230 protein-coding genes, 4 tRNA genes and 1 pseudogene (2 of these 235 running past the window's edge) are annotated in these 224,322 nt (G+C 66.3%); 126 read left to right on the top strand and 109 right to left on the bottom strand.

Going from position 1 to position 224,322, the window contains the following annotated elements:
- From NMQ09_RS08915 to NMQ09_RS08875, 9 genes are all read left to right on the top strand, one after another.
- A protein-coding gene (locus NMQ09_RS08915; RefSeq protein ID WP_255194237.1) for a tripartite tricarboxylate transporter permease crosses the window boundary here: on the top strand, positions 1-902 show its 3' portion. It extends 613 nt beyond the left edge of the window; only the last 902 of its 1,515 coding nucleotides appear in the window; the start codon falls outside the window, past its left edge; its stop codon occupies positions 900-902.
- A 217-nt stretch (positions 903-1,119) separates the two neighbouring features.
- A complete protein-coding gene (locus NMQ09_RS08910) occupies positions 1,120-1,917 on the top strand; it encodes a hypothetical protein (RefSeq protein WP_255194236.1) in 798 nt (265 codons plus the stop codon).
- Between the two features lie 130 nt (positions 1,918-2,047).
- A complete protein-coding gene (locus tag NMQ09_RS08905; RefSeq protein ID WP_255194235.1) occupies positions 2,048-3,046 on the top strand; it encodes a transposase in 999 nt (332 codons plus the stop codon).
- A 115-nt stretch (positions 3,047-3,161) separates the two neighbouring features.
- On the top strand, positions 3,162-4,559 hold the full coding sequence (locus NMQ09_RS08900; protein ID WP_255194234.1) for a metal ABC transporter substrate-binding protein: 1,398 nt from the start codon (positions 3,162-3,164) through the stop codon (positions 4,557-4,559).
- Positions 4,560-4,620: 61 nt separating this feature from the next.
- Entirely contained in the window at positions 4,621-5,364 is a 744-nt protein-coding gene (locus NMQ09_RS08895) for a metal ABC transporter ATP-binding protein (protein ID WP_255194233.1), read from the top strand.
- On the top strand, positions 5,361-6,473 hold the full coding sequence (locus NMQ09_RS08890; RefSeq protein WP_255194232.1) for a metal ABC transporter permease: 1,113 nt from the start codon (positions 5,361-5,363) through the stop codon (positions 6,471-6,473). The genes NMQ09_RS08895 and NMQ09_RS08890 overlap by 4 nt, the downstream gene beginning before the upstream one ends.
- Before the next feature lie 56 nt (positions 6,474-6,529).
- Positions 6,530-8,626, top strand: a complete 2,097-nt coding sequence (locus NMQ09_RS08885; RefSeq protein ID WP_255194231.1) for an acetate--CoA ligase family protein — start codon at positions 6,530-6,532, stop codon at positions 8,624-8,626.
- Complete coding sequence (locus NMQ09_RS08880) at positions 8,623-9,678, top strand: phosphotransacetylase family protein (RefSeq protein WP_255194230.1); 1,056 nt, start codon at positions 8,623-8,625, stop codon at positions 9,676-9,678. The genes NMQ09_RS08885 and NMQ09_RS08880 overlap by 4 nt, the downstream gene beginning before the upstream one ends.
- 233 nt (positions 9,679-9,911) lie before the next feature.
- Complete coding sequence (locus tag NMQ09_RS08875) at positions 9,912-10,205, top strand: PRC-barrel domain-containing protein (RefSeq protein ID WP_255194229.1); 294 nt, start codon at positions 9,912-9,914, stop codon at positions 10,203-10,205.
- A gap of 90 nt (positions 10,206-10,295) precedes the next feature.
- Here NMQ09_RS08875 and NMQ09_RS08870 read toward each other — a convergent pair whose 3' ends face one another.
- Positions 10,296-11,744, bottom strand: a complete 1,449-nt coding sequence (locus NMQ09_RS08870; protein ID WP_255194228.1) for a DHH family phosphoesterase — start codon at positions 11,742-11,744, stop codon at positions 10,296-10,298.
- Between the two features lie 165 nt (positions 11,745-11,909).
- On the opposite strand from NMQ09_RS08870, the gene NMQ09_RS08865 reads away from it, so the two are divergent.
- A tRNA-Lys gene (locus tag NMQ09_RS08865) sits at positions 11,910-11,983 on the top strand.
- 276 nt (positions 11,984-12,259) lie between these two features.
- Positions 12,260-13,513 carry an MFS transporter gene (locus tag NMQ09_RS08860; RefSeq protein WP_255194227.1) on the top strand — a complete coding sequence of 418 codons (1,254 nt, stop codon included), beginning with the start codon at positions 12,260-12,262 and terminating at the stop codon, positions 13,511-13,513.
- Positions 13,514-13,716: 203 nt separating this feature from the next.
- On the opposite strand, the gene NMQ09_RS08855 is transcribed toward NMQ09_RS08860, so the two are convergent.
- The gene (locus NMQ09_RS08855) at positions 13,717-14,712 is read right to left on the bottom strand and encodes an FKBP-type peptidyl-prolyl cis-trans isomerase (RefSeq protein WP_255194226.1); all 996 of its coding nucleotides are present in this window, start codon (positions 14,710-14,712) and stop codon (positions 13,717-13,719) included.
- 159 nt (positions 14,713-14,871) lie between these two features.
- Here NMQ09_RS08855 and cyaB point away from each other — a divergent pair, with 159 nt between their 5' ends.
- Both cyaB and NMQ09_RS08845 read left to right on the top strand, forming a co-directional pair.
- Positions 14,872-15,447 (top strand): class IV adenylate cyclase, encoded by a 576-nt coding sequence (cyaB, locus tag NMQ09_RS08850; protein ID WP_255194225.1) that lies wholly within the window; start codon positions 14,872-14,874, stop codon positions 15,445-15,447.
- 260 nt (positions 15,448-15,707) lie between these two features.
- Complete coding sequence (locus NMQ09_RS08845) at positions 15,708-16,913, top strand: methionine adenosyltransferase (protein ID WP_255194224.1); 1,206 nt, start codon at positions 15,708-15,710, stop codon at positions 16,911-16,913.
- A 39-nt stretch (positions 16,914-16,952) separates the two neighbouring features.
- On the opposite strand, the gene NMQ09_RS08840 is transcribed toward NMQ09_RS08845, so the two are convergent.
- Positions 16,953-17,372: a hypothetical protein gene (locus NMQ09_RS08840; RefSeq protein ID WP_255194223.1), complete on the bottom strand. Its 420-nt coding sequence runs from the start codon at positions 17,370-17,372 to the stop codon at positions 16,953-16,955.
- Between the two features lie 139 nt (positions 17,373-17,511).
- On the opposite strand from NMQ09_RS08840, the gene NMQ09_RS08835 reads away from it, so the two are divergent.
- A complete protein-coding gene (locus NMQ09_RS08835) occupies positions 17,512-18,774 on the top strand; it encodes an MFS transporter (RefSeq protein WP_255194222.1) in 1,263 nt (420 codons plus the stop codon).
- Positions 18,775-18,928: 154 nt separating this feature from the next.
- Complete coding sequence (locus NMQ09_RS08830; RefSeq protein WP_255194221.1) at positions 18,929-20,107, top strand: tRNA sulfurtransferase; 1,179 nt, start codon at positions 18,929-18,931, stop codon at positions 20,105-20,107.
- A gap of 98 nt (positions 20,108-20,205) precedes the next feature.
- Here NMQ09_RS08830 and NMQ09_RS08825 read toward each other — a convergent pair whose 3' ends face one another.
- Positions 20,206-20,574, bottom strand: a complete 369-nt coding sequence (locus tag NMQ09_RS08825; RefSeq protein ID WP_255194220.1) for a DUF7344 domain-containing protein — start codon at positions 20,572-20,574, stop codon at positions 20,206-20,208.
- A 778-nt stretch (positions 20,575-21,352) separates the two neighbouring features.
- Here NMQ09_RS08825 and NMQ09_RS08820 point away from each other — a divergent pair.
- Together NMQ09_RS08820 and NMQ09_RS08815 are read left to right on the top strand one after the other, a co-directional pair.
- The gene (locus NMQ09_RS08820) at positions 21,353-22,777 is read left to right on the top strand and encodes an MATE family efflux transporter (RefSeq protein WP_255194574.1); all 1,425 of its coding nucleotides are present in this window, start codon (positions 21,353-21,355) and stop codon (positions 22,775-22,777) included.
- 53 nt (positions 22,778-22,830) lie between these two features.
- The gene (locus NMQ09_RS08815; RefSeq protein WP_255194219.1) at positions 22,831-24,375 is read left to right on the top strand and encodes a stage II sporulation protein M; all 1,545 of its coding nucleotides are present in this window, start codon (positions 22,831-22,833) and stop codon (positions 24,373-24,375) included.
- Between the two features lie 110 nt (positions 24,376-24,485).
- Here the strand turns inward: NMQ09_RS08815 and NMQ09_RS08810 are convergent, their stop codons facing one another.
- Positions 24,486-25,358 carry a universal stress protein gene (locus NMQ09_RS08810; protein WP_255194218.1) on the bottom strand — a complete coding sequence of 291 codons (873 nt, stop codon included), beginning with the start codon at positions 25,356-25,358 and terminating at the stop codon, positions 24,486-24,488.
- Positions 25,359-25,489: 131 nt separating this feature from the next.
- Here NMQ09_RS08810 and NMQ09_RS08805 point away from each other — a divergent pair, with 131 nt between their 5' ends.
- Complete coding sequence (locus NMQ09_RS08805) at positions 25,490-26,554, top strand: hypothetical protein (RefSeq protein WP_255194217.1); 1,065 nt, start codon at positions 25,490-25,492, stop codon at positions 26,552-26,554.
- Positions 26,555-26,967: 413 nt separating this feature from the next.
- Positions 26,968-28,338, top strand: coding sequence for a chloride channel protein (locus NMQ09_RS08800; protein WP_255194216.1), 1,371 nt, complete (start codon positions 26,968-26,970; stop codon positions 28,336-28,338).
- On the opposite strand, the gene NMQ09_RS08795 is transcribed toward NMQ09_RS08800, so the two are convergent.
- From NMQ09_RS08795 to NMQ09_RS08775, 4 genes are all read right to left on the bottom strand, one after another.
- Positions 28,335-28,985: a cytochrome b family protein gene (locus NMQ09_RS08795; protein ID WP_255194215.1), complete on the bottom strand. Its 651-nt coding sequence runs from the start codon at positions 28,983-28,985 to the stop codon at positions 28,335-28,337. The two genes, NMQ09_RS08800 and NMQ09_RS08795, sit on opposite strands and share 4 nt — an antisense overlap.
- Positions 28,986-29,120: 135 nt before the next feature.
- Positions 29,121-30,359, bottom strand: a complete 1,239-nt coding sequence (gene fer / locus NMQ09_RS08785; RefSeq protein ID WP_303842998.1) for a ferredoxin Fer — start codon at positions 30,357-30,359, stop codon at positions 29,121-29,123.
- A gap of 302 nt (positions 30,360-30,661) precedes the next feature.
- On the bottom strand, positions 30,662-30,883 hold the full coding sequence (locus NMQ09_RS08780) for a hypothetical protein (RefSeq protein ID WP_255194214.1): 222 nt from the start codon (positions 30,881-30,883) through the stop codon (positions 30,662-30,664).
- 46 nt (positions 30,884-30,929) lie between these two features.
- On the bottom strand, positions 30,930-31,718 hold the full coding sequence (locus tag NMQ09_RS08775) for a hypothetical protein (RefSeq protein WP_255194213.1): 789 nt from the start codon (positions 31,716-31,718) through the stop codon (positions 30,930-30,932).
- 41 nt (positions 31,719-31,759) lie between these two features.
- Here NMQ09_RS08775 and NMQ09_RS08770 point away from each other — a divergent pair, with 41 nt between their 5' ends.
- Complete coding sequence (locus tag NMQ09_RS08770; RefSeq protein WP_255194212.1) at positions 31,760-32,677, top strand: universal stress protein; 918 nt, start codon at positions 31,760-31,762, stop codon at positions 32,675-32,677.
- A gap of 18 nt (positions 32,678-32,695) precedes the next feature.
- On the opposite strand, the gene NMQ09_RS08765 is transcribed toward NMQ09_RS08770, so the two are convergent.
- Complete coding sequence (locus tag NMQ09_RS08765; protein ID WP_255194211.1) at positions 32,696-32,887, bottom strand: hypothetical protein; 192 nt, start codon at positions 32,885-32,887, stop codon at positions 32,696-32,698.
- Between the two features lie 51 nt (positions 32,888-32,938).
- A complete protein-coding gene (gene dcd, locus NMQ09_RS08760; RefSeq protein WP_255194210.1) occupies positions 32,939-33,541 on the bottom strand; it encodes a dCTP deaminase in 603 nt (200 codons plus the stop codon).
- A gap of 192 nt (positions 33,542-33,733) precedes the next feature.
- Between dcd and pth2 the strand changes: the two genes are divergently transcribed.
- The 6 genes from pth2 to NMQ09_RS08730 all read left to right on the top strand — a co-directional run bounded on the left by pth2 (position 33,734) and on the right by NMQ09_RS08730 (position 37,494).
- Positions 33,734-34,072: a peptidyl-tRNA hydrolase Pth2 gene (gene pth2 / locus NMQ09_RS08755; protein ID WP_255194209.1), complete on the top strand. Its 339-nt coding sequence runs from the start codon at positions 33,734-33,736 to the stop codon at positions 34,070-34,072.
- 58 nt (positions 34,073-34,130) lie between these two features.
- Positions 34,131-34,778, top strand: coding sequence for an alpha/beta hydrolase (locus NMQ09_RS08750; RefSeq protein WP_255194208.1), 648 nt, complete (start codon positions 34,131-34,133; stop codon positions 34,776-34,778).
- Between the two features lie 67 nt (positions 34,779-34,845).
- The gene (gene truD / locus NMQ09_RS08745; RefSeq protein ID WP_255194207.1) at positions 34,846-36,180 is read left to right on the top strand and encodes a tRNA pseudouridine(13) synthase TruD; all 1,335 of its coding nucleotides are present in this window, start codon (positions 34,846-34,848) and stop codon (positions 36,178-36,180) included.
- 117 nt (positions 36,181-36,297) lie between these two features.
- A complete protein-coding gene (locus NMQ09_RS08740; protein ID WP_255194206.1) occupies positions 36,298-36,648 on the top strand; it encodes a helix-turn-helix domain-containing protein in 351 nt (116 codons plus the stop codon).
- Positions 36,645-36,995 (top strand): type II toxin-antitoxin system PemK/MazF family toxin, encoded by a 351-nt coding sequence (locus tag NMQ09_RS08735; protein ID WP_255194205.1) that lies wholly within the window; start codon positions 36,645-36,647, stop codon positions 36,993-36,995. Before NMQ09_RS08740 ends, NMQ09_RS08735 begins: the two co-directional genes overlap by 4 nt.
- A 70-nt stretch (positions 36,996-37,065) precedes the next feature.
- Positions 37,066-37,494, top strand: a complete 429-nt coding sequence (locus tag NMQ09_RS08730) for a zinc ribbon domain-containing protein (protein ID WP_255194204.1) — start codon at positions 37,066-37,068, stop codon at positions 37,492-37,494.
- A 9-nt stretch (positions 37,495-37,503) separates the two neighbouring features.
- Here NMQ09_RS08730 and NMQ09_RS08725 read toward each other — a convergent pair whose 3' ends face one another.
- The 4 genes from NMQ09_RS08725 to NMQ09_RS08710 are packed head-to-tail and all read right to left on the bottom strand — an operon-like array spanning position 37,504 to position 40,628.
- Positions 37,504-38,205, bottom strand: a complete 702-nt coding sequence (locus NMQ09_RS08725; protein ID WP_255194203.1) for a TOBE domain-containing protein — start codon at positions 38,203-38,205, stop codon at positions 37,504-37,506.
- 9 nt (positions 38,206-38,214) lie between these two features.
- Entirely contained in the window at positions 38,215-38,982 is a 768-nt protein-coding gene (locus NMQ09_RS08720) for an amino acid ABC transporter ATP-binding protein (RefSeq protein ID WP_255194202.1), read from the bottom strand.
- Complete coding sequence (locus tag NMQ09_RS08715) at positions 38,979-39,695, bottom strand: ABC transporter permease (protein WP_255194201.1); 717 nt, start codon at positions 39,693-39,695, stop codon at positions 38,979-38,981. The genes NMQ09_RS08720 and NMQ09_RS08715 overlap by 4 nt, the downstream gene beginning before the upstream one ends.
- 12 nt (positions 39,696-39,707) lie before the next feature.
- Positions 39,708-40,628, bottom strand: a complete 921-nt coding sequence (locus NMQ09_RS08710) for an ABC transporter substrate-binding protein (protein ID WP_255194200.1) — start codon at positions 40,626-40,628, stop codon at positions 39,708-39,710.
- Between the two features lie 221 nt (positions 40,629-40,849).
- On the opposite strand from NMQ09_RS08710, the gene NMQ09_RS08705 reads away from it, so the two are divergent.
- The 3 genes from NMQ09_RS08705 to NMQ09_RS08695 all read left to right on the top strand — a co-directional run bounded on the left by NMQ09_RS08705 (position 40,850) and on the right by NMQ09_RS08695 (position 43,944).
- A complete protein-coding gene (locus tag NMQ09_RS08705; protein WP_255194199.1) occupies positions 40,850-41,569 on the top strand; it encodes a DUF2103 domain-containing protein in 720 nt (239 codons plus the stop codon).
- Between the two features lie 207 nt (positions 41,570-41,776).
- The gene (locus NMQ09_RS08700; protein ID WP_255194198.1) at positions 41,777-43,381 is read left to right on the top strand and encodes an HTTM domain-containing protein; all 1,605 of its coding nucleotides are present in this window, start codon (positions 41,777-41,779) and stop codon (positions 43,379-43,381) included.
- A 104-nt stretch (positions 43,382-43,485) separates the two neighbouring features.
- On the top strand, positions 43,486-43,944 hold the full coding sequence (locus NMQ09_RS08695) for a thiol-disulfide oxidoreductase DCC family protein (protein WP_255194197.1): 459 nt from the start codon (positions 43,486-43,488) through the stop codon (positions 43,942-43,944).
- Here the strand turns inward: NMQ09_RS08695 and NMQ09_RS08690 are convergent, their stop codons facing one another.
- Entirely contained in the window at positions 43,945-45,048 is a 1,104-nt protein-coding gene (locus NMQ09_RS08690; protein WP_255194196.1) for a pyridoxal-phosphate dependent enzyme, read from the bottom strand.
- Position 45,049: 1 nt separating this feature from the next.
- A complete protein-coding gene (locus tag NMQ09_RS08685; protein WP_255194195.1) occupies positions 45,050-46,009 on the bottom strand; it encodes a succinylglutamate desuccinylase/aspartoacylase family protein in 960 nt (319 codons plus the stop codon).
- Positions 46,010-46,227: 218 nt separating this feature from the next.
- Between NMQ09_RS08685 and NMQ09_RS08680 the strand changes: the two genes are divergently transcribed.
- Both NMQ09_RS08680 and NMQ09_RS08675 read left to right on the top strand, forming a co-directional pair.
- Entirely contained in the window at positions 46,228-47,610 is a 1,383-nt protein-coding gene (locus NMQ09_RS08680; protein ID WP_255194194.1) for an MFS transporter, read from the top strand.
- Between the two features lie 94 nt (positions 47,611-47,704).
- Entirely contained in the window at positions 47,705-48,106 is a 402-nt protein-coding gene (locus NMQ09_RS08675; protein WP_255194193.1) for a VOC family protein, read from the top strand.
- Positions 48,107-48,139: 33 nt separating this feature from the next.
- Here NMQ09_RS08675 and NMQ09_RS08670 read toward each other — a convergent pair whose 3' ends face one another.
- Positions 48,140-48,814, bottom strand: coding sequence for an HD domain-containing protein (locus NMQ09_RS08670; RefSeq protein WP_255194192.1), 675 nt, complete (start codon positions 48,812-48,814; stop codon positions 48,140-48,142).
- 293 nt (positions 48,815-49,107) lie between these two features.
- Between NMQ09_RS08670 and yciH the strand changes: the two genes are divergently transcribed.
- A complete protein-coding gene (gene yciH, locus NMQ09_RS08665) occupies positions 49,108-49,404 on the top strand; it encodes a stress response translation initiation inhibitor YciH (protein WP_255194191.1) in 297 nt (98 codons plus the stop codon).
- Positions 49,382-50,620 (top strand): FAD/NAD(P)-binding protein, encoded by a 1,239-nt coding sequence (locus tag NMQ09_RS08660; protein ID WP_255194190.1) that lies wholly within the window; start codon positions 49,382-49,384, stop codon positions 50,618-50,620. The genes yciH and NMQ09_RS08660 overlap by 23 nt, the downstream gene beginning before the upstream one ends.
- A gap of 32 nt (positions 50,621-50,652) precedes the next feature.
- On the opposite strand, the gene NMQ09_RS08655 is transcribed toward NMQ09_RS08660, so the two are convergent.
- A complete protein-coding gene (locus tag NMQ09_RS08655; RefSeq protein WP_255194189.1) occupies positions 50,653-51,483 on the bottom strand; it encodes an endonuclease III domain-containing protein in 831 nt (276 codons plus the stop codon).
- Positions 51,484-51,525: 42 nt separating this feature from the next.
- The gene (locus NMQ09_RS08650; RefSeq protein WP_255194188.1) at positions 51,526-52,491 is read right to left on the bottom strand and encodes a succinylglutamate desuccinylase/aspartoacylase family protein; all 966 of its coding nucleotides are present in this window, start codon (positions 52,489-52,491) and stop codon (positions 51,526-51,528) included.
- 108 nt (positions 52,492-52,599) lie between these two features.
- Between NMQ09_RS08650 and NMQ09_RS08645 the strand changes: the two genes are divergently transcribed.
- The 6 genes from NMQ09_RS08645 to NMQ09_RS08620 all read left to right on the top strand — a co-directional run bounded on the left by NMQ09_RS08645 (position 52,600) and on the right by NMQ09_RS08620 (position 56,460).
- On the top strand, positions 52,600-53,118 hold the full coding sequence (locus NMQ09_RS08645; protein WP_255194187.1) for a peptidylprolyl isomerase: 519 nt from the start codon (positions 52,600-52,602) through the stop codon (positions 53,116-53,118).
- Between the two features lie 106 nt (positions 53,119-53,224).
- The gene (locus NMQ09_RS08640; RefSeq protein WP_255194186.1) at positions 53,225-53,725 is read left to right on the top strand and encodes a hypothetical protein; all 501 of its coding nucleotides are present in this window, start codon (positions 53,225-53,227) and stop codon (positions 53,723-53,725) included.
- Between the two features lie 263 nt (positions 53,726-53,988).
- Positions 53,989-54,534, top strand: coding sequence for a peptidylprolyl isomerase (locus tag NMQ09_RS08635; RefSeq protein WP_255194572.1), 546 nt, complete (start codon positions 53,989-53,991; stop codon positions 54,532-54,534).
- Positions 54,535-54,622: 88 nt separating this feature from the next.
- Positions 54,623-55,564, top strand: coding sequence for an oxidoreductase (locus tag NMQ09_RS08630; protein ID WP_255194185.1), 942 nt, complete (start codon positions 54,623-54,625; stop codon positions 55,562-55,564).
- A 75-nt stretch (positions 55,565-55,639) separates the two neighbouring features.
- Positions 55,640-55,723 (top strand) — tRNA-Leu (locus NMQ09_RS08625).
- Positions 55,724-56,013: 290 nt separating this feature from the next.
- Positions 56,014-56,460 carry an AAA family ATPase gene (locus tag NMQ09_RS08620; protein ID WP_255194184.1) on the top strand — a complete coding sequence of 149 codons (447 nt, stop codon included), beginning with the start codon at positions 56,014-56,016 and terminating at the stop codon, positions 56,458-56,460.
- A 43-nt stretch (positions 56,461-56,503) separates the two neighbouring features.
- Here NMQ09_RS08620 and NMQ09_RS08615 read toward each other — a convergent pair whose 3' ends face one another.
- Positions 56,504-56,695 (bottom strand): hypothetical protein, encoded by a 192-nt coding sequence (locus NMQ09_RS08615; protein ID WP_255194183.1) that lies wholly within the window; start codon positions 56,693-56,695, stop codon positions 56,504-56,506.
- A gap of 226 nt (positions 56,696-56,921) precedes the next feature.
- Here NMQ09_RS08615 and NMQ09_RS08610 point away from each other — a divergent pair, with 226 nt between their 5' ends.
- From NMQ09_RS08610 to NMQ09_RS08600, 3 genes are all read left to right on the top strand, one after another.
- Entirely contained in the window at positions 56,922-57,311 is a 390-nt protein-coding gene (locus NMQ09_RS08610) for a DUF7522 family protein (RefSeq protein ID WP_255194182.1), read from the top strand.
- Positions 57,312-57,378: 67 nt separating this feature from the next.
- The gene (locus NMQ09_RS08605) at positions 57,379-57,900 is read left to right on the top strand and encodes a DUF5813 family protein (RefSeq protein WP_255194181.1); all 522 of its coding nucleotides are present in this window, start codon (positions 57,379-57,381) and stop codon (positions 57,898-57,900) included.
- Positions 57,901-58,047: 147 nt separating this feature from the next.
- Positions 58,048-58,473 (top strand): DUF7522 family protein, encoded by a 426-nt coding sequence (locus tag NMQ09_RS08600; protein WP_255194180.1) that lies wholly within the window; start codon positions 58,048-58,050, stop codon positions 58,471-58,473.
- Between the two features lie 56 nt (positions 58,474-58,529).
- Here NMQ09_RS08600 and NMQ09_RS08595 read toward each other — a convergent pair whose 3' ends face one another.
- The gene (locus NMQ09_RS08595; protein ID WP_255194179.1) at positions 58,530-58,760 is read right to left on the bottom strand and encodes an Lrp/AsnC family transcriptional regulator; all 231 of its coding nucleotides are present in this window, start codon (positions 58,758-58,760) and stop codon (positions 58,530-58,532) included.
- Entirely contained in the window at positions 58,760-59,461 is a 702-nt protein-coding gene (locus NMQ09_RS08590) for a potassium channel family protein (RefSeq protein WP_255194178.1), read from the bottom strand. The genes NMQ09_RS08595 and NMQ09_RS08590 overlap by 1 nt, the downstream gene beginning before the upstream one ends.
- Before the next feature lie 94 nt (positions 59,462-59,555).
- On the opposite strand from NMQ09_RS08590, the gene NMQ09_RS08585 reads away from it, so the two are divergent.
- A complete protein-coding gene (locus NMQ09_RS08585; RefSeq protein ID WP_255194571.1) occupies positions 59,556-59,786 on the top strand; it encodes an Lrp/AsnC ligand binding domain-containing protein in 231 nt (76 codons plus the stop codon).
- Between the two features lie 91 nt (positions 59,787-59,877).
- Positions 59,878-60,429: a GNAT family N-acetyltransferase gene (locus tag NMQ09_RS08580; RefSeq protein WP_255194177.1), complete on the top strand. Its 552-nt coding sequence runs from the start codon at positions 59,878-59,880 to the stop codon at positions 60,427-60,429.
- Positions 60,430-60,490: 61 nt separating this feature from the next.
- Here the strand turns inward: NMQ09_RS08580 and NMQ09_RS08575 are convergent, their stop codons facing one another.
- Complete coding sequence (locus NMQ09_RS08575; protein ID WP_255194176.1) at positions 60,491-62,341, bottom strand: S9 family peptidase; 1,851 nt, start codon at positions 62,339-62,341, stop codon at positions 60,491-60,493.
- Positions 62,342-62,455: 114 nt separating this feature from the next.
- On the opposite strand from NMQ09_RS08575, the gene NMQ09_RS08570 reads away from it, so the two are divergent.
- On the top strand, positions 62,456-63,010 hold the full coding sequence (locus NMQ09_RS08570; RefSeq protein ID WP_255194175.1) for a hypothetical protein: 555 nt from the start codon (positions 62,456-62,458) through the stop codon (positions 63,008-63,010).
- 156 nt (positions 63,011-63,166) lie between these two features.
- Positions 63,167-64,228, top strand: a complete 1,062-nt coding sequence (locus NMQ09_RS08565) for a glycosyltransferase family 4 protein (RefSeq protein ID WP_255194174.1) — start codon at positions 63,167-63,169, stop codon at positions 64,226-64,228.
- Here NMQ09_RS08565 and folP read toward each other — a convergent pair.
- The 7 genes from folP to NMQ09_RS08530 form a co-directional block, all read right to left on the bottom strand.
- Positions 64,225-66,666 carry a dihydropteroate synthase gene (gene folP, locus NMQ09_RS08560; protein WP_255194173.1) on the bottom strand — a complete coding sequence of 814 codons (2,442 nt, stop codon included), beginning with the start codon at positions 66,664-66,666 and terminating at the stop codon, positions 64,225-64,227. The genes NMQ09_RS08565 and folP overlap by 4 nt on opposite strands.
- Before the next feature lie 142 nt (positions 66,667-66,808).
- The gene (locus NMQ09_RS08555) at positions 66,809-67,477 is read right to left on the bottom strand and encodes a hypothetical protein (RefSeq protein WP_255194172.1); all 669 of its coding nucleotides are present in this window, start codon (positions 67,475-67,477) and stop codon (positions 66,809-66,811) included.
- A 90-nt stretch (positions 67,478-67,567) separates the two neighbouring features.
- Entirely contained in the window at positions 67,568-67,810 is a 243-nt protein-coding gene (locus NMQ09_RS08550) for a DUF8015 family protein (RefSeq protein WP_255194171.1), read from the bottom strand.
- A gap of 110 nt (positions 67,811-67,920) precedes the next feature.
- Positions 67,921-68,745, bottom strand: coding sequence for a hypothetical protein (locus NMQ09_RS08545; protein WP_255194170.1), 825 nt, complete (start codon positions 68,743-68,745; stop codon positions 67,921-67,923).
- A gap of 52 nt (positions 68,746-68,797) precedes the next feature.
- Entirely contained in the window at positions 68,798-69,196 is a 399-nt protein-coding gene (locus NMQ09_RS08540) for a CBS domain-containing protein (protein WP_255194169.1), read from the bottom strand.
- 171 nt (positions 69,197-69,367) lie between these two features.
- The gene (locus NMQ09_RS08535; RefSeq protein ID WP_425607263.1) at positions 69,368-69,496 is read right to left on the bottom strand and encodes a DUF5816 domain-containing protein; all 129 of its coding nucleotides are present in this window, start codon (positions 69,494-69,496) and stop codon (positions 69,368-69,370) included.
- Between the two features lie 207 nt (positions 69,497-69,703).
- On the bottom strand, positions 69,704-70,330 hold the full coding sequence (locus tag NMQ09_RS08530) for a GNAT family N-acetyltransferase (protein WP_255194168.1): 627 nt from the start codon (positions 70,328-70,330) through the stop codon (positions 69,704-69,706).
- Positions 70,331-70,680: 350 nt separating this feature from the next.
- Between NMQ09_RS08530 and NMQ09_RS08525 the strand changes: the two genes are divergently transcribed.
- Positions 70,681-70,941: a hypothetical protein gene (locus NMQ09_RS08525; protein ID WP_255194167.1), complete on the top strand. Its 261-nt coding sequence runs from the start codon at positions 70,681-70,683 to the stop codon at positions 70,939-70,941.
- A gap of 257 nt (positions 70,942-71,198) precedes the next feature.
- On the opposite strand, the gene carB is transcribed toward NMQ09_RS08525, so the two are convergent.
- The 4 genes from carB to NMQ09_RS08505 form a co-directional block, all read right to left on the bottom strand.
- On the bottom strand, positions 71,199-74,432 hold the full coding sequence (gene carB / locus NMQ09_RS08520; protein WP_255194166.1) for a carbamoyl-phosphate synthase large subunit: 3,234 nt from the start codon (positions 74,430-74,432) through the stop codon (positions 71,199-71,201).
- A 169-nt stretch (positions 74,433-74,601) separates the two neighbouring features.
- Complete coding sequence (locus NMQ09_RS08515; RefSeq protein WP_255194165.1) at positions 74,602-74,895, bottom strand: DUF5779 family protein; 294 nt, start codon at positions 74,893-74,895, stop codon at positions 74,602-74,604.
- A gap of 120 nt (positions 74,896-75,015) precedes the next feature.
- Positions 75,016-75,825, bottom strand: coding sequence for an alpha/beta hydrolase (locus tag NMQ09_RS08510; protein ID WP_255194164.1), 810 nt, complete (start codon positions 75,823-75,825; stop codon positions 75,016-75,018).
- Between the two features lie 3 nt (positions 75,826-75,828).
- On the bottom strand, positions 75,829-76,467 hold the full coding sequence (locus tag NMQ09_RS08505) for an FAD-dependent oxidoreductase (protein WP_255194163.1): 639 nt from the start codon (positions 76,465-76,467) through the stop codon (positions 75,829-75,831).
- Positions 76,468-76,635: 168 nt separating this feature from the next.
- Here NMQ09_RS08505 and NMQ09_RS08500 point away from each other — a divergent pair, with 168 nt between their 5' ends.
- The 4 genes from NMQ09_RS08500 to NMQ09_RS08485 all read left to right on the top strand — a co-directional run bounded on the left by NMQ09_RS08500 (position 76,636) and on the right by NMQ09_RS08485 (position 81,004).
- Positions 76,636-78,390 (top strand): 2-oxoacid:acceptor oxidoreductase subunit alpha, encoded by a 1,755-nt coding sequence (locus NMQ09_RS08500; protein WP_255194162.1) that lies wholly within the window; start codon positions 76,636-76,638, stop codon positions 78,388-78,390.
- Positions 78,387-79,250 (top strand): 2-oxoacid:ferredoxin oxidoreductase subunit beta, encoded by an 864-nt coding sequence (locus tag NMQ09_RS08495; protein ID WP_255194161.1) that lies wholly within the window; start codon positions 78,387-78,389, stop codon positions 79,248-79,250. The genes NMQ09_RS08500 and NMQ09_RS08495 overlap by 4 nt, the downstream gene beginning before the upstream one ends.
- A gap of 179 nt (positions 79,251-79,429) precedes the next feature.
- A complete protein-coding gene (locus NMQ09_RS08490) occupies positions 79,430-79,918 on the top strand; it encodes a universal stress protein (protein ID WP_255194160.1) in 489 nt (162 codons plus the stop codon).
- A gap of 114 nt (positions 79,919-80,032) precedes the next feature.
- On the top strand, positions 80,033-81,004 hold the full coding sequence (locus NMQ09_RS08485) for a quinone oxidoreductase family protein (protein ID WP_255194159.1): 972 nt from the start codon (positions 80,033-80,035) through the stop codon (positions 81,002-81,004).
- 74 nt (positions 81,005-81,078) lie between these two features.
- Here NMQ09_RS08485 and NMQ09_RS08480 read toward each other — a convergent pair whose 3' ends face one another.
- Positions 81,079-82,452 carry a hemolysin family protein gene (locus tag NMQ09_RS08480; protein WP_255194158.1) on the bottom strand — a complete coding sequence of 458 codons (1,374 nt, stop codon included), beginning with the start codon at positions 82,450-82,452 and terminating at the stop codon, positions 81,079-81,081.
- Positions 82,453-82,585: 133 nt separating this feature from the next.
- Between NMQ09_RS08480 and NMQ09_RS08475 the strand changes: the two genes are divergently transcribed.
- Positions 82,586-82,900 (top strand): glutaredoxin family protein, encoded by a 315-nt coding sequence (locus NMQ09_RS08475; protein WP_255194157.1) that lies wholly within the window; start codon positions 82,586-82,588, stop codon positions 82,898-82,900.
- On the top strand, positions 82,900-83,397 hold the full coding sequence (locus NMQ09_RS08470; RefSeq protein ID WP_255194156.1) for a redoxin domain-containing protein: 498 nt from the start codon (positions 82,900-82,902) through the stop codon (positions 83,395-83,397). The genes NMQ09_RS08475 and NMQ09_RS08470 overlap by 1 nt, the downstream gene beginning before the upstream one ends.
- A gap of 82 nt (positions 83,398-83,479) precedes the next feature.
- Here NMQ09_RS08470 and NMQ09_RS08465 read toward each other — a convergent pair whose 3' ends face one another.
- Positions 83,480-84,082, bottom strand: coding sequence for an HdeD family acid-resistance protein (locus NMQ09_RS08465; protein WP_255194155.1), 603 nt, complete (start codon positions 84,080-84,082; stop codon positions 83,480-83,482).
- Positions 84,083-84,318: 236 nt separating this feature from the next.
- Here NMQ09_RS08465 and NMQ09_RS08460 point away from each other — a divergent pair, with 236 nt between their 5' ends.
- From NMQ09_RS08460 to mutS, 7 genes are all read left to right on the top strand, one after another.
- A complete protein-coding gene (locus NMQ09_RS08460; RefSeq protein ID WP_255194154.1) occupies positions 84,319-87,759 on the top strand; it encodes a PAS domain S-box protein in 3,441 nt (1,146 codons plus the stop codon).
- Positions 87,752-88,216, top strand: a complete 465-nt coding sequence (locus NMQ09_RS08455; RefSeq protein ID WP_255194153.1) for a response regulator — start codon at positions 87,752-87,754, stop codon at positions 88,214-88,216. Before NMQ09_RS08460 ends, NMQ09_RS08455 begins: the two co-directional genes overlap by 8 nt.
- Positions 88,213-89,907, top strand: a complete 1,695-nt coding sequence (locus tag NMQ09_RS08450) for a bacterio-opsin activator domain-containing protein (protein ID WP_255194152.1) — start codon at positions 88,213-88,215, stop codon at positions 89,905-89,907. Before NMQ09_RS08455 ends, NMQ09_RS08450 begins: the two co-directional genes overlap by 4 nt.
- A gap of 54 nt (positions 89,908-89,961) precedes the next feature.
- A complete protein-coding gene (locus NMQ09_RS08445) occupies positions 89,962-90,888 on the top strand; it encodes an Ig-like domain-containing protein (RefSeq protein WP_255194151.1) in 927 nt (308 codons plus the stop codon).
- 148 nt (positions 90,889-91,036) lie between these two features.
- Positions 91,037-91,807 (top strand): prephenate dehydrogenase/arogenate dehydrogenase family protein, encoded by a 771-nt coding sequence (locus NMQ09_RS08440; protein ID WP_255194150.1) that lies wholly within the window; start codon positions 91,037-91,039, stop codon positions 91,805-91,807.
- Complete coding sequence (locus tag NMQ09_RS08435; protein WP_255194149.1) at positions 91,804-93,285, top strand: small ribosomal subunit Rsm22 family protein; 1,482 nt, start codon at positions 91,804-91,806, stop codon at positions 93,283-93,285. The genes NMQ09_RS08440 and NMQ09_RS08435 overlap by 4 nt, the downstream gene beginning before the upstream one ends.
- Positions 93,286-93,484: 199 nt before the next feature.
- Positions 93,485-96,127, top strand: a complete 2,643-nt coding sequence (gene mutS, locus NMQ09_RS08430; protein ID WP_255194148.1) for a DNA mismatch repair protein MutS — start codon at positions 93,485-93,487, stop codon at positions 96,125-96,127.
- 31 nt (positions 96,128-96,158) lie between these two features.
- On the opposite strand, the gene NMQ09_RS08425 is transcribed toward mutS, so the two are convergent.
- Positions 96,159-98,102, bottom strand: a complete 1,944-nt coding sequence (locus NMQ09_RS08425; RefSeq protein ID WP_255194147.1) for a beta-CASP ribonuclease aCPSF1 — start codon at positions 98,100-98,102, stop codon at positions 96,159-96,161.
- A 338-nt stretch (positions 98,103-98,440) separates the two neighbouring features.
- On the opposite strand from NMQ09_RS08425, the gene NMQ09_RS08420 reads away from it, so the two are divergent.
- The gene (locus tag NMQ09_RS08420; protein ID WP_255194146.1) at positions 98,441-98,932 is read left to right on the top strand and encodes a DUF7984 family protein; all 492 of its coding nucleotides are present in this window, start codon (positions 98,441-98,443) and stop codon (positions 98,930-98,932) included.
- Between the two features lie 42 nt (positions 98,933-98,974).
- On the opposite strand, the gene NMQ09_RS08415 is transcribed toward NMQ09_RS08420, so the two are convergent.
- On the bottom strand, positions 98,975-99,532 hold the full coding sequence (locus tag NMQ09_RS08415) for a hypothetical protein (protein ID WP_255194145.1): 558 nt from the start codon (positions 99,530-99,532) through the stop codon (positions 98,975-98,977).
- Positions 99,533-99,693: 161 nt separating this feature from the next.
- On the opposite strand from NMQ09_RS08415, the gene nucS reads away from it, so the two are divergent.
- Complete coding sequence (nucS, locus tag NMQ09_RS08410) at positions 99,694-100,473, top strand: endonuclease NucS (protein ID WP_255194144.1); 780 nt, start codon at positions 99,694-99,696, stop codon at positions 100,471-100,473.
- 7 nt (positions 100,474-100,480) lie between these two features.
- Here nucS and NMQ09_RS08405 read toward each other — a convergent pair whose 3' ends face one another.
- Both NMQ09_RS08405 and NMQ09_RS08400 read right to left on the bottom strand, forming a co-directional pair.
- A complete protein-coding gene (locus NMQ09_RS08405) occupies positions 100,481-101,278 on the bottom strand; it encodes a hypothetical protein (protein WP_255194143.1) in 798 nt (265 codons plus the stop codon).
- Positions 101,275-102,477 carry a PQQ-binding-like beta-propeller repeat protein gene (locus NMQ09_RS08400; RefSeq protein ID WP_255194142.1) on the bottom strand — a complete coding sequence of 401 codons (1,203 nt, stop codon included), beginning with the start codon at positions 102,475-102,477 and terminating at the stop codon, positions 101,275-101,277. Before NMQ09_RS08400 ends, NMQ09_RS08405 begins: the two co-directional genes overlap by 4 nt.
- 204 nt (positions 102,478-102,681) lie before the next feature.
- Between NMQ09_RS08400 and NMQ09_RS08395 the strand changes: the two genes are divergently transcribed.
- The 4 genes from NMQ09_RS08395 to pcp all read left to right on the top strand — a co-directional run bounded on the left by NMQ09_RS08395 (position 102,682) and on the right by pcp (position 105,591).
- Positions 102,682-102,996, top strand: a complete 315-nt coding sequence (locus tag NMQ09_RS08395; RefSeq protein WP_255194141.1) for a 30S ribosomal protein S24e — start codon at positions 102,682-102,684, stop codon at positions 102,994-102,996.
- Positions 102,997-103,131: a 30S ribosomal protein S27ae gene (locus NMQ09_RS08390; protein WP_255194140.1), complete on the top strand. Its 135-nt coding sequence runs from the start codon at positions 102,997-102,999 to the stop codon at positions 103,129-103,131.
- A gap of 57 nt (positions 103,132-103,188) precedes the next feature.
- The gene (locus tag NMQ09_RS08385; protein WP_255194139.1) at positions 103,189-104,808 is read left to right on the top strand and encodes a bifunctional N(6)-L-threonylcarbamoyladenine synthase/serine/threonine protein kinase; all 1,620 of its coding nucleotides are present in this window, start codon (positions 103,189-103,191) and stop codon (positions 104,806-104,808) included.
- Between the two features lie 162 nt (positions 104,809-104,970).
- A complete protein-coding gene (gene pcp / locus NMQ09_RS08380; RefSeq protein WP_255194138.1) occupies positions 104,971-105,591 on the top strand; it encodes a pyroglutamyl-peptidase I in 621 nt (206 codons plus the stop codon).
- A 64-nt stretch (positions 105,592-105,655) separates the two neighbouring features.
- Here the strand turns inward: pcp and NMQ09_RS08375 are convergent, their stop codons facing one another.
- Both NMQ09_RS08375 and NMQ09_RS08370 read right to left on the bottom strand, forming a co-directional pair.
- Positions 105,656-107,278 carry a hydantoinase B/oxoprolinase family protein gene (locus NMQ09_RS08375; protein WP_255194137.1) on the bottom strand — a complete coding sequence of 541 codons (1,623 nt, stop codon included), beginning with the start codon at positions 107,276-107,278 and terminating at the stop codon, positions 105,656-105,658.
- Positions 107,275-109,290, bottom strand: a complete 2,016-nt coding sequence (locus NMQ09_RS08370) for a hydantoinase/oxoprolinase family protein (protein ID WP_255194136.1) — start codon at positions 109,288-109,290, stop codon at positions 107,275-107,277. Before NMQ09_RS08370 ends, NMQ09_RS08375 begins: the two co-directional genes overlap by 4 nt.
- Before the next feature lie 479 nt (positions 109,291-109,769).
- On the opposite strand from NMQ09_RS08370, the gene NMQ09_RS08365 reads away from it, so the two are divergent.
- The 5 genes from NMQ09_RS08365 to hisS all read left to right on the top strand — a co-directional run bounded on the left by NMQ09_RS08365 (position 109,770) and on the right by hisS (position 113,089).
- Positions 109,770-110,054 (top strand): DUF5808 domain-containing protein, encoded by a 285-nt coding sequence (locus NMQ09_RS08365; protein ID WP_255194135.1) that lies wholly within the window; start codon positions 109,770-109,772, stop codon positions 110,052-110,054.
- A 192-nt stretch (positions 110,055-110,246) separates the two neighbouring features.
- Positions 110,247-110,702 (top strand): 30S ribosomal protein S19e, encoded by a 456-nt coding sequence (locus NMQ09_RS08360; protein ID WP_255194134.1) that lies wholly within the window; start codon positions 110,247-110,249, stop codon positions 110,700-110,702.
- Between the two features lie 79 nt (positions 110,703-110,781).
- Entirely contained in the window at positions 110,782-111,132 is a 351-nt protein-coding gene (locus NMQ09_RS08355) for a DNA-binding protein (RefSeq protein WP_255194133.1), read from the top strand.
- The gene (locus NMQ09_RS08350) at positions 111,132-111,734 is read left to right on the top strand and encodes a DUF7411 family protein (protein WP_255194132.1); all 603 of its coding nucleotides are present in this window, start codon (positions 111,132-111,134) and stop codon (positions 111,732-111,734) included. The genes NMQ09_RS08355 and NMQ09_RS08350 overlap by 1 nt, the downstream gene beginning before the upstream one ends.
- Before the next feature lie 53 nt (positions 111,735-111,787).
- Positions 111,788-113,089: a histidine--tRNA ligase gene (gene hisS / locus NMQ09_RS08345; protein WP_255194131.1), complete on the top strand. Its 1,302-nt coding sequence runs from the start codon at positions 111,788-111,790 to the stop codon at positions 113,087-113,089.
- Positions 113,090-113,185: 96 nt separating this feature from the next.
- Here hisS and NMQ09_RS08340 read toward each other — a convergent pair whose 3' ends face one another.
- A complete protein-coding gene (locus tag NMQ09_RS08340) occupies positions 113,186-114,031 on the bottom strand; it encodes a hypothetical protein (RefSeq protein ID WP_255194130.1) in 846 nt (281 codons plus the stop codon).
- 140 nt (positions 114,032-114,171) lie between these two features.
- On the opposite strand from NMQ09_RS08340, the gene NMQ09_RS08335 reads away from it, so the two are divergent.
- From NMQ09_RS08335 to ddfA, 5 genes are all read left to right on the top strand, one after another.
- The gene (locus tag NMQ09_RS08335; protein WP_255194129.1) at positions 114,172-115,617 is read left to right on the top strand and encodes a sulfatase family protein; all 1,446 of its coding nucleotides are present in this window, start codon (positions 114,172-114,174) and stop codon (positions 115,615-115,617) included.
- Positions 115,618-115,697: 80 nt separating this feature from the next.
- Positions 115,698-116,912, top strand: a complete 1,215-nt coding sequence (locus tag NMQ09_RS08330) for a phosphoglycerate kinase (RefSeq protein ID WP_255194128.1) — start codon at positions 115,698-115,700, stop codon at positions 116,910-116,912.
- Positions 116,890-117,390 carry a GNAT family N-acetyltransferase gene (locus NMQ09_RS08325; RefSeq protein ID WP_255194127.1) on the top strand — a complete coding sequence of 167 codons (501 nt, stop codon included), beginning with the start codon at positions 116,890-116,892 and terminating at the stop codon, positions 117,388-117,390. The genes NMQ09_RS08330 and NMQ09_RS08325 overlap by 23 nt, the downstream gene beginning before the upstream one ends.
- Before the next feature lie 12 nt (positions 117,391-117,402).
- Positions 117,403-117,476, top strand: a tRNA-Thr gene (locus NMQ09_RS08320).
- Positions 117,477-118,215: 739 nt separating this feature from the next.
- Positions 118,216-118,485: a DdfA family disk-determining factor gene (gene ddfA, locus NMQ09_RS08315; RefSeq protein ID WP_255194126.1), complete on the top strand. Its 270-nt coding sequence runs from the start codon at positions 118,216-118,218 to the stop codon at positions 118,483-118,485.
- A 63-nt stretch (positions 118,486-118,548) separates the two neighbouring features.
- Here ddfA and NMQ09_RS08310 read toward each other — a convergent pair whose 3' ends face one another.
- The gene (locus NMQ09_RS08310; protein ID WP_255194125.1) at positions 118,549-119,304 is read right to left on the bottom strand and encodes a ribonuclease H-like domain-containing protein; all 756 of its coding nucleotides are present in this window, start codon (positions 119,302-119,304) and stop codon (positions 118,549-118,551) included.
- 49 nt (positions 119,305-119,353) lie between these two features.
- Positions 119,354-120,091 (bottom strand): DUF7504 family protein, encoded by a 738-nt coding sequence (locus tag NMQ09_RS08305; RefSeq protein ID WP_255194124.1) that lies wholly within the window; start codon positions 120,089-120,091, stop codon positions 119,354-119,356.
- A gap of 266 nt (positions 120,092-120,357) precedes the next feature.
- On the opposite strand from NMQ09_RS08305, the gene NMQ09_RS08300 reads away from it, so the two are divergent.
- Positions 120,358-121,062: a DUF7547 family protein gene (locus tag NMQ09_RS08300; protein WP_255194123.1), complete on the top strand. Its 705-nt coding sequence runs from the start codon at positions 120,358-120,360 to the stop codon at positions 121,060-121,062.
- A gap of 10 nt (positions 121,063-121,072) precedes the next feature.
- Here NMQ09_RS08300 and NMQ09_RS08295 read toward each other — a convergent pair whose 3' ends face one another.
- The 10 genes from NMQ09_RS08295 to NMQ09_RS08250 form a co-directional block, all read right to left on the bottom strand.
- A complete protein-coding gene (locus NMQ09_RS08295) occupies positions 121,073-121,432 on the bottom strand; it encodes an OB-fold domain-containing protein (RefSeq protein WP_255194122.1) in 360 nt (119 codons plus the stop codon).
- Positions 121,429-122,586: a thiolase family protein gene (locus NMQ09_RS08290; protein ID WP_255194121.1), complete on the bottom strand. Its 1,158-nt coding sequence runs from the start codon at positions 122,584-122,586 to the stop codon at positions 121,429-121,431. Before NMQ09_RS08290 ends, NMQ09_RS08295 begins: the two co-directional genes overlap by 4 nt.
- 100 nt (positions 122,587-122,686) lie before the next feature.
- Positions 122,687-123,988, bottom strand: coding sequence for a GTPase HflX (gene hflX / locus NMQ09_RS08285; protein ID WP_255194120.1), 1,302 nt, complete (start codon positions 123,986-123,988; stop codon positions 122,687-122,689).
- Between the two features lie 336 nt (positions 123,989-124,324).
- Entirely contained in the window at positions 124,325-125,050 is a 726-nt protein-coding gene (locus NMQ09_RS08280) for a ribosome assembly factor SBDS (RefSeq protein ID WP_255194119.1), read from the bottom strand.
- A gap of 49 nt (positions 125,051-125,099) precedes the next feature.
- The gene (psmA, locus tag NMQ09_RS08275) at positions 125,100-125,849 is read right to left on the bottom strand and encodes an archaeal proteasome endopeptidase complex subunit alpha (protein ID WP_255194118.1); all 750 of its coding nucleotides are present in this window, start codon (positions 125,847-125,849) and stop codon (positions 125,100-125,102) included.
- Positions 125,850-125,853: 4 nt separating this feature from the next.
- Entirely contained in the window at positions 125,854-126,339 is a 486-nt protein-coding gene (locus tag NMQ09_RS08270; protein WP_255194117.1) for an Rpp14/Pop5 family protein, read from the bottom strand.
- Positions 126,336-126,944, bottom strand: coding sequence for a class I SAM-dependent methyltransferase (locus NMQ09_RS08265; protein WP_255194116.1), 609 nt, complete (start codon positions 126,942-126,944; stop codon positions 126,336-126,338). The genes NMQ09_RS08270 and NMQ09_RS08265 overlap by 4 nt, the downstream gene beginning before the upstream one ends.
- Entirely contained in the window at positions 126,928-127,632 is a 705-nt protein-coding gene (locus NMQ09_RS08260; protein ID WP_255194115.1) for an RNase P subunit p30 family protein, read from the bottom strand. Before NMQ09_RS08260 ends, NMQ09_RS08265 begins: the two co-directional genes overlap by 17 nt.
- 79 nt (positions 127,633-127,711) lie before the next feature.
- Positions 127,712-128,530: a transcriptional regulator TbsP gene (gene tbsP, locus NMQ09_RS08255; protein WP_255194114.1), complete on the bottom strand. Its 819-nt coding sequence runs from the start codon at positions 128,528-128,530 to the stop codon at positions 127,712-127,714.
- 345 nt (positions 128,531-128,875) lie between these two features.
- On the bottom strand, positions 128,876-130,930 hold the full coding sequence (locus tag NMQ09_RS08250) for a hypothetical protein (protein ID WP_255194113.1): 2,055 nt from the start codon (positions 130,928-130,930) through the stop codon (positions 128,876-128,878).
- 106 nt (positions 130,931-131,036) lie between these two features.
- Here NMQ09_RS08250 and glyA point away from each other — a divergent pair, with 106 nt between their 5' ends.
- From glyA to folD, 3 genes are all read left to right on the top strand, one after another.
- A complete protein-coding gene (gene glyA / locus NMQ09_RS08245; protein WP_255194112.1) occupies positions 131,037-132,284 on the top strand; it encodes a serine hydroxymethyltransferase in 1,248 nt (415 codons plus the stop codon).
- A 135-nt stretch (positions 132,285-132,419) separates the two neighbouring features.
- The gene (locus NMQ09_RS08240; RefSeq protein WP_255194111.1) at positions 132,420-133,331 is read left to right on the top strand and encodes a DUF7260 family protein; all 912 of its coding nucleotides are present in this window, start codon (positions 132,420-132,422) and stop codon (positions 133,329-133,331) included.
- A 91-nt stretch (positions 133,332-133,422) separates the two neighbouring features.
- Positions 133,423-134,316: a bifunctional methylenetetrahydrofolate dehydrogenase/methenyltetrahydrofolate cyclohydrolase FolD gene (folD, locus tag NMQ09_RS08235; protein WP_255194110.1), complete on the top strand. Its 894-nt coding sequence runs from the start codon at positions 133,423-133,425 to the stop codon at positions 134,314-134,316.
- 149 nt (positions 134,317-134,465) lie between these two features.
- Here folD and NMQ09_RS08230 read toward each other — a convergent pair whose 3' ends face one another.
- From NMQ09_RS08230 to NMQ09_RS08220, 3 genes are all read right to left on the bottom strand, one after another.
- Entirely contained in the window at positions 134,466-135,179 is a 714-nt protein-coding gene (locus NMQ09_RS08230) for a DUF7117 family protein (RefSeq protein WP_255194109.1), read from the bottom strand.
- Between the two features lie 129 nt (positions 135,180-135,308).
- Positions 135,309-136,316 carry a lysylphosphatidylglycerol synthase transmembrane domain-containing protein gene (locus NMQ09_RS08225; RefSeq protein ID WP_255194108.1) on the bottom strand — a complete coding sequence of 336 codons (1,008 nt, stop codon included), beginning with the start codon at positions 136,314-136,316 and terminating at the stop codon, positions 135,309-135,311.
- A gap of 127 nt (positions 136,317-136,443) precedes the next feature.
- The gene (locus NMQ09_RS08220) at positions 136,444-136,884 is read right to left on the bottom strand and encodes a thiol-disulfide oxidoreductase DCC family protein (RefSeq protein ID WP_255194107.1); all 441 of its coding nucleotides are present in this window, start codon (positions 136,882-136,884) and stop codon (positions 136,444-136,446) included.
- A gap of 248 nt (positions 136,885-137,132) precedes the next feature.
- Between NMQ09_RS08220 and NMQ09_RS08215 the strand changes: the two genes are divergently transcribed.
- From NMQ09_RS08215 to NMQ09_RS08190, 6 genes are all read left to right on the top strand, one after another.
- Positions 137,133-137,495: a 2Fe-2S iron-sulfur cluster-binding protein gene (locus NMQ09_RS08215; protein ID WP_255194106.1), complete on the top strand. Its 363-nt coding sequence runs from the start codon at positions 137,133-137,135 to the stop codon at positions 137,493-137,495.
- Between the two features lie 159 nt (positions 137,496-137,654).
- Entirely contained in the window at positions 137,655-138,287 is a 633-nt protein-coding gene (locus NMQ09_RS08210; RefSeq protein WP_255194105.1) for a hypothetical protein, read from the top strand.
- Positions 138,288-138,531: 244 nt separating this feature from the next.
- On the top strand, positions 138,532-138,678 hold the full coding sequence (locus NMQ09_RS08205; RefSeq protein WP_255194104.1) for a hypothetical protein: 147 nt from the start codon (positions 138,532-138,534) through the stop codon (positions 138,676-138,678).
- Between the two features lie 659 nt (positions 138,679-139,337).
- Complete coding sequence (locus NMQ09_RS08200; protein ID WP_008164003.1) at positions 139,338-139,613, top strand: PadR family transcriptional regulator; 276 nt, start codon at positions 139,338-139,340, stop codon at positions 139,611-139,613.
- A 2-nt stretch (positions 139,614-139,615) separates the two neighbouring features.
- Positions 139,616-139,873 (top strand): hypothetical protein, encoded by a 258-nt coding sequence (locus tag NMQ09_RS08195; protein WP_255194103.1) that lies wholly within the window; start codon positions 139,616-139,618, stop codon positions 139,871-139,873.
- 57 nt (positions 139,874-139,930) lie between these two features.
- Complete coding sequence (locus NMQ09_RS08190; RefSeq protein ID WP_255194102.1) at positions 139,931-140,215, top strand: DNA-directed RNA polymerase subunit L; 285 nt, start codon at positions 139,931-139,933, stop codon at positions 140,213-140,215.
- A 79-nt stretch (positions 140,216-140,294) separates the two neighbouring features.
- On the opposite strand, the gene NMQ09_RS08185 is transcribed toward NMQ09_RS08190, so the two are convergent.
- Both NMQ09_RS08185 and hisF read right to left on the bottom strand, forming a co-directional pair.
- A complete protein-coding gene (locus NMQ09_RS08185) occupies positions 140,295-141,122 on the bottom strand; it encodes a zinc-ribbon domain-containing protein (protein ID WP_255194101.1) in 828 nt (275 codons plus the stop codon).
- A 110-nt stretch (positions 141,123-141,232) separates the two neighbouring features.
- Positions 141,233-142,048, bottom strand: coding sequence for an imidazole glycerol phosphate synthase subunit HisF (hisF, locus tag NMQ09_RS08180; protein ID WP_255194100.1), 816 nt, complete (start codon positions 142,046-142,048; stop codon positions 141,233-141,235).
- Between the two features lie 558 nt (positions 142,049-142,606).
- Between hisF and NMQ09_RS08175 the strand changes: the two genes are divergently transcribed.
- The 4 genes from NMQ09_RS08175 (at position 142,607) to NMQ09_RS08160 (ending at position 146,034) form a co-directional block, all read left to right on the top strand.
- Positions 142,607-143,176, top strand: a complete 570-nt coding sequence (locus NMQ09_RS08175) for a magnesium transporter (RefSeq protein WP_255194099.1) — start codon at positions 142,607-142,609, stop codon at positions 143,174-143,176.
- Complete coding sequence (locus NMQ09_RS08170) at positions 143,176-143,754, top strand: magnesium transporter (RefSeq protein WP_255194098.1); 579 nt, start codon at positions 143,176-143,178, stop codon at positions 143,752-143,754. Before NMQ09_RS08175 ends, NMQ09_RS08170 begins: the two co-directional genes overlap by 1 nt.
- 72 nt (positions 143,755-143,826) lie before the next feature.
- Positions 143,827-144,897 carry an ATP-NAD kinase family protein gene (locus NMQ09_RS08165; RefSeq protein ID WP_255194097.1) on the top strand — a complete coding sequence of 357 codons (1,071 nt, stop codon included), beginning with the start codon at positions 143,827-143,829 and terminating at the stop codon, positions 144,895-144,897.
- Positions 144,898-145,002: 105 nt separating this feature from the next.
- The gene (locus NMQ09_RS08160; protein WP_255194096.1) at positions 145,003-146,034 is read left to right on the top strand and encodes a phosphate uptake regulator PhoU; all 1,032 of its coding nucleotides are present in this window, start codon (positions 145,003-145,005) and stop codon (positions 146,032-146,034) included.
- 124 nt (positions 146,035-146,158) lie between these two features.
- On the opposite strand, the gene NMQ09_RS08155 is transcribed toward NMQ09_RS08160, so the two are convergent.
- Entirely contained in the window at positions 146,159-146,842 is a 684-nt protein-coding gene (locus tag NMQ09_RS08155) for a LysE family translocator (RefSeq protein ID WP_255194095.1), read from the bottom strand.
- 594 nt (positions 146,843-147,436) lie between these two features.
- On the opposite strand from NMQ09_RS08155, the gene NMQ09_RS08150 reads away from it, so the two are divergent.
- The 3 genes and pseudogenes from NMQ09_RS08150 to NMQ09_RS21165 all read left to right on the top strand — a co-directional run.
- Positions 147,437-147,685, top strand: a complete 249-nt coding sequence (locus NMQ09_RS08150; RefSeq protein WP_255194094.1) for a DUF433 domain-containing protein — start codon at positions 147,437-147,439, stop codon at positions 147,683-147,685.
- 22 nt (positions 147,686-147,707) lie between these two features.
- Positions 147,708-148,010 (top strand): DUF5615 family PIN-like protein, encoded by a 303-nt coding sequence (locus NMQ09_RS08145; RefSeq protein WP_255194093.1) that lies wholly within the window; start codon positions 147,708-147,710, stop codon positions 148,008-148,010.
- 45 nt (positions 148,011-148,055) lie between these two features.
- A pseudogene (locus NMQ09_RS21165) lies at positions 148,056-148,181 on the top strand (restriction endonuclease); the annotation flags it as partial.
- A 273-nt stretch (positions 148,182-148,454) separates the two neighbouring features.
- Here the strand turns inward: NMQ09_RS21165 and NMQ09_RS08140 are convergent.
- Positions 148,455-148,625, bottom strand: a complete 171-nt coding sequence (locus NMQ09_RS08140; protein WP_255194092.1) for a hypothetical protein — start codon at positions 148,623-148,625, stop codon at positions 148,455-148,457.
- A 748-nt stretch (positions 148,626-149,373) separates the two neighbouring features.
- Positions 149,374-149,793 carry a Fic family protein gene (locus tag NMQ09_RS08135; protein ID WP_255194091.1) on the bottom strand — a complete coding sequence of 140 codons (420 nt, stop codon included), beginning with the start codon at positions 149,791-149,793 and terminating at the stop codon, positions 149,374-149,376.
- Positions 149,794-150,736: 943 nt separating this feature from the next.
- Here NMQ09_RS08135 and NMQ09_RS08130 point away from each other — a divergent pair.
- Positions 150,737-150,985 (top strand): hypothetical protein, encoded by a 249-nt coding sequence (locus NMQ09_RS08130; protein WP_255194090.1) that lies wholly within the window; start codon positions 150,737-150,739, stop codon positions 150,983-150,985.
- A 130-nt stretch (positions 150,986-151,115) separates the two neighbouring features.
- Here NMQ09_RS08130 and NMQ09_RS08125 read toward each other — a convergent pair whose 3' ends face one another.
- From NMQ09_RS08125 to NMQ09_RS08080, 10 genes are all read right to left on the bottom strand, one after another.
- Entirely contained in the window at positions 151,116-151,268 is a 153-nt protein-coding gene (locus NMQ09_RS08125; protein WP_255194089.1) for a hypothetical protein, read from the bottom strand.
- 469 nt (positions 151,269-151,737) lie between these two features.
- Positions 151,738-152,436 carry a YqjF family protein gene (locus NMQ09_RS08120; RefSeq protein WP_255194088.1) on the bottom strand — a complete coding sequence of 233 codons (699 nt, stop codon included), beginning with the start codon at positions 152,434-152,436 and terminating at the stop codon, positions 151,738-151,740.
- A gap of 295 nt (positions 152,437-152,731) precedes the next feature.
- Entirely contained in the window at positions 152,732-152,971 is a 240-nt protein-coding gene (locus NMQ09_RS08115) for a YgaP family membrane protein (protein ID WP_255194087.1), read from the bottom strand.
- Positions 152,972-153,095: 124 nt separating this feature from the next.
- Positions 153,096-153,323 (bottom strand): DUF5795 family protein, encoded by a 228-nt coding sequence (locus NMQ09_RS08110; protein WP_255194086.1) that lies wholly within the window; start codon positions 153,321-153,323, stop codon positions 153,096-153,098.
- 174 nt (positions 153,324-153,497) lie between these two features.
- Positions 153,498-154,241: a helix-turn-helix domain-containing protein gene (locus NMQ09_RS08105; RefSeq protein ID WP_255194085.1), complete on the bottom strand. Its 744-nt coding sequence runs from the start codon at positions 154,239-154,241 to the stop codon at positions 153,498-153,500.
- A 33-nt stretch (positions 154,242-154,274) separates the two neighbouring features.
- Entirely contained in the window at positions 154,275-154,559 is a 285-nt protein-coding gene (locus NMQ09_RS08100) for a hypothetical protein (RefSeq protein ID WP_255194084.1), read from the bottom strand.
- Positions 154,560-154,639: 80 nt separating this feature from the next.
- A complete protein-coding gene (locus tag NMQ09_RS08095) occupies positions 154,640-155,680 on the bottom strand; it encodes a proline racemase family protein (protein WP_255194570.1) in 1,041 nt (346 codons plus the stop codon).
- Positions 155,681-155,708: 28 nt separating this feature from the next.
- Positions 155,709-156,026, bottom strand: coding sequence for a DUF8026 family protein (locus NMQ09_RS08090; RefSeq protein WP_255194083.1), 318 nt, complete (start codon positions 156,024-156,026; stop codon positions 155,709-155,711).
- Entirely contained in the window at positions 156,026-157,483 is a 1,458-nt protein-coding gene (locus NMQ09_RS08085) for a sodium-dependent transporter (protein ID WP_255194082.1), read from the bottom strand. Before NMQ09_RS08085 ends, NMQ09_RS08090 begins: the two co-directional genes overlap by 1 nt.
- 149 nt (positions 157,484-157,632) lie before the next feature.
- Positions 157,633-158,373, bottom strand: coding sequence for an SDR family NAD(P)-dependent oxidoreductase (locus tag NMQ09_RS08080; protein ID WP_255194081.1), 741 nt, complete (start codon positions 158,371-158,373; stop codon positions 157,633-157,635).
- A gap of 264 nt (positions 158,374-158,637) precedes the next feature.
- On the opposite strand from NMQ09_RS08080, the gene NMQ09_RS08075 reads away from it, so the two are divergent.
- A complete protein-coding gene (locus NMQ09_RS08075) occupies positions 158,638-159,102 on the top strand; it encodes a universal stress protein (RefSeq protein WP_255194080.1) in 465 nt (154 codons plus the stop codon).
- A gap of 88 nt (positions 159,103-159,190) precedes the next feature.
- Here the strand turns inward: NMQ09_RS08075 and NMQ09_RS08070 are convergent, their stop codons facing one another.
- Entirely contained in the window at positions 159,191-159,610 is a 420-nt protein-coding gene (locus NMQ09_RS08070; protein WP_255194079.1) for a hypothetical protein, read from the bottom strand.
- Positions 159,611-159,739: 129 nt separating this feature from the next.
- On the opposite strand from NMQ09_RS08070, the gene NMQ09_RS08065 reads away from it, so the two are divergent.
- The 13 genes from NMQ09_RS08065 (at position 159,740) to NMQ09_RS08005 (ending at position 169,659) form a co-directional block, all read left to right on the top strand.
- Positions 159,740-160,348 carry an NAD(P)/FAD-dependent oxidoreductase gene (locus NMQ09_RS08065; RefSeq protein WP_255194078.1) on the top strand — a complete coding sequence of 203 codons (609 nt, stop codon included), beginning with the start codon at positions 159,740-159,742 and terminating at the stop codon, positions 160,346-160,348.
- Entirely contained in the window at positions 160,341-160,952 is a 612-nt protein-coding gene (locus NMQ09_RS08060) for a VOC family protein (RefSeq protein ID WP_255194077.1), read from the top strand. The genes NMQ09_RS08065 and NMQ09_RS08060 overlap by 8 nt, the downstream gene beginning before the upstream one ends.
- Before the next feature lie 2 nt (positions 160,953-160,954).
- Positions 160,955-161,623, top strand: coding sequence for an alpha/beta hydrolase (locus tag NMQ09_RS08055; RefSeq protein WP_255194076.1), 669 nt, complete (start codon positions 160,955-160,957; stop codon positions 161,621-161,623).
- Between the two features lie 68 nt (positions 161,624-161,691).
- Entirely contained in the window at positions 161,692-162,099 is a 408-nt protein-coding gene (locus NMQ09_RS08050; RefSeq protein ID WP_255194569.1) for a DCC1-like thiol-disulfide oxidoreductase family protein, read from the top strand.
- A gap of 116 nt (positions 162,100-162,215) precedes the next feature.
- The gene (locus tag NMQ09_RS08045) at positions 162,216-163,193 is read left to right on the top strand and encodes an ROK family protein (RefSeq protein ID WP_255194075.1); all 978 of its coding nucleotides are present in this window, start codon (positions 162,216-162,218) and stop codon (positions 163,191-163,193) included.
- A 109-nt stretch (positions 163,194-163,302) separates the two neighbouring features.
- Positions 163,303-164,739, top strand: coding sequence for an LVIVD repeat-containing protein (locus NMQ09_RS08040; RefSeq protein WP_255194074.1), 1,437 nt, complete (start codon positions 163,303-163,305; stop codon positions 164,737-164,739).
- Positions 164,740-164,970: 231 nt separating this feature from the next.
- The gene (locus NMQ09_RS08035; protein ID WP_255194073.1) at positions 164,971-165,336 is read left to right on the top strand and encodes a NifU family protein; all 366 of its coding nucleotides are present in this window, start codon (positions 164,971-164,973) and stop codon (positions 165,334-165,336) included.
- An 89-nt stretch (positions 165,337-165,425) separates the two neighbouring features.
- Positions 165,426-165,977, top strand: coding sequence for an amino acid-binding protein (locus NMQ09_RS08030; protein WP_425607262.1), 552 nt, complete (start codon positions 165,426-165,428; stop codon positions 165,975-165,977).
- Positions 165,977-166,924, top strand: a complete 948-nt coding sequence (locus NMQ09_RS08025) for a homoserine dehydrogenase (protein WP_255194071.1) — start codon at positions 165,977-165,979, stop codon at positions 166,922-166,924. The genes NMQ09_RS08030 and NMQ09_RS08025 overlap by 1 nt, the downstream gene beginning before the upstream one ends.
- Before the next feature lie 184 nt (positions 166,925-167,108).
- Positions 167,109-168,377, top strand: a complete 1,269-nt coding sequence (tuf, locus tag NMQ09_RS08020; protein ID WP_255194070.1) for a translation elongation factor EF-1 subunit alpha — start codon at positions 167,109-167,111, stop codon at positions 168,375-168,377.
- On the top strand, positions 168,378-168,686 hold the full coding sequence (gene rpsJ, locus NMQ09_RS08015) for a 30S ribosomal protein S10 (protein WP_255194069.1): 309 nt from the start codon (positions 168,378-168,380) through the stop codon (positions 168,684-168,686).
- A gap of 171 nt (positions 168,687-168,857) precedes the next feature.
- Positions 168,858-169,466, top strand: a complete 609-nt coding sequence (locus NMQ09_RS08010; protein WP_255194068.1) for a rhomboid family intramembrane serine protease — start codon at positions 168,858-168,860, stop codon at positions 169,464-169,466.
- Between the two features lie 121 nt (positions 169,467-169,587).
- A tRNA-Ala gene (locus tag NMQ09_RS08005) sits at positions 169,588-169,659 on the top strand.
- Between the two features lie 39 nt (positions 169,660-169,698).
- On the opposite strand, the gene NMQ09_RS08000 is transcribed toward NMQ09_RS08005, so the two are convergent.
- From NMQ09_RS08000 to NMQ09_RS07970, 7 genes are all read right to left on the bottom strand, one after another.
- On the bottom strand, positions 169,699-171,099 hold the full coding sequence (locus tag NMQ09_RS08000; RefSeq protein WP_255194067.1) for an APC family permease: 1,401 nt from the start codon (positions 171,097-171,099) through the stop codon (positions 169,699-169,701).
- A gap of 74 nt (positions 171,100-171,173) precedes the next feature.
- Positions 171,174-171,626: a DUF5518 domain-containing protein gene (locus tag NMQ09_RS07995; RefSeq protein ID WP_255194066.1), complete on the bottom strand. Its 453-nt coding sequence runs from the start codon at positions 171,624-171,626 to the stop codon at positions 171,174-171,176.
- A gap of 182 nt (positions 171,627-171,808) precedes the next feature.
- A complete protein-coding gene (locus NMQ09_RS07990) occupies positions 171,809-172,207 on the bottom strand; it encodes a helix-turn-helix transcriptional regulator (protein WP_255194065.1) in 399 nt (132 codons plus the stop codon).
- A gap of 188 nt (positions 172,208-172,395) precedes the next feature.
- Complete coding sequence (locus NMQ09_RS07985) at positions 172,396-172,575, bottom strand: hypothetical protein (RefSeq protein WP_255194064.1); 180 nt, start codon at positions 172,573-172,575, stop codon at positions 172,396-172,398.
- 71 nt (positions 172,576-172,646) lie between these two features.
- Positions 172,647-173,459: a 5'/3'-nucleotidase SurE gene (surE, locus tag NMQ09_RS07980; protein ID WP_255194063.1), complete on the bottom strand. Its 813-nt coding sequence runs from the start codon at positions 173,457-173,459 to the stop codon at positions 172,647-172,649.
- A gap of 116 nt (positions 173,460-173,575) precedes the next feature.
- A complete protein-coding gene (locus NMQ09_RS07975) occupies positions 173,576-174,025 on the bottom strand; it encodes an RNA-binding protein (RefSeq protein WP_255194062.1) in 450 nt (149 codons plus the stop codon).
- A gap of 33 nt (positions 174,026-174,058) precedes the next feature.
- Positions 174,059-174,259, bottom strand: a complete 201-nt coding sequence (locus NMQ09_RS07970; RefSeq protein ID WP_255194061.1) for a DUF1918 domain-containing protein — start codon at positions 174,257-174,259, stop codon at positions 174,059-174,061.
- 431 nt (positions 174,260-174,690) lie between these two features.
- On the opposite strand from NMQ09_RS07970, the gene NMQ09_RS07965 reads away from it, so the two are divergent.
- Both NMQ09_RS07965 and fer (NMQ09_RS07960) read left to right on the top strand, forming a co-directional pair.
- Positions 174,691-175,536 carry a DUF8054 domain-containing protein gene (locus NMQ09_RS07965; protein ID WP_255194060.1) on the top strand — a complete coding sequence of 282 codons (846 nt, stop codon included), beginning with the start codon at positions 174,691-174,693 and terminating at the stop codon, positions 175,534-175,536.
- Between the two features lie 44 nt (positions 175,537-175,580).
- Positions 175,581-176,072, top strand: a complete 492-nt coding sequence (fer, locus tag NMQ09_RS07960; RefSeq protein ID WP_255194059.1) for a ferredoxin Fer — start codon at positions 175,581-175,583, stop codon at positions 176,070-176,072.
- A gap of 31 nt (positions 176,073-176,103) precedes the next feature.
- Here fer (NMQ09_RS07960) and NMQ09_RS07955 read toward each other — a convergent pair whose 3' ends face one another.
- Positions 176,104-176,601 carry a hypothetical protein gene (locus NMQ09_RS07955; RefSeq protein WP_255194058.1) on the bottom strand — a complete coding sequence of 166 codons (498 nt, stop codon included), beginning with the start codon at positions 176,599-176,601 and terminating at the stop codon, positions 176,104-176,106.
- A 235-nt stretch (positions 176,602-176,836) separates the two neighbouring features.
- Here NMQ09_RS07955 and gltB point away from each other — a divergent pair, with 235 nt between their 5' ends.
- On the top strand, positions 176,837-181,438 hold the full coding sequence (gene gltB / locus NMQ09_RS07950) for a glutamate synthase large subunit (RefSeq protein WP_255194057.1): 4,602 nt from the start codon (positions 176,837-176,839) through the stop codon (positions 181,436-181,438).
- 12 nt (positions 181,439-181,450) lie between these two features.
- Here gltB and NMQ09_RS07945 read toward each other — a convergent pair whose 3' ends face one another.
- From NMQ09_RS07945 to NMQ09_RS07935, 3 genes are all read right to left on the bottom strand, one after another.
- Complete coding sequence (locus NMQ09_RS07945; protein ID WP_255194056.1) at positions 181,451-182,164, bottom strand: cupin domain-containing protein; 714 nt, start codon at positions 182,162-182,164, stop codon at positions 181,451-181,453.
- A gap of 91 nt (positions 182,165-182,255) precedes the next feature.
- A complete protein-coding gene (locus NMQ09_RS07940; protein WP_255194055.1) occupies positions 182,256-184,139 on the bottom strand; it encodes a phosphotransferase in 1,884 nt (627 codons plus the stop codon).
- Between the two features lie 223 nt (positions 184,140-184,362).
- Positions 184,363-185,115, bottom strand: coding sequence for a DUF5781 family protein (locus tag NMQ09_RS07935; RefSeq protein ID WP_255194054.1), 753 nt, complete (start codon positions 185,113-185,115; stop codon positions 184,363-184,365).
- Between the two features lie 288 nt (positions 185,116-185,403).
- Here NMQ09_RS07935 and NMQ09_RS07930 point away from each other — a divergent pair, with 288 nt between their 5' ends.
- Positions 185,404-187,590, top strand: a complete 2,187-nt coding sequence (locus NMQ09_RS07930; RefSeq protein ID WP_255194053.1) for an elongation factor EF-2 — start codon at positions 185,404-185,406, stop codon at positions 187,588-187,590.
- Between the two features lie 56 nt (positions 187,591-187,646).
- On the opposite strand, the gene NMQ09_RS07925 is transcribed toward NMQ09_RS07930, so the two are convergent.
- The 3 genes from NMQ09_RS07925 to NMQ09_RS07915 all read right to left on the bottom strand — a co-directional run bounded on the left by NMQ09_RS07925 (position 187,647) and on the right by NMQ09_RS07915 (position 189,699).
- Positions 187,647-188,384, bottom strand: a complete 738-nt coding sequence (locus NMQ09_RS07925; protein WP_255194052.1) for a TenA family protein — start codon at positions 188,382-188,384, stop codon at positions 187,647-187,649.
- On the bottom strand, positions 188,381-189,040 hold the full coding sequence (gene tenA / locus NMQ09_RS07920; RefSeq protein WP_255194051.1) for a thiaminase II: 660 nt from the start codon (positions 189,038-189,040) through the stop codon (positions 188,381-188,383). Before tenA ends, NMQ09_RS07925 begins: the two co-directional genes overlap by 4 nt.
- A 302-nt stretch (positions 189,041-189,342) precedes the next feature.
- Positions 189,343-189,699 (bottom strand): cell division protein SepF, encoded by a 357-nt coding sequence (locus NMQ09_RS07915; protein WP_255194050.1) that lies wholly within the window; start codon positions 189,697-189,699, stop codon positions 189,343-189,345.
- Between the two features lie 194 nt (positions 189,700-189,893).
- Here NMQ09_RS07915 and NMQ09_RS07910 point away from each other — a divergent pair, with 194 nt between their 5' ends.
- The 4 genes from NMQ09_RS07910 (at position 189,894) to NMQ09_RS07895 (ending at position 195,762) form a co-directional block, all read left to right on the top strand.
- Complete coding sequence (locus NMQ09_RS07910) at positions 189,894-191,435, top strand: S8 family serine peptidase (RefSeq protein WP_255194049.1); 1,542 nt, start codon at positions 189,894-189,896, stop codon at positions 191,433-191,435.
- Positions 191,436-191,793: 358 nt separating this feature from the next.
- Positions 191,794-193,587 (top strand): S8 family serine peptidase, encoded by a 1,794-nt coding sequence (locus NMQ09_RS07905; protein ID WP_255194048.1) that lies wholly within the window; start codon positions 191,794-191,796, stop codon positions 193,585-193,587.
- Positions 193,588-193,712: 125 nt separating this feature from the next.
- Positions 193,713-194,426: a DUF1028 domain-containing protein gene (locus tag NMQ09_RS07900; RefSeq protein ID WP_255194047.1), complete on the top strand. Its 714-nt coding sequence runs from the start codon at positions 193,713-193,715 to the stop codon at positions 194,424-194,426.
- 103 nt (positions 194,427-194,529) lie between these two features.
- Complete coding sequence (locus NMQ09_RS07895; protein WP_255194046.1) at positions 194,530-195,762, top strand: MFS transporter; 1,233 nt, start codon at positions 194,530-194,532, stop codon at positions 195,760-195,762.
- Here NMQ09_RS07895 and NMQ09_RS07890 read toward each other — a convergent pair.
- Positions 195,752-196,231, bottom strand: a complete 480-nt coding sequence (locus NMQ09_RS07890; RefSeq protein WP_255194568.1) for an RNA-binding protein — start codon at positions 196,229-196,231, stop codon at positions 195,752-195,754. The genes NMQ09_RS07895 and NMQ09_RS07890 overlap by 11 nt on opposite strands.
- Positions 196,232-196,353: 122 nt before the next feature.
- Between NMQ09_RS07890 and NMQ09_RS07885 the strand changes: the two genes are divergently transcribed.
- From NMQ09_RS07885 to NMQ09_RS07875, 3 genes are all read left to right on the top strand, one after another.
- A complete protein-coding gene (locus NMQ09_RS07885; RefSeq protein ID WP_255194045.1) occupies positions 196,354-196,644 on the top strand; it encodes a DUF7562 family protein in 291 nt (96 codons plus the stop codon).
- An 84-nt stretch (positions 196,645-196,728) separates the two neighbouring features.
- Complete coding sequence (locus tag NMQ09_RS07880; RefSeq protein ID WP_255194044.1) at positions 196,729-198,015, top strand: RNB domain-containing ribonuclease; 1,287 nt, start codon at positions 196,729-196,731, stop codon at positions 198,013-198,015.
- A gap of 192 nt (positions 198,016-198,207) precedes the next feature.
- Complete coding sequence (locus NMQ09_RS07875; RefSeq protein WP_255194043.1) at positions 198,208-198,456, top strand: HalOD1 output domain-containing protein; 249 nt, start codon at positions 198,208-198,210, stop codon at positions 198,454-198,456.
- 182 nt (positions 198,457-198,638) lie between these two features.
- Here the strand turns inward: NMQ09_RS07875 and NMQ09_RS07865 are convergent, their stop codons facing one another.
- The 6 genes from NMQ09_RS07865 to mutL form a co-directional block, all read right to left on the bottom strand.
- Positions 198,639-199,199, bottom strand: a complete 561-nt coding sequence (locus NMQ09_RS07865; protein ID WP_255194042.1) for a hypothetical protein — start codon at positions 199,197-199,199, stop codon at positions 198,639-198,641.
- Between the two features lie 82 nt (positions 199,200-199,281).
- A complete protein-coding gene (locus NMQ09_RS07860) occupies positions 199,282-199,785 on the bottom strand; it encodes a GNAT family N-acetyltransferase (RefSeq protein WP_255194041.1) in 504 nt (167 codons plus the stop codon).
- A gap of 114 nt (positions 199,786-199,899) precedes the next feature.
- Positions 199,900-200,853, bottom strand: a complete 954-nt coding sequence (gene kdgK1 / locus NMQ09_RS07855) for a bifunctional 2-dehydro-3-deoxygluconokinase/2-dehydro-3-deoxygalactonokinase (RefSeq protein ID WP_255194040.1) — start codon at positions 200,851-200,853, stop codon at positions 199,900-199,902.
- A gap of 88 nt (positions 200,854-200,941) precedes the next feature.
- Positions 200,942-201,988, bottom strand: a complete 1,047-nt coding sequence (rtcA, locus tag NMQ09_RS07850) for an RNA 3'-terminal phosphate cyclase (protein WP_255194039.1) — start codon at positions 201,986-201,988, stop codon at positions 200,942-200,944.
- Between the two features lie 45 nt (positions 201,989-202,033).
- On the bottom strand, positions 202,034-203,056 hold the full coding sequence (locus tag NMQ09_RS07845) for a hypothetical protein (RefSeq protein WP_255194038.1): 1,023 nt from the start codon (positions 203,054-203,056) through the stop codon (positions 202,034-202,036).
- An 86-nt stretch (positions 203,057-203,142) separates the two neighbouring features.
- Positions 203,143-205,392, bottom strand: coding sequence for a DNA mismatch repair endonuclease MutL (gene mutL / locus NMQ09_RS07840; protein ID WP_255194037.1), 2,250 nt, complete (start codon positions 205,390-205,392; stop codon positions 203,143-203,145).
- Positions 205,393-205,537: 145 nt separating this feature from the next.
- Between mutL and thiD the strand changes: the two genes are divergently transcribed.
- On the top strand, positions 205,538-206,896 hold the full coding sequence (gene thiD, locus NMQ09_RS07835) for a bifunctional hydroxymethylpyrimidine kinase/phosphomethylpyrimidine kinase (protein WP_255194036.1): 1,359 nt from the start codon (positions 205,538-205,540) through the stop codon (positions 206,894-206,896).
- Positions 206,897-206,944: 48 nt separating this feature from the next.
- Positions 206,945-208,252 carry an acetamidase/formamidase family protein gene (locus tag NMQ09_RS07830; protein WP_255194035.1) on the top strand — a complete coding sequence of 436 codons (1,308 nt, stop codon included), beginning with the start codon at positions 206,945-206,947 and terminating at the stop codon, positions 208,250-208,252.
- Positions 208,253-208,259: 7 nt separating this feature from the next.
- On the opposite strand, the gene NMQ09_RS07825 is transcribed toward NMQ09_RS07830, so the two are convergent.
- Together NMQ09_RS07825 and NMQ09_RS07820 are read right to left on the bottom strand one after the other, a co-directional pair.
- Entirely contained in the window at positions 208,260-208,781 is a 522-nt protein-coding gene (locus tag NMQ09_RS07825; RefSeq protein ID WP_255194034.1) for a GNAT family N-acetyltransferase, read from the bottom strand.
- 63 nt (positions 208,782-208,844) lie between these two features.
- Positions 208,845-209,102, bottom strand: a complete 258-nt coding sequence (locus NMQ09_RS07820; protein ID WP_255194033.1) for a ubiquitin-like small modifier protein 1 — start codon at positions 209,100-209,102, stop codon at positions 208,845-208,847.
- 113 nt (positions 209,103-209,215) lie between these two features.
- On the opposite strand from NMQ09_RS07820, the gene NMQ09_RS07815 reads away from it, so the two are divergent.
- On the top strand, positions 209,216-209,401 hold the full coding sequence (locus NMQ09_RS07815; RefSeq protein WP_255194032.1) for a hypothetical protein: 186 nt from the start codon (positions 209,216-209,218) through the stop codon (positions 209,399-209,401).
- A gap of 43 nt (positions 209,402-209,444) precedes the next feature.
- On the opposite strand, the gene NMQ09_RS07810 is transcribed toward NMQ09_RS07815, so the two are convergent.
- On the bottom strand, positions 209,445-210,542 hold the full coding sequence (locus tag NMQ09_RS07810; protein WP_255194031.1) for an aminopeptidase: 1,098 nt from the start codon (positions 210,540-210,542) through the stop codon (positions 209,445-209,447).
- A gap of 63 nt (positions 210,543-210,605) precedes the next feature.
- Positions 210,606-211,331, bottom strand: a complete 726-nt coding sequence (locus NMQ09_RS07805) for a queuosine precursor transporter (RefSeq protein WP_255194030.1) — start codon at positions 211,329-211,331, stop codon at positions 210,606-210,608.
- Between the two features lie 350 nt (positions 211,332-211,681).
- Here NMQ09_RS07805 and NMQ09_RS07800 point away from each other — a divergent pair, with 350 nt between their 5' ends.
- Positions 211,682-211,876: a cold-shock protein gene (locus NMQ09_RS07800; protein WP_255194029.1), complete on the top strand. Its 195-nt coding sequence runs from the start codon at positions 211,682-211,684 to the stop codon at positions 211,874-211,876.
- Positions 211,877-211,969: 93 nt separating this feature from the next.
- Here the strand turns inward: NMQ09_RS07800 and NMQ09_RS07795 are convergent, their stop codons facing one another.
- The 3 genes from NMQ09_RS07795 to NMQ09_RS07785 form a co-directional block, all read right to left on the bottom strand.
- Positions 211,970-214,009 carry a primary-amine oxidase gene (locus tag NMQ09_RS07795; protein ID WP_255194028.1) on the bottom strand — a complete coding sequence of 680 codons (2,040 nt, stop codon included), beginning with the start codon at positions 214,007-214,009 and terminating at the stop codon, positions 211,970-211,972.
- 221 nt (positions 214,010-214,230) lie between these two features.
- Positions 214,231-214,419: a multidrug transporter gene (locus tag NMQ09_RS07790; RefSeq protein ID WP_255194027.1), complete on the bottom strand. Its 189-nt coding sequence runs from the start codon at positions 214,417-214,419 to the stop codon at positions 214,231-214,233.
- A gap of 232 nt (positions 214,420-214,651) precedes the next feature.
- Complete coding sequence (locus NMQ09_RS07785; protein WP_255194026.1) at positions 214,652-215,014, bottom strand: 4a-hydroxytetrahydrobiopterin dehydratase; 363 nt, start codon at positions 215,012-215,014, stop codon at positions 214,652-214,654.
- Positions 215,015-215,203: 189 nt separating this feature from the next.
- Here NMQ09_RS07785 and NMQ09_RS07780 point away from each other — a divergent pair, with 189 nt between their 5' ends.
- Positions 215,204-215,680 carry a hypothetical protein gene (locus tag NMQ09_RS07780; RefSeq protein WP_255194025.1) on the top strand — a complete coding sequence of 159 codons (477 nt, stop codon included), beginning with the start codon at positions 215,204-215,206 and terminating at the stop codon, positions 215,678-215,680.
- A gap of 63 nt (positions 215,681-215,743) precedes the next feature.
- On the opposite strand, the gene NMQ09_RS07775 is transcribed toward NMQ09_RS07780, so the two are convergent.
- From NMQ09_RS07775 to NMQ09_RS07760, 4 genes are all read right to left on the bottom strand, one after another.
- Positions 215,744-216,289, bottom strand: coding sequence for an XTP/dITP diphosphatase (locus tag NMQ09_RS07775; RefSeq protein ID WP_255194024.1), 546 nt, complete (start codon positions 216,287-216,289; stop codon positions 215,744-215,746).
- A gap of 124 nt (positions 216,290-216,413) precedes the next feature.
- Positions 216,414-219,332 carry an ATP-binding cassette domain-containing protein gene (locus NMQ09_RS07770; protein ID WP_255194023.1) on the bottom strand — a complete coding sequence of 973 codons (2,919 nt, stop codon included), beginning with the start codon at positions 219,330-219,332 and terminating at the stop codon, positions 216,414-216,416.
- A gap of 32 nt (positions 219,333-219,364) precedes the next feature.
- Entirely contained in the window at positions 219,365-220,459 is a 1,095-nt protein-coding gene (locus NMQ09_RS07765) for a substrate-binding domain-containing protein (RefSeq protein WP_255194022.1), read from the bottom strand.
- Between the two features lie 98 nt (positions 220,460-220,557).
- The gene (locus tag NMQ09_RS07760) at positions 220,558-220,836 is read right to left on the bottom strand and encodes an ArsR/SmtB family transcription factor (protein WP_255194021.1); all 279 of its coding nucleotides are present in this window, start codon (positions 220,834-220,836) and stop codon (positions 220,558-220,560) included.
- Between the two features lie 179 nt (positions 220,837-221,015).
- On the opposite strand from NMQ09_RS07760, the gene NMQ09_RS07755 reads away from it, so the two are divergent.
- Together NMQ09_RS07755 and NMQ09_RS07750 are read left to right on the top strand one after the other, a co-directional pair.
- On the top strand, positions 221,016-222,077 hold the full coding sequence (locus NMQ09_RS07755; RefSeq protein WP_345781285.1) for an ABC transporter substrate-binding protein: 1,062 nt from the start codon (positions 221,016-221,018) through the stop codon (positions 222,075-222,077).
- A gap of 15 nt (positions 222,078-222,092) precedes the next feature.
- Positions 222,093-222,836: an ABC transporter permease gene (locus NMQ09_RS07750; RefSeq protein ID WP_425607261.1), complete on the top strand. Its 744-nt coding sequence runs from the start codon at positions 222,093-222,095 to the stop codon at positions 222,834-222,836.
- 51 nt (positions 222,837-222,887) lie between these two features.
- Here NMQ09_RS07750 and NMQ09_RS07745 read toward each other — a convergent pair whose 3' ends face one another.
- Entirely contained in the window at positions 222,888-223,694 is an 807-nt protein-coding gene (locus NMQ09_RS07745; protein WP_255194019.1) for an ABC transporter permease, read from the bottom strand.
- Positions 223,691-224,322, bottom strand: partial view of an ABC transporter ATP-binding protein gene (locus NMQ09_RS07740; protein WP_255194018.1) — the 3' portion only. It continues 148 nt past the right edge of the window; 632 of the gene's 780 nt are visible here — the last part of the coding sequence; its start codon lies beyond the right edge, outside the window; the stop codon is at positions 223,691-223,693. Before NMQ09_RS07740 ends, NMQ09_RS07745 begins: the two co-directional genes overlap by 4 nt.

Below are 224,322 nucleotides of genomic sequence, written 5' to 3'. Positions count from 1 at the left end.
TCGTCGCGGTGCTCATCGGCCTGTTCGCGATCGCCGAGATGATGAAACTCGCCGGTCAGGAGGGAGGAATCGCAGAAGGCAGCGTCACGATCAACCGGGAAGGGATCACCGACGGGATCGTCTCGACGGTCACGCGGCCGGTCACGGTGATCAAGTCGGGGATGATTGGAATGATCGTCGGTGCGATCCCGGGCGCTGGCGCGACGGTCTCGAACTTCGTGGCGTACTCCGAAGCCGTTCGAGCGTCGAGCGATCCCGATTCGTTCGGGTCCGGTAACGAAGTCGGCGTCGTCGCTTCCGAGGCGTCAAACAACGGGACGGTCGCCGGATCGCTCGTGCCGGCCATCTCCTTTGGCATTCCGGGGAGTTCGTCGACTGCGGTCCTCATCGGCGGCTTCCTCATGCACGGCGTCCAGCCCGGCATCCAGATGTTCGACGCCAATCAGGAACTACAGCTGACCTACACGATGTTACTGGCACTGCTGGTCGGTAACGTGGTCATCCTCGCGTTCGGACTGCTGGCGGTCACCCGGCTGGGCTACCTCACGAAGATCGACACCGACTACATCATCCCGATGGTCGTCGTCCTCTCGTTCCTCGGGACCTACGCCTTACGGATCAACCCGATCGACATCGTGACGATCATCGTCTTCGGCGTGATCGGCTTCTACATGGTGCGGTACAACTACTCGGTGATCGCGTTCGTCCTCGGGGTGGTCCTCGGGGACATCGCCGAGGACAACCTCCGCACCGCCTTGCACCTCTCGGACGGTTCGTACATGATCTTCATCAACCCGCTCGAGTACGGTCGGTGGCTCTCGCTGGTGCTGTCGATCATGATCTTCGCGTTGCTGTTCGGACCGTTCATCAAGCGAGGTATCACGAGCCTGCGCTCGTCCTGAGATCGAATTACGCGTTTTCAGCGCGCAATTTTCAGATCACCGCCGTCCACCGGGCATATCGATCAGTGTGTCGGTGACCAGCAAGGAAATCGACCCCTGGCCGAGCGTTCGCAGTCTACGACTGTGCGTTCCGTGTCGATGGGGGCTTCGAAGCGCAGTTATTAAAATCGCCAACTTGATTACCAAGCATGTTACACCGTACGTATAGAGGGTAACAATGACTGCCGATCCACGTTTCACGACGCGACGGAAGGTACTCGCAACGTCCGGTTCGCTCGCTGCGCTCGGAATGGCTGGCTGTCTCGGTGACGACGACGAGAACGGCGACGAGAACGGCGACGAGAACGGCGACGGGAACGGTGACGAAGCCGAGGAATCGGTCGTGACAATTCTCGCGGAGGGTGCTGGCGGGCACGACCACCATCACGACGACGATCACGACGACCACCATCACGACGACGATCACGACGACCACCACCACGACGACCACGCGCTGAGCGACCACGACATCGACCACGCCTGCGGGCACATGGAGTTCGACGACCGCGAACCGCTCACGGCCGGTGGCTCCGAAGACGATGCACCGACGTTCTCGGACACCCACCAGCCCTTCGAGGTCACGATCGAAGGCGAAAACGGCTACGTCGTGTTCGAGGCCAACGGTCACGACGACCACGACCACGGTCACGACGATCACCACGACGACCACGACCACGGTCACGACGATCACCACGACGACCACGACCACGACGACCACCACGACGATCACGACCACCACGACGACCACCACGACGATCACGACCACCACGACGATCACGGCCACGACGACCACGATCACGACCACGACGGCGACAAGATCGCGTTCTTCTCCGACGTCGCCGGTGCGATCGAAGTCGTCGAGGGCCACGTCGAGTACGAGACGGACGAGGTCGAGCAGTGTGGCTACATCGAGGAGTACTACGTCGTCGAGCTCCACGACGGCCGAGCAGTGCTCAGGCTCACCGGCGACAACTGACCACCGTCGTTCCCCGACGGCACCCGTCACCCGACAGTCGTTTCGACTGGCCGTCTCGGGATACCACAGCTAACGGAGGTTGAGGGTGTCATAGAATACGTCGCACACGAAAGGGCAGGGTTGAGAAGCCGTGTCCAGCAGCACTCAAACCCTGCAAGATGAGCCTTGGATAGACGAGTTCTTTAATCTCGTGGCTGTCGAGACACTTCCGCTCTTTGAGTACCTCGACTTTGACTTTCTCAGCGAGTATGACGTGTTCGCCCCCGCTCGTCGGGGGCGAACACGAGATCATCACCCGCCAGAACTGTTCAAAGGCTTTCTTCACTGCTACTACAAGGGAATCTACGGGCCTCGTCCTGTCACCCGAGAACTCCAAAACACGGCCGTCTGGCTCAGCTGTGGGTTCGATCGACCGCCGCCGAGAGACGCGGTCGATCGCTTCCTCACTGACCTCGGACTGGTCGTTGACGACGTGTTCAGTCGCCTCGTCGAGCAGGCCGCTACCTGCGGCCTGCTCGACTCTACCTTCCGGATCGATTCAACCGATCTCGAAGCCCTTGCGTGGAACGATGACGCGTCGTGGAACTACGATCCAACGGCCGAAGCCTACTACTACGGGTTCGGTCTCACGATTGTTTCGGCAGGGCCAAAGATTCCGATTGCAGCGGAGTTTACGCAGGCGAAACAGGCCTCGAAGGAGACGGCGATGCGCGTCACACGTGACGCGCTCGCCGTCAAACAGCCGATCTGGATGCTTGGAGACAGTGGCTACGACATCCTCGATTGGCACGACTTCCTGCTGGAAGCAGGAGTCGTGCCGATCGCCCCGTACAACCCACGAAACACCAGCGAACCGCTCGATATCGAATACCGCGTCGAAAACCGAATCAGCGAATTCACCGAGGATGTGACGCTCAAGCGTTCGATCCTCGCTGAGACATACAAGCGACGAACGCAAGTTGAGCGAACGTTTGGAGCGTGTTCAGACTGCGGCCTCGGGACGCTGCGCGCCCGAGGCCGCGTCCATGCGCGAGTACAAGCGTTCCTTGGATTGTGTCTCCGAGTGATCGTCGCAATCACGAACTACGAACAGGGCGAAAATCCGGGCCGAACCAAGCTCGTGGTATGAGATGAATTGTATGACACCCTCGAGGTTAGTAACCGATCCTTCGCTATCTGGCCGCTTTATTAAATAAACCTGGGGAGATAACAACCCTTTTAACCTCGAGTCCGTATCTACTGATATGGATTTCACACGGCGATCAGTCCTCAAGAGCGGTGTGGGTGCCGCGGGGATTGGGGCCTTCGCCGGCTGTCTGAGCGATCCCTTCGAGGGCGCCAGCGGCGAGGGTGGATACGCCGCCTTTTTCGCGCTCTGGGACTGGGCGAACCAGATCGCTGGCGACGAGATCGACTTCGAAAATCCCGTCGAAACGGGAGAGATGGGGCACGGCTGGGAGCCAGATGGTAATCTCGCGCCGGAGATTGCCTCGAGTAAGGTGTTCATCTATTTCGACACGCCCGAGTTCTCCTGGGCCCAGGACGTGGTCTCGGACTTAGAGCGTGACTACGAAGGCGAGGTCGAGATCATCGACGGTCTCGAGGGGATGGGGCCGCACCTGATCCCGTTCGACGGTGGAGACGGCGATTCGCTGCCCGAACCCGACCACGACCACGAGTTCGATCCCGACGACGTCTCTCGAGATCGTTTTGACTTCTACGACCTCCGATCGAACGACCAGCTGGGCTACTGGCACATCGATCACTGGCACGGCGGCGTGCCCGACGTTCCCGTCGACGACAGCGTCCCGATCGGGGCCGTCTTCAGGGACAACCGGGAGCGTGTGGTTCCGCTCGGACCGAACGAGCCCTTCCAGTTCGACGCGCGGCTGGCCGAGGGCGCGCCGGAGGACGTCCTCGAGGTCGAGTCCCACGGCGACTCCGTCGCGTTGATCGGCTACGAGACGGGGGAGACGGAGATCGTCTTCCAGCTTCGACACGACGGCGAAATCGTCTACGAGACCGACGAGGCACCGATGAGCGTCGAGGTGGTCGACGAGATCGACGACGACGGCGCGAGTGAGTTCCACGACCCACACGTCTGGGCCGACCCCGTCCTCGCACAACGGGTCGTCGACACCATCGCGGACGGCCTCGCGGAGGTCGATCCCGACAACGCCGACCTGTTCGCCGAAAACGCCGACGAGTACAAAGAACGGCTCGCCGACGTCGACCGACAGTTCGAGGAACTCACAGAGAACGCAGCGCGTGAGGTCGCGGTCTTCGTCGCTCACGATTCGTTCCAGTACGTCGAACGGCGGTACGACTTCGAGTTACACACTCCCGTGGGTGTCACACCCGACGCCGCCGAATCTCTCGACGACGTCGCCGACATGATCGACGTCGTCGAGGAACACGGCATCGACACGATCCTCTACGATCCATTCGAGACCCCAGACGACGAGGAACTGCCCAGCGCGGCCCGGATGCTGCTTGAGAACAGTTCTGCGACCGACGCCGAACCGCTCAGTCCCGCCGAGGGAACGACCCACGCCTGGGCCGAGCAGGACTGGGGGTGGGTCGAACAGATGGAGGAAGTGAACATCCCCTCACTCGAGAAAGCACTGGGTGTCGAGGAGTGACGATGGACGGAGAGATAGAAGGACTAAACCGCACGACACTCGAGACTCAAGTACGATCACCGTGAATCCGGCCGTCACCGTCGAGGACGTTACGTTCGCCTACGGCGAGAAACTCGCCGTCGAAGACATCTCGCTGTCCGTCGAGCAGGGCGATTTCCTCGGGTTGATCGGCCCGAACGGCTCGGGCAAGACGACGCTATTACACCTCATGCTCGGTCTCCAACAGCCCGACAGCGGCACCGTCGAACTGTTCGGCCAGCCGGCCCAGGCGTTCGAGGACGGCGAGCGCATCGGCTACGTCGCTCAGCGGTCGACCGACAGGGGCGGGACGATGCCGATCACCGTCCGCGAGGCGGTGACGATGGGGCGGTTCGCCCACGTCGGTCACTCCCGGCTGCGGGAGTCCGATTACGAGATCGTCGACGATGCCCTTCGGACGGTCGAGGTCTCCGACCTGGCTGATCGGCGGATCAACCAGCTCTCGGGTGGGCAGCGCCAGCGTGCCTTTATCGCCCGGGCGCTGGCCTCCGAAGCCGACCTGCTTGCGCTGGACGAGCCAACCGTCGGCGTCGACGCCGAGTCCCGCGATCGGTTCTACGGCTTGCTCGACGACCTCAATCGGGAAGGAATCACGATCATCCTCATCGAACACGACATCGACGTCCTCACCAAGCACGTGAGCAAGATCGCCTGTATCAACAAGGAACTGTACCACCACGGAGACACCGTCTCGTTCCTCGAGAGCGATGCCTTAGCGGAGGCCTACGGCGCGGCCCACGGCGTCGTCGAACACGATCACCCATGAGCCTGGACACACGATCCGACGAAAACACTGCATCCGGCGACCGCGTCGTCGGCCGCCTCGAGTGGTTCCTCGGGAACTCGGGACGGGAACGCCTCGAGTTCGCCGGGATCGTCGCGACGGGGGTACTCGCCGCCGCGATGATCGGCTTTATCGTCCTCGACTGGCTGCGTTTTGCCCCTGACTGGGCTATCGTCGGCCCCTATGCGGAGTGGGTGTTCAACCAGTTTCTGATCGCCGGAGCGTGGATGGACGTCTATCTCGGCACGAACGTCTTTCGCCACCCGATCACGTGGCGGGCGATCGCGACCGGTGTATTGATCGGGATCGTCGCCCCGCTGGTCGGGACCTATCTGGTTCACCGACAGATGGCGCTGATTGGCGAAACGCTTGCACACACGGCGTTTGCGGGCGTCGCGGTCGGTCTGTTGTTCGTCGCGGTGACGGGCTGGAGCGGCTCGTTGCTGTTCGTCGCGCTCGTGGTGAGTGCACTCGGGGCACTCGGACTCCAATGGTTGACCGAACGGACGAACACCTACGGCGACGTCCCGATCGCGATCGTCCTGAGCGGGAGTTTCGCGGTCGGTACGTTGCTCATTAGCTGGGGACGGGACTTCGCCGCGATGGCGATCAACATCGAGCACTTTCTGTTCGGGAGCCTGGCGATCGTCACCGTCGAGGGCGCACGGATGGTGGCCGTCCTCAGCGTCGCCGTCGTCGCCGTCGTCGCCGTGACCTACAAGCAACTGCTCTTTATCACGTTCGACGAGCAGGCCGCTCGCGTCGCACGGCTCAACGTCGACCGGTACAACACCTTGCTCATCGTCATGACTGCGGTCGTGGTCGTCGGCGCGATGCAGATCCTGGGGGTGATCCTCGTCGCGGCGATGCTCGTCATCCCGGTCGCGGCCGCCTCCCAAGTCGCACACAGCTTCCGGGAGACACTGTTCCTCTCGATCCTGATCGGCCAGCTATCGATCCACGGCGGGCTCGCGTTCTCGATCAGCCAGAGCCTCCCGCCGGGCGGGTCGATCGTCGTCGTCGCCATCGTGATCTACCTGTTCTCGATCCTCCTCTCGGATCGCTCCGGGACCTCGATCTCGATTCACTGAGTGTCAGTGTCACCGAGGGGGCAGGTTTAACTCGTCGCCGAGAGAGAGTATCGACGATGGGAAGGCTATCGGAGCTGTTCACAGCCGAGACCGTCGCCGTGGTCGGCGCGACCGACCGCGAAGGATCCGTCGGCCGAGCGATCCTCGAGAACCTCCAGACGGAGTTCTCGGGAACGGTCGTCCCCGTCAATCCCGATCGCGACGAACTCCTCGGACTGCCGTGTTACCCCGACGTCACCAGTGCGCCGTCGGTCGACCTCGCGGTCGTCGTCGTCCCGCCCCCGGTGGTAAACGGCGTGCTCCGCGAAATCGGCGAGGAAGGCATCGAACACGTCGTCGTCATCACGGCCGGATTTAGCGAAACCGGCGGCGAGGGCGCGACGCGAGAGCGCGAACTCCGCGAGGTCGCCGCCGAGTACGACCTGAACGTCGTCGGGCCGAACTGCCTCGGGATCATGAGCACCCCCGTCCAGATGAACGCCTCCTTCGGCCCGGAGACGCCACTCGAGGGCTCGATCTCCTTTATGAGCCAGTCGGGCGCGTTCGTCACGGCCGTCCTCGACTGGGCGGTCGAACAGGAACTCGGCTTTCGCCACGTCGTCTCCCTCGGCAACAAGGCCGTCCTCGACGAGACCGACTTCGTCCGCGAGTGGGGTGACGATCCGGACGTCGACGTCGTCATCGGCTACCTCGAGGGGATCGACGACGGCCGGACGTTCGTCGACGTCACCCGCGAGGTGACCGAGGAGACGCCGGTCATCCTCGTCAAGTCCGGCCGCACCAGCGCCGGCGCGCAGGCCGCCTCCTCGCACACGGGGGCCATCGCCGGTAGCGAGCAGGCTTACGAGGCGGGCCTCGAGCAGGCCGGCGTCCTGCGTGCACACTCCGTCCAGGAACTGTTCGACTGGGCGCGGGCGTTGTCGGGACTCCCAGAACCCGAAACCGATGGCGTCGCCGTCGTCACGAACGCCGGCGGCCCCGGCGTGCTGACCACCGACGCCGTCGGCGACTCGGCCCTCGAGATGGCGTCGTTCGCCGACCGGACGATCGACGCGCTCAGGGACGCACTCCCCGAGGAGGCGAACGTCTACAACCCGATCGACGTCATCGGCGACGCGGACGTGTCACGGTTCGACGACGCACTCGACGTCGCACTCGCAGACCCCAACGTGGGCAGTGCGGTCGTCGTCACCGCGCCGACGGCGGTGCTCGAGTACGACCGGCTCGCCGAGGCCGTGATCGAACGCCAGACCGAGCACGGAAAACCGGTCGTCACCTCCTTCATGGGGGGCGACCGGTCACGCGCCGCCGAAACTGTCCTCCGGGAGTTCGCCATCCCGAACTACTTCGACCCCGCGCGGGCCGTCTCTGGACTCGACGCCCTCGCCCGGTACCGTGACGTCCGCCGACGCGAGGTCGAGGAGCCGACGACGTTCGACGTCGACCGCGAGCGCGCCCGCGAGATCCTCGAGTGGGTCACAGAGCGCGAGGGCAACCAGCTGGGCATCGAGGCGATGGAGCTGCTCGAGTGCTACGGGATTTCGATCCCGGAGAGCGAGGTGGTCGACGACCCCGACGACGCCGTGGCCGTCGCCGAGTCGATCGAGGGCGACGTCGTCATGAAGATCGTCAGCCCGGACATCGCCCACAAGGTGGACATCGGCGGCGTCAAGATCGGCGTCCCCGACGAGGAGGTGGCAGACGCCTACGAGGACCTGGTCTCGCGGGCACGCAACTACCAGCCCGACGCCCAGCTGCTCGGCGTCCAGGTCCAGGAGAAAGTCGACCTCGAGGGTGCGACCGAGACGATCGTCGGGATGAACCGCGACCCGCAGTTCGGGCCGCTCTTGCTCTTTGGCCTCGGCGGCATCTTCGTCGAGATACTCGAGGACACGTCGGTTCGCGTGGCCCCGATCGGCGAGGGGGAGGCCCGGGAGATGGTCGACGAGATCCGGGCCGCCCCGCTGTTGGGCGGCGCGCGCGGGCGAGAACCCGCCGACGTCGACGCGGTCGTCGAGACCATCCAGCGGCTCTCCCAGCTCGTGACCGACTTCCCGGCGATCGTCGAACTCGACGTGAACCCGCTGGCGGCGACCGGAGACGGCGTACAGGCACTCGACCTCGTCATCACACTCGACACGGAGAAGCTATGAATACACTCGTCACCTCACTGCAAGAAAGTACCGGCAAGACGGCGGTGGCGCTCGCCCTCGCGCGACTGGCCCGCGAGGACGGCGACAGCGTCGGCTACATGAAACCCAAAGGGACCAGACTCGAGAGCAGCGTCGGCAAGACCTTAGACGAGGACCCGCTGCTCGCGAGCGACGTCCTCGGGCTCGACGCCGAAATCGCCGATCTGGAACCGGTGGTCTACTCACCGACGTTCATCCAGCAGGCGATCCGCGGCCGCGAGGAACCCGACGCGATCCGCGAGCGCGTCCGCGAGGCGTTCGAGACGCTCGCCGACGGTCGCGACCGGATGCTGATCGAGGGTGGCGGCCGATTCGAGCTCGGCGGCATCGTCGACCTCACCGACCCGGACGTCGCCGAGCTGCTCGACGCGCGCGTCCTGCTGATCGCCCCCTACGGGACGCCCGGCGACGTCGACGACGTCCTCGCCGCGACCCGGCGATTCGGCGATCGCTTAGACGGCGTCCTGTTCAACAACGTCGCCGACGCCGCCTTCGACGAACTCGAGACCGACGTCGTCCCCTTCCTCGAAGGACGGGAGATCGCGGTTCACGGCGTGTTACCCCGGGAACGAACGCTCGCGGGCGTCACCGTCGGCGACCTCGCGGACGAACTCGGCGCGGCGACCCTCGTCGAGGAGGGGCTCGACGACTATGTCGAGCGGTTCACCGTCGGCGCGATGGGTGCCGACAGCGCCCTCCGCCACTTCCGTCGGACGAAGAACGCGGCGGTGATCACCGGCGGCGATCGCGCCGAGATCCACCGGGCGGCGCTCGAGGCGCCTGGCATCAAGTGTCTCATCCTCACTGGCGGCCACCGTCCCTCGGGAGCGATCGTCGGCCAGGCCGCAGAGAAAGGCGTGCCAATCCTGCTGGTCCAGACGGAGACGCTGACGACCGTCGAACGCGCAGAGGACGTCGTCCGCAGCGGACGGACGCGGGACGAACGAACCGTCGCGGAGATGGAGTCGTTGCTCGTCGACCACGCGAACGTCGACGCCATCCTCCACGACTGATACGGGCCGCTGTACGCTGTACGTCAGTTCCGGCGCAACCGCAGTGGGGCCGCGGTTGCGCCAGTAAACCGGTCCGGTAATCCGTCTGAACTGGAGCCGACGGCGTTCCCGGTTACGGAACTCGAGGACGGACCGTCCGGGTGAACCGGCGGCCGACTCTACGGGTCGACGTCCTCGAGCGCACGACCGTCGTCTGACCAAGAATTATTACGCTACCCCGCATGACTCTGGATATGGACGATACACCGCAGGAGATAACGAGTCTCGTCGGCCGGGAAGTCTACTCGAACGGCGGCGTCTACGTCGGCGAGGTCGAGGACTTGCGACTGAATCTCGACGGCCAGGCAGTCACCGGACTTGCGCTGGGGAACGTAAACCGCGAACTCTTCGGCGACGTGACGGGCCGCGGCCAGGGCGTCATCGTCCCCTACCGGTGGGTTCGAGCCGTCGGCGACGTCATCATCGTCAACGAGGTCGTCGAGCGCGTCCGTGAACCCGACGAGGAAGAAGAGGAGATCATCGCCTGAGCGACAGGGTCCGAACCACTCCAGCGCCTCCACTCGAGCGATTACGACGATAACGGAGCTTTTCTGTCTCCCGTGGTCGACGAATCGCCCCTAGGAGCCGTTCGATCCCTCGCTCCCGTCGACGCCCATCGCGTCGAACAGCGTCCGTTTGACCGCCTCCTCAGTGAGATTCAACAGGGTTTCCCGCGTGTCGTCAGAGATCTCGATGCCGGTGAAGATCCCGAGCGGAATCTCCGCGCTCCCCTGTTGTGAGTGGCCAGCTGCCTCCCCGATCTCGCCGTAGGCGTCCTCCAGCACGTTGCCGATGTTCATGCGGATGTCCTTCGACCGAGCCGCGAGGAAAATCGTCTCCTCGGCGATGCCGAACACCGCGGTCGTCGTCACCCCCTCGAGATTGAGCAGGTGATTCGCCGCCTGGGTGAGCGCCTCCCGGTCGCGAACGAAGCCGGCGTTGCTGACGAGGTGGCTGCCCTGGACGTCCCGATTGGCGATCGCCTCCGCGAGGACGTCGAGGGTCTCGGGCGACATCGACGGCGACTCCACCTGCTCTAGGGTGTCGTGGTTCGCGAACGGGTAGAGGTAGGCCGCCGCGGTGAGGTCCGCGGGCGTCGTATCGCGTTTGAAATCCAGGGTTTCGGCGCGGATGCCGTACAGAAGCGCCGTCGCCACCTCCTCTGAGACGTTGACGTCGAACTCCTGGATGTACTTCGTCATGATCGTCGACGTCGAGGACATGTTCGGCCGAACGTCGACGAACGCCGGCTCGAGTTCGTCGGCCGGCTCGTTGTGATCGATCACGATGTCGACCTCGAGGTCCATCTCGCCGGAGACGGCGTGATCGACCAGCGCGACCGTGTCGTACACCGACCGATCCTCGAGGTCGTCCCACCGGAGCAGGTCGATGCCCAGGAGGTTGACGAACGCCCGGTTCTCCTGGTGGCCGACATCGCCGAGGTAGATGATGTCGGCCTCGACGCCGAGGTGATCGGCGATCGCCTGGATGGCCGCCGCACTGGCGATCGAGTCCGGGTCGGGGCTGTCCTGGGTGACGATTGCCAGCCGACCCGACGTCTCCTCGAGGAGTTCGGCGAGCTGGGCGGCGTTGTACTCGAGTTCGCCCGACTCGAGCGCTCGCAGGGCGGAGTCGGCGATCACCGCCGACGGGTTGATGACGACGTCGGCGCCGAGGTCGGACAGTTCGTCCCCGGAGACGGGATCGCTCGCGCGCGCGACGACGAACTGGTCGCCGTCTAGCTCGAGGATGTTCTCGACAGCCCGTTTGTTGGCCTCGACGTCAGAGGCGAGGATGAGGACGACGCTCCGGTCGACGACCAGCTCGGCGGCCTCCCGTTCCTGGATGTCGGCAGCCCGGGCGTCGAGGTCCTGATCCCGAAGCGATTCGACGCGGCCCTCATCGCGGTCGACGATGAGCACGTCTTTCCCTTGCTCGACGAGCTCCTCCGCGACGGCGTAGCCGACGCTCCCGCACCCCAGGATAGCGTAGTCGGACGTCGACGAGATGGTAACCCCCGTGTTCATGTTGCCGAAGGGTCGAACCCGGTGTACTTAACGCTCCCGAAGACTGTTACGTTTTGGTGCGCCGAGGGTGAAGACCACGTGACGTGATCGGTTTGCAGTGGCATCGCAATGCAAACCGCCACCTAAGGGAAACCTATATCAACGGCGGGCCGGAATTCCGATACAGGGCCGGTAGCTCAGTTAGGCAGAGCGTCTGACTCTTAATCAGACGGTCGCGTGTTCAAATCGCGCCCGGCCCGTGCAACGAACCGATGAGCGCAGCGAATCGGTGAGTGAACCGGCAGGCACGATTTGAACGCAGGGAGGAGCTTTGCTCCGACCGTGTGTTCAAATCGCGCCCGGCCCGCTTTTGCTCCGAGCAATGCGAGGCGCGACCAGCGAGAGCGCCTCGAAATGGCGAACGGTGAACGGAGTGATCCGTGAGCAACTCCGCGAGCGGTGAGTCTCGGAAACCGGAAAAGCAGTTCACCGATCGACTCCCTTATTTGTCCGCTGGAGAAACCGCGGTCATCGGTATGCTCGACCCCTTCCGACGGATGATGGCGGTCGCCCGGCCACGGGTGACCGGACCGGTGACGGTCGGCCACGGCGTAAACGAGTTTCTGGCGATCGTCATCCCGCCGGTGATCCCGCTTTTGGTCTCCGACCTCGGGATCACCTACGGCCAGGCGGGCTTCCTGCTCACCGTCTTTTTCGCCATGTACGTACTCTTCCAGCTTCCGGCGGGGATCCTCGCCGACTGGCTCGGAAAAGAACGGGTGATGATCGTCGGACTCGCAGGGATGTCCGTCGGGATCTTGCTCGCGAGTATGGCCAGCAGCTACGGCCTGTTGCTGGCAGCGCAGGCCGTCGCCGGCATCAGCGGCAGCACGTTCCATCCGACGGGGATGTCGATCATCAGTGACGTCGAGAACCGGGAAACAGAAGGGAAGGCGATGGGCGTGTTCGGCTTCGGCGGGGCACTCGGAACGATGTCCTCGCCGCTCATCGTCGGCGGGCTGGCGGTGCTCGTGGGCTGGCGGGCAGCGCTCGCCGCCGCGGCGCTGATCGGAATCGTCGTGACGCTGGCGAGCGTTCCGTTCCTGCTCGCGTCGGCCGGGTCGACGAACGGTTCGGCCCGGACGGACGGGGGGCGGGGGCTCTCGATCCGGAACGGACTCCGATCGGCGAGGCGCTCGATCGCCGTCCCGATCACTCGCGACGTCGTGTTGCTCTTTCTGGTCACGATGATCCTGTCGCTCCAGCATCGCGCGATCCAGACGTACACCACCGCCTACATCACTGCGGAAACCGGCGCCTCGGTGTCGGTCGGAAACGTGACGTTCTTCACGCTGTTGCTCGGGGGGAGCCTGGCCTCACTGTGGGCGGGCGATCTCGCCGACAGGTTCAATCGGGAACTCCTCGGCGCTGGCGCGGCCGTCGCCACCGCGGTACTCGTCGGGGGAACGCTGCTCGTCGCTCGAGTGCTCGGCGGGTTGCCCTTCGAGCTGGTGGTGGTCGTCCTGGCCCTCTGGTTCGCCGCCATCGGGGTGATGATGTACGCGAGCTATCCGGTCAAGAACGCGCTGGTCTCGGAGCGAGCCGACGAAGAGTACAGCGGTAGCCTGTTTGGCGTCATCCAGACGGCGTCGGCCATCGGGAGTGCGAGTGGGCCAGCGTTGTTCGGCGTGCTCGCGACGCAGTGGGGCGTGGTCGCCGCGTTCCCGGCGATCGCCGGCGTGAGCGTCGTGCTGGCGTTACTGTTCGTGGCGCTGCTGGCACTCGAGTAGCGTCCGTGCCGGCGACAGGTCGGTATATAGTAACAACTGAAACGGTTTACACACTGCTCGTAGTGGAGCGGCCAGAACTGGCAGAATAAGCCAGTTCTGGCCGCTTGATCCCGAGCAGGTGTGCAACGACTTTCAGTGGCTACTATAGCGACGCAGCCGAGCGGCTCGTCGTCGGTTCGAACGCGGAAAATGAACGCGGCCGATTACTCCTCGTCGTCGGCGCCCTCGAGTTCCTCGACGATCTCGTCGGCGTCGACGTCGGCGTCCTCGAGTGCGTCCTCTAAGTCGGCACCACCCATGCCGCCCATCATGTCCATCATGCCGCCCATACCGCCCATGCCCTCGATGACCTCCTGGACGATGACGCGGTCGACGCCGACCTTGTCGATGACGTCCTGGGCGATCTGCTGTTTCGAGAACATCCACTGCTGGTTCATCGTCAGCTGGGGCGTGGACTCGACGTAGAGCGTCTCCTTCTCGACCGTCTGGGTCTCGAACTCGGGTTCGGCGTCCTCGTCCTCGTCGTCCTCGTCTGGTTCGACCATGACCTCCTCTTCGACCTCATCGGTCTCGATGTGGAGTTCGGGCTCGACGTCGAGGTACATCTCGAACAGGCCGGCGGCGCGCTGTTCGCGGTCGTCGACGGCGTCGAGGACCTCGTACTCGTACTCGACGTCCTCGCCGGCGAGGGGGTGGTTGAAGTCGACGCGGGCGCGGCCGCCGATGACCGTCTGGATGTAGCCGTGGCGACCGTCGACGTGGACGTGGGCGCCGGGGTAGCGGTCGTCTTCGTCGATCTTCTCGATGCTGACCGTCTCGACGGCGTCCGGGTCGTACTCGCCGAAGGCCTCTTCGGCGGGGATCGTCACGGTACCGTCGTCACCGGGTTCGCTGCCGACGATCTCGTCCTCGACGGCACCGAAGATGTGCCCCTCTCCGAGGACGATGGTGCGGGGCTTGAACTCCCGGTCCTGCTGTTCGACGCCTTCCTCCTCGGCGACGTCAGCGTCGGTCGTGTCGACCAGCGTCCCCTCCTCGACGGTTCGGGCGGTGTAGGCGATCTCGACGAAGTCGCCCGACTGGAGTCCCGATGCCTCCTCTTCGGCGATCTCTTCTTCACTCTCGTCCTGTACTTCCTCGGCGTCTTCAACTTCCTCGTCGACGTCATCGGCCTGTTCGGCCTCCTGTTCCTCAGTCATACATGGTACGTCCCGCCGTCAACATTTAAGAGCCGCGTTTTCCACTTGGTCGGTCCGACCTGCCGTACCGGGGCGCCGACGCGTCGTGGCTGCGCCGGGAACTGCCACAGCAGCCGTCGGAACGACCGATACTTACGCCAGCCGTCCGTTCGAGCAGGTATGTACGAGGTCGAAGTCAAAGTCCCCGCCGATCTCGACGACGTCCGCGAGCGACTGTCCGAACTCGAGGCCGACGACCTGGGCGCAGTCGTTCAGGAGGACACCTACTACGACGCCCCCCACCGGTCGTTTCCGGAGACGGACGAGGCGTTACGGATTCGAAAGGAGACGACCGAAGACGGGCAGGACACAGTGAAGAGCAACGGTACAGCCAACGGCGCAGCCGGGATTCGGTTGACGTACAAGGGGCCGTTGGTCGACGACGAATCGAAGACGCGCGAGGAGGTCGAAACCGGCGTCGCGGACGACGAACGGATGGGCACCATACTCACGAACCTCGGCTTCGAGCCCGCGGCCACGGTTCGAAAGGGGCGAGAACGCTTCGCGCTCGAGGACTACGTTGTCACGCTCGATTCGGTCGACGGCGTCGGCGAGTTCGTCGAGGTCGAAACCGAAACCGACGAGGACGGAATCGAGTCCGCGCGTGACGGTGCACTGGCGATCCTCGAGCGGCTCGGCCTCGATCCCGACGACCAGCTCAGAACCTCGTACCTCGAGCTCGCACTCGAGGAGTGAGACGGAGTGTGGTGACGAGGTACCGGCACAACCGCCCCACGGTGGCGATTCCACCGGGACTGACGGACAGTGGGCTGGACGAGCAGGGGGCGGATCCAGCGAGCAGTACGACTGTCAGCACCAGCCACTGTGAGCGTCGTTCGGTCGCGCTCCCTCGAGATAACTGTCGTGCATCACCCGCGACGCCGGCCGCTCACGAGATACCCTCAGGGCTTGGCCCTTTCGCAAGGTATAGAACGGCACCCCTTGAACGTGGGACAATGACCGAGCGGAATATTCGGGTCGAACCGATCGACCGACGGGCGGTAGCCGATCAGGAGGTAGAGATCGTCGAGCGAAAGGGGATCGGCCACCCCGACTCGATCTGTGATGGAATCGCCGAGAGCGTCGCGGGAGCGCTCGCCCGGGCGTACATCGACCGATTCGGGAAGGTGCTTCACTTCAACACCGACGAGACGCAGCTGGTCGCTGGCTCTGCGGCGCCAGCGTTCGGCGGCGGCGAGGTCGTCGATCCGATCTACATCCTGATCGTCGGCCGCGCGACGAAACAGTACGAGGGTGAGGCGTTCCCCGCCGAGACGATCGCCCTTCGGGCTGCCCGTGAGTACCTCGACGAGACGATCCCGGAACTCGAGTTCGGAACGGACGTCGTCGTCGACGTGAAACTCGGCGAGGGAAGTGGCGACCTCCAGGAGGTGTTCGGCGAGGACGGCGCGACGGTGCCGATGGCTAACGACACGAGTTTCGGCGTCGGCCACGCGCCGCTTTCTGAGACCGAACAGATCGTCCGCAACGCCGAGCGGCGGCTCAACGGCGAGTACGCCGATCGCCATCCCGAGCTCGGCCCCGACGTGAAGATCATGGGTAAGCGTGAGGGCGATCAGATCGATGTCACCGTCGCCGCCGCGATGGTCGACGAACACATCGCGGACATGGACGACTACGCCGATGCCGTCAACTCCGTTCGCGAGTACGTGCTGTCGGTCGCTGAAGAGTACACCGACAGCGAGCTCGAGGTCCACGTCAACACGGCCGACGACTACGAGGAGGGGTCGATCTATCTCACCGTCACCGGCACCTCCGCGGAGAACGGCGACGACGGCTCCGTGGGCCGGGGCAACCGCGCGAACGGGCTCATCACGCCCAACCGCTCGATGTCGATGGAGGCGACGAGCGGGAAGAACCCGGTCAACCACATCGGCAAGATCTACAACCTGCTCTCGACGGACATCGCCGAGGAGGTCGTCGCCGAGGTCGACGGCATCCGCGACCTCCGCGTGCGCCTGCTCAGCCAGATCGGCCGCCCGATCGACCAGCCCCACGTCGCCGACGTCCACGTCGTCACTGAAGCGGGACTCTCGGTCGCCGACGTCGAGGACGACGTCCGGGCGATCGTCGACGACCGGCTGGCGAACGTGACCGACATCACCCGACGGGTCATCGACGGCGAGCTGACGACGTTCTGACCGGCGCTCGTTCTCGGCGCGGTCGACCCGCTTCGCCGGTTACCGGCCGAAGAGGGCAGTCGCTACGAGCGGGACGGCGACCGCGACCGCGATGGCGACGCCGATTCCGGCGAGGTAATCGGGCTCCTCGAGGGCGAACCCAACGGCGAGCATGGCGATGGCGCCGAGCTCGAGTCCGAGTCCGAATACGCTCATCTTCGCGTTCCCGCCGGCACGACGGACGGCCTCAGAGAAGGGAGTGTCGTCGCTAGCCTCGTCCTGGATGGACGAGAGTCGGAGGAACCAGGGAAGAAACAGCAAGGTGCCGACGCCCGCAAACACGCCGACGATGGCACCGTAGGCGAGATCCTCGAGCGCGAGTGCACCGACTGCGGTGAAGACGACGGCGTACATCAGTGCCGATCCGCTGCCGATCAGTTGATGGTTGCGACTATCACGTTCGACTTCATCTCCTACCATACGTCATGGCAACCAACCCACACAAATATATCCACTGATCCGATGTCCCGAGCCGCCGTCCCCGAACGATCCCGAAACCGACTCCGGAAGAACCAAGGCTCAGATCGAAGTAGTTACGAATCGAAATATCGGTGAGACAGTGACGGACTCGAAGCCGAGCGGCCGGAGCGTCGTCCTCGCCGTCGTCGCGAGTACGTTCTTCGTCGGCTTTGGTGGCGGCGTCATCTTTCCGATCCTGCCGAACCTGGGCGAGGTGCTCGGCATCTCTGCGTTCATGGTTGGCCTTATTCTGGCGGCCAACCGCTGGACGCGGCTCGTGGCGAACGCGCCCGCAGGAATCCTCGTCGACCGAATCGGCACCCGGACGCCGTTCGTCGTCGGGCTGGCGATCGAGGGCGTCGCGACGTTCGGGTACGTCGTCGCGATGGTCTCTGACGCGCCTGAGCTCTGGTTCCTCCTCGCGCGCATCCTGTGGGGGCTCGGCAGCGCCCTCGTCTTCGCGACGGCGTACACGATCACCGCCGACGTCAGCGAGGCCGACTCGAGGGGAACGAGCATGGGGATCGTTCGCGCGGGCATCACGTTCGGGTTCCCCGCGGGGCTCGTCCTCGGCGGCGTCACGAGCGAGATCTACGGAAACGCCGCCGCGTTCGTTCTGGCCGCCGCGTTCGCCGGCCTCGCGTCCGTCATCGCCTACTTCGTCGTCCCGGAGACGCACGTCGAGGGCCACGACGCCTCGGTGAGCCCGTGGGACCTCGAGTTGACGATTCCCGCGATCACCGTCGGGCTGGTCAACTTCGGGCTCTACTTCGCCTACGTTGGCGTGCTGTTCTCGACGCTCGTGCTCTACCTCGAGGTCGAGGGGCTGACGATCTCGACGGAGCTGCTGGGGTACGCCGTCGAGTTCGGCGAGCAGGGGACGTCGGGGATGTTGATGGCCGTCACCGTCCTCGCGGGGGCGGTATTTACGATCTCCGGCGGAGTTCTGAGTGACTCCGTCGGGGCACGCGTTCCGGTGCTCGTCGCCTTTCTCGTCACCAACTGCGTCGGCTTCGTGGTGCTCGCGCTCGCCCCGTCGTTCGCGATGGTGGTGGCCGGCTGCGTCCTGATCGGGGCCGGACAGGGCGGCGTCGGTGGCCCGCTCACCGCCTTGCTCGCCGATCTCACGCCCGAAGAACGGATGGGGCGGGCGATGGGGACGAACAACGTCCTCGGCGACGTCGGCGGTGGACTCGGACCGATGATCTCACTCCCGCTCGTCTACACGATCGGCTTCGAGATCATGTATGCCGTCAGCGCCATCATCGCCTTACTCGCAGGGGCGATCCTCGTGGTGGGCGTCTACACGCACACCGGACAGGTGAGCCCGACCATCGGAGATTCGATCCAGCGTGCCGATTGAGACGGATTGCTGTGACGAGTGACCGGCGCAACCGCGACCGTGGGGCAGGTGCGCTGGAATTGACTGCCAGCAGTCTGTGAGGTCACATCCCACCACGTTGTCTCTCGACGGCCACCTCGTAATTCCCTTATAGCCACGACCGTCTAGCCCAGCTATGCATCCGCCGGGAGCCGACGTCGTCCTCGTCCGCCACGGGGACGTGAGTACCAAAAGTCCGACCGTCAAGCGGTACATGGAGGGGACCCTCGTCGAGAACCTCGAGGCCCTCCTCGCCGACCGCTCGGTCCCCGGCGAGGTCGAACGGCAATGGAACCGGCCGTTGATCCACACGACCGAAGCGGCCGTCGCGGACGCGGCAGAGACCGCAGCCGACGCGTTCGGCGTCGTCTCCGCGAGCGCGGCGCTCGCCGTCACGCCCGAGAAGGCGGCGATCTGCGAGGCGCTCGCGGAAACCGCCCGGGCGCGGTACGACGGCGGGAGCTTCGCGATCGACGCCCACCGAGCCGAAAAGGACCACCCCTTCACCAGCCGAGACCTCGCTATCGAGGGCGGCGACGTCATCCGATCGGCGGTCGCCGAGGAGTTCGAGCCCGAAGTCGACCTCGACGATCCCGACCTCACATTCGGCGTCGAAGTCCGCGAGACGGCCGCCTACATCTACCTCGAGAAGGTTCCCGGACCGGGCGGGCTGCCGCTCGGGACGCAGGCGCCGATGGTCGCGCTGATCAGCGGCGGGATCGACTCGCCCGTGGCCGCCTACGAGATCATGAAACGTGGCAGCCCCGTGGTTCCCGTCTACGTCGACCTCGGCGACTACGGCGGCCCGGACCACGAAGCGCGTGCGATGGAGACCGTCCGGACGCTCTCCCGGTACGCGCCGAACGTCGACATGCGGGCCTATCGAGTACCGGGCGGCGACACCGTTGCCCTGCTCGCCGAGACGATAGAGCAGGGGCGAATGCTCTCGCTCCGACGCTTTTTCTTCCAGGTTGCCGAACACGTCGCCGCTGACGTCGGCGCGGCCGGCCTCGTCACCGGTGAAGCGCTCGGCCAGAAGTCGAGCCAGACGGCGCAGAACTTCGCCGTCACGAGCCGTGCGACGACGCTCCCGATCCACCGGCCGCTGCTCACGTGGGACAAACAGGAGATCGTCGCCCGGGCGCGCGAGATCGGAACCTACTCCGACTCGACGATTCCCGCGGGCTGCAACCGGGTCGCCCCCGATCGCGCGGAGACGAACGGTCGCCTCGAGCCCCTCCTCGAGGTCGAACCCGACGAGCTAGCGGCGCGTGCCGAGGAGGCAGCGGCGAACGCGACGCTCGTCGAGCCCTGAACGAGTCGCGCACTTAGTACTCCGCCAAGCGTCGACTGCAGGGTCGAATCGGCCTTCGGCGACGGATTCGACTCAGCAGAGCAGGCTCGGTAAAACACTCAGGCGACGGGGCGGTACTTCTCCGGCGTCGGCTCGGTTTGCCTGAACTGTTCGAGCACGGGCTCTAAGTCGGCAAAGCCCGCTCGTTTGACGACGTCGCCACTCCGGAGATCGTAGTCGACGACGTCGTGATCTGCCAGCCGCGGCAGGTGATTGTGAACCAGCGAGACGTACACTCGTTGTCGACGCTCCTCGTCGACGGCATCCATCGACGTCTCGGCCTCCCAGGCGGCGATCTGCAACGAGAGTTCTTCGACGTTTCCGTACTCGCGTTCCAGCAGTTGATACAGCAGGTATCGCCGTCTCGACGTACCGAGCAGGGTGTAGATGGCGTCGATGTCGGTCCCAGCGCCGTTCGGCCCGTGCATACTGGACGAACGTCCCGCAGGCTATTACAGGGTGATGCCAACACACATAGGTCTCGACGATTGATACTATCTTCTGAACGTCATTACTGACGAACTGCGAACCGTCCTGTGGCCGCGCCGGCACGCGGTTGTAGCGGTAGCGGGGCGAAAGCCCACCCGATCACAACCGGCAATCCGAGCGGACGATTCGAAAGCCGGCTCGAGCCGACCCGGGCCGGTGAGACCCGTTCCCGGGCGTCGTCACTCGAGGGTTCCGAGGACCGCGGTGACCACCTCGAAGTAGAGGACGAGGGCGACGGCCACGATCGCGACGGCGGCGACGAGCGAGAGGACCGGGAGGAGGACCGTTCTGGGGGACATTGGTATTCAGCACTAGAGTCACGGGCTCGAGAGTCATGAGCTTGGTGGTGATTCTCGACGGCTGTTATACGAGCGTTGAACGTCGTTGCCCAGCCGTTTCGACGGCCGCTGTCGCTGGAACGACGACCTCGTCGGTCGACTGCCAACTATTTCGAAGCGAAACCCTTTTTCAGGTCTCAGACTGACTATCCAGTCAGCACCTCGTGGGCTCCTCGACGGGATGGTCGCCTCTCGTCTCGGACGAGCAGCCAGGAGTAAGACGATGGGAGACGAGAACAACCCGGAGCGCCGATCGCAGCCCGACGAGAGCGATCCAGAGCGTCGACAACATCCCGACGAGAGTGACGGCGGTGCGCCGGCGGGTCCATCCGGTGACCGTTCGGTGAACGTCACCGACGGGAAGCTGTTCAAGCCGTTGATGGCGCTCTCGGCGCCCATCGTCGCCTCGCAGGTCCTCAACGTGGGGTACAACCTCGCGGACACCTACTGGGTGGGTCGGCTGGGAGCCGACCCCGTCGCCGCGCTGTCGTACTCGTGGGCGATCGTCTTTCTCGTCGTCAGCGTCGGTGGCGGGCTGACCGTCGCAGGGACGGTGCTCGTCTCCCAGCACAAGGGGGCCGGAAACCTGACCCAGTCGTACCACCTGGCCGGACAGACGCTCTCGTTCGTCACGGTTGTGGCGCTCGTCTTCGCACTCGTCGGCTACGTGTTCTCGCCGTGGCTCATCTCGATGGTCGGCGCGACGCCGGGAACCGACCCCCACACCATGGCGGTGTCGTACACCCGGATTATTTTCGCTGGCGTCGCCTTCATGTTCTGGTTTTTCATCTTCGATGCCCTCTCGCGCGGCTGGGGCGACACACGGACCCCGCTGTACCTGATGATCGTGAGCGTCACGATCAACGTCGTCATCGACCCCTTTTTCATCCTTGGCTTCCAGAACAACCCCGTCTTCGCGTGGGTCGGCGCCGAGGGACTCGAGGCCACGCTCTACGCCGCGACCGGCTTCGAGGGCTACGGCGTCGCCGGGGCCGCCGTCGCCACCCTCATCTCCCGCGGCATCGCCGCCGTTGCCGGGCTGTACCTGCTGTTTTCGGGTCGCGTCGGCCTCCAGCCGGAACTCGGCGACCTTCGATTGCGCGTCGAAACCGTCCGTGAGATCGTCGAGGTCGGCGTCCCGATCGGGGCCGAACAGGGACTGCGTGCGCTCGGCATCGCGGCCCTGACGGCGATCATCGCCATCGCGGGCGACGACGCCGTGGCCGCCTACGGTATCGTCAACCGCCTCTCCTCGCTGCTGTTTCTCCCCGCCCTGGGGCTCGCCCGCGGCACCGAGACGGTCGTCGGGCAGAACCTCGGCGCGGGGCAGGTCAAACGGGCGAAACACGCCGTCTACATGAGTTCGGTCGTCGTCGTCGCCGTCTTCGCGGTCGTGATCGCCGTCGCCTATCCGCTGGCCGAGCCGATCGTCGGCTTCTTCCTCGAGGCCGAGGCGAACGACGGCGACGTCGAGGAAGTCGTCCGGATCGGCGCGGCGTACATCACGATCGCCGGCCCCTCCTACCTCTTTCTGGGCGTCTTCCAGATGATGCTCGGCGGTATCAGAGGCAGCGGCAGCACGCGCGCCGCGATGCTGTTGTCGATCCAGGAACTGTGGATCTTCCGCATCCCTATCGCGTACGTGTTGCTCGTCCCCGTCGGAATGAGCGTGATCGGCGTCTGGTACGCGGTCGCGATCTCCTACGTCGCCTCGGCGATCATCACCGCCGCGTGGTTCCTCCGGGGCACCTGGACCGACAGCGTGATCGACGACCCCTCTCCACACCCACAGACCGACGACTGATCGTCGCTGAAACCGCCCGAGTGAGTTAACTGATTCCCAACCAATCACCCACTATGCGTCTCTCAACGGCCGTCCGCGTCGTCGTTGCCACGCTCCGCAAACGGCCATCCGATCTGCTCCCGTTCTACGTCCTCGGCGCTGCCGTGCCGGCGATCACCCGGGTCGTCCCGTTTCTGGCGTTCGTCGTCGCCTACCTCGCCCTCGAGACGACCGGCCGACTCGAGGTGATCTGGACGGAGCTGGCGACGCTCGAGGAGCCCCCGGCCGACCCCGAAGCGGATCCGGAGGCGTTCGAGCAGTGGTCAGAAGCGTTCGCCACGGCCATCGAACCGGCGTTCTCGCCGGCTGAGTTCGGGCTCTTCCTGGTCGGGCTCGTCGTGTTGACGCTCGTCGTTACGATCCTCCTCAGCGTCCTCCTGTACGCCCTCGTCAGCGCCGGACAGGTCGCCACCTGCTACGCTCGGCTCCGGGACGAACGCGGATTGCCGGCGGGCGTCGAGGGGGTTCGACGCTACTGGCTGTCGTTTCTGGGGTTGTTCCTGCTCGAGTTCTTCTTCTGGATGACAGCGGCGGCGGTCGTGGGGACGATCACGGCGATGCTCGTCGTCGTCGCGATTTCGGCCGGCGTGGGCGCGCTCGGCGTCCTCTTCGCACTGTTCGGACTGCTCACCTGGCTGGCTCTCGGGGCCGTCATCCGTGCGCTGTTCGCGTTCACCCCCGTCGCGGTCGTCGTCGACGACGTGAGCGCGCTTCGATCGGTTCGGGCCAGCGCCGGCTTCCTCCGGCGACAACCGGTCGAGGCGATCTTTTACTACGCGGTTGCGATCGTCGCCCTCTTCGGGATCGGCTTTCTGACGTCCATCCTGTCGGTCGTCGGCGCACCGAGCCTCGTCGCGCTCCTCTCCGTGTTCGTCGTCCTGCCGGCGCTCGACTTGCTGAAGACCACCCTGTTCGGCGGCTACCGGCGCTCGATCTCGCCACCGCCGGCACCCGACCGCTCCCTCAGGAGCCAGTTCTCCGGAGGGATCCGGCGGGGCTGGTCCGAACTGCTCGCGTTCGTCCGTGAGACGCCAGGCATCCACGCCGTCGTCATCGCCATCTCACTCGGCAGTTTCTGGGTCGGGTGGATCGCCGCCGCCCCGTTCGTCGACGCGGGCTTCGAAGCGTCGATCCTCGCCCGACTCGAGGGTGTGGTTCCGCCGATCTTCGCCCTCGAGCTGTTCGGGAACAACTGGACCGTCGCGTTCACCACCGCGTTTGCGGGACTCGCGCTCGCGATCCCGGCACTCGCGTCGCTCGCGTTCAACGGCTTCGTCTTCGGCATCTACGCCCGACTCGAGGTCGATCCCGACGCCCTCCTCGCGTTCGTCGCTCCCCACGGACTCTTCGAGATTCCGGCGATCCTCGTCGCCGGCGCGCTCGGGATTTCGCTGGGTCTCGCCTGGTGGCGGGCCGTTCGCGGGCAGCTGACTCGCACAGAGCTGGCGAACGACCTGGAACGGGCGTTCTGGGTGGTCGTCGGACTCGGCGTCGTGTTGGCAGTCGCGGCGCTCCTCGAGGGGTTCGTCAGTCCGTACTACTTCCGGCTCTTTCTCTGATACGGATCGTTGTACCGGTACCGAATCACAACAAACCGTACGAATCCGGCTACCGAGCCGATTCGATCGAACGGCTCCGTCGGAGGCAGCCGAACTCGCGCCAGCTCTGCTCAGCGCAGGAGCCGCCCGAGCCGGGACGGCACCGACTCGTGGCGTTTCGCCAGGATCACCGGCCCCGCCGCGTGGCGGCCGACGCCCTCCGAGATCGTTCCGAGGAGTCGTCGCTCGAAGAAGCCGCCACGGGAGACGCCGAGCAGCGTGAGGTCGTGATCGACCGTCCGGTCGGTGATCGTCCCGCCGACGTCGGTGGCCTCGACGAGCGTCCGTTCGACCGCGACTCCCTCGAGGTCGGGCAGTTTCTCTCGCAGCAGCCGTTCGGCCTCCGGTCGCGAGCGCTCGGGATTCTCCGGCGTGAGCACGTGCAGCAGGTGGACCGTCGCGTCGTGCTCGCGAGCGATCGAGGCGGCGGTCTCGGCGGCGAGCGCGTCGTGGGGGCCACCGGCGACCGGGACGAGCACGGAGTCGACGGCCTCGGGGCCTGGTGTCTGGATTCGTTTGACGAGGACGTCACACGGCGCCTTCTTCAGGACGGTGTCGAGGTGATCGCCCAGGACGACCTTCTCGCGTGGCGGCCGGCCGCGCCAGCCCATGAAGATCGTCTCGACATCGTAGGCCTCGGCGGCCCCGACGATCCCCTGTCCCACGCCTCGCGCCATCCTGATGCGACGCTCGACGGAAAGCCCTGCCGCCTCGACCATCGCCGCGGCCTCATCGAGGAGCTGCTCGTGGGCGTCCTCGAGGAGGTACCGTCGGCCATCCTGGAGCGACAGTTGCGGGGGCACCTCGAGGACGAAGAGGACGACGACGTCGGCCGAGCGATCGGCCGCGACGTCGATCGCCGTCTCGAGCTGTCGTTCGGCAGTCTCCGGGTTCGCAATCGGGACGAGCAACTTCCCGTCGCCAGTCGGCGTGTCGTCTGTCATCTCAATTGTGCCCACATACGGGACGGACTGCCTTACCCGTGGTGCTCGTGGCAACCGCTCGAGCAGTCCCGCCCGAAGCAGGCCTCATCCATGACATTATATCGGTTCCCTTCGAACCGGAGACGAACGACGTGACCGAACGCGTAACCGACTCGACGAGCGTCCGGATCAGGTACTGGTACGGCCGGCTTTCCGATCCGCGAGTCGGCTTTCTGATCCTCGCGCCCGCGCCGGTCGTCCTCTTCGGGTTCGCGATCCTCGGGACGATCGCACCCGGCCGATCGACGATCGCCACCGTCGGTGCCGTCGCCTCCACCGCGACGCTCGGGTACGCCCTGCGAGCCGAGTGGGGGTGGTCCGTTCTCGGAGCCGGACCGCAGTTCAGCGAGCCGCTCGAGGACCTCAAAACCGTCCTCTCGGTCGTGCTTGGGGCGGTGGCAACGCTCGCGGTCACCGCCGAACTCGGCGTCTCGTCGATCGTCGCCGCGGGGATCGTCGGTGCCGTCGGCGTCGTCGTCCTCGCCGACTACGACGTGCCGATCTACTGTGGGGCGTTCGTGGGGATGACCTCGCCGGAGCTGTTCACGACGTACGCGCAGGCGTACCTCGCGGGACTCCTCGCCGGCCTCACCTTCGTCGTCGTGCGCCCCGTCTTCGAGGGCTTCGGCGGCAAGCTCGGGACGACCGCGTTCGTCGCCGCCGTTCCCGTCGTCGCGTTCACCGCGGCCGAGTTCCACAGCGACCCGCTCCCAGAGCCGACGACGAACGTCCTCGCTGTCGGGTACTCGATCGCCGGGGCGGCGATCACGTACGCGATCAGCGTGCGACTCGGCCGGGGCCCGGTCCTCGCCTCGAGCGTCGTCGGCATCGTCGGCGGCCTCGCTCTCCCCGCCTTCCATCCGGCCGTCGGCGAGCTGCTGGCCGCCGCGGTGTTCTGCGCGTCGTTCGTCGGGATGGTCTCGCCCGACCGTCTGCCGGGCGAAATTCGCGTCGGCCTCGCCGGTGCCGTCGCCGGACTCGTCTTCGTCTACACGACGCCGTATCTCGGCGGCTCCGGCGGAAAACTCGGCACGATCGCCTTCGGCGCCTGCCTCTCCGTCTGGGGACTGGAGCGACTGTGGCTGAAACTGACAGAGCCGCAACCAACCCACGACTCGGCTCCAAGGAGGGCCTCGAGCGACTCTGGCCGCAACTGAGAGGCTCTGCTGAATAGACAGTGCGAATGTTGCACGAGAGGCTGGCCAGAACGATCCACTCGTAATGATCAGTTCAGTGCAAGCGATTATTATTTTGTCCCCTCATACAGTAGTATAAACGTGTGTTGACACGAAAGGCACAGTCACGACTGTTGATATCGTCGAGACTGAGATAACAATACGAGCGAGTATCACATACAACTGAACGTAGGTTTGGGTTTGATGCCGCTCATCGGTGTAGACGCATCGCATACCCACCGTCGCGCGAGACGGTGATCGACGCATCGACGACCGCGAGTACGCGGTACCCGATGGCGTGTCGGACGAAACGAGACGCCGACTGCTCGCCGACGAAACACCACGGGAGTGAGTCGGTCCGCGTTGGGTCAGCGCGAACGCGTATCCACGACAGTATGTCTCCGCACCGTTCCGTCTACAACCTCCTTTCTTCCGTCGGTCTCCGGCTCGTCGAGGGGATCGAGACGTCGTTTCGCGGCCGGCTGTTCGTTCTCGGCGTCCTGGTCGGAATCGCTGGCGGGCTCGGTGCCGTCGCCTTCCAGTACCTGCTGATCGGAGTCACCGCGCTGTTTTTCGCCGGAGCGACGTCGCAAGCAGCGTTGCTCGAGCGAGCCGTCGAGCTCCCCTGGTACTATCGGGTTCTCGCGCCCGCCATCGGCGGCGCGATCGTCGGACTGATCGCCAGCTACAGCGGCGGCGGCCTGGTGAGAGGCGAGGGTGTCCCGGAGGTGATCGAGGCGATCGAACGGACACGCGGGCGGCTTCCCCTGCGCGTCGTGCCGGCGAAAGCGGTCGCGTCGGCGGTCTGTATCGGCTCCGGCGGCGCGACCGGTCGCGAGGGGCCGATCGTCCAAATCGGCGGCACGATCGGCGCCGCCGTCGGCAACCGTCTCGACCTTCCCGATCCCCAGACGTCGGTGTTGCTGGCGGCCGGGGCTGGCGCGGGACTCGGTGGGACGTTCAACGCCCCGATCGGTGGGATGATCTTCGCCTGGGAGGTCCTGCTCGGGCGCGTCACCAGGGAGAACGTCCCGCCGGTCGCGATCGCCGCGGTGGTCGGGACCGCGACGGCGAACGTCATCGTCGGACTGCCGGACCCGATCTTTTCGGTGCCGCCAATCTCGATCGAGAGCGGCTGGGAGGGCGTCGCGTACGTCGGCCTCGGCGTCGTCGGCGCGGCCGTCGCGCTCGCCTTCGCCAACTCCCTCTATGCCATCGAGCACGGGTTCGAGCGACTTCCCGTTCCCACCGACCTGAAGCCGGCGCTGGGTGGACTTTGTCTCGGCGTCATCGCGCTCTCGATCCCGCAGGTCTACGGCGTCGGCTACCCGGTGATCCAGGACGCGCTCGTCGGCGGGTTCGTCCTCGAGGCCATCGTCGCGTTCGGGATCGCGAAGATCGTCGCGACGAGTCTCACGCTCGGGAGCGGCGGTTCCGGCGGTATCTTCGCCCCCACGCTCTACGTCGGCGCGATGGCCGGCACCGTCTACGGCACGCTATTGGACCAGACGGTCCCTGTGCCCGTTGCCGATCCGACGACGTACGCCGCCGTCGGTATGGGAGCTGTCTTCGCCGGAGCGTCACACGCGCCGCTGACGGCGATCGTCGTCGTCTACGAACTGACCGGCGACGTCTGGATCCTCCCGCCGCTCGCGATTGCCTGTCTCATCAGCGCAGTGCTGTCGCGGCGCGCGAGCGAGGGGAGCATCTACACGATCGGGCTCCTCGAGCGCGGCGTCGAGGTCGACTCGAGGCGGCTGTTCTAGATGCCCGGCGGGTACTCGCCGGTCTTTCGATACTCGGAGACGACCGCGACGAACGCGACCACGTGGAGCGCGACGACGATGACGATCATCGCGAGGTAAATCAGGTGGATCGGATCGTCCGAGGGAAATCCAAGCTCCTCGTAGGGCCGGAGGTACGCCCGATCGTAGCCGTGGACGGCCACGAGCCAGAAGATGACGTAGGTTCCGTGACTCTGGTGCCACTTCCAGGCTTTCGGACCGAGGTAGTCGTAGGCCCGGTTGTTCGACGTAACTGCCAGGACGATCGCGATGAGAACGGCGACCATGGCACCGAACGCCCACGGACTCATGTCGACCAGATAGCCGACGACGTCCCAGTCGCGTGCTGCGAAGACGAACAGGACGTGAACGACGGACCAGATGGCGAACCAGATCCCGAGTTCCGACCGCCAGTTCACGGGGAAGTTCCCGGAAAACCGTCGCCTGATCGACGGTCGAATGCGTACCAGCGGCCCGATGACCATCACGAGAAACAGGATGAAGAAAGGAACGGCGGCGACGACTCGCTGCCCACCGTATCCGACGACCCACAGCAGGATCGCCACGGCGATGCTTCCGATCGCTACGGCCAGGTGATGCGTGAGCTCGTTGTTAGTGTCTGATGTCATGATAGACTCGTGTCACGAGTCCGTTGCTGAACGGACACCGATCACTCAGATAAAACTATCCCCGTCCCACGGTCCCCTGGAGAGACGTTCTGAGAGACGCGACGTACGTACGCTGGCAGTGAGACGCCGAGTCGGTCAAAGCACGCGGTCCTGCAGCCGGTCGAGATACTTGACGTTGTAGACGAGCGCGATCGAGTCACTCGCCGGCGTCGCGACGCAGGTCAGTCGCATGTCGTGGTCCTCCACTTCTTCCTCGGAGAGGCTTCGCTGGACGTCCATCTCGAGTTCTCCCTCGAGCAACACGGCCGTACAGTTCACACAGCCACCGGCCCGGCAATAAAACGGCCAGTCGTGGCCGGCCGCCTCGGCCGCGTCGAGGACGTACTCGTCGTTGGCCACCTCGAACGTGCCGTGAGCGTCGGCGTCGAGGTCGGCCTCCGCGGCCCGCTCGAGGAGGTCGTCGTCCTCGAGCGACCAGCCGCGTTCGTCGACGACCTGGTAATCGAGGTACTCGACGGTCACGGCCTCGGTTCGCGATGCACTGATGCCGATCACCGGGACGCCGGCGAAGCGGACGACGCGTTCGGTCGTGCTCCCGAGGAGGTAGCGCCGAAGCCCCGTCTCGCCGTGGGTTCCCATCACGATGCAGTCGGCGCCGTGCGCCACAGCGGACGCGAGAATGCGCTGGTCGACGCGACCGCTCGGAGTCGAGACGTCGACGCTCTCGAGGTCCGATCTGCGGATGCGCTCGAGCGCGTCGTCGACCGGCTCGAGGCCGACCTCGTCGGCCGCAGTCGTCTCCGAAACGTCGAACGTCTCCACTTCGTCGACGGTCTCTTCGTCGGTGACGTGGACGACGTGGAGTCGTGCACCGGTCTCGACGGCGAGGTCGATGGCGTGGTCGAGGGCGGTCGCCGCGCTGTGGCTCCCGTCCGTGGGGACCAGGACGCGCTCGAACTCGGCCTCGAAGTCGGTCTCCTCGTGGACAGTGGTGACGGGAACGGGCGACTCCCGCAACGTTTGTTGGGCGACGCTGCCCAGCAGGAATCGACCGAGCCCGCTGCGGCCAGTGGTCCCCATCACGATCAGGTCTGCTTCGTGTTCGTCGGCCGACGCGAGGATCTCTTCGTGGACGTCGTCTTCTTGCTCCCGGAGTTCGCTCGTCACCTCGAGGTCGCGATCTGCCGCCCGGTCGGCCAGTTCGTCGACCGCCCGTTCGCCCTCACCGCCGTCGTCACCGCCAACGAGTCCCCGCTCGAGCACCGAGACGACGTGTACCGACGCGCCGAATCGCTCCGAGAGACGGATCGCGTACGTGCCGGCAGCTTCCGCTACCGTACTCCCATCGGTCGGCACGAGGATCGTATCGTACATCAGAACCCCTACCACACTCGGATAAAAGTAACTACGGCCCGGTCAAGAGAGCGCCATCAGGTCGGGTAGTGTCTGCACTCACCGCACGGACTCGAGGTCGATCCACCCACCGCTTGAGGAGCGACGGTAATCACGATGAGCCGGTGAACCGACCCGGAAGGCAGACGCACGTTCAAGACGGAGGCGGCCGTACGTCCGGTGATGTACGAGGACGTCCTCATCGCGACGACGGGAGCGGCGTCGCGACGACGGCCGCCGAGCAGGGGCTGTCGATTGTGGTTTGCCTGGCAATTCGTGCTCGCTCAGAGCAGCTGCACTGACTCGAACGTCTTCGGCGCCACGACCGCGAGAATCGCCATGAACAGCCCCATCCCAAGCGAGGAGCCAATCGCGATGTAGATCGCGAACCACACATCAACTTCCCTGGCTACGAGCATCGTGAACACCGGGACGAGGACGAACGCAAGAACTCCAGGAATTGCCGCGAAAAGTACGATCCGTTTGATCTTCTCCGATCGTTTCATAACTAGTGGCGTCTTTCTCCAACTGCTTCGTAGTTCATGTCATTACTTAAGGATGGCCTTCGTGGCATTCGTATACGTGGCGACCTCGACTCTGGATAACAGTCTGATGAGAACTGGGGTCGGCATCCCAGCTATTTGCTACACCCGCACTAATCCTCGGGAATAACCACCCGTCTCTATCGTACTCCGATATTGTCCAATTTCGTCCGGTACCAAGTCCAAGCATCGCTGCAACGAGTACCCCGACTGCTCCCCCTAACAAGACGCCTTTTTTAATCGCGACCAACCCACCAATGATTTCGGTCAAAGTGGCTTTCCCAATGACATCTGCAGGTTCAGTCAACGTCAGTGTGACGCCTTCTTGATAGTGTGGCCATCCATCCTCATTGCAGTAATCGAGGTCGCAGGATCCGATCTGTCGAGAGATCTCTTCTTGTTTTTCGATAACTGTCGAGCTCGATTCAACTATCCCATCAAATCCCTCTTCGCGAACTGTTTCAGAACTTATATCGACCGTTTCCTGTGAGTCTCGATTTCGTTTTTCGCTGATAACCCCGTGCTCAACTGCACCGTTGTCTTCGGCAGAAATTTTAACGGCCGAAACTCTGTCATCGGTTTCTGTAACGACAACCGAGTAGGAGGAAGCTTCAATAATACGCTTTATTTCGAAGCTGTCGATAGGTTCTACCCCATACTCTTCCTCTGGGTCAACTGTGATTTCACCCTCGGATGGTGATGCTGTAGCGGTTCCGGCTGCTGTAACCGTTCCGAGGCCGGCAGCAGTTGCGTAGAGGACGGTACGTCGATTCGTTTGGTCATTGGCCTTGCGAACCATGCATAGCAATCACCACTAATATATTAAATGTTTTTAATTAAATGGTCGATACGACCGCTGAGTTCTACACGTTCAAGACGGAGGCGGCCGTACGTCCGGTGATGTACGAGGACGTCCTCATCGCGACCGACGGGAGCGGCGTCGCGACGACGGCCGCCGAGCAGGGACTTTCGATCGCGGCCGACCTCGAGGCGAGGACCCACCTGCTGTCGGTCGTCGAGGTGCCACGCGGAAGCCGGCGAGCCGACGGTCACGACCGACGCCGGGACGACGCCAGGCTGTACGTCGAGGAGCTCGCGGCGGAAGCGCGCGACCGCGGCGTCCCCGTCGAGACCGTCGTCAGGGACGGCGACCCGGTCCGAGCGGTGCTCGCCTACGCCGACGAGGCCGACGTCGACCTTCTCGTGCTGGGAACGCGCGGCCGAAGCGACGTCGAACGGCTCCTCCTGGGAAGCGTCGCGCTGGCTGTGATCCGCGACTCCACGCGACCGGTTCTCACCGTGAATCCGTCGGTCGACGCCGTTTCCAGACGGATCGACGAGATCGCCGTCGCGACCGACGGCCGGCCGGGCTCGAGCGCCGCCATCTCCCAGGCGATCGGCCTCGCCGAGGCGTACGACGCCGAGCTCCGGGCCGTCTCCGTCGTCGACGACAGCCGGACGCGCGCCGAGGCCGCCCTCGAGAGTTTCGAGCAGGCAGCCGACGCCGCGACGAAGGACGTCGCCGTTCGCGCGGCCGACCGCGGGGTGGGGACCGTCCGGTCGGTCGTGCGGGGCCGACCGGCCGACGAACTGCTCGCTTACGCCGACGCCCACGGCGTCGACCTCCTCGTGCTGGGGGTCGAGGGCCGGCGCGGCCTCGAGCGCCTCGTCGTCGGCAGCGTCTCCCAGCGCGTCGTCAGCGCGGCCCCGACGCCGGTGCTGACGGTCCGGACGCTCGAGGACGTCTCGCTCGGCTGAAACTCGCCTCCGGACGCGCTACCACTCCTGGTTCGAGACCAGCTGGCGGTTCGGATCGTCGGCCAGTTCGGCTTCCATCGCGTCGGCGTGTGCGTCGCAGTAGCGAGTCACCACCTGTCGCTCCCGCTCGGGATAGTAAACGCTGAGGGCTCGAGTGGCGGCATCCTGGCAGGCGTCACCGCCGTTCGGGTCTCGGTACTGGCAGGTCATCGGATGGCAATCGGGAGTTCGAGACTGAAAGCGTTCTGAAATTCGCGAGTGCTAGCGATCGCGCTCGAGTTGGTCGCCACCGAACTCGTCGTCGCTGCCGATGCGCGAGGCCTGCGGGCCGTCCTGGTCCTGGTACTTCGAGCCGCGGTCGCTGCCGTAGGGTCGCTCGGCTTCGGTTTTGAGTTCGGTGAAGGTGAGCTGAGAGATTCGCATGCCGGGTGAGAGCGCGACGGGGGCCGCACCGAGATTCGAGAGCTCGAGGGTGATCTGGCCTCTGTACCCCGGATCGCAAAGCCCGGCTGTGGCGTGCACCACCACGGCGAGCCGCCCCAGTGAAGACCGTCCCTCGACGTGAGCGATCAGGTCCGCCGGAATCTCGACGCGCTCGTGGGTCGTCCCGAGGACGAAGTCGCCGGGGTGGAGGATGAAGTCGTCGCCCTCCTCGACGACCGTTTCGGTGACGTACTCGTCGACTTCGCGTTCGGAGTCGGGGTGGATGCAGGGGATGTTCGTCCGGCGGAACTCGAGGAACTCCCGCCCGAGGCGGAGGTCGACGCTCGCCGGCTGGATCTGTAAGTCGTAGTCGTCGATCGGCTCGATGACGAGGTCGCCCGCCTCGAGTCGGTCGAGGATGTCCGCGTCCGAGAGGATCATACCCGGGCAGACGGACGCAGTAGGTGTAAATCTCTTCGATCTAACGTGGACCCGATGTCGAACGCGCAACTGGTTCACCACCACGTGTCCGCCAGCCCCGTGCCGTACCGTCTCCGCACGTGGCGGTGACGCCGTTGCCTGGTCGTCCGACACATCGTCGTCGCTTTTAGTCCTCGGCTCGAGGAGTCGGACATGAAACAGGCCATCGTCGCCCGCACCGACGTCGGCATGGGGACAGGAAAGCTCGCGGCGCAGGTCGCCCACGCCTCGCTGTCGGCCTACGAAAGGGCCGACGACCGGGCCCGCAAGCGCTGGAAGGGAGGCGGCCAGAAGAAGGTCGTCCTCAAGGGCTCGAGCGAGCGCGAGCTGTACGAACTGTCCGAGATCGCCGACCGCGAGAGGTTGCCCAACGCCGTGATCCGGGATGCCGGCCACACCCAGCTCGAGCCGGGGACCGTCACGGCGCTGGCGATCGGGCCAGCCGACGAGGAGCTGGTCGATCGAGTAACGGGCGAGCTCTCCCTGCTGTAGCGTTCGATCGGTTCGCTGCCGGGAGAACGGCCTTGCTCCTCGAGCGCCATCTACGGCTATGGACGACCCACACCAGAACCAGCCACTCGAGCGCTCGGGTGCGTCGCTCGAGGACGCCACCGTGGCGATGGTACTCGTACACGGCCGCGGCGCGCGTGCCCGTGGGATGCTCGATCTCGCCCGGGAGGTACGCCACGACGACGTCGCCTACCTCGCGCCGCAGGCCCAGGACGGGAGCTGGTATCCCCAGCTGTTTCTCGCGCCGCTCGAGGCCAACGAGCCGAACCTCTCCTCGGCGCTGCGGGCGGTCGGCGACGCGATCGAGACGGCGGTCGACGGCGGCGTCCCGCGGGAGCGAGTCGTCCTGCTCGGCTTCTCCCAGGGCGCCTGCCTCGCGACCGAGTTCGCCGCGCGAAACGCCCGTCGATACGGCGGCGTCGTGGCACTCTCGGGCGGGTTGATCGGTCCAGCGGTCGATCGAGAGCGCTACGAGGGGTCGATGGCCGGGACGCCGGTCTTTCTCGGCTGTGGCGACCGCGACCCCCACATCCCCGTCGAGCGAGTCCACGAGTCGGCGGCCGTCTTCGATGACCTCGAGGCTGCCGTCACCGACCGAATCTACAGGAACGTGGGCCACACCGTGCTGTCGGACGAGCTCACCGTCGTGCGTCAGCTGCTCGAGGACGTCGTCGAATCGACGGCGTAACACTGGACTCCCGTACTCGCCACGAGAACGAACCGATTTACGGACCCCACGCCAAGCCACGGGCGAGATGCGTCCAGCCCATCCCACAGAGCAGGCCGTCGGCATGGCGTCCTACGTCAGCGAGACCGACGGCGTCGGCGGCCACCTCCGCGAGCGCGACGACCACTTCCGGGTGCGCGAACTCGAGCGCTTTTCGATCGAGCCCGTCGACGCGACCCCCGACGCCTACCCACACCTCGTGCTCCGGGCGACGCTGGCTGGCTGGGACACCAACGACTTCGCGTCCCGGCTGTCGGACGCGCTTGGCGTCTCCCGCGAGCGGGTCTCCTGGGCCGGCACCAAGGACAAGTACGCCGTGACGACGCAGCTGTTCTCGATCTATGGGGCCGAACCGGACGAGCTCCCCGACGTGAACGGGGCCGAGCTCGAGGTGCTCGGCCGGGCCGGTCGCTCACTCGAGTTCGGCGACCTCGCGGGCAACGCCTTCGAACTGGTCGTGAGCGAGCCCGAGGCGCCCGAGAACGCCGAGGCGATCACCGACGAACTGGTCGCGTTCGGAGGGGTCGAGGAGGGGTCGAAGATCGGTGTCCCCAACTTCTTCGGCCAGCAGCGCTTCGGGAGCCGACGCCCGATTACCCACGAGGTCGGCCTCGAGCTCGTCCGCGGCGACTTCGAGGGCGCGGTGCTGGCCTACCTCGGCAACCCGACCGACGCCGAACCCGAATCGACCCAGGAGGCCCGGACGTTCGTCGAGGAGACCCGGGACTGGCGCGAAGCGCTCGAGCGGTTTCCGAACCGGCTGCGCTACGAGCGGTCGATGCTGCACGAACTGGCCGAAGCCGACGAGGTAGCGGAGGAGACGTTCCGGGACGCCCTCGAGCGACTGCCCTCGAACCTCCAGCGGCTGTTCGTCCACGCCGCACAGTCCTACGCCTTCAACCTGATCCTGAGCGAGCGACTCGAGCGCGGCCTGCCGTTCGACCGTCCCGTCGAGGGCGACGTGGTCTGTTTCGCGGATACGGACGCGCCGGACGGCCTCGAGCTTCCCGACACCGACCGCGAACAGCGGGTGACCGACCGCCGCGTGCGGTCAGTGACCCGCCACTGCGAACGCGGCCGGGCGTTCGTCACCGCGCCGCTCGTGGGCACCGAAACCGAGCTGGGCGAGGGCGAACCCGGCGAGATCGAACGGGCGGTGCTCGACGAGCTCGAGCTCGTCCCCGAGGACTTCGACCTCCCCGGCGAGTTCCACTCGACGGGGACGCGGCGGGCGATCCTGGTGCGAACGGGGATCGAGCTCGACTCTGACCCTCTAACGCTCTCGTTTTCGCTCCCGAAGGGATCGTACGCGACGGTCGTGATGCGCGAGTATCTCAAGGTGGACCCGGTTCGATTAAGCTGATGACAAGACGTCGGAATCGGAGCAGCCAGCGTGAGCCAGATCCGTCATCTTCGGGGTACGGTGCGTACAACACGTACAACGGATACAGTTAATCCGGTTGGCCTCCAATCGGCACGTATGTCCATCGACATCGATCGGTTCGACGAGCGTTCTCCCGAAGAGTTGTCGGAGTTGAGTAATCCAGAGCAGGTTCTTACGTTCCTGTACGAGAACCGAGATCGCGCCTGGAAAGCACGAGAAATCGCCCGACGGACGGACGTCAACGAGAATTCGATTCATCCCGTCCTCTCACGACTCGAGAACCGAAAGCTCGTCAGACACAAGGGACCCTACTGGGCGATTACCGACGACCTGGACCGACTCCGACGGGCCTACGGTACGCACAGAGCGACGCGACTGTTCGACGACCTGTACGGGGAAGAGGATCGCGACGAGTGGGTGAACGCGAGCGAGCGAGACGACGAATGACTGTTACGCGGGGGACGATCGTCTACGCTGCCGATCCGTTCAAAGATGGTGACGCTGGTCGGCCATGGGTTGTCGTCAACACGTCCGACATGCCCTTCCACGGCGAGCAATACGTTGCACTCACGCTCACGACGAAAACCTGGCACGACGAACGAATACCGATCGAGGACGAGGACCTGATCGACGGTGGACTTCCGGAAGACAGCTCGATTCTCCCCTGGGCAGTCGCCTCTCTCGATCCTGACGATATCAATCGCGAACTTGGAGTCCTGAACGAAGCTGTCGTCGACGCTGCAGTGGCTACGCTCGCAGCCTACGTCGGAGCCCGTACCGGGGAGGACGGCTGAAAAGTTGTCAGTCGACGACACGATTATCGGGCGTCGTCAACCGTTTACCCCCTCGAAGCCTATCGAACGTATGCGAAGCAGACGCCTCCAGCGGGAGATCGACGACCTCGTCGCGCAGGGCTGGCGCATCGAGGACGAGCGGCCGGATCGAGTCGTGATGGTGAACCGGGAGATCGGCTCGCTCGCCTCGCACGTGCTGGTCGCGCTCTTGACCATCTGGTGGACCTTCGGACTGGGAAACGTCCTCTGGGGCGCGTACAACTACGTCAACCGCTCGCAACGGCGCGTCCTCTGGGAGGATCGCGACGGCTGTCCGAACTGCGGGATCGAGGTCGCCGGCGACGCCGACTACTGCCCCAACTGCGGGGAAGCCCTCGGGGAACCCGACGGCGAGTTTACCTGCCCCGACTGCGAGGCGATCGTCCGCGAGGGGTCGCGCTACTGCCGGGCCTGCGGGGCGAAGCTCGCCGACTCGATGACCGACGCGCGGTCGGCCTGACGGACCGTTTCAGCTCTCGTTTCGGTCGACGCGGATCGCTCGAGCGGCCGTCGCTTTGAACGAAGCGACGACGCGCCGGCCGGGCTCGAGCGCCAGCGCGTCCCGGCTCCCCGTCGTGACGAGCGCCTCGAGGGAGACGCCACCGTCGAGTTCGAGGGCGACGTTCGCGACCGCCTCGCCGGATTCGACGGCGGTGACGACGGCATCGAACCGGTTTCGAAAGCTCGTTCCACCCGTGTCGGGCGTCTCGTCCGGGTCGCTCAGGACGACCGCGTCGGAGCGAACGCTGATCTCGACCTCGCGTGCACCCGCTGGAACCAGTGCGACCACCGGGCCGGCGGGCGTCTCGACGGTCGCGAGTTCGCCCGTCCGATCCTGGACCGTTCCCTCGAGGATCGACTCGGTGACCGTCGCGACGCCGGCGAGTTCCGTGCGGTGGCGGTCGAACTGTCGGAGCAGTTCCGTTGCCGTCTCGGTCAGCTCGGTGCCGCCGCCGCCGCTCCCACCGCGTCGTCGCTCGGTCAGCTGGCCCACGGCCTCCTCGAGTTCCACGACCCGCCGCTGGAGCCGGGCGTAGGATCGCCCCAGCGCGTCGGCCGCGGCGTGCATCGAGCCGTGGTCGTCGATCGCCTCGAGCATCTCGACGTCGCGGCGGTCGATCGTGACGCCGTCGACCTCGAGTTCCGTCCGGTATCCTTTCTCGATCGTCATAGGTGGTTCTCAGTAGAGCAGCTCCCCCTCGATGAACTTCCGCGTGCGCTCGTCGGTCGGTCGCTCGAAGATTCGCCCCGTCTCGCCGACCTCGATGAGTTCCCCGTCGAGCAGGACGGCGACGCGGTCGGCGATCCGTTCGGCCTGGTGCATGTCGTGGGTCGCGACGGCGACGCCGATCCCCTGCGCCCGGGCCTCGCGGACGGCCGCCTCGATGACGGCCGTGTTTCGCGGATCGAGGTCCGACGTCGGCTCGTCGAGCAACAGCACGTCGGGGTCGTACGCGAGCGCTCGTGCGAAGGCGACCCGCTGGGCCTCGCCGCCCGAAAGCGACCGCGCGTCGCGGTCGAGTTCCTCCTCGAGGCCCACCACTTCGAGCGCCTCGAGTGCCTCGCTCGTTCCGTTCCCCAGCCCGACCGCGTCGGCGATCCCCCGGCGGAGCCGGGCGGGCCACGGCTTGCGAACGTGGAGGCCGTACTCGACGTTCCGACGGACGCTCGCGTCGAAGAGGCTCGCCTCCTGGAACACCATCCCGATCCGCCGGCGCAACTCGAGTCGCCGGTGTTCCGCGCTCGTCCAGACGTCGGTCCCGTCGTACTCGATCGTCCCCGACTCGGGTGCGTCGAACAGCGCGAGCAGCCGGAGCAGGGTCGACTTGCCGACGCCGGAGGGGCCGATGATCGCGACGACCTCGCCGGGCGTGACCGACAGCGAGACGCCGTCGAGGACCGGTTCGCCCCCGTAGCCGTGGCGGACGTCACGTACGTCGAGGCTCATCGGTAGCCACCCCCGCCGTTGCCCAGCCTGACGACCAGCGCGTTGACGAGCAAGACGAGCGCGACCAGGATCGCCCCCAGGATCATCGCCGTCTCGAATCGGCCCTGGCGCGCCTCGAGCTGGATCGCGGTCGTGAGCGTGCGGGTGTAGGAGGTGCCGTCGGCGCCGGCGATGTTGCCGCCGACGATGAGGACGCCGCCGACCTCGCTGATCGCCCGGCCGAAGCCGGCGAGAATCGCGGTCGCGATGCCGTAGCGAGCCTCCTTGATCGTCACCAGCGCGACGTCGAGTCGCGTCCCGCCCATCGCGAACGCCGCGTCGCGAACGGGTCGCTCGACGCTCGAGACCGCCGCGAGGCTCACGCCAGTGATGACCGGTGCGGCGAGGACGATCTGGGAGAGGATCATCGCCTCGGGGGTGAAGACGAGGTCGAACGAGCCGAACGGCCCCTCGTTCGAGAGCGCGAACAGGACGATGAGGCCGACGACGACGCTCGGAAAGCCCATTCCCGTGGTGATGAGCGACGCCAGCAGGTGCTTTCCGGGGAACTCCTTGAAGCCGATCGCGAGGGCGATCGGCAAACTGATGAGCGTGCTTATCGCGACGGCGGTGAGGCTCACGTACAGCGAGACCTCGACGATGCTCCGGACGTAGTTCCACTCGAACGGGAACTCGGCGAACACCGCGGCGGTCGAAACGCTCTCGAGTGGCATTGCTAAGTCGGGTTACGCCTCGTCGTTCGTGTCGGTCCACTCTTCCGGGACGTACTGCCCGAAGTTCGGTTCCTCCGCCAGCGCCTCGGGGAAGAACAGCTGTTCACCTTCGACGGTGTAGCCTTCGATGATGGCCTGGCCCTCGACGCTCGTGACGAATCCGACGTACGCCATCGCGAGGTCGTACGCCACGTTCTCGTGGATCGCCGGGTTGACCACCACGATCCCGTAAGGATTCGCGAGCAGGTCCGGACCGCCCTCGAGCGGTCCCTGGACGTGGACGACGAGATCGACCTCGTCTCGCATCCACAGCAGTGTCCCTCGATCGGCCAGCGTGTACCCAGCCTGCTGGTCGGCCATCGTGAGCGCTTCCCCCATCCCCCCGCCGACGTCCCGGTACCACTCGCCGGCAGGATCGATCCCCGCTTCCTCCCAGAGTTCGCGTTCCTTCGCGTTCGTTCCCGACTCGTCGCCCCGGGAGACGAACGTGGAGCCCGAGTCGGCGATCGCCGCGACGGCCGCGGGTGCGTCGTCATCGCCGGCGATGCCGGCAGGGTCCTCGGACGGGCCAACGACGACGAAGTCGTTGGCCATCACGTCGCGGCGGTTCACCCCGTAGCCCGCGGCGACGAACTCGTCCTCGCGCTCGCGGGCGTGAACCAGGACGACGTCCGCGTCCCCCCGACGGCCGGTCTCGAGGGCGGCTCCGGTTCCCTGGGGGACCGTCTCGACGAACACGCCGTAGCGGTCCTCGAACGGGCCGTTCAGTTCGTCGAGGAGCCCCGTGACGTACGTGCTCGTCGTCGTCGCGAGCCTGAGCCGGTCCCCACTGACCGAAGCGGGCCCCCCGGGATCACCCCTGCCGAGACAGCCGGCCAGCCCAACGGCACCGCCCCCCAGGAGCGCGACGAACGATCGCCGTTGTATCTTCATAGATACATCGTCGACCGCCCGGATCAAATAGCTTCGGATGCGGCGAAACCACGATCAGTTACGGACGGTCGAACGGAATCGGGGCTGGAGCCAACACTGACGCCGTTTCCGAGCGCTCGTCGAACGGAAGGTAATTGAAACAGGGCACGTTTTCGAGGCGATCAGTCTCCCGGGTCAGCGGAAAACACGGCCGTTTTAGGGCCCCGACGCGAATCGCCGGCATGGAGTGTCGGCACTGTGCCTCGCCGCTCGAGAAACCGGGGGACTTCTGTCTGGTCTGTCGCGAGGCCAACGCCGACGCGGTCGTCCTCGAGGCCGCCCGCGACCGGGCGACGATCACGATGCTCGCCGAGGAGGCGGTCGTCGGCGAGACGACGGTCACGACGATTCCCGAGGACGGCGACGAGACGGCGGTGATCGAACTCCGGAACTTCGCCGGGGGGATCGCCGACGAGGTCCGCCGCAAGCGTCCCGAAGAGGTGTACGTCGCCGGCGTTCGCGAGGTCGTCCGCGCCGTCCGTGGTGAACTCCACTACCCGTTCTACCGCGTCGACGGCGACGACCCGGTCGACACCGTCCTCGAGCGACGCGGCGACCGGGCGCTCGACGTCGTGGACGTCCCGCCCGTCGAGAAGATCGGCGGCAGCCACACGACGCTGATCGGTGGCCGGACGGGGATGCGCGCCATCCAGACCGTCGCCGGCCACCCGCACGTCAAGAAGGTTATTCCGGGGCCGATCGACGCCGGCGGGAAAGGCTCACAGTCGGGCCTCCGGGCGAAGGTGACCCGCGCCGACGACGGTGGAAACGTCCGACTCCTCCTGCGAGACGGCTCGAGCGTTCAGGAGAACCGGATCGTGACGACGGCTCGAGACCGCGAGACCGGTGAACGGATCCGCGAGGACCTGAACGACGTCCTCGCCGAGGAAGGGCTGTACTAGATCGTCCGACAGTTCACGCGTCTCGAGGACGTCCTCAGACGACAGCCAATCCAGTGCCGGTCGTCGACCGATCTAGCGCCGACTGTCAGCCGCTCGTGGTCGACAGACTGGGCCATCCCGGCCGACACGGTCGTGGACGAAGTCGGAGGTCACTCGCGTCGTTCTCATCGAAAAAAGTATGTCCGTCTGCTATCTGTGTCTGTTCAGATGGCGCGTCCGCTCGAGCCCTCCGCCCTCCCCGTGCGTATCGGACGATATCTGAACCGCTGCGTTCGGATCGATACGCGATCGCTCGCCCTCTTTCGCATCGTCGCTGGCGCCCTCATCGTCGCCGACTTGCTTCTCCGGTCGCGGAACTTCTCGTACTTTTACACCGAACACGGCGTCGTCCCGCGGTCGGTGGCGATGGACGCGACGCCCGACTACGCGTTTTCGTTCTACTACCTCACCACGAGCACGACGCTGCTCGCCGCGCTGTTCGTCCTCCAGGGCCTGATCGCGCTCCAGTTGATCGTCGGCTACAGGACCAGAGCCGCGGCTGTCCTCTCGTTTCTGTTCGTGATCTCGCTCGATCACCACAACCCGTTCGTCCTGAGCTACGCCGACACTCTGTTCCGGCTGCTGCTGTTCTGGGCTATCTTCCTCCCGCTGGGTGAACGGTGGTCGATCGACGCCGTCCACCGCGACGCCCCGCCGCGGCCACACGTCTCGACTCTCGCCTCCGCGTTCATCCTCTCACAGATGGTCGTGATGTACGTCGTCAACGGCTACCACAAGTCGACGTCGACGCTGTGGACGAGCGGCGAGGCGACGCCGCTCATCATGGGCCTCGACGACATGACGTTCCTGCTCGCGGGCATCCTGCGCCAGTACCCCGCGCTGCTCGAACTTGGCGGCCTGACGTGGTACTACATGCTCCTCTTCGCGTGGTTGCTCATCTTCCTCCAGGGCCGCGCACGGCTGGCGTTCGTCGCGATGTTCGTGATCGCGCACCTGTCGTTCGCGCTCACCGTCCGCATCGGCGCGTTCCCCTGGGTCGCGATCACGGGGCTGCTTCCATTCCTCCAGCGCCAGTTCTGGGACGACGCGACCCGCCTGGCACACACCGCAGGGATCGACACCGATCGCCTCGCCTCGAGGCTGGCAGCACTCGAGCGACTCGCCGCGTCTTTCCCGGCGTACCGACTCGACTCCGAGCGGCTGCTGGCGGTTCGAGCCGGCGTCTACACGTTCGTCGTCACCGTCATCGCCGTCACCGTCGTGGTACTCGTGGCGCTCTCGCTGGTCCAGTTCGCCGGCGTCGCCCTCGACGACGACCGCGACGAGGAATTCGAACCCGATTACCCCGAGGAGATCGAGACGGTCGCGGCGAGCCTGAACATCGCCCAACCCGACTGGAGCGTCTTCGCGCCGGTTCCCCGGACCACCGATCGCTACTACGTGTTCCCGGCGAAAACCGCAACCGGTGAGCAGCTCGACGTCTACAACGGCGGTCGGCCGCTGACGTACGACCGGCCGTACGACGAACTCCAGCACCAGTACGGAACGTACCGCGAGCGGTTCTACATGAACGACGTCCGGCGGGCGGGATCCAGCGGCGACGCCTCGAGACACCTCGCCGAACACCTGTGTGAAACGTGGACGGACGAACACGGCGACGAGCTCGTCCAGGTCAACATGTACATGGTCACCGAGGACATCACGCTCGAGACGATCGCCGATCCAGCGAACCGTGAGCGGTCCACGTGGCTGCTGTACGAACACGGATGCGATGGCCACGAGCCCGCGACGATCGATCCACCGGCGTTCTAGGCAGCGGGCTCACGACGACGATGGAGAGAGACGGATCGGATCGAGACCCGACAGGGTGTCCCGAAGGGGAACACTGATTGGTCCGGCCCACCCACGATTGACCAATGGCCGAGGACGTGTCTGCGAACCACCCGGTGCTGCTGTTCGACGGCGTCTGTAACCTCTGTATGGGCTCCGTCCAATTCGTTATTCGCCGCGACCCCGAGGGAGTCTTTCGCTTCGCACCGTTGCAGTCCCCGGTCGCCGAGGAGTTGCTCGAGGACACCGACGTCGACCCCGAAGCGCTCGATTCGGTCGTCCTCGTCGACGACGGGGATGCCTACGAGAAATCCGACGCCGTCCTCCGGGCTGCGGGCCACCTCGGCGGCATCTACCGGCTGCTCGTGCCGTTTCGATACGTCCCCCGGCTGATTCGCGACGCCGTCTACGACGTCGTCGCCGCCCGTCGGTACGACTGGTTCGGAAAGCAAGAACAGTGTATGATGCCGACGCCGGACATCAGCGCTCGATTCCTCGCTGACGGGCCATCGACGGGATCGGCGGATACGGACGGCGACGCGTAATCAGAGCGTCTTCAGGCCGCTCCCGGTCAACGGCACGACGACGTCCTCGTCCTCGCCGACGATTCCCGCTTCGCGGAAGTACTGGAGCGCGGCGGGCGCGACGGCGCTCGTGGGTTCGACGTAGAAGCCGTTCCGGTGCAGCCGATCGAGCGCAGTTTCGACCCGGTCCGAACAGAGAGCAACCGCATCGCCGTCGGTGGCGTCGATCGCCTCGAGGATCTCCGGTGCGCGCGGCGGATCGGCGATCTGGATGCCGTCGGCGAGTTCGTTGACGTCGGCTTCGTCGGCAGTCGTCTCGCCACCGTGGGCCTCGACGATCGGCGCGTAGCCGGCAGCCTGCGCACCGAGCAGCCGGGGCATCCCGTCGACGATTCCCGCCTCGTTCAAGAGCGTAAAGCCACGGTAGGCACCGAGAAAGAGCGTCCCGTGGCCGACCGGGAGGACGAGCGCGTCGGGAACGTCCCAGTCACGCTGGGCGGCGACCTCGAACGCGAACGTCATCGTCCCGGCGAGAAAGGCCGGGTTCCAGACGTGACTCGCGTACCAGCCGCTGCCCGTCTCCACGGCGTCGATACACGCCGTCGTGACGTCCTCGCGCGAGCCCTCGACGCGAACCGGGCGAGCGTTCCCCCGCTGGATCGTCATCAGCTTCGACTGCTTGACGTCCGCGGGGACGTAAATTTCCGCCTCGAGCCCCGCCCGCGCCGCGTACGTCGCGATGGCCGCCCCGGCGTTGCCCGAGGAGTCCTCGAGAACCGTCTCGACGCCGAGTGAAACGGCCCGCGAGAGGGTCGTCGTCGCCCCGCGATCTTTGAACGAACCGGTCGGGAAGACGTACTCGAGTTTGAACGCGCCGCCCCACTCGGGAACGTCGACGAGCGGCGTAAAGCCCTCGTGGAACGTGACGCGACGCTCGATCGGGATAAATTCGAAGAACGTCCACAGGCCCGTGCTCGTGTCGATCGCAGAGAGCGGGCGTGGTTCTCCCGCTGGCATCGGCTGGTCGACGAACTCGAGTGGGTGCCCACAGGAACAGCGCCACGGCTCGTCGGGTCCGGCCTCGTAGACGGCCCCGCAGTCGGGGCAGGTGAGATCCGAGACCATCTCAGTACCTGTCCACGTCGGTCCCGATCGAACAGACGTACTCGCCCGTCGCGACCTGGGGAAGGCGTCGCGTTCGCCAGAGGATGCCGTCGTTGTCCGCCGTCACGGTGGCCTTGGACTCGCCGAAGACCGTCGTCACCTCGAAGATGGTGTCGCCAGCCTGGACGCGGTCGCCGAGCTCTTTCTGGAATCTGACGAGCCCGCCAACCGGCGAGCCGTACTGGTTGAATCCCGAGGCGCGAATCTGGCTTCGAAGCGTCACGTCACCCTCGAGAAATCCGTAGTACCGGAGGACGTTGAAGACGCCGTCGACGCCTTTCTGGATGCTCGCTTCGTCCCAGCCGACGGCGCCGCCGAGTTCGGGGTCGATCGTCGGAATGCCCTCGTCGGGGGCAGCACGAGCGAGCTGGCCGTCGGGACCCTTTCGGTCGAGGACGTAGCCACAGCCAAAGACCTTCGCGAGCTCGAGACACTCCTCGTGCAACCGGTGGCGTTTCCCGCAGCGAACTCGGGCCTCGTCGATCATCCGACTCGTCGAGCCCTGGTGGAGGTCGAGGACCAGGTCCGCCCGCGTCGCCGCCTCGAACGTCGCGTGGGCGATGCGCTCGCTCGAGGTCCCGTTCTCGTTGCCGGGATACGTCCGATTCATCTTCGTGTCGTCGATCGGGTTGCGGTGTTCGGCCACCTGGAAGGCGTGGTAGTTGACGATCCCCACGACGAGGATCGTTCCCGAAATCTCGGCGGGATCGAGTTGCGGAACGACGCGACTGACGACGCCGACGCCGTTGAGTTCGTCGCCGTCGCTGGCCGCCTGCACGTAGAGGGTCTTCCCCGGCCTCGCGCCGTTTATCACGGCGACGGGGAGACCAACGGGGCTGCCATCTCTGGTCTCGCCGACCTCGAGACGTCCCGTGTCGGCCTCGCCGGGGGCCGCGCTCGCCGTTCCGAGCGTCGTCGTCATGTGCCTGACGAGGAACGCACTCGCCTTTACTGGTTCGGTCCTTCTCGCTGACGAAACGGCCGACGGGATCGGACCGGCCGGGAGAACGGCCACGACCGAAGTCGGTCAACGAGCCGTGACAGGCACACGAACAGCCGGTGGCTGAGAGTCAGGGGAGACGATGGGCAGAACGTTCTGAAAGGCGAACCCCAAAGAACCTCGAGTAGAAGGACACACCTATGAGCCTCGAGGAGAGACAGCCGGCCCAACAGGAGCCCGACCCGTTCGACGCCTACCGGCAGTTCTTCGCCCTCGAGCGCGACGTGCTCGTCCTCTCGCTCGCGATGTTCGCGTTCAGCCTGGGTTTCCAGATGACCAACCGCTACATGGCCGAGTACCTGGCCGCGCTGGGGGCGACGGCGTTCGTTATCGGCCTCTTCGGCACCTTCGGCAACGTCATCAGCGCCCTCTATCCGTACCCCGGCGGGGCGATCTCCGACCGGATCGGCTCGCGCTACGCGCTCACCGCGTTCGGCCTGCTGGCGACGATCGGCTTTTGTATCTGGCTCGCCGCACCGTTCCTCTCGGGAATCGCGATCGGCCCCATCGAACTCTCGATCGTCGCCGTCTTCGTCGGGTTGTGCTTCGCCCAGGCGTGGAAGTCGTTCGGTCTCGGCGCGACGTACGCCATCGTCAAACAGGCCGTCCCGCCGAATCGGCTGGCGATGGGCTTTGCGAGCACGGAGCTGTTCCGGCGGACGGCCTTCCTCGTCGGCCCGCTGATCGCCGCCGTGCTCTTCGCGCCGTTCACGGGAGCCGCAGCCGACGTCGTCCTCGCGTTCCAGCTGATCCTCGGGGTGGCGGTCGTCTTCGGAATCGTCGGCACGGTCGGCCAGCACGTGCTGTACGACTCGAGCGAAGATAGCTTCGGCAAGGAGTTCGAGGGCGTCTCCCAGCTCGTCGAGGACCTCAGCAATCTCCCGCCCGAACTCCGTCCGCTGCTCGTCGCCGACACCCTCGTTCGCTTCGCCAACGGCATGGTCTACATCTTCTTCGTGCTCGTCGTCACGGAGTTCCTCGCGGTCGGGCTCACACTCCCCACGTCGCTTCCCGTCGTCGGCGGCTCGCTCTCGCCGCAGGCCTTCTTTGGCCTCCTGCTCGGCCTCGAGATGCTGATCGCGCTGGCCGTCCTGGTACCGTCGGCGAAACTGGCCGAGCGAGTCGGGCTGAAACCCGTCGTCGCCGGCGGGTTTCTGGTCTACGCCGTGTTCCCGATCGTGCTCATCTCCGCCCCCGAGAGCGCGCTCGTGCTCGCCCTGCTCTTCGCGTTCTCCGGCCTCCGGTTCGCCGGCCTGCCGGCACACAAGGCGCTGATCGTCGGCCCCGCCGAGCTGGGAACGGGCGGCCGCGTGACGGGCTCGTACTACCTCGTTCGCAACCTGCTCGTCATCCCGAGCGCCGCCCTCGGCGGGCTCATCTGGGGCGGCTTCTCGAATCCGCTGACGGGCGAGGTGGTTCTCGCCGGCAGCCCCACCCTCGCCTTTACGATCGCGACCGCCATCGGCCTCGTCGGCACCGCCTACTTCCTGCTGTTCGGGCGGGAGTTCGAGGCGTACCGCTGACTCGAGGGCGACCCCCGTCGAACGCGGTGCGTCCGATTCTCTCGCGGTCGGTTCAGCGTCGGTAGCATTATGATCGGGAAGGAGAATTTTGCCTATGGACCCACGTATCACGCTCGTCACGCTCGGCGTCTCGGACGTCGACGACTCGATTCGCTTCTACCGGGACGGACTCGGGTTTCCCATGGACGACCGCGACCCGGACGACGACATCGCCTTCTTCACACTCGAGGGAACCTGGCTGTCAGTCTACCCGCGAGAACTGCTCGCCGAAGACGCCACCGTTCCGGACGACAGAACCGGGTTCTCGGGGGTCACGCTGGCGCACAACGTGGCCTCGAGGGACGAGGTGGACGCAATTCTCGAGCAGGCCGTCGACGCCGGTGGTCGACTCGTGAAACCGGCACAGGAGGTCTTCTGGGGCGGCTACTCCGGCTACTTCGCGGATCCGGACGACCACCTGTGGGAAGTTGCGTATCCACTACTCACCGAGGACTAGTCGCGACGGGTGCGCGTCGCCGGATCGACGGCCTCAGTCACCCATCCCGGCGATCTCGTCCTGCAGCCACTCGCGGAACCAGCGGACGCGCTTGAGTCGCTGGTGGGCGATGCTCTCGGCGGTGTCGCTCTCGACGCGGTTTGCGGCGTCGATCCCCCGCTCTAAGACGCGTTCGACGATCTCGTCGGCCTCCATGTGGGTGCGTGCCTCGTAGCCCATCCGCAAGAGCATCAGCGTGGCGCCGTTGGCGCCCACCTTGTCGAGCAAGTCGGCCTCGATGAGACACTGCGTCTCGAGGGAGACGTCGTGCAGGTCGCCCTGATAGGAGTGGCGTTCGATCGCGCGACACACCTGGCTGACGAACGATTCGGGGTACTCACCGCGCGAGGAGAGGTACTCGCGAGCGACGCGCGCACCGGCTTCGGCGTGGAGTTCCTGGTCGGCCTCGAGTTTGGCCACGTCGTGAAAGAGGGCGGCGACGCGGGTGACGTCGACGTCCGCGCCCTCGTTCTCGGCGATCTCGGTCGCGAGTTCGACCACGTTGAGGATGTGGTTGTGCCGGTACTCCGCGGAGTGCCACGGGTACCAGCGCATGCGGCCGCCCTCCTCTTCGTTCTCGACGCTGGCCGCGAGGTAGTCGAAGACGAACCCTTTCATCTCCTCGAACTCGGCGTCACTTACCCTGTTCTCTTTTATCTCGACGCCCACGAGAGATCCCTCCGCAACAGACGAGCGATAGTCATTGCACAATTATTGGTCAGTTTCGCTCTTTAGCCTTTGGTTCGGGTCACTCACCGTGCGAACCGGTTCACGAGACGAACAGTCTGGTGACGAGCGCCCGAAAGCGCCCCGACCTGCTCCCGGGACGACCAGCCTCCGCCGGAGAACGGGTACGAACGTCGAAGGCCCCATCGACGATCGACTGACTGAAACAACAGCGAAAAGATATTAACTATGTGACCTTCGATAATATTATATCAGTAACTGTTGATGTGGAACACGTGACTACGGACGACTCACTCGAAGAACTGCTCGACGAGCTCGATGGCCACGGCGATCTCGCGACGGGGACGCAGGTTCTCACGATCAGCGTCGAGGAACGCCGCTACGGGAAGGCGATGACGATCGTCGAGGGGTTCGACGCCGACGCCGTCGACGTGACGTCGGTCGCCTCAGAACTCAAACGATCGCTCGCGACGGGCGGAACCACGACCGACGGTCGAATCGAACTGCAGGGCGACCACACCGACCGCGTCCCCGAGTTGCTCAGAGACCGTGGCTTCCGAGTCGACGGCTGACCCGGGCGTCGCGATCGTCGGCGGCGGCGTCCACGGCGTCCACCTCGCGGTGCGGCTCCTCGAGGCCGGCGTCGTCGAACGCGACCGCCTGCGAATCGTCGAACCGGACGGCCTGCTGGCGGCGTTCCGGCGGAAGTGCGCGCAGTGTGGAATGCGGGAACTGCGGTCGCCGTTCGTCCACCACGTCGACGTCGACCCGTTCTCGCTCAGAGACTTCGCCCGTTCGCGCGGTCGCGAGGACGAACTCGTCCCGAGCGAGGTCGGCGCCGAACGGCCGACGGTCGAGCTGTTTTTCGACCACGCCGCCGCCGTCGTCGACCGCTACGGTCTCGAGTCGACGCTCATCGAGGCACGGGCGACCGATCTCGAGGAGCGAGCCGGGGGCGTCGACGTCGAGACGACGGCAGGCCGACTCTCGACGGGGGCGTGCGTGCTCGCGATCGGCCACGGCAGCTCCTACGCTCGCCCCGAATGGGCCCGCGATCTCCCGGCCGACGCGTCGGTCACGCACGTCTGGGACGACGGGTTCGATCCCGACACGGTGGGCGAGACCGCACGGATCGGCATCGTCGGCGGTGGCATCACGGCGGCACAGCTCGCGACGACCCTGGCCCAGCCCGGTCGGGACGTGACGCTGTTCGCACGGAGCCCGTTCCGGGTCGAGACGCTCGAGGCGGGCCGCGAGTGGATGCACTTCTCGGGTGCCGTCGACGAGCTCCAGGCGCTCCCGCCAGGGTCTCGAGACCGGGAGCAAACCGTCGCCGAGGCGCGCCGCGACGGCTCGATGTCTCCCGAAGTGTTCGCCCGTCTCCGCCGGACGATCGACCGCGACTGGGTCGACCTCGAGCGAAGCGAGATCGAGGCCGTCACGCCCGCGGGCGGCACCGTCGTCCTCACCTGCCGGGACGGCACCGCCACCTGGGTCGACGAGCTCGTGCTCGCGACGGGGTTCAACTCGCCGTACGACGCGCCGCTGTATCGACGGCTCCGCGATGGGACCGACCTGGCGGCGGGCTATCGGGGCGCGCCGGTGCTCGACGACGACACCCTCCGCTGGCGTCGCGTCGACGGGACGAACGCTCGAGTCGCCGTCTCGGGAATCGCGGCCCAGGGCGTCCTCGGCCCGTTCGCCCGCAACGTCATCGGCGCCAGACGCGCCGGTGACCTGCTGGTCGACGCCTTCGAGGCGCTCGAGTTCGCGCCCAGACCGACCTGAGACGGATCGTTGTAACGAACAGACGGGCTGAACTACGAGTGCTCGGCCTCGGGCGCGTCGGCCGGATCGACGACCTCACCCGTCTCGGGGTAGACGCCGACCTGGTCGCAGAGATCGGCCATCGGACATGCCTCCGGATCTTCGAGACAGGCCGGCTTCCGCGCCGTACAGCACTCGCGGCCGAACTGGATCGAAGCCGTATGCCCGAAGCCACACTTCTCGGCGGGAATCTCCCGCTCGAGCACCTCCCGTACCGTCTCGTGGTCCGCGTCGGCCGGCGCGATCCCCAGCCGGCGGTAGATCCGGTGGACGTGGGTGTCCACCGGAAAGACTCCCGACCGCCCGCCCGCGAAGAGGAGGACGCAGTCGGCCGTCTTCGGGCCGACACCGGTGATCCCGAGCAGCGTCTCGCGCACCGTCTCGGGGTCGCCCGCTTTGACGAACGCGTCGAAGGTGGTCGCGGAGTCGTACGCCTCGAGCACCCACTCGGCGGTTTCCTGGATCACCCTGGACTTCTGGTTGTACAGCCCCGCCGAGCTGATCGTCTCTGCGAGTTCGTCGCGGTCGGCGGCCGCGAGCGCGGCTGCGAGGTCGACGTCGTCACCGTCGTACTTCGCGATCAGCGCGTCGTGAGCGGGCTGACTCGCCACGTCGCTCGTGTTCTGGCTCAGGATCGTCCGGACGAGGCAGGTGAACGCGTCCTGGCCGCCGTAGGTCTTCTGCCAGTAGCGCTCTCCGAGTCGGTCGACGACCGCTTCGGCGCGGGTGTCGGCCGTGGCGGGGTCGAAGGCCGCCTCGACGCCGCCGCCAGATGTGCCCCCGCTGATGTTCACGCTGGGCTCCGGATCGTCGCTGTCTGCCATGCCTGGCCGTAGGCGGTCGCGGGTGAAAACGTCGATGGAGACTCACCGCTCGAGCGCGACGCTTGCGAGCTTGTCGCCCGCAACGACCGTCGCCTCCCGAGTGAGTGTAAAGAGGATCCCCTCGCGGTCGGCGCTCGCGTGCTGGAGAGTGGCGAAGGACGCCGGGTGGTAGACGGTTCCGAGTTCGGTCCCCACGTCGACGTGCTGGCCGAGCTCGAGCGACGGGGCCGCACGGAACAGCCCCGACGTGGTCGCGTTCACCTGCCCGAGGTGGTTTTTTGCGAGCGTGCCGTCCCACCCGGGGACGTCACCCTCGAGCATCCCGAGGTGGCGGAGGACGGCGAACAGGCCGTCGACGCCGTCTTCGACGACGTCCTCGAGGATCTGCTTGTTGTGGGCGAGTTCCGGCGTGATCGATGGGATCCCCTCCGCGGCGGCCGCGACGCGGAGTTTGCCGGCGAATCCGCGGCGATGCCACTCGTCGGACGCGTCCTCGAGTCCCTCCTCGGCGAGCAGGAGGTCGGTTCCGAACGCCTCCGCGAGCGCCCGGGAGTCGGCGTCGCCGTCGGTGTAGACGACGTGCGGGAGCATGTCGGGGCTGCCGGTGTGGAGGTCGACGACGGCGTCGGCGCGGGAGACGTACGGCCAGAGCCGGGCGGCCATCCGCTGGTGGAGGCTGCCCGACTCGTCACCCGGCCAGATCCGGTTCATGTTCGGGTTGACGCTGTCGAGAATCTCGGGCGTCGTGTAGGAGACGCGGTCGAACGTCAGCGGGTTCGCGACGGGAACGGTGATCACGGTTCCCGACAGCTCCTCGAGCGAAAGTCGGTCGTGGAACCGGCGCAACGCTTCGGTGCCGTTGATCTCGCGGCCGTGCTGAGCACCCTGGACGTAACACGTCGGTCCCTCGGTGGCGCCCTCGTAGGTGTGTACCGTGGTCGTGAGGTCGACGCCCGAGGGGAGCGTCGCCAGCGTCACCGCCGTCGCCGTGTGCGTCCCGTTGCTCATGTGTGGACGTTGGGCAGCCGGCGACATGTACGTGCGGGACAGTGGGTCGTCGCACGGGAGACGGCGAAGACCACCATCGTTTTCACCCGGCCCGTCCTCGCTCGGGGTATGGGAAACCCAACGGCAACCCTGCACACGAGTGAGGGCGACATCGAGGTAGAACTCTTCGAAGAGCGCGCGCCGCGAACGGTCGGCAACTTCGTCGGTCTCGCGACGGGCGAGCGAGAGTGGACTGACCCCCAGACGGGCGAGCGCGTCACCGACCGACCGCTCTACGAGGACGTCCTCTTTCACCGCGTCATCGACGGCTTCATGATCCAGGGTGGCGATCCGACCGGCACCGGCCGCGGCGGTCCCGGCTACCAGTTCGACGACGAGTTCCACGACGAACTCACACACGACGGCCCGGGCGTGCTCTCGATGGCGAACTCCGGCCCGAACACGAACGGCTCGCAGTTTTTCATCACCCTCGACGCGACCCCGCACCTCGACGGCCGCCACTCCGTCTTCGGCGAAGTGATCGACGGCATGGACGTCGTCCGTGAGATCGGCTCCGTCGAGACCGGTCCCAACGACCGCCCCAAAGCGGACGTGGTACTCGAGTCCGTGACGGTCCACGACGAGTAGCCACCCGGAAACGTTCATCACGCGAACCAGGACGGCTACTACGCGCACACTCCGGGGCGGCGAAGATATCAAAAGATAAATGTTTGTGATCGGTGTTTGCTCACACATGCACCGGCGTGCCCTCCTCGCAAGCGTTCCAGTCGGGTTGCTCACCGCCAGTGGGTGCCTCAGCGGCGAGTCTGAAACAGGTACGACAGGAGAGACTGACGGTGAAAACGTAGACAGTGGTTCCGATGCGCCAGCGTTCGAGGTGGACGAAGACGCACCGGGTACGGTCATGCTTCTCAGGCAGCAGCCACAGGAACCGGACGGCGTCGTCGTCGGTACCGAGTTCGACATTGCTGTCGTCCTTGGAAACGCCGGTGGTGAACCCGTTACCGGGGAAACTTCCGTCGAACTAATCCCGCCGGCCGATGACGAAGCGACGCAGCCAGCGACCGTCGTCGTTGACGATGAGCTTCCCTCCGGTGGCGCTCGGTTTTTTACAACGGGTCCGTTCACCGCGACAGTCCCTGGCGATTGGGAACTACGCGCAGGTTCTGGCGTTGACCAGTTACACCCAGCGTACGATGGGACAGTCGTCGTCGAGGACCGACCCGACGACTGACAGACGAAATCGGCTCACCACCTCCCGGCACACTCGTCGCTCGAGCAACCCTGACAGCCGACTCGAGGACGAGTCCGATCGATATCATTATTGCATCGCTACACCCACGACAAATCAGTATTCCATCCCGACGATCACTCCTCGCGCTGTCTGCCTCGACTGTTGGCGTCTCCCTCGCCGGGTGTCTCGGCAGTGACGACGACCAGCAAACCGACGGAGAGGGGGACAGACCAGGCGAGAACGGAGCGGACGACGACCAATCGATCGTCGACCGGCGGTTAGCCGACGGCGACGAACTCATCCACGCGACGTTGCACACGAGCGAGGGCGGGATCGACGTCGAACTCGAGGCCAAACGCGTCCCACGAACGGTCGAGAACTTCGTCGGCCTCGCTACCGGTGAACGGACCTGGACCGACCCTGAAACGGGCGAGGACGTCGACGGCGAGCCGCTGTACGAGGACGTGCACTTTCACCGCGTTATCGACGGCTTCATGATTCAGACGGGCGATCCGACCGGCACCGGCCGTGGCGGTCCCGGCTATCAGTTCGACGACGAGTTCCACGACGAGCTCACACACGACGGCCCGGGCGTGCTCTCGATGGCGAACTCGGGACCGGACACGAACGGCTCGCAGTTTTTCATCACCCTCGACGCGACGCCACACCTCGACGGCCACCACTCCGTCTTCGGAGCGGTTACCGATGGGATGGACGTCGTCCGTGAGATCGGTAGCGTCGAGACCGACGACACCGACAGGCCGATCGAAGCCGTGCTGCTCGAGTCCGTGACGGTCCACGACGGATAGTAGTCGGTTCAACGACCAGTATCGCGACTCGCCCGACCCGACACTGTTTTGGACGGCGTTGATTATCACGGCGACCGTGAGCGAGGGTATGGGCTGGACTGCCGACGACGTTCCCGACCAGCGCGGACGAACGATCGTCGTGACGGGCGCGAACAGCGGGATCGGCCTCGAGACGGCTCGCGAACTCGCCCGGAACGGGGCGACGGTCGTTATGGCCTGCCGTGACCTCGACCGGGCCGAGGCCGCGGCCGACGACGTCCGCGGCGACGTTCCCGAGGCCGACCTCCGCGTCGAGCGCTGTGACCTCGCGAGCCTCGAGTCGGTTCGCGCGTTCGCGAGGGAGCTCGAGGAGCCGATCGACGTGCTCGTCAACAACGCCGGGACGATGGCCATCCCCCGCCGGGAGACCGAAGACGGCTTCGAGACCCAGTTCGGAGTCAACCACCTCGGGCACTTCGCGCTGACGGGCCTGACCCTCGAGTCGCTGCTCGCGGGCGACGAACCCGCACGGGTCGTCACCGTCTCGAGCGGGCTCCACGAACGCGGCGAACTCGACTTCGAGGACCTCCACGGCGAGCGTGAGTACGACAAGTGGGGCGCCTACGCCCAGTCGAAGCTCGCGAACGTGCTGTTCGCTTACGAACTCGAGCGGCGATTCCGCGCGGCCGACGCCGAGGCGATCAGCGTGGCCGTCCACCCAGGGTACGCCGACACGAAGTTACAGTTCCGCGGCATCGAAGGTCGTGGAACCTGGTTTCGAACCGCCGTGCGTCGCCTCTCGAACGCCCTGCTGGCCCAGTCGGCGGCTCGCGGTGCGTTGCCGACGCTGTACGCCGCGACCGCACCGGACGTCGAGGGCAGCGCCTACTACGGTCCCGGCGGGCTCATGAACATGCGTGGGACGCCCGGGCGACAGCGATCCTCGGATCGGTCGTCCGACCGAGAGGCAGCTCGCCGGCTCTGGGACGTCTCGCGATCGCTCACCGGCGTCTCCTACGGGCTTCCGGAGCCGGTGGTTCAGCCGTCCTGATCGCCGCCCCGTTCGCGCCAACCGAAACGCACATCCCGTACCGATGACTACCGCCGAATGCAGTTCTACTCGAGTGCGAGGGTAGCCAAGCAGGCCAACGGCGGTGGGCTTAAGACCCGCTCCTGTAGAGGTCCGAGGGTTCAAATCCCTTCCCTCGCATTGCCGCTGCGAGCAATTCGCGAGCAGCGGCAATCGACCGGAAGGATTTGAACTAGACGAGTCGCAGCGTCCGAGCGAAGCGAGGACGACCGTCTCGGCGTAGTTCAAATCCCTTCCCTCGCCCTCGAATCACCGACGAGCCCCCGTCCCTCGAGTCCGTCTCTCGCCCTCGAGTCACCGCTCGTGTACTCGAGTCACCGACGAGCCCCCGACTCGAGCGATCGTGAACCCACAGCCCCGACTCGGGCCACGCCGGCACGCGTAAGCCGTCGGCGCACGAATCGAGCGCCGTGATCGTCATCGTCTGTGGCCCGCCCGCGGTGGGAAAGACCACGGTCTCGAGCCTGCTCTGCGATCGCCTCGAGGAGCGAGAGAAGACGGTGAGACGCCTCGACTCCGATGCGTTCGAGCGGAACACCTACGATCGGCTGTACGAGCGCGTAACCTCGGCCGACGAGGACTGGATCGTCGCGGGCACCTTCTACAAGCGGACGTGGCAGGAGCGGTTCCAGCGCCTCGAGGACGGCTTCGTCGTCCACCTGGTGGCCGACCTCGAGACGTGTCTCGAGCGGAATCGCCAGCGGGAGGACGCGATCGACGAGCAGGCAGTTCACATCGTCTGGCGTGAGTTCGACGACCCGGACGCAGACCTCGTGGTCGACGTGACCGAGCACTCGCCCGAGGAAGCCACAGATTGCATCGTGGCCGCGCTCGAGGGACGGTTCGAGAGCGGGTGACGCGTCGAACCAGGCCGGTTTCGAACGCCGCGTCGCCGGCGGGTTACCGTGCTCGAGCGGGCGTCGGTTCGGACGTCGCCCGGTGTGCGTCGTACGCGAATCCGGCGAAGACGACCGCCAGGATGGCGCCGTACAGGAGGAACATGTACGAACCGCCGCCGTGGACGGCGAACACCAGCGCGGTGAGGGCGGCGACGGCGACGGCTGCCACGGCGTAGAGGGCTGTCGACGTCATCGCTGGATACCCCGCTGTTCCCCGGGTCGCTCGCTCGAGAACGCCGCACCGTGGTAGTTCATTCCAACCATGTCTATCGGTATCACGTCACGGCCAGTAATAACTGTTCTGCCGACGTGGAACGTCGTTCCAGCCGATACGGCACGTCGCGTCCGGTGAGGTGGCGCTGTGAGCCGTGTGGCGAGGTGACGAACACGGTTATGTACTCCGGCGTCCCCGTTCCGGTATGAGCGCCGACCTCGTTCCGGAGGAGTTCGCCGAAGTGATCGTCACGACCTGTCGAACCGCCGTCGGCGACAGCTGTCGATCGGTCACCTACTTCACGCGTGACGACTACGCGCAACTGTACCTCCGCGAGGACCTGGCGCGCGACGCCGACCTCTCGACGTTCATCGGCAACGAGTGGCGGGGGTTCAAGACGACCCAGAGCGCCTACGAGGGCTCGGAACTCGGCACGTACCGGTACACGATCCGGGTCTTCGACAACGGCTTTCTCATCCGGGTCACCTCCGATCGGGAGGGCGTGTTCGTGACGACCGACGGGCTCACACTCAAGGACTTCGAGGAACTGGCGACCGCGATCGACTCGGTGCTCGCAGAACGGACCCTCTCCTGAGCCGGGCGCCGTCCCCGACGCGACCCGTGCGTAACGCCCTTCTCTCGCAACCGCCTCACCTCGAGTGATGACCGACGACCTGCCCGATCCGGTCGCGCGCGCACTCGAGAACCACGATGCGTTCGAACCGGCCGACGACGGCTACGACCTGACGACCACCGTCTTCGAGACGCACGTCACGGCGACTGCGGCCGAGGGGAGCCGTGACGGCGAATTCCGCGTCACGGTGACCCTCCCGACGCTCGACGCCGCCGTCGCCGGCGAGACGGTCGCACCAGTCGTCGAGGACGGCTGGTTCGAGACGCTCGAGCGCCGCCTCGAGGACGCGTTCACCGTCGCCCACACGAGTACACACGAGGGGCCCAGGCTCGAACGTGAGGACGACGAGGTCCGGGTGATCCTCGAGTACGTCGCCTGGGACGCCCGTGAGGGCGTCGACGACGCCAAGACGCTGATCGAGTACGTCGAGGGAACGTACGCCCAGGGGATCATCCCTGGCTACGAGTACCGCGGCGCGGCAGCGACGCTGCTCGAAAACGCCCAGGATCGGGGCCAGCAGGCCGCGGACGGTGACGGTCCGCCGCTGTGACGGCACGCCGCGGGGCGACGGCTCCAGTCGTGACGATCCGTTCGCGTCGATGGCGTTCGTCAGCGTGACGCGTGCTGTCGTTCCCGTCGTTTCGTCCCTCCGTCCGTCGGCGAAACGCTTGAGACGATAACACGCCTCTGGAACTCGATGATCGACGACCCGTTCAGGACCGACTGCAGCACCGATCTGGCCACTGGCATCGTGAGCGCCGCGCGCACCAGCCTCGGCGACACCCTCCGGAGCGCCGTGTACTTCACCCCCTCTGCGTTCGACATCCTCTACCTCCGCCAGGACCTCTACGATTCGAGCGACGCCGCGCGAACGGCCAAGCAACAGCTGGTCGAACTCGAGCGAGCGGGGTTCGCGGAGGTGCCGATCCGGACGCTGGTTGCCGCCGAGGGAACTGTATCGGACATCGGTCCGTACGAGTTTACAGTGCGGTTTCACGACGACGGATTCGTCGTCAGGGTGCTCCAAGGCGACGCCGGAGTCGTCCTGACGACCGACAGCATGAACGTCAGCGCGTTCGAGGATGCAGCCACTGCCGTTCGGCGGCTGCTCCGGGATGCGTAGGCCAGGCTGCTCGTTGTGGGTTCCTCTCACGAAACGAACCGACGACGGTTTCGGCGTCAGTCCATCGCCATATACGTTTGCGTGTCCTCGACGCCCTCGATCCCCTGGATCTGGTTCGCGGCGATCTCTTTCACCGCCGCCGGTGCGTCGACCTGCGCTTTCGCGATGATGTCGACGTCGCCAGCGACGATGTGCGCCGACTCGACGCCCTCGATCGCCTCGATTTGCTCTCTGAGTCGATCCGCCTCGCCCGTGTTCGCTTTCACCATGACGAATGCCGTGACCATCAGTTGATACCTCCGTGTGCCGCGTTCGCCGCCGACTCGAGCGGGGTCTCCCCGACCAGGAGCTGGCGGACGTCGCTCAGCACGTCGAAGTCCGCCAGCACCACCAGCCGGTCGCCCGTCTCGAGCGATTCGTCCTCGGTCGGAATCTCGAGGACGCCGTTTTCCTTGCCGAACGCGAGGAGGGTCGCGTCGGCGGGCAGTTCCAGTTCGCCCATCGTGTACCCGCGGACGGGGGCCTCGTCGGTGATCGTGAGTTCGACGATCTGGAGGTGCTGGGCGACGTCCGCGATCGCGCGGATCGTTCCCCCGAGGAGGGCATTTTTCGCACCCATCGCACCGAGGCGTTCGGGGTAGATCACCTCGTCGACTTCCGCGGCGTACTTGCGGTAGATCTCTTCGCGGTAGTCGTCGTCGATGCGCATGACGGTTCGACAGCCGTAGTGGTTCCCGATCATGCACGCCGCGAAGTTGGCGTTCAGATCGCTCGTCAACGCGCCGACGGCGTCGGCCTCGTCGATGCCCGCTTCCTCGAGCACCGCCTCGCGGGAGCCGTCGCCATCGACGACTGAGAACTCCTCGCCTCGGGCACGGCGAACCATCGGCTCGTCGCGCTCGATCAGCGTCACCTCGTGGCCCTCCTCACGAAGGACGCGGGCCGCACGCAGGCCGACTCGTCCAGCGCCAATGATAACGAACCGCATGGTACTGCGGTACGCCCCCACCCGTCAATAAGTTTGCCCCGATGCCCGGGCAAAGGCTTTAGTCATGCCAGAGAGTATCACACCTCCGAGACAGATGGTTCACGCGTTCATCATGGTGAAAACTGCCGCCGGAAAGTCGGAAGGCCTCCTCGCGAAGATCCGGGAACTCGAGCGAGTCGAGGACGCCCACATCGTCGCCGGCAACTACGACATCATCGCCGAGGTCGACGCGGCTGAAGTGTACGAGATCCTCAAAACGGCCTCCTCGGAGATCCAGGTGCTCGACGGCGTGGCGGACACGAAAACGTACATCGCGATGGACTAAGTCGGTAGCACCCACTCACCACAGACGGTGCTCACCAGTCGTCCGATAAGTCACCGAAACGTACATATCAGACCTGGTGCTTGTCCTGTCTATGCCTGGTGCGATCGTTAAACGCGGAGACCGAATCACCCTCCGGACGCTCGAGCGTGAGGATCTCGACGTGTTGCAACGCGGCGCTGGTGATCCCGAAATTCGCCACCTGACCGGCAACTCCAGGGTGCGAACCAGAGACGACCTCGAGGAGGTGTTCGAAGACGAGAACGTCACGATTCTGCTGGTCTGTCTCGACGACCCGGGCGATCCCGGACCGGTCGAACCGGAGACGGTTCGTCGCGTCGGCGTCGTCAACGTCAAAGAGTGGGGGCGACGACCGGTCGTCGGCATCTGGCTTCGTCCAGACGTGCAGGGTGAAGGGTACGGGAAGGAAGCGACAGCACTGCTCGTCGAGTACGTCTTTCGGGCGTACGAGACTCCGACGGTGAGAGCGAAGGCGTTCGATTACAACGAGTCGTCGCGTGGATTGCTCGAGTCGCTCGGCTTCCAGCAGGAGGGGTGCCTTCGAATGGACGCGTTCGTCGACGGCGAATACCGGGACGGGATCCTGTACGGCCTCCTTCGTGAGGAGTGGGAATCGTCGCGGTGACGTCCAGTACGGAGAAATTCGAATCCGGACCGATCGACGGTGCTGAAGGGCGAGCCGATGCTCAGACGTGTTCGTCGAGGAAGTCGGCGATCGCTGAATAGGCCTCGATGCGATTCTCGAGTTTCGTGAAGCCGTGGCCCTCGTCCTCGAAGATGAGCTTCCGGACCGGGACGCCCTGTTCGCGGGCCTCCTCGACGATCTGTTCGGCCTCGCCGACCGGAACGCGGGGATCGTTCTCGCCGTGGAGGACGAACAGCGGGGCCGCGATCTTCTCGACGGTGTTGATCGGCGAGATCGACTCGAGGAACTCACGATCGGCCTCGAGGCTGCCGTACTCGGCCTCGCGCAGCTTCCGGCGCCAGTCGCCGGTGTTCTCGAGGAACGTGACGAAGTTGGCGATGCCGACGACGTCGACGCCGGCAGCCCACAGGTCCGGATACTCGGTCATCGCGGCGAGCACCATGAAGCCGCCGTAGGAGCCGCCCATGCAGGCGATGCGGTCGGGATCGATAGCGGGGTGATCGGCGAGCCACTCGACGCAGGCTTCGATATCAGCCACGGAGTCCATCCGCTTCTCGACGTCGTCTAAGCTCGCGTACTCCGAGCCGTAGCCCGACGACCCTCTGACGTTGGGTTCGAAGTAGGCGTAGCCGCGGTTCAGGAAGTACTGCTTGACGCTCGAGAACGACGGCCGGCGCTGACTCTCGGGGCCGCCGTGGATGTCGACGATGACGGGGACGCCGTCGTGTCCGTCGCCTGCTTCGCCTTCGTCCACACCTCGCTCGCCGTCGGCGTGCTCGGGCAACGTGAGGAAGCCGGGTACCTCGAGTCCGTCGAAGCTCTCGACGTGGACGAGTTCCGATTCACGAAACGTCTCGGGCGGGATGCCCGCCGTCGGTGCGAGGGTCCACTGGCCGGTTTCACCCGTCTCGACCTCGACGAAGAAGACGTTCGTGTTGACCGCGTCGCCCGTGGTCGAGCAGGCGACGTACTCGGCGTCGGGGCCGAAGCTCACACCGCCGGAGACGCCGCCGGGGAGGTCGGGTTCGGGGAACGTCTCGAACGCCGTCGGATCCTCGTCGTCGAACTCGCCGACCGTGAGCTCGGTGTAGCCCTCGACGTTCCGGGAGTAGACGAACCGGCCCGTCTCGTCGTCCAGCGCGATGCCGTCGACGTTCCACCCCTCCCCGTCAGCTACTGTTTCGAGCTCGAGTGACTCGAGATCGAGGTACGCGAGGTAGAGCGTGTCCGTCCCTTTATCCGTCACGAGGTAGACCCCCTCGCCGTCGGGTGCCCAGCTCGCGCTCTGAAACCGGACGTTCCCCTCGTGGGGCGTGAGGTGGGTGAACGCGCCGGTCTCGAGCTCGAGGACGTACAGATCCTGGTCGAAGTTGGAGTACGCCTGCGAGACGAGGAGTCGAGAATCGTCGGGGCTCCACCCGCCGACGGTGAGCCAGCCGTCGCCCTCGTAGACCAGTTCGGCCTCGTCGCCGACGGCGTCGCGGGCCTGCACGTAGACGTCGAACACCGACTCGTCGCGACGGTTGGAGGTGAACGCGAAGCGCTCGCCGTCGTGGCTCCAGCCGCCCCATCGATGCTTGGCGTCGGGCATCGCCGTCAGGTTCGTGATCTCGCCTGACTCGGCGTCGAGGCGAAAGAGCTGCGCGCGCTCGTTGCCGCCCTCGTCCATCCCGAAGACGAGTTCCGGACACTCGGGCGACCACGACGCGAAGGTGACTCGCTCGTCGTAGAACGTGCGCTGTTCGGGCCACGATCGCGGCGACTCGAGCGTCCAGACCTGCGGGACGCCGGTGGTGTTCATGAGGAAGGAGAGTCGTTCGCCCTCCGGGCCGACGGACGCGCCGTAGGCGCTCCGAACATTGAGGTAGCGTTCGATGTCGTACGTTCCCATGCCGTACCCGTATCGACTCCGGCCGGTAACCGTTTCGGGTTCCGGATGACTCGCTCGAGGAGGCCTGTGTGCGGTGCTTAACAAAGCGGCTCGACGGTCGACGGTCGAGCACGGATGCGCCGCGAAGATCCGGAGGCGTCGACGGGCGTACTGCTCACGCTCGTGCTGGTCGTGCTCGTGACGTTCGGTGCGGTGGTCGCGGTCGTCGGACCCGACGTGGGGTCGACGTCCCCGGCGGCCGAGGCGGTCGACGACGAATCGAACGACTCGGACGACTCACCGGTGACAGATGACGACGGAGACGTTGCCGACGATGCGTGGGGTGTCTCGGCCGAGCCAGAGCCGTCCGTCCTCGCGACGGCGAACGACACGTCCGGCGACGCCTCCGTCGCGGTAGACGGCCCGGACGGTCCCGAAGGGCTGGAGCCGCCCGTGACCCTCAACGAACCGGCCGACGACGGCTCGGCAGACGAGACGGACCCGCCAGAGAGCCCTGGCCCGCCGGACGGCGCTGGCCCACCGGACGACGCTGGCCCGCCGGACGACGCCGGCCCGTCGGACGACGCCGGACCACCCGGAGACGCCGGACCACCCGGGAACGCTGGGCCGCCCGACGACGCTGGGCCGCCCGACGACGCTGGGCCGCCGGACGACGCCGGGCCGCCGTAACGTCCCGGCCCGCCGGCCAACGCTCGATCGGCTGGGGAATGAGTGAAACGCCGGCGACACAGGCTCAGAACCAGCGTAACGACGCCCCGGGGCGGGGAGTGCAAGCGTATCACGAAAAAAGTGACTTTTTAACCCGTGACTGCGTGCCGACAGCTAATGCGCATCGCGTTCGTCTCGTTCGAAACGGTTCATCACCGCGACGGCGAGGCGAACGAACGGCTCCAGACGACCGCCGAATTACTCCGCGATGCGGACCACGAGGTACACGTCCTCTGTGCTCGATGGTGGGACGGCGAGGAGCCGACGTTCGAACGCGATGGGATCACCTATCACGGGCTCGCACCCGATCTCACGTCGCGCCGGTCGTTCTCGCTTCGGCTGCCGATCACCCTCCGGTCGCTCGATCCAGCCGTCGTCCACGCGAGCGCCGAGCCACCGACACAGGTCCAGTGGGCCGGCCGAGGCTCGGCGCTCGCGCGGGCGCCCCTCGTCGTCGACTGGTACGACGACGGTGGATCGAACGACTGGCACGCCCGGCGAGCGGCGTCACGGCCCCAGCGAATCGTCACCCCCTCACAGCTCGTCCGAACGTGGGTACGCGAACTCGGGGCCGACGGCGACCAGGTCGAGGTAATTCCGAACCCGATCGACGTCGACCGGATCCGGTCGATCGATCCCGGCGAGCCCGTCGACGTGGTGTATGCACGCCACCTCGACGACGACGCGAACCTCGAGAGCCTGCTGCTCGGACTCGCCGAGCTCCGGTCCAGAGAGTGGTCCGCGGTCGTCCTCGGCGACGGCCCCGAACGCGGCGCGTACGAAGCTCTCGCCGAAGACCTGCGCATCGACGATCGGGTTCGATTCGCGGGCGAGGTCTCCCTCGAAGAGCGCATCGCGACCTACCGGAGCGCCCACGTCTTCGCCCAGACTGCTCGTCGCTGCGTCTACCCGACCGAACTCCTGTGGGCGCTCGCCTGCGGCTGCGTCGGGATCGTCGAGTACCACGCCGACTCGAGCGCCCACGAACTCGTCGAGCGCCTCGATCGGGGCTTTCGGGTCACCAGCGAGCAGCAACTCGTCGACGCCATCAGCGCGGCCGGCGGGCTCGAACGGCGCGACTACGACGAGCAGTTCGAGCGGTTCGATCGCGACGCCGTGTGTGACCAGTACCTCGAGAGTTATCGCGAGATCCGCGACGGCTACGAACTCTCCTTTTAGGCCCGTTCATCGAACGTCTCGGGCGCTCGAGCCGCGAGCGCCGTTCTGACGGCGGCGACGTTTTCGGGGACGTCGTGGACCCGGATCACGTCCGCGCCGCGGTCGGCGGCCAGCGCGGTCGCGGCGACGGTCGCTGCGGTGCGGTCGTCGGGACCGTAGCCGACGTGTTCGAACATCGATTTGTGGGAGTGACCGACGAGGACGGGACAGCCGAGCGCGTGGAACTCGTCGACTCGCCCCAGGAGTTCGAAGCTCTCACTCGCCGCCTTGCCGAAGCCGAGTCCGGGGTCGACGACGATCTGCTCGCGATCGAGGCCGGCCTTCTCGGCGAGCAACACCCGTTCGGTGAGGTCGTCGATCACGTCCTCGACGACGTCGTCGTAGGCGACGTCCCGGTCGGGAACCACGGGCGTATCGATGCTGTGCATGAGGATCAGGGGGACGTCGTACTCGGCGGCGACGAAGCGCATCTCGGGGTCCTCGAGGCCGGAGACGTCGTTCACGACGTCGGCACCCGCCTCGAGGGCGGCGCGGGCGACGGCGGCCTTTCTGGTGTCGACCGAGACGAGCGCGTCGAGGTCGGCGAGTCGGTCGATCACGGGGACGACGCGGTCGATCTCCGCCTCGACGGAGACGGGATCGGCCCCGGGCCGGGTGGACTCGCCGCCGACGTCGAGCACGTCCACGCCGGCGTCGACCATCGCCTCCGCCCGCGAGACGGCGTCCTCGAGCGCGTCGTACTCGCCGCCGTCGTGGAAGCTGTCGGGCGTCACGTTGAGAATTCCCATCACCGCCGTCCGCTCCTGCCAGGGGTAGCGAGGCGTCGGTGTGTTGACCTGGATGCCGAGCGTCTCCCGGAGCTCGCGGGCGATCTGGGCCAGCCCGTGGGGCTGGGCCTCGAGCGTCTCGACCAGCCGTGTGAACTGCGAGAGCGTCCCCATCATGACGGCGTCGACGGGTTCGTCCTCGCGCCGGAATCCGGAGAGGGCACACTCGCCACCGAGGCTCAGCAGTTCCTGTTTGAGGGTGGTCGCCTGGCGGTACTGCAGGCTCGTCTTCACGACGCGATGGACGGCCTTCCCGCGCATCCGGACGACACCGTTCTCGGCGACGTTCGCTCCTTCGAGCGCCTCGCGGGCGTCCTCGAGGTCACGAATCCGTTTCGACACGTCCGTACGGGTGTACCGCGATCGCGCCTCGGCGACGGCAAACAGCGAGCCCGTCACCAGCACGCAGTCGTCGGTGTCGGCCGTCTCGAGCGCGCTCGCGAAGGCGTCCTGGACGGCCGACTGCGTGCTGACGTGATCGGCCCCCTCGCGCTCGAACACCGTCGCGAGGGTGTCCTGATCCTCGGCGCGCTCGAGGTTCGGTTTGCAGGCGACCACCGAGTCGGGCGTCGGCAGCGCGCGAGCCATCTCGGCGTGGTCTTTCTCGTGCATCGCGCCGAAGACGAGGTGGAGGTCGTCGTACTCGAACGTCGACAGCGTCTCGGCCAGCCGTTCACAGGCGTCTGGGTTGTGCGCCCCGTCGAGGACCACGAGCGGTTCGGTGTCCATCACCTCGAACCGGCCGGGCCAGTGGGCGTTTCGCAGCCCACGCTCGAGATCGGTCCGGGAGACGTCGGCGACGGCCCGGGCGAGCGTCGCCGCGATACCCGCGTTCTCCGCCTGGTGCTCGCCGAGGAGCGGGATCTGCGTCTCGAGGCCCCAGTCGTCCCCCTCGATCGAGACGGCGGCCTCTGTGTGGTTCGTCCGTCCCCCGTAGGCAACCCGGACGTCGGTCCCGTCCTCGCCGACGGTGACGACCTCGCCGGCCTCGTCACGGATGGCCTCGAGTGCGGCCCCACTCGTGCCGGTGACCAGCGGCCCGTCCTCGGGGGCAACCTGCGCTTTGTCCCGGGCGATCTCCTCGACCGTCTCGCCGATGACCTCGGTGTGCTCGAGGCTAACGCTCGTGACGGCGCTCGCGACCGGGTCGACGGCGCTCGTCGCGTCGTAGCGGCCGCCGATGCCAACCTCGAGGACGGCGACGTCGACGCCTTCCCGGCCGAAGTGCCAGAGGGCGAGCGTCGTCATCGCCTCGAAGAACGTCGGCGGCTCGCCGTCGGCCGCCTTTCCGACGACGTACTCGTGGGCGACGTCGACGAACTCGGCGATGGCCGAGCGCGGAATCTTCCGGCCGTCGACGCGGATTCGCTCGCGAACGTCTTCCAGGTGTGGCGAGGTGTAGATGCCCACCGAAAGCCCCGCCTCCCGCAGGGTGCGCTCGAGCATCCGCGCCGTACTTCCCTTTCCGTTCGAACCGGCGATCTGGACGCAATCGACGCGCTCGTGTGGGCTCCCGAGGTGTGCGAGAAACTCCGCCGTCGACTCCGTCCCGGGCCGCGGCCGGAAGCGCCGCAGGTCGAAGAGGAAGTTCGCGGCCTCGTGGTACTCCATACCCGAATCACAGAGTCCGGCCGCTTTAGCGTGTCGGAGTCGCCGCTCGAGCGGTCTCGAGTCGAAGCGGCCTCGAGCGGCGTGCGGTGGCCCACCGATCGAACGTCAGTGCAGGGCGGCCTGTCGCGACGCACCGTCTCGACTACTCGAACGCCGCGACCAGCATCCCCTCCTCGAGCGGATCCGGTGCGTGTGATTCGAACTCGTCGGGCTCGAGTTCGTGGACGTCGTCGAACGGCGTTCTGGCCGCGCCGGTCTGGTCGACCGCGTACACCACGCCCTCGTACGGCAGATCCGCCTCCCACTCGTGGCCGTTGGCGTCGAGCCCGTGGGTCGCCCCGCCCGCCCGGAGCAAGAAGACGACCGTGACGTCCTCGTACCAGTCGAACGTCTCTCGCTCCCGCGAGTCGTAGCGAACGCGGAGGACGTGGCCCGACAGCCCGTTGCAGAGGACGTTGTGCGTCACGTACGCCTCCTCGAACGCGTCGACGAACGCGACGACGTCGCTCTCGTCGACCGTCGCCGGCGGATCGGGGTACGGAACCGTCGCCGCGGTCTCGTACTCGACCGTCTGCTCGTCGTGTTCTACCGTGACGGACTCCGACTCCCGCTCACACTCGGGTCGCGCCGGCTCGCCGTCGAACTGCCCGAGAATCGAGCGTCCGTCCGGGGTCGTACTCGAGTGATTCCCGTCGTCGGCTGCGTCGGTGTTGGTTCCCCCGTCGCCCTGGCCGGCGCTCGGCTCGTCGCTCACACACCCGGCGAGCGCGATCGTCGCGGCGACTGCGGCCAGCATCGTTCTCCGATCCATCGGTTTCCGGACCATTCTCGTCGATCGACAAAACGTCGGCGCAAGGTGAAAGACGTGTTTCAGCGATCGACACGACCCAGTACAACCCGCTCACGTCCGACCGAGGCCGGTCGGCGGGTGAACGAACAGGCCGTCGAGCACCGCGAGGGCGGCGAGCGCCGTGCCGGCGGCCAGCGCGGCCTCGAGGGGCAGGTCGGTCGCGGCCCCCGCGAGCAGCCCGCTACCGAGGGCGAGCGGGATGGTCGCGAGCAGGAGGTCGTATCGGCTGATGGTCGAGCCGGTTCGACGGAGTCGACGCACGAATCCGATGCCAGCGTTGTCACTCCCGAACATCAGTACTCACCTCGGGTGGAGGTATTGGCCCGGAGCACAAAAAATCCAACGGCGGGGGCGGGAGTAGATCGGCCTACCGGGCCGATACTCAGTTCTCAGACAGTCTCACGTCATCCACCCGCCCTGGATCCAGAGAACCGACCGCCGTCCCAGCCGCCGACTCTCGAGCGCAGTGCAGCCTCGAGCGCCCACGCGACGATCATAACGATCGCGTACGGGCCGAACAGCAGGATGTGGACCGGGCTGTCCGTCGTGGTGAAGACCTCGACGACCAGCAGATACGGGATCGCGAGCGCGAAGAGGAGGACGGGGCTGACGATCCCCCGGGCGAGGAGGGCCGCGAGCGGGACGGCGGCGACGGCGAGTGCCACGACGTAGACGGCGAGCGCAGCGATCGGGGGGCGGATCCCGGACCGAACCGTGAGTGCCGCCGTGGCGAGGGCGACGAGACCGCCGACGCCGAGGACGACGCCCACGACGACGGGGCGCGAGAGCGGAAGGTCGGGGAGGTTTCGGAGTCGGTGGTCCCCGAGGCCGTAGCCCCGGCGGAACGCGAACTCGACGACGCCCGCGAACAGCAGCAATGAGAGCCAGACGTACCACGTGTTCGAATACTGGAGGACGAAAAGCGGCCCCTCGACGATCGTGTAGCCGTCCAGCTCGCTCCACCGGGGCGCCGGCGAGGTCACCTCGGCGACGGCGACGGCGACCAGCAGGCCGACGAAGCCGACGGCGGGCGTGACCAGCCGCGTGTGGGCGGAGACGAAGACGGCGACGAAGCCGAGGAGAAACGCCGTCAGGACGACGAAACTGGCCGAGCCGATCGACTCGAGGACGGGGTACTCGAAGCGAGCGAACAGCGCGAGAACGGCGGCGACGTTGGCGACGCCACCAACTGCGGCGGCCGTGATCGACTGGAGGGATGGAGGGCCCATGGGTGAGCCGTCACCCGCCGATTACATATGTCTTCGCCCCGACAGTCCTCGCCTACGACGAGTCGACCGACGCCGACGCGAGGTCGGTCGTCGTGACGATGCCGACGACCTGCTCGTTCTCGTCGACCACCGGCAGGTGGTGGATGGCGTGGTCCTCGAGGAGCGTCGTCACCTCCTCGAGCGGGGTTTCCGGCGTGATCGTGACCAGTTCGGTCTCCATGACCGAACGGACCGTCGGGACGTCCGCGCCGGTCAGGGACTCGCCGTCGGAGGCGAGTCGAACGAAGTCGGTTCGGGTGAGGATCCCCGCGGGTCGGTTCTCGTCGTCGACGATGACGAGCGAGCCGATGGTCGCGTCGAGCATCGCCCGGGCGGCGTCGGTGACGGGGTCGTCCGGGTGGATGGTCACGACGGTCGAACTCATGCGGTCGGCTGCGGTCGTGGCTGTCATGGCTCGACCTTTCGCCAGCACGATATTAACGTTTGGTGCGCTCGAGGACCAGCACGGGTGGACGGCTCGGCCACGCTGGCCGCGTGCCCGTACTCGCCGCTGGTCGTTCGTTCGAGCAGTCTTCGACCGTCGGTCCGACGGTTCGGTGGTGGTGTCGATCCGTTCATCGGCTCACATGTAGGAGGCGTCCCATCGGGTCGCCTTCCGGGTGTTCCCGCACTCGGTACACTGGATCTGTCCCATCGCGTCCATGGCGGTCGCCAGCGAGTCGCAGTTCGAGCAGTAAAAGCCGTAGCGCATCCGTCTTTAGCTAATACTCAGAGTAATACCGAATAACACCGTTTTGGAGGTGGGTTTCGTCAGTATACGACCGCTGCGGGGCGAAAAAGCAGTCTCTGCATTATCTGTACTGTTGACTCTCAGCCGCATCAGCGGTTCAGCCGCTAGATTCGTTCGACTAATACCATTAAGCATAATTCTGCCACGGAGTATAACCAGCAGTCTTAGCTAAAGACGAATGAAGCCGTAGCGAGACTCGCGCCGAGGGTCGCCGTAGACGGTCTTGAACGGTGCTTCCGAGCCGACGTCCTCCTCGAGTAAGTCGACGTAGACGACCTCGCCGTCCTCGGTGACCCTGCTCTGGATCCGCTTCGAGTCGGCGTCGAGGTAGATGTACTGGAAGTAGGTCTCGCCGTCGATCTCGACTTCCTCCTCGTCGACGCGCTCGAAGCCCCGTGACTCGTAGAAGGAGGCGCCGGTCTGGTTGTCAGAGAGCACCCGCCCGCGCAGGTACTCGGCGCCCGCCTCGCGGAGTCGCTCGCGCGTCCGCTCGAACAGTTCCGCGCCGATCCCACGGCCGCGGTGGTCGGGGTGGACGTGCAGCCAGAGCAGGTCGCCCTGACCACCCTCAGTGATCGTCGTCTCGGAGAACGCCACCGGTTCGCCGTCGTCCTCGGCGACGAGGAACAGCAGGTCCTCCTCCTCGAGTCGGTCGTCGAACGCCTCCTGACCGTACCACTCCTCGACGGCTCCGCTGATCGTCCGCGGGTTCAGCGAGTAGGAGTTCTCGAGCGACCGTTCGGCGATCTCGGCGATCCGTTCGCGATCGGCTGTCGTGCCCGTCCGTAGTTCCATATTAATAGTGAGGAACAGACAGATATAAACCCCCGTCTTGGGGTCATATTTCCCCACGTGACTCTGAAGCCAGATTCGACGGCCGAACGCGGGTGTCGAGAGAGATCGACTGCCACGACGACCACCGGTCCGTCTGCCGGGGGAGGGATAGTGTCCGTTGAAACGATGTACACCCGATCACAGTCGAGCGGCCAGCCTCGGTACTGATGCCGAGGCTGACTGTGGACGGTCGTGATCGGATGGACAATGACATCCACCGACTACTCTACCTGCCGTCGTGACTCTCACCGTTACGTACCGATTCTGGCAAGAGAAAATTTATAATGAGTTGTTCGAATTCATCGTGCTGTATGGCACACGAGCTAACGATCGGCAGCGACGACGAACCGTCGAGTTTCGCGATCACTGTCGACGGTGCGATCGAAATGGTAGACGAAGATCCGGCTTCGGAAGCGATCATCGCGTCCGGAAACGCGGTCGAAGGAGCCGTCGACGACACCGCCCTCCAGTTCCAGTTCTCCGGCGACGTAACCGACATCACCGTCCTCGGCGGCCGAACGGCCGTCTCGATCGACGGTGAGGTCGTCGACCTCGCCGCGTTCGGAAACTGATACGGTCTGTTGTGATTCGGTACCGGTGATCGCTCGAGCGGGAACGCGGCCACTGGTAACACGGTACAACGATTTGTACAAACCCCGGCTGCTCTCCGTATTTCGACCTCGAGTCAACTGCCGGAACCGCTGCTCGTCAATCGGGACGGTTCAGAGGGAGTTGGAACTAGTTACTGCCGATCGCCAGCGGTGGGGTCGGCGATCGGCGGTGCGTAACTCCAACGGCTCCTATCAGGCGCGAGGGGTCGCGACGGCCGCTACTGTGTTTTGGGCTGCCCCCAGTACTCGTTCCGTTTCGGACGATCGGTGATCGACTGCACGTCCATCGGATCGTCCCGGTGGGCCCTGGCCTCGAGCGCGGCCTTCGCGGAGGCCTCCGTCGAGAAGTAGGTGATCTCCTCTTCGACGGCCACCTCGAGCAGTTCGCGCTTGCGGGAGACGATCAGGTCGACCTCGCCCCGGCGGGCGGCCTCGACGAGATCGACGGCCTCACAGAGGTCGTAGTACTCGGTGAAGCCGGCGACGAGCGCCTCGCCAGCCTCGGTGTCGGGGTCGGGGAACTCGTCGGCCGAGAGGTCGATGACGACCGTCCCATCTTCGGGAATCGGCTTGCCGACGGCGTCCTGCGCCTTGTCGTAAGCCTTGCCGAACGTGTCGGCGGTACCCATCACCTCACCCGTCGACTTCATCTCGGGGCCCAGCCGCGGGTCCGAGCCCGGCAGCCGATCGAACGGCAGGACGACCTCCTTGATCGAGGTCTGGGAAGGGACCTGTTCTTCCACGTCGAGTTCCTCGAGTGAGGCGCCAGCCATCACCTTCGCGGCGATCTTGGCGATCGGGACGCCCGTCACCTTCGAGACGAACGGCACCGTTCTGGAGGAGCGGGGGTTCGCTTCGAGGACGTACACCTCGCCGTCTTTCACGGCGAGCTGGACGTTCAGCAGACCGACGGTGTCGAGCGCTTTGGCGATCTCTTCGGCGACCTCGCGGACGCGCCGGTTGACGTCGCGACCGAGCGACCGCGGCGGGATCATACAGGCGGAGTCGCCGGAGTGGACGCCAGCGCTCTCGACGTGCTCCATGATGCCGCCGATGAGCACCGACTCGCCGTCGGAGACGGCGTCGACGTCGAGCTCTACTGCGTTCTCGAGGAAGTTGTCGACGAGGATCGGCTTGTCCGGACTCACGCGGACCGCCTCCTCGATGTAGCTCTCGAGTTCCTCGTCGTCGTAGACGACCTGCATCGCACGCCCGCCGAGCACGTAGGAGGGGCGGACGAGTACGGGGTAGCCGATCTCGTGGGCGAGCTCGAGCGCTTCCGTCTTCGAGACGGCCGTTCCACCCTCCGGCTGGGCGATCCCCAGCTCGTCCATGAGGGCGTTGAACCGGTCGCGGTCCTCGGCTAAGTCCATCGCCTCGACGCTCGTCCCCATCACCGCACAGTCGAGCCCACGGCGGTCGATCTCCGCCTGCAGGGGCTCGCCGATGTTGACCGACGTCTGGCCACCGAACTGGATCATAACGCCGTCGGCGTCGATCGCCTCGGCGACGTCGGCGACCTCCTCGGCCGTGATCGGCTCGAAAAAGAGGCCGTCGGAGGTGTCGTAGTCGGTCGAGACCGTCTCGGGGTTGTTGTTGACGACGTGGGCGTCGATGCCGAGTTCGCGCAGCGCCTGGATCGCGTGAACCGCACAGTAGTCGAACTCGACCCCCTGGCCGATCCGAATCGGGCCGCCGCCGACGACCACGACGCTCTCGACGTCACGGTCGACCTCGAGTTCGCCCGCGGCCGCGGCGCCCTCGAGCGGGCCGCGCTCGAACTCGGGTTTGCGCGCGGAGTAGTAGTACGGCGTCTGGGCGGCGAACTCGCCGGCGCAGGTGTCGACCTGCTTGTAGGTGCGGCCGGGAACCTGCTCCTCGACGGCCGTGACGTCCGAGCCGGCCGCCGCGGCGATCTGGGCGTTCGTGTGGCCGGTGATCGCCGCCTCGGTGAAGTCGCCCTCCGCGGCGGCCTCGACGGCGTCGGTGACGTGGGCGTAGCGCTCGACGTACCACTCGTGGATGCCCGTCAGCTCGCAGACGTCCTCGACGGTGTAGCCCCGGTCGAACGCCTCGAACATCGCGTAGGGGCGGTCAGGGGTCGGCTTCTCGAGGTACTCGGCCTCGAGTTCCTCGTCACCCACCTCGGCCCAGTCGACGCTGGGCTCGTACTCCGTCGACCGGAGGGCCTTCAGCAGGCTCTCCTCGAAGGTGCGCCCGATCGCCATCGCCTCGCCCGTCGACTTCATCGCCGTCCCGAGTTCGAACTCGACGTCCTCGAACTTGTCCTTGGGCCACCGCGGGACCTTCGTCACCACGTAGTCGATCGCTGGCTCGAACGCGGCGGTCGTCTCGCCGGTGATCTCGTTTTCGATCTCGTGGAGGCGCTTGCCGAGCGCGACCTTCGCGGTCACGCGGGCGATGGGGTAGCCCGTCGCCTTCGAGGCCAGCGCAGAGGAGCGGGAGACGCGGGGGTTGACTTCGACGACCCGGTACTCGCCGCCCGGCGTGCCGTCGTCGCGCCAGGCGAACTGGATGTTACACCCACCCTGGATGCCGAGCTCGCGGATGACGTCGAGCGCGGCGGTGCGCATCTCCTGGTGGCCGGGGTCCGGGATGACCTGCGAGGGGGTGACGACCGTCGACTCGCCGGTGTGGATCCCCATCGGGTCGATGTTCTCCATGTTACAGATGATGATACAGGAGTCGTCGGCGTCGCGCATCACCTCGTACTCGAGTTCGACCCAGCCGGCGATCGACTCGGTGATCAGCACCTCGTTGTTCCGCGAGAGGCGCAGCCCCTTGCGCACGCGGGCGAGCAGTTCGTCCATCTCCTCGACGACGCCCGACCCGGAGCCGCCCAGCGTGTACGTCGTGCGCGCGATGACCGGCAGACCGCCGACGGCCTCGACGGCGTCCTCGACGCGCTCGCGGAGGTTCTCCTCGCTCATCTCGGTGACCGACTCACCCTCCTCGAGCGAGATCGTCGTCGAGCGCGGAACGGGCTGGCCGATCTTCTGCATCCGCTTTCTGAACAGGTCGCGGTCCTCGGTCGCGTAGATGGTGTCCAGTGGCGTCCCCATGATCTCGACGTCGTACTCCTCGAGGATTCCCTCCTCGGCGAGTTCCGCCGTGACGTTCAGCCCCGTCTGGCCGCCGAGGCCGGCGATGACGCCGTCCGGGTTTTCCTTGCGGATGATCTCGGCGATCGCTTCGGTCGTGATCGGCTCGAGGTAGACCCGGTCGGCCATCTCCGGGTCGGTCATGATCGTCGCCGGGTTCGAGTTGACGAGGACGACGCGTGCGCCCTCCTCTTGCAGCGCGCGACAGGCCTGCGCTCCCGAGTAGTCGAACTCCGCAGCCTGGCCGATCTGGATCGGGCCGCTCCCGATGAGCAAGATCGTGCGTCCGTCTCCTGTGCCGTCTCCGGCACTGTCGTGGTCCGTACTCATTTGTCGTTGTTCGTCCGAAGTTCGTACATCGTAATAAGCGCCACGAACTATTACGATTCACGTAGCGTCGTTTCGAAATTCGAATTGGCTGACCGAACGGCTTCCGTGACTTCCGCAGGCAGCGCTCAAACGCGCGACGGTGAAAAGACGTAATTCGGCCGAAGGACGGTCAGAGCCGGCCCGTGTCGACGTCGACTTCCGGCGGCGCGACGATCAGAAACCCGCGAAAGTGGACGAGGTTTCCACCCATCTCCTTGACGTCGCGGGCGAACCCGGCTGCCAGTTCGTTGACGTTCCCCTCGACGCAGAGGACGAGGACGTTGTCGTTGTCGATGGTCTCGAGCCACTCCTCCGGCGGCGTGGTTCCGTCGAGTACGTCGAGGACGATGCTTCCCTCGAACGCCTGCTCGTCGTCGTCGATGTGTTCCTCGACAGTCCGAAGATCGAGGTCGAAATCGCTCATGCCCGTGGGTCGGAGCGCGACGAGAAAAACGTTCGCCTCACGGCGACGGTCGGGTTCGACTCGAGGTCGAGTTCGTCACTCCAGAACCCCGGACGGCTCGGCGCCAACGTTACTCCGCCCTCAGTACGCCGCGGCGGGGGCAGCGACTGATACTGACGGTGATTCCTCGAGTTCGTCGAGCCACTCGAGGGTGCGTTCGACGAGTCGATCGCTCGCCTCGTGATCGGCGATCGTCGCTGGATCGTCGCCGCGCTGGTCGCCGTAGGCACCGAACTGGGCGTGATTCATGCCGTCGATCTCGACGATCCGTGAGCGGTCACCGAGCAACGCCCGGTTCTCGCGCTCGGCTTCGGCGTCGATCACGCCGTCTTCGCTGCCCTGGATCGAGAGTACTGGAACGTCGGTCTCCCGCAGGTCGTCGCCGTCGTCACAGTAGGCAGCCAGCAGGAGGAGGCCGTCGGCCGAGTCGGGATGTGCCGCCGTGTAGCGACAGGCCATCGCCCCGCCCAGCGAGTGGCCGCCGACGACCCACCGGTCGACCTCTGGGTGGGTCGCCATCACGTCGTCGGCCGCGTTCGAGTCGAGCACCGCGAGGTTGAGCGGCATTTCGGGGATCACGACGAGCACGTCGCGCTCGGCGACGAGCGGCGCCATCGTCGGCGCGTAGCTCTCGGGTTCGACCCGCGCGCCGGGATAGAGGACGATCCCGGTGGTCTCGGCGGTCACCTCACCGCCGGTGAGGATTACGGCGCCGTCGACGCGCTCGAGCGTGACGTCCTCACGTTCCTCGACGGCCGCGAGCCGATCGGGATCGGCGGTGTACGGCGTCAGAAGGAAGATCGCTGCCCCGAGGAGCGCGAGGACGACCAGGGCGACCAGCGCGACGATGACGAGCCGCCAGCGCGCTCGCACGCGATCGACGAACGACACGGCTCAGCCGAAGTTCTCGATCAGCGCCTCGTCGGCGTCGCCATCCGCGTCGTCGATCGCGTCGGCGACCGTCCGGACGAAGTCGGCGAACCCGAAGACGTAGACCTGCCCGTTCTCGTGGTAGGTCTTGATCGCGTCGGCGAGCGACGCGTCGTCACCGTCCGCGAGGAAGAGCACGTCGGCGCCCGCCGCCTCGAGCGACTCGAGTCGGTCCCGGTGGGCGGGTTCGTCGTCCTGGTAGATGACGGCCGCCTCGTGGCCGGCCTGGTGGGCCGCTTCGGCGATGGCGACTGCGGGGCCGACGCCGGGCCCGCCGGCGACCGCGACGACGTCTCCGGCCCCTTCGTACGTGCTCTGTCCGTGGGGACCGTCGACGTGGACCGTCTCGCCACCCTCGAGGTCGGCAAGCCACGGCGAGAGGTCGCCATCGGGATCGATGCCGACGGTGAGTTCGAACGTCTCCTCGACCGTCGGCGAGGAGATCGTGTAGTAGCGCGTGATCTCCTCGCCGTCGAGTTCGGTTCGCAGGACGACGAACTGTCCCGGCAGCGCATCGAACCCCTCGGGCGTCGCCAGCTCGAGTGCGATCGTCTCGGGGCCGACCTCGCAGACGTTCTCGACGGTGACTTCGGTGCCTTCCATGGTCGTCGGCTTGGGTCGGTGTGCTGAAAGGCGTTCCTCTCCGGTCGCCAGACGACCAGTCTCGAACGATTGTTGTAACTATCATAATTGTAAAAGTTATTATATTCTCGCGGACCGAACAGGCCTTTCAGAAGCCTTTTCATTTGGCGCGGGCAAGTTCGCGACGATATGGCTGAGGACCTCAACTGGGCGATCGGAGGCGAGGCCGGTGACGGCATCGACTCCACGGGGAAGATCTTTGCCCAGGCACTCTCCAGGGCCGGACGGCACGTGTTCACGTCGAAAGACTTCGCATCGCGAATTCGAGGCGGCTACACCGCCTACAAGATCCGCACCTCCGTCGACGAGGTCCGGAGCGTCGTCGATCGGCTCGACATCCTGGTCGCGCTGACCCAGCGCACCATCGACGAGAACCTCGACGAACTGCACGAGGGGAGCGCGATCATCTACGACGGTGAACGCTCCTGGGAGGCCGAGATTCCCGAGGAGATGACCGCAGTCGACGTCCCCCTGAAGTCCCTCGCCGAAGAGGCGGGCGGGGCGATCATGCGCAACGTCGTCGCCCTCGGCGCCGCGTGTGCGATCACCGGCTTCGACGTCGAGTACCTCGATGAGTCCCTCGAGAAGCGCTTCGGCGGCAAGGGCTCGAAGATCGTCGAGAACAACAAGGAGGCTGCCCGGCTCGGCCGAGACTACGTCCACGAGAACTACGACCTCGACCACCTCGGCTACGACCTCGAGACCACCGACGAAGACTACGTTCTCCTCAACGGGAACGAGGCGATCGGCATGGGTGCGATCGCCGCCGGTTGCCGGTACTACGCGGGCTACCCCATCACGCCCGCGACGTCCATCATGGAGTACCTGACCGGCCGCATCGAACGCTACGGCGGACACGTCGTCCAGGCCGAAGACGAACTCTCGGCGATCAACATGGCGCTCGGTGCCGCCCGCGCCGGCGCCCGGTCGATGACTGCGACGTCGGGAGCCGGGATCGACCTCATGACCGAAACGTTCGGCCTGATCGCTCAGAGCGAGACCCCGCTGGTCATCACGGACGTCATGCGTTCGGGTCCCTCGACGGGGATGCCGACCAAGCAAGAACAGGGTGACCTCAACATGGCGCTGTACGGCGGCCACGGCGAGGTTCCACGGTTCGTCGTCGCACCGACGACGATTTCGGAGTGCTTCTGGAAGACCATCGAAGCGTTCAACCTCGCCGAGAAGTACCAGACACCGGTCTTCCTCGTCTCCGACCTCGCGATGTCGGTCACCGAACGCACGTTCTCGCCGGAGACGTTCGACATGGACGCCGTCGAGATCGACCGCGGCAAACTCGTCGACGACGACAGCGTCGGGGAGTGGCTCGACGACAAGGGCCGGTTCCGCGCCCACGCCGCCACCGAGGATGGCGTCAGCCCGCGCTCGATCCCCGGCACGACCGACGGTGCGCACATGAGCACCGGCTTAGAGCACGACGAGCTCGGCCGTCGGACCGAGGACACCGAGGTCCGCGTCCAGCAGGTCGACAAGCGAACCCGCAAGGTCGAGACGGCCAAAGAACGCGAAGCCTGGGAGTACCGCGAGTTCGGTGATCCCGACGCCGACGCACTCATCGTCTCCTGGGGCTCGAACGAAGGGGCGCTGGTCGAAGCACTCGACTACCTCGAGGCAGAAGACGTCAGCGTCCGCGTGCTCTCCGTCCCGTACATCTTCCCGCGGCCGGATCTCACCGAGGAGTTCGAGCAGGCCGACGACGTCATCGTCGTCGAGTGTAACGCGACCGGCCAGTTCGCCGACGTGCTCGAGCACGACACGCTTACCCGCGTCAAACGCATAAACAAGTACACCGGCGTCCGTTTCAAGGCGGACGAACTCGCCGAGGACATCAAGGCGAAACTCAAAGAGGAGGTTCCAGCATGAGCTCAGAGGTCCGATTCACCGACTTCAAATCTGACAAGCAGCCGACGTGGTGCCCCGGATGTGGGGACTTCGGCACGATGAACGGCATGATGAAAGCGCTCGCCGAGACCGGCAACGACCCGGACAACACGTTCATCGTCGCCGGAATCGGCTGTTCCGGCAAGATCGGGACGTACATGCACAGCTACGCGCTGCACGGGGTTCACGGCCGTGCACTGCCCGTCGGGACGGGTGTGAAGATGGCCCGACCCGACATCGAGGTCATGGTCGCCGGTGGCGACGGTGACGGCTACTCGATCGGCGCCGGCCACTTCGTCCACGCCGTCCGCCGGAACGTCGACATGACCTACGTCGTCATGGACAACCGCATCTACGGGCTCACCAAGGGCCAGGCGTCGCCCACCTCGCGGTCTGACTTCGAGACCTCGACGACGCCCGAGGGGACCAAACAGCCCCCGGTCAACCCCCACGCGCTGGCGCTCGCCGCCGGGGCGACGTTCATCGCCCAGTCCTTTAGTTCGGACGCGCTGCGCCACCAGGAGATCATCCAGCAGGCGATCGAACACGACGGGTTCGGCTTCGTGAACGTCTACTCGCCGTGTGTCACGTTCAACGACGTCGACACCTACGACTACTTCCGTGACACGCTGGTCGACCTCGAGGACGAGGGTCACGACCCATCGGACTACGAGGCGGCCAAGGAGATCATCCTCGACGCCGACAAGGAGTACCAGGGCGTCATCTACCAGGACGAAAACTCCGTTCCGTACGGCGAACAGCACGGCCTCACCGAGGACATGTCCGACATCCCCGAAGGCGCACCCGAGGACGCGATGGACCTCGTCCGCGAGTTCTACTGAGTCTCGACCGCGTTTCACCTCTCTCGAGGGTTCTCGTCGACCGCGTTTCACCCTCGTTCGGCCCCGATCCCGAGCACCTTCTTTCGGCCAGTCCGCCGACCTGAAGTCCGTTCCCTCGGCCGCCCACCGGCCTGGAATCACCCCTCGAAGTTAATAGCCGGTCGGTAAAATCCACGGGCATGACCTTCGTGGTTCCCTTCGACGGCTCGGCGCTCGCCGAGGCTGCGCTCGTCAGGGCGCTCGAGTACGCAGACGCCCTCGGAGAGGACGTCGTGACCGTCGCCGTGATCCCCGAACGCACCCGCTACGCGCGGGAGAAAGGCTGGATCGACGAGGACGAGCCGTACGACGTCGACACCGTCGTCGAGGCGCTCGAGCGCCGCGTCGAAGAACTCGCCCCCGAGGCCGACTTCGAGTACGAGCGAATCCGCGAGTACCCACCCGCCGAGGAGCTGGCCGAACGGGTCGAACGACTGGCAGCGGAACACGACCCGTCGGTCGTCTTCCTCGGGAGCGAGAACGTCGGCAGCGTGGTGACGCCGGTCGCGAGCGTCGCCGCAAGGGTCGCCGAAGAGGAGTCTTACGACGTCTACATCGTCCGCCACGCGGTCCCGTCGAAGATCGAGTCGCTCGAGGCCCACGAGACGTTCTACGACGACGCGACGTGAGTCCGGCCCGGACGACCGCCACCGCGGGCCCGGACCGGCGACCGCGTCGGTTCGCTCCGTCAGTTCGTTCCGGTGCTCCCGACTTTATGCGACTCGATCCCAAACATCACAGCCATGGACGCGATCGAAGTCACCGCGTACGGCAACGCCGACGTCCTCGAGGTCACCGACCGCGAGGTACCTGACCCTGGCCCCGGCGAGGTTCGCATCGCGGTCGAGGCGGCGGGGATCAACTACGCGGACGTCATGCAGCGTCGCGGGCTGTACCCTGGCGGTCCGAAGCCGCCGTACGTCCCTGGCATGGAAGCGGCGGGAACGATCGACGCCGTCGGCGAGGGCGTCGACCGGGAACCGGGCGAGCGGGTCGTCGCGATCGTCGATCGCGGCGGCTACGCCGAGTACGCCGTCGCGAACGAGCGGACGCTGTTCCCGATTCCGGAAGGGATGAGCGTCGAGGAGGCCGCCGGCTTTCCGATCCAGCACCTCACCGCCCACTCCTGTCTGTTCGGCTGGGGCGGCCTCGAGGCGGGCGAGCGCGTACTGATCCAGGCCGCCGCGGGCGGCGTCGGCACGGCCGCCGTCCAGCTCGCCGACCGCGCCGACGCGGAAGTGTTCGGCACCGCGAGCAGCGAGGCGAAACTCGACCTCGCCGCCAACCTCGGCTGTGACCACCCGATCGAGTACACCGCGGAGGACTTCGCGGCCGTGATCGAGGCGGAAACGGACGGCGAGGGCGTCGACCTCGTCCTCGAGAGCGTCGGTGACGACGTCTTCGAGCGCAGCCTCGATTCGCTCGCCCACTTCGGTCGGCTCGTCACCTACGGCGTCGCCAGCGGCATCCCGGCCGCAGTCGAGAACCGGCGGCTCCTGTTCGAGAACAAGTCCGTGATCGGCTTCCACCTCGGGAACGCCATGCGCCACGACCCCGAGCGCGTCGTAGCTGCGATTCCGGACCTGACGGCGGCGCTGTCGAGCGGCGACCTCGAGGTGATCGTCGGCGAGACGTTCCCGTTGACCGAGACCGTCGAGGCCCACCGGTTCCTCGAAGAGCGCAAGAGCACCGGGAAGGTCGTCTTGCTCCCCTGATCGTCGGCGCGAGCGGAGGGCCCAGCGTGGCGCGACCCGCGACGTACCGACTCCCCGCGTTGGCCTCGTCGCCGCTACCCTGCGTTGGCCTCGTCGCCGTTCTCGGCGACCGACCCCTGCTCCTCGAGTTTCGTCAGCCGGACTTTCATGATTCGGGTGTTCTCGACGTCCTCGACCGTGATGCGGACGCTGTCGAAGACGATCTCTTCGCCTTCCTCGACGAGTCGGCCTGCGCGGTTGAAGATGAAGCCGGCGATCGTCTCGAACTCCTCGCCTTCCGGGAGCTCGATCTCGAGGGCGTCGTTGACGTCCTCGATGTTGACCTCGCCGCGGGTCAGGACGGTGTGCTCGTCGATCTCCTCGATGGGCTCTTCCTCGCCGCCTTCGAGGATCTCGCCGACGATCTCCTCGACGACGTCCTCCATCGTGACGAGCCCTTCGGTGGTGCCGAACTCGTCGATGACGATCACCATGTGCATCCGGTTCTCGCGCATCTCGGAGAGGAGTTCGTCGACGTTCTTCGACTCGGGGACGTGCAGCGTCGGCTGGATGAGGTCCTCGAGTTCGAGATCGTCGGTTTCGCCGTAGTTGAGGTCGCGCACGAGGTCGCGGATGTGGACGACGCCCAGCACGTGGTCGAGACTGCCCTCGTAGACCGGGATGCGGGCGTGGCCACTCTGGATACAGGTCTCGATCGCCTCGTCGATGGTGGCATCTTTGGGCACCGCCGTGATGTCGAGTCGCGGCGTCATCACCTCCTTGACGATGGTGTTGTTGAAGCGGAAGATGCGGGTGAGCATCTCGTGTTCTTCCTCCGCTAAGACGCCCTCACGCTCGCCGGACTCGATCATCTCCTGGATCTCGTCGCGGGTGACGTACGGCGTCTCGATCGCGCCCGTCGAGCCCGTGACGCGGTTGACCTGTCGGGTGAGGTAATCGAAGAGCACCACGAGAGGATACATCAGGTACTCTGCGGTCTTCAGCGGCCTCGCGATGCGGATCGACCACGATTCGGTGTTCTCGACGGCGTAGGATTTGGGGGCACTCTCGCCAAAGAGGAGGACGATCGCCGTGATGCCGAGCGTGGCAAGCACGACCGCCTCGAGGCCGCCGAAGTAGAGGCCGAGCAGTGCGGTGGTGATCGAGGACATCGCGATGTTGACGATGTTGTTCCCGACGAGAATCGTCACGAGCAGCCGGTGTGGGTCCGCTTTCAGCGCCTTCACCCGTTCGGCACCCGCGACGCCCTCCTCGACCATCCCCTCGACGCGGTGTTTTGGCAGCGAGAACATGGCGATCTCCGAGGAGGAGAAAAACCCCGAGAGTCCAATGAGGCCGATGACCGCGACTACGCCCACGATCGTCACCGTCGACTGATCGAACTCGAGTCCCGTTCCGGGGAGTTCGTAGGCGGCCAGCAGCACCTCGAAGAGCGGAGACAGCGCCATTGACTGCCTGAGGTTTACGCTCTGGCCGATTAACGCTTTCTCATCGACGAGCCCGTTCGTCGCCACGCGATCACCGACGGGCGCGTTCGCCGGTTGCGAAGGCTATTCCCGGCGCGTTCCCCAACCGGGCTCTATGGGCACGACCGAACCGCACGTCACGTTTTACCGACTCCAGGGCTGTCCGTACTGCGAACGCGTCACCCACCTCCTCGAGGCGTACGACCTCCCCTATCGCTCGCGGTTCGTCGAGCCGCTGCACTCGAGACGGGACGTCGTCAAGCGCGTCGCCGGCGTCAGGACCGTCCCGGTGATCGTCGACGAGCGCACCGGCGTCACGATGGCCGAGAGTGCGAACATCGTCGAATATCTCGAGTCGACCTACGGCGACGGCTCAGCCGCGGCGGGCGAGCCGGCGGTGGCTGACGGCGGCGACGGGGGTGTCCGCTGATGGTCGACTTCGAGGTCGTCGACCTCGGTCCCGCCGACCACCTCGAGCCCGGCGACGAGGCGCCCGACTTCACCCGGCCGCTGGTCACCGACGAGTTCTGGGAGGATCGCTCGCTCTCGGCGCTCGCCGGCCCCGTCCTCCTCGTGTTCACCCCGATGATCGGCAGCTTCCTCGCCCAGTACACCTGGGACGAACTCGGCGAGCGCGGCTGGGACGACCTCGAGACCACCGTCGTCGGGATCACCGTCTCGACGCCGTACGATCAGGTTCGCTTCCTCCGGGAACGCGACGTCCCGTTCGCGCTCTTTTCGGACCCGACGAACGAAGTCGCCGAAACTTACGGCGTCGCCCACGACCTCGACGGGATGGCCGGCGTCAGCGAGCCCCGGATGGCCGCGTTCCTGATCGACGAGGAGCGGACGGTCGAGGCGGCCTGGGTGAGCCGGGAGTGGCCCGCGTTCCTCGAGTGGGACGACGTCGCGGACGCACTCGAGTAGCACCCCGTCACGCTCGCTCGAGCGGTGACGAACGACTGAAAGATGGAACGACTGAAAGATGTGAACTCGCGTGTGACGCGACTCAGGTGCGGCGCGGTTCGGCTGTGGGCGGGCTCACGTCCTCTTCCACGCCACGACCGGCGAACGCCACGAGGACCATCGAGGAGCCGGTCACGAACAGGCTCACGCCGACCAGCAGTCCGATCGCCCAGGCCGCGTCGGCCGGGAAGCCGGCCCAGAGGAGGGCGGCCAGCACGAGCGAGATCGCGCCGCTGACGGCGACCCAGCCCCGGCCGGCCTGGCCGGCCATCCGGTAGCTCGTCGCCAGTTCGGCGACGCCGTCGACGAGCAGGTAGGCAATCACCAGCAGCGTCAGGCTCGCCAGTCCGAGGATCGGGTTGACGAGCAAGAGCAGGCCGGCGATCACAGAGACGGCGCCGAGGGTGAGCTGCCAGACCGAGCCCCGCCAGCCACGCGCCGTGAACGCGTGGGCGCCGTGGACGACGCCGCCGAGGACCAGCAGCAGGCCGATCCCGTAGGTGATCGAAAGCCCTGTCGCGAGCGGGAAGGCGATCGCCAGGATGCCGACCAGCCCGATCACGCTGCCGGCCATCGCGAGCGTTCGCCATCCCGTCTCGAGGCTGTACGGTACTGCTTGCGCGCCGTTGGTAGTTGTCGAACTCATTGTGTTCTCCAGGGGTAGGGAGGGCGTGTACGGGGATAACACAGTTGCACGGTTTGACAGTACGTCAGCGAATCGGACCGGTCCGGAATCGGGCTCGTCTCCCTCGCCCGTGTTCGTGGCTGTCAGCCGGTCTTGCCGACAGTCAGGATCCCGGACGGCTTTTCACAAATCTGTTATTCAGTGGCGAGGTCGGCGCCACATTTACCCGTGCTCGTCGCATCAGGTGGGGTAATTCAATGGCCACCTCCAACCACGCGGACGGCGACCTCGAGGCCCGCGTTCGACAGCAGGAGGTCGTCGCCGAACTCGGAAAACGGGCGCTCGAGTCCCGTGACCTCGACGAATTCATGTTCGAAACGACCGAGGCCGTCCGCGAGACGCTCGGGGCAGACTACTGTAATATCCTCGAGCTGTTGCCGGGGGGCGAGGAGTTGCGACTCGTTCAGGGCGTCGGCTGGGACGGCGGGGTCGTCGGCTCGGCGACGGTTCCGACAGGTCCCGACTCACAGGCCGGGCAGACGCTGCTCACCGAAGCGCCGGTCGTGGTCGAGGACCTCGAGAACGAGTCACGCGTTTCCGGCCTGGACGTCCTCGTCGAGCACGACGTTACGAGCGGCGTCAACGTCGTCGTCGGCTCGATCGAGGAGCCGTGGGGTGTCTTCGGCGTCCATACGACCGACCAACGGACGTTCACGGAGGCCGACGTCACGTTCGTTCAGAGCGTCGCCAATCTCCTCGCATCGGCGATCGAGAACGAAGCGAAGAACCGACGGCTCAGGGAAGAACGGGCGCTCAGGGATCGGATCGTCGAGACGAGCCCGGTCGGCATCCTCCACCTCGACGCCGACGGGGCGGTCGTCTCCGCCAACGAGCGCGCCACGGAGATCCTCCGGCGCGACCGGGAGACGATCGAGGCGATGTCGAACGACGATCCCGGGTGGGGGTTCGTCGACGAGTCGGGGGCGCCGCTCCCCGACGAACTGGTCCCGTCCAAGCGGGTGGTAGAGAACGGAGAACGGGCCCTCGGGTTCAGAATGGGGGTCGCCGATCCCGACGGCGGCCGCGTCTGGCTCTCGGTCAACGCCGGGCCGCTCCGATCCGCCGATGGCGAGGTGACGGGCGTGATCCTCGCGTTCAAGGACGTCACCGACCAGAAGCGGACCGAGGAGCAACTGCGCGCAGAACGGGCCCTGAAAGACCGGATCCTCGAGACGAGCCCGGTCGGCATCACGCTCATCGACGCCGACGGGATGAACGTCTTCGCGAACGACCGCGCCGAGGCGATCCTGGGCCGCTCGCTCGAGGAACTTCGGACGTACGTCCACGACGACGATCGGTGGAACATCGTCGACGAGTCGGGCGAGGCGCTGTCGGGTGCGGAGCTACCGTTCTCGATCGTCCAGGAGACCGGCGAACCGGTGTACGACGAGGTGATCGGCATCGACCACCCGGACGGCACACGGGTGTGGATAACGGCCCACTGTGCGCCGCTTTACGACGCCGAGGGCCGGTTCGACGGCGCGGTGTACGCGCTCAAGGACATTACCGAGGAGAAGCGACTCGAGCGCCGACTCGAGACGACGCTCGAGCGCGTCACCGACGCGTTCAACGCGTTCGATACGGACTGGAACGTTACCTACATCAACGACCGCGCCAGGGAGCTCCTCGATGCCGAGGATCGCGACCTGATCGGCGAGAGCGTCTGGGAGGCGTTCCCGAGCGCCGTCGGATCGCGCTTCGAGGAGGAGTACCGGCGAGCGATGGCGACCCAGGAGTCGGTCACGTTCGAGGCGTACTCGCCGGTCGCGGACGGCTGGCTCGAGGTGAGCGCCTACCCCTCCGAGACGGGGCTGTCGGTGTACTTCCGGGACGTGAGCGAACGAAAGGAGCGCGAGCGCCAGTTAGAGCGATTCGAGCGGATGGTCGAGACGGTGAACGACGGCGTGTACGCCACCGACGGAGAGGGGACGATCGTCTTCGTCAACGACGCGTTCGTCTCGATGAGCCGGCATACGCGAGCGGAGTTGCTCGGCTCCCACGGCTCTCGCTTCTTCGGCGATCGCTTCGTCGACACGGACGAAGCGGAGTGGCGACAGCTCGTCGACGGCGAACTCGACGCGGTGGAGTTCGAAACGGAGATCGACGGGCCGGACGGAGAGACACGAACCGTGCAGAATCAGTTCGTTCCCCTCGAGCTGGGCGCCGAGACGGGCCGCGTCGGCGTCACCCGGGACGTCACCGAACGAAAGGAGCGAGAACGGCGGCTCTCGAAGTACGAGACGATCGTGGAGACGGTCGACGACGGCATCTACACGGTCGACGCCGAGGGCCGGTTCACGATGGTCAACCGGGCGTACACTGAGCTGACCGGCTACAGCCGAGAGGAGCTCCTCGGGGCCCACGGCTCGCTCGTCGCCGACGAGGCGGTGATGGAACGGGCCCGGCAACTGGCAGCCGAGCCGGACGAGACGAAACTCGAGGCCGACCTCGAGACGGCCGACGGCGAGCGGGTTCCGACCGAAGCGACGATCACGAGCCACGTCGACGAGGCGTCCGGCGAACGGAGGCGAATCGGCGTCGTCCGGGATATCTCCGAACGCCGGGCGCGACAGCGACGGCTCGAGGAGTCAGAACGGCGCTACCGGACGCTGGTCGATCACTTCCCGAACGGCGCCGTCGGGCTGTTCGACGAGGATCTCCAGTACACGCTCGTCGGCGGAGAGTTACTCGATGAACTCAACATGACCAGCGACGACGTGATCGGGACGTCGATCCACGATCGGTACTCGGAGGACGTTATCGCCGAGATCGAGCCGAAGTTCCGCGCTGCCCTCGAGGGCGAGGAGAACGCGTTCGAGATAGCGCTCGCGGGCCGAGAGTTGCTCGTCCACACGGTCCCTGTACGTGACGAACAGTCTGCGGTGTTCGCCGGGATGGTCATGGTGCAGGACGTCACCGAGCGCAAGGAGTACCAGCGGAAACTCGAGGAGTCCAACGAGCGACTCGAACAGTTCGCCTACGCCGCCTCCCACGACCTCCAGGAGCCCCTGCGGATGGTCTCGAGCTACCTCACGCTGATCGAGCGCCGGTACGCCGACGAGCTCGATTCGGACGGCCGAGAGTTCATCGAGTTCGCCGTCGACGGCGCGGACCGAATGCAGGAGATGATCGACGGGCTCCTCGCGTACTCGCGGGTCGACACGCGTGGCGATCCGCTCGAGCCCGTCGACCTCGAGGACGTCGTCGAGGACGTCTTGACCGACCTCGGGATGAAAGTCGACGAGTGCGACGCCGTCGTCGACGTGGATGCGCTCCCGCACGTCCACGGCGATCCGGGGCAGCTTCGACAGCTGTTCCAGAACGTCCTCGACAACGCGATCACGTACGCCGGCGACGACCCCCCGCGCGTCACCGTCTTCGCCGAGGAGCGCGGCTCGGAGTGGGTCGTCTCGGTCGAGGACGAGGGGATCGGCATCGACCCCGACCAGACCGACCGGATCTTCGAGGTGTTCAACCGTCTCCACAGCGTCGAGGAGTACGAGGGTGCCGGCATCGGCCTCGCGCTCTGTGAACGAATCGTCGAACGACACGGCGGCCGGATCTGGGTCGACTCCGAACCCGGTGTAGGATCGACCGTCTCGTTCACCCTGCCAGCCATTCCAACCGACCATGTCTGAGATCCGACCGACGTCATCCGAACCGGCACAGATACTGCTCGTCGAGGACAACCCCGGCGACGTCCGCCTCACGAAGGAGGCGTTCAAACAGGGACGAATCGAGAACGACCTCCACGTCGTCACCGACGGCCACGAAGCGCTCGAGTTCCTCGCCCAGCGCGAGGCGTACGAGGACGCCCCGCGCCCGGACCTGATTCTGCTCGACCTCAACCTCCCACGCAAGAACGGCGACGAGGTGCTCGAGGAACTCAAGGGCGATCCGGAGCTGCGGTGTATCCCGGTGATCGTGCTGACAAGCTCGAAAGCCGAAGAGGACGTCGTCAGGTCCTACGAACTCCACGCCAACGCCTACCTCACGAAGCCGGTCGATCCGGACGAGTTCATCGACGCCGTCAAGGCGTTCGAAGCGTTCTGGTTCCGCGTCGTTCGACTGCCAACGGAGGGGAACGAATCGTGAGCACCGACGAGATTCCCGACCGCGTCGAGACGCAGGACGATACGGACGAGAGCGAGGGACTCGACGTTCTCCTCGTCGAGGACAACCCCGGTGACGCCCGCCTGATCGAGGAAATGCTTCGACGCACCGACGAACTGACACAGCGCGTCGAATCCGCCGGCGTCGCGGGAAGCAAGCCGACCCTCGTCCAAGCGTCACGACTCGAGGCTGGCATCGACCACCTCGAGTCGAACTCCGTCGACGTCGTCCTCCTCGACCTGAACCTCCCGGACAGCACCGGACTCGAGACACTCTCCCGGTCGCTCGAGGTCGTCGAGTGGACACCGGTGCTCGTCCTCACGGGCGTTCGCGATCAGGACGTCGGGATCGAAGCCATCGAGCGCGGCGCCCAGGACTACCTCGTCAAAGGAGAGGTGACCGACGACCTATTGATCCGGTCGATCCACCACTCGATCGAACGGACGCGACAGGAGCGAGACCGCGAGCGGCGGCGAAAACAACTGGAGTCGCTCAACCGGCTGAACGAGATCAGTCAGACGATCACCCACGACGTCATCACCACGTCGACGCGGGAGGAGCTCGAGCAGGCCGTCTGCGATCGACTCGCCGAGTCGGACAGCTACCGGTTCGCCTGGATCGGCCAGCTGCAACGCGGCGGTAACGAGATCCTTCCGTCGGCGTCGGCAGGGGTCGAAGCGGGCTACCTCGAGGCAGTCACCATCACAGTCGACGACGAGGCCACCGGTCAGGGGCCGTCGGGACGAGCGGTCAGGACGCACGAGATCCAGCTCGCTCACGACATCCAGTCGGACGCGTCGTTCGAACCGTGGCGTGAGCGGGCGCTGGAGCGCGGCTACCGCTCCTCGGCGTCCGTCCCGATCCTCCACGACGACCTCCTCTATGGCGTCCTGAACGTCTACGCTGGCCGACCGAACGCGTTCACCGGCTCCCAGCTCGACGTCCTCGACGGGCTCGGTGACGTCGTCGGCCACGCGATCGCCGCGATCGAGCGACGGGAGGCGCTGGTGAGTGACACGTCACTCGAACTCGAGTTCCAGCTCGAGGGCGTCGCCGAGGAGTTGGCCGCGCTCTCGCGAGACGAAGGTGGACACATCCACGTCGATCGGATTCTAAAGCGCGACGGCGCGCTCCTCGCCTACGGCGTGGCGAGTGAGCTCCCCCGGGAGGAGTTCTTCGAACGGGCCAGCCAGGTCGAGTGGATCGACGACGTTCGAGCCATTACCAGCGGCTACGGCGAGTACGAGTTCGAGGCCCGGACCACGAGCGGTGTCTCTCTCGTCGACGCACTCGCGGGCCACGGCGGCCAGGTGACGTCCACGTCGATCGACGACGGCGACATGCGCATCGTCGTCGACCTCCCCCACGGAACCGACGCGCGCCGACTGATCGACGTGGTGGAAGCGGAGTGTCCCGCCGCAAGTTTCGTCGCCCAGCGCACCGCCGATCGATCCGACGACGACCGGCCGGAGTACGACGCGCTGCTCGAGCGCGAGCTCACCGAGAAACAGCGAGAGGCGCTCGAGACGGCCGTCTTCGCGGGCTACTTCGACTGGCCGCGCGCGAGCACCGGCGAGGAGGTCGCCGACCGACTCGGCATCTCCCCCGCGACGTTCACCCAGCACCTCCGGGCCGCCGAGCGGAAGTTCTTCGACACCGTCTTCGATCGGTGAAATCGTTCGTTCACCTCCCCGAAGACAGATACCGATCGCTCTGGGACGTCACGTATGAACCGTCGGACGCTGCTCGCCGGAACTGGCTCCGCCGTCGCCCTCCTCGGCGCTGGCTGTCTCTCCGGAGATCCGGAATCCAGCGACGACGAGAACGGGGAGTCGACTGACACGGATCACTGCGTTCGACCCGACGCAGGTGCAAACACGGTAGCGTACGAGGAGACGGCCGTCGTCGACGAGCCGGGCTGGCTCGAGACGGAAGCGCCGCCGGCCGCCGAACCGCACCTGGTACTGCTCCGGTCGGCGACGGACGCCGAAGAGCTGGTCGACCTCGAGCGACTGGCCGAGGAGGAACGCGCGTTCCTCGAGACGACCGACTACGACGAGTCGTCCCTCGTCGTCGCCGAACACTGGCTCACCCACGGCTTTTCGCTCACCGTTGAGGGCGTCGAACGACCCGACGACGAGACCGTCGTCGTCTACCTGTGCGAGACGGATCGCCGGGAGGACGGCCAGGAGTATCCCGCCGTCGACCACCACCACAGCGTCGTGATCCGGGTCACCGACGACGACCGGCCCGCGCCGGAACGGGCGGCCGGCGTCTTCGTCGGCGCGACCCCGGACGCGGATCCGGTCGAGATCGGCGAGGACGAGTCCGAACGCGACGACGGGACCGACGAGCCGGAACCCCTCGAGCCGCCGCGTGATCTGGTCGTCGAAAACCTGCACGACGAACCGCACACCGTAGAGGTCGTCGTGACGCGCGACGGCGAGGAACTGGTGGACGACGAGTACACGGTCGAGCCAGGCTCGACGGTCGAACTCGAGGCGGTCGCCGAGTACAGCGGCGAGTACGAGATCGTCGTGCGTCGCGACGACGTGGCCGAACGGTATCGGTGGACGGTGTACGACGAGGTGTTCGACGCGTTCGTCACCATCGAACCCGACGGCGAGCTGTGGATCAGCGAGGACGTCGCCTGATCGTCGCCGACCACGATGACGGCCGAAGGCGTGGCCGGTCACTGCCGACGGCTCCGCCAGCTCGAGGACGACACCCACTGACCGGGCCGCGTCGGCGCGCCCGAGACGACCGAACGCCTTTTGAAACGGCGACTGGTACGGTGGGTCGATGGACGTACTGGTCGTCGGCGCGGGGGACGTGGGACGGTGGTTCGGGGACGCCGTCGATGCCACGGTCACCTTCGCCGACATCGACGAGGAAGCCGCGACGGAGGCGGCCGAGGCGATCGGCGGCCGCGCCGTCCCGCTCGAGGGCGACGAGCGGTTCGACGCGGTCTGTCTGGCCGTCCCGATGCGCTACGTCGCGACGGCGATCGCCGAACACGCACCGCGGGCACAGGAGGCGGTGCTCGACGTCTCGGGCGTGATGGGGCCGGCGCTCGAGGCGATGGCCGAACACGCCCCAGCGCGCGAACGGGTCAGCCTCCACCCGCTGTTCGCTCCCGAGCGTGCGCCCGGATCGATCGCCGTCGTCGAGGACTCGCCGGGGCCGGTCTCGGCAGCGCTACTGGAAGCGCTCGAGGAGCGGGGAAACGACCTGGTGGAGACGACCGCGGCCGAACACGACGAGGCGATGGAGTCCGTACAGGCGGCCGCCCACGCGGCCGTCCTCTCCTTTGCGCTCGCCGCCGACCCCGCCCCGGAGGGGTTCGAGACGCCGATTTACGATGGGCTCTCCGACCTCGTCGAGACGGTGACCGGCGGGACGCCGCGGGTGTACGCCGACATTCAGGAGACGTTCGACGGGGTCGAGGCGGTCGCCAACGCCGCCGAACGCCTCGCCGACGCCGACGCCGACGGGTTCGAGTCGCTGTACCGCGAGGCTGCGACGCGTTGGGAGGGCAGTCGGCACGACTCGAGCGGGGGTGACGACGCGTGACGGACCACCGCGAGGCCGTCCGATCGAACGCGAAGTACCTGCGCAACGTCAGGCCGATCGATCCCGAGGAGATCCACGAGTACGTCGACGGTACGCCACACCCCGCCGTGGTTCGCCAGCTCTTACGCGAGGAGGCGTTCGACCTCGGGTTGCTCGAGCGCGCCGACGGCACCTTCGTCCCCGTCGCCGACGACCCCGTCAGGCCACGGGAGCTACCCGTCGAACGGTTCCCCGCCGACTACGCGAACCGGCTCGAGGAGCTGCTCGCCGACCGGTACGGTCCGACGTGGTACGACGGGGCCTCGGGCAACCTACTTCGTTCGACCATCCGCCGGTTCAAGGCCAGCTACCTCGAGGGACGGCCCGTCGAGTACGACGACGACGTAGCCGCCGGCTACGCGATCTACCACCTGCCGGGCTACTACGCCGCCGTCCAGTACGCCCTCACCGACCTCGCCGAACGCGGGCTGCTGGGTCGGCGCCTGCGCGTGCTCGACGTCGGCGCCGGCGTCGGGGGACCGGCGCTTGGACTCTGTGACTACCTACCCGAGGACGCCCTGCTCGAGTACCACGCCGTCGAGCCGAGCGCCGCGGCGGACGTACTCGAGAAACTGCTCGCGGAGACGGGACGCAACGTCCACCCGACGATCCACCGGACGACTGTCGAGGCGTTCGAGTTCGGAACCGACGACGAGCCGTTCGACCTCGTCCTCGTCTGCAACGTCCTCAGCGAACTCGAGGATCCCGAGGCCGTCCTCCGATCCTGTCTCGAGACCCTCGCTCCCGACGGCTCGCTGCTGGCGATGGCCCCCGCCGACAAACACACCAGCATCCAGCTGCGCGACCTCGAGCGCGCGGTCGAAGGCGAGCGAATCGCCCCGCGCGGCGGCGCTGCCGGGGCCGGGGACGAGACCGACGAACTCGAGCCCGGCCAGGTGACGATCTACAGTCCTGCCGTCCGGCTCTGGCCGGGTGAGACGCCCGCCGACCGTGGCTGGTCGTTCGACGTCCGCCCCGACCTCGAGGTGCCGCCGTTCCAGCGCCGACTCGAGGAGGCGGCGGCCGACGCCGAGCACACACCGGGGGAGTTTCGCAACGTCGACGTCCAGTTCTCCTACTCGATCCTCCGGCTCGACGGCACCCGACGGATCGACCTCGAGCTCGACCCGGGCCGATGGGCGAAGCTGGCCGAGATGGAGCGCCACGTCACGAACCGGATCGACCTCGTCGCGGCGAAGTTCAGCCGGTCGCTGACCGACAATCCCGACGCGAACCCGCTGTTCAAGATCACCGACGGCAGCGAGGCGGTTGACCACTACGCCGTGGTGACGAACGAGACCGCGCTGAACCGACCGCTGTTCGAGGCCGACTACGGCGACGTCCTCGCGTTCGAAGGGGCACTCGCCCTCTGGAACGACGACGAGGGGGCGTACAACCTCGTCGTCGACGAGGAGACGGTCGTCGATCGACTCACCTAGGTCGTGTCGCCCCGTCGGATTCGTCGACGAGAACGACGGTACCGACGGGACGAGTCGAGAGGCCAGGAACGACTCGAGCGGACGCGGATGGCGCCGAAGTCCACCGCTTCGACGCTGCCCGGGAGCCGCCCCCCACTTTCTGGCCACTCGATCCCGGTCGATCAGCAACTATTTCCGCCTCGAGTTTCGGCTAACGACCATGGATCCGGCGCTGGGACCTCCCGAGGAGATGGCCGAGAAACGCGAGGAGCTCACGCCGATGATGGCCCAGTACCACGACCTCTGTGCGCGCTACGACGACGCGCTCGTGCTCTTCCAGGTCGGCGACTTCTACGAGACGTTCTGTGGCGCCGCCGAGCGGACCGCCCGCCTGCTCGAGTTGACGCTCACCAAACGCGAAGATTCGACGGGCACCTACCCGATGACGGGGATCCCGATCGACAACGTGGCCTCCTACGTCGAGGGGTTGCTCGAGGCGGGCTACCGCGTGGCGATCGCCGACCAGGTCGAAGACCCCGAAGAGGCGACGGGCGTCGTCGAGCGGGCGGTGACGCGGGTGGTCACCCCCGGAACGCTCACCGAGGACGAACTGCTCGCGGGCGCCGACAACAACTTCGTCGCGGCGCTGGCCCGCGACGGCGACGAACGCGGGCTCGCCCTGCTCGACGTCTCGACGGGTGACTTCCTCGCGACGAGTTCGACCCGGGCCGAGTCGATCGCCGACGAGGTGAGCCGCTTTTCCCCCGCGGAAGCGATCCTCGGCCCAGCCGTCTCGAGCGAGTTGCTCCCGGAGGACGTGCTGGTGACGCCCTACGACCGGGCGGCGTTCGAGCTCGAGCGGGCGTCTGAACTCGTCGCGACCTACTTCGGCGATCCCGACGCGCGGCTCGCGAGCGAGGCGGAGATTCGCGCCTGCGGGGCGCTTCTCTCCTACGCCGAGTACGCCCGCGGCGGCGTCGATGCCGAGGACGTCGACGAGCCCGACGACGGCGGCGAGAGAGCGAGAGACGGACCGCGACTCGAGTATCTCACCCACCTCACCCGCTACGATCCCCGGGAGTACCTGCTGCTCGACGCCGTCGCCCTGCGCAGCCTCGAGCTGTTCGAGCCGCGAGCGGTCGGCGCCACCGAGGAGGCGACGCTCGTCGGTGTCCTCGACGAAACCGCCAGCGCGCTGGGGAGTCGAACACTCAGCGACTGGCTCCGACGGCCGTTGCGCGATCCCGCCGAGATCGAGGATCGACTGGACGCCGTCGAGGAGCTGACGACGGCGGTCGGGAGCCGCGAGGCGCTCCACGAACTGCTCCGGGACGTCTACGACCTCGAGCGGCTCATCGGCCGAATCTCGCGCGAACGGGCGACCGCCCGCGACCTCCGATCGCTGCACGACACGCTCGCGGTCGTCCCCGACGTCCGGACGGAGCTCGAGTTCGCCGAGTCGGACCGGCTAACCGAGCTCTACGACGAACTCGATCCGCTCGCCGACGTCCGCGAGCTGATCGACCGGGCGATCGTCGAGGCGCCGCCGATCGAGCTCACCGAGGGCGGAATCATCGCCGAAGGCTACGACGAGGACCTCGACGCACTCCGGGAGACCGCCCGCGACGGGAAGCGCTGGATCGACGAGCTCGAGGCACGCGAGCGCGAGCGCACGGGGATCAACTCGCTCAAGGTCGGCTACAACTCGGTCCACGGCTACTACATCGAGGTGACCAAGCCGAACCTCGAGTCCGTTCCCGGCGACTACGAGCGTCGTCAAACGCTGAAGAACGCAGAACGGTTCGTCACGCCCGAACTCAAGTCCCGGGAGGACGAGATCGTCAGTTCCGAGGAGCGAGCCGACCGGCGGGAGTACGACCGCTTCCGCGAGGTGCGCCGTCGAGTCGGCGCCGAGGTCGAGCGCGTCCAGGCGCTCGCCGACGCGCTCGCCAGCCTCGACGCGTTCGTCTCACTCGCGACGGTTGCCGCCCAGTACGACTACTGCCGACCCGAGCTCCTCGAGCGCGGCGACGGCGCTCGGATCCACGTCGAGGGCGGTCGCCACCCGGTCGTCGAACGCTCCCAGTCGTCGTTCGTCCCCAACGATGCCCGCCTCTCGAACGACCGGCGCCTCGCCATCGTCACGGGGCCGAACATGTCCGGGAAGTCGACGTACATGCGCCAGGTCGCCCTGATCGTGCTGCTCGCGCAGCTCGGCAGTTTCGTCCCCGCCCGCGCCACCACGCTCACACCCGTCGACCGGATCTTCACCCGCGTCGGCGCGAGCGACGACATCGCCGGCGGCCGCTCGACGTTCATGGTCGAGATGGACGAACTCGCGACGATCCTCGAGGGGGCTGACGAACACTCGCTCGTCTTGCTCGACGAGGTCGGACGCGGGACGTCGACCGCAGACGGGATGGCCATCGCCCGGGCGATGGCCGAACACCTCCACGACGAGGTGGGCGCACTCACACTCTTTGCCACCCACCACCACCCCCTGACCGAGCTCGCCGACGAGCTCGAGGCCGCCGTCAACTGCCACTTCGAGGCGACCGAGGTCGACGGCGCGGTCACCTTCGACCACGAGCTCGTCCCCGGCGCGGCCGAGGGCTCCTACGGCGTCGAGGTCGCCACCACCGCGGGCCTGCCCGAATCGGTAATCGAGCGTTCGCGGGACCTGCTCGAGGCGACCGTGCGAGCCGACCGCGACGACGCGTCGGACTCGAGTGCGACGGCCGACGGTGGCGACGACCCGACCGACGTCGCGGCCGAACTCCGCGCGCTCGAGCTCGCTCACATGACGCCAGTCGAGGCGCTCGCGGAGCTCGATCGGCTGAAGCGACTGCTCGAGGATCGGTAGTAAATCGACGAACGACTGGGGCGGGGGTCGACTAGAGGAACCGGAACGTCTCTAAGTTCTTCGGCGCGAACGTGCGCATGTTGTACTCGTGGTAGAGCGCAGAGGAGAGGTCCTGGGTGGAGCGTTCGTCGCCGTGGACGCAGAGCACCTTCTCGGGACGCGGGTTCATGGTCTTCACGAAGTTCTCGAGGCCAGCGCGGTCGGCGTGGCCGGAGAAGCCGTCGACGGTCTCGACGTCGAGGTTGAGCGAGAGGGTGCCGCGGCCGCCGCCGTTGCCGTTACGGTTTCTGGGACCGACCTCGCTCGTCGGGATCTCGTCCCAGCCACTCTGGATGCGTCGGCCGAGGGTCCCCTGGGCCTGGTAGCCGACGAAGACGAGCGTCGAGTCCGGGTCGGGGCCCACGTGGCCGAGCCAGGACATGATCGGGCCGCCGGTGACCATCCCCGAGGTCGAGAGGATGATACAGGGACCGCCGTCGGCGACCTCCTGGCGCTCCTCTTCGCCGCCGTCGATGTGGTTGAACTCGTCGGCGAGGAACGGGTTCTCGTCCTCGTGGAAGATCCGGTCGCGCAGATCGTCACGCAGATACTCGGGATACGTGGTATGGATCGCCGTCGCCTCCCAGATCATCCCGTCTAAGTGGACCGGCATCGAGGGGATTTCGCCCTCGCGCATCGCCTTCTCTAAGACGAGCATGATCTCCTGAGAGCGACCGACTGCGAAGGCGGGGATGAGGACCTTCCCGCCACGCTCGGCGGTCTCTTTGATGATCTCTTTGAGCTTTCGCTCGGAGTCTTCCTGGTCGGTCTGGTAGTCGTTGCGCCCGCCGTAGGTCGACTCGAGGACGAGCGTCTCCACGCGCGGGAAGTCGTTGACGGCGCCGTTGAACAGTCGGGTGTCCTTGTAGTGGATGTCGCCGGAGAAGGCGACGTTGTAGAGGCCGTCACCGATGTGGAAGTGGGAGACGGCGGAGCCGAGAATGTGACCCGCGTTGTGGAAGGTGAGCTTGACGTCGGGGGCGATGTCGGTGACGTCGCCGTACTCGAGCGGGATGCAGTGTTTGATCGCCTCGCGAACCATCTCGGACTCATACGGCGGGGTGCGTCCCTCTTTGGCCGCGACGTCGAGGTAGTCGAGGGTGAGCAGGCCCATCAGGTCGCGGGTAGGTTCGGTGCAGTAGATGGGGCCGTCGTAGCCGTACTTGAACAGCAGTGGGATAAGCGCGGAGTGGTCGAGGTGGGCGTGGGTGAGCACGACCGCGTCGATGGTCTGGGCGCCGGCGCCCAGGGCCTCGGGTGCGTGGAGGTACGGCACCTCACCTTCGGCACCCGGCTTGTCGCCGCAGTCGATGAGGATGCGCGTTTCGGGCGTCGAGAGGATGAACGAAGCGCGCCCGACCTCTCGACAGCAGCCCAGCGTGGTGATGCGGACGTACTCGTCGTCGGACATCTCCCGGCGGTGGATCTGGCGGCCGACCTTCTCGAGTATGTCCCGGCGTTCGTCGCGCTCCTGTTTGAGGAAGTTGCGAACGTTCGAGACGGTCGAAGACTCGATCGGCGGCGTGCGGACGACCTCGGGCGTCCAGCCAACGTTCTTCGTGATCTCACGCAGGGTCGAGCCGTGGCGGCCGATCACCATCCCTGGCTTTGCGGCCTCGATGACGACCTCGCCGGTGTCAGCGTGGAAGTCGAGGTCCGTGACGCCGGCTTCCTCGGGGATGACGTCCATGATCTCCTCGCGCGCCTCGTCGGGATGTGAGAGGACGCTCGGGTCCGGTCGAACCGTGATCCGCTTTCGGAGTTTGCTCGCGAGCCGTCGAATGAGGTCGCCCTGCTGGGCGAACTCCTTCGGATCGCGCGTGTAGACGACCAGTTCGGGGCCTTCGTACTTCACCGACGAGACCGAGATGTGACCCGGTAACTCGCTCGTGATCTCTGCTTTCAGTTCGTCGAGTTGCTGCTCTACAGTGCTCATAATCGCAAGAGTTCACTCGCGTGGACCCGCTCACGGGGGCGCGTCTCGTTCGTCACGCCGGCGTCCGCCACGCCGTCGACGACTCGGGGACCTGTCGAGCTCGAGTGCGAACCCACTCGCACACCAGCCGTCGGTGGGAAGTGAGTCTGTCTGACGTCTCGTCTCTCGTCCCGGATCATCGTGTGGTAGTAACCGTGCTGTGACGAACACGCTTCCAGGTCGTTCGTGGCCTGGTCCGTGCGGGAAGATTCCAGGGAGAACCCGCTTACCCGAGGCTATTCCTCGCGTGGTATAAAAGCCTTCGCAAACGTGAGGGTTTTCGGCCGCGAAGGAGCCATATGGAACTCACGCCGGAGCGCGTCGCCGCCGAACGAAACTGGGTGGCCGACCGTGCCGACAGCGTGGTACCGATCGTCAACGACGTCCGCGATGACCTCGGGGAGCTCTTCGAGACCGACGTCGCCCACGTGACTGAGGCCCAGTACGTAGCGGAGGTCGACGCGGTGTTCGCCGACGGCGACCTCGCGGTCAACGTCGCCGCCATGGTGGCCATCCTGCGCGACCTCGACGTCGAGGGCGATTATCCGGGCTTCATCGTCGACGAGATCCTCGGGCGCGAACTCGCCGCGACGATTGCCGGCACCCAGCCGCTGCGCACGCTCGGCGAGGCGACCTTCCACTACGCCGACGTCCACGTCCACGGCCCCGACGAGGAGAACGCGGGCGTCGACGATCTCGAGGCGGCGCTCGCCGCCGGGTTTCAAGAGCGGATCCCGGGCTGGGCGTGGACCGAGCGTGAGAGCCCGTTCGCGGTGACTCGAGAGCGGTGAGAGCGGTCAGACGACAAAAGTGGTCGATCCGACGGCGGGCAGTTACTCGTCGTCGGACTCTTCCGCTACTTCCCCTTCTAACTCCCCTTCCAGCGCTCCTTGTGTCGCCTGCGCCTGTGCTCGTTCGAACGCGATCACGAACTCCTGGGCGGGGAGCAGGGCGCTCAGGCTGCCGTCGTTCAGCTCGGCGACGATCGCCTCGGCGTCGCCGTCGAGGAGGTACGCTCCCTGCTCGGACATGGACTCCTCGATCGAGTACCCGTCGGCGTCCTCGGCGTCCGCTTCGAACGACTCGGCGAGCTCCTGCACCAGGTCCAGCTGCCGTGCCTGGAGCTCCTGCTGGGCCTCCATCTCGTCGAGGTCGCCCGCTTCGACCTCCTGGCTAACCTCCTCGTGGATGGCCATGAGCTCCTCCTGGTCGGGCTGGACGACCGCGGTGAGCGCGGTGTCGCTGACGTCGAGTTCGGCGGGATCGGTCTCGGTGGAAGGGTCGACGTCGTCGTCCGCGGACGGTTGCAGGTCGCCACATCCGGCAATCGAGGCTGCGGCGCCGGCCGTCGCGAGCTGCATGAACCGACGGCGGTTCTGGAAACGTTCCATCGTATCCCGATCGCAGTGGATCCGGACGAATAACTCTTTCCGACATTCCTCGCTGATAAAAACTGTCGCCACGAGGCTACTGACCCGTGGTTTCACCATCATCGTCGTTCGACGGAGGTCAGTCGGACGGTTTTTGCCATTCGGACCGGTACGAAGACCCAGTGACGAGTAGCGACGGAGCGTTCGATCCGAACACCGACGAGGGTTCGCGCGTTCACACGCTCGAGCGACCGACGCCCGAAACCGCCCGCGAGGCGATCCTCGACGGGTTCGACCGCGAGGCAGTCGTGACCGTCTTCGGCCGCTGTACCGTCGAGTACGACGGGCGGGCGGCGAGCACGCTCGAGGCCGGCGACCGCCTCGTGCTGTTCAAACCCGACGGCGCAGCGCTGGTCCACACCGACGCGGGCCAACAGCCCGTCAACTGGCAGCCGCCGGGGTGTGAACACGAGGCGTTCCTCGAGGACGGGCGACTTCAGCTGCGGAGCCTGCGCTCGACGCCCGACGAGGTGCTGCGCGTCGGCTTCGAGCGCGTCAAGCAGGTGTCGACGTACGCGATGGTGGACTCGAGCGAGCTCTCCGTCGTCGGCACCGAGGAAGACCTCAAGACGCGCCTGCTCGAGGACCCCGGCCTGCTCGAGCCCGGCTTCACGCCGCTGGCGACCGAGCGCGAGACGCCCGCGGGTGCGGTGGACCTCTACGGCGAGGACGGCGACGGGAGAACGGTCGTCGTCGAACTCAAGCGCCGGCGGGTCGGGCCGGACGCGGTCGGGCAGCTGCGCCGATACGTCGACGCCGTCGAGCGCGACCTCCACGCCGAGGCCACGGTTCGTGGCATCCTGGTCGCTCCCTCGGTGACCGACCGGGCGAGCCGATTGCTCGTCGAGCACGGCCTCGAGTTCGTCGCCCTCGAGCCGACGGCCGACGCGGCCGGGGACTGACTGGGCCTCACGGCTCCCACTCGAGACGCTCGAGGCCGACGACGATTGAGAGCGCGTGGACGGGCGCGACGACGGCGCTGCTCACGAGCACGCCGACCTGTGGAACGCTTCCGAGGAGCCACGCCGCGAGTCCGTAGAGGAGCACCAGCACGACGAGTGGCCCCGTCGAACCGCCGGTGAGCCGGACGCTTCGACGAATCGCCCTCGGCGGCGTCGATCCAGCGGCGGCGAGCCCGGGAGCGAGGAAGAGTCGGGCGAACGCGACCAGGATCGCGAGGATCACCAGCAAGAAGACGACCAGGCCGGCGAGCCCCGGGAGCGTGACGTCGCCGATCGAGCCGAGCAACCGACCCGCCGCCACGACCAGGACGACGAACCCGACGTACGACCCGAGCCCCCTCGCCGTACGCTCGAGGGCCGCGGCGCGGGCGATGGTGTACCAGCCGGCGACCGCGACGGCGAGCAGGGCGACGAACTCGAGGCCGACCGCCCAACCCAGGGACGGCGTCTCGAGGTCGACCAGCGCGCCGACCCGTCGCGCGGTCGCCGGCGCGCCCGTCGGGTAGCCCTGAAACTCGAGGCCGACCGTCGTCTCGCGGGCTCCGCCGGCGGCCACCGTCGGAATCGGGTCCAGTTCCCGAAGCCAGTCGAGGAGCGAGAGGACGACGCCGGCGAGCGCGAATGGGACGGCCAGGAGCGGATCGTCCCGGAGACGGGCGAGCGCCGCCGAGAGGGTGTCACCGACCGTGATTCCCTGATTCCGGTTCTCTCCCGTCGCCCGTCCGGCGAACGCGTCGTCGGTCATCGGCTCTCCTCCTCGAGGGCGATCACGCGACGGTTCGAGACGAGGTACAGGCGCCCGTCGCCGACGATCGGCTGCGACGTGAACGGCTGGGCGACGTACTCCCAGCGTTTCTCACCCGTTTCGGCGTCGAACGCCGAGACGGGCCGGATCGACCCTCGGGTGAGGTAGACGACGCCGTCGGCGACGACCGGCGACGCGACGCCGCCGAACGGCGCGGTCCAGTCCGCCTCGCCGGTCTCGAGGTCGATCGCGTGCAACGAGCCAACTCCGTCGACGGCGAAGACCCGACCGTCGGCGACGGCGGCGGCCGCGTCCTGGTGGGCGTTGCCGTCGTGGTCGTACGACCAGCGGACGCTCCCGTCGTCTGCCTCGACGCAGGTCACGGAGTGGCGACCCGCCACGACGACGGCGTCCTCGGACACGGCGGGTGGGTGGGGCGTCAGGTCGTCGACCGCCTCGAGCCACCGGTTCTCGCCCGTCTCAGCGTCGTAGGCGCCGAGCTCGCGCGCGTAGCCGACGGCGTAGACGGTGCCGTCCCGGACGGCGGGACGGTAGAGGCCGGTCCCGGCCCCGTGGGAGACACGCCACCGTTCGGTCCCGTCGTTCGCCTCGAGCGCGACGAGGTCGTTGGTTCCCGGGACCGCGGCGTAGATCGCGTCGTCGACGGCGACCGGCGGTGGCGAGTCCGGCGGTCCCAGCGGGCTCCGACCCGGCTGCTCGCCGGGGCCGTGCCAGCGGTCGACGCCGATCCGGCCGAACGGTCCCAGCCCGATCCCGCCGCCGGCGTTCAGGCCGGCGACGCCAGCGGGCGAACTCACCGCGAGCGTGTCGGTCCGGTAGATCGAGGCGTCGGCCCGCGCGGGACTCGAGCGGTAGGGTCCCTCGTGGACGAACCGAACCTCGCCCGTCTCGGCCTCGAGCGCGACGATCGCTCTCCCGACGGCGTAGAGGGTCCCCTCGAGGAGGATCGGCGGCGTGACGCCGATGAACGACGAGTCGAGTTCCCGCTCCCACGCGACCTGGACGCCGTCTTTCGGCCCCGACGCGTCGGGGCTGTGTCCAGTCCCCGCGGCGTCGTAGCGAGCCATCGGCCAGTCGATCGACTCACCTCGAGTCCGGCCGTCGGCGGCGGTACAGCCCGCGGCGAGGGCTGCGAGGGTGCTTCCCACCCCCGCGAGGACGTCTCTTCTGGAGGGCATATGCCGGAGCAATCAGGTCAGGTGGCATACGTTTTTTCATCCTCGATCCCGGGCAGGGCGTGGCGGCGACGACTGGTCACGACGCGTCGGTCCGGGGAAGCTGACCGGTTCGGGGCTCCCACCGAGCGGACCGACCGCGGGCGGGGTGGCGTTCGAAATCCTTTTACACGCTACGAGGGGATAGTAGGGTAACTGAGTGATATCATGGACGTCGACATCATCTCCGAATCGGAGAACCCCATGTTGCACCGAACGGACGTCACGTTCGAGTTGACCCACGATGAGGCCACGCCGTCTCGTCTGCAGGTCCGTGACAGTCTCGCCGCGAAGCTGAACAAGGACGCCGACGAGGTCGTCGTCCGCGAACTGGACACCAAGTTCGGCATGCGAAAGACCGTCGGCTACGCGAAGGTCTACGAGACGGCCGGCCACGCCGCCGAGGTCGAACAGGAGTACATGCTCGAGCGCAACAAGATCGCGGCCGACGAAGAAGCCGAAGCCGAGGCGGAGGAAGCGTAGATGGCACACTACGAACTCTACGACGACGACGGGACGACCGACCGCGAGAACTGCCCCCGCTGTGGCGACACGTTCCTCGCCGACCACGGCGACCGGCGCCACTGCGGCAAGTGTGGCTACACCGAGTGGGAGTAGCGAGACGTCGACCGATTTGCGATGTCTCGGAACCGTGACCGGGGAGCGAAGCGACCCGTGAACGAACCGGTTCGCGTCCTCGGGATCGAGGGCACGGCGTGGGCGGCGAGCGCCGCCGTCTACGACGGCGCGACCGACGACGTATTCATCGAGAGCGACGCCTACCAGCCCGACAGCGGCGGTATCCACCCCCGCGAGGCGGCCGAACACATGCACGACGCCATCCCTCGAGTAGTCGAGGCGGCGCTCACACACACCCACGAGACCCACGGGGGGACGGACGACGGGCCGCCCGTTGACGCCGTCGCCTTCTCTCGTGGCCCCGGCCTCGGCCCCTGTCTCCGCATCGTCGCCACCGCCGCCCGGGCGCTGAGCCAGACGCTCGAGGTCCCCCTAATCGGGGTGAACCACATGGTGGCTCACCTCGAGATCGGCCGCCACACGTCGGGCTTTTCCTCGCCGGTCTGTCTGAACGCGAGCGGGGCGAACGCCCACCTACTGGCGTACCGCAACGGCCGCTACCGGATGCTCGGGGAGACGATGGATACGGGCGTCGGCAACGCTATCGACAAGTTTACCCGCCACGTCGGCTGGTCACATCCCGGTGGGCCGAAAGTCGAACGGGCGGCGGCAGACGGTGAGTACGTCGACCTCCCCTACGTCGTGAAGGGGATGGACTTCTCGTTCTCGGGGATCATGAGCGCCGCCAAGCAGGCATACGACGATGGGGTCCCCGTCGAGGACGTCTGTTACTCGCTCCAGGAGAACGTCTTCGCGATGCTGACCGAGGTGTCAGAACGGGCGCTCTCGCTTACCGGGAGCGACGAACTCGTCCTCGGCGGCGGCGTCGGGCAGAACGCTCGCCTGCGGGAGATGCTCGCCGAGATGTGTGCGGCTCGCGGCGCACAGTTTCACGCCCCCGAGCCCCGCTTCCTGCGGGACAACGCCGGCATGATCGCTGTGCTGGGCGCGAAGATGTACGAAGCAGGCGACACCCTCGAGCTCGAGGCCTCGGCCGTGAACCCCGACTTCCGTCCCGACGAGGTGCCCGTGACGTGGCGCGACGGCGGCGAACAGCTGTTCGGCCGCGACGACGAGGGCGGCGAGATCCGCGGCGCCGAGGCGATCGTCACCGTCGACGCCGACGCCGGCCGCGTGCGAAAGCGCCGCGTCCCGAAGTCCTACCGCCACCCCGTCCTCGACGAGCGCCTCCGCCGGGAGCGGACGACCCTCGAGGCCAGGCTCACGAACCTGGCCCGGCGCGAGGGCGTCCCGACACCGCTCGTCTACGACGTCGACCTCCGGGAGGCGACCCTCGAGTTCGAGTACGTCGGCGAGACGGACCTGCGCGAGGCGCTCACGGCCGACCGGGTGGCCGCCGTCGGGAGCCACCTCGCGACGATCCACCGCGCGGGGGTCGTCCACGGCGACCCGACGACGCGCAACGTCCGCGTGGACGCCGATCGGACCTACCTGATAGACTTCGGCCTGGGCTTTCACACCGACCACGTCGAAGACTACGCGATGGACCTCCACGTCTTCGAGGGGAGCCTCGTGGGGACCGCCGACGAGCCCGCGCCACTTCGCGACGCGTTCCGGGAGGGGTACGAGGCTGTGGGCGACCGGGCGGTCCTCGAGCGGCTCCGTGACGTCGAGGGACGGGGTCGGTACGTCTGATACGGATCATGACTGTTTTACGACACAGCCGCTGACCGTCTTGCGGTTGCGTCGGAACTGACTCACGACCGTCAGTACGACGGCGGCCTCGGCCCGCCTCGTCTCCCGCTCGCGGCCATCGGATACTTGATGAGACGGTAGCAGCGATAGTCACGCACGTCGATGACCACGATCCTCGTTACCGGCTACGAACCGTTCGGCGAGTACGAGACCAATCCCTCGAGACGGCTCGCCGAGGCGCTCGACGGGGAGACGATCGGTGGGGCGCACGTGGTCGGCCGGGAGCTCCCCGTCGTCTTCGATCGCGCGTTCCCCGCGTTGCTCGAGCATCTCGACGAGCACGATCCCGAGGCGGTCCTCTCACTCGGTCTGATGGCGGGGACCCCGTCGATCGCCGTCGAGCGGATCGGGATCAACGTCCGTGACCACGGCGACGTCCCGGACAACGCGGATCAGACGCCCGTCGACGACCCGGTCGTCCCCGACGGCCCGGCGGCGTACTTCTCGACCCTCCCCGTCCGTGAAGTCGTCGACGCAATGACCGACGCCGGCGTCCCGGCACGGCTCTCGAACACGGCAGGAACGCACCTCTGTAACGACGTCCTCTACGCGACGCGCCACCACGCCGAAACGAACGAGCTCGCGCTTCGTTCGGGGTTCGTTCACGTTCCGTTCTCACACGAGGAAGTCGCCCGACGCGGTGACCACGAGCCCAGTCTGAGCTTCGAGGCGATGGCAGACGGGCTCGAGGCGGCGCTCTCGGTACTCGCGGAGACGGCCTGAGTCCCGCACTCGACCCGACGTCGCCGCGATCGGCGCTGGCGGTTGACGACTGCTGGCGGTGGCGTTACGACGACTTCTCGTCCAGCCGGTCGCGCTCGCGCGCGGCGGGATCACGATCGGCTGGATCGCCGTAGCCCCCGCCACCGGGAGTCAGGACGGTGATCGTCGTTCCGGCAGGCACCGACTCGGTGGTCTTCGCGGGCACCTCGCGACCGTCGAGGAGGTTGTGGCCGACCGCGCCGGGGTCGCCGCCGTTCGCTCCCGCCGGGCGCGTCCGCCGACGTTCGGTCAGCAACGAGACGACGGCGTCGGTCTCGACCGTCACGGCGCGCTCGAGGCCGAGGCCGCCGCGGAACTCGCCGTCACCGCCGCTGTCCGGGCGGAGCGCGTAGCGCTCGACGCGCAGCGGGTACTCGGTCTCGAGGGCCTCCACGGGGGTGTTGAGCGTGTTGGTCATGCCGACCTGGACGCCGTCGATGCCGTCGGCCGACGGGCGAGCCCCGAGGCCGCCGCCGATCGTCTCGTAGTAGGTGAAGCCGTCGGCGGCTCGGCTCCCGACGACGAGGTTGTTCATCGTTCCCTGACTCTGGGCGGGGACGCGGTCGGGGACGGCCGCGGCGAACGCCGAAAAGACGACGTCGGTCACCCGCTGGCTGGTCTCGACGTTGCCGCCGACGACCGCGGCCGGCGGCCGGGGATTCAGCACGGATCCCTCGGGGACGTCGATCTCGATGGGCTCGTAACAGCCGTGATTCGGCGGGATCTCCGGGTCCGTCACAGACCGGACGACGAAGTAGACCGCGCTGGCCGCGACCGCCGGCGGCGCGTTCATGTTCCCTTCGACCTGGTCGGCCGTCCCCGCGAAGTCGACGGATACCGTGGCGCCGTCGATCGTCACCGTCGCCGCGATCGGGACGTCCTCGTCGGTGACGCCGTCGCCCTCGAGGGCGTCGCGGGCTTCGTAGGTGCCGTCGGGGAACGCCTCGAGTTCGGCGACGATCCGCTCGCGGGAGTACGCGACGACGGCGTCGAACGCCGCCTCGAGGTCGGCTGCGCCGCGCTCGTCGACGAGTTCGCCGACGCGTTCTTCGGCGCGGTCGTTCGCGGCCAGCTGCGCCCGCAGGTCGGCACGTCGCTCGTCGGGATTCCTGACGTTCGCGAGCAGCAACTCGAGGACGTCCTCGTCGAGGTCGCCCTCGCGGACGAGCCTGACGCCGGGGATGCGAAGCCCCTCCTGGTGGATCTCGGTGGCCCCCGCGGGCATGCTGCCGGGCGTGGACCCGCCGACGTCGGCGTGGTGGGCCCGCGAGACCGCGTAGCCGAGGATCCGGCCGCGGGGCGCGACCGGCGAGACGAGCGTGACGTCCGGCAGGTGCGTCCCGCCGGCGAACGGGTCGTTGAGGACGAACACGTCGCCCGGCTGCGGCTCCCGATCGCGAATCGCGTCGACCGCCTGGGGCATCGCCCCGAGGTGAACCGGGATGTGTTCGGCCTGGGCGACCATCCGACCGTCGGCGTCGAACAGCGCCGTCGAGCAGTCCCGGCGCTCTTTGATGTTCGGCGAGGAGGCGCTCCTGACGAGCACCTGGCCCATCTCCTCGGCGACGCCCTCGAGTTGGTTCCTGACGATCTCGAGCGTGATCGGGTCGAGGCCGTCCGGACCGCCGTCGCGTCGCGCCGTCGTCATTCGCGATCACCCGTGAGGACGAGCGTCCCGTCGTCGGCGACCGTCCCGTGCCAGCCGGGCGGGACGACCGTCGTGCACTCGCGCTGTTCGAGGACGGCCGGCCCCTCGAGCGCCCCACCGGCCGGGAGCGCCGTCCGGTCGTAGATGGGGGTCTCGTGGAACGCGCCGTCGAAGCGCGCCTCGCGCGTCCCGATCCGGGCGTCGCCCTCGCCCTCGTAGCTGGGCTCGTCGACGTCGCGCTCGACGACGGCTGTCGCCCGGACGGTGACGAGTTCGACCGGCGCCTCGGTGCGGTAGCCGTAGGCTCGTTCGTGGGCCTCGTGAAACCGCTTCTCGACGGCCAACGGATCGAACGGGTCGTCGACGGAGACCTCGAGTTCGAAGCTCTGGCCCGCGTACCGGCAGTCGGCCGACCGCTCGACGGTGGCTGCGTCGGGGTTGCGTACGCCACCGAGCGCGTCCGCAACGAGGTCGTCGTAGACGGCCTCGATCGCGTCGACGTCGGCATCTGCGAGGGCGACGCGGTGGGTCCGCACGGCGTCGAACGCCTCGTCGGCCGAGAGCAGTCCGTACGCCGAGAGGACGCCCGCAGGTACCGGAACGACGAGAGTGTCGATCTCGAGGCGCTCGGCCAGCGCGGCGGCGTGGACTGGCCCGGCCCCGCCGAACGCGACCAGGCCGAATTCGCGGGGATCGTAGCCGCGTTCGACCGTCACACCGCGGATCGCTCGGGTCATCGTCGCGTTCGCCACCCGGTAGACTCCCTCGGCCGCCGCCAGCGCCGAGTCGAGGCCAGCCGTCTCGGCCAGCGACTCGAGGGCGTCGAACGCGGCCGCCTCCTCGAGCGTGAATTCGCCGCCGAGAGCGGTGTCCGCGCCGATGTACCCCAGTACGACGGTCGCGTCGGTGACCGTCGCCGCCGTCCCGTCGCGGCCGTAACAGGCCGGGCCGGGGTCGGCACCCGCAGATTGCGGGCCGACTCGGAGGGCGCCCCCCTCGTCTACCCAGGCGATGCTCCCGCCGCCGGAACCGACCGTGTTCACGTCGACCATCGGCAGCCGGATCGGCTGGCCGTCGATTTCGGTGTCTGCGGTCCGCTCGACGCGACCGTCGCGCACGAGGCTCACGTCGCTCGAGGTACCACCCATGTCGAAGGTGACCAGCCCATCGAGGTCGCGACCGGCCGCTACGCTCGCCGCCGCGTGGCTCGCTCCGACGACGCCCGCCGCCGGCCCGGAGAGGACGGTCGTCGCCGCCCGCCGGCAGACCGTCTCGACGTCGGCGATGCCGCCGTTCGACTGCATGATCCGCGGTTCGGGAACGCCCGCCGTTGCCGCCCGGTCGGCGAGGCGGCCGACGTAGGCGTCGATCGCCGGACGAACGTAGGCGTCGATCGCCGTCGTGGACGTCCGCTCGTACTCGCGAAACTCCGCGAGCACTTCGTGCGAGACCGACACCGGGACGTCGAGGCGTTCGCGCAATCGCTCGGCCACGCGCGCCTCGTTTGCCGGCGTCGCGTACGCGTGGAGAAACGATATTGCGACGCTCTCGGCGCCACAGCCCTCGATCGCCGCCGCCACGTCGTCGATCGCCTCGTCGGTCACCGGCCGCTCGACGCCGTCGGGCGTCGCCCGTTCGTCCACCTCAAATCGCCGCCGTCGCGCCACGATCGGTGCCGGCCGCTCGACCTCGAGGTCGTAGAGGTCGGGTCGTTGCTGGCGGCCGATCTCGAGGACGTCGCGAAAGCCCACTGTCGTGACGAGCGCCGTCTTCGCCCCGTCGCGCTCGAGCAGCGCGTTGATCGAGACGGTCATGGCGTGGGTGAACTCGTCGACGGCCGATGGATCGACGCCGGCCCGTGTGCACGCTTTCTCGATACCTGCCATGACCCCCTCGCTCTGGTCAGGGGTCGACGGGACCTTCGCGGTGACGAGCTCGCCGTCGTCGGTGAGGAGGGTGACGTCGGTGAACGTGCCGCCGACGTCGACGCCAATCCGGGCGTCGCCGCTCACGGAGCGTCCCTCCGGCGAACGACCTCGACGACTACGTTCGTGTGCTGTCGGCTCATACTGGGTGCTGGTATCTCACCGGGCATCGAGACAAAAACGTTGTCAAGGAGGCACGCCCCACGCGAGAGGCGCCGCGAGACGGGTCGCTGTAGACCTCGGGAACCGCGGCGCAGTCAGACCGGGGGAGTCCGCTTCCGTCAGCCGTCACGCTGGTGTCCGGTCAGACGGTCGGTGGCACCCCAGCGGCATCGGAGTCCCGATATAGTACACGCTGAAAGTCATTGCACACCCGGTCACGAACGTCGGCGGCCAGCCTCGGTAACGAGGCCGAGGCTGGCCGCTCGGCTGTGACCGGGTGTAACTCGTTTCAACGAGTACTATAGTAGCCACTGACCGTCAGTGTAACCCGTTTCAGTCGTTACTATCCCCCCGGCCGAGCACGGCACAAAACGCTCTTATTACAGGGGACTGTACTCTCGCCCATGGCAGACAAGCCGACCTCCGGTGAGATTCTCGGAGTACCGTACAATTTCGAACGCCCGAGCCTGGGACGGATGCTCTCGGCGTACTGGCAGCCCGGCGAGGGAATGCTCGTCGAGAAACCGTTCGGCGTCGGCTACACGCTGAACATGGCGAACTGGCGCTCGTGGCTGGTCGTCTTCGTCGCCGGCGCGCTGCTCTGGCAACAGGAAAAGAGCAAGGCCGCGAGCGAGGAGGAGACGGTCGACGAACCAGTCGAAGTGATCGTCGACGAAGACGACGAGTAACCCCGCGTACTCACCCTCGTCTCCCCGGCGTGGCGTTCGGGTTCCCCGCCGTACGACGACGCTGGACGTCCACAACCAGCGTTCGCTTCGACCGAGGCGACCGTCGACCGGCCGATTCGGTCTCCAGGTGCGACGGCGCCGTCCAAACGGACAACGACGGGCTTAAATGCCGCCGAAGGGAACGAAACCCCAATGGCTACGATGTACGACGTTCCGGCGGAGGCGCTCATCGAAGCGCTCGCCGCCGACCTCGAGGACCGACTCGACGAACCCGAGTGGGCGCAGTTCGCAAAGACCGGTGCCAACCGCGAGCTCCCCCCCGAACAGGAGAACTTCTGGGCCGTCCGGGCCGCCAGCCTCCTGCGCAAGGTCGCCGACAACGGCCCCGTCGGCGTCGAGCGACTGGCCACCGAGTACGGCGGCTCGAAGTCCGGCTCGAACCGCTACGGCGTCGCCCCCGCCAGCCGCGCCGACGGCTCGCGAAACGTCATCCGCACGATCCTCCAGCAGCTCGAGGACGAAGACCTCGTCCGGACCGCCGAAGGCGAGGGTCGCTGGATCACCCCCGAGGGACAGCAGCTCCTCGACGAGACCGCCGCCGACGTCCTCGAAGAGCTCGACCGCCCGGAACTCGAGCGCTACGCGTAGACGGTTTCGACCGATTTCGGATCTGACCAGCGACGAGGCGTCCGTAATCATTTTGCCGAATCGCAAACAACGGTGACCTATGAGTGGTACTCCCGACGACGACGACCTCGAGGAGCTTCGCCGAAAGAAGATGGAACAGCTCCAGGAACAGGCCGAAGGGCAGGCGAGCGAGGAGGCCCAGGAAGCCGCCCAGCAGCAGGCCGAAGCCCAGAAACAGGCGCTCTTGCGCCAGTACCTCACCGACGACGCCCGCAAGCGGCTCAACACCGTCAAGATGAGCAAGCCCGGCTTCGGCGAGCAGGTCGAGCGACAGGTGGTTGCGCTGGCCCAGAGCGGTCGTCTCCAGGGCAAGATCGACGACGCGAAGATGAAACAGCTGCTCAAGGAGCTCCAGCCCGAGCAGAAACGCTTCGACATCAAGCGACGCTGATGCGGCTCGGACTGCTCTACAGCGGTGGCAAGGACTCGACGCTCGCGGCGTTGTTCCTCTCAGAGTTCTACGACGTCACCCTGACGACCGCCCACTTCGGCGTCACCGACGACTGGCATCACGCCCGCGAGACCGCCGAGGCGCTGGGCTTCCCGTTCGAACGCCTCCAGCTCGACCCCGGCGTCGCCGAGGAGGCCGTCGCCCGCATCAGAGAGGACGGCTTCCCCCGCAACGGCATCCAGCTCGTCCACCAGCACGCTCTCGAGCGGCTGGCGGCCGAGGAGTTCGACGCCATCGCCGACGGCACCCGCCGTGACGACCGGGTCCCGACCGTCTCGCGCGCTCAGGCCCAGAGTCTGGAGGATCGTCACGGCGTCGACTACATCGCGCCGCTGTCGGGCTTCGGCCGGCAGGCCGTCGATCGGCTCGTCGAGTCGACGCTCGAGGTGACCGCCGGCCCGAGCGAGACGATCACCCGGGCGGACTACGAAGCCGAGCTGCGCGCCATTATTGCCGACGAGGAGGGCACCGAGGCGATCGTGGAGTACTTTCCCGACCACGAACAGACGCACGTGACCGGCGTCCGGCGGGCGCTCGAGTGATCGTGCACCTGCGAACGAACAGATAGAAGTCCACCGTGGCCGAACGGACGGCCATGTACGACCGAATCAAGGGATTCCGTGACTTTTACCCCGGCGAGATGGCCGCCCGTCGGGAAGCGATGGACGTCTTAGAGGGGACGGCCCGCCGCTACGGCTTTCGTGAGGTCGGGACGCCGGCACTCGAGCGCGCCGAGCTGTGGACCGACAAGAGCGGTGACGAGATCGTCGAGGAGCTGTACGCCTTCGAGGACCAGGGCGGCCGGCACGTGACGCTGACGCCCGAGCTGACGCCGACGGTCGCCCGGATGGTCGTCGCAAAGGGACAGGAGCTGTCGAAGCCGATCAAGTGGTTCTCTACCCGTCCGTTCTGGCGGTACGAACAGGTCCAGCAAGGCCGTCAGCGCGAGTTCTACCAGACGAACGTCGACATCTTCGGCTCCGCCGAACCCGAGGCCGACGCCGAGATCCTCGCGTGGGCCGCCGACGCCCTGACGGGACTGGGACTCACCGGCGAGGACTTCGAGTTCCGGGTCTCCCACCGCGACATCCTGGGTGGGGTCCTCGAGACGTACGACGCCGACGTCGACGTCGAGGCCGCCATCCGCGCGGTCGACAAGTCCGACAAGATCGAGCGCGCCGAGTACCACGACCTGCTCGTCGACGCCGGCCTCGAGTACGACCAGGCAGCCGAGTTCGACGACCTGATCGCCGACGGCGATCTCGAGGAAGTCAAAGCCGTCGCGGACACCGAACGCGTCGACGACGCCGTCGAGAACCTCCAGGCCGTCCTCGCCGCCGCGGAGGACTTCGGTGCCCGGGAGTACTGTACGATCTCGCTCGAGACCGCTCGCGGGCTCGACTACTACACGGGCGTCGTCTTCGAGTGCTTCGACTCCGTCGGCGACGTCTCCCGGTCGGTGTTCGGCGGCGGCCGCTACGACGACCTCATCGAGAACTTCGGCGGCCAGCCGACCCCTGCCGTCGGCGTCGCCCCCGGCCACGCGACCCTCTCACTGCTCTGTCAGCGCGCGGGCGTCTGGCCCGACGAGGAGATTTCGACCGACTACTACGTCCTTCAAGTCGGTGACACGCGCGTCGAGGCCGCCCGGATCGCCCGCGAGTTGCGCGAGCGCGGTCACGTCGTCGAGACCGACGTCGCCGGCCGCTCCTTCGGCGCCCAGCTCGAGTACGCCGACTCGATCAACGCCGAGACGACCGTGATCGTCGGCGAGCGCGACCTCGCAAACGGCGAGGTGACGGTGAAGGACATGGAGTCGGGCGATCAGGTGCAGGTGCCCGTCGACGAATTCCCCGGCGAACACGACCGGCCGACGTTCGACGACGTCGCGGAGTGAGTCGGGAGCCACGCCGGACCTCCCGGCCGTACGGCACGTCGGACGAGGCGTGACGCCTCGAACGTGGTGGTCTCGTGATCGGGTGTGCAATGACGTTCAACGACTACTATCGTTCGCCCCTGCCGACCCGTCGAAGTATTCGAATTTCTGTAACGTCACCGTGTATGCGTCCCGCTCTCTGTGATATGCAATCCTGTACTCGGTCGGGTACGCGCCGGCTTCGGGCATCCGTTCGGGCGTGCTGATCGACTCCGTCACCGATTCCTCGAGCTCGTCGAAGAACGCCGTGGTGATCATCGGTTCGAAGAAGTTGAGGTCGCCGTCGTGGTGTCCCCAGACGAAGGTGTAGGTGAACGGCTCGCCGCTCGGTTCGTTCGGTCCGTCCCACTCCGGGGACGTCTCGTCGTAGAGGTGTTCCCCCATCTCCGGGACGACGTACCCCGTCCGGAAGTACCCCGGCGGGACCTGATCCTCGGCGAGGGGAACCTCGTACGGGTCACCACCACTCTCGTCGGGCGGATAGTTCACTCCCGCGATCGCTTCGATTTCCGGTTGCGGATCCAGGTAGTAGTGGATGTCGAAGTGAGGAACGTCGTACACACCCGGCGGGCCGTGGCCGTTCGGCATCCAGTTGAGGCCGAGCCACTCGAACGCCGTCTCGCCCGGAAACCCGACGTCGACGAGTGTCGGCTCGTCGTACGCGTTCGCATCGATCGTCGCCGCCTCCGGGGTTAGCTCGACCCCCAGATAGAGCCACTCGTCGTTCGGGTGCCGGGAGAGGAAGGTTCTCACTTCGCCGTCTCCGAGCGGTTTGGGATCGCTGTACTTCGTTCGGCCCGTCGGTGGAAACCCGTTGCCGGTTCCCGGCTCGCCGACGACCGTTCCGACGGTTCCGCCGACGCCCGCCGTGGCGAGACCAACCAGTACCGTTCGTCGTTTCATTGTCATTGGTGAACAGGTTTACGAACAGAACCGGCTCAGATAAGGTCTGGGTGACGTGAACGTAAGCGCCGCAATTACCTCGCCCTCACCTGAAAGAGTGCGGGACCAGCGTTAACTACCGGGTCGGTGTACGACGGCCGATGGCCGACCGCCCGAACGTCCTGTTCGTGCTCACCGACCAGGAACGCTACGACCTCACCGCACCGAACGGGCCGCCGGTCGAGACGCCGACATTCGACCGGCTCTCGAGCGAGGGGATGCGATTCGAACGCGCGTACACCCCGATCAGCATCTGTACGAGCGCGCGCGCGTCGATGCTCACGGGGCTGTATCCCCACGCCCACGGCATGCTGAACAACGCCCACGAGGCGGACGCGATCCAGCCGAACCTGCCACCCGAACTACCGACGTTCTCCGAGGGGCTCGCCGACGCCGGCTACGACTGCACGTACACCGGCAAGTGGCACGTCGGGCGCGATCAGACCCCCGACGACTTCGGCTTCTCCTACCTCGGCGGCAGCGACGTCCACCACGACGACATCGACGACGCGTTTCGCGCACACCGCGACGGGCTGGACGCGCCGATGGACGTCGACCTCGAGGACGCCATCTACACAGCGGGCGCGGACGGCACCCTCGTCGCGGGGACGACGCCGGTCGACGTCGAGGCGACGCGAGCCTCGTTCCTGACCGATCTGACGCTCGAGGCACTCGAGAGCCACGCCGATTCCGACGATCCGTTCTTCCACCGGGTAGACTTCTACGGGCCCCACCACCCATACGTCGTCCCCGAGCCGTACGCCTCGATGTACGACTCCGAAGAGATCGACCTGCCAGAGAGCTACGCGGAGACGTTCGCGGGGAAACCCGCCGTCCACGAAAACTACCTCGAGTACCGTGGCGTCGCGGGCTTCGACCGGGAGACGTGGGCCGAGGTGATCGCGAAGTACTGGGGCTTTGCGACGCTGATCGACGACCAGGTGGGCCGTATCCTCGCGTTCCTCGAGGAGCGTGGGCTCGCCGAGGAGACGGTCGTCGTCCACGCGTCGGACCACGGCGATTTCGTGGGTGGCCACCGCCAGTTCAACAAGGGGCCGCTGATGTACGAGGACACCTACCACGTCCCGCTGCAGGTGCGCTGGCCCGGCGTCGTCGAACCGGGCTCGACCTGTGAGCAGCCCGTCTCGCTCGTCGATCTCGCCCCGACGTTTCTCGACCTGGGTGAGACCCCGATCCCCGAGGGACTCCACGGGCGGAGTATCCGGCCGCTGCTTTCCGGCCGTCGGCCGATCGCCTGGCCCGACGCCGCCTACGCCGAGTACCACGGCGACGAGTTCGGCCTCTACAGCCAGCGAATGGTCCGGACCGAGCGGTACAAGTTGGTCTACAACGGCCCGGACACGAACGAGCTGTACGACCTCGAGGCCGACCCCGCAGAGCTCGTGAACCTGATCGGCCACCCGGGCTACGCGGCCGTCCGTGAGGAACTGGCCGGTCGGCTCGTCGACTGGATGCACGAGGTCGACGACCCGCTCCGGAAGTGGGTAGCGCCGACGCTCGCCGATGGACGGTCGAAGCCGCCGTGAGTGCGTCCCCTGCAAGCAAATCACGTGCCGTAACCCTTCGATGGAAAGACCTTTCGGTGGTCCCAATGGAAGGACCTCTAATGATCGCTACCCTCGACGACCTCGACGTTTCCGGGACGACCGTCGGGGTTCGCGTCGACGTCAACAGTCCGATCGCCGAGGACGGGTCGCTCGCCGACGACGCCCGACTTCGCGCACACGTCGACACCCTCGCTGAACTCCTCGACCGAGGTGGCCGCGTCGCCGTTCTCGCCCATCAGGGACGTCCCGGCGGCGACGACTTCTGCACGCTCGAGCCTCACGCCGATCGCCTCTCAGAGCTACTCGACCACCCCGTCGACTACGTCGACGTCACGTTCTCGGGCGCCGCCCGCGAGACCGTCATGGGCCTCGAGGACGGTGACTGCGTCGTTCTCGAGAACACCCGCTTTTACAGCGAGGAGTACATGGAGTTCGGACCCGAGCGAGCCGCCCGGACCCACCTGGTCGACGGGCTCGCCCCCGCGCTGGACGCGTACGTGAACGACGCGTTCGCCGCCGCCCACCGCTCTCAGCCCTCGCTCGTCGGCTTCCCAACCGTCCTCCCCGGCTACGCCGGCCGGGTGATGGAACGGGAACTCGACGTGCTCGGGACCATCGAGGAGACGCCGGCGCCGCGCGTCTACGTCCTCGGTGGGGCGAAGGTTCCGGACTCGATCGACGTCGCCTGGACGATCCTCGAGAAGGGGCTCGCCGACCACGTCCTCACCGCAGGCGTCGTCGGCAACGTCTTCCTCATCGCTGACGGCGTCGACCTCGGCGACGCGAGTTCAGACTTCATCTACGACCAGGGCTACTGGGACGAGATCGATCGCGCGGCTGACCTGCTAGACGCCCACGGCGAACGAATCGCCATCCCCCGGGACGTCGCCGTCGAACGAAACGGAGAGCGCTACGAGGTCGGCGTCAACGCACTGCCGCTCGCAGACGGCGAGGCGGCGATGGACGTCGGTGCGTCGACGCTCGAGTACTACCGCCGGCTCCTCGCCGACGCCGGCACGGTCATCTTAAACGGTCCCGCGGGCGTCTACGAGGAAGCTATCTTCGAGCGAGGAACGCGGGAACTGTACGACGCGGCCACCGACGTCGAGATGAGCATCGTCGGCGGCGGCGACACCGCCTCCGCGCTGCGCCACCTCGGCGTCGGCGGCTTCTCCCACGTCAGCACCGGCGGCGGGGCCGCCCTCAAGATGCTCACCGCCGAACCGCTCCCCGCCGTCACCGCCCTCGAGAATGGCCCCGACGCCGCGGATTGAACCCGCAACCCGTGAGGACCTCGAGGCCGTCGCCGACTGCTGGGTGGCCCTCGCGCGCGAACAGCGCGACCTCGGCTCGCACGTCCTTCCAGAACCCAACCGCGAGGCGATCCTCGAGACGCTGGCGGGCCACCAGGTCGCCGGCGGCCTCCTCGTCGCCCGACTCGAGGGCGAACTCGCCGGCTTCGCGACGGCCACGGTCGAACGCGGAACCTTCGCGCTCGACGCGAACCGGGGCGTGCTCTCGAACCTGTACGTGAAGCCGGCGTTTCGAAGCCAGGGAATCGGGGGAGCGTTGCTCGAGGCCGCAGAGGCGTTCCTGGCCGACCGTGACGTCGAGGTCGTCACGCTCGAGGCGATGGCCGACAACGAGGCGGCGAGGCGCTTTTATCGTCGCCACGGCTACGAGACGTACCGGGTGGCGATGGAACGGTCGCTCGAGGACGAAAACGATACACACTCAAAGGAGGAGAGGTAACCCTCAAACCGCGCCAGGGGAGCATGGGCGGTTCATGCACTCGACTTGTAATCGAGACTTCCCGGGTTCAAATCCCGGCCCTGGCTTGCTGTCGCGAACAACTTCGTGAGCGACAGCAAGCGAACGAGGGATTTGAACCACGCGAGGCCGAGCAACGCGAGGTCTCGCAGTCGGGTTCAAATCCCGGCTCTGGTGTGTCAGGTCGACGCCACGGGGCTCCCTGGTACTCCGCCAAGCGTCGACTGTAGGCTCGAACCGGCTTTCGGCGACGGATTCGACCCTGCAGATCAAACCTGGCAACGCACCAGTCAATCCGCAGCGTGCTTCGGGACGTAGCCGCAGGCGACACAGCTCCAGGACTGGTGTTCGAACGTAACTGGTGCGCCACAGCTGGGACAGCGGTACACCGGACTTGCAGATTGCTGGTGAGTTGCCATTGGATTGAGATCACCGTCGGCGGTCGTAAGTGCTCCTATTATATTATCTCAAAAGTATATATGAGTATTATTGCCATGGTGTTTGACGGCGTTTCACACATAGACTTGCACCTGAAACAGCGTGCAACCCGCGCGTTAGCATCACGACCAGATCTTCGCGTACACGTCACGAGCGGATTCGGATTGAAACACCGACAATAACATCACGTTTCCCGGATCTTCCTCCCCTTGAACCGGTTCAAAACGACCAGCTACAGAGTATGATGAACGTTTCAGACGCCAAAAAAACACGCTTGAGACCACAATAGTCCATCCACGTCTATTTCAGTACAACAAGCGTGGCTTGAGGCCAGAGGTTTTATATGTGACCGCATGAAGCCTCCGGTCAATGCTACTCGCAGTGGAGCGTTCGGAGAGGAGCCGATCACTGAGTTTCGAGATTATCGAGGCGATCGCCGAACGCGAGGGTGTAGAGGCGACAGACGTCGAGCCACCGGAGTACGAGGCGCTCTATGACGTGATCAATCCCGAAGCACTCGACGCGTTGTTCGCGCCACGTGAAGACGGGACTCCTCGAGCGAACGGTCGAGTCACGTTTACCTTCTGTGGATACGACGTGACCGTCTCGAGTGACGGCACGATCGAACTTCGAGAGTAGCGTTCGAGTCGCCGCGTCGGGTGGTTCCGACGCTGTTTCGTTCGCCACGACGGCTGCCGTGAGCTACTCGCTGTTGGCGACGACCGATTCGAACACGCGCTCGTGGAGTCGATCGGCAACGAGGTCCATCAGCGTCTCGAGGTTACGGGTGTCCGCCCGGTTGTACTCGACGAGCGTCTCGAGGGCGGTGTCGTCCCCGCGTTCGTACTCGTGCCAGAGTCGGACCGCGTCGCGTCCCGAGAGGTCGGGTCGGTCACGCTCGATGCCGACGTCGCGTTCGATCCGCTTCAACCCGCCGCTCAACCCGAGCGATCGACAGGGATACATGAGGTCGACGTGGGCGGTGGAGACGTCGAGGTCGTAGCACGTCTCGAGGAACGGGACGTCGAAGCGCCGGCCGTTGAAGGTGACCAGCAGCGAGGACGCCTCGAGTTCGGCCTCGAGTCGCTCCCGAGTGAGGTCTCCCCCCTGGACGAGCGTCTTCGTCTCGCCTGCGCGGTGGACGCTGACGGTCGTCACGTCGTGACGGGTCGCATCAAGGCCCGTCGTCTCGATGTCTAAAAAGCAGGTCTCCTCGCGGGCGTTCTCGTACAGTCGCCAGCGGCTCGAGGCGGGCAGCGTCTCGGCGAAGTAGTCGAACTTCCCGTCGTCGAGGTACGTCCAGGCGTCGGCGATGAACGATTCGATCCGATCGGCCACCGTGGGACCGACGACGCGGCCGTCGAACTCGTCCCAGTGGGTGACGCCGTTCGTCCAGAGTTTCCGTTCGGTCGCCTCGCCGACGCCACGAACCGGTATAAAACTGTTCTCGATTCGCACACCAGATCAGGGGACGCGTGGGGGCAAAAACGCTCGGATCGACGGCGGCTCACACCGGCAGCCAGGAACTGCTCGCGTTCCGATCCCGGAAGTGCCACCGCTGTTCGATGCCGCCGCCCCAGGTCCGGACTTCGAGGACCGCATCGAACAGCGGCTCGAGGAGGCGAACGGCTTCGTGCTTGCGGTCGACGGGAAGGTGGTAGTGTCCCATCCCGTTGGTGCGGTTGATCCGGGTGGTCACCACGTGGAGCAACCGAAAGACGTTCTCGGCGTCGTGATCGGTGAGCAACGGCTCGAGTGAACCGACGCAGAGGCGAAGCTGTGCGGGAGCGACCCCTCCTTGATCGCCGTCGAATTCGTCGACGGCACCCACGATCTCCGAGCCGAGCGCCGTCAGTTCGTCGAACGACGCATCGGCGGCGGAGCGGCTAGTGCTTTGCCAAGCCTGGTCTGCAGGGTCGAATCCGTCGCCGAAAGCCGGTTCGAGCCTGCAGTCGATGCTTGGCGGAGTACTAGAATCGGCGTCCCCACTCGAGTAGGCGACGACCCAGTCGACGCCGTCACGATCGGCGCCGGACTCGACGGCGCGGCGTGATCGATCCGCCCTCACGAAGAGCTGGTGTCGGGCACAGTCGGCCGACTCACCGGAGAGTCGCCCACAGATGGATGCGTGACTCTCCTCGTCGGTTCCGACGACTAATACGTTGCCCCCGTTCTGTTTGAGCGACCCCAGCGCCCGCGCGACGGTCGTGCTGTCCGGGGCGGTCCCACCCTGCTCGAAGCCCATAATTCGTAGGCGACCACTGCCACAGAAATAAACATTCTGTCTTTGAAACGATAATAGCTCGGGATGCTGGCCGAAAAATATAGTAACCGTTGAAAGTCATTACCCACCCGGTCACGACCATCGGCGGTCAGCCTCGTCGACGAGGCCGAGGCTGACCGCTCGGCTGTGACCGGGTGTAAATCGTTTCAACGAATACTATAGTCTCGATCGACCACGGATGGGACCGACGATCGGTCTTTTTTCCCGTCGGGGTGCGTAGAGGCGGTATGACCGATCGAGACGACGACCTCGAGGAGACCGTCGACGAACTCGCCCGAACGCTGGCCGAACTCCAGCGTGAACTCGAGTCACAGCGACGGCCTCGGCTGCGTCCGCCGACGCCCGGCGAACTCCTTCGTTTTTCTGACGAGGTCGCGATCCCGACACTGCTGGCGATCCTCGAGGCGAACGTCCGGGCGCTCGAGGGGCTCCAGAAGGGCATCAAGCTGGTCCGTGCGGAGGAAGACGCCCGCGCTCGAACCGGCGACGCCGTCGACACGACTCGATCGCGAGCGAACGAACTCCGCCGAACGACGCTCTCCCAGCTCGACGCCGCACTGGTGGAGTTACAGCGAGCCGTCGGGGAAGGGGAGCTCCCCAGCGACCAGGGCGCCCGGGAGCTGATCGACGAGGCTCGCGAGCTCCGCGACGAGGTCGATCGACGGTTACAGGACGCAGGCGATGCGATCGATGCGCGCGAATCGGGGGCGCGGACGATCGAGATCGACGACGCCGTCGACGCGCCCGACGAGACCGAGACGGACGACCCCACGGCCGACGTCGACGTCGACGCCGAACTCGAGACGCTGAAAGATCAGTACGCGCCCGACGAGGATGATGGAGACGGGGCAGCCGACTCGAATTCGAACGACGGCGCCGCTGGCGACGACGATCGGGACGGGCCAGCCGACGAAGGCGAGGACGATCAGTGACGACGGCGGCTCAAACGGGCTCGAACCGGTAGCCGTCCCAGGATTGGCTGTCGGGCTCTCTGATTCCTGCGCCGGGTTCGCGGACCTCCTCGACGTACACCGGGCGCACCTCATCGCCGGTCGCGACCTCGTCGGTCGACACCTGCCCGAGCGCGCGGACAGGTTCACCATCGACGTCGAACTCGACGATCGCGAGCGTGTTGGGCTCCCGGACGCCCGGCGGCGTCGCGTAGCTGGTCGTCCAGGTGACGACCTCCGCGGTGTACTCGCTCAGGTCGATCGTCTCGACCGGTTCGGCACCGTTCGGCCCGACCGGGTGGCCGGGGTAGCTGATCGATCCGTCCGCGTAGCGGGTCGCTTCCATCGTCATTGTGCTGCCTCCATGATGGTGGTGATGACGCAGTTTCCGAAGCCGCCGACGTTACAGGTGAGCCCGACGTCGGCGTCGACCTGTCGCGGGCCGGCCTCGCCCACGAGCTGTTCGTAGATCTCGACGCCCTGGGCGACGCCGCTGGCCCCGAGCGGGTGGCCCTTCGACTTGAGCCCGCCGGAAGTGTTGATCGGCAGTTCACCCGTATCGCGCTCGGTGTACCCCTCCTCGACTAACTTCCAGGCCTCGCCCTGCTCGGCGAAGCCCAGTCCCTCCATCTGGAGGAACTCGAGAATGGTGAACATGTCGTGGAGTTCGGCGACGTCGATATCGTCCGGGCCGTAGCCGCTCATCTCGTAGGCACCCTTCCCACTCTCGACGACGCCACGCATGATCGTGGGATCATCGCGCTCGTGGACGACGTGGGTGTCCGTCGCGCCGTCGATACCCGCCACGACGACGTACTCGTCGGTGTGCTCTTTCGCGACCGACTCCGGGCAGAACATGAGCGCCGCCGAGCCGTCCGTGATCGGACAGAAGTCGTACAGCCGGAGGGGATCGGCGACGAGCGGCGACTCGAGTACCGTCTCGAGGTCGACTTCCTTCTGGAACTGGGCCTTCGGGTTGTCGACGCCGTTTTTGTGGTTCTTCACCGCGACTTTCGCCAGGCTCTCCCGCGGCGCGTCGAAGCGCTCGAGGTAGTGACGCGCCGTGAGTCCGGCGAACGACGGCAGGGTGACTCCCTGTTTGTACTCGACCGGGTGGGTGAGCGACGCGATGACGTCGGTCGCTTCCGCCGTGGTGCGGTGGGTCATCTTCTCGCCACCGACGAGCAGCGTCAGCTCGCTCGCCCCGCTGGCGACCGACTGCCAGGCGGCGTACATTCCCGCCCCGCCGCTCGAGCTCGTCTGATCGACGCGCTGGGTGTACGCCGGCATCGCGTCGAGGTCGTGGACCAGCGCGTTCACGACGCCGGTCTGGCCTTCGAACTCGCCGCTGGCCATGTTCGAGACGTACAGGTGCTCGACGTCACGGCCGTCGACGCCGGCGTCCTCGAGACAGGACAGCCCGGCCTCCGCGAGGAGGTCACAGACCCAGCCCTCGCGCTTGCCGAACTGGGTCATCGACGCTCCGATGATCGCTACGCGTTCCATGTCACGACTCACTCCCGTCACCGGTTTATAGTTACGGACGAGGCAACGGGTCGTCGGTCGTCGTCACACCCGCGACCACGCCGGCGAACGTCGGGCTCGATCAGGCGGACTCGGCGGCGGCCGCACCGAGTTCGCCCGCCCGGTCCCGCGCCCGGGAGACGACCGCCGGTCGCGCTTCGAAAGAGATCAACACGTCGTCGTCGCCGTAGGTGACGTCCTCGACGTGGGCGTTGTCATGGATCCAGGAGACCAGGCTCATCGTCTCGTCGGTCATCGGCACCATCAGCCGCTCTTCCTCCCAGTCGGGGAGTTCGGCGTCGATGCGCTCGAGCAGGGCGTCGACGTTCGCCCCCTCGTGGGCGCTGACGGCTACGGGGTTTGGCGCGAGCGCCGACAGCGCTTCCATCTTCTCCTCGAGTTCCGCCTCGCTCACGCGGTCAGTCTTGTTCAAGACGGTGACGATCGGCGCCTCGTTGCGCTCATAGAGCGTGTCGTGGCTGGTGACGAGCTTCTCGTGAATCTCGTCGACGCGTTCGCTCACGTCGACGACGAGCAAGACGAGGTCCGCCCGGTAGACGGAGTCGAGCGTCGACTTGAACGATTCGACGAGCCAGTGAGGGAGGTCGCTCACGAAGCCGACCGTGTCCGTGAGCAAGACGTCCCGCGAGCCGACCGTCGCCCGCCGGGTCGTCGTCCCGAGCGTCGTGAACAGCTGGTCTTCGGACTCGGCCGTCGCCTCGAGGTCGGGGTGGAGCCCTTCGTTCTCCTCAACCTCGAGGTCGTCGGCGAGCTGGCGCAACAGCGTCGACTTGCCGGCGTTCGTGTACCCCGCCAGCGCGACGAGGTCGAATCCAGAGGCACGCCGACGCTCTCGGCGCTGCTCTTCGGTCTGCTCGATCTGGGCCAGTTCGTCCCGGATGCGGCTGATCCGGGCTTTGATGTCCCGTTCGCGGCTCTCGTCGTACTCGCCGAGCCCCATGAAGCCGGGGTGCTCGTCGCGCTTTGCGAGGCTCACCTTCGCCTCGACGCGCGGGAGTTCATAGCGCAACTCGGCGAGTTCGACCTGGAGCTGCGCCTTCCGGGTCTGGGCGCGCTGGCCGAAAATCTCGAGGATCAGCGTGAACCGGTCGATCACCTCGACGCCGTCGGGGAGCAGTTGGCCGAGGTTGTACGTCTGGTAGGGGCCGAGCCGGTTGTCGAAGATCACCGTCGTGACGTCGGCGAACTCGGCTTTTCGGGCGAGTTCGCTCGCTTTCCCCTCGCCCAGCTGGAGGGCCGGGTCGGCTCGCCGGGTCTGGGTCACTTCGCCGACGACCTCGTAGCCTGCGGCCTCGGCGAGGTCACGGATCTCGTCGGTGTCCGGCGTTCCCGAATCGACTCGTTTGGCGATTAGTGCTCTCATGTGGGTGGCTGTGCGTGGTGGCCGTCGTCGCGTTCCGGTGGAGTGAGTCGTTCCTCGAGGGGCCTCCCGCGGCTCCTCGTGTGATACGGATCGTTGTCTTTTATCGGTGATCCCTGCCCCACTCGAGCGACCACCGATGCAGAATCACAACAACCCGTCTGAGTGGCCCTCGAGCAACAGCTGGGGCTCGTGGTCGCCCGTTCGATACCGGACCGCTGGCGCTGACGGCGTCGGACCACGCTACTGACGGCGGTTCACCACCCCCGTTCGAAAGACGGTGTCCATACGCAGGTGTACGGGGCGAACCGTCTTGAATCCCGTGGCGGAGCCGGACGATCAGCGGGTACTCAGTTCGTCCTTGTCCTTGACGATCTGCGTCTCGGCCTCCCCGCTCGTGATCTCGTTGACCAGGTCGTAGAAGTCGTTCTGGAGGCCGGCGGGGAACGTGAGCACGCCGATCCACGAGCCGTCGGGTTGCCACTCCTCTCGCTCTAAGTCGCCGTACTGACGAATCTGCGACTGCGCGCTGCCGGCGTACTCCGGTGACACCTGCACGGCGACGGTCACCTCCTCGAACCGGATCGGAATCACCGGTCGGAGCGCGTCGAGCGCGTCGTCGACCTGCTCGCTGGCCGGCTGCATGGGATCGACGGTGAAGCCCGCCTCCTCGAGGGCGTTCTCGATGCGCTCGGGCGGATGGGGTGCGTTGTCCATCTGCGGGTTGATCGCGTTGCGCGCGATCGTGTCGATCAGCTGTTTTCGCTTCTGTGCTTGCATCTCGCGGCGCTGCTCGGCCGTAATCTGGATCTCCCCCTGTGTGATCACCTCGGGGACGATCTCGAGGGGGTCGGTGGTGTCGAACACCTTCTCGAGGTCGTTCTCGGCGGGTCGATCGCCGGTCGAGGCATCCTCGAAGACGTCCTCGGCGGCGATCACGTCCTCGAGTTCGCCGTCGAACTCGCCGCGTTTGATCGCGAGCGCCGCGTCGGGGTCTACGAGCACCTCGAAGCGCGCGCCGTGAGACTCGAGCCGCGCGGTTACCGCCTCGTCGAGTGATATCATGGGGGAGAGTATCTCCCCCAGTTAAAAGAGCTTTTCCCGATTCGACGGATTATTCGTCCGTCTCTTCCTCCGCGAGGAGGTCGTTCTCGACGAGGTACTCTTCGATCCGATCGTCGTCGAACTGCTCGAAGCTCTCGGTCTCGACGTCGACCGTCGCGAGCCCCACCTCGGTGGGCAGCAGCGAGCCCTCGTTGACCGACGCCAGCGCGTCGAGCGCGAGCGTGATCCCGCCGTCTAAGTCCGACTCCTCGTCGTACTCGTCCTCGAGGTAGCTCTGGAGGTCGCCGCGGTCGGCACCGACGGCCAGCGCCTTCCACTCGTAGGGCGTCCCCGAGGGGTCGGTTTCGAACAGCCGCGGTTCGCCGTTTTCGATCCCGCCGATGATCAGCGCGACACCGAACGGGCGAGCACCGCCGACCTGCGTGTACTGCTGGATGTGGTCAGTGACGGTCTTCGTCAGCGTTTCGACGCCGATCGGCTCGCCGTAGCGCAGCTGGTTGACCTGCGCCTGGCGGCGGGCGAAGTCGATCAGCTGGCGGGCGTCGGCGACGTGTCCCGCACTCGCGATGCCGACGTGGTCATCTGCCTTGTGAATCTTCTCGACGCTCGTGTCCTCGAGCAGTGGCGAGGGGATGCGCTTGTCGACGGCGAGAACGACGCCGTCGGCCGTCCGGATCCCGATACTGGCGGTCCCGCGTTTGACCGCCTCGCGGGCGTACTCCACCTGGTAGAGCCGGCCGTCCGGTGAGAAGATCGTGATGCCGCGGTCGTACGCCTGCTGTTGGGCTTGTCCCTGCATAGTATCACGCTAAATCGTAATCGAGGTCTGTCGCGCCCGCGAACGCCTCATCGAGTCGTACGTCTGCAGATCCATCGCGCACGACGGCGACTCGCTCTTCGTTCCCGAACACGACGTTTCTCTCCTCCGAAACTTGCCCGCGGCGGTGTAAATAGTTTTCTTCAGCGGCACGGATCGTGCCACTGATACCGTGGACGACGACTCCGACGGTGTGGCCGTCGATCTCGTCGATACAGGCGATCGCCGCCCGGGCCGGTTCGGTCTCCCCGCGACGAACCCTGACGATCGCCTGGCCGGTCGCGTCGGCGAACGAAAAGCGGACCACCGTGAGGTCCGCGTCGGCGCTCCCCGGATCGCCCAGCAGATTCTGACTCGCGTACCAGACCTCGCGCTGGAACGACCGACGGCCGACGCTCGCGTCCGGCCAGGACTCGAGTTCGACCGCCAGGTACCGCCAGCGCGGCTGGAGGTGTTTCGGGAGATGTTTCATATGGACCCACGCTCGGCGACCAGCACGCCCACCTGATCGTGGACGCGCTCGACAGCGGTCAGCGAGAAGCCCGCGTCGGTGAGCGCGTCCGCGAGGACGCCGACGGTTGCCGGGTCGTCCACCTCGGGGCTGTAGAAGGGCGCGTCGGGATCTGGCTCGCCGAAGAACATTACGTCACCCAGCACGAATTTCCGGGGTTCGAGGGACGCGATCACCTCGATCGCCTCCCGTTTCTCCTCGTCGTCGAGGTGGTGCATCGCGAAGTTCGAGGTTACGACTGCGACCGGGCCGTCGTAGTCGGGTTCGCGGAAGGTCCCGTAGCCGAACGCGACGTTCTCGAGGCCCGCCTCGTCGGCTTTCCGGCGTGCCTCCGCCATCATTCCCTCGCTAACGTCGCGGCCGACGACGTGGCTCGCGTCGGGCGCGAGTGCGAGGGCGATGGCTCCCGTCCCGGTACCGAGGTCGAGGACGACGTCCCCAGGCCCGGGCGCCGCGTGCTCGACCACGAGATTCGCACACGCCAGATACTCCGCCGACTTCGAGTCGTCGTACTCGGGTGCCTTCTCGTCGAAGCGAGCGGCGTGTTCCTCAACGCTCTTTTTCATACCGTCCCCGTTGGACGCCGGGCTCAATGAAAGAGTCGGACTGGATCCGCCGGTTGCGCTCGGCCAGTCGCCCCCACTCCCGGAGGCCCGACTCGATCCACTCGCGCGAGAAGCCCAGTCGTTCCCCGAGCGCACACAGCTCCCGCGGGGCGCGCACCTCGAGGTGGCTCCGCGGCCCGGCGCTAACGACGTAGGGGGCGTCGTAGTAGTCGACGAGTTCCCGAAGCTTCCGGAGCGACTGGATCGCCCGCACCCGCCGGCCGCCGTGGGCGCGCAGGACGGGCGAGAAGTCGAACTCGAGGCGCACACCCTTCTCGACGGCCGCCTTCACGAGGACGTGGTTGACGTCCCCACCGCCGGTCATTGGGTGGGCGAGCACGTCGACCTTGTCGTTCTCGACAGAAAAGCGGTTCATCGCGTTCGTCCCGCCGTGGACGGCGACGATCGTGTGCGAACTCCGGTAGTTGCCCACCGAGCCGCTGGCTCGCTGTGGATTCTCGGCACGAACCTCGATCCCCTCGACGACGTCGATCCCGTACGCCTCGCGAACGGCCGCCGCGTCGTACGCCGCGCGCGAGTCAGAATGATTGCGCACCACCACGCCCTCGAAGCCGTACTCCGCTGCGGTCTTCGCCAGCCGGGCGACGGTGCTGTCGCCGTCGGGTCGGGCGTGGACGGCCTCGTACATACTCGAGACGAGTCGGGGCCGGGCCTTGGAAGTTGCGCTCCGGTCGGGAGCGGGCTGAAAATGGCTCGTACTGATCGATTCAGGCGAGGATCGACTGTGCCACCGTGGCGAGTTGACCGTTGTCGGCCTCGCGCAGGCGGTCGTCGCCGATTTTCAGGCGCAGGCGCGGGCGACCAACGTCGATGGGGACCTTCTCGGTGTCGAGTAAGCCCATGTCCTCGAGTTTGGTCTTCGTTCGGCTAAACGTCGCTTTGCTGGCGATGCCGACGTCCTCGCCCCACTTGCTGATGTCATAGAGCAGGGCTTCGTTCTTGGCCGCGACGAGCAGCGAGATGGTGACTTCGTCGAGCCCATCGCCGTCGCCGCGGGCGGTCTCGAGCGAGTCGAGGATCGCCGTGAAGTCCGCCTCGGCCTCGGCACTGATCTCCTCGGCAAGCGTCTCCTGGACGCGCGAGATCGGCGGCGTTCGGAGGTTGAACGCCGCGGCATCCTCCCAGCGGCGCTCGTAGGTCTCGAAGGCAGCCGCGACGAACTCCTCGTCGTCGGTGACGAGCCCGCCGACGCGGTCGCCAGCGTGGACGATGGCGACGACGAACTCGTCGGTGACGAGCAGCGAGTTCTCGGGCGCCTCCTCGAGCGTTCGCAGGGCGAGGTTGTCGGCTGCGATGAGGTCTGCGGCGTTACTGGCGACGATGAAGTCGTCCATGACGTCTTTCAGCGTCCGTTCGTCGGCGAGCATGTGTACCGTCGGGAGGTCGGCATCGAGGCCAGTCGCGACCGTTACGAACTCCTCGATCGCGTCCCACGACGGGTTGATCATGTACACGTCACCGGTCGCCTCTTCGAGCACCGACTCGAGTATATCGTCAATCTGGTGGTTTAGTAAATTCGAGTCCATGGGTATGCAGAAGTAAACGAGTGCCGGCTACTTAATTTTGTTGGCCGTTCGAACGGGCAGGGTTCAAGTAACGGTAGACAACCGGTGATTTTTGTCGGAAACTCTCGTCAATTCGTCGACTTTATCGCTATATCATCTCACTATGACGCTACTTCAGTGCGGATCAGCACTACGGTATCGGCTGGTCGAGTTAGGAAATTTTCCATACCTGATAATATTAGTGGACAACCATACGTGGCAGAGGGTCGGCCAGCGGATGAGTACCATCGACCGCACGCCGAGGGACGCAGCAGTCGGTACGGACTTTCACGTGGTCAGTCCCTCGGGCACCGAGTTTCGTGCGCGTTAGACTGGCGTCCAGTCGGCGGCCAGTCGCGCACCCACGTCCGTCGACCAGTCGAGGTCCCCGTCGAAGACGACCGGCATCTCGGTTCGCTCGAGGGACGCCGCGAGTTCACGTCGCTCGAGGACGAACGTCGACTCCGTTCCACAGAGGTAGGCATACCGGTCGTCCGTGACGGGTGGGTCGTACGTCGAGCCCGTCGACAGCGTCGAGTAACACTCGAGGGAGAGCGCGAACCGGCCGTCCTCGAGCGGGTCGACCGTGGCGAACGGCGGCGGCCGATACCCGTCCCGGGTCAGCGAGTGCGTGCCGTCGCCGACGACGGTGTAATCTTTCCCCATCATGATTCGCCGCCGTGCCAACTCGAGCGCCCGTTCGATGCTGAACCCGTGAACGAGCAGTTTGGCGAACGTCGAGCCGACTTTCAGGGCGTGATCGTCGAGCACCGGTGCGAGCGTCACCGCGCCGGCGACGCTCCCTTTTTCGATCAGCGTCCGTCCCTCGTAGAACGAGCCACAGGCGTTCAGGAAGAACGTCTGGACGCGACTGCGGTCGAGACTCGCAGTCGACAGGTGGCCGTCGGGACACCGCAGCCCGTCGGTCTCGCAGTGGCCGATGTAGTGAAGAAAATCGTAGTCGGTCTCGAAGAGTCGGGCGAGCGCGGCCGTGCCGAGTGACTTCTCGATCGAGAGATCGATCGACAGGTCGTCGGCCCGCTCACGACAGGCCGCCGTGACGCCTGCGAACTCGTCGGCCATCTTCGGATCGTTGACCACCACGCAGATCGACGTAGAGCGACTCGAACGCTCGAGATGGGCGAGTCGGTTGTAGTAGGCTTCGGGGGTCGTCTTGAAGACGTCGATGGGGACACCCTCGGCCAGCCAGCCGTGTGTCAGGCTCTCCTGGAGTTCGGGTTTGACGACGTCCACGGACGCGACGTTACGGACGCCTGCGCGATAGAAATCCTCGAGGCTCCGCTCGACCAGTTCTGCACTCTCGAGTTCGGACGTCCGCGGCGGAAAGAGCAGGCTCAGCCGATCCAGCAAGAACGGAAGCGTCTCGGTCGTCGACGGTTCGGGGGAGACGTACGTCGCGAGGTGCCAGTCGGGAAGTCGGTGTTCCAGCGCGGCGTACGGGATCTCGAGGGCCGTCGCGAGCCGTTCCGCCGGGCTCGCCGAGCGGAGCGGTCGGGGGTCGAGTTCGAGGGCGTCGAGGATGCTCGCCTCGGCGAGTGGTCGCTCGTCTTGTCGGGTGGGACGAACGAGGCAGTCGAGAAAGAACACCGTCCGCAGCAGTCGTTCGACCGACCGCTCGAGCGACGTCGACGGCGTGTACTCGAGTCCGACCTCGGGGGCGCGGATCGTCAGTGGCTCACAGTCGGCCGTTCGAACGGTCGCCCCGAGGTAGTACGCGAGCGGTGCCGTCACGAACAGGGACTCGAAATCGGGCGGGACGAGCAGTTCGATTTCGCTCGTCGGCGTCTCGGCTCGAACCGCCGGCGGCACTTTGAGGGCGTCGCCGAGTTCGAGCAACGGTGGGTGGCCGCGTCGGGCCGGACGTGATCGGTCGGGGCCGTCGGTCTCGTGTGCGACAGCGAGGTGCTCGAGGGCCGTTGCCAGCCCGTCGGGCGTCGGCGGGACGGTGATCGTTTCGGTGGGCAGATCGATGCCACGGCGAACGCCGACGGTCGTCCGCCGACGCTCGGGGTAGGTGACGACCGTCTCGTGGTCGGACTGTTCGATCGTCGCCGAGCCGGAAAAGCGCAGGAACGTCTCGATGGCCGTCTCCACGTCGACGACGTACGCATCCGATGGGAGGGACAACGGCTCTCCGTCGGGTTCGACTTCGTAGGAGCGGGTGCGATCGCGAGCGAAGACGTGAACCGCGGTCCGTGGAAATCGGAGCGAACGGGCCATCACGGTGACGAGTTCGTCGGCCACGTGGTGCTCGTCCGAAGACGGGCCGTCGACGGTCAGCTCCTCGCCACGAATCCGTAGCTCGTCACCGGCCGGATCAGCGACGCGAAGCTGTTCGTCTCCCACCTCCCACTCGATCATTCGAGCCGAAGAATGTCGTCCCCAATAGATAGTTGTATTGGCAATACAGTCACGCCCGTTCCGCTCGAAAGGTACACTTATACATCGGCCTGACGGCACACCAAACATGGAACACGAACACGTCCGGGCGGTCGATCCAGCGGTCGCCGACGCCCTCGAAGGCGAACTCGAACGGCAACGGAACACGCTCTCGATGATCGCGAGCGAAAATCACGTCAGCCGTGCCGTTCTCGACGCCCAGAGCAGCGTCATGACGAACAAGTACGCCGAGGGCTATCCCGGCGCCCGCTACTACGGCGGCTGTGAGTACGCCGACGAGGTCGAGCAGCTCGCGATCGACCGCGCGGAGGAGCTGTTCGGTGCCGAACACGTCAACGTCCAGCCCCACTCGGGCACCCAGGCCAACCAGGCGGTCTACTTCGCCACCCTCGAGCCGGGCGATAAGATCCTCTCGCTCGACCTGAGCCACGGCGGCCACTTAAGCCACGGCCACCCGGCGAACTTCGTCGGCCAGTTCTACGAGGTCGAACAGTACGAGGTCGACGAGGAGACGGGCTACCTCGACTACGAGGGACTCGCCGACCTCGCCGAGGAGTTCGAACCGGACATCATCGTCTCTGGCTACTCCGCGTACCCGCGTGAGGTCGAGTGGGAGCGCATCCAGACGGTCGCCGACGACGTCGATGCCCTCCACCTCGCGGACATCGCTCACATCACCGGGCTGGTCGCGGCGGGCGTCCACCCCTCGCCGGTCGGCATCGCCGACTTCGTCACCGGCAGCACGCACAAGACGATCCGGGCCGGCCGTGGCGGCATCGTCATGTGTGACGAGGAGTACGCAGACGACGTCGACGCCGCCGTCTTCCCCGGCGGCCAGGGCGGCCCGCTCATGCACAACGTCGCCGGCAAGGCCGTCGGCTTCAAAGAGGCCCTCGAGCCCGAGTTCGAAGCGTACGCCGAACAGACGGTCGCGAACGCGAAGGTGTTGGGCGAGACGCTCGCCGACCACGGTCTCTCACTCGTCTCCGGCGGCACCGACAACCACCTCGTCCTCGTCGACCTTCGACCGTCGCACCCCGACACGAGCGGCGGCGACGCCGAGGTGGCGCTCGAGGAAGCCGGCATCGTTCTCAACGGCAACACCGTTCCAGGCGAGACGCGAAGCCCGTTCGACCCGAGCGGTATCCGTGCGGGCACGCCAGCGCTGACCGTTCGCGGATTCGACGAGGAAGCGATTCGGACCGTCGGAACGTGTATTGCACGCGTAATCGACGCCCCGGACGACGACGACGTGATAGCCGACGTCCGCGAAACGGTCGACGATCTCTGCTCGGCTTTCCCACTTTACGACTGATCGGTGCCTCGCCGACCGGTTCGACGGTGTCGGCCACAGAAATTCCACGATAATTATACATTACTGGAGTTCATCCGTGCAGTCGTAACGGTTATTGGCCCTTGCATCCATGGTAAAAAGTACCACGCATCTCAGATGACCAGATACTACTCACAGCGTTCCCCGAAACTCGAGCCCGAAGTGGCCTGTTCAGGAATCGAGTGTACGCTCGCGGGTGCGGTGGACCTCTTGCTCTTACTCCTGTGGATCGGACTGCTCGGCATCGTGATCGCCGGGCTGCTGTACCTCCCACGGGCACGCGAAACGTGTGATGAAGAGCGGGCCCGGACCCACGAAGAGGCTGAGGCGTTCGACCGATTTGCCCGTCGCGTCTCCAGGGTCGACGCCACGCCGATGCAGGCTGTGCAAACGCAGCGAGCAGCCACCGGAGCCGTCACTGCGGTCGCCCACCCGCCCGACGACCGTCACCTCCGCGAGATCCGAGACGCCTACCGCGACACCGTCATGTCGGTCGGCCACTACGAAGACGAGTACGGTGACCCACTCGCCGCCAGCGTGACCGAAGAGTTCGATCGGGACGTGGCGGCTGCGCTCACTGACGGCAGACAGCTGACACCACAGGTCAAGCGAGTCGTCCTCGACTGCGCGTTCGAAGCCAGAGACCGCCGCGAGGAGTTCCTCGAGTCACTCACCCAGGAAACGAACGCACTCACGGACGCCCAGGACACGCTCGCCGACGTCGACGCGGCGCTCGACGAGTTGAACGACCGGCCGTTGCTCGACCGCTCCTACGACGAACTCGAGGACGCCTGGTACCGACTGCGCGAACTCAGAACCAGCGTCGAAGCGCTCCTCGAGGAACGCCAGGCGACGCTGCACGGAACGGAGGCGTCGAACGGTCGGTTTACCGATTCGTGGACGATGTACGCCTACCTCTACAGCCCGCTCTCGACCTCACACCCGGTGCTCGCGGAAGGCGCACGGCTCCTCGAGGAAGTGACGACCGCCGAGCATCGAGTCGCCGACTCGCTCTCGAGACGGGTGTGATTGTGCACCGACGTGTATAACTACACAGCACACGAAGCCGAGATGTACACGAATCCGTGGCTTTAAGGAGAGCGGCGTTGCCCGTTCGAGCATGAGCGAGATCATCGACGGGAAAGCCGTCGCGAGCGAGATCAGAGCAGACCTCCGAGACGCGATCGAGACGCTGACGGACGCGGGCACGCGTCCGGGACTCGCCACGGTTCTGATGGGCGACGACCCCGCGAGCGAGACCTACGTGAGCATGAAACAGCGCGACTGCGAGGAGGTCGGCATCGAGGGAATCCACGTCGACGTCGACGGCGACGCGCCAGCCGAGGAGCTCTACGACACCATCGACGACCTCAACGACGACCCCGAGGTTCACGGCTACATCGTTCAGGCGCCCGTTCCCGACCACGTCGACTACCAGGAAGTGATCCGTCGCGTCGACCCCGGAAAGGACGTCGACGGCTTCCACCCCGAGAACGTCGGCCGCCTCGTCGCCGGTGACGCCCGCTTTCGGCCCTGCACGCCCCACGGCGTCCAGAAGTTACTCGAGGCGTACGACGTCGAGACCGAAGGCGCCGACGTGACGATCGTCGGCCGCTCGAACATCGTCGGCAAGCCGCTGGCGAACCTGTTAATCCAGAAGGCAGACGACGGCAACGCGACGGTAACGGTCTGTCACTCTCGAACCGAGAACCTCGCCGAGAAGACCCGAACCGCGGACGTCGTGGTCGCCGCCGTCGGCGTCCCCGAGCTGATCGACGGCGACATGATCGGCGAGGGCGCGGTCGTGATCGACGTCGGCGTCAACCGCGTGGCGGCCGACACCGAGACGGGCTACGAACTCGTCGGTGACGTCGCGTTCGAGAGCGCGAAAGAGAAAGCGAGTGCCATCACCCCCGTCCCCGGCGGCGTCGGACCGATGACGCGGGCGATGTTGCTGTACAACACCGTGGTGGCGGCGAGCGAGCAGACCGGGGTCGACGTCGAGCTACCCTGATACCGACGGTCGCGAGCCCGGTCCGGCGCACCCGCGGACCGGCTCTCGGTTGCGTCGGTATCCAGTCGAATCCAGCAGTATGTGACAGCCGACTGGGCGCGTGAGCTGGGTTCACTCGAGTTTCTCGAGCTCGAGTCGTCCGCGTTCGGTCACTCGAGTTTCTGGAGTTCCTCGCGTGCGCGCGAGATTGCGTCTTCGTCCTGTTCGCGCAGGCCGGTGCCGAGTGCTCGAGCCGCCTCGACGAGCCGCTCAGCCGATTCCGGCGGAACGTCGCCCTCGAGCAGCCGGATCCGCGTGACGTGATCGTCGAGGCTCTCGAGAATCGTTCGTTCGGCCGGGGCGAGGTCCCGGTCGTCGGCCCACGTTCTGACGTCGCGGCGGTAGGCCTCGACTGCATCCGCACCGGCCAGCCCGCGCGGGGCGCGCATGGATCGCGGAACGTCCTCGGCGGACGGACGCTCGCCGGCGTCGGCGTCGCGCAACAGCGAGAGGAAGTACAGCTCCTCGCGATCGTCGACGCGCATTCGCCTCGTGACGACGTCGCTTACGTGACGTAGCTCCATCGCTGCCAGGAAGTCGTCGTCGAGGTCGCGGAGGTCGCCGCCGCGGACGAAGCCTCGACGACGGACGTACGCCGATGCACGGTCGTTGGCTCGCTCGGCGAGGTCGGTCGTGGTCGCCTCGTCGACGGCAGCTCGGACGGCCGTGAGGTCGAACTCGACCTCGAGGTCCGTGTGTTCTTTGCGGTCGTCGAGACCGACGCTTCGAAGGCTCCCACAGGCGGGACAGCCGACGCTGCCGGTCTCGTAGTACGACCAGCGGGTTCCACACTCGGTGCACTCGCGCTCGCCGCGGATCTTCATGGTGGGTCGTACTCGAGGGCGGCTGATAATGGCTGTTGTGACTGTTTCTCGATGCAACCGCGAACCGTCTTGCGGTTGTATCGGTACAGACTCACAATAGCCGTTATGAACGGTTCGTCGCACTCACGCTCACTCCCGGAGGACGATCCCCAGGGCACAAACGCCCCCGAGGCCGATCGTGAGCCAGTACGTACAGAGCCGATAGAGGAGCGCGACGGTCAGCGCCGCCGGAGACGCGAGCCCACCGAGCGTGGTCAGGCCGACCGTGACCATCGCCTCGACGCCGCCGATGCCCCCCGGTGCGGGGACGACCGACCCGAGCTTCCCGAGCGCGACCACGAGCGCGACGACGGCCAGGGGAAGCTCGTACCCCAGTGCAACGGCGCCGATGTAGACCGGGAGCATCAGAAAGAGCATCCCAAGGTGGGCGTACACCGTCGAAGTTGCGAGGGTCCGTCGGTCGGTGGCGATCGTGCCGATCGAGTCGTAGAAGCCGTCGAGACGGTCGGTAACCGCGCTCCGTGAGAGTGCGTCCTCGAACCGATCGGTAAACCTGCCAGTCAGCCACCGGAGGGTGCTTGCGACACCGAGCACGAGTCGATAGAGCAGCGAGCGTCGTCGCAACACGACGAACGAACAGGCGATGAGGGCGACGAAGAGCACGGCGAACGCGAGCACCTGGGTGTACACGCCGTCGACGAGCGGGCCGTCGGTCGTGATCCAGGCGATCGCCAGGAAGCCAAACGTGTAGTACGGAAGATAGTTGAGCAGGTCCGCCGAGAGGATCCCGGCGAACCCATCCTCGTAGGCCATTTCGGCGTCTCGAGAGACGAGATACGCCACGAACGGCTCCGTCGACAGCTGCCCGTACGGGGTGGCGTACTTGACGAACATCGCCGTCAGGTAGATCCCGGCGGTATCGCGCCAGCTCATCGTCTCGTCGACGGTCTCGATCACCTGCGTCCAGACGAGGCCGCGAAACGTCAGCGCGAGGACCCCCGAGCCGATTCCCAGCGCAACCACGCGGCGGTCGGCCGTCGCAAGTTCCGCGGCGACGTCACGGCTGCCGACGACGCTCACGAGCGTCGCCAGCAGAACGAGGGCGAACGCAAACCCGAGGACGGCACGTCGTCTCACGAGTCAACGTACCTCGAGAGCGAACAACTAGTTTGTGTACTGTATTCTACACCGGAAGGTCAGCGAAAAGTACATGCACTCGCCGTCGCCTACCGAACGGGTCGGGCGAGAAGCAGGGTCGAAGCAATCAGCGACCGTCACGCGGGACGTGCGTCCGCTGGCCGTTCGCCGCGAGTTCGTCGAATCGATCGAGGGCCGCCGTCGCGACCGGATACGCGTCGTGGTAGGGATCGATCTCTCGATCGAGTCCCGAGACGAATCGGATCGCGTCGGCGATCGTCTCGTAGTTCTCGTCGACGACGTCCTGAACGAGGACCGGCATTCCGGCGCGGTGACACAGTTCGCTGGCGGCTGCCTGTCCAGCCCACACGGTCTCTGCGTCCCGATCGACGAAAAAGAGCGCAAGCGGCGCGTCGTCGAACTGGGCCTCGAGGAATGCCTGCGCGGCGGGATCGTCCCAGGGAACCACGCCGACGTCGTCGAGTTGGCGCATCGCCGTCGAGGCGGCCGAACAGAACGGACAGTCGCCGTCGTAGATCAGGACGCCGGTGAACTCGCGATCTGCCATGGATGCTCGATCGACTAGTCCGGACCCAGTCTCATGTCGGTTACTGATGCCGAACAGACAGTTCGGATGCGGTGAACGGTTGGACACTGTGAGAAGTCTGCTCAGCAGGGAGAAACGAGCGACGCTCCGTCGACCGACACGAGAGAGAAGACCGGTCACGGCAGGACGTCGTCGACGTCGAGACGGCCACGGTCGTGAGCAGTGTGGTGACCGCCACCCTCTTTGGTCGGCGGCCCCGAGCGACGCCTATGGAGCGGTACACCGTCGAACTCGAGGTTCCCGTCGACGCCGACATCGAACAGGCAGGTGAGACGGTTTGCTTCGAGGTCCGCGAAGACGAGTACGTCCTTCCGGCCGCCCGCGAGTCCGGCGTCTGGCTCGAGGCGGACTGCCAGCTTGGGTGGTGTACGCGGTGTGCGGCGCGATTGCTCGAGGGCGAGGTCGATCACGATGACGCCAGGCGGTACTACGAGGTGGACGAGAGGGCCGATTTCGTCCTCACCTGTCGAGCGAAGCCGCGGTCTGATCTCAGGCTCCGAGCGTTCACGTACGACGAAATTCTCGAGCATCGGGCGGCACACGACCTTCCTCCGGGTCGGTCGAAGCGGTGATTGACTGCTGGTAACGCGACACTGTGGCTGTAACGGTATCCGATCCAGACCATCACCGTCCTGGGACTGTTTACGTATCGTGACTGATGTTCAACAGGTCATTAATGTGCGGCAGGTGCAGGCCGCACAACAACGTAGCAGAACGTTATACCAGGAGATATGTCCCGCCGAAGACTCAGTCGACGTAAATTCGTAGTCGCCGCCGGAACAGCGAGTGCAATCGCCCTGGCTGGCTGTGCCGACGAAGATCCGGTTGACGACGAAGAGCCGGTTGACGACGAAGAGCCGGTCGACGACGAGGAGCCGGTCGATGAAGACGACGAAGAGCCGGTCGACGAAGACGACGAGGAGCCGGTCGACGAAGAGCCAGAAACGTACACGCTAACCGTCACGGTCGAAGACGAAGACGGTGAACCGGTCGAAGGTGCGATGGTTACCGTCGAGGAAGCCGATGCGATGGACGATGAGGAAGACGATGCGATGGACGACGAGGACGAAGACGATGCGATGGACGATGAGGACGAAGACGAGGAGATGGACGACGAGGACGAAGACGAGGAGATGGACGACGAGGAAGACGATGCGATGGACGACGAGGAAGACGACGAAGTGATGGAAGAAGAAACCGACGAGGACGGCGTCGCCGAATTCGAACTCGAGGACGGCGAGTACACCGTCCGCGCAGAGCACGAAGGCATGGAAGACGAGGTGACCGGCGAGATCGACGGCGCAGACGAAGAGGTCACGCTGACCCTCGGCGAAGCGAACGGCGAAGACGACGAAGACGAGTAACTCGAATCCGGCGCTCGCGACAGAATCGATTTCTGACAATCCAGCCGAGTAGCGTGTCGGAGGTCCCGCTTCTGGAACGGCTGCATCGATGCTCACCGGTCGTGATCGGCGTGGAACGAATCGAGGCGACGACTCCGAGCAACCCCCTGGCGTGCGGTTCCGTCAGCGACGGTTCGAAGCAGTTCCGACGACGCACACTCGAGCGTCGGGCGGTTTTTTCTGGCTCGACCCGGTAGATGTATTCATGCGAGACGAAGCCGAGATCCGTGAGCAGTACGAGTTCCTCACAGAACAACTCGAGAGCGACGAGATGCGCCACGACGGCGTCGAGAAGATGTTCACCTACTACAAGCGAGCCCTCGGCTGGGTGCTCGAGGAAGAGCACATCTGATGGGGCCGAGACGACTACAGTCCGACCGGACGTATCACGAACGCAGTCGGTGTCGGTAGCTTTAAGTCAAACGAGCCAGATTGTCCACGTGACGCTTCGCTTGGAGGGCCGAAGCGTCAGCGGGGACCAATTCAGGGCGGCAAGCAATCGCGCGACTATTTTCCGTCGCGCGGTTTGCTTTCCTGTTTACCACCATTCTCGAGCGATGCGTTCACCTGGCTGCAGCCGATCGCCGCCACGTCACAGATCCTGCCCGGTGACCACGGCGTGTCGTCCGAATCGTGATTCTTGCTCCATGAGAACGTCCGCCCTCGAGCGAACGCTGTGAAACGATGTCGGTGGCCGGTGGGTGCAACAGCGGCGACCCACTGCCTCGTCCGTGCGAAACCGTGCGTCGCTGGACTCTCAAGCTGACGCCCACGACGCCCACGATCCACGTGAACTGTTGAACTCGACTAGTGACCTATTGTACCCATCAAAACGGTCCGAAGGCTAAACATGAACTGACCGTTATGCAATCGTTCGACGGGACCGGTCATCGCCGTTATCATTCGTGGCCAGCGGATGCATCCGCCGTAAATCGTAATATCACTGTTTCCCTCGAAACAACCCGACATGTTTATTAAATTCCGACAGTAAGTACAACCGGTACTTTCCCAATGTACGACCTGACAGGATTCCAGCGTGATCTGCTCTACGTCATCGCTGGAGAGGAGGAACCACACGGACTGGCGATCAAAGAAGAACTCGAGCAGTACTACGAGAAGGAGATCCATCACGGACGTCTCTATCCGAATCTCGACACGCTCGTCGACAAGGGCCTGGTCGAGAAGGGGCGTCGCGACCGACGGACGAACTTCTACACGCTCACTCGTCGTGGCCGCCGAGAGCTCGAGGCGCGCCGAGAGTGGGAGGCACAGTACGTCGACCTGTAGCGGTGCTCGGCTCACGAACGATCACCGCACTGGTCGGGCTCTCGGCCGGTCTCGTCGTCAGCGTTGGCGCCTGGATATACTTCGAGACGATGCTCCTGTTTCTGTTCCTGCCGTTCGTCCCGTTTCTCGTTGCGGGCCGCGGCGACAACCGCCGGGACGAGAGACAGGAGCCGGGACGGGCCTGCCCACGGTGTGGGTTTCGATCAGCCGATCCCGAACACGAGTACTGTCCCCGCGACGGATCACGCTTACAGCGGTGAGCCGCCCGAACTCGTCGGTTCGAAAGGTACAAGCGGCTGACGGACGGACGGAGTCGTATGGAACTGCGGGTAACTGAGAGCAGTGAGAACGAGCTGTCGATCGAGATCGGCGGCGAGGATCACACGTTCATGAACGTCCTCAAGGGGACGCTGCTCGAGCACGACGACGTGAGCGCGGCAACCTACGACATGAACCCGGAACAGTCGGGTGGCCAGACCGATCCGATCCTGACGATCAAGACCGAAGGCGGCGTCGACCCGCTCGACGCGCTCGAGGAGGGAGCGGCGGCCGTCCGCGAGAAGACGGACGCGTTCCGCGAGGCGTTCGAGGCGGCGGTCTGAGCGTTACTTCTCTTGAATCAACGGCGAGAACCGAGCACCGTGTGGGACCCCCGCTGTCGTCCACCGAGAACACGAGAGACTAACAGGTGAGGTAGTAGACGAACACCGTGCCGTCTGCGACGTGGACGTCGAGCCCCTCGGCGACGAACGCCGAGCCGCCTTCGATCGCCGACTCCGACTGGATCGCCACCGAGATCGCCGTCGCCAGCTCCGGTTCGTCGTCGTAGGCGTCGATGGAGTCGCCGAGCGTTATCGCCCCGCCGGTCGGCGTCTCCTCGCCACAGGTTGGATCGAACGCGTTCAGCGGCGGCATGTCGTCCGGTTCGACACCCTCGTCGGCAGCCACGACGAGCTGGCGGTTTCGGAACTCGGCGAACGCGGCGAGCCCGTCGTCGTACTCGCGACTCGCCGCCGCCGAGCGCTCGGCTTCGAGCTGGTCGTGGACCGCGAGTTCGACGGCCTCGAGGTCGATCCCCGCGGCCTCGCTGCCGTTCCCCGGTGCGTCGGGCGCCTCGGGTGGGGCCGGCGTTCCGAGGCCAGGGATCGCAGACAGGGGGACGACCCCGGTCGCGAAGAGCGCGATCACGACGGCCACGACGAAAAAGGCCGGTGCGTACGGTCTGGCGACCTCGAGCCAGCTCGACGTCTCGAGGTCGCGTTCGACGTCGGCGTAGTCCTGTTCGACCTTCTCGAGGTCGGGGTTGCCACAGCGTGAACAGGGCGGAGAGTTCTTGACGTGTTCCCGGCCGCAGTTCGGACAGGCCCAGACGTACGTCGGCCCGGTGTCGACGGTCTCGTAGGACGGCTCACGAACGATCGCCTTCTCGAACGAACCGTGGCCACAGTTGTCACAGGGAGGGTCGTTTTCTTCGTGTGGTTTTCCACACCACTCACACCGCCACTTCACTGTACGAACGACAGGAGTGCCGGAAGAAAAGGGTGCCGGAAGTCGATGGGGTCCATCAGTTCGCCGGCGAGGAGTCGTTGGCTCAACCGAGCGGGCCGTATCGATCGCGGTTACAGCCGAACGGGGACGTCTCGCTCGTCCAGATACTCCTTGACGTCGTGAATCGAGTACTCGTCGAAGTGGAAGATGGAGGCCGCGAGTCCGGCGTCCGCGTCGGCCTCGGTGAATACCTCGTACATGTGCTCGGGGCCGCCACAGCCCGAGGAGGCGATGACCGGCGTATCGACGGTCTCACAGACGGCCGTCGTCAGCGGGACGTCGTAGCCGTCCTTGGTGCCGTCCCTGTCGATCGAGTTGACGAACAGCTCGCCCGCACCGCGGGATTCGGCCTCGGCGGCCCACTCGAGGACGTCGATGCCCGTCCCCTCGCGACCGCCCTTCTTGGTGCACTCGAACCAGCAGGACTCGCCGTCGACCTCGACGTAGTGGTCGCCCTCCTCGTCGTACCGGCGGCGGGCGTCGACGCTGATGACGATGCACTGGCTGCCGAACGCTCGCGCGCCCTCGGTGACGAGTTCGGGACGCTCGAGCGCGCCGGTCGTGATCGAGACCTTGTCCGCGCCGGCCCGGAGGGTCTCTTTGATGTCTTCGGTCGTCCGGATGCCGCCGCCGACGGTGAGCGGGATGAACACCTCGTCTGCGACCTGCGAGACGACGTCGAGCATCGTCTCTCTGCCCTCGGCGGAGGCCGTGATGTCGAGGAAGACGAACTCGTCCGCGCCGGCTTCGTTGTAGGCGCGGGCCATCTCGACGGGGTCGCCGGTGTATTTCAGGTCCTCGAAGTGGACCCCGGTGTAGACCGCGGCGTTGCCATCGTCGTCTACGTCGACGTCGATACAGGGGATGATGCGCTTGGTCAGGCCCATGTGTTCTTACCTCGAGTTCTCACCGCGGATAGTAAAGCCGTCCGGATGGAGCAGCCGATCGTCACCACAGAAATCACTTACTTGCTGACTGGTTAGGTGGCGTATGCACCCCAGTCGCAGAGCCGTCCTGACTACGACCGGTGCCGCCGGCATGAGCCGACCGCCGCTCGATCCCACGAGTTCCCGTCCCAGACGCCGACGACGCCGTCGTCGTCACCGACACCCACCTCGAGCGAGCGACGTCGCTGCTCGAGACGCGGCTAACGGCCTTCGAGGACCGGGACGTAGCTGCGGACGAACTGGTTCACACCCACGAGAACTGGATCGATCGCACCAGAGACGACCGCGACGAGGCGGGAGCGCCCGACGTGCTCGCGATCGTCGACGGTTGATCGACGTCGTCAGGGACTGACTAATTATCCGTATCTGACAGATCAGTTACCGGCGTGGGTCGGCGTGGGCCGAGCCACCGTCTCGACCGAGAGCCGGCGACCATCGAATACGGTGAACCAATCACCATGCCGGTACATTTAACAGCGAACTGAGTGACTGTCGGATATGAGCGTCTGGGGCGATTTTTGGTCCATCTATCGCGAGGCGATACCCATCCTGCTGATCGCACTCGGAGGCGGCCTCTTCGCCGGACTCGTCCTCGAGTCGATTCTCGAGAGTGTCGAGCGGTTTCCCGGATTATTGGTGATGGTGCCGGTGTTTCTCGCCACGCGGGGGAACGTCTACGGCGCACTCGGTGGACGGATCTCGAGCGGGCTCCACCAGGGGTTGATCCCGCCACAGTTCGAACGGAACGATCGACTGCTCAACGCAGTGCTCGCCTCCTTCATCAACGGCATCGGCATCTCGATCGTGATCGGCGTCATCACCTGGGTCGCGCTCCTCGCGATCGGGTGGGACGTCGCGGCGCTGTACGAACTCGTCGGGATCATGCTGATCTCGGGCGTGTTGACCTCCGTCGTGTTGATTTTCGGCCTCCTCTTGCTGATCTTCGCCGGCTACAAACGCGGCTACGATCCCGACAACCTCGTGGGCCCCATCGTCACCACGCTCGGTGACATCTTCGGGATGCTGTTCATGCTGTTCGCGATCAGCCTCGTCGAGGTGCTCGTCTGATGGTCGTTCCGACGGGTTCGCTCGGCACCTGGAACTGGAAGCGCATCGTCACCAACATGTTCCCGCTGCTCGTCGTCCTCTCGATCATCGTCCTCTGGGCGGGCATCACCCTCGAGAGCGCCGAGGAGCTCCTCGAGCAGTACGCCATCCTCGCGGTGATGGTGCCGACGATGGTCGACATGGGCGGCAACCTCGGCGCGATCTTGAGTTCGCGCCTGTCGACGCGCTTTCACCTGGGGACGACCGAGCTCAATCCGCGAGATCGGGTCCTGTGGGCGAACGTGGGCGCGATCCTGGCGCTCGCGGCGACGATCTTCACGGCGCTTGCGGTCGGCGCCTACTTGCTGGGGACCGTCATCGGCTCGCCGCTCGCGCTGACGACGCTGCTCACCATCTCGCTGATCAGTGGCATGTCGGTCGCCGTGATCGCCGTCGTCTTCAGCTTCGCGGCGACGTACGCCTCCTACCGCATGGGGATCGACCCCGACGACACGACGATCCCGATCGTGACGAACGTCGTCGACGTCTTCGGGATGGTCATCTTCATCGGCGTCTCGGCGCTCGTGCTGAGCTTTTGATCGGTTCGAACCGGCAGGCGAGTCGGTCGCCGAAGCCACACCGTTTTTGCACGACGACCGCGACGCTCCCGTATGGATCGCATCGGCGTCGTCGTCAACCCGATCGCCGGGATGGGCGGTCGGGTCGGGCTGAAGGGGACCGACGGGAAAGTCGAGGAGGCGCGTCGTCTGGGTGCCGAACCGCGCGCACCCGGCCGGGCGACGGAGGCGCTCGAGGCGCTGTTCGACCGCGAACCCGATCTCGAGGTGTACACGGCCGCCGGCGAAATGGGGGAAGAAGAGGCCCGCGAGGCGGGCTACGACCCCGAGGTTGTCTACGATCCCGACGGCGAGGAGACGAACGCCGCGGACACGAAGGGCGCGGTCCGGGCCTTCCTCGAGTGCGACGTCGACCTCGTGCTGTTCGTCGGCGGCGACGGGACGGCCGTCAACGTGGCCGAGGTGCTCGAGGAAGAAGAGGCGGAGACGCCGATGCTCGGTGTTCCCGCGGGGGTGAAAGTCTACTCGTCGGTGTTCGGCGTGACGCCCGCCGACGCGGGGCGGATTGCGGCCGTCTGGGATCGGGTCGAGAACCGAGAGGTGAACGATATCGACGAGGAGGCCTACCGCGAAGGCGAGGTCCGGGCCGAGTTGCGAGCGGTCGTCCCCGTCCCCGTCGCCGAGGACCTCCAGTCGAGCAAGCAGCTGGCCCGGGGGAACGTCGACTCGCTGGCCAACGGGTTCGCGAGAGAGGCCGAATCGGGGACGACGTACGTCTTCGGCCCCGGCAGCACGGTCGGCGCGATCGAGGAGGCACTCGGGATCGATCCCTCGCCGCTCGGGGTCGACGTCTGGCGCGACGGCGAGGTGCTCGCCCGGGACGCCTCGGAAGAGGAGATCCTCGCGGTGCTCGAGGAGCCCGCCGTAATCGTCGTCTCGCCGATCGGCGGCCAGGGGTTCGTCTTCGGCCGTGGCAACCACCAGATTTCACCCGCCGTGATCGACCGGGCCGACGAAATCGAGATCGTCGCCTCCGAGGAGAAACTCGACGGACTCGGCACGTTACGCGTCGACACCGACGACGAGGAGGTCGACGAGTCACTGCGCGGGTGGGTACAGGTCCGGACCGGACGGTTCACCAGACGACTCACGAAAATTGTTTAAAGATCACCTATCGACCCGACGTATGCTTAGTCGAGCTAGTCACCGTTCTGAATATATAATGAGCATATAGTCAAGATTAAGGCGCAGAGGGACCTAGCAGTGGGCATGGAAACGCGGAAAGTGCAGCGACTCGGGCCGTCCACCCTGGCGATGACGCTCCCCGCCGAGTGGGCGAGCGAACACGGTGTCGAGAAAGGTGACGAGGTCTCGCTCCGAACCGGCGGCAAGGGGACGTTAACCGTCCTCCCCGAGTCGGCGAGCTCCGAGGAGACCGAAGCGATCATCCACGCCGACAATCTCGACGCCGACGCCGTCGAACGGGCGATCGTCGCCCAGTACGTGCTCGGCCGACGCGTCATCCGCATCGAGTGCGACGAAGGGCCGCTTGGCTCGGACCACATCAACGCCGTCTACAAGGCCGAAACGCAACTGATGGGGCTCGGCGTCATCGAGGAGACCCCCGAGAGTATCTCCATCCGGTGTTCGGTCGACGCCGAGGACTTCACGCTCGACAACCTCCTGGAACGGCTCGAGCGAACCGGTCGCACCATGCGCGGGGAAGCGATCAAGGCGCTCGCCCACGGTAATCCCGACCTCGCCCAGCGCGCGCTCAACCGCGAGCGCCAGGCGAACAAGATTTTCGTCCTCCTGTTGCGTCTGATCTTCACCGCCTACCAGAACCCAAACCTCGCCCGCGCGGTCGGGCTGGACGACGGCTTCCCGCTGATCGGCTACCGCTCGATCGCGAAGAACTTAGAGCTGACCGCGGACAACGCAGAGGACATCGCCGACATCGTCCTCGAGGCGGAGGGCCACGCGCTCAACGTCGAGAGCGCGACGATCCGCGAGATTCGTGAACTCACCGAGCAGGTCGACGAGATCACGGCGCTGTCGGTCGAGTCCGCCGTCACCAGAGATTACGATCTCTCGATCCAGGTCCGCGAGCTGTTCCACGAGATCAGCGACCGCGAACGCGAGATCCTCGCCGACCTACCGGAGATGTCGAACGACGACCTCCTGCAGGTGCGTGAGGTACTGGTCAGCCTCCAGCAAACCGCCCAGTACGCCATGCGAAACGCCGAGATCGCGGCGAACCTCGCGCTCAACGAGGAGTCCGAACACACGACGATTAACTGACCGACCCGATCGGTTTCGATGTGGCCGATCGAACGGTTTCGCGGTTCGATTTTCCCGACCGACTATCGACGTCGCCTCCGGCCGAGTCGCCGGTCCGTTCGCGTCCCTGGAGGGTTCGACGATCCTACACGAACGCCGTCACGCCGATCCAGGCGAACAGCACGCCGAACCCGGCGAGGACGACGCCCGAAAGCAGCGCCACGACGGGGGCGAAGGCGTCGACGCGCCGACCCGCCGCGGCGAGGACGGCCGGGTAGGCGACGATCCAGACGGCGATGCCGGCAAAAAAGCCCACGAGCAGCGCCGGACTTCCCGTCTCGACGACGACGCCCGAAAGCAGCGGCGCGAGCAGCCCGGGGACGTGTTCGGCAAACTCGAGGGTGCCCGGCCGGACGAGGCCGACGCCGACGGTGGCCCAGAAGGCGATCTGGTAAGGGTTGGTAAAGGAGAGGGCGAACGTCTTCCGGAAGCCGATCGACGCCTGGGCGAGTTCGCCCTGGGTGAACGACGTCGACGCCCGGGCGTTCTGGAAGGCGTCGACGGCGAACAGCAACATGAGCAGGCCGCCGACGAGGAAGAGCGCGTCCTGGAGCGTGGCAAAGCGCTCGAGGACGGCGGCGACCCCCGCGAGCGTCAGCCCGAAGAAGACTGCGTCGGCTGACATGGCCCCGAGGCCGGCGCTGAACCCGGATCGCCAGCCGCGCAGGACGCTCTCCTCGGCGATGATGGCGTTCATCGGGCCCGGCGGGGCCGCGAGCGCGAGGCCGAAGACGACGCCCGCGAGCAGCGAGGCGAGGAGTGAACTCACTGCCGATCGTTGGTCCAGGGTCGAGAAAAGGGGTTCGGAATCCGTACGCGGGCACTACGGTGCTGGCGTGGATATCGAACTCGCTCGAGCGACCGTCACGCGCACATCCCTCGAAAAATGCGACCGGGTCACGACCACTCGAGGCCGACGTGGGAAGGGTCGAATGGAGTGTGGTGGTCAATCGCAGGGGCGTCGCCCTCGAGTGCGATCACGACTCGCGGTCGTCTCGAGAGAGCCATGCAAGGGCGCGTACACCCGCCACGGGGCCGGTTCGGGGCGGACAGCCGCGTGGCCGCTCGCAGCCGAAACTCGTCGGCCGTGCGAGACGTTTATGGTCGGGTAGAATGTACGCGAACATGGCTTTGGACCCTCTCGGGTTGGAAGCCACGTCTCGGGTGCGCTGACACCCGGGACACTTTGATACGTGTCCCCGCCGGAGCGCGGCTTCCGTCTTACTCGTTGACCTGTAGTGGCATAAATATACCGACGGAATCGGTGTAACCGGGCACTCGGAAACGTGCGTGACGGACTCGAGGACGTACGCGAGCGAACCCGGCCGGGAATTTATACGCCAGCGCGACGAATAGGCGGACGATGACCGAGATCGTACGGGACGACGACCACAGCAGGGGTTCCCCGACGATCGGCGGCACCGGTATCCGCGTGATCAACGTCGCCAGTGCGTACGAACACAGCGGCTACTCCCCCGACGAGATCGCCGATCTCTACCCCGCGCTCTCACTCGAGGACATCCACACGGCGCTGGCGTACTACTACGCCAACATCGAGGACTTTCGTGACGAACTGGCGACGTCCGGACGTGAGACGCCCTCGACGGCATGATTGACGCGGACGAGAACGTTGGGTGCCTGTCGCCGAGGGGCTGCGACGCCGCGGCTGGGAGGTAACGACGGCCGTCGAGGAGGAGACGCTTGGCTACACCGACGAAGAGCACCTCGAGTACGCGATGCAACGAGGATGGACGATCTTGACGTTCGACGACGACTTCCTCTCGCTCGTCGAAGGCGGGTACGCTAGCTCGAATCATCCGGGCGTGATCTTCACGTCTCAACACGGTCGAACCGTCGGAGAACTGGTGAAGCGTATCGATTCGACGCTGCAGCGTCACCGTGGCCGCGAACTCACAGGAGAGATCGTATTCGCCTGAGCACGAACCCCGTCTGGCTGGAGACGGGTTCGTCAATCCCGAACGGCCGACCTGCTCGAGGCGTTCGTCCCCGTTGCCGTCGACGAGGCCGGGGGCTTCACGAACTTCTGTGAGACGGCCACCAAGACCATGTCGCTCGTGGATCGACTCCGGAAGCTCACCCTGCCCGCAACTCAACATTAACGCATTGGGGTGAACAACACTCGAGCATGAGTAACGAGGAAGAAGCGAACTCCGATACGGAGCGAGCGCGGGCGAGTCTCCTCAGCGGTGGCGAACGCGTCGCAAAAGGCCGTCAACGCGACGGATCGACCGACGGTCGCTGACCGTTCCCGGCGGACCGTCTCAGTTTTCGTGTCTCCGGTACTCGAGGGGGCGATCGCGCTCGCTCGAGCGTGAATCGGGTCGTTCTCGAGAAATCCGATACGCGACGGTCGGGCCGATTCAGCCCCGGTCCTCCGCTCGCTCGAGCGCACCCGCCCGAATCCGACAGCCACAGGGGCTGGCGTAGTGCTCGGTCGGCCCTCGGGAGGTCACGGTCGCCACCGGCGTTCCACAGTGCGGACACGTCGGCAACGAGACCGACGCCGAATCCCGGTCGACGATCTCACGCATTCGACCACCCCACTCGAGGGAGCGCCGGGCGTCGTCGTTCGATCCGATACCTCTTTCGTGCGAGACGTTTATGGTCTGGTAGAATCAACCTGAACATGGCTTGCAAACCCTCTCGGGTTGGAAGCCACGTCTCGGGTGCCCACACACCCGGGACACTTTGATACGTGTCCCCGCCGGAGCGCGGCTTCCGTCTTACTCGTTGACCTGTGGAGGCATAAATATACCGGACGAAGCAGTGAATCGACCGACAGCGAGTGGGTTGCTGGCGCGTGGGTCGGACCCGGTCTTTGCGGCCAACGCGTGCAAGGACGTCGGCCGCCCCCTCGAGCGCGCCAGAGGGCGGTCGTGGTTGGACTCGAAGCCGCCGAGGTGAGTTCGCCGAACCAGGTCGGGGTGGCTCGCTCGAGTCCAGTTGCGTACTCCCGTATCTTTTTGCTTTCAACGTACTTGCAAGTGGTTCGACCGAGCGATGCGAGGGAGGGAGGACCCGCAGTAAAAAGCTGGGAGTGAGATCGAGATCGTCGAGGAAGCCGTCGGGGAGTAGCACCCGCGAGCGAGGACCGAAGACGAGTGAGTGGCATCGTGATTCGAGTCCGAGTGTGGCAGAAAGGCTAATACACCGCGCGGACGACAACCCGGTATGGGAATGAACTGGGAGTCCGAGCGAGAGATGCGACGGGACGTCGAGGAGAATCGGGAACTGTACGACGCACTCGCCGACGAGCCGGACGAACCCGAGGACGAGTAGTCACTGACCCTCGTTGCTATATTCGACAGTCAATACTTCCTCGAAGTAGCGTTTCCATACCCCGTATAACTCGTCACGCTCGTAGAGCGCATCCAGCCGAACGGGCGGGATCTCCCGGCAAACCTCGTGTGACTCCCGGCGTGCTTCTTTCGTTCGTTCGATCGGCCACTCACCGGGGTCGATCCCGTTGTCCCTGAGGAGTTGCCGAAGCAAGACGATCGCCGTTCGGTGATTCGCGTCCGGGAAGAAGTGTTTTCCCACGACGGCGTGCATCCAGAGTGCACACTGTTCGACGAGCGGTTCGTCCGTCGGAAACCCGTCGAGGACGCGCTGTAAGTCCCCGTTCCGAACGTTCCAGATACGACGTCGAAGTTCTTCTCGGGTCTGGTGTGGGAGTACGTCGTAGTGCGAATCACTCATCAGGAACTCCGTATTTCTGAACTTGAAGTTCTCGGGCCCCAACGACGAACAGTCGGTAATACGGGGATGACCGGTGCACATCGCTTCGTTCGTCTTTCGGAACGGCGGCGTATTAGCACCTGGGAAGAGACAGCGCACTCGAGCAAGCCACGTCGAATGGAAACAACGCTTCGAAAGCCCCCGACCGCCTCCGGTCGAGGGGCTCGCTGTGCGCTTCCCTCACTTCGTTCGGTCCAGTGCTTGCGTCGCCCGTCTTCCCGGAGGCGGCCGGCCCCTTTCATTCCCACCCGATGGCGGCTTACTCGACCGGTCGACGTGGGTGTGGGACAAACAGCGTATTCGTGGTCGTGCTCGAGGACATCGAGACGTGCCCGTCGAACTTGCTCGAGCGCCGGTCACGCGCGCACACCTCGAAAATGCGACCGGGTCACGACCACTCGAGGGCGACGCAGGGGTTTCGAATGGGGTGGTCGGTCGTGGGGGCGTCGACCTCGAGTACGATCACGACTCGCGGTCGTCTCGAGAGAGCCATGCAAGGGCGCGTACACCCCACGGCGCCGGTTCGGGGCCGGCAACCGCGTGGCCGCTCGCAGCCGAAACTCGTCGGCCGTGCGAGACGTTTATGGTCTGGTAGAATGTACGCGAACATGGCTTGCAAACCCTCTCGGGTTGGAAGCCACGTCTCGGGTGCGCATACACCCGGGACACTTTGATACGTGTCCCCGCCGGAGCGCGGCTTCCGTCTTATGCGTTGATCTGTAGTGGCATAAATATATCGGCAGTGGCGGTGTAACCGAGCACTCGGAGACGTGCGTGACGGACTCGAGGCCGTTCGCGACGAACCGGCGTCGTCCGGACGTGAGACGCCCCCGACGGCGTGGTTGACGCGGACGAGAACGTCTGGGTGCCCGTAGCCGAGAGGTTGTGACGCCGCGGCTGGGATGTGATCACGGCCGTCGAGAAGGATAGCATGGGGCACACCGACGATGAACACCTCGAGTACGCGATGCAACGGAGATGGCCGATCCTCCTCAAAACGTTCGCCCCCGTCGTCGTCGAGGAGGCCACGAAAACGACGTCACTCGCGGTCAATTGCGGAAGCGCACCCTGCCAGCGCTCGAGGCAAGTCGTGTTTGCCCGATCTGGAGCTGCGACCGTCCTGGGCAGCCTGGCGAGGGTGGTCGTAGTGTAGTGTAGTGTAGTGTAGTGTAGTGTAGTGTAGTGTAGTGTAGTGTAGTGTAGTGTAGTGTAGTGTAGTGTAGTGTAGTGTAGTGTAGTGTAGTGTAGTGTAGTGTAGTGTAGTACCCTCGAGTCCGAGCCGGCTACTCGAGTTCGGAGAGGTGGACCAGACAGCCACAGGGTCGAGCGTACTGCGTCGTCGGGCCCGTGATCGTCACGTCCACGACCGGCATTCCGCAGTTGGGGCAGGTGGGAAACGACTCCGACGACGGGTCGTTCTCGAGTTCGTTATCCATTGGCGGCCTCCGTGATCGTCGTGATTCGATCGACCGTTCGAGTTCGGTTCTTGGCTCCTTCGCGGTGTGTATCAGTGGGTAGGACGCATGCGAACATGGCTTTCGAATCCTCTCGGGTTGCAAGCCACGTCCCGGGTGGGGTCACACCCGGGACACTTCGATTCGTCTTGGTGCTAGCGCGTGGCTTCTGCCTTGTTCGTTGACCTGTATCTGCATAAATCCACGGGAGTGTTGACAAAACTATACAGTGGTGTGTGTCTCGATTCCTGGTCACGGACACACCACCGTCGCGGATGTAACGGCGGGAGAACGCAAGCATATTCGTGCGAACACACACCACCGTCGCGGATGTAAATCTGGAGTTTCGTGGCCGCCTGGGGACCAAAAACACCGGCCTCCCGATCGACACCACCCACCCATTCCGTTACATCCGCGACGGAGGTGTGTCCCCGTTGAGAGAGCACGTCGATCACTGCCAGCGACGGCACCGTGACGCCGTGACCTCGAGGCCGCGACTGTAGTAACAGACCGGGCTTCCCTCGGGCGGTGTGAACCCATTGGCCCGAAAGAGCGACTCGTCCTCGAGTGTGGCCGTCGCGTCCCGGAGCGTCCAGGGTTCGTGGTCGACGTCGGCGTACCGGAGCCGTCCGCGACTGTCTTCGGTGTAGTAGCGGTACCGTTCGGTCAGAAACGCCGCGAGCGAGCCGGATTCGGCGGTGAACGGTTCGCCCGTCGGCCTGTAGATCGCGTCGAACAGAACCGGACGCTCGCCCGGGTGGCGTCGACGACTCGTGAAGCGGATCCGACCGTCGCGTTCGCGTCGTCGCAGTCGCATTCGGGCGTAGTAGTACGGCAGGTGGTGGAACAGCCGCGCTCCGAGGACGCCCAGGGAGCCCGCGGCGTCGAGGCTGAAGAAGTAGACGCCGGATTCGCCGTCGCGAGTGACGTACGTTCGGAGGTTGAGTTCCGGGAGTGGGAAGCCGGCCAGAGCGGGAACGCCGCGCGGGCGAACGTCGACGTTGACGAACGGGACGACCGACAGCCACGCCCGTCCATCGAAGGTGTCGACGGACAGCGACGCTGGCAGGTGGGCGGCGACGACGTCGGGCTCGAGCGACCAGTTGGCGAACAGCAGGTGTCGCCAGCCCATCGCGACCGGGAGCGGCATAGCGTGACGTAGGCGCCCGGGCGTGGAAAACCCTCGGCCGTCGTCGTCGACACCGCTGCGCAGCCACCTCGACCATCCCTCTGCGCAGCCACCTCGACCATCCCTCTGTGCAGCCACCTCGACAATCGCCGTCCAGTCGAGAGGGACCTCGAACCTGACTCCACGGCGACCTCGAACCAGATTCGGCGACCCTCGAGAAAGTCGTCGCCTCGCCCGAGGGAGAGTCCGGGACAAGCCGGACAGGACAGAGGGGCCGACTATCGTCCGGGCACGATCGTGAGCACGGGATCCGCGTTCACGAACGACGGCGGTCCTCGCAGGTGTTTCGGCCGACCAGCGCGTTCAGCGGACACGTCCGTGCGCCAGCGGTCGCCAGCAGGATCGCCGCGACCAGGAGCGCGAGCGCCGCGAGTCCGCCCTGGAGGGTCGTCTCGAGTGAGTCTCCGAACGCGACGAGCCCCATCGAGACGCCCACGAAAATCAGGCCGACGACGATTCGAAGCGTTCGATCCGTTCCGCCGACGTTCCGTTCCATATCGAACGATCGACCCGTTAGCCGATAACTCGGTCGGTATCGAACCCGCCGGATCGTGAGACTGGCTGGCCCGGCGCTCGAGGGCCGAGAACGATGCCATCATCCCTGCTCGAGCGGTGGGTCGTCACTCCCGGTCCGTGTCTTGCCAGTCACACTCGGTACACTTCCAGCCGGTGACGAATTCGGTGACCGTGGGCATGTACCCTACTTTCAAGACGTCGGATTCGCAGTTGGGACACGTCCGAGCCGCATCCTCGATCGCGTCGGCTTCCAGCACCGACTCGCCTTCGACGAGTTCTGCGAGCGTCTCGGGAGTGACCATCCGTCCCTGAACGACACGGTTGTCGGCCATGGCTGCGTTATGGACCGAATCTCCCTAAGCATTTCAGGTGCGCCGCCACCCGGGCTGACACCACACGCCATCAACGTTACAGTCGGAACCGACGCTGTCGTTTACAGTCGGAACCGACGCTGTCGTCCCCTCGTCGGTCGGAGCCAGCACGTGCGCGCCCCCGTCGCGCGCCGGTCAAAGCGTTCGGCGTTCGTCGCCGCTGTCGGGATTGAGGAGTTTCGCCTCGGCTTTCCGGAGATGCTCGAGCAACGTCGTCTTCGCGAGGCCGGCTTCCTCCGCGAGTTCGCGCGTCGTGATCTCTCTCGGCCAGGCGTAGTAGTTGTGCTCGCAGGCGAGTTCGAAGATCTCACGCTGGCGCTCAGAGAGGATGTCGACGCGATGAAACGCGTCCTCCGATCGGGCAGCGTGTGAGTAGATCTTCGTTACGTCCACTTCAGCATCGAACTCCGCTCGTACGGTCTCGAGTCGGTCGTGGAGGCGGTCCCGGTCGGCCTCGTCGACGAAGACGGGCCAGTACTCGCGGCCGTCACGAACCCGAACGGGCGCGTCCTGAAGGAATCCGTGTGAAGCGAGCGCGTCGCTGATCGTGTGCTGGGGATCGTACTCGACGAATAGTTCTCTGCTCGTGTTTCCCGGCGTTTGCCCGCGGTGTTCGAACTCGTAGCGTCGCTCCATCTCGACGACCGACGAGGTCAGCGCCGATTCCTGGGTCGCTCTGACGAGTTCGTCGATCTCCGCTGACGAGTCGCCGTAGGCGGTGAAGTGTCCCTTGACCTTCCCGTCTGTCGACTGATAGACGGTGTGGGCGAGCAATCCCGCGTCGGTTGCTTCAGTCACCTCGAGCGTCCAGCAGTTCGGGTGCCAGATCTCGAGCGTGAGTCGTGCCCCCTGAGAGAGGTGTTCGTCGAGCGGATCCATTTTCTATTGTATATGTGGGAAGGATATAATAATCTAGTTACTTGTGAACTGTATCGTTCGGATCGACTCCTCCGACTCGACTCGGATACGACGCATCGCTAAGACACGAGTCCTCGAGTCCGGGACCATCGCCGCCGCGTCAGGGACCATCGCCGCCACGTCAGGGACCATCGCCGCCACGTCAGGGACCATCGCCGCCGCGTCAGGGACCATCGCCGCCACGTCAGGGACCATCGCCGCCACGTCAGGGACCATCGCCGCCGCGTCAGGGACCATCGCCGCCACGTCAGGGACCATCGCCGCCGCGTCAGGGACCATCGCCGTCACGTCTACGGGGCGACCGTCACTGCATCCCCGAGAACCGTCGTCGCGGCGTACCGGCTTCGGGTGTGTGGCGATCACGGTGTCCTTCTGAACGGTTCGCAGTTGTCGTGTGTCGTCCGCCGAAGCGAGAAGCCGGCAAGGTCGTCTCGCTCGTCACACAGGAACGTATGGCTCCCGGTGATGTGTGCCGAGCCCGAAACCTCGGGCGTCGTCACGAGGACGCCATCGCAGGAGGTCGACTCGAGGAGTCGGCCCGTAAACCGGGTGCCGATCACGCTCTCGTAGCGGTAGGGCTCGCCGACCGACAGCTCGCCGGCGTCGTGCAGCAACGTCATCTTCGCGCACGTCCCGGTCCCGCACGGCGAGCGATCGACCTGTCCGTTCCCGAAGACGACGACGTTTCGGTCGGAGCCGTCGCGACGCTCGTAGAACTCGACGATCGAGACGCGGTGGCGCTCGTCGGTGAACGGGTGATGGATCTCGAGGGCGTCGTTCGCCGCCCGGCGGATCGCGAGGCCGTACTCGACGAAGGCGTCGACGTGTGCCGGGCACACCGGCAGACCGACGACCGCGGCGTCGACCAGTGCGAAGACGTTGCCGGCGAACACCACGTCGATCGACACGGCGCGTGTTTCGCCCTCGTGGTCGAGCTGGAGCGTCGCTTCGTCGTAGACGAACGAGTCGACGTTTCGGATGGCGACCTCGGTGACGCGGCCGTCCTCGATCGTGGGTCGGGTTCGGACCAGCCCGGCGGGCGTCTCGACGGTGATCGTCGGCGTCGCCTCGAGCTGGCCCGTCTCGAGCAGCGCCGTCACGGCACCGATCGTCCCGTGGCCGCACATGTCGAGGTAGCCGCGGCTGTCCATGAAGAACAGCCCGAGGTCGGCGTCCGGGCTCGCCGGCGCCACCGGGACCGCGCCGAACATGTCGTCGTGGCCGCGGGGCTCACACATCAACAGCTCGCGAAGCCAGTCCTGGCCGTCGGCGAACCGGTCGCGCTGGTCGGCGACGCTTCCGCCGCGGAGCTGGGTGCGGTCGATACCGCTCGTCACGATCCGGGTCGGCTCACCCGCCGTGTGCGTGTCGAGCGTGTCGACGAACGTCTCTGTCTGCATCATTGAAACGGTGATCGTGGGGGTCTCCTTACAGCCGTTCGAGCGATTCGACGTCGTCGTCGCTCCAGTCGTAGAAGCGGCGATCGGTCGTTTTGAGGGCGTCGACGCACGCGTTGTACTGCTCGCGGGCGTCGTCGACGTACGGGTCGTCGGGGTTGCGATCGATCCACTCACGAAGCTCCGCGAGCGCCGTCGGCGAGTAGGTGTCCATCACGTCCTGATGCTCGAGGAGTTCGACCTTTCGCCCCTCCTGGCGGAGCGTTCGCACGAGCGCCCAGCTGGCGACGCCGAAGAAGGCGACCGCAGTGAACGCGAACATACCGAGCACCTCGGTCTCGAGGGGCATCAGTCGTCACCTCCGGTGACCTCGCCAGCGGGACGACGCTCGTCGCCGTCGACCACCGACATGAGGACGTAGCCGACGATCGGGAACGTCACGAGGACGACCATGCCGCCGATCATCTCGGCGGTGCCGTAGGCGTCGTAGGCGAAGTAGGCCATGATGAAGATCATCACCGCGGGGATGACGAACTTCACTACGGGGTTCCACCAGTGGCCGACGTGGATGCCGGCGTTTTTGTTCACCGAGAGCAGGCGCAGGCGCTCGGGCCCCATCACCCAGCCGATGACCAGAACGATCGCCAGCGTCGCCAGCGGTAGTCCCCAGTTGCCGAAGACGAAGTCGAGGTAGTCGAGGACCTCGACGGAGTACGCGCTCGGGATCCCGAGCAGCCAGATACCACCACAGACGCCGAGGACGGTCTGGGTTCTGCTGAATCGGGTCTCCTCGGCGACCGTCGTCACGCTCACCTCGGTGATGAGCAGCCCCGAGGTGAACGTCGCCAGGAAGAACCCGACGAAAAACAGGATCGCAACGAGTCCGCCGAGGGGAATCTCGGGGAACACCTGTACCAGCGAGACGAACGCGAGCGCCGCTCCGGCGTCGGGCTCTAAACCGACGGCGAAGACGATCGGGAAGATCGCCAGTGCGGCGAGGATCCCGACGCTCGACTCGCCGATGGCCGTGAAGACGCCGCCTCCGAGGGGCACGTCGTCGTACTCGCGCAGGTAGCTGCCGACCGTCAGCGCGATTCCCCAGCCCAGCCCCGTCGAGAACAGCGCCTGGCCGAGGGCGGCGATCCACGTCTCGCTGTAGGTGAGGTACTCCCACTGGACGCTGAACAGGAACGAGACGCCTTCGCCGGCTCCGTCCAGCGTCAGTCCACGGACCATCATCACGACGAGCGCGAACACGAGCGCCGGCACCGCGAAGACGACGAACCGCTCGAGGCCTCGCCGGATGCCGAGGATCAGTACGGCCGCGATGGCCGCCATGATGACGGTGTGAAGCCCGATCATGAGCGCCGGATTCGCGAAGAACGCATCCATGAACTCGACGGCTTCGAACCCGCTCGCGGTGAAGGTAAACAGCAACGAGTGGACCGCGTAGTACAGCGTCCAGCCGATCAGTGGCGAGTAGTACGACATCAGTGCGACGTTGACGAGCAGGACGACGATCCCGAAGCCGACGAGGCCGCCGCTGCCGACGACGTCCCGGAACGCGCCGATGACGCCCTTGTTCGTGTATCGGCCGAGGGCGACCTCGGCCATCAGTCCCGGCACGGCGAGCAAGAACAGCAGCACGAGGAAGGCGATGAGAAACGCTCCGCCCCCGTTCTCACCCGTGACGAACGGAAAGCGCCAGATGTTTCCGGCGCCCACCATCGCCCCGATCATGGCCATCAGGAAGCCGAACCGGGTCCCCCACTCCGCCCTTGCGGTCTTTGCATCTGCGTTTGACATGCGTTATCGTGACAATGTTCGGGGGCGGGGCCATGTATAGCCCGTTCCGTCCATAGTCGGGGGTGGGCCCGGCGCAGCCACACGGGCTCGAGACGCCGTGTACGCCGTCGTCGCCTCACACCCGCTCGGGAAGCCAGCCGCCCGCCACCTCACACCCGCTCGGGAAGCCAGCCGCCGTCGACCTCGAGGTTTTCGCCGCTCGTGTACTCGTTGTCGGGGTCGAGAAAGAACAGCACCGGCCGGACGACGTCCGCGAAGGAGGCGGGCCGCCCGCGAGGGAGTTCCTCGGGAAACTCCTCGGAGTTCTCGACGACGTAGGGGGAGACGGCGTTGACGGTGATGCCGTCGTCTTGTGTGTCGGCGGCGAGCATCCGGGTGAACATCAACACGCCCGTTTTGGCGACGAAGTACGGGAAATTCTTCGGGCTCACCAGCCCCTTCTCGGCCGAGGCGTAGCCGACGTTGACGATCCGGCCGAACCCCGCCTCGCGCATCGCCGGCAGCGCCCGCTTCGAGCAGAGGTAGGTGCCGTTGAGGTTGGTCTCGAGCACGCGGTTCCAGGTCGCAAAGTCGATCTCGGCCCAGTGGGCGGGCGCGAAGTCGCCGACGTTGTTCACGAGGGCGTCGACGCTCCCGAGCTCGGCCTCGACGCTTGAGAACAGGCCGTCGACGCTCTCGGGATCGGTGACGTCGCCCTGGACCGTCGTCGCGTCCGGGGCACCGCGATCGCGCGCCTCGTCGGCCACCTCGCGCGCCGCGTCGGCGCTCGTGTGGTAGTGAACCGCCGTCTTCGCGCCGCGGTCGGCGGTCGCGAGCAAGATCTCGCGGCCGACGCCACGTGCGCTGCCCGTAACCAGAACGGTTTGACTCGAGAGCTCCGGTTCATCCATACCGAACCGTCGCTTCCCGAACCGAAAAAACGACCGGAACAGGGAGTTTCTCGCGGGCGAACGTCCAGCACCGGATGCGTTCACGGCTGAACGATCACCACCGGGTGCGTTCACGACCGAACGCTCACCACTGGGTCTGTTCACGACCGAACGCTCACCACCGGGTGCGTTCACGCCTGCACGATCGTCACCGAACCGCCCAGGACCGGTCGAATACTTGTAACGACGGGAAACCTTAACCCGGTCGGCTTCGCGCGTACGGGTATGGCGATCGAAACGATTGTGCTCGCGGTGGGACCCATGGACGCCGTCCGCGCGGAGGAACTCGCCGACGTCGTCCTCGAGGTCGCGGCGCCGCTCGAGGCGGCCGTCGTCGTCACGCACGCGTTCACGGCCGAGGAGTACGAGGAGATCCACGACGACCTCGGCTTCGACGAGCGGTTCGAGGACGTCGACCCCGACGCGGTCGCTGCCCGGCGCGCGCCGGTGCCCGACCTCGTCGAGCTCTTCGACGCCGAGGGCGTCGACCTCGAGGTTCGTGGAGCCGTCGGCGAACACGGCCAGGCCGTCGTCGACCTCGCCGAGTCGGTCGACGCGGATCGGATCGTCGTCGGTGGCCGGCGCCGATCGGCGGCCGGCAAGGCCGTCTTCGGGTCGACCTCACAGCAGATCATGCAGTCTGCTCACTGTCCCGTGACGTACGTCCACGATCGCTCGGTCATGGAGTAACCGCCTCTGATCGGCCCGCTACGACGTGATCGTCCACGATCGGTCCACCGCGACGGGTTCGTCCCGGGGACGGCGGATCGGTGCCCGCTCAGCCGTCGGCGTCGACGTCAGCGCGCGTTTTCCACCGCCGCTCCTGACGACGCTCGGTGACGTGTCGGCGGCCGTCGGCCAGCTCCCGTCGGACGCGTCGCTCGAGGACGGTCGCCTCGGCCAGCATCGTTGCCTGGAAATCCTCGAGCACGTCATACGACCAGCGGTCGTCGTCGACGACGCCGTGGGGAAGCAAGTTGTCCCGGACGTCGTCGGCGAGCTCGTCGTGGCCCGCCTCGCGTAACCGCGACTCCGCCAGCGCGAGGTGGTCCATCCCGTGGCCCGTCGCGTGGTGGAACTCGATCAGGTAGCCCTGTGCACGCTGGAGCCACTCGAGGCCGAGTTCGACCTCGTGGAGCGCCTCGAGTTCGACCTCGGTGAGTTCGTCCCCGTCGGTGGGTCGCTCGTTGAATGACATAAGTGAACGTACGCCACGGTCCCGGAAGTGGGTGTCGCCGCTCGTCGCGTGGCGTAACCCGAGTGTTACCTGATTGTCCTCCAGTCCCTCGGGGGTTTATCGGCCTGCGGTAACAAGATGCAACCACAGATGAGCACTGATACGATCGACGCGACCGTGATCGTCGTCGGCGGCGGGCCGGCCGGACTGAGTGCGGCGCTCTTTACCCAGAAAAACGGCCTCGAGACGATCGTCTTCGATGGCGACGAGACGTGGATGCACAAAGCACACCTGTTCAACTACCCCGGGATCGGCTCGGTCGGGGGTAGTGAGTTCATGGCGACGACGCGCCAGCAGGTCGACGCCTTCGGAGTCGATCGACGCCAGGGCGAGCCGGTTACGGGCGTCGAGGCGACGGACGGAGGCTTTACCGTCGAGACTGACGAGGGGAGCTACGAGGCCCGGTACCTCGTGCTCGCGACGGGCGCGAACCGCGAGCTCGCCGAGGAGCTCGGCTGTGCGTTCGACGACGACGTCGTCGACGTGGGCGTCGAGATGGAGACCAGCGTCGCGAACGCCTACGCAACGGGCGCGATGGTGCGCGTCGAGGAGTGGCAAGCGGTGATCGCCGCGGGCGACGGTTCGGCGGCCGCGCTGAACATCCTGTCGAAAGAACGTGGCGACCACTTCCACGACTTCGACGTTCCCGCCGACGCCGACCGCGTCTTCGGCGGCATGGCCGAGGACGCCGATGAGTGAGCCCACCCCCGTCGACCACGAGCTGCCCGACAGCCCGTTCCACACGACGGGCACCGACCACGTCACCGTCTGGGGCAGCAACGAGGCCGACACGGTCGCGTTCTACCGCGATCTGCTGGGAATGCCCCTCGTCCTCCGTCAGCCGAACCTCGACGACACCTCCCAGACGCACCTCTTTTTCGACACCGGCGACGGGCGAATCCTGACGTTCTTCGTCAGCGACGACCGTCCGTCCGCTCGGGGCCAACGCGGAGGCGTCGGCGCGGTCCACCACCTCTGCTTCAGCGTCGCCCCCGACCGGTACGAGGCGGTCATGGAGGCCCTCGAGGACGCCGGCAAGCGCTACAACGTCTTCGACCGGGGCATCTTCCACTCGATCTACACCCACGACAACAACGGCCTCGTGATCGAGCTCTCGACGGACAAGTACGAGCTCCCCGACGACCGCCGCGGCGAGGTGCTCGCCAAGGCCCAGGAGCTCCGCGAAGCCGACGGCGCCGAGTACGCGAAAGACGAGCACCTCCGGGGCGCCATCGAGGAACTCGGCCTCGAGGTGATCGAACACGACTTGCCCGAAGCGAGCACGGGCGTCGCGGGCGTCTGACGGTGGCCGCCCCCGATCCCCATCGCAGCACGGACGACCCACACGGCGACGAACCGCTCGAGACGGCCGGGACGGCGCTCGAGAACGCGTCGGCCGCCGTCGTGCTGATCCACGGCCGGGGTGCGACCGCCAGATCCATCCTTGGGATGGCCGGCGAGTTCGGGACCGACGGGGTCGCCTCCCTCGCCCCCCAGGCCGCCGGCAACACCTGGTACCCGAACTCGTTTCTCGCCCCCGTGGCGGCGAACGAGCCGGGGCGGACGTCCGGACTCGAGGCGATCGCCGGCGCCATCGAACGCGCAAACGGGGCCGGGATACCGACCGAGCGCGTCCTCGTCCTCGGGTTCTCCCAGGGAGCCTGCCTCGCCACCGAGTTCGTCGCACGCAATCCGCGGCGCTACGGCGGCCTCGTCGCGCTCTCGGGCGGACTCATCGGCGACTCGATCGATCCCGAAACGTACGAGGGACGGCTCGAGGGTACGCCCGCCTTCTTCGGCTGCAGCGACGTCGACCCGCACATTCCCGAGCAGCGCGTCCACGACTCGGCCGCGGTCCTCGAGCGGCTGGGAGCCGACGTGACGACCCGGATCTACCCGGGGATGGGCCACGGCGTCAACGAGGACGAACTCGCGGCCGTCTCGAGGATGGTCGACGCACTCCCCGACGAGTAATTTCCCGGGGAGCGAATCTCACCCGTCGATGGATGAGCGGTAAGAGGCTGGCCGTCGTCGATCGTGACATGGCCGACGCGATCCTCGTCTACGACGACGACTGTGGCTTCTGTACGTGGTGGGCCGACGCGTTCGCGGAACGAGCCGACCTCGAGCTCGTCGGCTTCTCAGAGCTCGAACCGTCGCTTCGCGATCGCCTGCCCGAGAACTACGAGGGGTGTTCACACCTGCTCGCCGACGGGACGCGCTACTCCTGTGGCGCGTCGATCGAGGAGGCGTTCGCCCGCTCGGATCTCGGGGAGCCAGCCCGCCCGGCGATCGAGCGCCTGCGGACCCTCGGACCGTACAACGACCTCCGCGAGTGGGGCTACCGTCGGGTGTCGGGCAACCGTTCGTTCTGGGGCCGACTGGTCTCGAAGACGCCACCCGTACGGCGTGAAGCCGAGTGCGACACTCGAGCGAGCCGTCTCGAGTGATGGGACGCGCCACCTCGAGTGATGGGACGCGCCACCTCGAGGGGCGGTTCGATCCGCCTCGAGTGCGACCCTCGAATCTGTGTCGTTAAGTGTCGGGGTGACGCACGTACGACAGCATGGCCTACTACGCGGGCGTCGACCTCGGTGCGACGAACGTCCGGGCCGTCGTCGCCGAGGGCGACGGGACGACGATCGGCTCGAGCCAGAACAGCACGCCGCGTGGACCGAGGGGCGTCGACGTGACGGAGGGCGTCCTCGAGACGCTCCGGGCGGCCTGCGAGGAGGCGGAGATCGATCCAGTCCAGATCCGATCCGTCGGTATTGGCTCGATCGGTCCGTTCGACCTCGCGGAGGGGGCGGTGATCGATCCGGCGAACCTCCCGGACACGATCGATCGAATCCCGCTGACGGGCCCCATCGAGAATCTCGTCGCCTCCGAGGACGTGTACCTGCACAACGACACGAACGCGGGCGTCATCGGCGAGCGGTTTCACTCCGATCGAAACCCCGACGACATGGTCTACGTCACGATCTCCTCGGGGATCGGCGCGGGCGTCTGCTGTGACGGCGTCGTCCTGGACGGGTGGGACGGCAACGCCGGCGAGGTCGGCCACTGTGTCGTCGACCCCCGCGGGCGGATGACCTGCGGCTGTGGCCGCGACGGCCACTGGGAGGCGTACTGCTCGGGCAACAACATCCCCGCGTACGCCCGGCTGCTCGCCGAGGACGACCCGACGATCTCGACCGCGTTGCCGCTTGAGGATCCCGACTTCGCCGCGAAGGACGTCTTCGGCCTGGCGGGCGAGGATGCGCTGGCCGATCACGTGATCGATCAGCTGGCCCACTGGAACGCGATCGGCGTGACGAACCTCGTCCACTCGTTCGCCCCGCTCGTCGTCTCCGTCGGCGGCGCGGTCGCGCTCAACAACGAGGAACTCGTCGTCGACCCGATCCGCGAGCGGGTGGCCGAGATGGTCATGACGAACGTCCCCGCGATCACCGTGACCGACCTCGGCGACGACGTCGTCGTCGAAGGGGCGCTCGCGAGCGCACTGACCGAGGGGACCGGCGACCGGCGACTGTTGCGACGGTGAGGGGAATCAGCTCAGCGGCCACGAGGCGACGCTCGAGCGTCGCGACTCGCTCTCGAGTCGATCTTCGGCGCGCACCACACGTTATATGCGTGGCCGTGTGAGGGAGCGTATGCGCCGGCGAACGTTTCTTCGGGCCGGTGGCGGATCATGCCTCGGCCTCACACTCGGAGCTGCCGCCGCGTCTTCCCTGGCCACCGCGAGGGTCGACGCAGTCGACGACGCGTTCGAGCCGCTCGGCGTCGTCGACGTTCGCGGCGCGGCCGAGGCCGTCGTCGGTGACGACGGGCAGACGGTCTCTCTCGCAGCGACCGACGGCTTCGTGACCGTCGACGTGAGCGAGCCCACCGACCCGACCGTCCTCGCCGAGCGTCGCGACCTGACCGTCGACGATCGGCCGCTGACCGAGATCCTCGACGTGAAAGTCGACGGCGACCGGCTCGTCGTCCCCGGCCCGGCGAACCCCGCCGGCGACGAGGAGTTCTACGGCTTCGTCCTCTACGACGTGAGCGATCCCGCCGACCCCGTCGTCACGGGCGAGCCGTACGAGACCGGCTACCACATCCACAACTGCTACCTCGACGGCGACGTCCTCTACCTCGTCGGCAACGGCATCGAGACCGAGCGCGACGGCGACGTCGTCGAGGACAACCCGCTCGTCGTCTTCGACGTCGCCGGCGACGAACCCGAAGAGCTCGCCCGCTGGTCGCTCCTCGAGTTCGAGCCCGACTGGGCGGACGTCGGCTGGCGACTCCGATACCTCCACGACGTCTACGTCCACGACGGGGTGGCCATCCTCGCTCACTGGAACGCCGGCACCTACCTGCTCGACGTGAGCGAACCTGGCGACCCTCGGTATCGCTCACACGTCACTGACACCTCCCTCGAGGACCAGCTCGCCCTCGACGCGGGCGAGGAAAGTGACGCCCACACGGAGTTGCCCGGAAACGACCACTACTCGGCGGTCGACGAGACGGGCGAGCTGCTCGCAGTCGGGCGAGAGAGCTGGGCGACCGAACCTGGTGAGCCCGAGGGGGCAGGCGGGATCGACCTCTTCGACGTCAGCGACCCGGACGAGCCCGATTACCGGGCGACGATCGAGCCGCCGGAGACCGACGACGCCTCCTACCGGGGCGGCGAGTGGACGACCGCACACAACTTCGAGCTTCACGATGGGCGGCTCTACTCGTCGTGGTACCAGGGCGGCGTGAAGGTCCACGACGTCTCCGAGCCGGCCGAACCGGTCGAACTCGCCGGCTGGGAAGACCGCGACGCAGCCGGCTTCTGGACCGCTCGCGTCGCCGACGAGACGATCGTCGCCAGTAGCACGCCACTCATTCCGAACGCCTCGACTGACGGCGCACTGTACACGTTCCCGACTGGTCCCGGCACCGACTCCGCCGAAGACGGCCCCACCGACCACGCGGACACCCGAGACCGAGACGGCGCCCCGGCTGTCGACCGGACCGCCGGTTTCACCGTTCTGGCAGCACTCACCGGCGGTGCGATCGCCCTCGAGCGGGGCCGACGGCGGCTCCGCAACGACTGATCGTGATAAGTCGTGTCGAACGTCGGTAGACTACGTGACGATGAGCTGTGTCGAACGTCGGCAGACTACGTGACGATGAGCTGTGTCGAACGTCGGCAGACGACGCGATGACGGGTTCACAGCGAACGCCCACGCTGACGAATCCCTCACCGTCGGCACGCCGACCGGATTTCTGCATGGACGATCGTTGAGGAGCAAAACTATTCACCGCTCGAGCCCCTAGTCTCGACGATGACTGAATCGACGGGAGACGTGCCGCTGAAAGAACGCGTCGAGCAGTGGCTGGCTCGTGAGATGCCGATCATCCAGATGCACGGGGGGACGAGCGCCGTCCGCGAGGCCGATCCCGAGACGGGTGAAGTGATCATCGAACTCGGCGGCGGCTGCAGCGGCTGTTCGGTCGCGGACGTCACCACCGGCAACATCGAGGCCGCATTGTGCCAGTGGCCGGAGATCGACGACGTGACGGTCCGCGTCCCCGACCCACGGGAGAGCCTCGGCGGGCCCGAGCAGGCCGAGTCGATCATGGGGATCGACCGAACCGAGGGCGGCCGTGGCGACTGGGGCTCCTCGAACCCGGGGAAGGACCACTTCTGAGCGGTTTTGCGAACGCCTATATGGACTCGCGCGCCAAGGAGTCACTCGTACAATGATGCATGGACGTCCGCAGTTTGGAGGTGTCGGCGATGAGTGACGAGCCAGACGGCGACGCCGAGACAGACGGCGGCGTCCGTGCCTACACCGTCCGTCTCGAGCTCGTCGACGAACCCGGCGAACTCCTCCGGGCACTCGAGCCGATCGCCAACAACGGTGGCAATCTGTTGAGCATCCACCACGAACGAGGCAACCTCACGCCGCTCGGACACATCCCCGTCGAAGTCGACGTCGAGTGTCCGCCCCATCGGTTCGACGGCATCGTCGACGCCCTGCGCGAGGCCGGCGTCAACGTGATCCAGGCCGGCGCGGAACGGTACGGCGAGGAGGTCAACGTCGTCCTCGTCGGCCAGCTCGTCGAGACCGACCTCTCGGGGACGCTCGCCGCGATCGAGGACGACGCCGAGGCCGCCGTCGTCGACCTCTCGCTGGCGGCGCCCGACGGCATCGAAGAGCTCTCGAGCGCACGCGTCCGCCTCGCCGTCGACTCGGATCGGATCGAGGACGCCCTCTCGGCCGTCCGGTCGATCGCCGACGAGCGTAACCTCTCCGTCGTCGAACCCCTCCCCGGAGGTGAGGCCTGATGCGTCTCGCCATCCTCGGCGCTGGCGCCGTCGGGCGGTCGGTCGCCGACCTCGCTCCCGAGTACGGCCACGAGGTCGTCGCACTCGCCGACTCGAGCCACGCCGTCGTCGACGCGGCCGGAATCGACGCCCAGAGCGCGCTCGGCCGCAAGGACGCGGGCGAGCCACTCGGCGATGCCGAGCCCGAAGCCGTCTTCGACGCCGACTACGACGTCCTCGTCGAGGCGACGCCGACGACCCTCGGCGACGCCGAGCCCGGCTTCTCCCACGTGAAACGCGCCCTCGAGGACGACCGCCACGTCGTCCTCGCGAACAAGGGACCGGTGGCCGAACGGTACGAGGAACTGCGCGCGCTCGAGGCCGAGAGCGCGGGCTCGGTCCGGTTCGAGGCGACCGTCGGCGGCGCGATTCCGATCCTCTCGACGATCGAAGACTGCACGCCAGAGTCGGTGACGGCCGTTCGCGGCGTCCTCAACGGGACGGCGAACTTCATCCTCACCCGGATGGCCGCCGAGGGGCTCGGCTACGAGCACGTCCTCGCCGAGGCCCAGGACTTAGGCGTGGCCGAGGCCGACCCCACCTTCGACGTCGACGGCACCGACGCCGCGCTCAAGTTCGTCATCCTCGCGAACGTGCTCGCCGACGGCGGTTTCAGCCTCGAGGATGCAGACGTCTCCGGGATCCAGAACGTTCCGGGGAGCGCCCTCGAGCTCGCCGCCGAAGACGGCCGGACGATCCGGCTCATCGGCGAAGCCACGCGCGAGGGCGTGCGCGTGGGCCCGAGACTCGTCTCCGAGAACGGCCCCCTTGCGGTGACCGGCACCCGGAACATCGTCCAGATCGAGACCCGCCACGCCGGCAGCCTGCACAACAGCGGCCGCGGCGCAGGCGGCCCCGAGACGGCGACTGCGGTGCTCTCTGACGTCGGTCGACTCCCACGTCGGTGACCGAGACCAACGGGACAACCTGGGTTTTCGCGGACTGCTTCGGAACGACCGATCGCCAAAACCGTGTGCACGTGACACAAACCGCCAGACGGCGTCGGGGTGTCCTGAAGGTGGTTTCGAAATGGTTTTAACCGCAACGGGCAAACAAGACCGATATAAGCGCCTCTGCGCGTGAGCTACAACAATGAGCGAAGACAAACCCCACCAGAACCTGGCCATCATCGGCCACGTCGACCACGGAAAGAGCACACTGGTCGGGCGACTCCTCTTCGAGACGGGGAGCGTACCCGAGCACGTCATCGAGCAGCACCGACAGGAAGCCGAAGAGAAGGGCAAGGGCGGATTCGAGTTCGCCTACGTGATGGACAACCTCGCCGAGGAGCGAGAGCGTGGTGTCACCATCGACATCGCCCACCAGGAGTTCGACACGGACGAGTACCACTTCACCATCGTCGACTGTCCTGGCCACCGTGACTTCGTCAAGAACATGATCACTGGAGCGTCCCAGGCAGACAACGCCGTCCTCGTCGTCGCCGCCGACGACGGTGTTGCGCCCCAGACCCAGGAGCACGTCTTCCTGGCCCGAACGCTGGGTATCGACGAGCTCCTCATCGGCATCAACAAGATGGACGTCGTCGACTACGCCGAAGACTCGTTCAACGAGGTCGTCGGCGAAGTCAACCAGCTGCTCAAGCAGGTGCAGTTCCAGGTCGACGACGCCTCGTTCATCCCCATCTCGGCGTTCGAGGGCGACAACATCGCCGAGGCCTCCGACGAGACGCCGTGGTACGACGGCCGTACCCTGCTCGAGGCACTCGACGACCTGCCAGAGCCCCAGGAGCCGACCGACGCACCGCTTCGCCTGCCGATCCAGGACGTCTACACGATCTCCGGCATCGGGACCGTCCCCGTCGGACGGATCGAGACCGGTGTCATGAACATCGGCGACAACGTCTCCTTCCAGCCCAGCGACGTCGGCGGCGAGGTCAAGACGATCGAGATGCACCACGAAGAGGTGCCCAAAGCAGAGCCCGGTGACAACGTCGGATTCAACGTCCGCGGCATCGGCAAAGACGACATCCGCCGCGGTGACGTCTGTGGTCCCGCCGAGGAGCCACCGAGCGTCGCCGAGACGTTCCAGGCACAGGTCGTCGTCATGCAGCACCCCAGCGTGATCACCGCGGGCTACACGCCCGTCTTCCACGCCCACACGGCCCAGGTCGCCTGTACGATCGAGTCCATCGACCAGAAGATGGACCCCGCCACGGGCGAGGTCGCCGAGGAGAACCCCGACTTCATCCAGTCGGGTGACGCCGCTGTGGTCACCATCCGACCGCAGAAGCCGCTCAGCATCGAGCCCTCGAGCGAGATCCCCGAACTCGGGAGCTTCGCCATCCGCGACATGGGTCAGACCATCGCGGCCGGCAAGGTCCTCAACGTCGACGAGAAATAAATGCAACAGGCACGCGTTCGACTCGCGGGGACGAGACCGCAGGACTTAGACGATATCTGCGACGACGTCCGCGAGATCGCGAACAACACCGGCGTCAACCTCAGCGGGCCGATCCCGCTACCGACGAAGACGCTCGAGGTGCCGACGCGGAAGTCGCCCGACGGCGAGGGTACCGCCACGTGGGAGCACTGGGAAATGCGCGTCCACAAGCGCCTGATCGACCTGGACGCCGACGAACGCGCACTCCGACAGCTCATGCGCATCCAGGTGCCCAACGACGTCTCGATCGAGATCGTCCTCGAGGACTGATCTCGACCTCCCGCGCAGGTTCGTTTCGCCGGCGGGACGTACACGAGAGACGATAGCAGTTTCTCGACGGCTTCGCGACGCCGTCCTGACGATTGACCCCGACGAGCAACGGGTGTCTCTTTCGGATTCGGGTCGACAAGGGCTTTGTAGCGACCGTCCGTAGTATCGCCCATGACCCGCTCGTCGGGGAGCCCGATCCTCGAGACGCTCGTCGTCTTCCTGCTGGTCGCCCTCGCCCAGTTCGTCACGGGCCTGTTCGGCGCGATGGGGAGTCTCTTTTACCTCTCGATGCCGGTCACCGACGACCCGTGGACGATCGTGACGAGTATCTACGCCCACGGGAGCCTCGGCCACCTGCTCTCGAACAGCGTCGCCCTCGTGCTCTTCGGGTGGCCCGTCGCCCGCGCCACCACGCGCTTTCGCTTTCACACCTTCTTCATCGTTGCTGGCGCGCTCGCCGGCATCTCACAGGTCTGGCTGATGGGGCTCCTCGGAACTGTCGCCCCCGTCGTCGGCGCCAGCGGTGCGATTTTCGCCCTCCTCGGCTACCTCATCGCCGCCAATCCCGTCTCGGAGGGCGTGGCCTCGAGCGTCGACGTCCCGCGCTGGCTCGTCTGGCTCGTCTTCGTCGTGCTGGCGGCCGGGATCACGATCGCGACCGCGAGTCCTCGAGCCGCGCTGATCGCCCACTTCACCGGCTTCCTCTTCGGGCTGCTCGCCGGTCGCGCACGCCTCCTCCAGGTCGAACGTCGCCCTCCCACCGATACCCCGTCCGTGTGAGAGCGACGCGGCTGCGGCTCGTTTCATCCGGGTTCGAACGGGGACTCGAGGATGTGAACTCCGCACACGGAGTCCCCCAAAACACAAGTCTCAAGTATCGACCACGGGTACGATGTGACGAGGGCTCGTAGATCAGTGGCAGATCGCTTCCTTCGCAAGGAAGAGGCCCCGGGTTCAAATCCCGGCGAGTCCATGATTCGTGCGCCGCGAACAAATTCGCGAGCGGTGTGAATTATTTTCGGGCGAGTGTCTCTGGTGAGCCCACGTCAGCACGCTCGTGGTCGTCGAGCGTCCCCAGTCGGTCGCGAAGGTCGATTCCGTTACGTTCGAACGTGGCGACCCGGTATCGGAAGACGGGGTAGCCGAGAGCGATCCAGCCGAGGATGAGCAGGCCCATCGCCGGCAGCTGTGAGGAGAGGAGGAGCCAGAACACGAGCGTCGACACCCCGCCGCCGATCGCCGCCAGCATCAGGGCGACGCGCGGGAGTTTGATCGACGCGTTCTGGTACCGCTCCGGGTACAGCGACGGCAGCCGCCACGCGGCGACCGAGAGGAGGAAGAACGCATAGAGGAGGACGAGCCCGAGCCCGGGGGCCAGGAGTGCCGGCGACGGCATAAACGGGACGATGAACAACGCCGGAACGCCGAGGAGGAGCACCGCCCGCGTCGGGCTCTCGTGGACCGGATGGAGCGTCGCCAGCGACGACGGGAAGACGTCGTCGCGTGCGGCCCGCATGATCTCGCGGGAGTACGTGACGATGAGCGTGTTGACCGTCGTAATGCCACCGACCACCGCGGCCAGCGCGACGAACCCGCTCGCCCACCCGGGCAGGAACTCGAGTGCGACCACCGCGATGCCGGCTTCGACGCCGGCGAGGTCGGTCCAGTGCATCACCCCGACGGCGACCGCGACGACCCCGATCATGAGCGTCATCCCGATGACCGCGCTGTAGATGAGGACGCGAGGGACGTTTCGCTCCGGGTGCTCGAGTTCTTCCCCGATGTCGATCGCCAGGTTGAAGCCGTACATCCCGATGAACAGCGAGATCGTCGCGACGATGAACGGGCCGTATCCCTCGGGGAACATCGGCGTGTAGTTGCCGGCATCGACGTGGAAGGCACCTGGGACGATGAACAGCACCATCCCACCGACGATGATGGCGACGAGGGCGAACTGCACGGTGGTGATGAGCTTGATGCCGCGAAGGTTCAAGAGCACGAACGCGAGTAACACGCCGCCGATCAGGAGCCACATCGGGAGGTCGACGAAAAACCGGACGTACTCGGCGAAGCCGTGGGCGGTGTACACCAGGCCGAACCAGATCGTGGGAACGACGAGCCAGGGGATGGTGAACCCCCAGAACGGGCCGATCAACCTCGAGGGATAGAGGTAGCCGCCGCCGGCGACCGGAATTGCGGCGCCGAGCTGGAGCATGACGATCACGCCGAACACCATCGGTAACGCGGCGAGGACGACGGCCGGGACGATACTCGGGCCGACGCCGTCGGCCATGAGATGGGCCGGAAGCAAGAACATCGTCACTGAAATTGCGTTCCCGACGACGAGTGCAACCGCCCCCCAGAGCCCGATCTGCGTGCCGATAATTGGAACTGATTCGTCATCCCCGGACATGTGAATGCTAGCCATCCTCACCCCGGTAAGAAAGTGTTTTCGTCCGATCGATTCCTGCGAGGACCTCGAGCGTGTTACAGCTCCTCGGCGAGGTAGACGCCGAGGACGCCGCCGAGGGCGCTCAGTCCGACGACCCAGAGCAAGATGAGCGGAAACGCAACGAACAGGACGAGCAGGAAGACTCCCACTGCCTGGAGGGCGAACAGGCCGAGAAAGGTCATCGACAGAAGGCTGAACAGCAAGATTGGGAGCGCGGCGATGGCGCCAGAGATGGCGCCGACGCGAAGGCCATCGCGCTTCTCGAGGTACCCGGCGACGGCTCCGCCGAGGATCGGTGAGAAGGCGGTGAAAGTGAGCACGACGGTGACGACGGCGCCGATGACCGCGTTGAGGACGGTGTTCGAGGTCGCGTCGGTATTCGAACGTGCGTCGGCGGGGTTCGGACTCGTGTCGGTAGCGTCCGAACGTGCGTCGGCGGGATTCGAACTCGCGTCGTCGTCGACGTTCGAGTCAGCGGGCGAGGGCATGTCGGGTGAGTTCGAACCGACGTGTCATATGCCTTTGTGATTGAGGGGCGGCAGCTGCTCAGCGCTCCCGTGCCGACGTCTCTGTCGACCTCGAGTACCCGTCGCGAGTCGGCCGAGTGACGCACTCGCTGGAGCTGGTGAGACACAGGTTGCAGGTATTCACCCCTCGAGTCCGACTCGAGTCACTCGTTCAGGTGGGATCGGTAGCCTTTGGGTTCGAAGCCCCGCCGGCAGATAACGCGCTTTCGCCCGACGGTAATCGCGCTGATCTGATCGTCGGCTTCCATCTCGTCGACGACGCGCTGGAGATGGTCGTGGGACCAGCCGGTTTTCTCGAGAACGGTCGTCTCGTCGACGCGGCCGCCGCGTTTGACGAGGAGGCGGAGAATTTTGTCCTCGTCAGGGAGTTCCCGTTCGTCGACACCGTACTCGACCTGTTCGGCGTAACTCAACGTCTCGTCGTCGGTTTCCCTGTCCGATTCGCCTGGTTCCGTCCTGGCAGACCCGGTTTCGTCCTCGTCGTCGCTCGAATCCGATCGCCAGAGCGACGAGAGGCGGGTCCTGAGTGTATCAAATACCATCGTTGTCGATCACCATTAGCTGAACTTGCCACCCGTCTCGTACCGTACTGGTATGCCCGTCCGATTATATGTCGGTTCCGCCGCCAGCGAGTCACCGTTCCGTGTGTCGATTGTTCGGCACCGTAGATTACCCGTTTCCTTGCACGTTGGAGTCCGATCACGCGTCGACGGGTCGGCGTCGCTCGACGTCACAGTCGATCGTGGACGATGTCGACGACCTCTCCGACGTCGTGGTCCGATCTACCCTCGCCACTGGCCCTGGCAGCTCCGAGGCCGCTGCTGGCTCCCGCCAGGAGCGCGTCTGGACCGGCTCCGGCCCGCTCGAGGGGATCACACGGGCGGGGGTACTCGATCTCGGCGGCGGTCATCGCCGTGTAGTTCGCGGTGGTGGTACAAATCTGTCCGGGTATCAGTACGGGCGTTGAACTATCCGGCTAGACTAGAGGTCGAGGTCGACGGCCGCGTCGGGGTACGACTCCGTGAGCGCCTCGAGTTCGTCGGCGCGAACGGTCGCCTGCGGGACGCTCAGCGGCGTGATGCTGACGCGGCCGTCGACGACGGCCCGACGGTCGGTCCCCTCGGGGTCGGGGAGCGTCTCCGGGTCCATTCGCTCCCAGATGCGGTCGGCCAGCCGGATCGAGCCGTCGCCGTTGACCGAGGCGTCCATCTCGTAGCGGTCGGAGGGAACGGTGAGCTCGAGGGGGGCGGGCTCGTCGCCGTCGGGGACGGGCGCGTTCACGTTGAGAACGGCTGCCCGGTCGAAGATCCCGGTGTCGGGGGCGCGGTCGACGAGGTATCGGGTCGCGCGGACGGCCTCGACGTACTGCTCGCGGGTGATCTCGACCTCCCGGTAGGAGATGTCGCCCGCGGGGACGTACAGCGACGTCGCGATCGCGGGGACGTCGAAGAAGGCGGCTTCGATCGCGGCGCTGACGGTACCCGACCGCCCGATGACGTACTCGCCGAGGTTCGCTCCCCGGTTACAGCCGGCGACGACGAGATCCGGCTCGGGACCGAGTTCGCCCATCGCCGCGACGACGCAGTCGGCAGGTGTCCCCTCGACTGCGTAGCCGAGGTCGTGCTCGTCGACCGTTACCTCGTGTGACATCGAGCGACCCACGGCGCTCTGGTCGTCGGCCGGCGCGACGACGGTCACGTGGGCGATCTCCGAGAGGGCGTCGTACACCGCCTGGAGCCCCGTACTGTCGATCCCGTCGTCGTTCGTGAGCACGATCTCGAGGCGCTCGCTCATGTGGGGTCCGTGGGATGGACGTGCGAAAAGCGCTCCGCTTTTCGGCCTCGAACGGCCCCGGTTCGGGCGTCACCCCCTCGATCGACGGGGTTCGAGTCGCCGTTCGCCTGGCTCCGTCACCCGTCGGCCGTCTCCTCGTCGTGGAGCGCTTCGAGGACTTCCTCGGCGCGCTCGACGGCGATCTCCTTTTTCGCGGGGTAGGCCTCGACTTTGGCTCGAAACGTGATCCCATCGCCGAGGCGCACCTCGCCGTTGAAGGCGGCCTGTTTGTCGAGTCGCAAGAAGAGCTCCGTGTTTTCGGTGACGCGATCGTCGAGTTCGTCGAGTAGCCGGTCGAACGTCTCGAGATCGGCGAGCCGCGAGAGGACGTGGCGAACGTCGTCGGCGTTCTCGACGCGCGCCGAGAGGATGAGAATCCGGTCACCGTAGTGACCCTCGGTTTCGGCCCGCTCGAGCTCGAACTCCTCCGGGAGGAAGGTCCGAAGCGCGTCCTCGACGCGTTTTTCGTCCTCGGTGACGTAACAGAACGCTCGCAGGTCGACGTAGTGAAGGGGTATCTGGGGCATCGATTCGGGTGCGAGTATCGGGACTCGAGTGGGTTACTCTTCGTCTTCGTCTTCGGCCTCGGCGGCCTCGAGGGCGTCCTCGGGAACGCCGGCCTCCTGGCCGTCGTCGAAACTGACCGTGTAGGTGACGTCGCCGAACATCGACTCCATCGTCTGGGTGACCGTGCCGACCTCGCCGTCGAACTCGCTGTGCTTGTCGTGCAGGACGACGCGATCGTCTTCCTCGAAGCTCATACTCGTCGTTCCCCGTCGCGGGGTAAAAAGGGACTGATTCGACGGTTCGCCGACGACTGAACGGCGGTTCTGACGCTGGATGCTGGATCAAACACCCGCACGTGCAACACGCGGGTGCTTTTCGACGAAGCGACAACGGCCAGGTACAAGATCGACGGAATTCGGACGCCGCCGTAGAGACGAGCGTCCGACCGTTCGAACACTCCAGTCACCACGATGTCCTCCGATACCCTGCCCGTCGACAAGTGTACCATCTGTGAAACGTACGTGGTCGTCGACTCGGCGGCCGACCTCCGGCGGCGCGTGAACGAACACGAACTCGAGGAACACGGACGTCCAGCCGACGCGAATCAGCCACCGATCGAACGGAAACCGGTAGCCCGGCGACGAACGGTTAAGTGGCGGGTCGTGGTACCGTCCCGCGACTATCCATGCGTTCGCTCGTCGGTTCGGTCCCGGAACTGCGACGGCCCGAGTACACGGGCGAGAACCGCTGTGTGCCGTGTACCGTCGTGAACGTGACGATCGCAGCCGTCGTTGCGGCGGCGATCGGGTTCGTCACGACCGGCCAGGTGGGCGTCGTCCTGTTTCTTGCCTGCCTCGTTCCGATCTACCTCCGCGGGTACCTCGTCCCAGGGACGCCGACGCTCACGAAGCGGTACCTTCCGGCGTCGGTCCGCCGGCTGTTCGGAAAGGACGAGGGTTCTGGCCGGACGATCGCCGACCGAACCGACGACGCCTGGGAAGCGCTCACGGCGGCCGGAGTCGCGAGCCAGTCGCCGACTGGCACGCTCTCTCTGGACGACGAGTTCCGAGAGCGGTGGCGCCGCGAGCTGCGGGCGTCCCGCGACGAGTCACCGACGCTCGAGGCGGTCGGCGCGCTCGTCGACGCCGACGAAGTGACGAAGCGAGGGCCGCGAACGTTCTCGATCGACGGCGCGCTCCTCGAGTGGGAGTCCGAGGCCGCACTCGTCGCCGACGTCGCGGCGTCGGCCACACTCGAGTCGTGGATCGACGACTGGGACGAACTCGGTTCCGAGACGCGCCGGGACCTGCTCCGACGACTGCGTGTACTCCTCGAGCGATGTCCGGCGTGTGATGGCCCCGTCGAACGCGACCACGAGCGCGTCGACCCGTGCTGTCAGCCCGCCCACGTGTTCGTCTGGGTCGAGTGTGACGCCTGTGGCATCCCGTTCGGGGAGGTGGGCGTTCCCGAACAGGACGCCGATGAGGTGGCCGTCTTCGAGGATCTCGTCGAGGACCTTCCCGCTCGATGAACGGTCCCACCGTCGCTAAGTACGTGAGTCACTAACTAGCATTCATGGCTTCGGACACTGAACTCCCGAACATCCGCGTCGGTCGGGACGCAGAGCGAGAGGACGCCGAGCGCGACGGGGAGGTCGAGTACGAGCACACGGTCGAGTACCTCAACTACGAGGTGCTCACGGAGCGTGGCTGGGGACTCGAGGACGAGGATCTGTTCGAGAAGGCCGCCGACGCCGACCTCGACGAGGAAGATCACGGGACGTTCGGCGTCCGGAAGAACCGGTACGTCCTCGACGCGGCCGAAGACCAGGACCACGAGTGGCCGTTCGAGTGTCGGGCAGCGTCGTGTGCCAACTGTTCGGCGATCCTCTACGAGGGAGAGATTTCGATGGACATGGACCTCATCCTCACCGACGAGGAGGTCGACGAACGAGGAATCCTGCTGACCTGCCAGGCCGTGCCGACGACCGACGAGGTCAGAATCGTCTACAACGCGATGCACCTCGAGTACCTACAGGACCGCGTCATCGGCGTTCGTGAGGTTTGAGCCGGCCGAACCCGAACGGCTAGCAAGAGAATCAGGAGAGCCGCTCGATCGCCTCTTCGAGTTGGGCGTTGCCCGCGTCGGTCACGATGCGGTCCTCCCGGTAGCGTTCGACCGCCGAGAGGTCGACGTCGACGTCCGCTTCCTCGAGCGCCTCGAGCATCGCCGCGAGCAACAGTCGCTGGACCTGGAGCTGTTCTTCGATCGCGTTCGCCTTCGACATCGTTCGCTCGGCGAACGCGGTCAGCGAGTCGGAAAACTCCGCCAGGTTCTCCTCGTTGTGCTTGACCCGTCGTTCGCCCAGGCTGATCCTGGCGTAGTTGTCGAGTTCCGAGACGCGTTCCTCGAGTTCCTCGAGGCGACGATCGACCGGTTCGACGCGTTCGTCGATCTGCTGGTCGATTCGGTGCTCGATCGTCCCCGGACGGGAGTCGACTGTCGGCTCTTCGTCGGGCTCGGTCGGTTCGTCCTCGGCGTCTTCCTCGGGTGGTTCCGTGATCGCGGGTGCCGGGGGGCCTCCTTCGATAGCCATGTGCTCACACACTACACTATCGGTCAAATAAGTTTGGCCGGTCCACAACGCGCGATTGTGCCGCCGACTGCTGGTGGAGCCGGCCGCGACCGTGAGCGGTGGTCGATGCGGAAGCGTATTAGTCCGTATATCTCACTCAAATCCAATTATGCTATATTAATTCCCTAGTATGGGTTAGTTATACACTTAGCCATTATTGGCTAACCTCATATGTGACCGTCGCGCACCGGGTAGTATGTCACAGCCACACGGAGCGCGATCCACCGGACGTCCAGGGGACCTCGCGGAACTGTCGGACGAACGCTCGAACTGCGGCGTCGGCGTCGTCATGGACCTCGAGGGCGAGGGAGGTCACGACGTCGTCGCCGACGGACTCGAACTGCTCGTAAACCTCGAACATCGCGGCACGACGGGTGCGGAGAAGAACACCGGCGACGGGGCCGGGATCATGCTGCAGACGCCCGATGCGTTCTTTCGATCGGTTCTCGACGTCGATCTGCCCGACCGCTATGCGGTCGGTTCGCTCTTTTTCCCCCGGGACGCCGACGCTCGCAACGACCTGATAGCGTACATCGAAAAGACCCTCGCGGCGTACGACCTCGAGGTCTGTGCCTGGCGGGACGTCCCGACGGACAACGACGGCCTGGGAGAGACGGCCCTCGACTCTGAACCCGACGTCTGGCAGTGTTTCGTCGCCTCGACGCACGACCGGTCGGACGACGCGTTCGATCGGGCGCTCTACGTTGCCCGGCGTGCGCTCGAGAATTCCGTGGAGGTGGCCGATCTCGAGACGTTCGACCGATTCTACGTCTGCTCGCTCGCTCGCCAGACCGTCGTCTACAAGGGACTGCTCAAGGGCGAGCAGCTCCCGACCTACTACCCGGACCTCACCGACGGGCGCGTCGAATCGACGTTCGTGATGGTCCACGAGCGGTTCTCGACGAACACCCTCGGCGCGTGGCACCTCGCCCACCCGCACCGCACCGTCATCCACAACGGCGAGTTCAACACCATCCAGGGCAACGTCAACTGGATGCGCGCCCGCGAGACCGACCTCGAGAGCGACGTCCTCGCAGACTGCGTGGAACCACGTTCCACGGACAGTGCGAGCGGGCAACGCCCGCGAGCGATCGACGCCGTCAAGCCGGTGATCGACGACCCGGCGCAGTCCGACACCGCGAGCGTCGACAACGCGCTCGAGCTTCTAATGGCCGACGGCCGGGACCTCGCCCACGCGCTGCGGATGCTCGTCCCCGAGGCCTGGCGCGGGGACGACTCGATGGCCCAGGAACGCAAGGACTTCTACGACTTCCACGCCTCGCTCGTCGAGCCCTGGGACGGCCCCGCCCTCGTCGCCGCCACCGACGGCGAGCGCGTCGGCGCCGTCCTCGACCGCAACGGGCTGCGCCCCTGCCGGTACGAGGTGACGACCGGTGGCCGGCTCGTGATGGCCAGCGAGACCGGCGCGCTCGAGCACGATCCCGCCGAGATCGAGGAACGTGGTCGCCTCAAGCCCGGGCAGCTCTTCCTCGCTGATCCGACGGAGGGACGGGTCGTTCCGGACGAGGAGGTGTTCGACGACCTCGTCGACGACCGCTACGGCGAGTGGGTCGCACGCGAACAGCTCTCCCTCGAGGAGCTCGTGCCGACCAGCGATCGCACGCCACAGCGGCCGGTGTCCGGCCTGCGCGCCCACCAGGCGGCGTTCGGCTACACCCACGACGAACTCGAGAACCTCCTCGAGCCGATGATGCAGAAGGGCAAGGATCCGGTCGGATCGATGGGCGACGACACGCCACTGTCGGTGCTCACCGACTTCAACCGGCCGCTGTTCTCCTATTTCAAGCAGCTGTTCGCCCAGGTGACCAACCCGCCGCTCGACTACATCCGCGAGGAGCTCGTCACGAGCCTCGAGTGCCGGCTCGGCCACCAGCGTAACCTCCTCGACGAGAGCCCCGAGCACGCCCGCCAGCTCGTCTGCGACTCGCCCATCCTCACCGACGCCGAACTCGAGGCGATCCGCGACTGCGACGCCAACGGGATCACCGCGGCCACGGTCGATATCACCTACGAGCCGACGGGCGACGAGCCCGGCACCGACCTCGAGGACGCCATCGAGCGCGTCCGCGCGGACGCCGTTTCGGCCATCGAGGCGGGCCACGACGTCGTGATCCTCTCGGATCGGGCGGTCGGCCCCGACCGGCTTTCGATCCCGAGCCTGCTCGCCACCGGCGCCGTCCACCACCACCTCGTGCGCAACGGACTCCGCAACCACGTCGGCCTCGTCGTCGAATCGGCCGATCCGCGGACGGTCCACCACGTCGCGACGCTCGTCGGCTACGGCGCGGGCGCGATCAACCCCTACCTCGCCTACCAGACCATCGAGGACCTCACGGCCGGCGCCGACGGCGCGGATCTCGAGGCGGCGATCGACGCCTACGTCACGGCCCTCGAGAACGGCCTGCTGAAAGTTATGGCGAAGATGGGCATCTCGACGGTCGAGAGCTACCGCGGCGCCCAGATCTTCGAGGCCGTCGGGCTCGACGCCGAGCTCGTTGCCGAGTACTTCGAAGGGACCGAGAACCGGACGGAAGGAATCGGCCTCGCGGAGCTCGAAGCCGACGTCCGCGAGCGCCACGCCGTCGCCTTCGCCGACGACGAGGCCGCCCTCGAACGTACGGGCGAGTACGACCACCGGAACAACGGCATCCACCACCAGTGGAACCCGAAGACCGTCGGCACGCTCCAGCAGGCCGCCCGCTCGGGCGACTACGAGCGCTACGAGGAGTTCGCCGCGATGGTCAACGAACAGAACGAGTCGCTCCAGACCTTACGGGGCTTACTCGAGTTCGATTCCGACCGCGAGCCCGTCCCGCTCGAGGAGGTCGAGCCGGTCGAGGAGATCGTGAAACGGTTCTCGACGGCCGCGATGAGCCTGGGCTCGCTCTCGCCGGAGGCCCACGAGACGAACTCGATCGCGATGAACCGCCTGGGTGGAAAATCGAACTCCGGCGAGGGTGGCGAGCCGCCCGAACGCTTCGGTACCGAGAAGGAGTGTACCGTCAAGCAGGTCGCCTCCGGACGGTTCGGCGTCACCTCCACGTACCTCTCCTCGGCCGACGAGCTCCAGATCAAGATGGCCCAGGGAAGCAAACCGGGCGAGGGCGGTCACCTCCCCGGCGAGAAGGTCAACGAGATGATCGCCCACGTCCGCAAGTCCACGCCCGGCGTCGGGCTGATCTCACCGCCGCCGCTGCACGACATCTACTCGATCGAGGACTTAAAACAGCTCATCCACGATCTGAAGGCGGCCAACGAGGACGCCGACATCAACGTCAAGCTCGTCAGCGAGGCGGGCATCGGCACCATCGCCGCGGGCGTCGCGAAGGCCAACGCCGACGTCGTCCACATCTCGGGTCACTCGGGCGGGACGGGTGCCTCACCCAGAACGTCGATCAAAAACGCCGGCCTCCCGTGGGAGCTCGGCCTCGCCGAAGCGAACCAGCTGCTCTGTGCGACCGGCCTGCGCGACCGCATTCGCGTCTCCACCGACGGCGGACTGAAGACCGGCCGCGATGTCGCCGTCGCCGCCCTGCTGGGCGCCGAGGAGTACGTCTTCGGCACCGCGAGCCTCGTCGTCGAGGGCTGCGTGATGGCTCGACAGTGTCACAAGAACACCTGCCCCGTGGGCGTCGCCACCCAGCGCGAGGACCTCAGACAGCGCTTCCCCGGCGAGCCCGACCACGTCGTAAACTACATGACCTTCGTCGCCCGGGAGCTGCGCGAGCTCATGGCCGAGCTTGGCTTCCGGACGGTCGACGAGATGGTCGGTCGCGTCGACGTCCTGCGCCAGCGAACGGACGTCAACCACCCCAAGGCGCGCACCGTCGACCTCTCGGCCGTCCTCGCCGAACCCGTCGGCGACGTCCGCCGGAAGATCCGCGAACAGGATCACGAACTCGACGAACAGCTCGACCGCAAGCTCGCCGCCGCGGGCCGGGAGGCGATCGAGCACCAGCGCCCGGTCACCCTCGCTGCGTCGATCGCGAACGTCGACCGCGCCGTCGGCGCGATGCTTTCCAACCGCGTGACGAGCCGCTACGGCGAACCCGGCCTTCCCGAAGACACCCTCACCGTCGACCTCGAGGGCACCGCGGGCCAGAGCTTCGGCGCGTTCCTCGCGAGCGGCGTCTCGATGCACCTCACTGGCGTCGCGAACGACTACGTCGGCAAGGGCCTCTCCGGCGGGAAGCTCACCGTCCGGACGCCCGAGTCGGCGGCTTACGACCCGACGGAGAACGTCGCCATCGGCAACGTCGCCCTCTACGGCGCGACCGGCGGCGAGCTGTACGTCAACGGCGTCGCCGGCGAGCGCTTCGCCGTGCGCAACTCCGGTGCCAAGGCGGTCGTCGAGGGCGTCGGCGACCACGGCTGTGAGTACATGACCGGCGGCGTCGTCGCCGTCCTCGGCGACACCGGGAAGAATTTCGCCGCCGGCATGTCCGGCGGTGTCGCCTACGTCCTCGATCCCGCGGGCGACCTCGAGCGCACGGCCAACACCGGCATGGTTACCCTCTACGACGAACTCGACGAGTCCGACGAGGCCATCCTCCGTCGACTCGTCGAGAACCACGTCGCCTACACCGGTTCGGATCGGGGACGGGAACTGCTCGAGGACTGGGAGAGTGCCCTCGAGTCGTTCGTGAAGGTCATGCCCGACGCCTACGAGGAGGCGATCACCGAGAACGGCGGCGACGACGTCCGGGCCGAGCTGCCCGAGACGCCCGAGCCGAGCCTCGAGTCCGAGTCGGTGAGATACGCCGCGAGCGACGACTGAGACCGACTGGCGTCACTCGAGAATCTCCGCACCTGGATCCCACTCCGACGGGCCGCCGGTCGGCGGGGCGCCGATCATCACCCAGCACGCCTCGCGGTCACCGTCGTTGACGGCGCTCCTGGGGACCGGAGGTGCGACTCGAGTGATCGTTCCGACCGGCGTCTCGAACGAGTCGTCGTCGATGCGCATCGTCGCCGGACCACGGACGGGGACGAACAGTTCCTCCTGCTCGCCCTCCGTGTGATACGGAACGTGGTCACCCGGGTCGAGGAGTCTCGCGTTGACCTTCACGCCCGCACAGCCGAGCCGGGCGGTGAGCCGGGCGGTTTCGATCGACGACGTCGACGGTGGCGCGTAGTCGCACGCCTCGAGGTCGACGGCGATCGGGTCGTCGGCCGCGGTCGACTCGACAGGAGCGCCGATCACGACGACCGCCGTCGGGCCCGAACACGAGAGGGTCCCCTCGACGCCGGCCGGCAGGCGGGCGACCCCGGACGGTGGGACGTCGACGCCCTCGAGCGAGATCGGCCCGTCGGCGTCGATCGGGAGACACAGTTGTTCCGGAGCGCCAGAGAGCGGTACCGTTCCGCCAGCAGGGACGCGATAGCCGTCGACGGTGGTCGTCGAACAGCCGAGTTCGTCCGTGAACGACCGATGGCCGAGTGGTTCGCCGTCTCCCGGCACCTCGACGGCGTCTATCGAGACGCTCGCATACCCGCTCGTCATACCCCGAGCTACGGCAGCTGCCGTCAAAATACCGCTGGGGAAGCTGCCACCGACGACGTCGATACTCCCGATTGACGGTCGATCCCGTCCGTCATCGACCGACGGACACGCGCCGGCCCTCGCCAGCGGCGTCGGCCGGTCCCGTTTCGTCCATCGACCGGCGAAGTCGCGCTCGAATCCCGTCCAGTCGATCGTACAGGAACTCGAGTTTCGCAACCTTTTCACGCGGCGTGTTGTGGTACTGCCACGGACTGTCGTGCTCGAAGTAGATCCGCACCTGGCCGACCAGGGCCGCACCGAGGTAGTAACTGAACGTAGACGGAGGAATCTCGACGCGCTCGCAGTGGTCGGCCAGCCGATCGGAGACGATCGCCGCGTGTTCGGACGGCTCGAGGAAGGCCGCCTCGACGCCGCGTTCGAAGTCGCCGAAGGCGTACTCGGCGAGTTTCAGGGCGTAAAATCCCGGATCGGCGACCGGATTGCCCTCGAGGGCGGCGTACTCCCAGTCGATCACGCGCTCGACCGATCCGCCCTCGACGACGAGGTTTCCGGGGTGGTAGTCGCCGTGGTGTGGAACCGTCGCGAGGCGCAGGGGTCCGGGTGGCTCCGGCGGCGAGAACGCCAGTTGCTCGACCGTCAGCTCTCGACGGGCGTCGACAGGTGATCGCGTGCGCGGGGCGCCCGCGTACGCCGTCTGGAACGCTCGGACCCACTCGAGTCCCGTCTCGAGGACGCGTCCGAACGCCTCGGGATCCGACCGGAGCGTCCGCCGGTCGACCGTCTCGGCGATCGGCGTGCCACGAATCGGCGGCTCGACGAGCGTCGGGCCGAGCCGTGAGTCGAACGCCGTCACGTCGGGGAGCGTCTCTGTCACGGGATCGTCGGCCCTCCGGAGCGCTTCGAGGACCGAAACGGTGCGCTCGTTGAAGTGGGCGTTCCGGGGGTCGTTGGGCAACTTCTGGACGCCGGTCACCGCGCCGTCTTCCACCTCGAGGACGATCGCTCGATTCGAGCCCCGTCGCACGACCGACGACGAACTCGAGTGCGTTAGACCGACGCGACCGCGTGCCGATTCGACCGGTGTGTCCGCCCTCGAGCTTTTCTGACAGACTGCGACGTAGACCGGAAACGATCGCTCGAGGATGCCCAGACGGCTGGCCAGCGATCCGCCGCCGCGAACCAGGCGAGCGGGCACCGGGCCGGTCTCGAGCGGCCTCGTCAGCCACGCGAGCGCCGCTGCGTCGTCGACCCACGCCGCCCCCTCGAACCGGCCGCCGATGGTGAGCACCGCGAGGAGATTCACCTCGTCGAAACCGGCGGACTCGAGGGTGGAGACGTATCGTGCAGGCGTCGACCGGAGAACCGCCGTCGGAGCAGGCGACGCGGCCGCGGCCGATCGCTGCCGGTCGAGGCCCACCCGGGCCGTCAGTCCCGCTGTCCGGGGCCAGCCGTCGACGACGGACACGAGCGTCCCGCCCTCGTCGAGCAATTCGTACTGCCGGCCGGCGCGTGCTCGGACCTCGCCGGGTGTGGACGGACGGGTCGAGAGGATCGTCTCGAACGAGCCAGCCGTGAACGGAGGGTTCGACGGGTCGCCAGCAACCGGGACGACGTTCGAGCGATCCGTCCGGGCCGACAGCAGCCGCCGCGAGGCGTCGTCGGACTCGAGCGCGTACACCTCGTCGGCGAGTTCGCTCACCAGGGCCAGGTGCCGTCCGGGGCCTGGGGAAACGTCGAGACAGCTGCCGCCGATCACCGGTTCCAGAGCGGCGAGCCAGCCGTCGTAACAGACGCCGAAGAGGTCAGTCAGGGGCCCTCGTGGCTCGTCGACCGCCTCGACCAGGAACTGGACGGCCTCGAGTCGGTCACCGCGCTCGAATCGGTCGACGAACGACCGGAACGGCACCTCGTCGGCGGCCGGCTCCGCTGAATCCGTCGTTCGAGGTTCGTCGGCAACTGGCTCACCGGGGCGCATCGTCCGTGACTCGCCGCCGGCGTACTTTTACATGAATTCGTTACCGGCTCAGTGTGACCGCGCCGACTCGAGCGACTCGAGGCCGCCGACCGACGGTCCGAGGTAGGAGTCTGTTACCGTCGCCGCTGTCCGTCAGTGCACACGCTGCTCACCGCGTGGAACCTGGTTCAGCTGGGAGGAACGAGCGAAGGAGGTCGTTAACTCCGCCTCGAGTGGTCGATGCTCAGTCGGCCGCTGGCTCTCCGCCGACGTACGAGCGCGTCGCCTCGACGAGCACCCGTCGATAGGCACTCGAGCCCGGATCGGCCGTGAGTTCTCTGAACCGACGCCGGAAGCCGTCGAAGTCGACGGTCGGAGCGTCGAGCGCCGCGGCGCTCGCGAGGTCGTACAGGCGGTGGTCGGACTCGAGTAAGTCGTGACGCTCGGCGAGTGCGAGCGCGAACGCCGCGTTGACGGCGGTGATCTCGGGATCTGCGGCGGGCGAGATCCGTTCGAGGCCCGGCCGCGGGGGCGTCGGAGGCTGGTCTGCGAGCGCCCGGGCCAGGCTCGACTCGAGAAAGGCAAGCAGTTTCTCACCCGGTCCCACCGAGAGGGTGATGTCGTCGGCGTAGATGTCTTTCATGTGGTTCGCGATCTGATAGCAGTGGGCGAGCTTGCGCCGTTCGACGCGCTTGCCCGCGAGTGCGAGGTAGAGCACCTCCTCGGTCGACTGGACGTGGGAGGGATGTTCCTGTTCGTAGCGAGCCATGTGGGCGAACTCGTGTAAGGCGAGTTCTCGGGCGAGCGCGCTCGAGGCGGCCTGCCTCGAGATGTTCAGGACGTGACGGTCGTTGTAGTGGGCCGCCCAGGTGCGTTCGTCCGGATTCTCACGAACCCGGACGTGGACGGGCAGGGAGAGGTCGTGTTCGGTCTCGAGGAGGTCGCGGGCTCCGAGAAAAGGTGCGGCGGGCCCTGACCCCTGTACGCGGAGGTCCATGTGTAGCAGTATCAAGGGCGGTGACGGTATGGCTCTTACGCCTGATCTCGTGTGCTGTCTGCGGTGAGCCGTGTGGGTCAAATTCACGGCCGGTCGGTCGACCTTTCTGCGTGGCATTCACTCACGCAAATTGCACGAGCCGGCGCGGTGACGGCGACGTTCGCCGATTCGCGGTCGAAACTCCCGTGGTCGAGTCGTATCATCCGCGACGACCGTCGCGTCTGGCGAAAATAGGGGTGCGATGCGAAACAGCACCCTTTTGACCCCGCTACCGGTAGTGGGGCGTATATGGGCCGACGTAAGAAGATCGTACAGGAGTGTGAACGGTTGATGGACGAGCCGGAGAACATCCGGAACATCGCCATCGCCGCTCACGTCGACCACGGTAAAACGACACTTTCGGACAACCTCCTCGCAGGTGCGGGCATGATCTCCGATGATACTGCCGGCCAGCAGCTCGCGATGGACACGGAGGAAGACGAACAGGAACGTGGGATCACCATCGACGCGGCGAACGTCTCGATGACCCACGAGTACGAGGACACCAACCACCTCATCAACCTCATCGACACGCCGGGCCACGTCGACTTCGGTGGCGACGTCACCCGTGCGATGCGCGCCGTCGACGGTGCGCTCGTCGTCGTCGACGCCGTCGAGGGTGCGATGCCCCAGACCGAGACGGTGCTGCGCCAGGCACTGCGCGAAGGCGTCAAGCCCGCGCTGTTCATCAACAAGGTGGACCGCCTCATCTCCGAGCTGCAAGAAGGCCCACAGGAGATGCAAGAGCGCCTCCTGAAGGTCATCCAGGACGTCAACGACCTCATCCGCGGGATGACCGAGGACATGGACGACGTCGACGACTGGACGGTTTCGGTCGAAGGCGGCACCGTCGGTTTCGGTTCTGCGCTGTACAAGTGGGGCGTCTCGATGCCCTCGATGCAGCGCACCGGGATGGACTTCGGCGACATCATCGACTTAGAGCAGGCCGACAAACGCCAGGAGCTCCACGAGCGGACGCCCCTGTCGGACGTCGTCCTGGACATGGTCTGTGAGCACTTCCCCAACCCCGTCGATGCTCAGCCCCGCCGTATCCCGCGCATCTGGCGCGGCGACGCCGAGTCAGAGCTGGCCGAATCGATGCGACTCGTCGACGAAGAGGGCGAGGTCGTCCTGATGGTCACCGACATCTCGATGGACCCCCACGCGGGCGAAGTCGCCTCCGGTCGTGTCTTCTCGGGCTCCCTCGAGAAGGGCCAGGAGCTGTACGTCTCCGGCGTCGCGGGCAAAAACCGCATCCAGAACGTCGGCATCTACATGGGTGGCGAGCGCGAGGAAGTGGAACGCGTTCCCGCCGGGAACATCGCGGCCGTCACCGGCCTGCGCGACGCCATCGCCGGCTCGACCGTCTCGAACGTCGAGATGACCCCCTTCGAGTCGATCGAGCACATCTCCGAGCCGGTCATCACGAAGTCCGTCGAGGCGAAGACGATGGACGACCTGCCGAAGCTCATCGAGGCGCTCCGGCAGTTCTCCAAGGAAGACCCGACGATCCAGATCGACATCAACGAGGACACCGGCGAGCACCTGATCTCCGGACAGGGTGAGCTCCACCTCGAGGTCATCACCCAGCGGATGGAGGCCAACCAGGGCATCCCCGTCAACACCGGTGAGCCGATCGTCGTCTACCGCGAGGCCGTCCAGCGCGAGAGCGACACCGTCGAAGGGATCTCGCCCAACCGCCACAACCGCTTTTACATCTCCGCGGAGCCACTCAGCGACGAACTCGTCGAGACGATCCAGCTGGGCGAGGCGTCGATGGACATGCCCGAACTCGAGCGCCGTGAGGCGCTCATGGAAGCCGGCATGGAGAAAGACGACGCCCAGGTCGTCGAGCACATCCACGGCACCAACATCCTGCTCGACCAGACCAAGGGTATCCAGCACCTGAACGAGACGATGGAGCTGTTCATCGAGGGGCTCGAGGAGGCCCTCGACAACGGTCCGCTCGCCAACGAGCCGGTCCAGGGGACGCTCATCCGGCTGCACGACGCCAAGCTCCACGAGGACACCATCCACCGTGGTCCGGCACAGGTCATCCCGGCGACCCGGGAGGCCGTCCACCGCTCGCTGATCGACGCCCACGTCAAGCTGCTCGAGCCGATGCAGGACGTCCGCATCGACGTCCCCAACGAGCACATGGGCGCCGCCTCCGGCGAGATCCAGGGCCGCCGTGGCCGCGTCGACGACATGTACCAGGAGGGTGACCTCATGGTCGTCGAGGGCATCGCGCCCGTCGAAGAGATGATCGGCTTCTCGAGTGACATCCGCAGCGCGACCGAGGGTCGTGCCGCCTGGAACACCGAGAACGCCGGCTTCGAGGTCATGTCCGACTCCCTCCAGCGCGAGACGATCATGGAGATCCGCGAGCGCAAGGGCATGAAACTCGAGCTGCCCCAGAGTATCGACTACCTCTAAGACTGCGTTCTGCGTTTTCTCGTTTCTATCCCCGAGAGCGACCGCCTCGAGTACACCTACCCCTGCTCGAGCGCGTCGTCGAAGAAGGCGACCTCGAGGTCGACGGACCGGCGGAACAACGTTTCGACTCGGCGCTGTCGACGCGAGGAGAGCGCCGGCCCGACCGCGTCGAGCTGGCCGCGCAGCCAGTCGACGAAGTCGACGAACGACGGCACGGCGTGGAGGTCGATCCACTCGGCGTAGTAGAAGGGAAGGTCGGCCCCGGCACTCGGCGGCTCGTCGGCTGCGGGATCGGCGTACTCGTCGGCGACGGCGGTCGCCCACTCACGGTAGATCCACTCCGCCGGCACGAGGACGGCGAGGGTCTCGGCGTACCCGCCCTGTCTGGCGGCTCGTCCGAGGAGGTCGAGGAAGGCCTGCGTCGTCGCCGTCGGTTCGGGATCGTGCCACCTCGATTCGGGAACCTCGAGCGCCTCGAACGACCGCAGGAAGTAGTCGTTTTCTTCGTCGGTGACGGTCTCGAGGAACTCCACGAGCGGCCGCTTCGCGTCGATGCCGGGGGCTTCCCCGACGGCGAAGCCGAACGTTCCGACGAGTTCGTCGACGAAGGCGTAGTCCTGGACCAGATACGCGGCGTAGGCGTCCTCGGGGAGCGTCCCGTCGCCGAGTTGCCGGGCAAACGGGTGGGTGACCGCGTCGGTCCACGCCGGCTCGGCCCGCTCGCGCAGCCAGTCGGTAAATCGAGGCTCGTCGGCGTCGGCAGCGTACGCCGCGTACGTGTCGGTGGCCGTCACAGTCCCCACCCCTCCTGGGTGTAGGCCATCTCCCAGAACCGGTACTCGAGTTTGGCGCTCGTGAGGAACGCCTCGCGCATAGCGTCGTGCTCGCCGGGGTAGGCCTCCCCGCAGCGATCGACGAACTCGCGACACCAGCGGGTCGCCTCGCGGAACTCTTCGCCGGTGTACATCTCGATGAACGGCGTGTACCGGTGTTCCTCGGTGGCGAGGTCGGCCATGTGCTCGCCCACGTCCTGGTAGCCCTGCATACAGGGGAACAGCGCGGCCGCGATCTCTGCGACCGAGCCCTCGTAGGCGGTGCGCACGAGAAAGTTCGTGTACGCGACGCAGGTCGGGGCTTTCTCGACGGACTCGAGTTCCTCACGCTCGATTCCGTAGTCGGCGGCGAACGACCGGTGGAGGTCCATCTCGTGGTCGAGTACCGTGTGGGCGACCCCGAGTAAGTGGGTCATCGTCTCCTCGTCGCGCGCTTTCGTCCCGGCGAGGGCGAACAGCCGCGCGTAGTCGAGCAGGTACCGGTAGTCCTGTTTCAGCCAGTGCTGGAACGGCGCCTCGTCGAGGGTTCCCTCGGCGAGTTCGACCACGAACGGGTGCTCGTACTGTGCCTCCCAGACGTGTTCTCCCTCCTCGAGGAGGGCGTCACTGAACGTCATACCACCCTGTTTCGCCTACTGATGAATATAACTGACGAATACAACTCAGTTATTCTCGTCGCGAACGGCGACGGAAGAACGCGGGTCACGCCGGATCAGCGACAGGACACGGTGAAGTCACTGCACAGCCAGTCACGAACGTCGGCTGTGATCGGGTGTCACTCGTCTCACGAGTACTAGAGGCGGCGTCGCCGCTCTGCCGCTCACGGCATGCCGGAACCGATCGGTGAGTCTCGTATCGAAACGATGGCGAAACAGTCGAGTGACAGTCCGCCCCGTCGGAGGAAAAGCCGGCTACTCGGTCACCGGCCGAGCTTCTCCCGGCCGATCCGCACGCCCGTGGGCGTGATGATGATCTGGTCGTCGCCTTTCTGAACGATGTCGCCGTCGACCTCTCGAGCGACCTGCCGGAGTTCGTCGACGATGTGTTCGGCCGTGCTGTCTTTCGTGCGCAGGCGGGTGATGTCGGCGATGACGATGTCGCCGTCGTAGACGGCGTCTTTGATGTCGATCGCGGACGGCTGTCCATCGATCTCTGCGACGTGGACCTGCATCGTCGCCTGTCTCCCGTGGTCAGCTACGTCGTCGAGGTCGAGTTCAACGTAATCCTCGGTCGTTCGGGACTGTCCGCCGCCGAGAATTTTGCTCATGAGTCCCATAGTCGACAGACACCTTCGCTGTCAGTATAGTTCTTACGTCAGACGGAGTTTCACCGCGCCCAATAGATGACTTCAGTGACATTAGTTTCGCCCGTTCATTCCGCTACTCCTATATTTCCGAACAGTTTCTCGAGGAGACCATACGGATGTTTTAAGTTATCACTCCCTGTGGGTGTACATGCAACACATATACCATGGGAGATGAGCATTACTCACGGCGAACGGTTCTACAGGGAGTAACGGCGGGTGCCGTCGGGACGACACTCGTGGGGAAGGCGACTGCAGCGAACGAGGGCGAATACGTCGTCGGCATCGTTCCCGGCGGCGACCGGGGTGCGGTTCGGCGAGCGGCACAATCGGTACGGAAGGAACTCGACTTCGGGAAGATCGGGAGCGCCATCTCCGGCCGGTTCTCCGAACAGGCGGTCGAGGCACTCCAGAACAACCCGAACGTCCGCTACGTCGAACAGAACGGCCGGATGCACGCGCTCGGCCAGGAGACGCCGTACGGGATCGAGAAAGTCAAAGCCGACGTCGCGATCGAAAACGGCGAAACGGGCGCGAACGTCAGCGTCGCCGTCATCGACACGGGCATCGACGCCGCCCACGAGACCCTCGCAGAGAACCTCGGCGAGGGGTACGCGACCGACGACGCCGCCTGTACCACGGGCTGCGGTGGCGGCCCCTTCGGCGGCGGCAACGACATCGAGGAGTGTCTCGAGCCGTGGGACGACGACAACGACCACGGCACTCACTGTGCTGGAACCGTCGGTGCGGCGGACGACGGCGTCGGTGTGCTCGGCGTCGCGCCCGACGTGACGCTGCACGCGGTGAAGGTCCTCGACTGCAGCGGGAGCGGCACGTTCGACGACATCGCCGAGGGAATCGTGTGGTCGGCCGACCAGGGTCACGACGTCCAGAGCCTGAGCCTCGGGGCAGATAGCGGCTCCGAGGTCGTCGAGGACGCCGTCGAGTACGCCACCAACGCGGGCGTCGTCATGGTCGCCGCGGCGGGCAACTCGGGTCCGTGCACCGACTGCGTCGGCTATCCGGCCGCGTACGACGATGTGATCGCCGTCTCGGCCACCGACGAGGACGACGAGCTGGCGGACTTCTCCTCGACGGGTCCCGAGGTCGACCTCGCCGCACCCGGCGTCGACGTCCTCTCGACCGTTCCGCGCGATGACTACGCATCGTTCTCGGGAACCTCGATGTCCTGCCCACACGTCGCTGGCGCTGCCGCGACACTGCTCGCGGCCGGCTACGATCCCGACGAGATTCGGGACCTCCTGAAAGACGCCGCTGACGACATCAGCCTCGACGACAACGAACAGGGCGCCGGCCGACTAAACGTCGCGAACGCGCTCGAGCTGGAAGAGGGCGACGACGAAGAGGACGACGAGGATGACGAAGAAGAGGACGACGACGAAGAGGATGATGAGGACGACGTCGAGTCCGCCCCGGAGATCGACGACTTCTCGCTAAGCACGCGGGGCTCGGGCCCCTGGTCGCGCGCTGACGTCGACTGGACCGTCTCCGACGCCGACGGTGCACTCGAGTCCGTGACGTCCGAACTGCTCGACGGCACCACCGTCCTGGATGCAGAGAGCTCGTCGGTCAGCGGCTCGAGTGCGTCGGGCGAACACGAACTGCGCACTCGCGACAGCCCCGACACCGTCCGACTCACCGTCGTCGACGAAGCCGGTAACGAGACGAGCGAGACGAAAGACTACTGACGCGAACTGCGGCACGTCAGTTTCACACTTTTTGAAGCCACCCGCGACGCTTCGAAATCAATTGCCGACGTTTCTGACTGAACGTCTGCGAAAGCGGTCTTCAGCAAGAGACTGTTCAACAACAATGGAAATATTAATATACTTTGGTAATAACCATTGACCAGGCGCATGCTACGTCCGAACACGCCACGCTGTGAACACACACAGACAAGTAACGACCGCATCGGAACGGGGTCGTACCAGTGTGTCAGCTCGGCGGCGTGGACTCGATCGCGAGCGTCGTTCAGGGCGCTCTGCGATCGATGGTCGTCGTCGAGCGCAAGCGGGGTCACAGACGCCATGCGTCGCGCACTACTTCATGTCAGACAACAACATCACTCGCCGTCGCGTGCTCCGCACCACCGCTGCGGGCGTGGCGGCTACGGGAATCACCGGTACAGCAGTCGCACGAGGACCACCAGAGCGGAAGATCGTCGGGCTGACCGCCGACACCCCATTCGGCCTCGCCCGTCGAGCGGCCGACGAGATCGATCACGAGCTGGACTTCGACGACATCGGGAAGGCGGTCGTCGGGCGGTTCCCCGACGAAGCGATCGAGGGACTCGAGCGAAATCCGAACGTCCGGTACGTCGAAGACGACCAGGAGGCGTTCGCGCTTCAGACCGTCCCGTGGGGCGTCGACCGCGTCGGCGGCGACGTGCTCCACCAGGGGGGTGAGACCGGCGCCGGTGGGTCGATCGCGATCATCGACACCGGGGTCCAGGTCGACCACGAGAGTCTCGACGTCGACGGCGGCGCCGCCTTCGGAACCTCCTGTTCCACCTGTCCCGAACCGTACGGCGACGACAACGGACACGGCACCCACTGTGCCGGAACGGCGGTCGCGCCGGACAACGGGGTCGGCGTCGTCGGCGTCTCGCTCGACTCCGAGCTATACGCCGTAAAAGTGCTCGACTCGTTCGGCGGCGGCAACTTCGGTGACGTCGCGGCCGGGATCGAGTGGACCGCCGACCAGGGTATCGACGTCGCCTCACTCTCGCTCGGCGGTTCCAGCCACGTCCAGGCACTCGAGGACGCCTGTGAGTACGCCGTCAGCCAGGGGACGCTGGTCGTCGCCGCGGCGGGTAACGACGGCTGCTGTGACAACGTCGGCTACCCGGCGGCGTACGACAGCGTGATCGCGGTCTCCTCGACCGACGACAACGACAATATCTCGAGTTTCTCCTCGCGCGGCCCCGAAGTCGAGATCGCTGCGCCGGGGAGTAACATCTACTCGACGTACCTCAACGACAGCTACGACACGCTCTCGGGGACGTCGATGGCGTGTCCACACGTCGCCGGTGCGGCCGCGCACCTGATGGGTAACGGGATGAGCAACACCGAGGCGCGCCAGCAGCTCCAGAACACCGCCGAGGACATCGGTCTCAGCGGCAACGAACAGGGCTACGGATTGCTCGACGCCGAGGCAGCGGTTCTCGGGGACCCCCCCGAGCCCGAACTCTCCGTCTCGACTAACTCCGCAACCGGCGTCGGCGAGACGTCGGCGACGCTGAACGGCTCACTCGACGACCTCGGCGACGCGACCAGCGCGGAGGTCTCCTTCGAGTGGGGCGAAGTCGGCAGCGGCTTCCCGAACGCGACGGCCCCCGAGACGCTCACCGCGACGGGCTCGTTCAGTGAGACGCTCTCCGGACTCACTGAAGGCGTAGACTACGAGTTCCGTGCGGTCGCCGAGACCACCGACGACGCCGACACCGGGCTCACCCAGTCGTTCACGACCGACAGCGACGACGGCGGCTGTTTCATCACCACGGCGACCGCGGGCGAGGGGCACACGCTCAACTCGCTCCGGCGCTTCCGTGATGAGTCCATGGCGGCGACGCCGATGGGCCGCGGGCTGGTCGGACTCTACTACCGCATCAGTCCACCCATCGCCGACACGCTCGCCGAACACCCCGAGAGTCTGACGGCTCGGACCACCCGGAAGATCGTGGACCTGTGTGCGTCGCTTTCGGACAGCCAGGCCGAAACCGACTCGGCTGTCGAGAGCGCCTCCATCGGCGTCGCGCTCACGGCCCTGTACGCCGTCGGCATCCTGGTGGGTGCCGGTGGCCACGCCGGAATCCGCGCTCGAGAACTGGTAACGCGGTAATCGACCGATACGGATCACCTCGAGTCGATGCCGCCCTCGACGGCACTGCCTCGAGGCGGTCCGGACTTCGGCACACGCCTGCCGGTACGCCTGATTTTTTGTCGACCCACTCCCTGGAGACGGCCATGACGTTCAGCATCTGCGTCCGGGAGACGTACGAGGACGAGGACGGCGAGCCACAGCGCCGGTTCGGCGTCGCGGTGACGACCCGCCTCGCCGGCGTCGGCACGCTCTGTCCGTTCGCCAGCGAGAACGGCGCGATCGCCACACAAAGTCTGGTCAACGTCGACCTCGGCCGACGCGGTCTCCAGTACGTCGACGAGGGGCTCGCCATCGGGGACGCCCTCGAGGCGCTGCTCAACGCCGACGACGGCGCGGCCGGCCGCCAGCTCCACGGCGTCGACGCCGACGGGACCTTCACGTTCTCCGGCGAGGAGTGTCGCGACTGGTACGGCCACCTCGAGGGCGAGAACTACACCGTCGCGGGCAACCTGCTAACCGGCGAGTCGGTGATCGAAGCGACCGCGGCGAGCTACGAGGCGAGCGACCGCGCCGAACCGCTGGCCAAGCGGCTGATCGACGCGCTCGAGGCCGGCTACGAGGAAGGCGGCGACAAACGCGAGGAGCTGCCGGTGCAAAGCGCCGCCCTGCTGGTGCGCACGACCGAAGACCGCGAGCTGGACCCCTTCTACGACGACCTTCGCGTCGACGCGACCGAAGAACCGACCGCCGACCTCCGGGAGACGTACGAACTCGCCAGACGGGGCTACGCGGACGCAATGGACCGCTACGAGGACGCCTACGAGGAAGACGAGCTCGAGTCGACCGACGGCGCCTGAGTGGCAACGATCGCCGCCCCCTGGGCGCCACACTCGAGCCGTCGCGGTTCGATCGGCCGACACCCCGACAGTCAAATACTGCGACTCTGTACGGACCAGATACGTGCGCTCGCGAACCAGGGCCCTCGTCGTCACCTCTCTCGCGCTGTTCCTGTCGATCCTCGTCTGGTTCAACTACTCGGCAGTCCTCCCGCTGATCGTCGAGGAGTGGGGGCTCTCGGGGACTCGAGCAGGGATCATCTTCGGCGTCTTCCAGGCGGGCTACCTCGTCGCGATCCTCCCGGCCGGCTGGCTGGCGGATCGATACTCGCCGCGGTGGGTGGTGAGCGTCGGCGCGGCGGGCACCGGCCTCTTCAGCCTCGGGTTTGCGCTCTTCGCGACGGGCTTTCTCTCCGGAACCGCGTTTCGCTTCCTCTCGGGGCTGTTCATCGCGGGCGTCTACGTCCCCGGGATGCGCTTCGTCAGCGACTGGTACCCCGCGGACGTCCGCGGGCGGGCGATGGGGCTCTACATCGGGACGTTCTCGCTGAGCAGCGGCCTCTCGTTCGTCGCGGCGACCGTCGTCGCCGACGCGGTCGACTGGCGAACCGCCATCGCCGTGACGAGCGTCGGCGCGCTCGCCGTCCCGCCATTGATGCTCGGACTCGCCGAGGACAGCCCCGGTCGGAGCGCGCGCTCGAGCCGCGGCGTCGACCGATCACTGCTGAAAAACCGCGCCTACCTCGCCTGCGTGAGCGTCTACTCCTGGCACAACTGGGAGCTGTTCGGCGTTCGCAACTGGCTGCTGGCGTTCCTGCTCGTGACGCCCGCGTTCGCGGCGGTCGGCTCGAGCGGCGGTGCGTTCGGCGTCGGCGCCGCGACGCTCGCCGGCCTGCTCGTCGGCGTCGTCACCGCGATGAGCGGCGTCGGAAACGTTGCCGGTGGCGTACTCTCGGACCGGATCGGTCGCTCGAGGACGATCGGGCTCGGCCTCGGGGGGAGCGCGATCTGTAGCGCGACCCTGGGCGTCCTCGGCTGGCTCCCACTGCCGGCGCTCGTCGCGCTGTTGTTGGTGTACGGGACGCTGCTGAGCGTCGACAGCGCGCCCACCTCGACGCTGGTCACCGAGGTCGTCGACGACGACCAGGTCGGGACGGCGCTGTCGATCCAGTCGTTCGTCGGCTTCTCGACGACGGTCGTCTCGCCGGTCGTCTTCGGGCTGGCGCTCGACGTCGGCGGCTACGCTCTCGCCTGGCCGACGCTCGCTGCCGGTGCGCTTGCTGGACTGGCCTCCGTCGCCGTCCTCGAGCGGAGCCTGCGTCGGCGAGCGTCACGTGTCGATCCGGTCAGCCCGTAAAGCCGAACAGTTCGTCGCCGACGTGGTGCAGCGAGTCGACGACCTTGCCCTCGTCGCCGACCATCTCCGAGCCGTCGACCCGGGCGCGACCGACCGCCAGGATCTTTCCGTGGGTCTCCTCGGCGATCACCACCAGGTCGCCGCCCTCGATGTCCTCGCTCGCCTCGGTGATCCCCGGGCGCATCACGTCCGCGCCGTCGCTGACGAACGAGATCGCGCCGGCGTCGACGGTGACCAGTCGCCGCTCGGGTTCGTAAGCGTTCGCGCCGCGGACCGTCAGGAACAGCTCCCCCTCGAAGGTGGCGACCTGCGGCTCGCCGTCGATCAGGATCACCTCGAGCGCCTCGTCCTCGAACTCGACGCGCTCGTAAGTGTCCCCGTCGAGGTCGACGCCGAGCTGTGTCGAGATCGTCTCCTCGAGGTCGGAGACGGCGTCGCTTCGGAGGTGGTGTCTGGACTTGACCTGCATGTCCGGGAGGATGACCGGTCGGGGCATAAAACGCCCGTCTCGAGACCGGTCGGCCGACCGGACCGTTAGCGTCGACGACGGGTGTGGTAATCGCTAAGTATGCACACGCCGATCGACGTATCATGTGGCCCTCCCGACGGCGCACCCCGACGGTGACGTGCATCGCCTGTGGCACGTCGGTTCCCCGGGACGAGGCTCGCGAGTACGACAAGTACGGCGACCGCTGGGATCGCGACGGCAAGGCGTTCGAATACCTCTGTAAGCCCTGCGATCGAGCGTGTTGCCATCACTCGCGAGCCGGGCTCGAGGAGCTGCTCGTCGAGATCGGCGCGGGAGAGCGCAGCCAGGAGGAGTTTCTCACGTGGTACGTCACGACGGTCGAGCGACGGTACGGGCGACTCGAGGAGCGGTAGCCGACTGAGGGAGGGTGAACCGCTCTCGCGCTTCCGGACGCTGGTCCCGACACGTCTTTGACGCTCTCGTTCGTAGGCGCCGGTATGAGTGACGATGCACAGGCCGCCGCCGGGACGGCCGAGGGGCAAGGCCCCGTCGAAATCTCCGAGGAAGTCGCCCGCCACCTCGAGAACAAACGCGAAGAGCTGTTCGAGAAGTTCGAGATCCGCGATACGTTCCCGGCGGCGGTGATGGACGAAGCCGAGGAGCGGACCGGCGACGTCCAGGCCGAGATCGACGAACGGATCGACGAGCGAGTCGACTTACGTGACCTGACGACGTGGACGACCGATCCGATCGACGCCCAGGACTTCGACGACGCGCTCTCGATCGAAGAGCGCGACGACGAGTACGTCCTCTGGGTGCACATTGCCGACGTCACCCACTACGTTCACCCCGAGAGCGAGATGTGGGCCGAAGCCGTCGAACGGGGCAACACGGTCTACCTCCCCGGCTACACGATCCACATGCTGCCGCCGATTCTCGCCGAATCCGTCTGTTCGCTCGTCCCCAACGAGGAACGCTTCGCTCACACCGTCGAGATGCACCTCGACAAGGAGACGCTGAGCTACGACGAGATCGACATCTACAAATCCGTCATCGAGTCCGACGAGCGACTCACCTACGCCCAGGCCGAGCAGCGCCTCGACGATCCCGACGCACCGCTACACGAGGAGAACAAACTCGTCCACGAGGTCGCAGACCGGATGCACGAGATCCGCAAGGAAGACGGCTCGCTCGTCCTCAACCCGAGCCGAGATCGGGCCCACACCATCATCGAGGAGTGCATGCTGAAAGCGAACAAGGCCGTTACCCACGAGCTGATGTGGAATCGTGGCGTCGAGGCGATGTACCGCGTCCACCCCCAGCCCACCCCCGACGAGTGGTCGAAGGCCCTCCAGGAGATCCAGGAACTCGATGGCGTCTCGATCCCCGGCGACACCTGGGACGACCCGCGAAAGGCCGTCAACGCCACCCTCGAGGACGCCCCGGGTCGACAGCTCGATAAGATCCAGTGGGCCGTGATGAAGGTGATGCCGCGCGCTCGCTACATGAACGACCCCTTCGGCGGCCACCACGCGCTCAACTTCGAGATCTACGGCCACTTCACGAGCCCGATCCGCCGGCTCTCTGACCTGATCAACCACTGGATCGTCTACCAGAACGAGGTGCCCGAAGACCTCGTGGCCCTCTGTGATCGTGCGAGTGACAAACAGAAAGCCGCCGAACAGTGCGAACGCGAGTACAAGAACTTCCTCCAGGAGGTCGGCCTCGACCCGATGGCGGTGAACAACCGCGGCATCGAGGTCGTCGACGAAGCCGAGGATTGAGCGACGCGACGCCCACCGCCTCGTGAACAGCGATAGGGCGTCAACCGGTGCACAGCCACACCCGATCCGGCATCGGCGCCGTCAAACTGGTCACACCGTGCCGACAGCACTAGTTCAGAATCGAGTACCCGTAGGCAGAGTTGGACAGCGTACAACCATCTATAAGTGTCCGAGCGTCGTAGCGACGTCTCGGTGAACGAAAACAGCGAAGGGGTGTTCTGTACGGCGATTCGCGAACCACTGGCGGTAACGATCGTCCGCGCCGTCGCCTCGTGTACGAACGAACCGATGACCGAGTTAGCGCCCCTGTTCGACGTCGTCGACGTGGACGCGCTGGATGCACTGATGAGCCACGGAACGGAGTGTCGCGTCGAGTTCACGTACGAAGGGTGTGTCGTCGGCGTGTCACCGTCGGAAGTCTGCGTCGAACTGCAGGAGTGAGGCCGCTCGAGCTGATCGTCGACCCACCCGCCGGTTCTACTCAGATCGGTTTCTCGTAGACGTACTCTTCGAGGCCATCGAACTCGCTCTCGCGAGCCTCGACGCGTTCGAACCCGCTCGAGTCGTAGAAGGAGACGGCGACCTCGTTCTCTGCGAGGACGAGCCGCCAGGACGGATCCCGCTCACTCGGCCGACGAGCGTCCGTTCGCTCGCTCGTACACCAGCCCGCCGACGATGGCGGCCGGGATCGTGAGCCACGTCGTGAAGACGACCGCGAAGATCCCGATCAGCGTCGTGAGGGCGGCGAGTTCCACGACCGCTGCCTCGAGGCCCTCGGGCGCTCCCGCTGCCACGGCGTAAAGCGCGAGCACGAAGAAGACGGCCGCGAGCGAGAGGACGTAGGTGAGCACGGCCGTGAGCACGCCCCCGACCGCACCGAAGCGCGGCGTGGACGCCGGGAGGGACCTCCAGACGAGCGTGCCGGCGACGAACGCGGCCGGGACGACGAACGGGATCGCCACGAGACCGACCCCGGACCAGAACGGATGGGCGGCGGTGAGCGGAGCGCCGATCAGCGAGGCGACGAACGTCCCGGCCGCGAACGCGACCGCCGCAACGAACGCGGCCGCGGCCGCCGCGTAGCCGGCACCGATCTCGTACCGATCGGCTCTCGGAAGCCGGCCGGGTCCGTAGCGGTGACACAGCGCCTGGAGTTCGTCGATGCGGGGCTGGGAGGTTCCCATAGTGGCCGTTCGATCCGAAGTGACAAAAACACAATTGGTGGGTTTCGTGATGATTCTCGTGCCCACTCGAGGCGACTCGAGCCTACAGCGGCCGCTCGTAGACGTACTCCTCGAGCCCCTCGAGTTCACTCTCACGCGTCTCGACGCGCTCGAATCTCTTCGACTCGTAGAAGGAGACGCCAACCTCGTTCTCTGCGAGGACGAGCAGTCGCAGTCGGTCGAACGCGGGGCCGACGGCGGCCTCGAGCGACTCGAGCAGCGCCGTTCCCACGCCCTCACCCCACGAGCGAGGCCGGACGTAGATCCTGAGCAGAGAGCCGACCGACGGCTCCTCGCGCGACGGGATCACGTGGACGAACCCGACGATCCCGTCGGTCGCGTCTTCGGCGACGAGAAACGCTGCGTCGGCGCGGTCGCGGGCGTCGTCGATCGACGTCTCGAGAGCCGCGCGATCGTACCACTCGTCGACCGTTTCCTCGACGGTCGCGACACCGAGCAGGTCGTCGTAGGCGGCGTGCCAGCTCTCTCGAGCGACGTCCTGAACCGACGGCGCGTCTGGCGGCGTCGCTTGGCGGATCGAAACCATCGACTCGAAGGTTGCCCGGCCCGGGTGTAAAACGTTTCTCAGGTGTGGGATACCCACACACGCTACAGCGAAATTACCGGGAGTCCGAGACGGAACCCGTTCCCGTGTGTGGCGTCACCGCGAGATGTACTCCCCGTCGCCAGCGACGACCTCGTCGACCTCGCGTTTCGTGACGAGCGCGACGTCGCCCGGGATGGTGCGCTTGAGCGCCGCTGTCGCAGAGGCGTACTCGAGTGCCGTCGAGACGTCGTCGCCTGCGAGCCGGCGCGCGAGGAACGCGCCGGTGAACGCGTCACCCGAGCCGACGGGGTTGACCGTCTCCGTTTCGTAGACGCCGTGGTCGTGGACGACGTTGTCGTGCCAGGCGAGGGCGCCGTGGTCGCCGCGGGTGACGACGACGGTGGTGAACTCGAAACTCGAGGCGAGCTTGTGCGCGAGCTGGCGCGGGTCACCTTCGAAATCGAGCACCGTGCGGGCGTCCCGGGCGGCGATGACGAGGACGTCGATGCCGGGGAACAGCTTCAACAGCGTCTCCCGGGCCGCCTCGGGCTCCCAGAGTTTGCGCCGGTAGTTGACGTCGAACGCGGTCGTCGTTCCGGCGTCCCTGGCGGCTTTCAGCATCTTCATCGTCGTTTCCCGCAGCGTCGAGGAGAGCGCAGGCGTGATCCCCGTCGTGAAAAACACTCGGGCATCTCTGATCAGCCCGACGTCGAACTCCTCGGCTTCTGCCGTCGTGATGGCGGCGTTCGCCCGGTCGTAAACGACGTTCGTGCCGCGGGGTTTCCCCCCTTGCTCGAGGTAGTACGTCCCCTGTCTGCCCGAGCGGCTCCAGACGACTTCGGTGTCGATGCCGTACTGGTTGAGCTCGCCGACGACGCGTCGTCCCAGCGGCGAATCGGGAAGCTTCGACAGCCACGTCGTGGTCGTCCCAAGCCGTTCGGCGGCGACGGCCGCGTTGCTCTCTGCGCCTGCAGCGCGAACCTCGAACTCGCTCGCGGTTTCGATTCGTTCGTTCCGCGGCGGGGAGAGCCGGAGCATCGTCTCGCCGAAAGTGACGAGGTCGCTCACGACACCAACCCCCGGGCCAGACGACGTTCGGCGGCACCTGTCTCGTCCATAGATTGCCAGATGGAGTGGTGTGCTATAAGTTGTATCGTTACTCGACCTCGCCGACCACGACACGCGTCGGCCCGGACCCGGACGCCAGGGTCACGTCGAAATCGAACGACGCGAGCAGCTTGAGACTCGTCTCGACGTGCGCGGTCACCTCGGGAATCCGAACTCGGCCACCCGCGAGTGCGAGGAACACCAGCAGCTGGTCTGCAAGGTGGCGATCTACGGGTGCGTCGTGCTCGAGGAACCGGATCGCAGCGTCGGCAGCGTCCTCGCCGACTCGCTCGGCGGGTTTTCCTCGCTCACCGAGGGCGGTGAACCCGGCGGGACCGGACTCGCCGTCGACGCGCAGAACGAACGCCGAACCGGGGCAGGCACTCGCTGCCGTCGTCTCGACGCGTTCTCCCACCTCGAGCCCGCGCTCGCCGGGATCGAGTCGCTCGAGTGCGCCCTCGGCCTGGCGGGTCGCGACGTCCCGGTCCGCGAGCGCGTCGGCTTCCGTCGAGTAGAGCCGGACGCCCTCGAGGTCGCCACGAGATTCGAGGGCGAGTGGCTCGAGGGCAGCGGGTGCGAGGTGGAGCGTCGCCCGGCCGCCGCCTGTCGGGTAGAATCCCCGGCGATCGACCTCGACGGCGGCCACGAGCCCGGACCGGCGAAGCAGCGGGAGCTTCACGTACCGGACGTAGTCGAGCGGCGGGGCCCACTTCACGTCCGTGCCGCCGGTGACGGTCACCGAGAGCGGCGACTCGAGCCGTACCGAAAGCGGCAGGAGGGTGTCGAACAGGAGGGTGATGCTGCCGGCCGTGCCGATGTCGACGGCGTACGTTCCGCCGGGGAGTCGCCCATCGTCCACCCTCCCGCTTCGAGGATCGAACTCGACCGTCTGCGATCCGACGTCGGCGCCCGAGACGTCGGCGTCACAGACCGCCGCGATGGTCTCGACGCCCGCGAGGTGCTGTGGTCGCAACCCGGGCGTCGACCGCCCGCCGCGGACGTTTTCGAGGCGAACCGGTTCGTTCTCGAGCGCCGAGAGCGCGAGTGCCGTCCTGACGAACTGTCCGCCGGCGTCGGAGCCGTCGAGTTCGAGCATCGGCCGTGGATACGTCGACCGGCGGGAAATAGGTGTTCGAGGTCCTCACCAGGTGGCCGCCGCCGAGACGCGGTCGCCGTCGACCACGACCGAGCCGTCGTCGGCGGTGGTGCCGAGTAGCTCCTCCAGCGCCGCCTCGTCGGGCTCCTCGACGATCGCCGCGAACCATCCCTCGAAGCCGTCCGAGCCGTCCACGATGAGCGACGCGACGAGGCCCTCGGCGTCGTCCAGTTCGTCCCACGTCAGTTCGTCGGCCTCGTCTTCGACCGCCTCCTCGTCCTCTAAGTCCTCCGGCGCGCCGTAGACGCCGAGCGCGAACTGCCCGTCCCCGCCGGTCGCGACGAGCCACGCGACGTCGTCTGCGTCGGTCGCCCGATCGCCGTCGCCGCTGGCAGCCTCGAGGGTGGGTCGGATCTCCTCGACCGGATCGTCGGCCTCAACGGCGAAAACCAGCGCGTCCGGACCCACGGCGATGGCGCTTCGCTCGTCCATCGCCGACGTGTAGACGTCGTATCCGGCGACCGCTGTCGTCACGTCGTACGACGGACTGGCCGACGAGGCCTCCGTTAGCACGTCGTCGATCTCCTCGACGTCGAACTCGCCGGTCACGACGCTCGTCTGGCCGACGAACAGCAGTTCGTCGACTCGAGAGCCGGACTCGGCCCCTGACTCCTGAAAGAGCCCAGCCAACCCGAAGCTGCCGAGTCCCTGTCCGAGCGCCGTGGAGACGGCGAGTGCGCCGACGAAGGGGTAGCCGAGCATCGGATCTGACTCGAGTTCTGCCTCGGTGAACGGCTCGTCGACCGCCCCGTCGACCGCCTCGAGCGAGGCCCAGTCGAGATAGCCATACACGAGTTCGCCGTCGTCGTCGGTGGTGAGCCAGCGGCTGTACGCCGGGAGTTCGAGGTGCTGGGCGTCGTCTCCGCCGTCGCTTTCCGACGCGTCGATCGCGTCCTCACCGTCCTCGTCTTCACCACTCTCGTCCCCACCGCCGTCGGAACAGCCAGCGAGCCCGACCGTCGCGGCCGCGCCGACGAGCGCGAGTAGCCGCCGTCTCTCGAGTGTCATAGCGAGACATTCGTCCTCCTGAATAAATAGCTGCGTGAGTCGGGTTGCCGTGCTCGTACCACCGGAATCGTCCCGCCCACCGGCGCCTACCCGTGTCCCGGATAGTCCCGTTCGAACCGTGCCTCGAGTTCGTCGCCGCCGATCTCGACGATCACGGGCCGGCCGTGCGGGCAGGCGTAGGGGTTCTCACAGTCGTCGAGCGCGGCGAGCAGGTCCACGACCGACCCCTCCGTGAGCGACGTGTTGCCCGTGATCGACGGGTAACACGCCAGGTCACCGAGGAAGTCGTCGGCCAGTGCGTCGACCGTCTCCGCGCCGGCCTCGCGATCGCCCGCCACGAACGACGCGAGGACGTCCCGTAATCGATCGGGCTCGAGTGTCTTCTCGAGCACCGCTGGCACCGTCGTCACTGCAACCGTGCGGTCGTCCACGCGGTCAGCGTAAAATCCGAGCCGGGAGAGCGCCTCTCGATAGCTCGCGAACGCCTCGGCTTCGGCGGCGGTGAGCTCGAGTTCGACCGGCGAGGCGAGCGCCTGTGCGGAGGGGTCCGCGGCGAACGCCTCGCGCAGGCGCTCGTAGTTCACCCGCTCGTCGGCGGCGTGCTGGTCGATCAACGCGAGCCCGTCGGGCGTCTCACAGACGACGTAGGTGTCTTGCAGCTGTCCGAGGACGCGAAGCGGCGGCAGCGACTCGAAGCGGCTGGCGTCGGCGGCGGCGGCCTCGCCCTCGAGCGTTCGCTGCTCGGTCGCCGCAGTGAACTTGCGATCGGCGTCGATCCCGTGTGGGTCTGCCCTCCCGTCGGCACTGCCCGTCCCTGCCGATCCACCGTCGACGGATTCACTCGAGGGTCGTTCAGTCGACGGGCTGGAGGCGGCCGTCGAGGTCCTCGAGTCGGGGGCCGAGTCCGGATCGCGACGGCTCGAGTCCGTCGCCGGCTCAGCAGGCGCGCTCGAGGCCGCCTCCGCACCCGGCTCGGTTGCGGGCTCGACCTCCCGACTCGGGCTGGAGTCCTCGTCCTCGCTCGGCAGGGCGCTCGCGGGCTCGAAGTCGGTGCCGACGTCTGTCCTCGAGCGCGAGCGTCCCGTGCCGTCGGCCGTCGCCGCCGGTTCGCCCGTGGCCGCCCCCTCGTCCGTCGCCGACAGTTCGCCCGTGGTCGTCGACGGGACGTCCTGCGAAGCTCCTTCGTCGTCCGCCTCCGGGAGCCGACTCTCTGCGCCTGGTTCGACCCGCGCCTCCTCGGGTGCCGACCGGCCACGCGGCGCGCGCGAGCGCAGCAGGCCGTGCTCGAGTAAGGCTGCCTCGACGGCCGAATCGACCTGTCGACGCACCGCATCGTCGTCGTCGAAGCGGACCTCGCGCTTTCGCGGGTGGACGTTCACGTCGACGGCGTCGCCGGGGACCGCCAGAAAGGCGACCACGAAGGGGTAGCGGTCGCCGCCGAGTTGTCCGCCGTAGGCGCTCATGATCCCCTCGCGGATAGCGTCGGACGTGACGGCACGGCCGTTGACGTACGTCGCGAGGTACTCGCGAGTCGACCGATTCGTCTCGGGGTGAGAGACGAGCCCCGAAACGGACTCGAGCGGGCCCGGCGGGAGCTCCTCGCCGTCGACGTCGACGGGAATCATCGCCGAGGCGACCTCGCGGCCGTAGACGGCGAGGACGGCCCCCTGGAGGTCACCCTGGCCGGTCGTCGCGAACACCTCGCGGCCGTCGTGGGAGAGCGAGACGGCCACGTCGGGGTTCGCCAGGGCGTAGCGGGTGACGACGCGGTTGACGTGGGCGAACTCGGTCGCCGTCGTTTTGAGGAACTTTCGGCGGGCGGGCGTGTTGTAGAAGAGGTCCTCGACCTCCACGACCGTCCCCTCGGGACAGCCGGTCGGCTCGACGCTCGTCACGTTCCCGCCTTCGTAGACGAGTTCCGTCCCGGCGCCTGGATTCGCCCCCTCGGCCTCGCTATCGCCCACGACCGCGCGCGGGCGAGTTCGAATCGTCAGTCGAGAGACCGAGCCGATCGTGTGTAACGCCTCACCCCTGAACCCGAGCGTCGCGACGCCCGACTCGAGGTCCTCGAGGCCGTCGATTTTGCTCGTCGTGTGCTGGCGCACCGCGGCGCGGACGTCCGCCTCGGTCATCCCGTAGCCGTCGTCTGCGACCCGGATCGACTCGATGCCGCCCTCCTCGACCGCGACGTCGATCCGCGAGGCGTCGGCGTCGAGGGCGTTCTCGACGAGTTCCTTGACGGCGCTCGCGGGCCGCTCGACGACCTCGCCCGCGGCGATGCGCGCGACGGTGTCCTCGTCGAGCTGGTGGATCGTCGTCGCTTCCCCATCGCTCATGGTTGGCTCCCCGCCCGTTCGCGCTCGAGGGCACTCATTGTCGGGACGGTGGGGGCCGACCCCTATCAATCCAGTGTCGTCGGAACACCACGCCGGAGGATCGTCGACCATCACTCATTTGTATAACAGCGTAATATCCTTCAGTATGAGACGACCAGCACCGGACGCTCGCCCCGTCGGACTCACGATCGCCGGTAGCGACTCCGGCGGCGGGGCCGGCATTCAGGCCGACCTCGCGACGATGGCCGCCCACGGCGTCTTCGGCACGTCGGCCATCACGGCCGTCACGGCCCAGCACACCCGTGGCGTCGAGTCTTCCCACGTCCTCCCGCTCGAGGAGGTCGAGGCCCAGCTGTCGGCCGTCATCGACGACTTCGCGGTCGCCGGCGCGAAGACAGGGATGCTCGCGACGCCCGAGCTCGTTCGACTGGTGGCAGATCGCGCCCCGACGTTCGGATTTCCGCTCGTCGTCGACCCCGTGATGGTCGCGACCTCGGGAGATCGACTGCTCGAGCCAGAAGCCGAGGCCGCCTACGCGGACCTGCTCGCCGAGGCGACGATCGTCACGCCGAACGCCGACGAGGCGACCGTCCTCACCGGCGTCGAGATCGAGGACGAGGCGAGCGCGCGTGCGGCCGGCGAGGCCATCTGCGAGCTGGGAGCCGAGGCGGCGCTGATCAAGGGCGGCCACGTCCCCGGCGAGACGGTCCGGGACGTGCTCGTCACCGCCGACGACGTCCGGACGTTCGAGCACCCGCGGGTGGACACCGACGCGACCCACGGCTCGGGCTGTACGCTCGCGGCGGCCATCGCGGCGCGGCTGGCCCGGGGGGCGGACCTCGAGTCGGCGGTCGAGGGCGCGACGGACTTTCTCGCGCGGGCGATCCGATACCCCTACGACGTCGGGCAGGGGCCGGGGGCAGTCAATCACGGCGTCGAAATCCGTAACGACGCCGCGCGAGAGCCGACGGCCGAGGCCGTGCGGTCGGTGGTCGACGCGCTCGTCGAGGCGGACGTCTCGCCCCTGCTCCCGGAGGTCGGAACGAACGTCGTCGGCGCGACGCCGTACGCAGAATCCGTCGCCGAGACGGCGGCCGTCGAAGGACGAATCACGCGAACGTTCTCGGGAGTCGCCCCCACCCGGGGCGTCCGCTTCGGCGCCTCGAGTCACGTCGCCCGATTCTTGCTCGAGGCCCGGGAGTGCTTCCCGACGCTCCGATTCGCGGTGAACTATCGGTTCGCCGGGGACGTCGAGGAGGCGCTCGAGACGCTCGGCTGGGACGTCGCGGAGGACGAGCGACCGGCCGAGCCCGAGTCGGTGGCCGAACGCGAGGGCGAGACGATGGGCTGGCCAGCCCGGCAGGGCTTCGCCGACCGACCGGAGCCGCCCGTCGCCGTGGTCGACCGCGGCGACGTCGGCAAAGAGCCGACGACGAAGCTCCTCGCGACCGACGCCGAGACGCTCACAGAGCGGACGCTCGAGCTGTGTGACGCGCTCGAGTGAATTCGGCTAGTGCCCTTTATCCAGCCTGCTGCCGTACTACGTCATACCATGGCACAGCAACGCGTCGAACAGGAGCTGTTCGTCGATCAGTACACCCTCGGACTCGTCGGCCCGAAGCAGGAGTGGGCGGGAACGGTCGCCGACGGCGGAACGATCACGACCTACACGCCGCCGGCGTGCTGGGGGCCGATGATCACCCCGGAGTTCCGCGGCGGTCACGAGGTAACGCGGCCGATCCGGGTGGAGAACGCCGAGGTGGGCGATGCGGTCGCCCTGAAGATCAGGAACGTCGAGGTCACGAGCATGGCGACGAGCACGGGGACGATGGCAGAACGCGAGGGTGCCTTCGGCGACGATCCGTTCGTCGACCACCGCTGTCCCGAGTGCGGGACGGAGTGGCCCGAGACGGTCGTCGAGGGCACGGGCGAGGAGGCGATCCGGTGCGCCGACTGTGGCGCGAACGCCTCCTCCTTCGGCTTCGAGTACGGCTTCACCGTCGCCTTCGACGACGACCACACCGTCGGCCTGGCGATGGACGAGACGGCAGCCCACGCTCTCGCCGAGGACGCCGAGGACGTGATGGACATTCCCGAACACTCCCGCCAGCATCCCATCGTCCTCTACGAACCGTCGGAGATTCCGGGCACCCTCGGCCGCCTTCGGCCGTTCGTCGGGAACGTCGGGACGACGCCACCGATCGAACTCCCCGACTCGCACAACGCCGGCGACTTCGGCCAGTTCCTCATCGGCGCCGAGCACGACTGGGGACTCGAGGACGAGGCCGACCTCGAGCAGCGGACCGACGGCCACATGGACGTCTCGGAGGTCCGGGCGGGCGCAACCCTGATCTGCCCCGTCGAGGTCGACGGCGCTGGCGTCTACGTCGGCGACCTCCACGCCAACCAGGGCGACGGCGAACTCGCCCTCCACACCACCGACGTCAGCGGCACCGTCACGATGGACGTCGAGGTCATCGAGGGCCTCGAGCTCGACGGGCCGCTCCTCCTGCCTAACGAGGAGGACCTCCCCCACATTAGCCAACCCTACAGCGACGCGGAACGCGAGGCGGGCCGCGACCTCGCCGACGCCCACGGCGTCTCACTCACCGACGAGCTGGGCCCGATCCAGGTCATCGGCACCGGTGCAACGATCAACGACGCCACCCAGAACGCCTTCGACCGCGCGGGCGACCTGCTCGAGATGAGCGAGGGTGAGGTCCGCTCGCGGTGTACGTTCACCGGTGGCGTCCAGATCGGCCGGCTCCCGGGCGTCGTGCAACTCGATATGCTCGCTCCGCTGGACGTCCTCGAGGAGCGCGGCATCGCCGACCTCGTGCGCGAGCAGTACGGGCTCTGAGGACGGGCTATAGCTCGATCGTGTACACCGCCTCGGCGTACCGCTCGCCGCCGATCTCGACGGTCGCTTCGGCCGTCCGTTCGAATCCGAGCCCCTCGTAGAAGCGCCGGCTGGCCTCGTTCGAGGCGAGGTCGAGCGCGCGAATCCGCTCGACGCCGGCCGCCTCGAGCGCCGCCACCAGTCGCTCGTGCAACGCGGTGCCGATGCCCGCCCCCTGGTGGTCGGGGTGGACGTACATCCGGAGGACGTCGCCCTCCTCACCCATCACGACGCCGTGGGTGAACCCGACGACCTCGCCGTCGACCTCGGCGACGAGGAGCGTCGACTTCAGGTTCTCGAGGTCGAGGTCGAAGTCGGCGTCGGCGTACCAGCCGCCGATCGCAGTCTCGAGTTCGTCGTCGGCGTACCACTCGTCGACGGTCTCGTCGATCGTTACCGCCTCGAGTTCGTCGTAGGTGTCGTGCCACGTCGCGCGGGCAACCTCGCGGATCGCCTCGCGGTCGGCCGTGACGGCCTCTCGGATCTCCATGCGCTCACTCGAGGCGGAATCACTAAAGGAGTTGCCATGTCCGATGCCCCGCTTCCGTCGGCGTCAGCCGCCCTGCACCGCGGGAAACAGTGCTAGGGACGCGTCGGCCGGACAGTCGGCCTCGAGGTCGACGCGCTCGCCCTCGAGGGCGACTCGGACGCTCGGCCGGAGGGCTTCGCCGTCGTAGAGCTGTGGCCGTGCGCGCGGGTAGGCGTCGACGAACGCCTCGATCGCGTCGGCGACGGTTCCGCCCTCGAACGCGAGCGGAACCGTCTTCTCGCCCGTCACACTCCGCAGCGGGCCGTACACGGTGAGCTCCATGCGGTGGCAGACGCCACGACGGATCAAAAAAGTCTGTCGTCGCCCCTGCTCGAGCGACCACGGGTGGTATATCATGCACCAACGTGAACCGCTGGGCTGGCATCGGTCCAGTTATGAGAGGCGACGGTGGGGATCACTCACTCGAAAAGTACTGTCTCGACTGTCCGTGGGCCCTGTCCGAGGACGAGGTCGACTCGGACGAGGAACTCTCGAGACGGACGCTCGAGCACTTCGTGGAGACGGGACACACGATCGAGTCGGCCGATCAGCTCCTGCCACCGCCGTCGAAAGACAGCTGAACGGTTGCCAACAGTTCGACCACGCCACCGCCACCGACCTCGATCACGCGTCGAACCCGTCTTCCCACCGGAACCGGCCGTTTCGCTGGACGACCTCGCCGTCGACCTCAAGGCGCGACTCCTCGCTCACGTCGGTGATGAGGTCGACGTGGACCGCCGACTCGTTGCCGGTCTCACCCTCGGGGAGACAGGCGTCGTACGCCCGCCCGAGCGCGAGGTGGACGGTGTCGCCCATCTTCTCGTCGAACAGGATGCTATCCGTGTAGCGGTCGATCCCCCGGTTCATCCCGATCCCAAGCTCGCCGAGCCGACGGGCGCCGTCGTCGGTCTCGAGCACGTCGCCGATCACGGCCTCACCCTCGGCCGCCTCGGAGGCGACGACCTCGCCGTCATCGAACTCGAGGCGGACGTCCCGGACGGACTCGCCCTGGATCGTCATGGGAACGTCGAAGGTGACCTCGCCGTCGGTCCCGTTCGGAGCCGTGAACACTTCGCCGCTCGGCAGGTTGTGTGAGTCGTACTCGACGCTCGCGGCGCTGTTGACCGCCGTTCGCCCCTCGATCGACATCGTGAGATTCGTCCCTGGCGAGACCAGCCGTACCTCGCTGCCCTCGTCGAGGATCGTTTTCATCCGGGCCATCTCCTCGGCGAGAGCCTCCCAGTCTCTGAGAATCGCGTCGTAGGCGAAGTCGCGGTACTCCTCGTAGGCCATGTTCGCCTGCTGGGCGAGCGAGCGCGTCGGGTGGACCGTCGAGACCCACCGCGTATCGTAGCGCGCCTCGCGGACACCCTCCTGGGCCTTTCGGTACGCCTGGCGGATCTCCCCCGGGACGTCAGCCGTCGCACTCGTGTTCCGGCCGCCGCCCAGCGACAGGAAGACGTCGGCGTGCTCGGCGAGCGCGAGTTCGTGGGCGGGGTCCTCGTCGAAGTCGCCATCGTGTGCGCGCAAGTACGCTCGCTGTATCTCCCCGGAACTGTAGGTCGCGAGCAGGTTCGCCCCTCGCTCGCCGAGCTGCTCGGCCACCGCGACGGCGAGTTCGTGGGCATCGGGCCCAACCGAGAGAACGACGTTGTCACCCGCTTCGACCCGGGCGCTCCAGTCGACCAGCACTGCCGCGTGTTCGCGAACGCGTTCGTCCATAGTGGTCGCTCGCGGGCCGAGCACTAAACGGTCCACGATTCGGCGGTCGAGAGGGACCGACGTTCACGCCGTCGCGAGGTTCTTCCCGGCCGCCCGGCGCGATCGAACGAACCCGACGACGGCGTAAACCACGGGCGTGTCGAGGACGGCGATGGCGAGTTTCAGCAGGTACTGGCCGACGATCAGCGCGGGAATCGCCTCGAGCGGGAGGGCCTCGCCGACGCCGAGGTACGTCGGGCCGACCCAGAAGGCGACGCTGACGAAGATCACGGTGTCGATAGCCTGACTGGTGCCCGTCGAGGCGACGTTGCGCAGCCAGAGCAAGCCGGGACCGGTTCGGTCTCGGATCTCGTGGAAGAGCCACACGTCCCAGTTCTGGCTGACGACGTACGCCAGCAGGCTCCCGAGGACGACGTTCGTCGACGCACCGAGCACCGCCTCGAACTGGTCGCCGGGGACGCCAGCGCCGGCGTCGGGGGCAGCGATCGTCGACCACACGAGCGCGAGCACGACGAAGTTCATCGCGAAGGCGACGTTGACGACGACCTGTGCCGCCCGTCGGCCGTACAGTTCGGCGTAACAGTCGCTCGCGAGGAACGTCAGCGCGTAGGCGAGCGCCGCCCCCGGCAGCACGAGTTCGGCACCCGTGATCGGCAGTTCGAGTCCGAACGGGAGCGAGAACGCCAGCACCTTCGAGGCGGTCAACTGTGCCGTCGCCAGCGCCGTGACGAACAGGCCGATGAGCGTCACCTGCGGAATCGTCGGGGTCGCAACTCGAGTGTCTGTCATCGACGGGGCCTACTGGGGGACCCACCGTAAGTGATACTATTTGGCGAGGAGTGCAGTCGGACTCGAGCCCTCTTCTGGGGCACTCGAGCTACGGCTGGGGTCACCGAACGGGCAGCCACTCCCCGACCGCGGTGAGCGATTCGGAGTGTGCGATCGAAAACTCTCATCACATCGAGAGCCGTATTCCCTGGACGCAGAAAAATAGCGTTCGACCAGTAGAGGCGCTGAGACAGCGCTTGAGAAGCACATAGAGACGTATTTCCGGACCTGCTCCTTCGCATTTGTAAGCGAGTCGAGTGAACAGTTCTCACGAAACTGTTATATGGGGAGGGGCCATGTGTTGAAACGCAATGGCGAAAGGAAACGTTGATTTCTTCAACGACACTGGCGGCTACGGTTTCATCTCGACGGACGACGCGGACGACGACGTATTCTTCCACATGGAAGACGTTGGCGGCCCGGACCTCGAAGAGGGACAGGAGATCGAATTCGACATCGAACAGGCCCCCAAGGGCCCCCGGGCGACCAACGTCAACCGCCTCTAAGGCGACTGGACGACTCGACCCGTTTATAACCACTTTTCGACGACGCTGTGCCGTGAGCGTGCGCTCCCGGCTACTCGAGCGTCCGCGAGCCGATCACTCCCCGAGATCCATCGACTCCTGTCTGTCGGTCTTCCAGGCGTCGACGTCCTTGATCGCGTGTTCCGGCGGAACGTCGATCGCGGGGTTCTCCTCGAAGAAGCCGGCAGGCTCGAGTTTGAACGAGAGCATCTTCACGGGGAGAATCGGCCAGTCCTCGGGGACGGAGACGTGTGTCTGGCAGAGGTTGTACCAGACGACGACGTCCTCGTTCGCGATGGGGCGGTCGGCCTCGGTCCAGTCGGGGAGGCCGTCGCCGCCGGGGTGCTGGTTCGGGTAGTCGCCGGCCGGATAGATTTCGTCGTCGTCGTGCTGGGTGACCCAGAGGTGCTTCGTCGCGAAGCCGGCGCGCTTTGCGTTCGACGAGCCGGGTTGCATCGGAAACGCGGTGTTCGATCCGGCCTTCTGTCGGAGCCGGTAGCCGACCGGTTCGCCGGTGGCGTCGTTCTCGACGTCCTCGTTGACGATTTCCCAGTATCGGCCGGCGTGGGTGTCGGTCATCCGCTGGGCCTCGGACTCGCGCTCGAAGCGCGTCCGCTCGACGTACGCCGCGTTCCCGTGGGGGTTGAGGTGCATCCGGTCGGGGTCGCGGTGGGGGTCGGGGTCGTAGCCCTCGGGGCCGTAGGGCACCTGTCTGAGATTCACCTCGCGGACGGTGTTCTCGCGGCCGTCGAGTTCGAAGTCCAGCCGGCAGTTGAACACGTGCTGATGGAGCATCGACTTGTGGCCGGGTCCGATCGTCTCCGAGTAGCCCGTCTCGCGCTCGTCGGGACCCAGCAGGCCAGTCGCATTACAGCCGGTGAGCCGGACCTGTCCCTCGATGGAGCCGTCCTGGTAGAAGTACCAGTAGAAGCCGAAGTCGTAGTTCCCGATCGTCGAGATGAACGAGATCACGAGCCGGCGGTTCCGCCGGACCTCGGTGTCGTCGACGCGCCAGTCGTAGTGCTTCCAGAGGAGGCCATAATCCTCCTCGTGCAGGCAGATCGCGTTCGGGATCACCTGCGGCTCGCCGTCGCCGTCGTTGAGGACGGCGTCCCAGTAGTGCATGTAGCCGAGGCAATCACAGCCCTCCGTCAGCGAGTTCGCGAGTCGGCCGATGCCGTACTCGCCGACGTCGAAGGGGGTCTTCCAGTCGTGGTCGGGGTCGGGGTCGTTGTACGCCGCGATGACTTCGGGCCAGGACGCCCGCCGGAGGATCGACCGCTGCTCGCCGTCGTCGTCGTAGCTCACGTCGTAGAGGACGAGCCCCTCGCGGGGATTGAACCCGACGCGCACGCGCCAGTTCTGCCACTCCACGACGTTGCCGTCGACCGCCCAGCTCGGCCCCTCGGGCTGGACGACGTTGTACGGCTTCAGGTCGTCGCGCAACTCGCGCTTGCCCTCGCGGTAGTAGTGGGTCCGCAAGTTCGTGACCACGTCCTCGTTCTTCGGACCGGTGTCGACCACCTTCACCACCTCGCGCTCGTCGAGGTCGACCCAGGCGTGGATGCCCGACAGCGGCCGGTTGTACGCCTCTGCGCCCTCGTCATCTTCGTCGCCCTGTACCCAGGCGATGCCGTGGGCGAGTCGCCGATCACGACCGACGTCCGCGGGGACGAAGTCGTAGCCTGCGGACCACGCGGTCACGATCGCCAGGTCGGGATCGGCTCCGCGTCGCTCCACGGCCTCGCGGAACTCCGGGTGGGCCGTGACGACCGCCTCGACCTCGACGAACTCCTCGCCGATCATCCGGGGCTGGCCCCGGTCGATCTCGGCCCACTCGAGCAGTTCCTCCTCGTCGAGCGAGACGATTCCCTGGTACGATGCCTTCTCCTCCTTGTCCCGAACGACCACTCGAGCCCGCCGGTCCGGCTTGCTGCCCTCGTCTTCGAACGCGACCAGTGCCTCCTTCGGCGGCTCTGACAGGGTGATCTCCACGAACCTGGCGTCTTCGGACGGGTCGGCCTCCTCGAGGACGACCGCTCGAGCGCGGTCGATCTCCGACGGCGTCAGCGGATCCAGCGGATGGTCGGTCGGGTAGGTGTCGATTAGTGCCATGCGCTAGCAAGCGCCAACAAACGAAAATATAAACGTACCGCCGAGCGACGGCGCGGTAGCGGGCGTGATCCGAGTGTCGAACCATACTGGCTGCTGGCACCGGTGAAACACTCAGTGAATCGGGCTGCTGTATGGACGAGTCCAGCAGGGAACGAGCAGAAGAGGGTGTATTTGCAGCTCAAACGCGCCTCGAGTCACGAGCAGAGTTTAGACGCGAGTGATCAGCCCACTACTCTTCTGGCAACAACAATGACAGCAATTCCGGCAACAACGACGCCGATGATCGTTGGAATGAGTCGTCCATCTCCCCACTCCCAACCGAAGAACTGCGTTCCCACAATAGCGACGGTAGCTATGAGTATGCCGAACGCAGTAATCACGGACGACTGGTCTTGATACTTGGAGACCATCGTTATTACGAATGTTAGTGGACTGATGTGAAAAGTGTATGCCCAGTACTGAGCGATCACTACCGTCTCAGATTGAATCTTAGTCCGTAACACATTCGCGCTGGATATTCAGCACGACTCCCAAAACTGATCACCGCTCGAGGATCTCACCAACCCGTGTCCGTCGTGACTGGCTCCGATGCAGCCGCGAAGGTCCCGCAGTTGCATCGGTACCGATTCCCACCGGTCGGTCTCACTCCTCGGGCGTGTCGTACTCTTCGTGCATCCGGTCCATCCGCGCCGCCATGATGAAGTCCGTCTCGTGGAGGCCGTCGATCTTGTGCGTCCACATTTCGATCACGACCTCGCCCCACGAGAGGTGAATGTCGGGGTGGTGCCACTCCTCTTCGGCCAGCTCCCCAACCTCGTAGGTGAACTCGAGGGCGTCCCGGAAGTCCTCGAAGGCGTACGTCCCCTCGAGGTGGTGTTCGTCGACGACCTCCCAGACGTCGGTGTCGAGTTCCTCGTAGAGGTCGGTCAGCGCCGATCCGGTGAGCGGTTCGTCCTCGCTCGTACAGGCCTCGCAGTCGCGGTCGGCGAGTTCGGTCTCGGGCATGGCTCAGAGAGCCTAGCGGTCGTGGCGTGATAACGCTTACCACCCATCCGGTGACGAATCAGTGGGACAGCGAGCGGTTCGTCCGCGGCGACTGACTCGGGCGGTTCGGGCGGCCATCGGTAGCGAAATACGATAGACTGGTTCAACAGCCCACCAAAATTATGTATTCCGAACGTCAGTACCCAGACCATGGGAGATTTCGATCCGGTCACCTGGGAAACCATCGAGGCCGCGTTCGGACCGCCGGCACCGGAAATTACGGCGCAAGTCGAACGGCTCCGAGACGACGTGTCCGACGAGGACCCTTACGTTGCGGTGAAGACGATCCACGATTCGCTGTACGACGAGGGAGTCGATCGGACTGTCCCCAGTCTCGGCGAACCGTTCGTCACCGCGTACCTGCTGGAGAAAGAGGGGGTCATCGTCCCGAACGACGGCGACCCCAAACGGGAGTACCGGTCTCTGGTAACCCGTCGCCCGGACGGTGATCGACTCGAGGAACTGTTCTGGGAACGAAAACGGACGCTCTGGTGGATCGGATTGCTGGTCGGGGTACACGCGTCGCTCGTGAAGTACTGGCTGTACGAAGAGGACATTCCGCTGATGGAACGCAACTTCACCGAACGGTCGATGGAGCGGATACGGTCCGTGCGAGAATCGACGTGAACCGACGGTTCGAAGTTGGAGTTCCCGACCGCCCCCGTCGAAAGTGAGCGATCCGATCGGCGACTACCGCTCGGCGTACCACTCCACGAACGCTGCCAGCGCCCGTCCGCGGTGGGAGATCGCGTTCTTCTGCTCGGTGCTCATCTCCGCCATCGTCTGTCCGTTGTACTCGAAGATCGGATCGTAGCCGAACCCACCCTTGCCGCGTGGGGCGACGAGCGTCCCGCCGACGGCTCCCTCGAACGTCTCGACGCCGTTTTCGTCACAGTACGCCAGCACCGTCCGGAAGTGCGCCCGCCGGTTCTCCTCCGCACTCGCCAGCTGCCAGACGCGCTCGACGCCGAGGGTGTCCTCGACGTACGCCGAGTAGGGTCCCGGGAAGTCCCCGAGTGCGTCGACGAACAGCCCCGCATCGTCGACGAGCACGCCATCCTCGCCGCCGAGTTCCTCGAACGCTTCTCGAGCGCCGTGAGCGGCGATCTCCGCGAGGTCGTCGCTCTGGACCTCCGTGTAGTCGTAGTCGACCTGCTCGACGGGCTCGATGCCCTCGAGGTACGCACGCGCCTCTCGCACCTTTCCGTCGTTGCCCGTCACGAACTGGATGGCCATACTCGAGGCGGCGGCCGGGGGCCTCAAAGCGTCGTCGGTCTCGCGTCGGCGGCGGTGGGCAGTCCTCGCCACCACTGGCTCGAGACGCTCGCCGTTCGAAACAGGCGAACCCGCAGACGGCCGATCACCCGCCTCGAGCACCCGACTCCGACTCGACCTCGAACGCCGGCAGCTCGTGCCCGGCGGTGATCGACACCCGGACCGGCGCCGAGACGTCGAGCCAGTCCTCGTGTGGCCGACGACAGTGCAGCGTCGTCCCGTCCTCGAGTTCGACGCGGTAGGTGACGCTCGAGCCGGTGAACTGTCGGTCGACGATCCGGCCGTGGGCGGCCGACGGTGCCGCCTCCTCGAGCGCGACGTCGTCCGGGCGGACGAGGACGTCGAGCCGCCCGACGTCGGCCGATTCCGGGACGAGCACGTGGTCGCGCTCGAGCGGACCGATCGCCGTCTCGACGACGCCGTTTTCGAGCGCGCCGCGGAGGTAGCTCGCCTGGCCGAGGAAGTCGGCGACCATCCGCGTCGCGGGGCGCATGAACGCCGCCCGCGGGGTATCGAGCTGTTCGATCGAGCCAGCGTTCATCACGGCGGTCCGGTCGCCGACCGAGAGCGCCTCTTCCTGGTCGTGGGTGACCCAGATCGCGGTGACGTCGACGGCGTCGAGGATCTCCCGGATGGCCGTCCGCATGCGCACGCGAAGGCCAGCGTCGAGGTTCGACAGCGGCTCGTCGAGCAACAGGAGCTCGGGCTGTGGGGCGAGCGAGCGGGCGAGCGCGATCCGCTGTTTCTGTCCGCCCGAGAGTTCGTCGGGGTAGCTGTCGCGGTACTCGCGGAGGCCGACGAGCTCGAGTAGCTCGTCCACGGTCGTCTCCGCCTCGGAACTCGCCTCGAGTCCGAACGCGACGTTCTCGGCGACGGTCCGGTGTGGAAAGAGCGCGAAGTCCTGGAAGACGATGCCGACGTCCCGGCTCTCCGCGGGGACGAACGACGAGTCGTCGGCGACGACCCGGTCGTGAATCCGGATCGTGCCGGCGTCCGGCCGGTCGAGCCCCCCGATCAGTCGCAACGTGGTCGTCTTTCCACAGCCCGAGGGCCCGAGCAGGGTGAGCACCTCACCTTCGCGAACCGAGAGCGAGCAGTCGTCGACGGCCGTCTCGCCATTGAAGGCCTTGCGGACGGCCTCGAGTTCGAGGATCACGTCGCCTGGGTCCGTCTCCGCGTCCGCCTTCGCCGTTGCCGTCGCTCGAGCCCGAGTGGCCGGAACGTCGGCTTCGTCGTCGCCCTCGCTCCAGTCCTCGCGTCGTCCCCCGTCGAAGCTCACGTCGGCTCGGTCACCTTCGAGTGACTTGGCGCTTCTGAGACGGGGTGACGAGCGGCCGATCCGGCGGCGGACCCGCCGGTAGTCGAATCGTTCGCCCGGCAGCACAGCCAGGATCGCGAAGCCGGAGACGAAGATGAGCACGAGGGCGGGAACGGCGGCGTAGCCGTAGTAGGCGTTTCGCTCGGCCACCCAGATGAACGACGCCAGGGTCTCGAATCCCGTGGGACGGAGCAGCAACGTCGCCGGCAACTCTTTCATCCCGTGGAGGAAGACGAGCGCCGCGCCGGCGACGACGCCGGGGAGGATCAGCGGGAGCGTGATCTTCCGGAACGCTTCACGTGGCGAACAGCCCAGCGAGCGGGCCGCCTCGGTCAGGTGCGGGTTGACGTACAGGATCGACGCTCGAACCGAGCCCACGGCGAGCGGGAGGTAGAGGACGACGTACGCGAAGACGAGCAGCGGGATCGTCTGGTAGAGCGCCGGGAGGTACGCCGAGCCGAAGTAGACGAGACTCAGGCCGATGACGACGCCGGGGACGGCGAAGCCGACGTAGGTCGCCCGCTCGAGGAGGGTCGAGACGGTCGACCGGTACCGTGCGGCGAGAACGGCCACCGGGAGCGCGAACGCGGCGGCGACGAGGGCCGCGAGCACGGAGACGGACGCGGAGTTGAACGCGTACTCGGGGCTGAACTCGAGGGAGGCGACGTACGTCTGCGGGCCCTGGATCAGCCACCAGGTCAGGAAGACGATCGGGAGGACGATGCTGAGGGTGAAGAGCATCCCGCAACCGAGGAGGACGGGCCATTTCCACCGGCCGAGGCGGATCGTGTACGAGCGCGACTCGCCGCGTGAGCCGCCGTGGATCGTCTCGTGACCGCGCACCTGCGACTCGATCGCGAGGATCACGAGCGTGATCGCAACCAGGTGCAGCGAAAGCATGGCGGCGTAGTCGTGGGCTAAGGCGTTGTGCTCGACGTAGATCTGGCGCGTCAGCACGTCGAGACGCAACAGCGCCGGGACGCCGAAGTCGCCGGCCGTCTCGAGCGCCGTCAGCAACGCCCCCGCGGCGATCGCGGGTTTGGCCAGCGGGAAGACCACACGCTTGAACACGGGCCACAGACCGGTCTCGAGCGTCCGGGCGGCGTCGAGGTACGTCTTGTCGAACGCCTGGAGCCCCGCGAGCGTCGTGATGTAGACGAACGGGTAGTTGTAGAGCGTGAGGATGAAGGCGGTCCCCCAGAAGCCGTAAATCGACGGCAGCGACTCGACGCCGAACGGTTCGACGAGCGACTGGACCAGTCCCCGCGGCCCCCACACCGAGATGAACGCGAACGCGCTGGTGAAGCTCGGTACCACGAGCGGCAGCGAGAGCGCTACGATCCAGAGCCGTCGGTACGGGAGGTTCGTGAGGGTCGTGAGGAACGCGAGCGGGACTGCGATGAGCACCGAAAGCGTCGTGACGACGACCACGAGCGCCAGCGTGTTCAGGAGGATCTCGAGCGTCCGCGCCCGGAAGACGATCGCCGCCGCGCGCTCGTACTCGACCGAAAGCGCAACGACGCCGACCCAGAGGACGGGAATCACGATCACGGCCGAGACGGCCCCGGCGAGCAGCGTGAGCCCGATCGGGAGCCCGTCGCCGCCGCCCTCGTCACCCCCGTCACTCGAGGAGTCTGCACCCTCTCGCCTCCGGGGGTCGACGTTGAACGGGTCAGCCGTGGCCATGGGAAATTGGAGGGGAGACGAAGTCGAACCAGTTACAGGATGGTTTCGTCGCGAAGCAGTTCGAGCGTCGGCTCGAGGTCGGCCAGTTCGTTCAGGTCGAGTTCGGGGGGTTCGAACTCGTCGGTCGACTGGAGCTCGTCGATCGGTTCGACGCCGTCGATCGTCGGATACTCCCACGTCGTCGTCGCGAAGTACTCCTGGGCCTCAGCCGAGAGGAGGTGGGCGACGAAGTTCGCGGCGGTTTCCTGGTCGTCGCTGTCTGCCATCACCGTCGCGCCGGTGACGTTGAACATCGCACCGGCGTCACCGCTCGTGTACGCGAGATCGAGCGTGTCGCCGGGGTTGTCGCGAAGGACGTAGTGGTTGGTGAGGGCGATGCCGACCTCGCCGTCGGCGGTTGCCTGCGCCATCGCGCTGTCGCCACCCGGCGACGTCGCAACGTTCTGGTCGTCCACCATCGCCCGGAGCCACTCGCGCGTCTCTTCCTCGCCGTGGTACACCCGCATGGCCGTCACGAACGCCTGGAACGACCCCTGATCCGGGGCCCACATGATATCGTCGCGGAAGCGTTCGTCGCTGGCGAACTCGAAGATGTCGTCCGGTAACTCCTCCCTGTCGTACCGTTCGGTGTAGTATCCGATCGCCCGGAACCGACGCGTGAAACCGGCCCAGTGGCCGTCTGGGTCCTGCGTGTCCGGCTCGCTCAGCTCGAGCACGTCGTCGGGGAGCGGAGTGGTATACCCGCCCTCTTTGAGGTGCGTCATCGACTGCGTCTCGCTCCCGTAGAAGACGTCAGCGGGCGTCTCCGCCTCCGTTTCGATGGTCGCGGTCAGGTCGGCGGTGTCGTCGTACCGGACCTCGAGGGAGAGATCGTCGTACTCGTTCTCGAGATGATCCATTAGCTCGCCGATACGCGTCTGGCTTCGACCGGAGTAGATCGTGAGTTCGCCGTTCAGGTCGGGTAACTCCTCGATCGACGTCCCGCCGGGATCGGGTCGGCCCTCGACGTACTCAGGGTCGCCGAGCACGTCGTCCCCATTCTCGCCGCCGAAACAGCCGGCGACGAGGGCCACACCGGCGACCGCGCCTGTCGATCGAAGGAATCGTCGGCGACTGGCGTCGGACATGGCCCCCACCATTCTGAGTGTCCGCATAAACGTACCTCTCCGGGTAGAGACGTCCATTGGAAGATCCTACATGCGCGGAGGTCGTCGACGTCAGGGCGTCACTCGTCGTCGACGTCCCTCGCCTGCAGAATAAACGTTCGCTCCGGTGGCGGCGCGACGTGCAGCTCGACCGACTTGACGAGCAGATAGTACTTCCGGTTGCCGTGCAGGTAGTGTTCGACGACGCCGTACTCTTCGAGCGTCGACAGGTGGTGAACGGCGGTCGAGCCGTCCATCCCGACGGCCTCCGCGAGTTCCGAGACGTACATCGGGCCGTGTGAGAGCTCCCTGAGGATCTTCAGCCGCGCGGGACTGCCGAGGACGTCGATGAGAGACACGGTACGTCCACGTTCCTCGAGGAGCGTCTTTTACGGGACGATTTCGGTCAGTCGTGCCGGTTCTCTTCGCCGTGGTACCGACCGTGCGCCGGACCGGTGGACCGACGGAGTCGAACTGGTGCGGGGTATGTAAACATTTGACCGAATAGTTTATGTGGTACACGTTGTGTATGGCCACGATGCCCCACTCAAGACGAGCGTTCGTCGCGACACTCGGTGGGGTCGCCCTCTCCGGCTGTCTCGGCCAATTCGGCGAGTCGGCCGGTCCAGGCGAGGAGGGCGACCTCGAGTCCGCATCGCTCCTGCTCAACTTCCAGCCCGGCGGGTTACACGCCCACTACTACGCCGCCCTCGAACGCGGCTACTACGAGGCGGAGGGTATCGACCTCGAGGCGATCGAGAGCGGGCAGGGCTCTGACTTCTCGGCCCAGCAAGTCGCCCTCGGAAACACCGAGTTCGCGATCACGAGCGGCGATCAGGTACTGAACGTGAACAGCCAGGACGGGCTCGACCTCCGCTGTGTCTCCGTCGTCATGCAGCAGGGACCGACCGTCGTCTTCACCGCTCGAGACGCGTTCGGCGAGGAGCTGACCGACGCGAGCCAGCTCGAGGGCGTGACCGTCGGGAGCGGCCCCGGAATGGTCCGGACGATGACCGAGTCGTTTCTCGACCACCACGGCGTGCTCGAGTCGGTCGAGTACGTCGACTCCGGCTTCGACACGGTCCAGCAGCTGCTCGCCGGTGAGATCGACGCCGCGGGCGGGGTGTTCAGCGACGTCATCGACGCCGAACACCAGGACGCGACGATCGACGTCCTCCCCGTGAACGAAGTCATCCCGTCGTACGGTCACGTCGTCGGCGTTGGCGAGTCCTACCTCGAGGAGAATCCCGAGACGGTTCGCGCGTTCATCCGCGCCACCGCGCGGGGCGCGGCGTGGGCCCACCAGAACCCGGAGGAAGCCATCGACGTGCTCGTCGACCACGAACCCGAACTGGGCGAGGTCCGGGAGAACCAGCTCGACAAGTGGATCGCGATGAGCACCGAGTACATGCTCTCTGAGGCCGTTTCGGAACACGGCTGGGGCTGGAACGAACCCGAGCCGTGGGAGGCCACCCACGAGACGCTCGAGGCGGGCGACTTCCTCGAGAGCGAGGTCGATCCCGACGCCATCTGGACCAACGAGTACATCGACGAGGAGTCAGAGTACGTCGGTGACTACGCGACCGTCGTCTCCGAGTGACGGATGCACGCTCGAGTGCGAACGGAGACGCTCCGCTGGGGGCCTTCCCTGCTCGTCGGGGTCGGGTTGCTCTGTGGCTGGCAGTTCGTGGTGACTACCTACGCCATCCCGCCAGTCATCCTCCCCTCGCCGCTCGACGTCGGGGCGGCGCTGCTCGAGACGTATCCGCAGCTCCTGGCTGACGCCGCAGTGACGGCGGTCACCGCGGGGCTCGGCCTCGCCGTCGGCGTCGTCGTCGGGCTCGGGCTCGCGTTCGCGATGACGTCCTCTCGGGCGGCACGGGACACCATCCTCCCCTACGTCGTCGCCCTCCGAATCGCCCCGGTCATCGCGATCGCTCCGCTCTTCTTTCTCTGGTTCGGTCGCGGAATCCCCGCACGCGCGCTCGTCGTCGCGTCGCTGACGCTGTTCCCGATGACGATCGCCACCCTCGACGGGCTCCGGTCGGTTCCCCGCGAGTACCTCGACCTCGCCCGGTCGGTCGACGCACCGTCGACGCGCGTGTTCCTCAGCATCCGGGTGCCGGCAGCCGCCTCGAGCATCCTCGCCGGCGCGAAGATCGCGGCCACGCTCGCCATCGTGGGTGCCGTGGTCGCCGAGTTCGTCACGCTGAACGCGGGCATCGGCTACCGGGTGTTCGAGACCTCCTCGCGACTCCGCACCGCGGAGACCTACGCCGCGCTGGTCGTCCTCTCGCTGCTCGGGATCGCGTTCTACCTCCTGCCGTCACTGGTCGAACGGGCGTGGCGGGACGCCTGACGGCCGCGTGATCCCGTCACCCTCGAGACGCAGCGTCGGTCACCACTGTCGTCACGACGGATCGGCCCCCGACTCGAGCGTCCCGGCGAGGAGCAGCCGCTGGAGTACAGCGACGGCCCCGTACAGGCACAGCCCGAGCACGAGGAGGGAAAACAGCGCCGCCAGCATCACGTCCGTCCGGATGTTCTCCGAACCGATGAGGATGACGTAGCCAAGCCCGCTGTCGGTGACGATCCACTCGGCGACGACCGCGCCGACGACGGCGAGGGTGACCGACTGTTTGAGCCCCGCGAACACGTCGGGCAGCGCGTACGGCAGGTAGACCGACCGAAAGCGCCGGTAGCGACTCGCGTCGACCGACCGCAGCAACTCGAGGTGGTCCCTCGGCGCCCGATCGAACCCAGCCGCGGTGTTCAGGACCATCGGGAAAAAGGAGATGAGCGCGACGAACAGGATGGCCGTGTCCATCCCCGTCCCCATGTAGATCAACAGGACGGGGGCGATCGCGATCTTCGGGAGGACGCGCGCCGTGACGACGTACGGCATGACGATCCGCCGAACCGAGGGCACGAACGCCACGACGAGCGCGAGGGCGAAGCCAGTCGAAACGCCGACCGCCCCGCCGTAGAGCACCTTCTCGAGTGTGGACACCGCGTTGGTCAGGTAGAGCTCCGGATTGCCGAGGAGGCGAGCGGCGACGCTTTCCGGCGGCGGCAGGTAGAAGGCGGGGACGTCGAAGACGCTCGTCACTGCCCACCAGAGGCCGAGTCCGGCGACGAGGGCGACCGCGGGCCGGAACACGGAGTAGATCGCAGCTGCCTGACTCGGACTCGCTCGAGTCGGCCGCCTGGACGTCATGGCGACCGATCCATCGTTCGCGTGGCTGCCGACCACGGGCCCGTGCGGTGGATTCGCCGCCGGACCGTCGAAACGGACTCGTGGAACGCCGTCGATTCGAACACCGCCTCGTCACGCGGCCGCGGGAGGTCGATCTCGAACACTTCGTCGATCCGTCCCGGGTCGCTGGCCATCACGACGCAGCGATCGGCCAGGAACACCGCCTCGGGCACGCTGTGGGTGACGAACAGCACCGTCTTTTTCTCCTCGCGCCAGATGTGACGCACTTCGACGCCCAGCCGATCCCGCGTGATCTCGTCCAGCTCGCCGAACGGCTCGTCCATCAACAGCACGTCCGCCCCCAGGTGAAGCGCGCGGGCGATCGCGACCCGCTGTTTCATCCCGCCCGAGAGCGCCGCGGGACGGGCGTCGGCGAACGCCTCGAGCCCCATCTTCTCGAGGAGCGCCATCGCCCCCCTCTCGTCGGCCGGCTTGCCGGCCACCGATCGGAGGAAGGTGACGTTCTCGAGCGCGGACTTCCACGGGAACAGCGTGTGTTGCTGGAAGACGAAGCCGACGTTGGCCGACGCCTGTGCACGCGCCGGCGGCTGCCCGTCGATGCGAACGCGCCCGCTCGTCGGCTCCTGGA

This window comes from Natronobeatus ordinarius (genome assembly GCF_024362485.1).
Classification (GTDB): Archaea; Halobacteriota; Halobacteria; order Halobacteriales; family Natrialbaceae; genus Natronobeatus; species Natronobeatus ordinarius.
Note: the sequence above shows the minus strand (reverse complement) of the source record. Positions and strands in the feature narration are given on the sequence as shown.

Coding starts and splice junctions, on each gene's coding strand:
- NMQ09_RS08730 (WP_255194204.1), top strand. CDS start 37,066: ATGCGAAGCAGACGCCTCCAGCGGGAGATCGACGACCTCGTCGCGCAG.
- dcd (WP_255194210.1), bottom strand. CDS start 33,541: ATGATCCTCTCGGACGCGGACATCCTCGACCGACTCGAGGCGGGCGAC.
- NMQ09_RS08595 (WP_255194179.1), bottom strand. CDS start 58,760: ATGGTCACGGCATTCGTCATGGTGAAAGCGAACACGGGCGAGGCGGAT.
- NMQ09_RS08120 (WP_255194088.1), bottom strand. CDS start 152,436: ATGCCGCTCCCGGTCGCGATGGGCTGGCGACACCTGCTGTTCGCCAAC.
- NMQ09_RS08065 (WP_255194078.1), top strand. CDS start 159,740: ATGAGCACTGATACGATCGACGCGACCGTGATCGTCGTCGGCGGCGGG.
- NMQ09_RS08725 (WP_255194203.1), bottom strand. CDS start 38,205: ATGACGATCGAGAAAGGATACCGGACGGAACTCGAGGTCGACGGCGTC.
- NMQ09_RS08400 (WP_255194142.1), bottom strand. CDS start 102,477: ATGCCCTCCAGAAGAGACGTCCTCGCGGGGGTGGGAAGCACCCTCGCA.
- NMQ09_RS08460 (WP_255194154.1), top strand. CDS start 84,319: ATGGCCACCTCCAACCACGCGGACGGCGACCTCGAGGCCCGCGTTCGA.
- NMQ09_RS08165 (WP_255194097.1), top strand. CDS start 143,827: ATGGATCGCATCGGCGTCGTCGTCAACCCGATCGCCGGGATGGGCGGT.
- NMQ09_RS08885 (WP_255194231.1), top strand. CDS start 6,530: ATGGGAAGGCTATCGGAGCTGTTCACAGCCGAGACCGTCGCCGTGGTC.
- NMQ09_RS07905 (WP_255194048.1), top strand. CDS start 191,794: ATGTCAGACAACAACATCACTCGCCGTCGCGTGCTCCGCACCACCGCT.
- NMQ09_RS07890 (WP_255194568.1), bottom strand. CDS start 196,231: ATGCAGGTCAAGTCCAGACACCACCTCCGAAGCGACGCCGTCTCCGAC.
- NMQ09_RS08750 (WP_255194208.1), top strand. CDS start 34,131: ATGGACGACCCACACCAGAACCAGCCACTCGAGCGCTCGGGTGCGTCG.
- NMQ09_RS08205 (WP_255194104.1), top strand. CDS start 138,532: ATGCGAGACGAAGCCGAGATCCGTGAGCAGTACGAGTTCCTCACAGAA.
- NMQ09_RS08500 (WP_255194162.1), top strand. CDS start 76,636: ATGGCTGAGGACCTCAACTGGGCGATCGGAGGCGAGGCCGGTGACGGC.
- NMQ09_RS08160 (WP_255194096.1), top strand. CDS start 145,003: ATGGAAACGCGGAAAGTGCAGCGACTCGGGCCGTCCACCCTGGCGATG.
- NMQ09_RS08360 (WP_255194134.1), top strand. CDS start 110,247: ATGGCTACGATGTACGACGTTCCGGCGGAGGCGCTCATCGAAGCGCTC.
- NMQ09_RS08690 (WP_255194196.1), bottom strand. CDS start 45,048: ATGGTCTCGGATCTCACCTGCCCCGACTGCGGGGCCGTCTACGAGGCC.
- hisF (WP_255194100.1), bottom strand. CDS start 142,048: ATGGGCCTGACCAAGCGCATCATCCCCTGTATCGACGTCGACGTAGAC.
- NMQ09_RS08480 (WP_255194158.1), bottom strand. CDS start 82,452: ATGGCGCTGTCTCCGCTCTTCGAGGTGCTGCTGGCCGCCTACGAACTC.
- NMQ09_RS07745 (WP_255194019.1), bottom strand. CDS start 223,694: ATGACGTCCAGGCGGCCGACTCGAGCGAGTCCGAGTCAGGCAGCTGCG.
- NMQ09_RS07935 (WP_255194054.1), bottom strand. CDS start 185,115: ATGGACCTCCGCGTACAGGGGTCAGGGCCCGCCGCACCTTTTCTCGGA.
- NMQ09_RS07975 (WP_255194062.1), bottom strand. CDS start 174,025: ATGCCCCAGATACCCCTTCACTACGTCGACCTGCGAGCGTTCTGTTAC.
- NMQ09_RS08910 (WP_255194236.1), top strand. CDS start 1,120: ATGACTGCCGATCCACGTTTCACGACGCGACGGAAGGTACTCGCAACG.
- pth2 (WP_255194209.1), top strand. CDS start 33,734: ATGAAACAGGCCATCGTCGCCCGCACCGACGTCGGCATGGGGACAGGA.
- NMQ09_RS08810 (WP_255194218.1), bottom strand. CDS start 25,358: ATGACAGACGACACGCCGACTGGCGACGGGAAGTTGCTCGTCCCGATT.
- NMQ09_RS08265 (WP_255194116.1), bottom strand. CDS start 126,944: ATGAAAAAGAGCGTTGAGGAACACGCCGCTCGCTTCGACGAGAAGGCA.
- NMQ09_RS08875 (WP_255194229.1), top strand. CDS start 9,912: ATGGACGATACACCGCAGGAGATAACGAGTCTCGTCGGCCGGGAAGTC.
- NMQ09_RS08200 (WP_008164003.1), top strand. CDS start 139,338: ATGTACGACCTGACAGGATTCCAGCGTGATCTGCTCTACGTCATCGCT.
- NMQ09_RS07955 (WP_255194058.1), bottom strand. CDS start 176,601: ATGGCTATCGAAGGAGGCCCCCCGGCACCCGCGATCACGGAACCACCC.
- rtcA (WP_255194039.1), bottom strand. CDS start 201,988: ATGCTCGAACTCGACGGCTCCGACGCCGGCGGACAGTTCGTCAGGACG.
- NMQ09_RS08150 (WP_255194094.1), top strand. CDS start 147,437: ATGACCGAGATCGTACGGGACGACGACCACAGCAGGGGTTCCCCGACG.
- NMQ09_RS08425 (WP_255194147.1), bottom strand. CDS start 98,102: ATGAGCACTGTAGAGCAGCAACTCGACGAACTGAAAGCAGAGATCACG.
- NMQ09_RS08840 (WP_255194223.1), bottom strand. CDS start 17,372: ATGGTAGGAGATGAAGTCGAACGTGATAGTCGCAACCATCAACTGATC.
- NMQ09_RS08000 (WP_255194067.1), bottom strand. CDS start 171,099: ATGTCCGGGGATGACGAATCAGTTCCAATTATCGGCACGCAGATCGGG.
- tenA (WP_255194051.1), bottom strand. CDS start 189,040: ATGACGTTCAGTGACGCCCTCCTCGAGGAGGGAGAACACGTCTGGGAG.
- thiD (WP_255194036.1), top strand. CDS start 205,538: ATGAGACGACCAGCACCGGACGCTCGCCCCGTCGGACTCACGATCGCC.
- NMQ09_RS08695 (WP_255194197.1), top strand. CDS start 43,486: ATGGCCGAGGACGTGTCTGCGAACCACCCGGTGCTGCTGTTCGACGGC.
- surE (WP_255194063.1), bottom strand. CDS start 173,459: ATGAGCGAGCGCCTCGAGATCGTGCTCACGAACGACGACGGGATCGAC.
- NMQ09_RS08485 (WP_255194159.1), top strand. CDS start 80,033: ATGGACGCGATCGAAGTCACCGCGTACGGCAACGCCGACGTCCTCGAG.
- truD (WP_255194207.1), top strand. CDS start 34,846: ATGCGTCCAGCCCATCCCACAGAGCAGGCCGTCGGCATGGCGTCCTAC.
- NMQ09_RS08455 (WP_255194153.1), top strand. CDS start 87,752: ATGTCTGAGATCCGACCGACGTCATCCGAACCGGCACAGATACTGCTC.
- NMQ09_RS08045 (WP_255194075.1), top strand. CDS start 162,216: ATGGCCTACTACGCGGGCGTCGACCTCGGTGCGACGAACGTCCGGGCC.
- NMQ09_RS07945 (WP_255194056.1), bottom strand. CDS start 182,164: ATGACGAGCGGGTATGCGAGCGTCTCGATAGACGCCGTCGAGGTGCCG.
- NMQ09_RS07845 (WP_255194038.1), bottom strand. CDS start 203,056: ATGACACTCGAGAGACGGCGGCTACTCGCGCTCGTCGGCGCGGCCGCG.
- NMQ09_RS08295 (WP_255194122.1), bottom strand. CDS start 121,432: ATGACGATGGAAGCGACCCGCTACGCGGACGGATCGATCAGCTACCCC.
- mutL (WP_255194037.1), bottom strand. CDS start 205,392: ATGAGCGATGGGGAAGCGACGACGATCCACCAGCTCGACGAGGACACC.
- NMQ09_RS08210 (WP_255194105.1), top strand. CDS start 137,655: ATGTCCCGCCGAAGACTCAGTCGACGTAAATTCGTAGTCGCCGCCGGA.
- NMQ09_RS08395 (WP_255194141.1), top strand. CDS start 102,682: ATGGACGTCGACATCATCTCCGAATCGGAGAACCCCATGTTGCACCGA.
- NMQ09_RS08140 (WP_255194092.1), bottom strand. CDS start 148,625: ATGCGTGAGATCGTCGACCGGGATTCGGCGTCGGTCTCGTTGCCGACG.
- NMQ09_RS07810 (WP_255194031.1), bottom strand. CDS start 210,542: ATGGACGAACGCGTTCGCGAACACGCGGCAGTGCTGGTCGACTGGAGC.
- NMQ09_RS08420 (WP_255194146.1), top strand. CDS start 98,441: ATGGAACTCACGCCGGAGCGCGTCGCCGCCGAACGAAACTGGGTGGCC.
- NMQ09_RS08545 (WP_255194170.1), bottom strand. CDS start 68,745: ATGGGCCCTCCATCCCTCCAGTCGATCACGGCCGCCGCAGTTGGTGGC.
- NMQ09_RS08445 (WP_255194151.1), top strand. CDS start 89,962: ATGAACCGTCGGACGCTGCTCGCCGGAACTGGCTCCGCCGTCGCCCTC.
- NMQ09_RS07910 (WP_255194049.1), top strand. CDS start 189,894: ATGGGAGATGAGCATTACTCACGGCGAACGGTTCTACAGGGAGTAACG.
- NMQ09_RS08035 (WP_255194073.1), top strand. CDS start 164,971: ATGACTGAATCGACGGGAGACGTGCCGCTGAAAGAACGCGTCGAGCAG.
- NMQ09_RS08605 (WP_255194181.1), top strand. CDS start 57,379: ATGACCGACGACCTGCCCGATCCGGTCGCGCGCGCACTCGAGAACCAC.
- NMQ09_RS08550 (WP_255194171.1), bottom strand. CDS start 67,810: ATGTTCGGGAGTGACAACGCTGGCATCGGATTCGTGCGTCGACTCCGT.
- NMQ09_RS08330 (WP_255194128.1), top strand. CDS start 115,698: ATGATCGCTACCCTCGACGACCTCGACGTTTCCGGGACGACCGTCGGG.
- NMQ09_RS08870 (WP_255194228.1), bottom strand. CDS start 11,744: ATGAACACGGGGGTTACCATCTCGTCGACGTCCGACTACGCTATCCTG.
- cyaB (WP_255194225.1), top strand. CDS start 14,872: ATGTACGAGGTCGAAGTCAAAGTCCCCGCCGATCTCGACGACGTCCGC.
- NMQ09_RS07865 (WP_255194042.1), bottom strand. CDS start 199,199: ATGGGAACCTCCCAGCCCCGCATCGACGAACTCCAGGCGCTGTGTCAC.
- NMQ09_RS08040 (WP_255194074.1), top strand. CDS start 163,303: ATGCGCCGGCGAACGTTTCTTCGGGCCGGTGGCGGATCATGCCTCGGC.
- NMQ09_RS08710 (WP_255194200.1), bottom strand. CDS start 40,628: ATGAAGATACAACGGCGATCGTTCGTCGCGCTCCTGGGGGGCGGTGCC.
- hflX (WP_255194120.1), bottom strand. CDS start 123,988: ATGAGAGCACTAATCGCCAAACGAGTCGATTCGGGAACGCCGGACACC.
- gltB (WP_255194057.1), top strand. CDS start 176,837: ATGTCACAGCCACACGGAGCGCGATCCACCGGACGTCCAGGGGACCTC.
- NMQ09_RS08375 (WP_255194137.1), bottom strand. CDS start 107,278: ATGACGACGGCGCGACGCGACGGCGGTCCGGACGGCCTCGACCCGATC.
- NMQ09_RS08475 (WP_255194157.1), top strand. CDS start 82,586: ATGGGCACGACCGAACCGCACGTCACGTTTTACCGACTCCAGGGCTGT.
- NMQ09_RS08135 (WP_255194091.1), bottom strand. CDS start 149,793: ATGAGTGATTCGCACTACGACGTACTCCCACACCAGACCCGAGAAGAA.
- NMQ09_RS08740 (WP_255194206.1), top strand. CDS start 36,298: ATGTCCATCGACATCGATCGGTTCGACGAGCGTTCTCCCGAAGAGTTG.
- NMQ09_RS08830 (WP_255194221.1), top strand. CDS start 18,929: ATGCATCCGCCGGGAGCCGACGTCGTCCTCGTCCGCCACGGGGACGTG.
- NMQ09_RS07885 (WP_255194045.1), top strand. CDS start 196,354: ATGTGGCCCTCCCGACGGCGCACCCCGACGGTGACGTGCATCGCCTGT.
- NMQ09_RS07930 (WP_255194053.1), top strand. CDS start 185,404: ATGGGCCGACGTAAGAAGATCGTACAGGAGTGTGAACGGTTGATGGAC.
- NMQ09_RS07900 (WP_255194047.1), top strand. CDS start 193,713: ATGACGTTCAGCATCTGCGTCCGGGAGACGTACGAGGACGAGGACGGC.
- NMQ09_RS08010 (WP_255194068.1), top strand. CDS start 168,858: ATGACCCGCTCGTCGGGGAGCCCGATCCTCGAGACGCTCGTCGTCTTC.
- NMQ09_RS08780 (WP_255194214.1), bottom strand. CDS start 30,883: ATGAAACGATCGGAGAAGATCAAACGGATCGTACTTTTCGCGGCAATT.
- NMQ09_RS08515 (WP_255194165.1), bottom strand. CDS start 74,895: ATGAGCGATTTCGACCTCGATCTTCGGACTGTCGAGGAACACATCGAC.
- NMQ09_RS08770 (WP_255194212.1), top strand. CDS start 31,760: ATGGTCGATACGACCGCTGAGTTCTACACGTTCAAGACGGAGGCGGCC.
- NMQ09_RS07825 (WP_255194034.1), bottom strand. CDS start 208,781: ATGGAGATCCGAGAGGCCGTCACGGCCGACCGCGAGGCGATCCGCGAG.
- NMQ09_RS08630 (WP_255194185.1), top strand. CDS start 54,623: ATGGGCTGGACTGCCGACGACGTTCCCGACCAGCGCGGACGAACGATC.
- NMQ09_RS08700 (WP_255194198.1), top strand. CDS start 41,777: ATGGCGCGTCCGCTCGAGCCCTCCGCCCTCCCCGTGCGTATCGGACGA.
- NMQ09_RS08495 (WP_255194161.1), top strand. CDS start 78,387: ATGAGCTCAGAGGTCCGATTCACCGACTTCAAATCTGACAAGCAGCCG.
- NMQ09_RS08250 (WP_255194113.1), bottom strand. CDS start 130,930: ATGATCGAGTGGGAGGTGGGAGACGAACAGCTTCGCGTCGCTGATCCG.
- NMQ09_RS08655 (WP_255194189.1), bottom strand. CDS start 51,483: ATGGCAGACAGCGACGATCCGGAGCCCAGCGTGAACATCAGCGGGGGC.
- NMQ09_RS08795 (WP_255194215.1), bottom strand. CDS start 28,985: ATGACATCAGACACTAACAACGAGCTCACGCATCACCTGGCCGTAGCG.
- folD (WP_255194110.1), top strand. CDS start 133,423: ATGAGCGAGATCATCGACGGGAAAGCCGTCGCGAGCGAGATCAGAGCA.
- NMQ09_RS08600 (WP_255194180.1), top strand. CDS start 58,048: ATGATCGACGACCCGTTCAGGACCGACTGCAGCACCGATCTGGCCACT.
- NMQ09_RS08090 (WP_255194083.1), bottom strand. CDS start 156,026: ATGCCCCTCGAGACCGAGGTGCTCGGTATGTTCGCGTTCACTGCGGTC.
- NMQ09_RS08230 (WP_255194109.1), bottom strand. CDS start 135,179: ATGAAGATCCGCGGCGAGCGCGAGTGCACCGAGTGTGGAACCCGCTGG.
- NMQ09_RS08390 (WP_255194140.1), top strand. CDS start 102,997: ATGGCACACTACGAACTCTACGACGACGACGGGACGACCGACCGCGAG.
- NMQ09_RS08645 (WP_255194187.1), top strand. CDS start 52,600: ATGGGAAACCCAACGGCAACCCTGCACACGAGTGAGGGCGACATCGAG.
- NMQ09_RS07985 (WP_255194064.1), bottom strand. CDS start 172,575: ATGACCGCCGCCGAGATCGAGTACCCCCGCCCGTGTGATCCCCTCGAG.
- NMQ09_RS08125 (WP_255194089.1), bottom strand. CDS start 151,268: ATGGATAACGAACTCGAGAACGACCCGTCGTCGGAGTCGTTTCCCACC.
- NMQ09_RS08115 (WP_255194087.1), bottom strand. CDS start 152,971: ATGGAACGGAACGTCGGCGGAACGGATCGAACGCTTCGAATCGTCGTC.
- NMQ09_RS07815 (WP_255194032.1), top strand. CDS start 209,216: ATGAGAGGCGACGGTGGGGATCACTCACTCGAAAAGTACTGTCTCGAC.
- NMQ09_RS08440 (WP_255194150.1), top strand. CDS start 91,037: ATGGACGTACTGGTCGTCGGCGCGGGGGACGTGGGACGGTGGTTCGGG.
- NMQ09_RS08505 (WP_255194163.1), bottom strand. CDS start 76,467: ATGGAAGGCACCGAAGTCACCGTCGAGAACGTCTGCGAGGTCGGCCCC.
- NMQ09_RS08890 (WP_255194232.1), top strand. CDS start 5,361: ATGAGCCTGGACACACGATCCGACGAAAACACTGCATCCGGCGACCGC.
- NMQ09_RS08095 (WP_255194570.1), bottom strand. CDS start 155,680: ATGCAGACAGAGACGTTCGTCGACACGCTCGACACGCACACGGCGGGT.
- NMQ09_RS08170 (WP_255194098.1), top strand. CDS start 143,176: ATGGTCGTTCCGACGGGTTCGCTCGGCACCTGGAACTGGAAGCGCATC.
- hisS (WP_255194131.1), top strand. CDS start 111,788: ATGTACGACCGAATCAAGGGATTCCGTGACTTTTACCCCGGCGAGATG.
- NMQ09_RS08675 (WP_255194193.1), top strand. CDS start 47,705: ATGGACCCACGTATCACGCTCGTCACGCTCGGCGTCTCGGACGTCGAC.
- NMQ09_RS07820 (WP_255194033.1), bottom strand. CDS start 209,102: ATGGAGCTCACCGTGTACGGCCCGCTGCGGAGTGTGACGGGCGAGAAG.
- folP (WP_255194173.1), bottom strand. CDS start 66,666: ATGGAGTACCACGAGGCCGCGAACTTCCTCTTCGACCTGCGGCGCTTC.
- NMQ09_RS07995 (WP_255194066.1), bottom strand. CDS start 171,626: ATGCCCTCGCCCGCTGACTCGAACGTCGACGACGACGCGAGTTCGAAT.
- NMQ09_RS08555 (WP_255194172.1), bottom strand. CDS start 67,477: ATGGATCGGAGAACGATGCTGGCCGCAGTCGCCGCGACGATCGCGCTC.
- NMQ09_RS08085 (WP_255194082.1), bottom strand. CDS start 157,483: ATGTCAAACGCAGATGCAAAGACCGCAAGGGCGGAGTGGGGGACCCGG.
- NMQ09_RS07915 (WP_255194050.1), bottom strand. CDS start 189,699: ATGGGACTCATGAGCAAAATTCTCGGCGGCGGACAGTCCCGAACGACC.
- tuf (WP_255194070.1), top strand. CDS start 167,109: ATGAGCGAAGACAAACCCCACCAGAACCTGGCCATCATCGGCCACGTC.
- NMQ09_RS07770 (WP_255194023.1), bottom strand. CDS start 219,332: ATGGCCACGGCTGACCCGTTCAACGTCGACCCCCGGAGGCGAGAGGGT.
- NMQ09_RS08860 (WP_255194227.1), top strand. CDS start 12,260: ATGCTCGACCCCTTCCGACGGATGATGGCGGTCGCCCGGCCACGGGTG.
- NMQ09_RS08775 (WP_255194213.1), bottom strand. CDS start 31,718: ATGGTTCGCAAGGCCAATGACCAAACGAATCGACGTACCGTCCTCTAC.
- NMQ09_RS08470 (WP_255194156.1), top strand. CDS start 82,900: ATGGTCGACTTCGAGGTCGTCGACCTCGGTCCCGCCGACCACCTCGAG.
- NMQ09_RS08815 (WP_255194219.1), top strand. CDS start 22,831: ATGCGTCTCTCAACGGCCGTCCGCGTCGTCGTTGCCACGCTCCGCAAA.
- NMQ09_RS08030 (WP_425607262.1), top strand. CDS start 165,426: ATGAGTGACGAGCCAGACGGCGACGCCGAGACAGACGGCGGCGTCCGT.
- NMQ09_RS08100 (WP_255194084.1), bottom strand. CDS start 154,559: ATGGTCCCTGACGCGGCGGCGATGGTCCCTGACGTGGCGGCGATGGTC.
- NMQ09_RS08335 (WP_255194129.1), top strand. CDS start 114,172: ATGGCCGACCGCCCGAACGTCCTGTTCGTGCTCACCGACCAGGAACGC.
- ddfA (WP_255194126.1), top strand. CDS start 118,216: ATGCTACTCGCAGTGGAGCGTTCGGAGAGGAGCCGATCACTGAGTTTC.
- NMQ09_RS08720 (WP_255194202.1), bottom strand. CDS start 38,982: ATGAGCCTCGACGTACGTGACGTCCGCCACGGCTACGGGGGCGAACCG.
- NMQ09_RS08350 (WP_255194132.1), top strand. CDS start 111,132: ATGCGGCTCGGACTGCTCTACAGCGGTGGCAAGGACTCGACGCTCGCG.
- NMQ09_RS08590 (WP_255194178.1), bottom strand. CDS start 59,461: ATGCGGTTCGTTATCATTGGCGCTGGACGAGTCGGCCTGCGTGCGGCC.
- NMQ09_RS07990 (WP_255194065.1), bottom strand. CDS start 172,207: ATGGTATTTGATACACTCAGGACCCGCCTCTCGTCGCTCTGGCGATCG.
- fer (WP_255194059.1), top strand. CDS start 175,581: ATGGCTTCGGACACTGAACTCCCGAACATCCGCGTCGGTCGGGACGCA.
- NMQ09_RS08110 (WP_255194086.1), bottom strand. CDS start 153,323: ATGGCCGACAACCGTGTCGTTCAGGGACGGATGGTCACTCCCGAGACG.
- NMQ09_RS07785 (WP_255194026.1), bottom strand. CDS start 215,014: ATGCCCGAGACCGAACTCGCCGACCGCGACTGCGAGGCCTGTACGAGC.
- NMQ09_RS08765 (WP_255194211.1), bottom strand. CDS start 32,887: ATGACCTGCCAGTACCGAGACCCGAACGGCGGTGACGCCTGCCAGGAT.
- NMQ09_RS08490 (WP_255194160.1), top strand. CDS start 79,430: ATGACCTTCGTGGTTCCCTTCGACGGCTCGGCGCTCGCCGAGGCTGCG.
- NMQ09_RS07970 (WP_255194061.1), bottom strand. CDS start 174,259: ATGAGCTTCGAGGAAGACGATCGCGTCGTCCTGCACGACAAGCACAGC.
- NMQ09_RS08640 (WP_255194186.1), top strand. CDS start 53,225: ATGCACCGGCGTGCCCTCCTCGCAAGCGTTCCAGTCGGGTTGCTCACC.
- NMQ09_RS08610 (WP_255194182.1), top strand. CDS start 56,922: ATGAGCGCCGACCTCGTTCCGGAGGAGTTCGCCGAAGTGATCGTCACG.
- rpsJ (WP_255194069.1), top strand. CDS start 168,378: ATGCAACAGGCACGCGTTCGACTCGCGGGGACGAGACCGCAGGACTTA.
- NMQ09_RS08800 (WP_255194216.1), top strand. CDS start 26,968: ATGTCTCCGCACCGTTCCGTCTACAACCTCCTTTCTTCCGTCGGTCTC.
- NMQ09_RS08025 (WP_255194071.1), top strand. CDS start 165,977: ATGCGTCTCGCCATCCTCGGCGCTGGCGCCGTCGGGCGGTCGGTCGCC.
- NMQ09_RS08705 (WP_255194199.1), top strand. CDS start 40,850: ATGGAGTGTCGGCACTGTGCCTCGCCGCTCGAGAAACCGGGGGACTTC.
- NMQ09_RS08340 (WP_255194130.1), bottom strand. CDS start 114,031: ATGAAACGACGAACGGTACTGGTTGGTCTCGCCACGGCGGGCGTCGGC.
- NMQ09_RS07965 (WP_255194060.1), top strand. CDS start 174,691: ATGCGTTCGCTCGTCGGTTCGGTCCCGGAACTGCGACGGCCCGAGTAC.
- NMQ09_RS08300 (WP_255194123.1), top strand. CDS start 120,358: ATGACCGATCGAGACGACGACCTCGAGGAGACCGTCGACGAACTCGCC.
- NMQ09_RS08325 (WP_255194127.1), top strand. CDS start 116,890: ATGGCCCCGACGCCGCGGATTGAACCCGCAACCCGTGAGGACCTCGAG.
- NMQ09_RS07830 (WP_255194035.1), top strand. CDS start 206,945: ATGGCACAGCAACGCGTCGAACAGGAGCTGTTCGTCGATCAGTACACC.
- NMQ09_RS08075 (WP_255194080.1), top strand. CDS start 158,638: ATGGCGATCGAAACGATTGTGCTCGCGGTGGGACCCATGGACGCCGTC.
- NMQ09_RS08530 (WP_255194168.1), bottom strand. CDS start 70,330: ATGGAACTACGGACGGGCACGACAGCCGATCGCGAACGGATCGCCGAG.
- NMQ09_RS08105 (WP_255194085.1), bottom strand. CDS start 154,241: ATGGATCCGCTCGACGAACACCTCTCTCAGGGGGCACGACTCACGCTC.
- NMQ09_RS08585 (WP_255194571.1), top strand. CDS start 59,556: ATGGTTCACGCGTTCATCATGGTGAAAACTGCCGCCGGAAAGTCGGAA.
- NMQ09_RS07860 (WP_255194041.1), bottom strand. CDS start 199,785: ATGGTTTCGATCCGCCAAGCGACGCCGCCAGACGCGCCGTCGGTTCAG.
- pcp (WP_255194138.1), top strand. CDS start 104,971: ATGACCACGATCCTCGTTACCGGCTACGAACCGTTCGGCGAGTACGAG.
- psmA (WP_255194118.1), bottom strand. CDS start 125,849: ATGCAGGGACAAGCCCAACAGCAGGCGTACGACCGCGGCATCACGATC.
- NMQ09_RS07780 (WP_255194025.1), top strand. CDS start 215,204: ATGGGAGATTTCGATCCGGTCACCTGGGAAACCATCGAGGCCGCGTTC.
- NMQ09_RS08220 (WP_255194107.1), bottom strand. CDS start 136,884: ATGGCAGATCGCGAGTTCACCGGCGTCCTGATCTACGACGGCGACTGT.
- NMQ09_RS07765 (WP_255194022.1), bottom strand. CDS start 220,459: ATGTCCGACGCCAGTCGCCGACGATTCCTTCGATCGACAGGCGCGGTC.
- NMQ09_RS08880 (WP_255194230.1), top strand. CDS start 8,623: ATGAATACACTCGTCACCTCACTGCAAGAAAGTACCGGCAAGACGGCG.
- NMQ09_RS08685 (WP_255194195.1), bottom strand. CDS start 46,009: ATGACGACGACGCTCGGAACGGCGAGCGCGGCCCCCGGCGAGGCCGAC.
- NMQ09_RS08580 (WP_255194177.1), top strand. CDS start 59,878: ATGCCTGGTGCGATCGTTAAACGCGGAGACCGAATCACCCTCCGGACG.
- tbsP (WP_255194114.1), bottom strand. CDS start 128,530: ATGGACTCGAATTTACTAAACCACCAGATTGACGATATACTCGAGTCG.
- NMQ09_RS08415 (WP_255194145.1), bottom strand. CDS start 99,532: ATGGAACGTTTCCAGAACCGCCGTCGGTTCATGCAGCTCGCGACGGCC.
- NMQ09_RS08715 (WP_255194201.1), bottom strand. CDS start 39,695: ATGCCACTCGAGAGCGTTTCGACCGCCGCGGTGTTCGCCGAGTTCCCG.
- NMQ09_RS08260 (WP_255194115.1), bottom strand. CDS start 127,632: ATGTACGAGGCCGTCCACGCCCGACCCGACGGCGACAGCACCGTCGCC.
- NMQ09_RS08525 (WP_255194167.1), top strand. CDS start 70,681: ATGGCACACGAGCTAACGATCGGCAGCGACGACGAACCGTCGAGTTTC.
- NMQ09_RS08070 (WP_255194079.1), bottom strand. CDS start 159,610: ATGTCATTCAACGAGCGACCCACCGACGGGGACGAACTCACCGAGGTC.
- NMQ09_RS07800 (WP_255194029.1), top strand. CDS start 211,682: ATGGCGAAAGGAAACGTTGATTTCTTCAACGACACTGGCGGCTACGGT.
- NMQ09_RS08290 (WP_255194121.1), bottom strand. CDS start 122,586: ATGGAACGCGTAGCGATCATCGGAGCGTCGATGACCCAGTTCGGCAAG.
- NMQ09_RS07795 (WP_255194028.1), bottom strand. CDS start 214,009: ATGGCACTAATCGACACCTACCCGACCGACCATCCGCTGGATCCGCTG.
- carB (WP_255194166.1), bottom strand. CDS start 74,432: ATGAGTACGGACCACGACAGTGCCGGAGACGGCACAGGAGACGGACGC.
- NMQ09_RS08050 (WP_255194569.1), top strand. CDS start 161,692: ATGGCCGACGCGATCCTCGTCTACGACGACGACTGTGGCTTCTGTACG.
- NMQ09_RS07880 (WP_255194044.1), top strand. CDS start 196,729: ATGAGTGACGATGCACAGGCCGCCGCCGGGACGGCCGAGGGGCAAGGC.
- NMQ09_RS08305 (WP_255194124.1), bottom strand. CDS start 120,091: ATGGGCTTCGAGCAGGGTGGGACCGCCCCGGACAGCACGACCGTCGCG.
- NMQ09_RS08680 (WP_255194194.1), top strand. CDS start 46,228: ATGAGCCTCGAGGAGAGACAGCCGGCCCAACAGGAGCCCGACCCGTTC.
- NMQ09_RS08820 (WP_255194574.1), top strand. CDS start 21,353: ATGGCGCTCTCGGCGCCCATCGTCGCCTCGCAGGTCCTCAACGTGGGG.
- NMQ09_RS08650 (WP_255194188.1), bottom strand. CDS start 52,491: ATGAGCAACGGGACGCACACGGCGACGGCGGTGACGCTGGCGACGCTC.
- NMQ09_RS08270 (WP_255194117.1), bottom strand. CDS start 126,339: ATGAAACATCTCCCGAAACACCTCCAGCCGCGCTGGCGGTACCTGGCG.
- NMQ09_RS08365 (WP_255194135.1), top strand. CDS start 109,770: ATGGCAGACAAGCCGACCTCCGGTGAGATTCTCGGAGTACCGTACAAT.
- NMQ09_RS08240 (WP_255194111.1), top strand. CDS start 132,420: ATGACCAGATACTACTCACAGCGTTCCCCGAAACTCGAGCCCGAAGTG.
- NMQ09_RS08575 (WP_255194176.1), bottom strand. CDS start 62,341: ATGGGAACGTACGACATCGAACGCTACCTCAATGTTCGGAGCGCCTAC.
- NMQ09_RS08280 (WP_255194119.1), bottom strand. CDS start 125,050: ATGATATCACTCGACGAGGCGGTAACCGCGCGGCTCGAGTCTCACGGC.
- NMQ09_RS07755 (WP_345781285.1), top strand. CDS start 221,016: ATGCCCCACTCAAGACGAGCGTTCGTCGCGACACTCGGTGGGGTCGCC.
- NMQ09_RS07805 (WP_255194030.1), bottom strand. CDS start 211,331: ATGACAGACACTCGAGTTGCGACCCCGACGATTCCGCAGGTGACGCTC.
- glyA (WP_255194112.1), top strand. CDS start 131,037: ATGGAACACGAACACGTCCGGGCGGTCGATCCAGCGGTCGCCGACGCC.
- NMQ09_RS08900 (WP_255194234.1), top strand. CDS start 3,162: ATGGATTTCACACGGCGATCAGTCCTCAAGAGCGGTGTGGGTGCCGCG.
- fer (WP_303842998.1), bottom strand. CDS start 30,359: ATGTACGATACGATCCTCGTGCCGACCGATGGGAGTACGGTAGCGGAA.
- NMQ09_RS08535 (WP_425607263.1), bottom strand. CDS start 69,496: ATGCGCTACGGCTTTTACTGCTCGAACTGCGACTCGCTGGCGACCGCC.
- NMQ09_RS08845 (WP_255194224.1), top strand. CDS start 15,708: ATGACCGAGCGGAATATTCGGGTCGAACCGATCGACCGACGGGCGGTA.
- NMQ09_RS07940 (WP_255194055.1), bottom strand. CDS start 184,139: ATGCGCCCCGGTGAGCCAGTTGCCGACGAACCTCGAACGACGGATTCA.
- NMQ09_RS07775 (WP_255194024.1), bottom strand. CDS start 216,289: ATGGCCATCCAGTTCGTGACGGGCAACGACGGAAAGGTGCGAGAGGCG.
- NMQ09_RS08825 (WP_255194220.1), bottom strand. CDS start 20,574: ATGCACGGGCCGAACGGCGCTGGGACCGACATCGACGCCATCTACACC.
- NMQ09_RS08855 (WP_255194226.1), bottom strand. CDS start 14,712: ATGACTGAGGAACAGGAGGCCGAACAGGCCGATGACGTCGACGAGGAA.
- NMQ09_RS08735 (WP_255194205.1), top strand. CDS start 36,645: ATGACTGTTACGCGGGGGACGATCGTCTACGCTGCCGATCCGTTCAAA.
- NMQ09_RS08540 (WP_255194169.1), bottom strand. CDS start 69,196: ATGACAGCCACGACCGCAGCCGACCGCATGAGTTCGACCGTCGTGACC.
- NMQ09_RS08615 (WP_255194183.1), bottom strand. CDS start 56,695: ATGACGTCGACAGCCCTCTACGCCGTGGCAGCCGTCGCCGTCGCCGCC.
- NMQ09_RS08355 (WP_255194133.1), top strand. CDS start 110,782: ATGAGTGGTACTCCCGACGACGACGACCTCGAGGAGCTTCGCCGAAAG.
- mutS (WP_255194148.1), top strand. CDS start 93,485: ATGGATCCGGCGCTGGGACCTCCCGAGGAGATGGCCGAGAAACGCGAG.
- NMQ09_RS08565 (WP_255194174.1), top strand. CDS start 63,167: ATGCGCATCGCGTTCGTCTCGTTCGAAACGGTTCATCACCGCGACGGC.
- NMQ09_RS07790 (WP_255194027.1), bottom strand. CDS start 214,419: ATGGTCTCCAAGTATCAAGACCAGTCGTCCGTGATTACTGCGTTCGGC.
- NMQ09_RS08215 (WP_255194106.1), top strand. CDS start 137,133: ATGGAGCGGTACACCGTCGAACTCGAGGTTCCCGTCGACGCCGACATC.
- NMQ09_RS08405 (WP_255194143.1), bottom strand. CDS start 101,278: ATGACCGACGACGCGTTCGCCGGACGGGCGACGGGAGAGAACCGGAAT.
- NMQ09_RS08060 (WP_255194077.1), top strand. CDS start 160,341: ATGAGTGAGCCCACCCCCGTCGACCACGAGCTGCCCGACAGCCCGTTC.
- NMQ09_RS08080 (WP_255194081.1), bottom strand. CDS start 158,373: ATGGATGAACCGGAGCTCTCGAGTCAAACCGTTCTGGTTACGGGCAGC.
- NMQ09_RS08175 (WP_255194099.1), top strand. CDS start 142,607: ATGAGCGTCTGGGGCGATTTTTGGTCCATCTATCGCGAGGCGATACCC.
- NMQ09_RS08190 (WP_255194102.1), top strand. CDS start 139,931: ATGGAACTGCGGGTAACTGAGAGCAGTGAGAACGAGCTGTCGATCGAG.
- NMQ09_RS08465 (WP_255194155.1), bottom strand. CDS start 84,082: ATGAGTTCGACAACTACCAACGGCGCGCAAGCAGTACCGTACAGCCTC.
- NMQ09_RS08570 (WP_255194175.1), top strand. CDS start 62,456: ATGCGCCGCGAAGATCCGGAGGCGTCGACGGGCGTACTGCTCACGCTC.